Source organism: Paracoccus tegillarcae, assembly GCF_002847305.1.
GTDB lineage: Bacteria > Pseudomonadota > Alphaproteobacteria > Rhodobacterales > Rhodobacteraceae > Paracoccus > Paracoccus tegillarcae.
Window position 1 is genome coordinate 1040616 of sequence record NZ_CP025408.1, and the last position, 230209, is coordinate 1270824.

209 protein-coding genes, 1 tRNA gene, 1 pseudogene and 1 riboswitch (1 of these 212 running past the window's edge) are annotated in these 230209 nt (G+C 62.5%); of the genes and pseudogenes, 101 read left to right on the top strand and 110 right to left on the bottom strand.

The genetic code is table 11. The features are described from left to right. The 4 genes from CUV01_RS05235 to CUV01_RS05250 all read left to right on the top strand — a co-directional run. Nucleotides 1-108, top strand: partial view of an ArsR/SmtB family transcription factor gene (locus CUV01_RS05235; RefSeq protein WP_101459543.1) — the 3' portion only. The gene continues 255 nt to the left of window position 1, outside the view; 108 of the gene's 363 nt are visible here — the last part of the coding sequence; the start codon falls outside the window, past its left edge; its stop codon occupies nt 106-108. Continuing rightward, nucleotides 101-982 carry a PfkB family carbohydrate kinase gene (locus CUV01_RS05240; protein ID WP_101459544.1) on the top strand — a complete coding sequence of 294 codons (882 nt, stop codon included), beginning with the start codon at nt 101-103 and terminating at the stop codon, nt 980-982. The genes CUV01_RS05235 and CUV01_RS05240 overlap by 8 nt, the downstream gene beginning before the upstream one ends. A gap of 144 nt (nt 983-1126) precedes the next feature. Beyond that, nucleotides 1127-1825 (top strand): 7-cyano-7-deazaguanine synthase QueC, encoded by a 699-nt coding sequence (gene queC / locus CUV01_RS05245; RefSeq protein ID WP_101459545.1) that lies wholly within the window; start codon nt 1127-1129, stop codon nt 1823-1825. 96 nt (nt 1826-1921) lie between these two features. Then, a complete protein-coding gene (locus CUV01_RS05250) occupies nt 1922-2839 on the top strand; it encodes a pseudouridine-5'-phosphate glycosidase (protein ID WP_101459546.1) in 918 nt (305 codons plus the stop codon). Between the two features lie 55 nt (nt 2840-2894). Here the strand turns inward: CUV01_RS05250 and CUV01_RS05255 are convergent, their stop codons facing one another. The 3 genes from CUV01_RS05255 to prfB all read right to left on the bottom strand — a co-directional run bounded on the left by CUV01_RS05255 (nt 2895) and on the right by prfB (nt 6343). Beyond that, nucleotides 2895-3968 (bottom strand): patatin-like phospholipase family protein, encoded by a 1074-nt coding sequence (locus tag CUV01_RS05255; protein ID WP_101459547.1) that lies wholly within the window; start codon nt 3966-3968, stop codon nt 2895-2897. A gap of 111 nt (nt 3969-4079) precedes the next feature. Next, nucleotides 4080-5063 (bottom strand): aldo/keto reductase, encoded by a 984-nt coding sequence (locus CUV01_RS05260; protein WP_101459548.1) that lies wholly within the window; start codon nt 5061-5063, stop codon nt 4080-4082. A 152-nt stretch (nt 5064-5215) separates the two neighbouring features. Continuing rightward, entirely contained in the window at nt 5216-6343 is a 1128-nt protein-coding gene (gene prfB / locus CUV01_RS05265; protein ID WP_101459549.1) for a peptide chain release factor 2, read from the bottom strand. 178 nt (nt 6344-6521) lie between these two features. Between prfB and CUV01_RS05270 the strand changes: the two genes are divergently transcribed. Next, complete coding sequence (locus CUV01_RS05270; RefSeq protein ID WP_101459550.1) at nt 6522-6983, top strand: hypothetical protein; 462 nt, start codon at nt 6522-6524, stop codon at nt 6981-6983. A gap of 25 nt (nt 6984-7008) precedes the next feature. Here CUV01_RS05270 and CUV01_RS05275 read toward each other — a convergent pair whose 3' ends face one another. From CUV01_RS05275 to CUV01_RS05290, 4 genes are all read right to left on the bottom strand, one after another. Beyond that, on the bottom strand, nt 7009-9558 hold the full coding sequence (locus CUV01_RS05275; protein WP_101459551.1) for a penicillin-binding protein 1A: 2550 nt from the start codon (nt 9556-9558) through the stop codon (nt 7009-7011). Nucleotides 9559-9642: 84 nt separating this feature from the next. After that, a complete protein-coding gene (locus CUV01_RS05280; RefSeq protein ID WP_101459552.1) occupies nt 9643-10029 on the bottom strand; it encodes a cupin domain-containing protein in 387 nt (128 codons plus the stop codon). Between the two features lie 42 nt (nt 10030-10071). Continuing rightward, entirely contained in the window at nt 10072-11310 is a 1239-nt protein-coding gene (locus CUV01_RS05285; protein ID WP_101459553.1) for an N-acetylmuramoyl-L-alanine amidase, read from the bottom strand. Beyond that, nucleotides 11307-12443 (bottom strand): pyridoxal phosphate-dependent aminotransferase, encoded by a 1137-nt coding sequence (locus tag CUV01_RS05290; protein ID WP_101459554.1) that lies wholly within the window; start codon nt 12441-12443, stop codon nt 11307-11309. The genes CUV01_RS05285 and CUV01_RS05290 overlap by 4 nt, the downstream gene beginning before the upstream one ends. 217 nt (nt 12444-12660) lie before the next feature. Between CUV01_RS05290 and CUV01_RS05295 the strand changes: the two genes are divergently transcribed. Then, a complete protein-coding gene (locus CUV01_RS05295; protein ID WP_101459555.1) occupies nt 12661-13404 on the top strand; it encodes a DsbA family protein in 744 nt (247 codons plus the stop codon). Between the two features lie 113 nt (nt 13405-13517). Next, entirely contained in the window at nt 13518-14606 is a 1089-nt protein-coding gene (gene dinB / locus CUV01_RS05300) for a DNA polymerase IV (protein ID WP_101459556.1), read from the top strand. A gap of 42 nt (nt 14607-14648) precedes the next feature. Here the strand turns inward: dinB and hrpB are convergent, their stop codons facing one another. Then, complete coding sequence (hrpB, locus tag CUV01_RS05305) at nt 14649-17123, bottom strand: ATP-dependent helicase HrpB (protein WP_101459557.1); 2475 nt, start codon at nt 17121-17123, stop codon at nt 14649-14651. Nucleotides 17124-17247: 124 nt separating this feature from the next. Here hrpB and CUV01_RS05310 point away from each other — a divergent pair, with 124 nt between their 5' ends. From CUV01_RS05310 to CUV01_RS05325, 4 genes are read left to right on the top strand one after another with little or no spacing between them, the layout of a single operon-like run. After that, nucleotides 17248-18618, top strand: a complete 1371-nt coding sequence (locus tag CUV01_RS05310) for a YcjX family GTP-binding protein (RefSeq protein ID WP_101459558.1) — start codon at nt 17248-17250, stop codon at nt 18616-18618. After that, nucleotides 18615-19757 (top strand): YcjF family protein, encoded by a 1143-nt coding sequence (locus CUV01_RS05315; protein WP_101459559.1) that lies wholly within the window; start codon nt 18615-18617, stop codon nt 19755-19757. The genes CUV01_RS05310 and CUV01_RS05315 overlap by 4 nt, the downstream gene beginning before the upstream one ends. 27 nt (nt 19758-19784) lie before the next feature. Next, nucleotides 19785-20141: a GNAT family N-acetyltransferase gene (locus tag CUV01_RS05320; RefSeq protein ID WP_101459560.1), complete on the top strand. Its 357-nt coding sequence runs from the start codon at nt 19785-19787 to the stop codon at nt 20139-20141. 20 nt (nt 20142-20161) lie between these two features. After that, nucleotides 20162-20554 (top strand): PaaI family thioesterase, encoded by a 393-nt coding sequence (locus CUV01_RS05325; RefSeq protein ID WP_101459561.1) that lies wholly within the window; start codon nt 20162-20164, stop codon nt 20552-20554. Between the two features lie 8 nt (nt 20555-20562). Here CUV01_RS05325 and CUV01_RS05330 read toward each other — a convergent pair whose 3' ends face one another. Together CUV01_RS05330 and CUV01_RS05335 are read right to left on the bottom strand one after the other, a co-directional pair. Then, nucleotides 20563-21708: an HWE histidine kinase domain-containing protein gene (locus CUV01_RS05330; RefSeq protein WP_101459562.1), complete on the bottom strand. Its 1146-nt coding sequence runs from the start codon at nt 21706-21708 to the stop codon at nt 20563-20565. A gap of 122 nt (nt 21709-21830) precedes the next feature. Then, a complete protein-coding gene (locus tag CUV01_RS05335) occupies nt 21831-23399 on the bottom strand; it encodes an MORN repeat-containing protein (RefSeq protein WP_101459563.1) in 1569 nt (522 codons plus the stop codon). 140 nt (nt 23400-23539) lie between these two features. On the opposite strand from CUV01_RS05335, the gene CUV01_RS05340 reads away from it, so the two are divergent. From CUV01_RS05340 to CUV01_RS05360, 5 genes are all read left to right on the top strand, one after another. Further along, nucleotides 23540-25201, top strand: a complete 1662-nt coding sequence (locus CUV01_RS05340) for an NAD+ synthase (RefSeq protein WP_101459564.1) — start codon at nt 23540-23542, stop codon at nt 25199-25201. Between the two features lie 272 nt (nt 25202-25473). Further along, on the top strand, nt 25474-26085 hold the full coding sequence (locus CUV01_RS05345; protein WP_101459565.1) for a LysE family translocator: 612 nt from the start codon (nt 25474-25476) through the stop codon (nt 26083-26085). A 43-nt stretch (nt 26086-26128) separates the two neighbouring features. Continuing rightward, the gene (locus CUV01_RS05350; protein WP_101459566.1) at nt 26129-27070 is read left to right on the top strand and encodes an ABC transporter permease; all 942 of its coding nucleotides are present in this window, start codon (nt 26129-26131) and stop codon (nt 27068-27070) included. Beyond that, the gene (locus tag CUV01_RS05355) at nt 27067-27882 is read left to right on the top strand and encodes an ABC transporter permease (protein WP_101459567.1); all 816 of its coding nucleotides are present in this window, start codon (nt 27067-27069) and stop codon (nt 27880-27882) included. Before CUV01_RS05350 ends, CUV01_RS05355 begins: the two co-directional genes overlap by 4 nt. Next, complete coding sequence (locus CUV01_RS05360) at nt 27879-29483, top strand: ABC transporter ATP-binding protein (protein ID WP_101459568.1); 1605 nt, start codon at nt 27879-27881, stop codon at nt 29481-29483. The genes CUV01_RS05355 and CUV01_RS05360 overlap by 4 nt, the downstream gene beginning before the upstream one ends. 51 nt (nt 29484-29534) lie before the next feature. Here CUV01_RS05360 and fmt read toward each other — a convergent pair whose 3' ends face one another. From fmt to def (CUV01_RS05380), 4 genes are read right to left on the bottom strand one after another with little or no spacing between them, the layout of a single operon-like run. Then, nucleotides 29535-30428: a methionyl-tRNA formyltransferase gene (fmt, locus tag CUV01_RS05365; RefSeq protein ID WP_101459569.1), complete on the bottom strand. Its 894-nt coding sequence runs from the start codon at nt 30426-30428 to the stop codon at nt 29535-29537. A 59-nt stretch (nt 30429-30487) separates the two neighbouring features. Continuing rightward, on the bottom strand, nt 30488-30991 hold the full coding sequence (def, locus tag CUV01_RS05370) for a peptide deformylase (RefSeq protein WP_101459570.1): 504 nt from the start codon (nt 30989-30991) through the stop codon (nt 30488-30490). Continuing rightward, the gene (gene def / locus CUV01_RS05375; protein WP_232962531.1) at nt 30988-31491 is read right to left on the bottom strand and encodes a peptide deformylase; all 504 of its coding nucleotides are present in this window, start codon (nt 31489-31491) and stop codon (nt 30988-30990) included. The genes def (CUV01_RS05370) and def (CUV01_RS05375) overlap by 4 nt, the downstream gene beginning before the upstream one ends. Then, on the bottom strand, nt 31484-32005 hold the full coding sequence (gene def / locus CUV01_RS05380) for a peptide deformylase (protein ID WP_101459571.1): 522 nt from the start codon (nt 32003-32005) through the stop codon (nt 31484-31486). Before def (CUV01_RS05380) ends, def (CUV01_RS05375) begins: the two co-directional genes overlap by 8 nt. A gap of 78 nt (nt 32006-32083) precedes the next feature. On the opposite strand from def (CUV01_RS05380), the gene CUV01_RS05385 reads away from it, so the two are divergent. From CUV01_RS05385 to CUV01_RS19585, 4 genes are all read left to right on the top strand, one after another. Further along, nucleotides 32084-33271 carry a MalY/PatB family protein gene (locus CUV01_RS05385; RefSeq protein WP_101459572.1) on the top strand — a complete coding sequence of 396 codons (1188 nt, stop codon included), beginning with the start codon at nt 32084-32086 and terminating at the stop codon, nt 33269-33271. Continuing rightward, nucleotides 33268-33882, top strand: a complete 615-nt coding sequence (locus CUV01_RS05390; protein ID WP_101459573.1) for a L,D-transpeptidase family protein — start codon at nt 33268-33270, stop codon at nt 33880-33882. Before CUV01_RS05385 ends, CUV01_RS05390 begins: the two co-directional genes overlap by 4 nt. Nucleotides 33883-33957: 75 nt before the next feature. Then, a complete protein-coding gene (locus tag CUV01_RS05395; RefSeq protein ID WP_101459574.1) occupies nt 33958-34920 on the top strand; it encodes an acetyl-CoA carboxylase carboxyltransferase subunit alpha in 963 nt (320 codons plus the stop codon). Between the two features lie 342 nt (nt 34921-35262). Next, on the top strand, nt 35263-35505 hold the full coding sequence (locus CUV01_RS19585; protein WP_157994778.1) for a hypothetical protein: 243 nt from the start codon (nt 35263-35265) through the stop codon (nt 35503-35505). Nucleotides 35506-35751: 246 nt separating this feature from the next. Here CUV01_RS19585 and CUV01_RS05405 read toward each other — a convergent pair. Next, nucleotides 35752-35828: transfer RNA gene (locus CUV01_RS05405), tRNA-Arg, on the bottom strand. Nucleotides 35829-35995: 167 nt separating this feature from the next. Between CUV01_RS05405 and CUV01_RS05410 the strand changes: the two genes are divergently transcribed. The 11 genes from CUV01_RS05410 to CUV01_RS05460 all read left to right on the top strand — a co-directional run bounded on the left by CUV01_RS05410 (nt 35996) and on the right by CUV01_RS05460 (nt 45673). Next, nucleotides 35996-36949, top strand: coding sequence for a LacI family DNA-binding transcriptional regulator (locus tag CUV01_RS05410; protein ID WP_198731915.1), 954 nt, complete (start codon nt 35996-35998; stop codon nt 36947-36949). A gap of 48 nt (nt 36950-36997) precedes the next feature. Further along, on the top strand, nt 36998-37798 hold the full coding sequence (locus tag CUV01_RS05415; protein ID WP_198731880.1) for a S49 family peptidase: 801 nt from the start codon (nt 36998-37000) through the stop codon (nt 37796-37798). A gap of 117 nt (nt 37799-37915) precedes the next feature. Then, the gene (locus CUV01_RS05420; RefSeq protein ID WP_101461882.1) at nt 37916-38833 is read left to right on the top strand and encodes a calcium/sodium antiporter; all 918 of its coding nucleotides are present in this window, start codon (nt 37916-37918) and stop codon (nt 38831-38833) included. Next, nucleotides 38830-39603, top strand: coding sequence for an SDR family oxidoreductase (locus CUV01_RS05425; RefSeq protein WP_101459578.1), 774 nt, complete (start codon nt 38830-38832; stop codon nt 39601-39603). The genes CUV01_RS05420 and CUV01_RS05425 overlap by 4 nt, the downstream gene beginning before the upstream one ends. A gap of 300 nt (nt 39604-39903) precedes the next feature. Further along, nucleotides 39904-41757: an excinuclease ABC subunit UvrC gene (gene uvrC / locus CUV01_RS05430; RefSeq protein ID WP_101459579.1), complete on the top strand. Its 1854-nt coding sequence runs from the start codon at nt 39904-39906 to the stop codon at nt 41755-41757. A 137-nt stretch (nt 41758-41894) separates the two neighbouring features. After that, entirely contained in the window at nt 41895-42278 is a 384-nt protein-coding gene (locus tag CUV01_RS19590) for a hypothetical protein (protein WP_157994779.1), read from the top strand. A gap of 103 nt (nt 42279-42381) precedes the next feature. After that, complete coding sequence (gene pgsA, locus CUV01_RS05440; protein WP_101459581.1) at nt 42382-43014, top strand: CDP-diacylglycerol--glycerol-3-phosphate 3-phosphatidyltransferase; 633 nt, start codon at nt 42382-42384, stop codon at nt 43012-43014. Then, on the top strand, nt 43010-43255 hold the full coding sequence (gene moaD / locus CUV01_RS05445) for a molybdopterin converting factor subunit 1 (RefSeq protein ID WP_198731916.1): 246 nt from the start codon (nt 43010-43012) through the stop codon (nt 43253-43255). Before pgsA ends, moaD begins: the two co-directional genes overlap by 5 nt. Before the next feature lie 4 nt (nt 43256-43259). Further along, nucleotides 43260-43694 (top strand): molybdenum cofactor biosynthesis protein MoaE, encoded by a 435-nt coding sequence (locus CUV01_RS05450; RefSeq protein ID WP_101459583.1) that lies wholly within the window; start codon nt 43260-43262, stop codon nt 43692-43694. 40 nt (nt 43695-43734) lie between these two features. Beyond that, on the top strand, nt 43735-44232 hold the full coding sequence (locus CUV01_RS05455) for a hypothetical protein (protein ID WP_101459584.1): 498 nt from the start codon (nt 43735-43737) through the stop codon (nt 44230-44232). 70 nt (nt 44233-44302) lie between these two features. Next, the gene (locus tag CUV01_RS05460) at nt 44303-45673 is read left to right on the top strand and encodes a glutamate--cysteine ligase (protein ID WP_101459585.1); all 1371 of its coding nucleotides are present in this window, start codon (nt 44303-44305) and stop codon (nt 45671-45673) included. 26 nt (nt 45674-45699) lie between these two features. On the opposite strand, the gene CUV01_RS05465 is transcribed toward CUV01_RS05460, so the two are convergent. The 6 genes from CUV01_RS05465 to cls form a co-directional block, all read right to left on the bottom strand. Beyond that, nucleotides 45700-47043: an AI-2E family transporter gene (locus tag CUV01_RS05465; protein WP_101459586.1), complete on the bottom strand. Its 1344-nt coding sequence runs from the start codon at nt 47041-47043 to the stop codon at nt 45700-45702. A gap of 119 nt (nt 47044-47162) precedes the next feature. Continuing rightward, the gene (locus tag CUV01_RS05470; RefSeq protein ID WP_101459587.1) at nt 47163-48395 is read right to left on the bottom strand and encodes a saccharopine dehydrogenase family protein; all 1233 of its coding nucleotides are present in this window, start codon (nt 48393-48395) and stop codon (nt 47163-47165) included. A gap of 38 nt (nt 48396-48433) precedes the next feature. Further along, nucleotides 48434-49540 (bottom strand): carboxynorspermidine decarboxylase, encoded by a 1107-nt coding sequence (gene nspC / locus CUV01_RS05475; protein ID WP_101459588.1) that lies wholly within the window; start codon nt 49538-49540, stop codon nt 48434-48436. A gap of 106 nt (nt 49541-49646) precedes the next feature. Next, the gene (locus CUV01_RS05480) at nt 49647-50264 is read right to left on the bottom strand and encodes a DUF6478 family protein (protein ID WP_157994780.1); all 618 of its coding nucleotides are present in this window, start codon (nt 50262-50264) and stop codon (nt 49647-49649) included. A gap of 63 nt (nt 50265-50327) precedes the next feature. Then, the gene (gene ilvD, locus CUV01_RS05485) at nt 50328-52064 is read right to left on the bottom strand and encodes a dihydroxy-acid dehydratase (protein WP_101459590.1); all 1737 of its coding nucleotides are present in this window, start codon (nt 52062-52064) and stop codon (nt 50328-50330) included. A gap of 111 nt (nt 52065-52175) precedes the next feature. After that, nucleotides 52176-53603 carry a cardiolipin synthase gene (cls, locus tag CUV01_RS05490; RefSeq protein WP_101459591.1) on the bottom strand — a complete coding sequence of 476 codons (1428 nt, stop codon included), beginning with the start codon at nt 53601-53603 and terminating at the stop codon, nt 52176-52178. 85 nt (nt 53604-53688) lie between these two features. Between cls and accD the strand changes: the two genes are divergently transcribed. Further along, nucleotides 53689-54618: an acetyl-CoA carboxylase, carboxyltransferase subunit beta gene (accD, locus tag CUV01_RS05495; protein WP_101459592.1), complete on the top strand. Its 930-nt coding sequence runs from the start codon at nt 53689-53691 to the stop codon at nt 54616-54618. A 57-nt stretch (nt 54619-54675) separates the two neighbouring features. Continuing rightward, a complete protein-coding gene (locus tag CUV01_RS05500) occupies nt 54676-55947 on the top strand; it encodes a bifunctional folylpolyglutamate synthase/dihydrofolate synthase (protein WP_101459593.1) in 1272 nt (423 codons plus the stop codon). 24 nt (nt 55948-55971) lie between these two features. Here the strand turns inward: CUV01_RS05500 and zapE are convergent, their stop codons facing one another. Next, nucleotides 55972-57090: a cell division protein ZapE gene (zapE, locus tag CUV01_RS05505; RefSeq protein WP_101459594.1), complete on the bottom strand. Its 1119-nt coding sequence runs from the start codon at nt 57088-57090 to the stop codon at nt 55972-55974. Nucleotides 57091-57256: 166 nt separating this feature from the next. Here zapE and CUV01_RS05510 point away from each other — a divergent pair, with 166 nt between their 5' ends. Beyond that, complete coding sequence (locus tag CUV01_RS05510; protein ID WP_101459595.1) at nt 57257-57823, top strand: dual specificity protein phosphatase family protein; 567 nt, start codon at nt 57257-57259, stop codon at nt 57821-57823. Here the strand turns inward: CUV01_RS05510 and gltX are convergent, their stop codons facing one another. After that, entirely contained in the window at nt 57824-59149 is a 1326-nt protein-coding gene (gltX, locus tag CUV01_RS05515; protein WP_101459596.1) for a glutamate--tRNA ligase, read from the bottom strand. A 76-nt stretch (nt 59150-59225) separates the two neighbouring features. Here gltX and CUV01_RS05520 point away from each other — a divergent pair, with 76 nt between their 5' ends. Both CUV01_RS05520 and CUV01_RS05525 read left to right on the top strand, forming a co-directional pair. Further along, the gene (locus tag CUV01_RS05520; protein WP_101459597.1) at nt 59226-59633 is read left to right on the top strand and encodes a metallopeptidase family protein; all 408 of its coding nucleotides are present in this window, start codon (nt 59226-59228) and stop codon (nt 59631-59633) included. Further along, entirely contained in the window at nt 59630-60580 is a 951-nt protein-coding gene (locus tag CUV01_RS05525; RefSeq protein ID WP_101459598.1) for a 1-phosphofructokinase family hexose kinase, read from the top strand. The genes CUV01_RS05520 and CUV01_RS05525 overlap by 4 nt, the downstream gene beginning before the upstream one ends. A gap of 35 nt (nt 60581-60615) precedes the next feature. Here the strand turns inward: CUV01_RS05525 and CUV01_RS05530 are convergent, their stop codons facing one another. The 3 genes from CUV01_RS05530 to CUV01_RS05540 form a co-directional block, all read right to left on the bottom strand. Next, entirely contained in the window at nt 60616-61782 is a 1167-nt protein-coding gene (locus CUV01_RS05530; RefSeq protein WP_101459599.1) for a M20 aminoacylase family protein, read from the bottom strand. 174 nt (nt 61783-61956) lie between these two features. Beyond that, nucleotides 61957-63321, bottom strand: a complete 1365-nt coding sequence (locus CUV01_RS05535) for a PRC-barrel domain-containing protein (protein ID WP_101459600.1) — start codon at nt 63319-63321, stop codon at nt 61957-61959. Nucleotides 63322-63499: 178 nt separating this feature from the next. Beyond that, on the bottom strand, nt 63500-65332 hold the full coding sequence (locus CUV01_RS05540; protein ID WP_101461883.1) for an ABC transporter ATP-binding protein: 1833 nt from the start codon (nt 65330-65332) through the stop codon (nt 63500-63502). A gap of 270 nt (nt 65333-65602) precedes the next feature. Between CUV01_RS05540 and CUV01_RS05545 the strand changes: the two genes are divergently transcribed. The 6 genes from CUV01_RS05545 to CUV01_RS05570 all read left to right on the top strand — a co-directional run bounded on the left by CUV01_RS05545 (nt 65603) and on the right by CUV01_RS05570 (nt 74112). Beyond that, nucleotides 65603-67306 carry a peptide ABC transporter substrate-binding protein gene (locus CUV01_RS05545; RefSeq protein WP_101459601.1) on the top strand — a complete coding sequence of 568 codons (1704 nt, stop codon included), beginning with the start codon at nt 65603-65605 and terminating at the stop codon, nt 67304-67306. A gap of 71 nt (nt 67307-67377) precedes the next feature. Continuing rightward, nucleotides 67378-69084, top strand: a complete 1707-nt coding sequence (locus tag CUV01_RS05550) for a peptide ABC transporter substrate-binding protein (RefSeq protein WP_101459602.1) — start codon at nt 67378-67380, stop codon at nt 69082-69084. An 89-nt stretch (nt 69085-69173) separates the two neighbouring features. Continuing rightward, the gene (locus CUV01_RS05555; protein ID WP_101459603.1) at nt 69174-70862 is read left to right on the top strand and encodes a peptide ABC transporter substrate-binding protein; all 1689 of its coding nucleotides are present in this window, start codon (nt 69174-69176) and stop codon (nt 70860-70862) included. A 22-nt stretch (nt 70863-70884) separates the two neighbouring features. Next, nucleotides 70885-71892: an ABC transporter permease gene (locus CUV01_RS05560; protein ID WP_101459604.1), complete on the top strand. Its 1008-nt coding sequence runs from the start codon at nt 70885-70887 to the stop codon at nt 71890-71892. Beyond that, on the top strand, nt 71885-72880 hold the full coding sequence (locus CUV01_RS05565) for an ABC transporter permease (protein ID WP_101459605.1): 996 nt from the start codon (nt 71885-71887) through the stop codon (nt 72878-72880). Before CUV01_RS05560 ends, CUV01_RS05565 begins: the two co-directional genes overlap by 8 nt. Beyond that, nucleotides 72877-74112 (top strand): MFS transporter, encoded by a 1236-nt coding sequence (locus CUV01_RS05570; RefSeq protein ID WP_232962533.1) that lies wholly within the window; start codon nt 72877-72879, stop codon nt 74110-74112. The genes CUV01_RS05565 and CUV01_RS05570 overlap by 4 nt, the downstream gene beginning before the upstream one ends. An 84-nt stretch (nt 74113-74196) precedes the next feature. On the opposite strand, the gene CUV01_RS05575 is transcribed toward CUV01_RS05570, so the two are convergent. Further along, the gene (locus CUV01_RS05575) at nt 74197-74517 is read right to left on the bottom strand and encodes a DUF6280 family protein (RefSeq protein WP_090735129.1); all 321 of its coding nucleotides are present in this window, start codon (nt 74515-74517) and stop codon (nt 74197-74199) included. A 336-nt stretch (nt 74518-74853) separates the two neighbouring features. On the opposite strand from CUV01_RS05575, the gene efp reads away from it, so the two are divergent. Next, nucleotides 74854-75417 (top strand): elongation factor P, encoded by a 564-nt coding sequence (efp, locus tag CUV01_RS05580; RefSeq protein WP_101459606.1) that lies wholly within the window; start codon nt 74854-74856, stop codon nt 75415-75417. Between the two features lie 46 nt (nt 75418-75463). Here efp and bluB read toward each other — a convergent pair whose 3' ends face one another. From bluB to CUV01_RS05610, 6 genes are all read right to left on the bottom strand, one after another. Then, complete coding sequence (gene bluB / locus CUV01_RS05585; RefSeq protein WP_101459607.1) at nt 75464-76162, bottom strand: 5,6-dimethylbenzimidazole synthase; 699 nt, start codon at nt 76160-76162, stop codon at nt 75464-75466. Next, nucleotides 76155-76571 (bottom strand): acyl-CoA thioesterase, encoded by a 417-nt coding sequence (locus tag CUV01_RS05590; protein WP_101459608.1) that lies wholly within the window; start codon nt 76569-76571, stop codon nt 76155-76157. Before CUV01_RS05590 ends, bluB begins: the two co-directional genes overlap by 8 nt. Further along, nucleotides 76568-77491, bottom strand: coding sequence for an ornithine cyclodeaminase family protein (locus CUV01_RS05595; protein WP_101459609.1), 924 nt, complete (start codon nt 77489-77491; stop codon nt 76568-76570). Before CUV01_RS05595 ends, CUV01_RS05590 begins: the two co-directional genes overlap by 4 nt. A 74-nt stretch (nt 77492-77565) precedes the next feature. After that, on the bottom strand, nt 77566-79833 hold the full coding sequence (locus tag CUV01_RS05600; RefSeq protein WP_101459610.1) for a M23 family metallopeptidase: 2268 nt from the start codon (nt 79831-79833) through the stop codon (nt 77566-77568). A gap of 11 nt (nt 79834-79844) precedes the next feature. Next, entirely contained in the window at nt 79845-81242 is a 1398-nt protein-coding gene (locus CUV01_RS05605) for a hypothetical protein (RefSeq protein WP_101459611.1), read from the bottom strand. Between the two features lie 97 nt (nt 81243-81339). Further along, nucleotides 81340-81795 carry a DUF1036 domain-containing protein gene (locus CUV01_RS05610; protein WP_232962535.1) on the bottom strand — a complete coding sequence of 152 codons (456 nt, stop codon included), beginning with the start codon at nt 81793-81795 and terminating at the stop codon, nt 81340-81342. A gap of 126 nt (nt 81796-81921) precedes the next feature. On the opposite strand from CUV01_RS05610, the gene CUV01_RS05615 reads away from it, so the two are divergent. The 5 genes from CUV01_RS05615 to CUV01_RS05635 all read left to right on the top strand — a co-directional run bounded on the left by CUV01_RS05615 (nt 81922) and on the right by CUV01_RS05635 (nt 85058). Beyond that, nucleotides 81922-82410: a hypothetical protein gene (locus CUV01_RS05615; RefSeq protein ID WP_101459612.1), complete on the top strand. Its 489-nt coding sequence runs from the start codon at nt 81922-81924 to the stop codon at nt 82408-82410. A gap of 4 nt (nt 82411-82414) precedes the next feature. Next, on the top strand, nt 82415-83059 hold the full coding sequence (locus CUV01_RS05620) for a MotA/TolQ/ExbB proton channel family protein (RefSeq protein WP_101459613.1): 645 nt from the start codon (nt 82415-82417) through the stop codon (nt 83057-83059). A 90-nt stretch (nt 83060-83149) separates the two neighbouring features. Then, a complete protein-coding gene (locus CUV01_RS05625; RefSeq protein ID WP_157994781.1) occupies nt 83150-83536 on the top strand; it encodes an ExbD/TolR family protein in 387 nt (128 codons plus the stop codon). Further along, nucleotides 83533-83940 carry an ExbD/TolR family protein gene (locus CUV01_RS05630; RefSeq protein WP_101459615.1) on the top strand — a complete coding sequence of 136 codons (408 nt, stop codon included), beginning with the start codon at nt 83533-83535 and terminating at the stop codon, nt 83938-83940. The genes CUV01_RS05625 and CUV01_RS05630 overlap by 4 nt, the downstream gene beginning before the upstream one ends. Further along, nucleotides 83937-85058, top strand: a complete 1122-nt coding sequence (locus tag CUV01_RS05635) for a hypothetical protein (RefSeq protein WP_157994782.1) — start codon at nt 83937-83939, stop codon at nt 85056-85058. Before CUV01_RS05630 ends, CUV01_RS05635 begins: the two co-directional genes overlap by 4 nt. Nucleotides 85059-85109: 51 nt before the next feature. Here the strand turns inward: CUV01_RS05635 and tssH are convergent, their stop codons facing one another. From tssH to CUV01_RS05685, 10 genes are all read right to left on the bottom strand, one after another. Continuing rightward, nucleotides 85110-87749: a type VI secretion system ATPase TssH gene (gene tssH, locus CUV01_RS05640; protein WP_101459617.1), complete on the bottom strand. Its 2640-nt coding sequence runs from the start codon at nt 87747-87749 to the stop codon at nt 85110-85112. A gap of 9 nt (nt 87750-87758) precedes the next feature. Further along, complete coding sequence (gene tssG, locus CUV01_RS05645) at nt 87759-88721, bottom strand: type VI secretion system baseplate subunit TssG (protein ID WP_101459618.1); 963 nt, start codon at nt 88719-88721, stop codon at nt 87759-87761. Continuing rightward, complete coding sequence (gene tssF / locus CUV01_RS05650; RefSeq protein WP_101459619.1) at nt 88718-90634, bottom strand: type VI secretion system baseplate subunit TssF; 1917 nt, start codon at nt 90632-90634, stop codon at nt 88718-88720. The genes tssG and tssF overlap by 4 nt, the downstream gene beginning before the upstream one ends. A 9-nt stretch (nt 90635-90643) precedes the next feature. Then, nucleotides 90644-91210 (bottom strand): type VI secretion system baseplate subunit TssE, encoded by a 567-nt coding sequence (gene tssE, locus CUV01_RS05655; RefSeq protein WP_101459620.1) that lies wholly within the window; start codon nt 91208-91210, stop codon nt 90644-90646. A 92-nt stretch (nt 91211-91302) separates the two neighbouring features. Further along, nucleotides 91303-91800 (bottom strand): Hcp family type VI secretion system effector, encoded by a 498-nt coding sequence (locus CUV01_RS05660; protein WP_101459621.1) that lies wholly within the window; start codon nt 91798-91800, stop codon nt 91303-91305. Between the two features lie 40 nt (nt 91801-91840). Next, nucleotides 91841-93331 carry a type VI secretion system contractile sheath large subunit gene (gene tssC / locus CUV01_RS05665; protein ID WP_101459622.1) on the bottom strand — a complete coding sequence of 497 codons (1491 nt, stop codon included), beginning with the start codon at nt 93329-93331 and terminating at the stop codon, nt 91841-91843. 3 nt (nt 93332-93334) lie between these two features. Next, entirely contained in the window at nt 93335-93859 is a 525-nt protein-coding gene (tssB, locus tag CUV01_RS05670; RefSeq protein ID WP_101459623.1) for a type VI secretion system contractile sheath small subunit, read from the bottom strand. Between the two features lie 93 nt (nt 93860-93952). Next, nucleotides 93953-95335, bottom strand: coding sequence for a type VI secretion system protein TssA (locus CUV01_RS05675; RefSeq protein WP_101459624.1), 1383 nt, complete (start codon nt 95333-95335; stop codon nt 93953-93955). Beyond that, nucleotides 95328-96551, bottom strand: coding sequence for a type VI secretion system-associated FHA domain protein TagH (gene tagH, locus CUV01_RS05680; protein ID WP_101459625.1), 1224 nt, complete (start codon nt 96549-96551; stop codon nt 95328-95330). The genes CUV01_RS05675 and tagH overlap by 8 nt, the downstream gene beginning before the upstream one ends. Before the next feature lie 8 nt (nt 96552-96559). Then, a complete protein-coding gene (locus CUV01_RS05685; RefSeq protein ID WP_198731881.1) occupies nt 96560-97162 on the bottom strand; it encodes a DUF6931 family protein in 603 nt (200 codons plus the stop codon). Nucleotides 97163-97315: 153 nt separating this feature from the next. Here CUV01_RS05685 and CUV01_RS05690 point away from each other — a divergent pair, with 153 nt between their 5' ends. Continuing rightward, a complete protein-coding gene (locus CUV01_RS05690) occupies nt 97316-98944 on the top strand; it encodes a BCCT family transporter (protein ID WP_101459626.1) in 1629 nt (542 codons plus the stop codon). A 45-nt stretch (nt 98945-98989) separates the two neighbouring features. Here CUV01_RS05690 and CUV01_RS05695 read toward each other — a convergent pair whose 3' ends face one another. Beyond that, nucleotides 98990-99625, bottom strand: a complete 636-nt coding sequence (locus CUV01_RS05695) for an NrsF family protein (RefSeq protein ID WP_101459627.1) — start codon at nt 99623-99625, stop codon at nt 98990-98992. Next, nucleotides 99622-100167 (bottom strand): sigma-70 family RNA polymerase sigma factor, encoded by a 546-nt coding sequence (locus CUV01_RS05700; RefSeq protein ID WP_101459628.1) that lies wholly within the window; start codon nt 100165-100167, stop codon nt 99622-99624. The genes CUV01_RS05695 and CUV01_RS05700 overlap by 4 nt, the downstream gene beginning before the upstream one ends. A 179-nt stretch (nt 100168-100346) precedes the next feature. Between CUV01_RS05700 and CUV01_RS05705 the strand changes: the two genes are divergently transcribed. From CUV01_RS05705 to CUV01_RS05720, 4 genes are all read left to right on the top strand, one after another. After that, nucleotides 100347-100622: a BufA1 family periplasmic bufferin-type metallophore gene (locus CUV01_RS05705; protein WP_101459629.1), complete on the top strand. Its 276-nt coding sequence runs from the start codon at nt 100347-100349 to the stop codon at nt 100620-100622. Nucleotides 100623-100684: 62 nt separating this feature from the next. Continuing rightward, nucleotides 100685-101527 (top strand): MNIO family bufferin maturase, encoded by an 843-nt coding sequence (bufB, locus tag CUV01_RS05710; RefSeq protein ID WP_101459630.1) that lies wholly within the window; start codon nt 100685-100687, stop codon nt 101525-101527. Then, nucleotides 101511-102296 (top strand): HvfC/BufC N-terminal domain-containing protein, encoded by a 786-nt coding sequence (locus tag CUV01_RS05715; protein ID WP_101459631.1) that lies wholly within the window; start codon nt 101511-101513, stop codon nt 102294-102296. Before bufB ends, CUV01_RS05715 begins: the two co-directional genes overlap by 17 nt. Continuing rightward, nucleotides 102293-102736 (top strand): DoxX family protein, encoded by a 444-nt coding sequence (locus CUV01_RS05720; RefSeq protein ID WP_101459632.1) that lies wholly within the window; start codon nt 102293-102295, stop codon nt 102734-102736. The genes CUV01_RS05715 and CUV01_RS05720 overlap by 4 nt, the downstream gene beginning before the upstream one ends. A 3-nt stretch (nt 102737-102739) precedes the next feature. Here the strand turns inward: CUV01_RS05720 and CUV01_RS05725 are convergent, their stop codons facing one another. The 5 genes from CUV01_RS05725 to CUV01_RS05745 all read right to left on the bottom strand — a co-directional run bounded on the left by CUV01_RS05725 (nt 102740) and on the right by CUV01_RS05745 (nt 107552). Then, nucleotides 102740-102949, bottom strand: a complete 210-nt coding sequence (locus CUV01_RS05725) for a hypothetical protein (protein WP_101459633.1) — start codon at nt 102947-102949, stop codon at nt 102740-102742. Next, nucleotides 102946-104307: an amidase gene (locus tag CUV01_RS05730; RefSeq protein ID WP_101459634.1), complete on the bottom strand. Its 1362-nt coding sequence runs from the start codon at nt 104305-104307 to the stop codon at nt 102946-102948. The genes CUV01_RS05725 and CUV01_RS05730 overlap by 4 nt, the downstream gene beginning before the upstream one ends. Then, complete coding sequence (locus CUV01_RS05735; RefSeq protein WP_101459635.1) at nt 104297-105715, bottom strand: TRAP transporter large permease; 1419 nt, start codon at nt 105713-105715, stop codon at nt 104297-104299. The genes CUV01_RS05730 and CUV01_RS05735 overlap by 11 nt, the downstream gene beginning before the upstream one ends. Before the next feature lie 39 nt (nt 105716-105754). Beyond that, nucleotides 105755-106339 (bottom strand): TRAP transporter small permease subunit, encoded by a 585-nt coding sequence (locus CUV01_RS05740; RefSeq protein WP_101459636.1) that lies wholly within the window; start codon nt 106337-106339, stop codon nt 105755-105757. 70 nt (nt 106340-106409) lie between these two features. After that, nucleotides 106410-107552, bottom strand: coding sequence for a TRAP transporter substrate-binding protein (locus CUV01_RS05745; protein WP_101459637.1), 1143 nt, complete (start codon nt 107550-107552; stop codon nt 106410-106412). Nucleotides 107553-107784: 232 nt separating this feature from the next. On the opposite strand from CUV01_RS05745, the gene CUV01_RS05750 reads away from it, so the two are divergent. From CUV01_RS05750 to CUV01_RS05770, 5 genes are all read left to right on the top strand, one after another. Further along, nucleotides 107785-108774, top strand: coding sequence for a DctP family TRAP transporter solute-binding subunit (locus CUV01_RS05750; RefSeq protein WP_101459638.1), 990 nt, complete (start codon nt 107785-107787; stop codon nt 108772-108774). Nucleotides 108775-108780: 6 nt separating this feature from the next. Continuing rightward, on the top strand, nt 108781-109236 hold the full coding sequence (locus CUV01_RS05755; RefSeq protein WP_422385865.1) for a TRAP transporter small permease: 456 nt from the start codon (nt 108781-108783) through the stop codon (nt 109234-109236). Beyond that, nucleotides 109229-110533, top strand: coding sequence for a TRAP transporter large permease (locus tag CUV01_RS05760; protein ID WP_101459639.1), 1305 nt, complete (start codon nt 109229-109231; stop codon nt 110531-110533). Before CUV01_RS05755 ends, CUV01_RS05760 begins: the two co-directional genes overlap by 8 nt. Nucleotides 110534-110744: 211 nt before the next feature. Beyond that, a complete protein-coding gene (locus tag CUV01_RS05765; protein ID WP_101459640.1) occupies nt 110745-111083 on the top strand; it encodes an ArsR/SmtB family transcription factor in 339 nt (112 codons plus the stop codon). Continuing rightward, nucleotides 111076-111423, top strand: a complete 348-nt coding sequence (locus CUV01_RS05770) for an SRPBCC domain-containing protein (protein ID WP_101459641.1) — start codon at nt 111076-111078, stop codon at nt 111421-111423. Before CUV01_RS05765 ends, CUV01_RS05770 begins: the two co-directional genes overlap by 8 nt. A 62-nt stretch (nt 111424-111485) precedes the next feature. Here CUV01_RS05770 and phoB read toward each other — a convergent pair whose 3' ends face one another. The 6 genes from phoB to CUV01_RS05800 form a co-directional block, all read right to left on the bottom strand. Next, a complete protein-coding gene (phoB, locus tag CUV01_RS05775) occupies nt 111486-112178 on the bottom strand; it encodes a phosphate regulon transcriptional regulator PhoB (RefSeq protein ID WP_101459642.1) in 693 nt (230 codons plus the stop codon). Between the two features lie 13 nt (nt 112179-112191). Beyond that, nucleotides 112192-112911, bottom strand: a complete 720-nt coding sequence (gene phoU, locus CUV01_RS05780) for a phosphate signaling complex protein PhoU (protein WP_101461888.1) — start codon at nt 112909-112911, stop codon at nt 112192-112194. A 20-nt stretch (nt 112912-112931) separates the two neighbouring features. Continuing rightward, nucleotides 112932-113729 carry a phosphate ABC transporter ATP-binding protein PstB gene (gene pstB / locus CUV01_RS05785; RefSeq protein WP_101461889.1) on the bottom strand — a complete coding sequence of 266 codons (798 nt, stop codon included), beginning with the start codon at nt 113727-113729 and terminating at the stop codon, nt 112932-112934. Between the two features lie 22 nt (nt 113730-113751). Continuing rightward, nucleotides 113752-115035, bottom strand: a complete 1284-nt coding sequence (pstA, locus tag CUV01_RS05790) for a phosphate ABC transporter permease PstA (protein ID WP_101459643.1) — start codon at nt 115033-115035, stop codon at nt 113752-113754. An 8-nt stretch (nt 115036-115043) separates the two neighbouring features. After that, nucleotides 115044-116420 (bottom strand): phosphate ABC transporter permease subunit PstC, encoded by a 1377-nt coding sequence (gene pstC, locus CUV01_RS05795; RefSeq protein ID WP_101459644.1) that lies wholly within the window; start codon nt 116418-116420, stop codon nt 115044-115046. Nucleotides 116421-116498: 78 nt separating this feature from the next. Beyond that, entirely contained in the window at nt 116499-117548 is a 1050-nt protein-coding gene (locus tag CUV01_RS05800) for a substrate-binding domain-containing protein (RefSeq protein WP_101459645.1), read from the bottom strand. Nucleotides 117549-117759: 211 nt separating this feature from the next. On the opposite strand from CUV01_RS05800, the gene CUV01_RS05805 reads away from it, so the two are divergent. Next, nucleotides 117760-118524, top strand: coding sequence for a DUF2268 domain-containing putative Zn-dependent protease (locus CUV01_RS05805; protein WP_157994783.1), 765 nt, complete (start codon nt 117760-117762; stop codon nt 118522-118524). Here the strand turns inward: CUV01_RS05805 and CUV01_RS05810 are convergent. Genes CUV01_RS05810 through CUV01_RS05825 form a run of 4 tightly spaced genes read right to left on the bottom strand, consistent with a single transcriptional unit; the run spans nt 118514 to nt 122847 of the window. After that, nucleotides 118514-119401: a carbohydrate ABC transporter permease gene (locus CUV01_RS05810; protein WP_101459647.1), complete on the bottom strand. Its 888-nt coding sequence runs from the start codon at nt 119399-119401 to the stop codon at nt 118514-118516. The genes CUV01_RS05805 and CUV01_RS05810 overlap by 11 nt on opposite strands. Before the next feature lie 3 nt (nt 119402-119404). Next, nucleotides 119405-120358 (bottom strand): carbohydrate ABC transporter permease, encoded by a 954-nt coding sequence (locus tag CUV01_RS05815; protein WP_101459648.1) that lies wholly within the window; start codon nt 120356-120358, stop codon nt 119405-119407. Between the two features lie 54 nt (nt 120359-120412). Further along, nucleotides 120413-121729 (bottom strand): ABC transporter substrate-binding protein, encoded by a 1317-nt coding sequence (locus CUV01_RS05820; protein WP_101459649.1) that lies wholly within the window; start codon nt 121727-121729, stop codon nt 120413-120415. A 47-nt stretch (nt 121730-121776) separates the two neighbouring features. After that, entirely contained in the window at nt 121777-122847 is a 1071-nt protein-coding gene (locus CUV01_RS05825) for an ABC transporter ATP-binding protein (RefSeq protein ID WP_101459650.1), read from the bottom strand. Between the two features lie 216 nt (nt 122848-123063). On the opposite strand from CUV01_RS05825, the gene CUV01_RS05830 reads away from it, so the two are divergent. From CUV01_RS05830 to CUV01_RS05840, 3 genes are all read left to right on the top strand, one after another. Next, complete coding sequence (locus tag CUV01_RS05830) at nt 123064-124047, top strand: Bug family tripartite tricarboxylate transporter substrate binding protein (RefSeq protein ID WP_232962539.1); 984 nt, start codon at nt 123064-123066, stop codon at nt 124045-124047. A gap of 65 nt (nt 124048-124112) precedes the next feature. After that, on the top strand, nt 124113-124574 hold the full coding sequence (locus CUV01_RS05835; protein WP_101459651.1) for a tripartite tricarboxylate transporter TctB family protein: 462 nt from the start codon (nt 124113-124115) through the stop codon (nt 124572-124574). Nucleotides 124575-124584: 10 nt separating this feature from the next. Beyond that, nucleotides 124585-126075, top strand: coding sequence for a tripartite tricarboxylate transporter permease (locus tag CUV01_RS05840; protein WP_101459652.1), 1491 nt, complete (start codon nt 124585-124587; stop codon nt 126073-126075). On the opposite strand, the gene CUV01_RS05845 is transcribed toward CUV01_RS05840, so the two are convergent. The 13 genes from CUV01_RS05845 to katG all read right to left on the bottom strand — a co-directional run bounded on the left by CUV01_RS05845 (nt 126072) and on the right by katG (nt 140437). Further along, nucleotides 126072-126830, bottom strand: coding sequence for a hydroxypyruvate isomerase family protein (locus tag CUV01_RS05845; protein WP_101459653.1), 759 nt, complete (start codon nt 126828-126830; stop codon nt 126072-126074). The two genes, CUV01_RS05840 and CUV01_RS05845, sit on opposite strands and share 4 nt — an antisense overlap. Nucleotides 126831-126839: 9 nt before the next feature. Further along, a complete protein-coding gene (locus CUV01_RS05850; protein ID WP_101459654.1) occupies nt 126840-127694 on the bottom strand; it encodes an ureidoglycolate lyase in 855 nt (284 codons plus the stop codon). 20 nt (nt 127695-127714) lie between these two features. Then, the gene (locus CUV01_RS05855) at nt 127715-128458 is read right to left on the bottom strand and encodes an SDR family oxidoreductase (RefSeq protein WP_101459655.1); all 744 of its coding nucleotides are present in this window, start codon (nt 128456-128458) and stop codon (nt 127715-127717) included. Nucleotides 128459-128525: 67 nt separating this feature from the next. Further along, nucleotides 128526-129992 (bottom strand): FGGY-family carbohydrate kinase, encoded by a 1467-nt coding sequence (locus CUV01_RS05860; protein WP_101459656.1) that lies wholly within the window; start codon nt 129990-129992, stop codon nt 128526-128528. An 11-nt stretch (nt 129993-130003) separates the two neighbouring features. Then, complete coding sequence (locus CUV01_RS05865; RefSeq protein WP_101461891.1) at nt 130004-130663, bottom strand: HAD-IA family hydrolase; 660 nt, start codon at nt 130661-130663, stop codon at nt 130004-130006. Nucleotides 130664-130670: 7 nt separating this feature from the next. Further along, a complete protein-coding gene (locus CUV01_RS05870) occupies nt 130671-132137 on the bottom strand; it encodes a mannitol dehydrogenase family protein (RefSeq protein WP_101459657.1) in 1467 nt (488 codons plus the stop codon). 62 nt (nt 132138-132199) lie between these two features. After that, nucleotides 132200-132970, bottom strand: coding sequence for an L-iditol 2-dehydrogenase (locus CUV01_RS05875; protein ID WP_101459658.1), 771 nt, complete (start codon nt 132968-132970; stop codon nt 132200-132202). Next, nucleotides 132967-133968, bottom strand: coding sequence for an ABC transporter ATP-binding protein (locus CUV01_RS05880; protein WP_101459659.1), 1002 nt, complete (start codon nt 133966-133968; stop codon nt 132967-132969). The genes CUV01_RS05875 and CUV01_RS05880 overlap by 4 nt, the downstream gene beginning before the upstream one ends. A gap of 13 nt (nt 133969-133981) precedes the next feature. Next, on the bottom strand, nt 133982-134806 hold the full coding sequence (locus CUV01_RS05885) for a carbohydrate ABC transporter permease (RefSeq protein WP_101459660.1): 825 nt from the start codon (nt 134804-134806) through the stop codon (nt 133982-133984). A gap of 12 nt (nt 134807-134818) precedes the next feature. Then, nucleotides 134819-135688, bottom strand: coding sequence for a carbohydrate ABC transporter permease (locus tag CUV01_RS05890; RefSeq protein ID WP_101459661.1), 870 nt, complete (start codon nt 135686-135688; stop codon nt 134819-134821). A 98-nt stretch (nt 135689-135786) separates the two neighbouring features. Continuing rightward, complete coding sequence (locus tag CUV01_RS05895) at nt 135787-137103, bottom strand: ABC transporter substrate-binding protein (protein ID WP_101459662.1); 1317 nt, start codon at nt 137101-137103, stop codon at nt 135787-135789. A gap of 96 nt (nt 137104-137199) precedes the next feature. After that, nucleotides 137200-138129 (bottom strand): sugar-binding transcriptional regulator, encoded by a 930-nt coding sequence (locus tag CUV01_RS05900; protein ID WP_101459663.1) that lies wholly within the window; start codon nt 138127-138129, stop codon nt 137200-137202. Between the two features lie 130 nt (nt 138130-138259). Beyond that, complete coding sequence (katG, locus tag CUV01_RS05905) at nt 138260-140437, bottom strand: catalase/peroxidase HPI (RefSeq protein WP_101459664.1); 2178 nt, start codon at nt 140435-140437, stop codon at nt 138260-138262. A 177-nt stretch (nt 140438-140614) separates the two neighbouring features. Here katG and CUV01_RS05910 point away from each other — a divergent pair, with 177 nt between their 5' ends. The 8 genes from CUV01_RS05910 to CUV01_RS05945 all read left to right on the top strand — a co-directional run bounded on the left by CUV01_RS05910 (nt 140615) and on the right by CUV01_RS05945 (nt 149737). Further along, nucleotides 140615-141517 carry a hydrogen peroxide-inducible genes activator gene (locus tag CUV01_RS05910; protein ID WP_101459665.1) on the top strand — a complete coding sequence of 301 codons (903 nt, stop codon included), beginning with the start codon at nt 140615-140617 and terminating at the stop codon, nt 141515-141517. Between the two features lie 136 nt (nt 141518-141653). After that, nucleotides 141654-142730 (top strand): LacI family DNA-binding transcriptional regulator, encoded by a 1077-nt coding sequence (locus tag CUV01_RS05915; protein WP_198731882.1) that lies wholly within the window; start codon nt 141654-141656, stop codon nt 142728-142730. Further along, nucleotides 142727-144022 (top strand): xylose isomerase, encoded by a 1296-nt coding sequence (gene xylA / locus CUV01_RS05920; protein WP_101459666.1) that lies wholly within the window; start codon nt 142727-142729, stop codon nt 144020-144022. The genes CUV01_RS05915 and xylA overlap by 4 nt, the downstream gene beginning before the upstream one ends. A gap of 19 nt (nt 144023-144041) precedes the next feature. Further along, nucleotides 144042-145097: a sugar phosphate isomerase/epimerase family protein gene (locus CUV01_RS05925; protein WP_101459667.1), complete on the top strand. Its 1056-nt coding sequence runs from the start codon at nt 144042-144044 to the stop codon at nt 145095-145097. A 1-nt stretch (nt 145098) separates the two neighbouring features. Continuing rightward, complete coding sequence (locus CUV01_RS05930; RefSeq protein WP_101459668.1) at nt 145099-146241, top strand: Gfo/Idh/MocA family protein; 1143 nt, start codon at nt 145099-145101, stop codon at nt 146239-146241. Next, nucleotides 146238-147755, top strand: a complete 1518-nt coding sequence (locus CUV01_RS05935; RefSeq protein WP_101459669.1) for a sugar ABC transporter ATP-binding protein — start codon at nt 146238-146240, stop codon at nt 147753-147755. The genes CUV01_RS05930 and CUV01_RS05935 overlap by 4 nt, the downstream gene beginning before the upstream one ends. Next, on the top strand, nt 147755-148753 hold the full coding sequence (locus tag CUV01_RS05940; RefSeq protein ID WP_198731883.1) for an ABC transporter permease: 999 nt from the start codon (nt 147755-147757) through the stop codon (nt 148751-148753). Before CUV01_RS05935 ends, CUV01_RS05940 begins: the two co-directional genes overlap by 1 nt. Nucleotides 148754-148786: 33 nt before the next feature. Next, nucleotides 148787-149737, top strand: coding sequence for an ABC transporter substrate-binding protein (locus CUV01_RS05945; RefSeq protein WP_198731884.1), 951 nt, complete (start codon nt 148787-148789; stop codon nt 149735-149737). Nucleotides 149738-149930: 193 nt separating this feature from the next. On the opposite strand, the gene CUV01_RS05950 is transcribed toward CUV01_RS05945, so the two are convergent. Both CUV01_RS05950 and CUV01_RS05955 read right to left on the bottom strand, forming a co-directional pair. Then, nucleotides 149931-151853, bottom strand: coding sequence for a monovalent cation:proton antiporter-2 (CPA2) family protein (locus CUV01_RS05950; protein WP_101459670.1), 1923 nt, complete (start codon nt 151851-151853; stop codon nt 149931-149933). A 103-nt stretch (nt 151854-151956) separates the two neighbouring features. Further along, nucleotides 151957-153075 carry an NAD(P)-binding domain-containing protein gene (locus tag CUV01_RS05955; protein WP_101459671.1) on the bottom strand — a complete coding sequence of 373 codons (1119 nt, stop codon included), beginning with the start codon at nt 153073-153075 and terminating at the stop codon, nt 151957-151959. A 50-nt stretch (nt 153076-153125) separates the two neighbouring features. On the opposite strand from CUV01_RS05955, the gene CUV01_RS19595 reads away from it, so the two are divergent. The 7 genes from CUV01_RS19595 to CUV01_RS05985 all read left to right on the top strand — a co-directional run bounded on the left by CUV01_RS19595 (nt 153126) and on the right by CUV01_RS05985 (nt 159743). Continuing rightward, nucleotides 153126-153272 carry a hypothetical protein gene (locus CUV01_RS19595; protein WP_157994784.1) on the top strand — a complete coding sequence of 49 codons (147 nt, stop codon included), beginning with the start codon at nt 153126-153128 and terminating at the stop codon, nt 153270-153272. Between the two features lie 145 nt (nt 153273-153417). Beyond that, on the top strand, nt 153418-153792 hold the full coding sequence (locus CUV01_RS05960) for a phasin family protein (protein WP_157994785.1): 375 nt from the start codon (nt 153418-153420) through the stop codon (nt 153790-153792). A gap of 105 nt (nt 153793-153897) precedes the next feature. After that, nucleotides 153898-155529, top strand: coding sequence for an AMP-binding protein (locus CUV01_RS05965; RefSeq protein ID WP_101459673.1), 1632 nt, complete (start codon nt 153898-153900; stop codon nt 155527-155529). A 12-nt stretch (nt 155530-155541) separates the two neighbouring features. Next, nucleotides 155542-156009, top strand: a complete 468-nt coding sequence (locus tag CUV01_RS05970) for a MaoC family dehydratase (protein WP_101461895.1) — start codon at nt 155542-155544, stop codon at nt 156007-156009. Nucleotides 156010-156038: 29 nt separating this feature from the next. Further along, a complete protein-coding gene (locus CUV01_RS05975; protein ID WP_101459674.1) occupies nt 156039-157673 on the top strand; it encodes an alpha/beta fold hydrolase in 1635 nt (544 codons plus the stop codon). A 19-nt stretch (nt 157674-157692) separates the two neighbouring features. Next, nucleotides 157693-158508, top strand: a complete 816-nt coding sequence (gene phaZ, locus CUV01_RS05980) for a poly(3-hydroxyalkanoate) depolymerase (protein WP_101461896.1) — start codon at nt 157693-157695, stop codon at nt 158506-158508. Next, entirely contained in the window at nt 158505-159743 is a 1239-nt protein-coding gene (locus tag CUV01_RS05985) for a DUF445 domain-containing protein (protein ID WP_101459675.1), read from the top strand. The genes phaZ and CUV01_RS05985 overlap by 4 nt, the downstream gene beginning before the upstream one ends. 61 nt (nt 159744-159804) lie before the next feature. Here CUV01_RS05985 and CUV01_RS05990 read toward each other — a convergent pair whose 3' ends face one another. Further along, nucleotides 159805-160737: an AraC family transcriptional regulator gene (locus tag CUV01_RS05990; RefSeq protein WP_157994786.1), complete on the bottom strand. Its 933-nt coding sequence runs from the start codon at nt 160735-160737 to the stop codon at nt 159805-159807. A 381-nt stretch (nt 160738-161118) separates the two neighbouring features. Between CUV01_RS05990 and CUV01_RS05995 the strand changes: the two genes are divergently transcribed. Next, a complete protein-coding gene (locus CUV01_RS05995; RefSeq protein ID WP_101461897.1) occupies nt 161119-161607 on the top strand; it encodes a 2,4'-dihydroxyacetophenone dioxygenase family protein in 489 nt (162 codons plus the stop codon). Nucleotides 161608-161651: 44 nt separating this feature from the next. Continuing rightward, the gene (locus CUV01_RS06000; protein WP_101459677.1) at nt 161652-161996 is read left to right on the top strand and encodes a hypothetical protein; all 345 of its coding nucleotides are present in this window, start codon (nt 161652-161654) and stop codon (nt 161994-161996) included. On the opposite strand, the gene CUV01_RS06005 is transcribed toward CUV01_RS06000, so the two are convergent. Both CUV01_RS06005 and CUV01_RS06010 read right to left on the bottom strand, forming a co-directional pair. Then, on the bottom strand, nt 161927-162625 hold the full coding sequence (locus CUV01_RS06005) for an anti-sigma factor (RefSeq protein WP_101459678.1): 699 nt from the start codon (nt 162623-162625) through the stop codon (nt 161927-161929). The two genes, CUV01_RS06000 and CUV01_RS06005, sit on opposite strands and share 70 nt — an antisense overlap. Further along, nucleotides 162622-163167 (bottom strand): sigma-70 family RNA polymerase sigma factor, encoded by a 546-nt coding sequence (locus tag CUV01_RS06010; protein WP_101459679.1) that lies wholly within the window; start codon nt 163165-163167, stop codon nt 162622-162624. The genes CUV01_RS06005 and CUV01_RS06010 overlap by 4 nt, the downstream gene beginning before the upstream one ends. Nucleotides 163168-163386: 219 nt before the next feature. On the opposite strand from CUV01_RS06010, the gene CUV01_RS06015 reads away from it, so the two are divergent. The 5 genes from CUV01_RS06015 to CUV01_RS06035 are packed head-to-tail and all read left to right on the top strand — an operon-like array spanning nt 163387 to nt 168585. Next, the gene (locus CUV01_RS06015; protein ID WP_232962543.1) at nt 163387-164673 is read left to right on the top strand and encodes an NAD(P)/FAD-dependent oxidoreductase; all 1287 of its coding nucleotides are present in this window, start codon (nt 163387-163389) and stop codon (nt 164671-164673) included. Then, the gene (locus CUV01_RS06020; RefSeq protein ID WP_101459681.1) at nt 164670-165461 is read left to right on the top strand and encodes a DUF1365 domain-containing protein; all 792 of its coding nucleotides are present in this window, start codon (nt 164670-164672) and stop codon (nt 165459-165461) included. The genes CUV01_RS06015 and CUV01_RS06020 overlap by 4 nt, the downstream gene beginning before the upstream one ends. Further along, nucleotides 165454-166611, top strand: a complete 1158-nt coding sequence (locus CUV01_RS06025; RefSeq protein WP_101459682.1) for an SAM-dependent methyltransferase — start codon at nt 165454-165456, stop codon at nt 166609-166611. The genes CUV01_RS06020 and CUV01_RS06025 overlap by 8 nt, the downstream gene beginning before the upstream one ends. Further along, nucleotides 166604-167860: an MFS transporter gene (locus CUV01_RS06030; RefSeq protein WP_157994787.1), complete on the top strand. Its 1257-nt coding sequence runs from the start codon at nt 166604-166606 to the stop codon at nt 167858-167860. Before CUV01_RS06025 ends, CUV01_RS06030 begins: the two co-directional genes overlap by 8 nt. Then, nucleotides 167857-168585: an SDR family NAD(P)-dependent oxidoreductase gene (locus CUV01_RS06035; protein WP_101459684.1), complete on the top strand. Its 729-nt coding sequence runs from the start codon at nt 167857-167859 to the stop codon at nt 168583-168585. The genes CUV01_RS06030 and CUV01_RS06035 overlap by 4 nt, the downstream gene beginning before the upstream one ends. Nucleotides 168586-168637: 52 nt before the next feature. Here CUV01_RS06035 and CUV01_RS06040 read toward each other — a convergent pair whose 3' ends face one another. Next, nucleotides 168638-169300 (bottom strand): SDR family NAD(P)-dependent oxidoreductase, encoded by a 663-nt coding sequence (locus CUV01_RS06040; protein WP_101459685.1) that lies wholly within the window; start codon nt 169298-169300, stop codon nt 168638-168640. Further along, nucleotides 169297-169695, bottom strand: a complete 399-nt coding sequence (locus CUV01_RS06045; protein WP_101459686.1) for a DUF2177 family protein — start codon at nt 169693-169695, stop codon at nt 169297-169299. Before CUV01_RS06045 ends, CUV01_RS06040 begins: the two co-directional genes overlap by 4 nt. Before the next feature lie 209 nt (nt 169696-169904). Then, a riboswitch (FMN riboswitch) is annotated at nt 169905-170034 on the top strand. A 66-nt stretch (nt 170035-170100) separates the two neighbouring features. Between CUV01_RS06045 and CUV01_RS06050 the strand changes: the two genes are divergently transcribed. Further along, nucleotides 170101-170568, top strand: coding sequence for a 6,7-dimethyl-8-ribityllumazine synthase (locus CUV01_RS06050; protein ID WP_101459687.1), 468 nt, complete (start codon nt 170101-170103; stop codon nt 170566-170568). A gap of 32 nt (nt 170569-170600) precedes the next feature. Here the strand turns inward: CUV01_RS06050 and CUV01_RS06055 are convergent, their stop codons facing one another. The 4 genes from CUV01_RS06055 to CUV01_RS06070 are packed head-to-tail and all read right to left on the bottom strand — an operon-like array spanning nt 170601 to nt 174865. Beyond that, a complete protein-coding gene (locus tag CUV01_RS06055; protein ID WP_101459688.1) occupies nt 170601-171590 on the bottom strand; it encodes a sugar-binding transcriptional regulator in 990 nt (329 codons plus the stop codon). A gap of 33 nt (nt 171591-171623) precedes the next feature. Next, nucleotides 171624-173084, bottom strand: a complete 1461-nt coding sequence (locus CUV01_RS06060) for an FGGY family carbohydrate kinase (protein WP_101459689.1) — start codon at nt 173082-173084, stop codon at nt 171624-171626. Between the two features lie 3 nt (nt 173085-173087). After that, nucleotides 173088-174047, bottom strand: a complete 960-nt coding sequence (locus tag CUV01_RS06065; protein ID WP_101459690.1) for a transketolase family protein — start codon at nt 174045-174047, stop codon at nt 173088-173090. Beyond that, a complete protein-coding gene (locus CUV01_RS06070) occupies nt 174044-174865 on the bottom strand; it encodes a transketolase (protein ID WP_101459691.1) in 822 nt (273 codons plus the stop codon). The genes CUV01_RS06065 and CUV01_RS06070 overlap by 4 nt, the downstream gene beginning before the upstream one ends. Nucleotides 174866-175088: 223 nt before the next feature. On the opposite strand from CUV01_RS06070, the gene CUV01_RS06075 reads away from it, so the two are divergent. The 6 genes and pseudogenes from CUV01_RS06075 (at nt 175089) to CUV01_RS06095 (ending at nt 180233) form a co-directional block, all read left to right on the top strand. Beyond that, nucleotides 175089-176069 carry an ABC transporter permease gene (locus CUV01_RS06075; protein WP_101459692.1) on the top strand — a complete coding sequence of 327 codons (981 nt, stop codon included), beginning with the start codon at nt 175089-175091 and terminating at the stop codon, nt 176067-176069. Between the two features lie 103 nt (nt 176070-176172). Continuing rightward, entirely contained in the window at nt 176173-177108 is a 936-nt protein-coding gene (locus tag CUV01_RS06080) for a substrate-binding domain-containing protein (protein WP_101459693.1), read from the top strand. 114 nt (nt 177109-177222) lie between these two features. Beyond that, nucleotides 177223-178356 (top strand): annotated as a pseudogene (locus CUV01_RS06085) (sugar ABC transporter ATP-binding protein); the annotation flags it as partial. A gap of 286 nt (nt 178357-178642) precedes the next feature. Further along, the gene (locus CUV01_RS20210; protein ID WP_277869388.1) at nt 178643-179137 is read left to right on the top strand and encodes an SDR family NAD(P)-dependent oxidoreductase; all 495 of its coding nucleotides are present in this window, start codon (nt 178643-178645) and stop codon (nt 179135-179137) included. Then, nucleotides 179128-179424: an SDR family oxidoreductase gene (locus CUV01_RS20215; protein WP_277869389.1), complete on the top strand. Its 297-nt coding sequence runs from the start codon at nt 179128-179130 to the stop codon at nt 179422-179424. Before CUV01_RS20210 ends, CUV01_RS20215 begins: the two co-directional genes overlap by 10 nt. Nucleotides 179425-179438: 14 nt before the next feature. Next, on the top strand, nt 179439-180233 hold the full coding sequence (locus CUV01_RS06095) for an SDR family oxidoreductase (protein WP_101459694.1): 795 nt from the start codon (nt 179439-179441) through the stop codon (nt 180231-180233). A 39-nt stretch (nt 180234-180272) separates the two neighbouring features. Here CUV01_RS06095 and CUV01_RS06100 read toward each other — a convergent pair whose 3' ends face one another. From CUV01_RS06100 to CUV01_RS06115, 4 genes are read right to left on the bottom strand one after another with little or no spacing between them, the layout of a single operon-like run. Next, complete coding sequence (locus CUV01_RS06100) at nt 180273-181472, bottom strand: ROK family protein (RefSeq protein WP_101459695.1); 1200 nt, start codon at nt 181470-181472, stop codon at nt 180273-180275. Between the two features lie 9 nt (nt 181473-181481). Further along, nucleotides 181482-182774: a TRAP transporter large permease gene (locus CUV01_RS06105; protein ID WP_101459696.1), complete on the bottom strand. Its 1293-nt coding sequence runs from the start codon at nt 182772-182774 to the stop codon at nt 181482-181484. Beyond that, nucleotides 182764-183297, bottom strand: coding sequence for a TRAP transporter small permease (locus CUV01_RS06110; RefSeq protein WP_101459697.1), 534 nt, complete (start codon nt 183295-183297; stop codon nt 182764-182766). Before CUV01_RS06110 ends, CUV01_RS06105 begins: the two co-directional genes overlap by 11 nt. 12 nt (nt 183298-183309) lie before the next feature. Continuing rightward, complete coding sequence (locus tag CUV01_RS06115; RefSeq protein ID WP_101461898.1) at nt 183310-184278, bottom strand: TRAP transporter substrate-binding protein; 969 nt, start codon at nt 184276-184278, stop codon at nt 183310-183312. Between the two features lie 179 nt (nt 184279-184457). On the opposite strand from CUV01_RS06115, the gene CUV01_RS06120 reads away from it, so the two are divergent. Together CUV01_RS06120 and CUV01_RS06125 are read left to right on the top strand one after the other, a co-directional pair. Then, nucleotides 184458-185204: a glucosamine-6-phosphate deaminase gene (locus tag CUV01_RS06120; protein WP_101459698.1), complete on the top strand. Its 747-nt coding sequence runs from the start codon at nt 184458-184460 to the stop codon at nt 185202-185204. 11 nt (nt 185205-185215) lie between these two features. Continuing rightward, nucleotides 185216-186244, top strand: coding sequence for an N-acetylglucosamine-6-phosphate deacetylase (locus CUV01_RS06125; protein WP_101461899.1), 1029 nt, complete (start codon nt 185216-185218; stop codon nt 186242-186244). 439 nt (nt 186245-186683) lie between these two features. Here CUV01_RS06125 and CUV01_RS06130 read toward each other — a convergent pair whose 3' ends face one another. The 18 genes from CUV01_RS06130 to CUV01_RS06215 all read right to left on the bottom strand — a co-directional run bounded on the left by CUV01_RS06130 (nt 186684) and on the right by CUV01_RS06215 (nt 215285). Continuing rightward, complete coding sequence (locus CUV01_RS06130; protein ID WP_157994788.1) at nt 186684-190205, bottom strand: porin family protein; 3522 nt, start codon at nt 190203-190205, stop codon at nt 186684-186686. A gap of 19 nt (nt 190206-190224) precedes the next feature. Further along, nucleotides 190225-195705 (bottom strand): DUF7507 domain-containing protein, encoded by a 5481-nt coding sequence (locus tag CUV01_RS06135; RefSeq protein WP_101459700.1) that lies wholly within the window; start codon nt 195703-195705, stop codon nt 190225-190227. Nucleotides 195706-195717: 12 nt separating this feature from the next. Next, nucleotides 195718-196476: a hypothetical protein gene (locus CUV01_RS06140; protein WP_157994789.1), complete on the bottom strand. Its 759-nt coding sequence runs from the start codon at nt 196474-196476 to the stop codon at nt 195718-195720. A gap of 624 nt (nt 196477-197100) precedes the next feature. Continuing rightward, nucleotides 197101-199554 carry an FG-GAP repeat domain-containing protein gene (locus CUV01_RS06145; protein WP_101459702.1) on the bottom strand — a complete coding sequence of 818 codons (2454 nt, stop codon included), beginning with the start codon at nt 199552-199554 and terminating at the stop codon, nt 197101-197103. Nucleotides 199555-200294: 740 nt separating this feature from the next. Continuing rightward, a complete protein-coding gene (gene iolB / locus CUV01_RS06150; RefSeq protein ID WP_101461900.1) occupies nt 200295-201104 on the bottom strand; it encodes a 5-deoxy-glucuronate isomerase in 810 nt (269 codons plus the stop codon). Nucleotides 201105-201299: 195 nt separating this feature from the next. Next, nucleotides 201300-201521 (bottom strand): hypothetical protein, encoded by a 222-nt coding sequence (locus CUV01_RS06155; RefSeq protein WP_101459703.1) that lies wholly within the window; start codon nt 201519-201521, stop codon nt 201300-201302. Beyond that, nucleotides 201518-202432 carry a myo-inosose-2 dehydratase gene (gene iolE, locus CUV01_RS06160; RefSeq protein ID WP_101459704.1) on the bottom strand — a complete coding sequence of 305 codons (915 nt, stop codon included), beginning with the start codon at nt 202430-202432 and terminating at the stop codon, nt 201518-201520. The genes CUV01_RS06155 and iolE (CUV01_RS06160) overlap by 4 nt, the downstream gene beginning before the upstream one ends. A gap of 7 nt (nt 202433-202439) precedes the next feature. Continuing rightward, nucleotides 202440-204275 (bottom strand): 3D-(3,5/4)-trihydroxycyclohexane-1,2-dione acylhydrolase (decyclizing), encoded by a 1836-nt coding sequence (iolD, locus tag CUV01_RS06165; protein WP_101461901.1) that lies wholly within the window; start codon nt 204273-204275, stop codon nt 202440-202442. Next, nucleotides 204272-206194, bottom strand: coding sequence for a bifunctional 5-dehydro-2-deoxygluconokinase/5-dehydro-2-deoxyphosphogluconate aldolase (locus tag CUV01_RS06170; RefSeq protein WP_101459705.1), 1923 nt, complete (start codon nt 206192-206194; stop codon nt 204272-204274). The genes iolD and CUV01_RS06170 overlap by 4 nt, the downstream gene beginning before the upstream one ends. Further along, complete coding sequence (locus CUV01_RS06175; protein ID WP_101459706.1) at nt 206191-206979, bottom strand: TIM barrel protein; 789 nt, start codon at nt 206977-206979, stop codon at nt 206191-206193. The genes CUV01_RS06170 and CUV01_RS06175 overlap by 4 nt, the downstream gene beginning before the upstream one ends. 10 nt (nt 206980-206989) lie before the next feature. Continuing rightward, the gene (locus CUV01_RS06180; RefSeq protein ID WP_101459707.1) at nt 206990-208000 is read right to left on the bottom strand and encodes a Gfo/Idh/MocA family protein; all 1011 of its coding nucleotides are present in this window, start codon (nt 207998-208000) and stop codon (nt 206990-206992) included. Between the two features lie 10 nt (nt 208001-208010). After that, complete coding sequence (locus tag CUV01_RS06185) at nt 208011-208910, bottom strand: sugar phosphate isomerase/epimerase family protein (protein ID WP_101459708.1); 900 nt, start codon at nt 208908-208910, stop codon at nt 208011-208013. A gap of 98 nt (nt 208911-209008) precedes the next feature. Then, the gene (locus CUV01_RS06190; RefSeq protein WP_101459709.1) at nt 209009-209938 is read right to left on the bottom strand and encodes a sugar ABC transporter substrate-binding protein; all 930 of its coding nucleotides are present in this window, start codon (nt 209936-209938) and stop codon (nt 209009-209011) included. A gap of 14 nt (nt 209939-209952) precedes the next feature. Further along, the gene (locus CUV01_RS06195) at nt 209953-210783 is read right to left on the bottom strand and encodes an ATP-binding cassette domain-containing protein (RefSeq protein WP_198731885.1); all 831 of its coding nucleotides are present in this window, start codon (nt 210781-210783) and stop codon (nt 209953-209955) included. A gap of 13 nt (nt 210784-210796) precedes the next feature. Beyond that, nucleotides 210797-211873, bottom strand: coding sequence for an ABC transporter permease (locus CUV01_RS06200; protein ID WP_101459710.1), 1077 nt, complete (start codon nt 211871-211873; stop codon nt 210797-210799). Between the two features lie 87 nt (nt 211874-211960). Then, the gene (locus tag CUV01_RS06205; RefSeq protein ID WP_101461903.1) at nt 211961-212905 is read right to left on the bottom strand and encodes a sugar ABC transporter substrate-binding protein; all 945 of its coding nucleotides are present in this window, start codon (nt 212903-212905) and stop codon (nt 211961-211963) included. A gap of 233 nt (nt 212906-213138) precedes the next feature. Further along, entirely contained in the window at nt 213139-214176 is a 1038-nt protein-coding gene (locus tag CUV01_RS06210; protein WP_101459711.1) for a LacI family DNA-binding transcriptional regulator, read from the bottom strand. Between the two features lie 95 nt (nt 214177-214271). Next, nucleotides 214272-215285 carry a LacI family DNA-binding transcriptional regulator gene (locus CUV01_RS06215; RefSeq protein WP_101459712.1) on the bottom strand — a complete coding sequence of 338 codons (1014 nt, stop codon included), beginning with the start codon at nt 215283-215285 and terminating at the stop codon, nt 214272-214274. A gap of 235 nt (nt 215286-215520) precedes the next feature. Between CUV01_RS06215 and iolE (CUV01_RS06220) the strand changes: the two genes are divergently transcribed. Genes iolE (CUV01_RS06220) through CUV01_RS06230 form a run of 3 tightly spaced genes read left to right on the top strand, consistent with a single transcriptional unit; the run spans nt 215521 to nt 218635 of the window. Continuing rightward, nucleotides 215521-216438 carry a myo-inosose-2 dehydratase gene (iolE, locus tag CUV01_RS06220; protein WP_101459713.1) on the top strand — a complete coding sequence of 306 codons (918 nt, stop codon included), beginning with the start codon at nt 215521-215523 and terminating at the stop codon, nt 216436-216438. Then, nucleotides 216435-217598, top strand: coding sequence for a Gfo/Idh/MocA family protein (locus CUV01_RS06225; protein WP_101459714.1), 1164 nt, complete (start codon nt 216435-216437; stop codon nt 217596-217598). The genes iolE (CUV01_RS06220) and CUV01_RS06225 overlap by 4 nt, the downstream gene beginning before the upstream one ends. Further along, nucleotides 217598-218635, top strand: coding sequence for a Gfo/Idh/MocA family protein (locus tag CUV01_RS06230; RefSeq protein ID WP_198731886.1), 1038 nt, complete (start codon nt 217598-217600; stop codon nt 218633-218635). The genes CUV01_RS06225 and CUV01_RS06230 overlap by 1 nt, the downstream gene beginning before the upstream one ends. A 61-nt stretch (nt 218636-218696) precedes the next feature. On the opposite strand, the gene CUV01_RS06235 is transcribed toward CUV01_RS06230, so the two are convergent. Then, entirely contained in the window at nt 218697-219695 is a 999-nt protein-coding gene (locus CUV01_RS06235) for a LacI family DNA-binding transcriptional regulator (protein ID WP_198731887.1), read from the bottom strand. Between the two features lie 202 nt (nt 219696-219897). Between CUV01_RS06235 and CUV01_RS06240 the strand changes: the two genes are divergently transcribed. The 4 genes from CUV01_RS06240 to CUV01_RS06255 all read left to right on the top strand — a co-directional run bounded on the left by CUV01_RS06240 (nt 219898) and on the right by CUV01_RS06255 (nt 225078). Continuing rightward, nucleotides 219898-220926 carry an ABC transporter substrate-binding protein gene (locus tag CUV01_RS06240; RefSeq protein WP_101459716.1) on the top strand — a complete coding sequence of 343 codons (1029 nt, stop codon included), beginning with the start codon at nt 219898-219900 and terminating at the stop codon, nt 220924-220926. Between the two features lie 68 nt (nt 220927-220994). Beyond that, entirely contained in the window at nt 220995-223190 is a 2196-nt protein-coding gene (locus CUV01_RS06245; RefSeq protein ID WP_101459717.1) for an ABC transporter permease, read from the top strand. Beyond that, nucleotides 223187-224242, top strand: a complete 1056-nt coding sequence (locus CUV01_RS06250) for an ABC transporter ATP-binding protein (protein WP_101459718.1) — start codon at nt 223187-223189, stop codon at nt 224240-224242. The genes CUV01_RS06245 and CUV01_RS06250 overlap by 4 nt, the downstream gene beginning before the upstream one ends. Before the next feature lie 8 nt (nt 224243-224250). After that, nucleotides 224251-225078 (top strand): inositol monophosphatase family protein, encoded by an 828-nt coding sequence (locus CUV01_RS06255; RefSeq protein WP_101459719.1) that lies wholly within the window; start codon nt 224251-224253, stop codon nt 225076-225078. A 147-nt stretch (nt 225079-225225) separates the two neighbouring features. Here the strand turns inward: CUV01_RS06255 and CUV01_RS06260 are convergent, their stop codons facing one another. Beyond that, a complete protein-coding gene (locus CUV01_RS06260) occupies nt 225226-226662 on the bottom strand; it encodes a carnitine 3-dehydrogenase (RefSeq protein ID WP_101459720.1) in 1437 nt (478 codons plus the stop codon). A gap of 54 nt (nt 226663-226716) precedes the next feature. Beyond that, entirely contained in the window at nt 226717-227634 is a 918-nt protein-coding gene (gene bcoG / locus CUV01_RS06265; RefSeq protein ID WP_101459721.1) for a 3-dehydrocarnitine:acetyl-CoA trimethylamine transferase BcoG, read from the bottom strand. A gap of 176 nt (nt 227635-227810) precedes the next feature. Between bcoG and CUV01_RS06270 the strand changes: the two genes are divergently transcribed. Beyond that, nucleotides 227811-228761 carry a GlxA family transcriptional regulator gene (locus CUV01_RS06270; protein ID WP_101459722.1) on the top strand — a complete coding sequence of 317 codons (951 nt, stop codon included), beginning with the start codon at nt 227811-227813 and terminating at the stop codon, nt 228759-228761. 34 nt (nt 228762-228795) lie between these two features. Here CUV01_RS06270 and CUV01_RS06275 read toward each other — a convergent pair whose 3' ends face one another. Beyond that, entirely contained in the window at nt 228796-230169 is a 1374-nt protein-coding gene (locus tag CUV01_RS06275; RefSeq protein ID WP_101459723.1) for a BCCT family transporter, read from the bottom strand. Between the last annotated feature and the right edge of the window lie 40 nt (nt 230170-230209).

Genomic DNA, 230209 nt, shown 5'->3' on the forward strand with positions numbered 1-230209 from the left:
TGGATGCAGGGCTTTGGGCAATTTGATCCGGTCGATCTGGACGACTTTGAACGCTTTCTCGAGGCCGAGATGACGGAATGGGACCGCGAAAGAGGCGAAGATGACTGAGCAGCCTGATATCATCTGCATCGGTGCAATGCTGTGGGACGTGATCGGGCGTGCGCCGCGCGCGATGAAGGCCGGGCATGACGTGCCGGGCCGCATCGCCCATATCCCCGGCGGCGTGGCGCTGAACGTGGCCATCGCGCTGGCGCGGCGCGGAATGCGACCTGCGGTCCTGTCAGCGGTCGGACTGGAACCCGAGGGCGACGCGCTGGTCGCGGAAAGCGCGCGGCTTGGGGTGATGACCGCGCATCTGATCCGCGACCCCGACCTGCCCACCGATTGCTACATGGCGGTCGAGGACAATTCCGGCCTCGTCGCAGCCATCGCCGATGCGCATTCGCTGGAAGCCGCGGGCGAGCGTATCCTTGCGCCGCTGGATAACGCGCTTGCCGGTTGGCAGGGCGTGGCGGTGGTCGATGGCAATCTGACCGAACGCCTGCTGGCCCGGATCGCTGGCGACCCGCGCCTTGCCCATGCTGATCTGCGCATTGTGCCTGCCAGTCCCGGTAAGGCCAAGCGCCTCGATCCACTGATCGCGGCCGGACGCGGTTGCTTTTACCTGAACAGGCTGGAGGCCGAGATCATCGCGGGCCGTGCCTGCGCCGATGCCGTCACCGCAGCCGAGGCAGTGACCGCCAAGGGCGCGCGCCGTGTCATCGTCACGGATGGCGGAGAGCGGGTGGCAGACGCCATGTCCGGCCAACCCACGCTGACCGCCACGCCGCCCGCCGTTCGCATTGCACGCATCACCGGCGCAGGCGATTGCTTTCTGGCCGCCCATCTGGTCGCGGAACAGCAAGGCGCAGATCGCGACGGCGCGCTGCAGGCCGCAACGCAAGCCGCCGCCGCGCATGTGGCGGGCAAGGACCTGCCGTGACCGTGCCACAGATGCGGTGATTGGTTTCCTGCGCTGGCAACGCGAGCTAGCCCCCCTGCCTGACGGTTGCGCCTCGACGGGCGCTTGGGTATCAGCCCGGCACCGGTCGCAGCCTACCCGGTCAACAAAACAAGGACTGACATCATGAAAGCCATCGTGGTCTGCTCGGGCGGACTTGATTCCGTTTCACTGGCCCATGTGCTGGCCAATCAGGGCGCGCTGTCGCGGCTGGTCTCGTTTGACTACGGCCAGCGACACCTCAAGGAACTGGATTTCGCGGCCCGCTGCGCGCAGCGCCTGTCCGTGCCCCATCACATCATCGACATGCGCAGCATTGGCGCGGCGCTGTCAGGTTCGGCGTTGACCGATGATATTGACGTGCCTGACGGCCACTATGCCGAAGAGACAATGAAGATCACCGTCGTTCCCAACCGCAACGCCATCATGCTGACCATCGCCTACGGCATTGCCGCCGCGCAGGGCGATACGGCGGTGGCCACGGCGGTACATGGTGGCGATCATTTCATCTATCCCGATTGCCGGCCCGCTTTCACGCGCGCCTTTGAGGCCATGCAACACGCGGCGCTGGACGGATATGCGAATGTCACGCTGCTGACGCCCTTCGTCGATCAGTCCAAGGCCGATATCGTGACCGCGGGCGCGCAGGCGGGCACGCCATTCGCGCAAACATGGTCCTGCTACAAGGGCGGCGCGCTGCAATGCGGGCGCTGCGGCACTTGCATTGAACGGCGCGAGGCGTTTCATCTGGCCGGCATCCCTGATCCGACCGTCTATGCCGACCCGGATTTCTGGATCGCGGCAACACAAGGGACACAGGCCTGACATACGGGTTTGGCAAGGCACGCGGATATGCTGTCTTCCAGCGCCCCTTGCCTGTAACGCCCCGTCATGCGACCAGCCCGGATAAAGGAGCCCGCCATGACCCAAGCCCCCCTGTCCTTTTCCCCCGAAGTCCGCGCCGCGCTGGATGCAGGCCAGCCCGTCGTCGCGCTGGAATCGACCATCATCACCCATGGCATGCCCTGGCCCGACAATCTGGACATGGCCCGCAAGGTCGAGGCGACCATCCGTGAAAACGGCGCCGTCCCCGCGACCATCGCGGTGATGGGCGGGCGCATCCATATCGGGATGCAGGATGCGGCGCTGGAGGCGCTGGCCCAAACGCCGCCCGATCAGGTGATGAAGCTGTCGCGCGCCGATCTGGCGGTTTGCGTTGCCAATGGCCGCACCGGCGCCACAACGGTTGCGGCCACGATGATCTGCGCCGCGCTGGCCGGCATCCGCGTCTTTGCCACCGGCGGTATCGGCGGGGTGCATCGCGGCGCCGAGGACAGCTTTGACATCAGCGCCGATCTGCAGGAACTGGCCCATAGCCCGGTCACCGTCGTTGCGGCGGGTGCCAAGGCCATTCTGGACCTGCCCAAGACGCTGGAAGTGCTGGAAACAATGGGCGTGCCGGTCATTGCCTACGGGCAAGACGATTTTCCGGCCTTCTGGTCGCGCCAATCGGGCCTTGCCGCACCGCTGCGCATGGACAGCCCCGACCAGATCGCTCAGGCCGCCGCGATGCGCGCCGTGATGGGCCTGCCCGGCGGGCAATTGGTGGCCAATCCGATCCCCGAGGCCGATGAAATCCCGCGCGAGATCATTGATCCGGTGATCGAACAGGCGCTGTCCGAGGCTCAGGCGCAAGGCATCGCCGCCAAGTCGGTTACGCCCTTTCTGCTGGGACGCATCTTCGAGTTGACCGATGGCCGCTCGCTGCAATCCAATATCGCGCTGGTCCTGAACAACGCAAAGCTGGCCGCGCAGATCGCAGCATCCGCCACCGCATGACCATCGACGACCGGTTCGCGCAGGCCATCGTTTCGTCGGACTCGGCGCGGCGGATCTAACCCGAAACGCGCGCCGGCATCACGCCCGCAAACAGTTCAGCCAGATCCACCGTGTCGCGATTGTTCAGCGCGTCTGCGTGGTCCTCGATGAAACGATGTGCCGAGGCCTGCCCCGCCGCTTTCATCCGGTCCAGCAAACCGGGCGAGGGAATCATCTTGGACCGCGCGTTCAGATCGTTCATCAACATGTCGTCCAGAACCATATGCACCAGCACGTTCTTCATCGGCCGGTTGGTCAGACGCTCTTCCGCAGCAAGCCGCTTGACGAAGTTGATCGCCCGCAGTTCCCCCAGCAGGGATGCGTTAAAGCTGACTTCGTTGATCCGATCCTGAATATAGGCCGGCGTCTTGGGTAGTGCGTCTCGGGTCATCGGATTGATGTTCACGATCACGATGTCGCGCGGCAGCGCCGGATCATAAAGCGGGAAAAGGGCCGGGTTGCCGGTATAGCCGCCATCCCAATAGGCCTCCAACTCGCCCGTCGTCTGGTCTTTGATCTCGACCGCGCGGAACAGGGTTGGCAGGCAAGCCGAAGCTGTTACCGCCGCCACCGACAGGTTTGCCCCGCCAAACACCTTGATCCGCCCGGTCCGGACGTTCGTCGCCGAGACGAACAGGCGCGGTCCACCCTCTTTCCAGAAAACCGGGTACGGCATCTCGTGCAGGATCGCGGCCAGCGGATTGCTGTAAAACGGACCGGAATCGTAGGGACTGAACACGCGGCTCAGGCTTTCCAGCCAGGCGACGGGCGTGAACATCTCGGTCCAGCGCTGCATTCCGCGCGGCACCGGCATCATCGAGTGCAGCCAGCGGATCATGCGATTGTCGCTGACCTGTGCGACCTCGGTCCAAAGATAGGTCATGTTCTCGCGCGCCGCACGCCGCCCGTTGCGCCCGCCAAGCGCCAGGCCCGCCGTGATCGCCGCCCCGTTCAACGCCCCGGCAGAGGTGCCGCTGATGCCCGATATGGTCAACCAGTCTTCCTCTAGAAGACGATCCAGGACGCCCCAGGCAAAGGCGCCATGCGCGCCGCCGCCCTGCAACGCCAGATTAATGCTTTTCTCTTTCAAAACAGACCTCTGCCTATATTCGCGATTGCAGCATATCAGAGCCGCGCGGCAGCCGCACCCATGGTCGCGACAAGGTGTTCCCGAACAGGTTCCACCAGGGGGCCAGCTGCGTCAGCAATAGCTTTCCGGCCCCAGCGATTGCTGCGCGTTATAGCGTGCACCATGGGCAAAGCCTGCGGGCAGCAATCGTTCGATCTCGGACAATTGCGCGGGCGTCAGGGTCAGATCGGCGCCCTTGGCGTTTTCCTGCATATGCGCCGTGCTGCGCGATCCGGGCAGCGCGATGACATGGGGTGCGCGCGACAAGGCCCAGGCGATTGCCACTGCCTCGGGGCTGTGGCCCAGATCGCGGGCGTAATCGGCGAAGATGCTGATCCTGGCCATGTTCAGCGGATAGTTCTCGGGGCCGAAGCGCGGCATGGCGCGGCGCAGGTCGCCCTCGTCAAAAGTCGCGGGCTTGGGCGGTGCGCCCGTCAGCACGCCACGACCCAGCACCGAAAACGCCATCAGCGCCGCCCCGTGCCGGGCGCAGGCCTGCACAATTCCCAACTCTGGCAGGCGCGACCATAGCGAATATTCCGACTGCACCGCCGCGATGGGCGCCACGGACGCCGCGCGTTCCAAGGTCGCGGGCGAGACCTCGGACAGGCCGATGGCGCCGATTTTGCCCTCATCCTTCAGCCGCGCCATTTCACCGACGACATCCTCGACCGGCACTGATGGATCGCGGCGGTGGATGTAGTAAAGGTCGATATGCTCCACCCCCAGCCGTTTCAACGAGCCCTCGATGCTGTCACGCAGATGCGGGATTTCGTTGTTGAAGGGTCGCTCGGGCTTGCGGGTGATGCCGAATTTGCTGGCGAGCACCACGTCGCGGCGACGATCCTTGAGGAATCGCGCCAGTAATTCCTCGGACTGGCCCATGCCATAGACATTAGAGGTGTCGAAATGGTTGATCCCCAGATCAAGGCAGCGCGACATGCAGCGCATCGCCTCGTCCGGATCGCCGGGCGCGTAGGCACCCAAGAAATTCATCGTACCAAGAGCGACTGCGCCCACCATCGGGCCGTTCGCGCCCAGTTGCCGTTGCTGCATGATCCGAACCCTCGTGTTTTCCAGACGCGATCCTGACGGCAGAATTGCGGAAAGAAAAGCTGGTCTCCGCGCGATCACGCCCTCAGCCGCGCCGAGCCGATCTATTCACATGAACAAAACCGCGGGCCACGCTGTGTCCGCATGACGCCCGCTCAATCCTCGGCGTTCGCCTCTGCCCGGCTCTTGCCCGATACGTCGAGTGCCAGCGTAGCCGCCATGAAGGCGTCCAGATCCCCGTCCAGCACACCTTGGGTGTCGCTGGTTTCGTGCGACGTGCGCAGATCCTTGACCATCTGATAAGGCTGCAAGACATAGGACCGGATCTGGTTGCCCCAGCCCGCATCACCCTTGGCATCGTGCTGGGCGTTGATTTCGGCATTCCGGCGATCAAGCTCGGCCTGATAAAGGCGCGATTTCAGCGCGGCCATGGCATTGGCCCGGTTCTGGTGCTGCGATTTCTCTGAACTGGTCACCACGATCCCGGTCGGCAAGTGGGTGATGCGCACAGCCGAGTCGGTGGTGTTCACGTGCTGCCCGCCTGCGCCGGACGAGCGATAGGTATCGATGCGGATTTCATTATCGGGCACGGTGATCTCGATGTTCTCGTCCACGACCGGATAGACCCAGATCGAACTGAACGAGGTGTGCCGGCGCGCTGCGCTGTCATAGGGGCTGATGCGGACCAACCGGTGCACGCCGCTTTCCGATTTCAGCCAGCCATAGGCATTGTGACCGCTGATCTTGTAGGCCGCCGACCGGATGCCGGCTTCTTCGCCCGGGCTTTCGGACATCAGTTCGACTTCATAGCCCTTTTTCTCGGCCCAACGCACATACATGCGCGCCAGCATCGACGCCCAGTCGCAGCTTTCCGTGCCGCCAGCGCCCGCGTTGATTTCCAGGAAGGTGTCGTTGCCGTCGGCCTCGCCGTTCAACAGCGCCTCAAGTTCCTTCTTGGCCGCATCCTCGGCCAGCGCCTTGAGATTTGCCTCGGCCTCGGCCACCAGATCGGCATCGCCCTCGTCGCCCGCCAGTTCGACCATCTCGGCATTCGCGTCCAGATCGTCGCTGATCCGCTGATAGGTCTCGATCGCCTCGGACAGGGCCTGACGGTCACGCATCAGCTTTTGCGCGCGGGCCGGATCCGACCACAGGTCGCCATCCTCGATCAGGGCGTTCATCTCTTCCAGCCGGTGAGGCGCGGTTTCCCGATCCATCCGCTGCCCCAGCAGGGTCAGCGATTTGCGAATCGCATCTATCGTTGCCTGAGTCTCTGCGCGCATGAAGCGAATTCCTTGGGGTCTGGTCGAACCGGGTAGATAGCGCGCAGCCGAAGCGTGAACAAGGGCCGCGCCCCTCTTGCCTGCGCCAGAACCACGGGCTGATTGGAAAAATCACGCCCAAAGGCTATGGTCGAGGCTCGTGCCCGAAGAACCCACTCATTCAGGAAAGGCCCGTTTCATGAAATATCTCAGCAGTTCGCTGGCCGTTTTGTGCATTGCCGCTTGTGCGCCCACCACGCTGGAGCCCGCCGGCGGTGGCTGGGGCGATGCGCCACCTGTCACCGCCGCAGACTATGCGCTGCGCGACGCGGCGACGTTCAGCCTGACAGGTCAGGAATCTCTGGCCGAGGCCGGCGCTATCATCCAGTCTGCCCTTGCCAATCCACCCGGCGAAACCGTCGAAGGCAACTACACTGAAGATCTCGACATCTATTCCGGCGCGATCATCGGCCTGCCGCGCGGCGCGGTGGTGATGACACGCGAAAATCTGTCCGATGATTCCGTCCGCAGCGAACAGCATGTGATCGAATTCGACGTGTCGGACGAAACCGGCGCGGCATCTGCCACCGTCTATGGCATTCGCTTCAAGTGCCGGGAAGGTCGCGGGCCTACCGATTGGACCGCCCAGCTTTGCAGCTAAGGCCGTGCAATCGGTCGCCCGGCTGTCAGTAAAGGCCGCCTGAACTCAGCGTACCGAAATCGGCCTTTTTCGGGATGACCTTCTGCTGCCCCGTCGAAGTGGTGATCGCGGTCGCGGCGTTGGATGAGGCCGAGGCCTCCCATGGCAGGGTGGTGGTGTCATCCCCAAAGCCACCAACGATCAACGGCGACAGCCAGTCGGGGTCGGTGCCATCGCGGAAATATTCCGAGATCACGTCCGGGCCGCTTGCATCATCAGGCAGGCGCTGGCCGGTGACCCGGTTGATCTTGACCCAGTGGCCACCGGGCGGTACGCGGAAATCGGTGCCGCCGTATTTCTGCACCGCCTCGCGCATGAAAGCGTTGAACACCGGCACGCATAGCGTCCCGCCATAGGCATCGCTGCCCAGGGTGCGCGGCTGGTCATAGCCAAGATAGCAACCCGCCACGATATTGCTGGAAAAGCCCACGAACCACACATCCTTGGCGTCATTGGTGGTGCCGGTCTTGCCCGCAATCGGCACCGGCAGGTTCACGCCCTTGCCCGAGCCGCGCTGAACCACGCCCTGCATCATCGAGGTCAACTGAAAGGCCGTGACCGCGTCCATTACCCGTTCGCGGTTATTGTCGATGATCGGCCCCTGCCCTGCCGGCAACGCCTGCTGGCCGCAGGTTTCGCAGACCCGCTTGTCATGGCGATAGATGGTGCGTCCACGGCGGTCCTGCACCCGGTCGACCAGTGTGGGTTCGACGCGCTCGCCGCCATTGGCGAACATGGCATAGGCCGCAACCATCTTGAACAACGTCGTTTCCTGCGCGCCAAGGCTGTTGGCAAGGAACGGGTCGAGATGGTCATAGACGCCGAAACGCTCGGCATAGTCGGCGACCCGGTCCATCCCGATATCCTGCGCGACGCGGATGGTCATCAGGTTGCGCGATTGTTCGATCCCGGTGCGCAGCGGCGTCGGGCCATAAAAGCTGCCGCCCGCATTCTTGGGCGTCCACAGACCCTGCGGCGTGTTCACCCGGATCGCTTCGTCCACGACGATGGTGGCGGGGGTATAATTGTTGTCCAGCGCGGCGGCGTAAACGAACGGCTTGAAGCTGGACCCCGGCTGCCGCATCGCCTGCGTTGCACGGTTAAAGACCGATGACTGGTAGGAAAAACCGCCCTGCATCGCGATCACGCGCCCGGTATTCACGTCCATCGCCATAAAGCCGCCCTGCACCTCGGGCACCTGGCGCAGGGTCCAGCGGATAAAGCTGCCATCGCTGTCGCTGGTCATCGCGCGGACCATCACCACATCGCCCACTGACAGCAGATCGCTGGCGACATTGGCGCGCGGTCCCAGACTGCCATCCTCGCGGCGCGGACGCGCCCATTGCACGTCATTGGCGGGGATCCAGTGGCCGTCATCGTCCTCTTCGATGCCCTCGATACCGATTCGGGCATCGTTATTGCCCAGTTCCAGAACCACCGCCGGCATCCAGCCCGGAATATCGCGCGGCATCTGCGTTTCAAACAGCGCCCCACGCCAGGCGACCTCATCGACCATCTGCTCAGGCGTCAGGCTGACCTCGGTGCCGTGCCAGACACCACGGCTGCGGTCATAGCGTTCCAGCGCCTCGCGCAGCGCGTTCGAGGCCGCACCCTGCATCTCGGGTTCGACGGTGGCACGAATGGCCAGACCGCCACCGAAAAATTCGTCCTGCCCGAATTCACGGCTCAGCTGACGGCGGATTTCATCGGTAAAGTAATCACGCGGGGGCAACTGTTCCTGAAAGGCCACGAAATCGCCGTTCTGAACGCTGCGCAGCGGCAGCTTTGCCTCGGCTTCATAGGTGGCCTGGTCGATATAGCCGTTCTGCCACATCTCGCGCAGGACATAGTTGCGCCGCTCGGTCACGCGTTCCTTGGCGCGGACCGGGTGATAACGGCCCGGCGCCTGCGGCATGGCGGCCAGCGTCGCGGCCTCATGCGGGGTCAATTCGCTGAGCGTCTTGTTGAAATAGGTCTGGGCGGCGGCGGTCACGCCAAAGCTGTTCTGACCCAGAAAAATCTCGTTGAGGTACAGTTCAAGGATCTGGTCCTTGGTCAGCGTCTGTTCCAGCCGCGTGGCAAGGATCAGTTCCTTGACCTTGCGCTCGACGCTGCGGTCGCTGGACAGCAGAAAGTTCTTCATCACCTGCTGGGTGATGGTCGAGGCGCCGCGCACGTTTTCGCCGCGCGACTGCACCGCCTGCACCAACGCACTGATCATCCCGCGTGCGTCATAGCCGGGGTGATTGTAGAAGTTCTTGTCCTCGGCGCTGACAAAGGCCTGCTTGACCAGATCGGGCACGTCCTCGATCGGCACGAACAGCCGGCGCTCCTCGGCGAATTCGTCGATCAGCCGGCCTTCACCCGAATAGATGCGGCTGATGGTCTTGGGCGTATATTGCGCCAGGGCTTCGTGGCTGGGCAGATCGCGGGAATAGATCCAGAAGATCCCGCCAATGGTCAGCGCGGCAAAGACCGCCGCCGTTACCACCCATGAAAAGATGCCACCAAAGAATGAAAGAATACCGCGCAGCAAGGATCAGGCCTTTCGTGAATCGCTTGCCTCTATAGTCTGCGGCTGATGGCGCGTCAAAACAACCTTGGGTTATCGGAGAAACAGCTATTCCACGATCTCGGATGAATAGCGCAGCATGACCTGGGCGTGGTCCTTGAACTCAGACGCATGCAGAGCCTCGATCAATGCACGCAGACGCGGCGTCAGAATCATCAGATAGCGGCTTGGGCCCTCGATCTCGTCATAATCATGCGCGACGCCTGCGGGCATGTGCACTGTCGTGCCGGGACCCGCCTCGAAGGTCTCGCCCGTGCCGATGCGAAACAAAAGGCGGCCGCTGATCACATGCCAGGCCTCATCATCGCGGTGGTGGACGTGCAGATAGCCGGGGCCACCGCCGCTCCATTCGTGCAGTTCGAACTGCGGTCCGGCAGCCAGCGCCAGCCGCGCGGACAAGGTTGGGTCGCTGTGATGGACGATCGCCTCTGCCATGACCACAATTTGGCAGATCCCCGGGCTCGCGCAAATCGCGGGCTACTGCCGCAGCAGCGCCGCCCTTGCGCCTTCATCGCGTGACCAACCACCGATGGCTGCGACCAGTGCGCCCACCATTTGCGAGCGCCAGGCCGGATCGGTCAGATGCGCGCGATCGACCGGGTCCGTGAGAAACCCCAACTCCAGCAGGACAGAGGGGATATCGGGCGATTTCAGCACCGAGAAACGTGCCCCCTGCACCGGCCGGCTGTGCATGTCGATGCCAGCCAGTGCCATGCGCGAGGCAAGAAACTTGGCAAAGTTCTCGGACCGGGGCTGCGTCTCGGTGCGGGCGATGTCCATCAGCACGCCCGCCAACGCGTCATCCGTGCCGGTCAGATCGAGCCCCGCCAGCAGATCATCGCGATCATGTCGCTGCGCCAGCAACCGGCTGGCCGCATTATTGGCAGTGGGGTCCCACAGATAGATCGTTGCGCCCGCAGCCTGACCGGCGGGCAGCGCATCGGCATGCAAAGAAATGAAGAGATCGGCACCAGCGGCCCGGGCAGCGGTCATCCGTGCCTCCAGCCCCATAAAGCGATCCTCTTCGCGGGTCACAAAGACCCCGATCCCTGCGCGTTCCAGCGCCTCTCGCGCGGCATGCGCGAAGTCCAGAACAATGCGCGCCTCGGATTCGCCGCCAGCCAGCGCGCCGGGGTCGATGCCGCCATGACCCGGATCCAGCGCCACGATCAACCGGTCGGCCTGAGCGTCCTTGGGCATGGCAGGATCGTCAGGCGTGGCCGTTACCGTCGCCGGCTCGGGCAAAGTGCGCGACGCGGTCGAGGCGCTGGCGCGCGGGCGAAAGTCCTCGGGCTGCACCGGCTTTAGCGCGACGGTCAGAACGGGCTGCATGGCGCGCGTCGACAGCCCGCTTTGCGTCACCGCGTAAGGGCCCGGCAATTCGGTCACGATTCGCGACCAGCCGCGTTGGAACCGCCCCCACCGGATCGCCGGCACAAGATCAGCGCCAAACAGTTGCTCGGGCCGGGTCTGGTCGAAATCGACGTCCTTGAGGTCAATTACCAGACGTGGTGGGCCGTCCAGCAGGAACACCCGGTAGGGGACCGCCCGATCCAGCGTCAGCCGCAATTGCATCGGTCGAGGGTGTCCCCGATCAGGGCCCTGCGCGGTCAGGGACGAGGCCCCCAGATCAAGCCGCGCGGCGTCCTGCGCCGCCGCAGGCAGCGCTGCAAAAAGAGCCATGGTCAGCACAAGGATCAGTCGCAGTGCGGTCATCGCGCCGTCATGAAGGCTTGCAACCGCGCCAGCCCCTCGGCGATTTCGGCGGTCGAGCGGGCATAGGAAAAACGCAGCATCCGGTGCCCGCGATCGGCGTCGAAATCAACGCCGGGGGTCACGGCGACGCCGGCCTTGTCCAGAATCTCGGCGGCGAATGCCACGCTGTCATCGGTCAGCGCCGAAACATCGGCATAGATATAAAAGGCTCCGTCCGGCGGCGCGATGCGGTCAAAACCGGCCTTGGGCAACCCGTCCAGCATCAAGCGGCGGTTTTCGGCATAGGTGGCCAGGTTCGCCTGCGCCTCATCCTCGCAATCCAGCGCGGCGAGGGCCGCGACCTGACTGACATGGGGCGGGCAGATGAACAGGTTCTGGGCCAGCCGTTCAATCGTGCGCAGATGCGTTTCGGGCACCACCATCCAGCCGATCCGCCAGCCGGTCATGCTGAAATACTTGCTGAAGGAATTGACCACGAAAACGTCGTCGCTGATTTCAAGCGCGCTGTGGCAGGGCCTGTCGTAGGACAGGCCGTGATAGATCTCGTCCGATATGACGGCGGTGCCTTGCGCCTGCGCCCGGTCGATCAGCCCACCCAGCGCATCCAGCGTCAGCATCGTCCCCGACGGGTTGCCGGGCGAGGCCAGCATCAGCCCCTGAACGTCACCCGGCAGATCATCGGGCAGCGGCTGAAAGCGATTTTCCAGCGTGGTCGGTATGCTCACGGGTTCCAGCGACATCGCCCGCATGATCTGGCGATAGCTGGGATAGCCCGGCGCACCCAGCGCCACCCTGTCGCCCGCGTCAAACAGCGCCGAAAAGGCCAGGATGAACGCACCTGATGATCCCGGTGTCACCACGACACGGGCCGGGTCCAGATCGACGCCATACCAGCGGCGATAAAGATCCGCGATGCCTTGGCGCAATTCAGGCAGGCCCAGCGCCACCGTATAGCCCAGCGGCTGTTCCAGCGCCGTTGCCAGCGCAGCGCGTGCGCCCGCCGGCGCACCGGTGCCGGGTTGCCCGACCTCCATATGGATGATGTGCCGGCCTGCCGCCTCGGCGGCGCGAGCGGCCTCCATCACGTCCATGACGATGAACGGGTCCACCTGCCCGCGTCGGGATTGTCGCATCTGCTCTGCCTGCGGCTTTGTTTTGCCGCCGTTCTAACGAGTGTGGCGGTCTGGCTCCACCCTTTTCAGCTGTCCTTTTCGCCGCATACCAAGCCCCACTGGGGATCGTTGCAGGCCACGGCTGCCGGCCAAGGCGGCGCGGGATGCTCACGCAGGCGTGTCCTTGTCATCAGCGGCGGCGCGGCTAAGGTGGCGCGCGAAACCGAAAGGATGCCTGATGAAACGCCTGATCGCCGCCCTGCTGCTGACCGCCACGCCTGTGATGGCCTTCGATATCGATGCCATGACAGATGACGAGCAAGCGGCCTTTGGCGAGGCTGTGCGCGAGTATCTGATGGCAAATCCCGAGGTGCTGATCGAATCGATCAATGTGCTAGAGGAACGGCGCGCCGCGGATGCGGCCCAGAATGACGAGGTTCTGGTCCAGCAATTCGAGGATGAGATCTTTGCTGACGGCCATAGCTGGGTCGGGGGCAACCCCGATGGTGATCTGACCATGGTCGAATTCATCGACTATCGCTGCGGTGTCTGCCGACAGTTCAATGACGAAGTGCAGGATCTGGTCGAAGCAGACGGCAATATTCGCCTGATTCTGAAAGAGTTCCCGATTCTGGGCCAAGACAGCGAGGCCTCGGCCCGCTTTGCGGTTGCCGTCAAGCAGATCGGCGGCGACGACGCCTATATGAAGGCTCATGACGCCCTGATCACCCTGCGCAGCAGCGCCACGCTGGAGGCATTGAAGCAGATTGCCGGCGAGATCGGCGTCGATCCGGATGCCGTGGTCGAGGCGATGAACAGCGACGCGGTGAATGATGTGCTGCGCAGCAACCATCAGTTGGCTCAGAAGATGTCCATCCAGGGCACGCCGACCTTTGTCATCGGCACCGAACTGCTGCGCGGCGTGCCGCAAGCCGGGCTGACCGCCACGGTCGAGGCCATCCGCGAGGCGCAGGACGGCTAACGGACGGCTACGCTGCGCGATTTGGGTTTGGCACGCCACTCGCACCCAAGACGTCCCTGTCGCGATGGGCTAGACTGACCGCATGGGACAAAGACAATCCTCAGAGGCACCGCATGCCGGGTGACGCCCCGCGACCGCGCAAGATCATCCATATCGACATGGATGCCTTTTATGCCTCGGTCGAGCAGCGCGATCACCCCGAGTTGCGCGGCAAGCCCGTGGCCGTAGGCGGATCGTCGCTGCGCGGTGTCGTTGCTGCCGCCAGCTACGAGGCGCGCAAGTTCGGCGTCCGCTCTGCCATGCCATCGGTTACCGCCAAGCGGCAGTGCCCGGATCTGATCTTCGTGCGCCACCGATTTGACGTCTATCGCGCGGTCAGCGCGCAGATCCGGGATATCTTTACCGACTACACCCCGCTGGTCGAGCCGCTATCGCTGGACGAGGCCTATCTGGACGTGACCGACCACCTCTGGCCCGGTCAGACCGCCACACAGGTCGCCCGCGAAATCCGCGCCCGCGTTCTCGAAACAACGCAGCTGACCGCCAGCGCCGGCGTCAGTTACAACAAGTTCCTGGCCAAGCTCGCATCCGACCAGAACAAGCCCGACGGGCTCTGCGTCATCCCGCCCGAAAAAGGCGCCGATTTCGTGCAGTCTCTGCCAGTCGGAAAATTCCACGGCGTCGGTCCGGCGACCGCGCGCAAGATGCAGGCAATGGGCATTCAGACCGGTGCCGATCTGAGGGTGCAGCCGTTGGAATTCCTGCAAAAGCGCTTTGGCAAATCAGGGCACTATTACTGGAATATTTCGCGCGGGATCGACCACAGGCAGGTGCGCCCCGACCGCATCCGCAAATCCGTGGGCGCCGAGAACACCTATTTCACCGATCTGATGACCCTTGATGTGGCGACAGAAGCCCTGGCCCCCTTGGCCGATAAGGTCTGGCGCCATCTGGCCAAGCACGAGATCCGCGGACGCACGGTGACGCTAAAGATCAAGTTCTCGGACTTTCAGCAGATCACACGCGCACGCAGCCTGCCGCAGCCGGTCAGCAGCCAGGACGAGATGCTGGGCATTGCCTGTAATCTCGCAGCCGCCGTCCTGCCCGACCCGCGCGGCGTTCGCCTGCTGGGCATCACCCTGTCGGGTTTCGACCAAGAGACGGCAGAGGCCGATGACGGCCAACTCAGTCTTTTCGACTGACCGGGCCCGTCCGCGCGGATGGCATGGCCAGCCGCCCGCGGATCAACGGCCCGGGCCGCCACGCGGCTTGGCCCGCAATGTCGGATCTGCCTGCGTCGGGTCTTCGGGCCAAGGATGGCGCGGATAGCGACCGCGCATATCCTTGCGCACATCGGCATAGGAATTGGCCCAGAACCCCGGCAAGTCAATCGTTACCTGAACCGGCTTTTGCCCCGGCGACAGCAGCGTGATCCGCAACGGCCGCCCGCCAACAGCCGGATGCTGCGTGACGCCGAACAGCTCTTGCAACCGCAGTTCGATCGAGGGCGTCTCATGATCATAGTCAATCGGCACCTTGCGTCCCAACGGCGTCAGAAAATGCGCAGGCGCCTCGCGGCCCAGACGTTGCTGGCCCTCCCATCCGATCAGGGATTGCAACGGCTCGACCAGATCCAGCGACCGGATATCGGCCAGCGTCCGCAGCTTGCCCAGCCAGGGCAACAGCCAGCCTCCATCGGCCAGCAGGCTTTCGTCATCCACCGCCGGCATATCCCGGAGCAGGGATATCCGCGCCCGCAATCGGGCCGCGGCCTTGCTCCACGGCAGACCATCCAAACGCAGCCCGTCCAGCACCGCCTGCGCAACCCTGTCCTCGGGCACATCAGACCAGATCCGATCCGACAGAACCAGGGCACCAAACCGCTCTTGCAGGCGGGCCATGACGCGACCATCACGCCGCGACCACTCGCAGATTGCATGTTCCTCGACCCCCTCGGGATACAGTCCACGCAGTTCCGCCTCGCTCAACGCCGCCGCCATCCGGATCTTCGCCTCGCGCGCATCACCTTCCAGATCGACCGCCACGATCAGCCTCTGCCCGGCCAGCGGATCGCTCGCCGCCAACACCGCTCCCTTACCCCCCGACAGCACAAAGCGGGGATCATCACCCTTGCGCCGCAACCCCACGCGATCAGGATAGGCCAGTGCCGATATCGCGCCCAGCGCAAGTCCCGACCTTTCTTCTTCAGTCAAATATCCTCGGGGGGTGCGGGGGGCAGACAGCCCCCCGCCGTCGCGGGACGCAACCAGACGGCGCAGGCGTCTGGCCTCTTCGCGGATCCGGTGCAGCGCGGGCATATTGATGTCATGGGGATGGCGCGCGCGCGGATCGCGGATTGCCTTGAGCCGCAAGTCCAGATCGACTGGCGCACCGCGCAAAGGGTCGCGATCGGCCAACAGGGCCGCCAGATCTGCGGCCTCGGGACCCGCGACGACCAGCATATGCGCCAGACGGGGATGCAGGGGCAGCCGTGTCAGCAGCCGGCCATGATCGGTGATCCGACCCGCCGCATCCAGCGCGCCCAGATCACGCAGCAAGGCGCGCGCCTCTGCCAGCGCCCCATCGGGCGGCGGGGTCAGGAATGCCAGATCGCCCGGCTCTGCCCCCCAGCTTGCCAGTTCCAGCGCCAGCCCCGTCAGATCGGCCACCGCAATCTCGGGCGGCGCAAAGGCGGGCAAGGCCCCCTCTTCCGCCCGCGCCCACATCCGGTAACAGATGCCGGGCGCCACCCTGCCCGCACGCCCGCGCCGCTGATCAGCCTCGGCGCGGCTGACGCGTTCGGTCACCAGCCGCGACATGCCGCTGCCGGGATCGAATCGTGCGCGTCTTGCCCGACCGGCATCGACCACCACCCGCACCTCGGGAATCGTCAGCGAGGTTTCCGCAATCGCCGTGGCCAGCACGACCCGCCGCTGCGCGCCCGGTGCAGACAGCGCGGCCCGCTGCGCCTTGGCATCCAACGCCCCATAAAGAGGCAGCACCTCGCAGCTGTCGCCCAGCAATCCCATCACCCGCCGGATCTCACCCTCACCGGGCAGAAACGCCAGCAAGGTGCCGCCGGTCTCGCGGGTTTCGGCCTCGGCCAGCAGGATCAATCGCGCCGCCTCATCGACCAGCCGCGCACCGGCGGGCAGTGGTCGATCCAGCCAGCGCGTCTCGACCGGAAAGGCGCGGCCCTCGGATCTGACGACCGGCGCGCCCTGCATCAGCGCTGCGACCGGCTCGGCCTCCAGCGTCGCCGACATGACCAGCAAGGCCAGATCCTCGCGCAGCGCGCCGCGCGCCTCCCAGACCAGCGCCAGACCCAGATCGGCATTCAGGCTGCGTTCGTGAAATTCGTCAAAGATGACGCATCCAATCCCTGCCAGAGCCGGGTCAGACTGGATCATCCGGGTCAGAATGCCTTCCGTGACCACCTCGATCCGCGTGCCAGCCACCGCCTCCCCCCGGATCCGATAGCCGACCCGCGCGCCAACGGCCTCATGCAGCCCCTCTGCCAGCCGCTCGGCTGCCGCCCGCGCGGCCAGGCGGCGCGGCTCCAGCATCAATATCTTGCCCCTGACCTGATCCAACAGCGCCAGCGGCACCCGCGTCGTCTTGCCCGCACCCGGCGGTGCGACCAGCACCGCGCAGCCTTCTGCAGCAAGCGCCTCGGACAGGGCAGGCAAAACATCATCAATTGGCAACCGATCCTGCATCTCGCGGGTTATGGCAGAGGGCAAAGGGCCGCGAAAGCCCGCCCCTATGAAATCACCGCCCGCACGCCTATCTTCCAGCGGATTGGCGAACACACGGGCCGGACATAAAAAAGCAGAGGCAGGCATGGGGATAGGCAGCAATCTGATGCAAGGGCTTGGCCTTGCGGACCCGTCCATACGGATCGGGGTGACCGGGTTGTCGCGCGCGGGCAAGACGGTTTTCATCACCTCGCTGGTCGCGAATTTGATGGATCGAGGTCGGATGCACGCCTTGCGCGCCGCCGCCGACGGCAGCATCAAGACCGCATGGTTGCAACCCCAGCCCGATGATACGGTGCCGCGATTTGACTATGAGCGCCATCTGGCTGCACTGACCGGACCCGAGCCGCACTGGCCAGACGGAACCCGCCATGTCAGCCAGTTGCGCCTGTCGCTGAGGGTCCAGCCACAGGGCATGTTCGCGGGCTTGCGCGGTCCGCAGACCATCCATATCGACATTGTGGATTACCCCGGCGAATGGCTGCTGGACCTGCGCCTGATGGAACGCAGCTTTGCGGAATGGTCCGCTGAAACGCTTGAACGGATGGCAGACCGCCCGGGCGCGGGCGAATATAAGACCGCGCTGGACGGCATCGATCCGTCCGCGCGCTTTGATGAACCCACCGCCCAGCATCTGGCCGAGGCCTATACCAGCCATCTGCGTCAGGCCCGCGAGGCCGGTTGGTCTGACTGCACACCGGGGCGGTTCCTGCTGCCCGGAGAAATGGCCGGGTCCCCCGCGCTGACATTTGCGCCTCTGCCCGCGACGATGAAAGACGGCCCCCTTTATCGCGAGTTTCGCCGCCGTTTCGATGCCTACAAGTCACGGGTGGTCAAACCCTTCTTTCGCGATCACTTCGCCCGGATCGACCGGCAGGTCGTGTTGGTCGATGTGCTGGGCGCCATCCATGCCGGGCCGCCGGCTGTCGAGGATATGCGCCGTGCCATGGCCGATATCCTGACCGCCTTTCGTCCAGGCCGCGCCGGCTGGTTGGCGCAGCTATTGGGCGCAAGACGGGTGGAGCGCATCCTCTTTGCCGCGACCAAGGCCGATCACCTGAACCACGTCCAGCATCCGCGGCTGACCAATATCCTGACGGCCACCCTGCGCGAGGCCCGCGACCGTGCCGATTTCTCCGGCGCCCGGACCGAGGCCATGTCGATTGCCGCGCTGCGCACGACCACCGAAGATGTCATCCGACAGGGCGACGAGGATCTGCCCGCTGTCCGTGGCACGCTGATGGACGGGCGGCAGGCGGCGTTCTTTCCGGGCGAGTTGCCAAATGACCCGGCGGTCTTGCTGCATCCCGCCCGCGATGGCGCGACCGAATGGTTGAACGCGGATTATGCCATCATGAACTTCGCCCCCGCCGCCGGCACCGCGCGGCAAGGCGACGGCCCGCCCCATATCCGGCTGGACCGGGCGGCGGAATTCCTGATCGGGGACCGGCTATGAGCAATGACGAGACACCCAGGAAACGCGGCCCCGTGCTGATCGAACTGGGCGAACCCACGCGTGATGCCCGCCCCGACCCGCGCCCCTTTGCCGGCGAAGAGCCGCAGGCGCAGACGCGGGCCGGCCAACACAGCAGCGCGCGCAGCGAAACTCGCGATGACAGCGGTCCCAACCCGGCCGATGCACCGCCCATCGACGACGGTCTGGGCGCCCGGCCCCGCCCCCGCACGATGGAAATGGTGACGCGGCTGGTCGGGCGTGGACCCTCGCCGCTGACCCGGTTCTTCATCAATACCGGGGTGGCGCTGTTTACGTTCCTGCTGGCGATCTCGGCGCTGAATTTCATCAACCGCCTGATGAACGCCTATCCGATCCTTGGCTGGGTCGGCATCGCGCTCTTTGCCGCCTTTACCCTTGCAGCCCTGCTGATGGCGTTTCGTGAATACCGGGCATGGGCACGGTTCGCGCGGATCGACAGCATCAACCGCGAGGCCGGCACGGCACTGGCAAATGGTGATCTGGCAGCGGCGCGCAAGGTCGCGGGCCAGTTGCAATCGCTGTATGCCAAGCGACCAGAACTGGACTGGGCCCGTCAAAACCTGAAAGACCGCCAGGCAGACGCGATGGACGCCGAAACCTTGCTGGTGCTGACCGAGACGAACCTGATGGCGCCGCTGGATCAGCAGGCACGGCGCGAGATCGAGGCCGCATCGCGCACGGTCGCCGCAGCCACTGCGCTGATCCCTCTGGCGCTGGCCGACGTAATGGCGGCGCTGGCGGCCAACCTGCGGATGATCCGCCGAATGGCCGAGATTTACGGCGGTCGCGCGGGCGCCGTGGGCGGCTGGCGGCTGGCGCGCACGGTGATGACCCATCTCATCGCCACGGGCGCGGTGGCTGCGGGCGATGACCTGATCCACACCATGGCCGGTGGCGGCGTGCTGGCCAAGGTCAGCCGCCGCTTTGGCGAAGGCGTCGTCAATGGCGCCCTGACCGCCCGCGTCGGGATCGCCGCGATGGAGGTTTGCCGCCCCATGCCCTTTATCCACCAACCCCGCCCCAAGGTCGGCAATCTGGTCACACGCGGTCTGCGCGGGCTGTTCGGAGGCGACGACGCACCGCCAGACACCAAGCAATGAAACCGCCGATCGGTCTGGCATCGCAGGTTGCAAGACCAGACCAAGGGTAATCGCACATTGCTGGCGGTTTACGGTGCGGATCTGGCGGGCCTGATCTGTTTCGGCCCCGCTGGACATGCGGCGCTGCAGCCCGGCGGAGAAATTCATCACCTTCATGTCGCGCCCACCAAGGGGCGCAGCGGCATTGGTCGCGCTGTACTGACGCAGGCGCTGGACGAGTTGCTTGAGGCCGGGTATGATCAGGCATCGCTGGCGGTGGTGGCAGAAAACGGTACCGCGCGGCGATTTCATCAGGCGCCAGGTGGCGCCGAGGCTGGTCGCTTTACTGACCCCGGCCCGTTGTCGCGCTCGGACAATGTCATTATCCGCTGGCCGTTGCGGTAAGCAGGAAAGAGGCCCCCATCATGGATTTCAGCAACATCCAGCGGGGCACGCTGCCCGATCATCTGGGGCTGGTCTGGGACAGCGCCGAAAAGGGCCATGTCACCGGCCATATGCAGGTTCAGCCGCATCATCTTGCGCCCAATGGCTATCTGCACGCGGCATCGGTGATTGCGCTGGCCGATACCGCCTGCGGCTATGGCTGCATCGCAAGCCTGCCCGACGGCGCAAAAAGCTTTGCCACGATCGAACTCAAGTCGAATTTCCTCGGCACCGCGCGCGACGGTGTGGTTCAGACCGTGGCCACCATCGCCCATGCCGGGCGCACGACACAGCTATGGGACGCCGAGGTCACACATCGCGACACTGGCAAGCGGATTGCACTGTTCCGGTGCACCCAAATGATCCTCTACTAACGCAGATCTCAGCGCAGCAGCGCGTCCAGCGGAATGACCAGACGGCGCAGCAGGCCGGTGGGCGTGGTGCTGGTCTGGATCTGCCCTTGCAGTTGTCCTTCGACCGTCATTTCCAGCAATTGCGATCCGAAACCCGTGGTTTCGCCCAATGTCGAGGGCTGGCCGGTCCGCTCGTCCCAGTCCAGATGCAGGCTGCCATCCTTTTGCCGCCAATCCAGATGCAGAACCGCATCGACTTGCCCCAGCGCGCCATATTTTGCCGAGTTCGTCGCCAGTTCATGAAAGATCAGCGCAAGGCTGGTGGTTGCCTGGGCGCCGACACGCATTGCGGGCCCGTTCATCTGGCATCGATCCTGCGACCCCTCGCCCAGATAGGGCGCCAGGATAGCGGTGATCAACGGCGCAAGCCCGGCCCCGCCAGCGGTTGGTCCGGTCGCGCCGTCAGGGATGATCAATTGATGCGCATTGGCCAGCGCACCGATCCGCGCCTCGATATCGCTGGCCATATCCGCGGCATTGTCATGGGCGCGGCGGCTTAGCCTGACCATGCCGCTGACGATGGTGAACAGGTTCTTGATGCGGTGGTTCAGTTCAGAGCCGATCAAGGCGCGCTCGGCCATGTTACGCCGCAAACGAAGTTCGGTTTCGATAATCGCGGCCAGATCGTGCAATGCGGCAAGATGCGCCTCGGTCCAATCCCGCGCGACATGATCAATGGCACAAAGCGAGCCGATCACATGTCCCGTCGGCGCGTGGATCGGCACACCAAGATAGGCAATCACCCCCAATCCATCGACCGCGGCATTGCCTGACAACAGCGGATGCGATCGTGCATCGGCGATGGCCAAGGGCGTGTCCGCCGTGACCACATATTGGCAGAACGAACTGTTCAACAGCGTCTCCTGCAGATCGGCATTCGCACCGTTCAGCCCTGTCCGCGCCTTGAAGAACTGCCGCTGGTCAGTGACCAGCGAGAACAAGCCAACCGGCACGCCGGTCAGTTGTGTCGCCAATCGTGTCACCCGGTCGTAGGCCTCTTCGGGCAGGCTGCCGAGCAGATCGGTCACGGCCAGCGCGGCCAACCTGTCGGGGTCTTCCAGATAGGCCGTATGGCCAGACGGTTCGTCGGGGGGGAAAGGAGCAGCAGCGCTCACGAAGACGCCTCATCTATTTTGGCAACAGGAGGCGAAGATAGCGAAAAAATACTGTCAGTCCAGTGGGGGTGCAACGTGCAGTAGCGTCAAACCTCAGGAGGATATGCCCCGATAGAGCCGCGCTAGTTGCCTGTGGTACCTCCGACGGCCGGCACAGCCGCCTCCTGGTCTGCGGGCACATCCTGCGGCATCGTCGGCGCGGTTGCGGCATCAGGTGCCGCCTGATCGCCCGCCGCCTCGCCCGCGCCCTGGCTGTCGGGTGTGACCTCATCCACGCCCTCGCCCTCGCCGTCGCCCTCACGGGTCAGGCGGTCATCCTGCCATTCACCCGCTGCAACCTCGCCGGTGGCATAGCGCAAGACGCCCTGACCCTGCCGCCGTCCGGCGACGAAATGGCCGGTATAGCTGTCGCCATTGGCATAGGTGGCGACGCCTTCGCCGTCGATCTGCCCCTCTTTCCAGCCGCCCTCATAGGTAAAGCTGTCGGGTGAGGTCAGTCTGCCCTGACCGTCGCGCAGGCCGGTGACGAATTCGCCGTTATAGACGGTGCCATCGGGATAGGTCGCCTGACCTTCGCCCTCGCGTCCGCCCTCGACCCAGGAACCGGAATAGACATAGCCGTTGGGATAGGTGATCCGGCCCTGCCCCTGATAGCGCGCATCGACGAAACCGCCCTCATAGACCATGCCATTGGCATAGCTGGCCTTGCCCTCGCCGGTGATCAGGCCACCGGACCATTGCCCTTCATAGGTCGAGCCATCGGCATAGGTGATCCTGCCCGTCCCCTCTGGCAGGTCATCGGCCATCTGCCCGACATAGACCGAACCATCGGCATAGGTCAGCGTGCCCTGCCCCTGCATGTGGCCCTCGACCCAGTCGCCTGTATAGACATAGCCGCCCTTGCCGGTGAAGGTGCCGGTGCCGTGGCGTTGATCGTCGCGGAACTGGCCGTCATAGACATCGCCATTGGCATAGGTTTCGATCCCCTGACCGTCGCGCTTGCCCTCTGACATCTGGCCTTCGTAAACATAGCCGGTGCCGTCCTGCGTCAGCCGGCCGGTGCCTGACATCTGCCCTGCCGACCAGATGCCGTCATAGACGGTGCCGTCCTGCATGGTCAGCTTGCCCCGGCCAGCGCGCTGCCCGGCCAGCATACCGCCATCATAGACCGAGCCGTCGGGATAGGTGATCCGGCCCTGCCCTTCCTTTACGCCGCTGACCCAGTCACCGTCGTATTTAAAGCCGTTGGGCTGGGTCATGACGCCCTTGCCCTGATGCAGCCCCTTGACGAATTGCCCGACATAGCGGCTGCCATTGGCGTATTCGGCCACGCCTTCGCCGGTCATGTCGCCGTCCAGCCAGTCGCCCTCATAGGTCGACCCATCGGCATAGGTGATCTTGCCCTTGCCATTCGGCAGGCCTTTGGCAAAACGTCCTTCATAGACAGAACCGTTGGGGTATTTCGCCAGGCCCTGCCCCATGATCTCGCCATCGACCCAGTCGCCGTTATAGCTGTAGCCGTTGGGCAATGAATAGCTGCCGCGCCCGTGCTGGCGGCCATTGCGGAACGTACCTTCATAGACGGCGCCGTCCTCGTATTGCCGCGTCACGACATCCTGCGCCAGCGCCGTTCCGCCGCTCATGCCTGCCGCAGCGATCAACAGCGCCAACACGCCAATGCCTGCCTTCATTCCGCCCACCTTCCGTTTCCCGGCCAAGGTTCTTTATTGTCGGCTCTTGGTGTAGCGCAGCCGGCCCGACTGCGCAAAGCCCGACTTTCCCTTTCCGCACCCTTCGCCTATCACGGAGGCGAGAGGCAAACGAGGCGACCATGAGCGATAAATTCCGCCTGACCCTGGGCCAGTTGAACGCAACCGTCGGTGACTTGTCCGGCAATGCCGCCAAGGCACGCGAGGCCTGGCAACAGGCGAAAGATGCCGGCGCGGATATGCTGGCGCTGCCGGAAATGTTCATCACCGGCTATCAAACGCAGGATCTGGTGCTGAAGCCCGCCTTTGCCGAAGACGCGATGGCCGCGATACGCGAGTTGGGTGAAAGCCTGACCGATGGCCCTGCGATTGGCATCGGTGGACCGTGGCGCGACGGCGATCAGCTGTATAACGCCTATTTCGTCTATCAAGACGGCAAGCTGGTGGCGCGCGTCCTGAAACACCATCTGCCCCATAAGCAACTGTTCGACGAATTGCGCCTGTTCGACAGCGGCCCCGTCAGCGGCCCCTACCGCATCGGCCCGATCCGCGTCGGATCGCCCATCTGCGAAGACAGCTGGTATCCCGATGTCGCCGAAACGCTGGCCGAAACGGGCGCCGAGATCCTGCTGGTCCCGAATGGCAGTCCCTATCACCGCAACAAGCTGGACCTGCGCATGGGCCATATGGTTGGCCGCTGCATAGAAACCGGTCTGCCGCTGGTCTATCTGAACCTGGTCGGGGGGCAGGACGATCAACTATATGACGGCGCCAGTTTCGTGCTGAACCCCGGCGCAAAAAAGGTCGTGCAGCTTGCGCCCTTTGAAGAACGCGTCGTCCATGTCGATTTCGCCCGTGGCGAGGATGGCGGCTGGCAGGCCGAACCCGGCAAGATGGAGCCGCAGCCCGACGAATGGGAACAGGATTACCACGCGATGATGCTGGGCCTGCGCGAATATCTGCGCAAATCCGGCTTTGAAAAGGTGCTTCTGGGCATGTCCGGCGGCATTGACAGCGCGCTGGTCGCCACGATTGCGGCTGACGCGGTCGGCCCCGAAAATGTGCGCTGCGTGATGCTGCCATCGGAATACACTTCGCAAGGGTCACTGGATGATGCTGCGGACGCCGCGACGCGCCTTGGCACGCGGCTGGATACGGTAAAAATCGACGGCGCACGCGATGCGGTCGAGGACGCGCTGGCACATCTGATGGAAGGCACCAAGCCCGACACGACCGAAGAAAACATCCAGTCCCGCCTGCGCGGCCTGATGCTGATGGCTCTGTCGAACAAGTTCGGGGAAATGCTGCTGACCACGGGCAACAAATCCGAGGTCGCAGTGGGCTATGCCACGATCTATGGCGACATGGCCGGCGGTTATAACCCGATCAAGGACCTGTATAAGACCCGCGTGTTCGAGACCTGCCGCTGGCGCAACGCCAATCACCGCGACTGGATGATGGGTAAGCCGGGCGAGGTGATACCGCCGCAGATCATCAGCAAACCGCCATCCGCCGAACTGCGCCCCGATCAAAAAGACAGCGATTCCCTGCCGCCATACGAGGTGCTGGACGCCATTTTGGAAGGGTTGGTGGAAAAAGATCTGGCGCTGAAGGATCTGGTGGCACAGGGCTTTGACGCCGACACGGTGCGCAGGGTCGAAAAGCTGCTCTATATCAGCGAATGGAAACGCTATCAGGCCGCCCCCGGCCCGCGCATTTCGACCAAGGCCTTCTGGCTGGACCGGCGTTATCCGCTGGTCAACCGTTGGCGCGACGAGTTGTGACATCGGCGGGGGCGCTGCCCCCGCACCCCCGGGATATTTTAACGCCAAAGACGCGCGCATTCAGGGTTTCTTAGCGGTTCGCTGCTAGCACGGCGGGGCGGTACAGGCGGGGACGCCGATGACCGCCGCCGAAGACGCCGCACCCCACCCGGACGAGCGCCGGGGCGGGGTGTGTGCGGCCCGCCATGTCTTTGGCGTTTAAATATTCATTCTGCACTGGCCGTTATCGACTGGCCGGACAATGATGGGAAGGGACGGCCAAGAGAGGGCAGATGGATATTCACCTATGGTTGGCATTTGTGCTGTCATTCGCGATCCTGTCGCTTATCCCCGGACCAAGCGTGATCATGGTCATGTCACAGGCATTGATACGCGGCAAACGGGCGGCGCTGGTTTGCGTGGCTGGTGATCTGGCTGGCGTGCTGGTGATGATGAGCCTTGCCTTTGGCGGGATTGGGGCGGTTCTGGCGGCGTCCTCGCTGGCCTTTCAGGCGATGAGATGGGCCGGCGTTGTCTATCTGGCCTGGCTGGGGCTTGGTCAGATCAGGGCGGCGCGGCGCTTAACAGATCAGGTCCCAGCCGAGCCGCAAGTCATGGCCGCTGGTCGTGCCGGGTTTCTGACGGGCGTGCTGAACCCCAAGGCAATCGGTTTCTATCTGGCCTTTCTGCCGCAGTTCATTTCGCCAGATCGAGCACATCTGCCGCAACTGATCATCCTCGCTGTGACCGCAAGCGCAGTCGCCGGGATCGTCTTGGCAGGTTATGCCCTGCTGGCGGCGCGATTGCGGCGCGGCTTTCGATCCGCCCCGGCCCGGCGTCTGTTTGGCTATACTGGCGGTGGTCTGATGTTGGGCGGCAGTGCCGTGATGATTGCTGCGCGCTGAAGGCCGCTTGCGCCCGGTCGTTTCGGCGGTCTAGCGTCATGACATGTTGCGATATGTAAGCCGCCGGATAATTTCACTTGGGATAAGCCTGCTTGTCGCCTCGGCGTTGATCTTTTCGGTTGTTGAGCTGGTTCCGGGCGACCCCGCCAGCTTTATGCTGGGCACGGGCGCACAGCCGGAAACCGTTGCCGCGCTGCGCGATCAGATGGGATTGGATCAACCTCTGCCCATTCGCTACGCACATTGGGTCGGCGCGATCCTGCAAGGCGATTTCGGCAACAGTTTCACCTACAAGACCCCGATTGCAGAAATGATTGTCCACCGGATGCAAGTGTCGCTGCCTTTGGCGCTGATGGCGCTGATCCTGTCGACAGCCATTGCCTTTCCGGTCGGGATCTACGCCGCAGCTCGGCGGGGACAAGCCGGCGATGCGGCGGTGATGGGCGCGACGCAGTTGGGCATCGCTCTGCCGAATTTCTGGTTCGCGATGCTGCTGGTGCTGCTGTTCGCGGTCAAGCTGCGCTGGCTGCCGGCCGGTGGGTTTGCCGGCTGGTCCGATCCCATCGGCGCGCTGAAATCGCTGCTGCTGCCCGCTATCGCGTTGGCGCTGCCGCAGGCTGCCATTCTGGCGCGTGTGCTGCGGTCGGCGCTGATCGAGACCCGGGGTCAGGACTATATCCGCACTGCCCGCGCCAAGGGACTGACCAGCGGCCAGACCCTGCGCCGCCATGCCCTGCGCAACGCCCTGATCCCGGTGCTGACCATCATGGGGATGCAGTTTTCCTTTCTGCTGGCCGGGGCGATCATTATCGAGAACGTCTTTTACCTGCCCGGCCTCGGGCGGATGATCTTTCAGGCCATCAACCAGCGCGACCTGATCGTGGTTCAATCTGCGGTTCTGGTTCTGGTCTTTGCCGTGATCCTTGTCACCTTTCTGGTGGATCTGACCTATGCCGCCGTTGATCCGAGGCTGCGCAAGAGATGACCAGATGGGGGCTGATCCTTGGCGCATTTCTGGCGGGAACCGCGGTACTGGCGGCGCTGATCTCGTTCGTCTGGACGCCCTATGACGTGACGCAGATGGCCATTGCCGACAAATTACAGCCCCCATCGGCGGCGCATTGGCTGGGCACGGATCATTTCGGCCGCGACATCCTGTCGATGATCATGGTTGGCGCGCGAACCTCGATCGCCGTGGCCCTGGTTGCGGTGGGAATCGGGATTGGCGCGGGTGTGCCACTGGGACTGCTGGCTGCAGCCAACAGGGGCGGTTGGCTGGACGAGTTGGTCATGCGCGGCAACGACCTGATTTTTGCCTTCCCCAGCCTTGTGATTGCGATCCTGATCACCGCAGCCTTCGGGCCCTCGGCCGTGAACGCGATCATCGCCATCGGGATCTTCAATATCCCCGTCTTCGCCCGCGTGACGCGCGGCGGCGCGATGCCGCTATGGGTGCTGGACTACATTCGGGCCGCCGAAGTCGCGGGCAAGGGGCGCGCCCGGATCAGTGTCGAGCATATCCTGCCGAACATCACCAATTTGCTGATCGTGCAGGGCACCATTCAATTCAGCCTCGGGATTCTGGCCGAGGCCGGATTGTCCTATGTAGGCCTTGGTGCGCAGCCACCCACGCCCAGCTGGGGCCGGATGCTGGCCGAGGCGCAGACCATGATCACCATTGCGCCGCATGTGGCTGTCATCCCGGGGCTTTGTATCGTGCTGACGGTGCTGGGGCTGAATTTGCTGGGCGACGGGCTGCGCGATGCGCTGGACCCACGGCTGAAGGTGATGCGATGATCGAAACGCGCGATCTGTCCCTGACCATTGGCACGTCAGCGATCCTGCGCGATGTGGATCTGCGGCTGGAACCCGGCGAGATCACCGGGCTGGTCGGTGAATCCGGCAGTGGCAAGTCGATGACCGCGCTGGCCATCTTGGGGCTGCTGCCCCATCGCGCAAAGACCGGGGGTCAGGTGCTGCTGGATGGGCAGAATCTACTGCAGGCCGACGAGGCGGCGCTGTGCCGTATTCGCGGGAAACGTATTGGAATGATTTTCCAAGAGCCGATGACCGCCCTGAACCCGCTGATGAATATCGGCGACCAAGTCGCTGAAACCCTGCGCATTCATCAAGACATGCCCCAGGATCAGGCGCTGGCCCGCGCGAGGGAGCGCCTGGATCGCGTCGGCCTGCCGGAGCCACGTTTCCCCCTTGGCCTGTACCCGCACGAACTGTCGGGCGGTCAGAGGCAGCGCGTCGCCATCGCGCTGGCCATCGCCCTGCGCCCTGATCTGCTGATCGCGGACGAGCCGACGACGGCGCTGGACGTCACGACGCAGGCGCAGATCCTTGATCTGCTGCGCGACCTTGTGCGCGATGAGGGGATGGCGCTGCTGCTGATCACCCATGATCTGGCCGTCGTCGCCAATATTGCCGACCGGGTGGCGGTGATGAAATCGGGCGAGATCGTCGAGGCAGGCCCGACCGAGGCGCTGTTTCGCGCGCAGTCCCATCCCTATACCCGCCAGCTTTTCGCAGCCTCGCGCCATGCGCCTGATCGGGTGCCGGTGATGGCGGATGACACACCGATCCTGCGCGTCGAGGGCGCCGTCAGGGAATACCCGCTGCCCCGCCCGTCTGCCTTTGCCCCCCAACCTGTCCTGCGCGCGGTCGATGGGGTCAGTCTGGATATCGCGGATGGCGAAAGCGTTGGATTGGTGGGCGAGTCCGGCTGCGGCAAGTCGACACTGACACGCGCGATCCTTGGGCTTGATCCTTTGCAGGGCGGGCGCATCCTGCTGGACGGCGATCAGGTCTCTGCCGGCCACGCGATGCCGCCCGGACTGCGCGCCAAGATGCAGGTGGTCTTTCAGGATCCATTCGGCAGCTTTGATCCGCGCTGGCGGGTGGATCGGCTGGTGGCCGAACCGTTTCATCTGACAGGCCGGCCCGCCGACTGGCGCAACCGTGTCAGCCAAGCACTGCAAGAGGTCGGGCTGGACCCCGGCGACGCGCGCAAATACATCCACGAATTCAGCGGCGGCCAGCGCCAGCGCATCGCCATCGCCCGCGCCCTGATCATCCGCCCGCGCCTGATCGTGCTGGACGAGGCCGTCAGCGCATTGGATGTCCGCGTCCGTGCGCAGGTGCTGGATCTGCTGACCGATCTGCGGCGCAGCCACGGGATGGCCTATCTTTTTATCAGCCACGACCTGTCGGTCGTTCGCGGCGTGACCGACCGCGTGCTGGTGATGGAAAAGGGAAAGATCGTCGAGCAGGGACCGACCGCAGAGGTCATGGACAGCCCCAGCCACCCTTATACGCAGCGCCTGATGGCCGCAGCCCCCGAGATTCCGCCAAGTTGGACCCCGCAGGAGCAAAGCCTTCCTGCCATTTGACGATGACGACGCGCGCAAACGCCGCTGCACTCAGGGGCAAGCTGCCGGATGCTAGTCCAATCTTTCGGGCAGGCTCCAACCCTTGATCAGTTCGGCGACGGGCATCGGCTTCTTGCCGGCCCGTTGCGCTTTGGTGATTTCGACCGCGCCTTGCCCGCAGGCGACGCGAAATCCGCCCAGGACCTGCCCCGGCTCACCCTCGCCTTCGATCAGACGACAGCGCAACAGCCTGACACGTTCGCCCGCGACCTCGCACCAGGCGCCGGGAAAGGGCGACAAACCCCGGATCAGCCGATCCACTTCGGTGGCCGGTCGTGACCAATCCACACGGGCCTCGGCCTTGTCGATCTTGGCGGCATAGGTGACGCCCGTTTCAGGTTGGCTATCCGCTGTCATCGGCAGTTGGCCCAGCACATCCACCACCAGATCCGCGCCCATCGTCGACAACCGGTCGTGCAGATCGCCTGTCGTTTCCTCGGCCCCGATTGCTGTGCGTGCCTCTGTCAGAACCGGCCCGGTATCCAGCCCTGCCTCCATCTGCATGATCGCAACACCGGTCTCGGCATCGCCAGCCATCAGCGCACGATGGATCGGCGCGGCACCACGCCAGCGCGGCAACAGGCTGGCGTGAATGTTCAGGCAGCCAAGGCGCGGCGCATCCAGCACCGCCTGCGGCAGGATCAGCCCGTAGGCGACGACAACGGCGACATCCGCCGCCAGCGCAGCGAACTCTGCCTGCGCCTCGGCGCCCTTGAGACTGACCGGCACGCGAACCGGAATCCCCAGATCCTCTGCCGCACGCTGCACCGGCGACGGGCGTGGTTTTTGCCCTCGCCCGGCGGCGCGTGGCGGTTGTGAGTAGACGGCCACAACCTCATGCCCCGCCGCCAGAGCCTTGAGTGCCGGGACCGAGAAATCCGGCGTTCCCATGAAAATCACGCGCATCCCTGCCTCCGCTTGCCCTGTTCAATATGTCCTTGTGCGGGCTTTAGCCCCGGCACACCCTATCCGCGTCGCGCCAGCTTGGCCGATTTCTGCACCAGCATCTTGCGTCGCAGCGGGGTCAGATGATCCACGTAAACCACGCCATTCAGATGATCTATCTGGTGCTGCACGCTGGTGGCCCAAAGCCCGACGAAATCGCGCTCTTCCAGTTTGCCCTCGACATTGAGGAACTGCACGGTCACCGCACGCGGCCGCTCGATCCGGGCAAAGACACCGGGCAGGTTCGGGCTGGCCTCGTCATGGCTGCGCAGTTTGACGCTGGAATGCAGCACCTCGGGATTGGCCATCCGCACGGCCTGACCACGCTTGTCCGAGGCATCGACCACGGCCAGCCGCTGCATGATGCCGATCTGCGGTGCCGCCAGCCCGACGCCCGGCATCGCCTCCATCGTGTCGATCATATCGTCCCAGATCATCTGGACGGTCTCGGTGATCGCGGCGACAGGTTCGACGCGCAGATGCAAACGCCGGTCGGTATAGGGAATAAAGGGGCGAACGGTCATTCGCGCCCCGCGGTTGCGGCCAGTTGCGGGTCATCGACAATCAGCTTGCCATCCAGATGATCAGCCTCGTGCTGGGCGATCCGGGCGAGATCGCCCGCCATCTTGCGAAATTGCGCATGTCCTGTCAGGTCGAACCACTGCATCTCGATCTGGCTGGCACGCGCGACAGAAACCGGCTGATCCGGGATCGAAAGGCAGCGTTCCTCGACCGTTTCGATCGGGCCGTTACGGGCGATGATCTCGGGGTCGACCAGCACCAGTGGCTCGGGCGTGCCGGTTTTCCAGCTTGCGTCCATGACAAAGATCCGTCGCAAGATACCGATCTGCGGCGCAGCAAGCCCGCGCCCCTCGGCAGCATACATGGTCGCCAGCAGATCGGCGGCCAGTTGATACAGCTCTGGTCCGTTCAGATAGCCAGCGGGCGCGCATCGCGACGTCAGCACCGGATCGGGGTGCAGAATGATCGGTTGCACCCGACCCTGAGGCAGCCGGTCACGCACGTGCCTTCTCGCGCTTGAGCTTGACCATCTTGCGGGTGATCATCTGCCGCTTGATCGCTGACAGGTGGTCGATGAACAGAATGCCATTCAGGTGATCCAACTCGTGCTGGGCGCAGGTTGCCCAGAGCCCGTCGAATTCCTGGCTGTGCGTCTTGCCGTCCAGCCCCAGCCAGCGCATCCGCACCTCTGCCGGTCGGGTCACATCGGCATACTGATCGGGGATCGACAGGCAGCCCTCATCATAGCTGTTCACCTCTTCCGAGGTCCATTCGATCTCGGGGTTGATCAGCACCATGGGCGTGGGCTCTGCCTCGGGCTCGCGGGTGGCGTCCATCACAAAGATACGTTGCAGCACACCGACCTGCGGCGCGGCAAGGCCGATGCCGGGGGCCTCGTACATGGTGGCCAGCATATCAGCGGCCAGCGCCTCGATCTCGGGCGTGACGCGGGCAACCGGCGCGGTAACCTTTTTGAGACGAGGGTCGGGATGGATCAGGATCGTGCGCATAGTCATAGGCGTGATCTAGGGCAAGGCTTGGCTGTGCGCAACAAGCCGCGTAAGCAAGAGGAAACCAGAGCGCAGGGGCGTGACATGACCAAACCCGATTTCGACCAGATCATCGACCGTGTGGGAACAGGCTGCGCGAAATGGGACGACATGAAGACATATTACGGCGTCGACCCGCAGGACGGCATCTCGATGTGGGTCGCGGATATGGATTTCCGGCCGCCCGCCATCGTCCAGCAGGCGGTCGACGCGCAGGCTGCGCATGGCATTTATGGCTATCCGGGCAGCAATAAGCCCTATCTGGAGGCCATCCGCTGGTGGATGCAGACCCGCCACGGCTGGCAGGTGCAACCAGATTGGGTGCTGACCGCCGCCGGTCTGGTCAATGGCACGGCGCTGGCGGTCGATGCCTTTACCCAGCCCGGCGACCGGGTGATCCTGATGACGCCGGTCTATCACGCCTTTGCCCGCGTGATCAGCGCCAACGATCGAGAGGTGGCGGAATTCCCGCTGCGGCTGGACGAGAACCGCGTGTATCAGATGGATTGGGACGCATGGGCCGGGCAAATGACCGGGCGCGAGAAGATGCTGATCCTGTGTTCGCCCCACAATCCCGGCGGGCGCGTCTGGTCGCCCGAGGAATTGCGCGAGGTCGCCCATTTCTGCAAGCAGCATGACCTGATCCTTGTCTCGGACGAAATTCACCACGATCTGATCATGCCCGACGCGCCGCGCCACAGCGTCACCGCCCTGGCGGCCCCCGATATAACCGATCGGCTGATCACGCTGACGGCCGCGACCAAGACCTTCAACATCGCCGGGGCGCATATCGGCAATGCCATCATTCCGGATCCGGCGTTGCGCGCGGCCTATCAGGGCCGGCAAATGGCGCTTGGCCTGTCGCCCGGCCTTTTCGGGCAGGACATGGTGACCGCCGCCTATTCCCCCGAAGGTGCGGCCTGGGTCGATGAGTTGGTCGCCTATATCGACGGCAACCGCCGCCTGTTCGATGAGGGGATCAACAGCATTCCCGGCCTGCATTCGATGCCCTTGCAGGCGACCTATCTGGCCTGGGTCGATTTCAGCGGCACCGGCATGTCGCGCGAGGATTTCACCGCCCGCGTTCAGGATCAGGCCCGCATCGCCGCCAATCACGGCCCCACATTCGGCCAGGGCGGCGAGGATTTCCTGCGCTTCAACCTTGCCACCCCCCGCGCCCGGGTCCGCGAGGCCGTGCAGCGCATGAAACAGGCATTCAGCGACCTGCAATGAGCAAGCGCCGCCGGTCAGGGTCACGCAAGCGGCTGTTGCGGCTGATCGCCGTCACGCTGGTGCTGGGTGCGGTTTGGCTGGCGTTATCGCCTGATTTCGCGCCGCGTGCGCCCGTCGGTCCCGATGCCCCGCAGGTAACGATCCCGCAGCGTCCCCCGACCCGCCCGCCGGTTGCGCAAACCGGGTTGCAGGGCCCGGTCGATCATATCCTGATCGAGAAATCACAGCGCCGCATGTCGGTCTGGCGCGATGGGCGTCAGCTAAAGACCTATCGCATCGGGCTGGGCTTTGCGCCCGCCGGCGACAAGGCGCGCCAAGGCGATGGCCGCACGCCCGAGGGCCTGTTCAAGATCGACCGGCGCAATGGCGGCTCTGCCTATCACCTGTCGCTTGGACTCGACTATCCCCGCCCACGCGACCGTGCACGGGCGCAGGCCGCGGGCGTCAATCCCGGCGGCGACATCTTTATCCACGGGCAACCCAACCAGCGCCCCGATGGCGAGATATTGGCAGGCGACTGGACCGCCGGCTGCATCGCCATCAGCGACACCGAGATCCAAGAGGTCTTTGCGGCGACCGCCATTGGCACCAGTGTGGAAATCCGACCTTGACCCCCCGCCCGCGTTGCATTCGTGCGCGCGGCAGATCATATAGGCGCTGACCTACGAGCCCGGAGTCTGACCCGCATGACCTATCTCGATTTCGAAAAGCCGCTGGCTGATATGGATGGCAAGGCCGAAGAATTGCGCGCCATGGCCCGCAAGTCCGAGGATTCGGTCGACGTCGAGAAAGAGGCCGCGGCACTGGACAAGAAAGCCGCCACCATGCTGAAGGATCTCTACAAGGATCTGACGCCCTGGCGCAAAACGCAGGTCGCACGGCATGCCGACCGGCCCCATTGCAGCGACTATATCAAGGGGCTGTTCACCGAATACATGCCGCTGGCCGGCGATCGGGCCTTTGGCGACGACCATGCGGTGATGGGTGGTCTGGCGCGGTTCAACGACGCGCCCTGCGTTGTGATCGGGCACGAAAAAGGCACCGACACCAAATCCCGCATCCACCACAATTTCGGCATGGCCCGGCCCGAAGGCTATCGCAAGGCGATCCGGCTGATGGATATGGCGCACCGCTTTGGTCTGCCGGTCATCACGCTGGTCGATACGCCCGGCGCCTATCCCGGCAAGGGCGCCGAGGAACGCGGCCAGTCCGAGGCGATTGCGCGTTGCACCCAGAAATGTCTGGAAATCGGCGTGCCGCTGGTCAGCGTCATCATCGGCGAAGGCGGCTCGGGCGGCGCGGTGGCCTTTGCGACGGCCAACAAGATCGCCATGCTGGAACATTCGATCTATTCGGTGATCTCGCCCGAAGGCTGCGCCTCGATCCTGTGGAAGGATGCCGAGCGGATGCGCGAAGCCGCCGAGGCGCTGCGCCTGACGGCCCAAGACCTCAAGCAGCTGGGCGTGATCGACCGCATCATCGCCGAACAGCTTGGCGGTGCGCAACGACACCCCGAGGAAACGATCAAGGCGGTCGGCAAGGACATCGCCGAGATGCTGAAAGAGTTGTCGGACCAGAAACCCGCAGCACTGATCAAGGCGCGGCGCGAGAAATTCCTGTCCATGGGCAGCAAGGGTCTGGCGGCCTGACCTTACCAACCTGTTTGTGGCCCTGAGGTCACAGCAAAGCAGGTTCCTGCGGTCAGGCAGACAATGCGCTTGCCTGGCAACCGGCTTGCCCTCACGTTTATGTCAGTTTCCACTGGCCTGATTCCAAGGAGGGCGATGATGTATAAATTCCGAACAGTATTCGCCGCCTGCAAAGGCAATGTGTGGAAGCCTGCCGATTGGCTATCGCGCTGCTGATCGGCCCTCCGGCCACCTCCACAACATCATCCGGGTTCTGACGCAGCTTTAGTCGGCTGTGCATGTCCCTGTTTCCATAATTCATTCGACATAGCCCGCGTTCATGCGGGTCCTCAGGTGACGAAAATGATTGCCAGACTTCCCTTGCGGGGCAGTACGCCCCACCTGACGCTGCAACAACTGATCGACCGGCATGGTACGCGGGTCGTTGTCATCGCGCTGATCGGGACGATGATCCGAGGCGCGCGCAAACCCAAGCGGCGCAGAAGAAATGCTGCGGCGGAACGCCTCAGTCCACATTTGCGGCGCGATATCGGCCTGCCGCCTTATCGCGACGACAGCCCCCGCCATTGGGATATCCGGCTTTAGGGCCGGGTATTCTACGGCTGGCAGGTTGGCAGGGCGGCCTCAGCCGGCCTTGGTTCGCCGCAATATTTGTACAGTAAAGACCCTCGGAAATTGCCCGTGCGCGCATAAAGCACACAGATTTTTATCTATCCAGATCATTGCACTGGACTGTTCCTCCCTGAACTCCAGGCAGCACATCTTGACGGGGGTGTGCACGAAACACCCTGAAACGTGCACTCCTGGACCTGACTGGTATCAAGAAAATGGTGGCGACCCCGGCAGGATTCGAACCTGCAACCTGCCCCTTAGGAGGGGGCTGCTCTATCCAGTTGAGCCACGGGGCCACGTCATGCCTTTTGCAGCCATCGCGGCGCATTGGCAAGCTTGCCGGATCGCAGGTCATGCGCTAACAATCAATGCGACGTTTCTTGACCGGATCGACATGACACCGAAAAAACCGCACCGGCCCCTTACGCTTCGGGACGTCTCCGAAGCGTCCGGCGTCAGTGAAATGACCGTTAGTCGTGTGCTGCGCAATCGCGGTGATGTTTCTGCTGCGACCCGTGAAAAGGTGCTGACGGCCGCCAAGACGCTTGGCTATGTGCCAAACAAGATCGCAGGTGGGCTGGCAAGCCAGCGGGTCAATCTGGTCGCGGTCGTCATTCCATCGCTGTCGAACCTGGTCTTTCCCGATGTCTTGGGTGGCATTTCGGCCGAGTTGGACGATACAGGCCTGCAGCCCGTGATCGGGGTCAGCAACTACTCGCCCGCGCGCGAAGAGATGGTGTTGTATGACATGCTGTCCTGGCGGCCCTCGGGGGTGATCCTCGCAGGGCTCGAGCACAGCAAGGCCGCGATCGCGATGCTGACGAATTCCGGGATCCCCATCGTCGAGATCATGGATGTCGATGGCACTGGCATCGACACGCTGGTGGGGATCTCGCACCACCGCGCGGGCCGTGAAATGGCTGATCGCATACTGGCAGCAGATTATCGCCGGATCGGTTTCGTCGGCACTCACATGCCCGAGGATCACCGTGCGCGAAAACGGCTGATAGGCTTTGAAGAAGGCTTGGCCGAAAAAGGCGTCCAACTGGAAGCCCGAGAATATTATCAGGGCGGCTCGTCCCTGCTGAAGGGACGCGAACTGACGCAGCGCATTCTTGCCCGCGCCCCTGATCTGGATTTTATCTATTTTTCCAATGACATGATCGGTGCGGGCGGTTTGTTGCATTGCCTGGATGAGGGCTATGACATTCCAAACAAGGTCGGGCTGGCCGGCTTTAACGGCGTCGATCTGCTGGATGGGTTGCCGGTGCGACTGACGACGACCGACGCCCGCCGCCATGACATCGGACGCCGCGCGGCGCGGCTCATCGCGGGCAAGGATCCCGCCCCCGCAGACCGCACGATCGCGCTGACGCCAACCTTTCTGGCCGGCGACACGATCCGCACACCGCGCTAGCACGCCAGCCCGCTTGCCCGCGGCGCGCATGCCGCGTATCTGTTGCCTATGAAATTGCCGTTCATCAATCGCAAGCCAACCGTGGCTGTCATCCGCCTGCAAGGCCTGATCGGCACAGCCGCCCGGCCCGGCGCCGCGGCCCTGTCTGATGCTGGTTTGCAGCCGCTGCTGGAACGCGCCTTCACCCGCAAGAAACCGGTGGCACTGGCGCTGGCCGTCAACTCGCCCGGCGGCTCACCCGTGCAATCCTCGCTGATCGGGGCGCGCATCCGGCGGCTGTCGGAAAAGCATGATGTGCCGGTTCATGCCTTCGTCGAAGATGTGGCGGCTTCGGGCGGCTACTGGCTGGCCTGTGCGGCAGACCGGATCTGGGCTGATGAAAGTTCAATCCTGGGTTCGATCGGTGTGATCTCGGCCGGGTTCGGCTTTACCGAACTGATAGAACGGTGGGGGATCGAGCGACGTGTTCACACCTCTGGCCGGTCAAAATCACAGCTTGATCCCTTCCGGCCCGAGAAACCCGAAGATGTCGAGCGGCTGGACGCAATCCTGAACACCATACACGACTCGTTTCGCGATCATGTCCGCGCCCGGCGCGGTGACAAGCTGGCCGATGCCGAGGATCTGTTCACCGGCGCGTTCTGGACCGGACGCCGCGCAATCGAACTGGGGCTGGCGGATGGGATTGGCCATCTGGAGCCGACCATGCGTGACCTCTTTGGCGACGTTCGCTTTGAACGCTATGGCATCCGCCAGCCGTGGTTTCGTCGCCTTGGCCTGTCGGGCGAGGCGCTGCTGGGGGCTGCCGATGAACGGGCCGCCTTTGCACGTTTTGGGGTTGGACGCTGATGCTTAAGATCGTGCTGACATTTTTGCTTGTGATGGTCGTGCTGGCGTTTATCGCCGGGCCGGGCTTTCGCAGTTTTCTGTTCAAACTGCTGGGGATATCGCGCCGTGATCGTTGATGTGCTTCTTATTATTGCCGGGCTCGGCTTGCTGGTTGTGGGCGGCGACAATCTGGTCAAGGGCGCCGTAAACCTGTCGCTGAGCCTCGGCATCACGCCGACGGTGGTCGGGTTGACCGTCGTTGCCTTTGGCACCTCGGCGCCCGAATTGCTGGTCTCGGTTTCGGCCGCGTTGAAGGGCTCGACCGATATCGCGATGGGCAATGTTGTCGGCTCGAACATCGCGAATGTCCTGATCATTCTGGGCGTCTGCGCGGCGCTGACCGGCATACCGACCAAGGGGCTGGAACTGCGCGAAAGCTGGTTCATGATGATGGGCGCATCGCTTCTGCTGGTGGTGCTGGCGCTTTTGGGGCCAATCGGTCGCGGTGATGGCATGTTGCTGCTGTTGGTTCTGGGTCTGATCATCTGGCGTCAGCTATCGACGGCCAAATCGTCCTCGCCCGATGAACTGGAGGGCGCCGATACCTCTGCGACGGCCGGCAAGATTGCTTTGTGGCTGGGCATCGGCATGGTTGCGCTGCCGCTTGGGGCGCAATTGCTGGTGTCGGGTGCGACCGATATTGCGCGGGCCTTTGGCATCAGCGAAGTGGTGATCGGCCTGACCCTTGTCGCCATTGGCACGTCCCTGCCGGAATTGGCCGCCTCGATCGCCTCGGCGCGCGCAGGGCGGGCAGACATGGCGCTTGGCAACGTGGTCGGGTCGAACCTGTTCAACATCCTGTCGATTCTGGGCATCACGGCCCTGATCAAGCCCCTGCCGGTCCCGGCCTCGCTCCTGCAGCTGGACATCTGGGTCATGCTGGCCAGTTCGGCCCTGCTATATCCGTTCCTCTTCAGGGGCATCCCCATGGGCAAACGTGTAGGCCTGGCATTGCTGGCCTTTTACGTCGCCTATGTGTTGTTCATCCTGCTATGACCACGGCGTTGGTCACCGGCTCTGCCCGCAGACTTGGCCGCGCCATGGCGCTGTATCTGGCGGGACGCGGCCATGACGTTGCGATCCATTACGACCGCTCTGCCAAAGAGGCCGAGGCGACCGCGGCCGAGGCCCGCGACATGGGCGTCCGCGCACAGGCCTTTCAGGCCGACCTGCTGGATGACGATGCGACGCAGGCGCTGATCCCCGGTGTGACAGCGGCGCTTGGCCCGCTGTCGGTGCTGGTCAACAACGCCTCGATTTTTGAATACGACACCCTGTCCAGCGCAACACGCGACGGTTGGGAACGGCACATGGGCTCTAACCTGCGCGCGCCGTTTCAGTTGACGCAGGCCTTCGCCGCACAGATCGGCCCAGTTGAGCGCCAGGACGGCGAGCCGCTCGCGTCGGGGCTGGTCGTCAACATGGTCGACCAGCGGGTGCTGAAACCGACCCCGGAATTCATGACCTATTCGCTGGCCAAGGCCGGGCTTTGGGCACTGACGCGCACGGCGGCACAGGCGCTGGCCCCGGTCATTCGCGTCAATGCCATCGGTCCGGGCCCGACCATGCGCGGGGCGCGCCAGACGCAGGATCACTTTGCCCGCCAGCGTGCGGCCACGATCCTTGAACGCGGCGCGGACGGCGATGATGTCACTGCCGCGCTAGGCTATCTGCTGGATGCAAAAGCGGTGACGGGTCAGCTGATCTGCGTCGATGGTGGACAGCATCTGGGCTGGAAAACACCTGACATACTAGGCATCGAGTAGGCTGACAGCGCAGGAAACCCGCCCAAGTTGTCCACTCCGCGCGAAACGGTCACAGAAGCGTCACGATTCTTTGAGAAATTTCAGCCCCTTGCCTCGATCACATGAAATATCATTGAAAATCAATGCGCTAATAGTTTGCCTAAAATATAGGCAAGTCCACTGCCTGCCCATGAACGTTGGCGATTTTCATGCTGCCCAGCTTTTGCCCACATACTTATCCACAGAAACCGTGGACATCTTTACCCTTGTACCCACCGTCCGAAACTTGCAGCGAGGACCAAGAATCACCTTCTTGATGTCATGACCGACAAACCAGCCAAAACCGGCCACGCCGTTATCCAAGACTATCTGCGCAACCTGGAATCCAGCCCGGGCGTTTATCGCATGCTCGATGCCCAGGGCGCCGTTTTGTACGTCGGCAAGGCGCGCGATCTGAAGGCGCGGGTGTCGAACTATGCGCGCCCTTCGGGACATTCGGGGCGCATCACGCGGATGATCCGCGAAACCCATTCCATGATGTTCCTGACCACGCGCACCGAGACCGAGGCGCTGCTACTGGAACAGAACCTGATCAAGCAGTTGAAGCCGCGCTATAACGTGCTGCTGCGCGACGACAAAAGCTTTCCCAATATCCTTGTGGCCAAATCGCACGCCTTTCCGCAGATCAAGAAACATCGCGGGGCGAAGTCGGAAAAGGGCGACTATTACGGCCCCTTCGCCAGTGCCGGCGCGGTAAATCGCACGCTGAACCAATTGCAGCGTGTGTTTCTGCTGCGGAACTGTTCAGACAGCACCTTTGAAAGCCGCACCCGCCCCTGCCTGCTGTTCCAGATCAAACGGTGCAGCGCGCCCTGTGTGGGCCGGATCAGCGAACAGGATTATGCCGGGCTGGTCGGCGATGCCGAGCGATTCCTGCAAGGCAAGACGACCACCATTCAGGCGAATCTGGGTCAGGAAATGGCCGCCGCCGCCGAGGCGATGGAATATGAACGCGCCGCCGCCCTGCGCGACCGGATCAAGGCACTGACGGCGGTCCAGTCGGTGCAGGCCATCAACCCCAAGGGCGTGGCCGAGGCCGATATTGTCGCCCTGCATATGGAAAGCGGTCAGGCCTGCGTTCAGGTATTCTTCATCCGTGGCAATCAAAGCTGGGGCAATCGGGACTTTTACCCTCGGCTCGGCGGTGCGGAATCGCCCGATGAGGTGATGCAGGCCTTTCTGCTGCAATTCTACGACGGCAAACCGCCGCCCCGGCTGATCCTGCTCTCGCATGGCCCGGAAGATCCCGAACTGACCGCCGAGGTGATGTCGGAACGCGCCGGGCGAAAGGTCGAGCTATCGGTCCCCCAACGCGGCGAAAAGCTGGATCTGGTCGCCAACGCCCTGCGCAATGCCCGTGAATCGCTGGCGCGGCGCATGTCGGAAAGCGCCGCTCAGGCGCGGTTGCTGGAAGGTCTGGCCGATGCCTTTGAATTGCCCGCCCCGCCGCGACGGGTCGAGGTCTATGACAACAGCCACATTCAGGGTGCCGCCGCTGTCGGTGGCATGATCGTTGCCGGGCCCGAAGGTTTCATCAAAAGCCAGTATCGCAAGTTCAACATCAAGGGGACCGAAATCACGCCCGGCGATGATTTCGGGATGATGAAAGAGGTGCTGACCCGCCGCTTTCAACGCCTGCTGAAAGAGGATCCCGATCGCCAGACCGAGGCCTGGCCCGACCTGCTGCTGATCGACGGCGGTGCGGGGCAGGTCAGCGTCGTGCACGGGATCATGGCCGATCTTGGGGTCGAGGATATTCCGGTCATCGGGGTCGCCAAAGGCGTTGATCGCGACCATGGCAAGGAAGAATTCCACCGCCCCGGCGCGCGTCCCATGGCGCTGCGGATGAACGATCCGGTGCTGTATTTTATCCAACGCCTGCGCGACGAGGCGCACCGTTGGGCCATCGGCACGCACCGCGCACGGCGCACGAAACAGGCGTTGGCCAATCCACTGGACGAAGTATCGGGCGTGGGCGCATCCCGCAAACGCGCCCTGCTGGCGCATTTCGGCAGCGCCAAAGCGGTTTCCCGCGCCGGTATCGCCGATCTGCAAGCGGTCGATGGAATCAGCGAGACACTGGCACAAACCATCTATGACCACTTCCACGGCTAGCGCGACACTGGGTAATTTCGTGGCTTTTGAACGGAATGCCGCTGATTGACAGACTCGGTAAAACCCTACCTGCCAAGACCCGCCCTAACACGCTATGATTGCGTTGCTGCCCATTTGATTCACCCAAAGGAAGCGATATGCCTCTTTACCCGATTTCCGGTCGCGCAGGCGGCACGGTACGTCTTTTGGCCCCCGCTCAGTCAGAGCGGGGCAGCGCATGGCCGGGTTACGACGATGATGTGACCAGCCTTGATGCAACGATCACCGACCTGGGGCTCTCTAGTAGCCATCCTTCCCTGCAGGTCCGCGCCCGCGACGGTATGAACTGGACCGTCGAATTGGGCGACAGAAACCAGACCCAACGCGCCGGACTGAATGACAAGGTCGTCGCGCCGGGCGATCAGATCCAGATTCAGGGGCAACGCGCCTCTGGCTTTGGCGACCGGCGCATCAGGGCCTCGCGGCTGACGGTGGCCGGACGTCCCTTCGACATGTGCCCCGAACGCTGCGTCGAGGCCTGACGAGGTGCCGGGCCGGCTCTGATCGGCCCGACACAAGCTGCTGTGACAACGCGGCCTCTCAACACCCCTTCCAAACTGCCCCCTCAGCGATTAGCTTGCGCGCATGCGCTGGACCTTGCCCAATATCCTGACGATCCTCAGGCTTTTCGCCGCCCCTGGGGTGCCGTTGATGTTTCTGTACTTTCATCGGCCCTGGGCGGATCTGGCGGCTTTGGTCCTGTTTCTGGTTGCGGCCATCACCGACTGGTTCGACGGATATCTGGCGCGGGCATGGGGACAGGAAAGCCGCTTCGGCGCCGCCATGGACCCGATTGCCGACAAGGCCATGGTGGTGATCGCCATCGTGGTCATCACCGGCTATTCGGGAATGAACCCCTGGCTGATCCTGCCAGCGACCATCATCCTGTTCCGAGAGGTCTTTGTCTCGGGACTGCGCGAATTCCTGGGCCCGAATGCAAAGTTGCTCAAGGTCACGCAGATGGCCAAGTGGAAGACCACCTTCCAGATGGTCGCAATCGCGGTTCTGTTTCTGGGCACCGGCCTGGCCTATGTCGAACATGGCCGCCCGCCCCTGCTGGGCGAGGCTCGGCTGCCCTTTTTCGCCAGTTGGGCGGATCTGGCCACCTGGCTTGGGCTGCTGCTGATCTGGGTCGCGGCGCTGCTGACGGCCTGGACAGGCTGGGATTACTTCGCCAAGGCGCGCCCCTATCTCAAGGACCCCGGCCATGACGATTGAGGTCCTGTATTTCGCCTGGCTGCGCGAACGTATCGGCCAGCCACGTGAACAGATAGAGACCAGCGCCGCGACGGTGCGCGAACTGGTCACGGAACTGGCCGCCCGCGACGAATGGCACGCAGCCGCCTTCGCGGACATGGCCGCCGTGCGATGCGCGCTGGATCAGCAACTGGTCGATCTGGACAGCCCCCTTGGCAACGCGCGCGAGGTTGCGTTCTTCCCGCCCATGACCGGCGGCTGATCCGATGTCAGCGCGCGTCCAGACCCAGGCTTTTGACAGCGGCGCCGAATTGCTGGGCTTTGGCGATGGCGCAGGCGCCGTGGTCACCTTTACCGGCTTTGTTCGCGACGACACCGGGCAGATGCGCGGGCTGGAAATCGAACACTATCCCGGCATGACGGAACGCGCGCTCAACGACTATGGCGCCGAGGCAGCCCGCCGTTTCGATCTGACCGATTGGCGGATCATCCATCGTCATGGCCGCCTAGACGTCGGCGAACCGATCATGATGGTTGCCACCGCCGCCCGGCATCGCCGTGCCGCCTTTGAGGCCGCCGATTACCTGATGGACTGGCTCAAATCCCGCGCACCCTTCTGGAAGCGAGAAATCGGACCTGATGGCAGCAGCGAATGGGTCGATGCCAAGGATAGCGACGAAGCCGCGCTGAACCGATGGTAAGTGCCGTGATCGTTTCGACGCTCAGCGACGGTGGCCGCCCATGATCCGGCCTCGGATCGCACAAATCGCCAGACGCTGGTCCGAGCCGCTGGTCGCGCTGCTGGCGACGCTGACCGGCCTATGGCTGGCAAGCTGGGGCGGCTGGTTCTTTGCAGCACTTGGCCTGGCGCTTGCGCTTGCCGCGCTGGCATGGCTGTTGGCTGCATTGCGGCGGCTGCCTTTTCGCCGCAACTCGGATGGCCCGGGCATCGTCGAAATTGACGAGGGTGTGATCCGTTATTTCGGAGCACGTTTGCTGGGCGGAGAGATCGCCTTGCGCGAGCTGACCGAGCTGCGGCTGTTGCCCTTGTCAGGGCAGCAGCACTGGCGGCTGAAATCCCGCGATGGGCAGGCGCTGCTGATCCCGCTGAACGCCAGCGGCGCCGACAGTCTGGCCGATGCCCTTGCCGCGCTGCCCGGCATCCGCATGGGCGAGATCGCCTCGGCGCTGCATCAACCCGACAGCGCCGCCCGCACCCTTTGGCTGAGACCTGCCTGATCGCGGGTTGACTTGCCCCGGCCCTGTTGCCACCTGTGGTTTCGGCAAGATAGCGAAAGGCCACGATCCCATGTCCATTCCACAGCAGGGCGGCGGCCCGATCGAACACCGAGACCAACTGGCCGCCTATCTCGCCTCGGGCGAAAAGCCCCGCGAAGATTGGCGCATCGGGACCGAGCACGAGAAATTCGGCTATTGCAAGGGCGCCAAGCTGCCACTGCCCTATGACGGCGCCTGCTCGATCAAGGCAATGCTGGAGGGGCTGGCGCAGCGCCACGGCTGGACGCCCGTCGAAGAGCAGGGCAAGATCATCGGCCTGGTGCGCGGCATGGCCAATATCAGCCTGGAGCCGGGCGGACAGCTGGAACTGTCGGGCGCCCCGCTGGAAACGATCCACCAGACCTGCGACGAGGTGAACCAGCATCTTGCAGAGGTACAATCCATCGCCGAGGGCATCGACGCGGGGTTCATGGGTCTGGGCGCCGCGCCGATCTGGTCCGAAGACCAGATGCCGATGATGCCCAAGGGGCGCTATGCGCTGATGACGCCCTATATGCGGACGGTGGGCACGCTTGGCACGCAGATGATGTATCGCACCTGTACGGTGCAGGTGAACCTGGATTTCGGGTCCGAACCCGACATGGTGCAAAAGATGCGCGTGGCGCTGGCCTTGCAGCCCGTCGCCACGGCGCTCTTTGCCAATAGCCCCTTCCTTGACGGCAAGCCCAACGGCTTCAAAAGCTGGCGCAGCCATATCTGGCAGAACCTTGATGCAGCTCGTACCGGGATGCTGCCTTTTGTCTTCGAGGACGGTTTTGGATACGAGCGTTGGGTCGATTACGTCCTCGATGTGCCTATGTATTTCGTCTATCGCGACGGTCAGTATATCGACGCGCTTGGCCAGAGCTTCCGCGACTTCATGCAGGGGAAACTGCCCGCATTGCCGGGCGAATTGGCAACGCTGTCCGATTGGGCCGATCACCTGACCACCGTCTTTCCCGAGGCGCGACTAAAGAAATTCATCGAGATGCGCGGCGCCGATGGCGGCCCGTGGCGGCGGCTTTGCGCCCTGCCCGCGCTATGGGTCGGGCTGACCTATGATCAGGGTGCGCTGGACGCGGCATGGGATCTGGTCAAGGGCTGGGACGACGAGACCCGCGAGGGCCTGCGTGTCGCCGCCGCCCGTGATGCGCTGCAAGCCGAGGTCAACGGCATCAAGATGCACGATCTGGCGCGCGAAGTTGTCGCCATCGCCGAATCCGGGCTGAAATCGCGCGCGATGCCGGGTGCTGGCGGGCTGGTGCCCGACGAAACCCATTTCCTGAACGCCCTGAAGGAAAGCGTCGACAGCGGCAGAGTCCCCGCCGATGAGCTGCTAGAGAAATATCACGGCGAATGGCAGGGCGACCTGAGCCGGATCTACGACGAATACTCTTATTGATCGCGCCGGCGCGTGGTTGGGGGGCGTCAGTCCCCCACCGCGCGTTGCGTCGCCCGCTTGATTTCGTCGTCGCTCATCCGGCCACGACGCGCCTGACGGCGCGCAGCAGCGGCCTCGGACTCGTCGGTTGGCTCGGCCGGAATATCGCCTGCCAGAAAGTTGCCGAACTTCTCCATCCCCGGCACATGTGCTGACAGCACGCGCAGCACGACGAGCATCGGCACGGCGACGATCATGCCGATCACCGACCACAGCCAAGCCCACATCGCGACCGTCAGGAACACCACCACCGTGTTCAGCTGCAGCCGGCGAGAGACGAAATAGGGCGTGATCAATTGGCCCTCGATCGAGGTCAGGCCCAGATAGGTGCCCGCCACCAGGAGCGGCGTGAAGAGATCATCATACACAAACAGCGCCACGACCGCAGACAGCACGACGCCCGCAATCGCGCCCAGATAAGGGATGAAGTTCAGCACGAATGCCGCAAGGCCAAACAGCATCGGGCTGGGCATATCCCAGATCCACATGGCGATCCCGATCGCGATGCCAAGCGCGGCGTTGATGATCGTGATCGCGCCCAGATAGGTGGACAGTGATCCTTCTATCTCGCGCAATGCGACATAGGCGCGGCGCTTGTCAGCCAAACTGTCAAAGGCCTGCACGATCTTCAGATAAAGCAGATCGCCCGACGAAATCATGAAAAACAACAGCACCAGCGTAAAGATCAGCTGCCCGAATGCCGCTGGCCCCAAAGCCAGCGCCTGCCCCATGGTCGAAGGCCCATCAGATGAATTCACCTGAACATTCACCTGCTGCGTGGAAGGCTGTGCCCCAGTCGGATCACTGGTATTGGTCGTTTCAACCGTGGCCTGACCGCTGGCATCGCTGGAGACCTGAGTATCCGATACGGTGCCATCGGCAGCACTATCATCGCTGCTGCCACCGCCCGATGCGACCTCATCCAGCTTTTCGGCGGCTTCTTCCAGTTGACGGAAGTTTCCGCGAATTTCGGTCAGCCGCTGCTCCAGCCGCTGCGATATCTGCGGCGCGTCGTCCATCATTTGAGAGATCGGGCCAGAGGCCATCAATCCAATGCCGCCAGCCGTGAACAGAATGCCGAGGGTAATAAACGTGGCAGAGACCGCCGCCCCAACGCCGAACCGTTCAAGGAAACGACGGATCGGAATGAAGACAAAAAACAACAGCAGCGCCAGTGAGACCGGCATCATGAAAGCGCGCGCATAAGAGACGAACCAGAACAGCACGATCAGAAAGATACCGATGATCGCCCAGTTCGAGACATTCTTTACGATCGCAGGTTCGGGAGAGTCGGGCAGTTCAGGCTGATCCTGCGGCGTATGGTCGGTCATCTTGGGGCAGCACTTTCCTTGACTGATTGGTCAGACAGGAAAACGCGGCCGGAACTGTCGCAGTTCCGGCCGTTCGCCCAGATGATCACATGATATTTGTCAGCCCGATCACTGCGGTCTTAGATCGGGTGATCCCCGGTGGCGTCGATGACGCGCGTGGGCAGTCCCATTTCGCCCAGCAGTTCCAGGAACGGCCGCGCGGGCAGATCCTCGACATTGGCCATGCGTTTGACGTCCCAGTCGCCCCGCGCAATCAGCACTGCGGCAGCCAGCGGCGGCACCCCGGCGGTATAGCTGATGCCCTGCGATCCGACCTCGTTATAGGCATCCTTGTGGTCGGCGACGTTATAGATGAACACCTCGCCGTCCTTGCCGTCCGGCCCCTTGCCCTTGACCAGATCGCCGATGCAGGTCTTGCCGGTGTAATTCGGCGCCAGGCTGGCAGGATCGGGCAGCACCGACTTGACCAGTTTCAGCGGCACGACCTCTTGCCCCTCGGCGGTTTTCACCGGCTGCTCAGACAGCAGGCCAAGCGATTGCAGCACGGTGAAGACGTTGATGTAATGCGGCCCAAACCCCATCCAGAAACGCACATCGGCATCCTTGTATCGCGCCGAAAGGCTGTGCACTTCGTCATGGCCGGACAAATAGGCGGTCTGCTTGCCAACCACGGGCAAATCCCATTCGCGTCCGACCTCGAACATCTTGTTCTCGGTCCATTTGCCGCCCTGCCAGGCATAAACCGTGCCGGTGAATTCGCGGAAATTGATCTCGGGATCGAAATTCGTGGCGAAATATTTGCCGTGGCTGCCGGCATTGATATCGACGATATCGATGCTGTCGACCTTGTCGAAATATTCATCCTCGGCGAAACGGGCATAGGCATTCACCACGCCCGGATCAAAGCCCGCACCCAGAACCGCCGTGATGCCAGCCTTTTCCACAGCCTCGCGACGCTTCCATTCGTAGTTCGCATACCAAGGCGGCGTTTCGCAGATCTTGTCGGGCTCTTCATGGATCGCGGTGTCGATATAGGCGGCACCGGCGTCGATGCAGCCCTGCAGCACGGTCATGTTGATAAAGGCCGAACCTACATTGATGACCACGCCGGCATCCAGTTTGCGGATCAGACCGGCGACGGCCTTGCTGTCCATCGCGTCCAGCGCATAGGTCTGGAAGGGCATCTTGTGGCCCTTGTCGCGCAGGCTTGTGACGATATCGTCCGCCTTGGATTTCGTGCGGCTGGCGATATGCAGCGTGCCGAATTCCTTGGCCCATTGCGCGGCCTTGTGCGCGGTGACTTGCGCGACGCCGCCAGCGCCTATGATCAGCAGGTTTTTCTTATCGGCCAAGTCTGTCTCCTTCCCGGTGGCAGAGGTGGGGGCGGGCCTCAGGACAGGCTGCCCTTGTAGTCGTCATAGGAAAACCGGCGAACCTCTCGGATCGTTCCGTCCTCCTCGCGGATCGCAATGGCGGGCATCGCGACACCATTGAACCAGTTCTTCTTGACCATCGTGTAACCGGCCGCATCTGCAATGCTGATACGGTCGCCCACGGCCAACGCCTCTGGGAACCGGGCGTCGCCAAAGATATCGCCGGCAAGGCAGGTCTTGCCCGCGATCTGGTAGTCATGATCGCCCGATTGCGGCAGTTTGGCCGTTTCGCGATAGATCAGCAGATCCAGCATATGCGCCTCGATGCTGCTATCGACGATGGCCACATCCTTGCCGTTGTTGATGACATCCAGCACGCTGACTTCAAGGCTGGCGCTGCCAGAGATGCTGGCCTCGCCGGGTTCCAGATAGACCTGAACGCCGTGCTTGTCGGCAAACTCGCGCAGCCGCGTGGCCAGCCGGTCCAACGGATAGCCTTCGCCCGTGAAGTGGATGCCGCCGCCAAGGCTGACCCAGTCCAACCGGTCCAGAAAGCCGCCGAATTCTGCCTCGATCCGCGACAGTTGCTGGTCGAACAGATCGAAATCGCCGTTCTCGCAATTATAATGGATCATGACGCCACTGATCCGGTCGAGCGCCTCTTCCAGCCGCGGCATGTCCCATTCGCCCAGACGGCTGAACGGGCGCGCGGGATCGGCCAGATCGAAACCGCTGGTCGAAAAGCGCGGGTTCAGGCGCAGACCGGCCTGAATGCCCTTGGCGCGCGCCTTGTCGCCAAAACGGTCCAACTGGCCAAGACTGTTGAAGATGATCTTGTCGGCATGGCCAATGGCCTCGTCGATCTCATGATCGGCCCAGGCCACGGAATAGGCATGCGTTTCGCCGCCGAATTCCTCGGCCCCCAGGCGCAGTTCGTAAAGGCTGGACGAGGTCGTGCCGTCCATGAACTCGCGCATGAAGTCAAAGGCCGACCAGGTGGCAAAGCACTTCAGCGCCAGCAGCGCCCTGGCCCCCGAATGCTCACGCAACCAGGCAATCTTTTCCATATTGGCGCGCAGCCGGGCCTTGTCGATCAGGTAGTAGGGGGTCTGCAACTCGGCCATGGTGAAACCTTTGGGTTCGAACGCGAAACAGCGATATAGGCGGGACGGCTTTGATTCTCAAGGAACCTCTGACCAGTCAGGCCAAGGTCACGCGTGCCGCGCAGGTTTAGAAATTCGCGCGCAAATGCCGCGACATGACCAGTTCAGCCAGCGTCACCGACTCGAGCCGGGGCTGTTCAACGATCAGGTCCAGCCAGATCTTTTCAAGCCTGTTCTGGTTCAGATCCGTGCCCGCCAGATCGAACTCGACCAAATATCGACCACTTGGGTCAGACCGTGTCAGGTCGACATGACGCAGGATGTTTTCGGTATTGGGACCATGGGTCACGTTCAGTCTGGCGTAGATGCTGGCCCCTTCTTGCGAGCGCAGCACCGTGGCCAATCGCAGGATATGGGCGCTGGTCAGCCCATTCATCGCGCTCGCAGGCAAGTCGAAGGATACCGACAGATAGCTGCCGCCGAACCGCGGTACCTCCAGCAGCAGATCGAAAGGGGCGCCGTCGGTTTGTGGCCTTTGCCGCAGGGTCAGCGCCTTGTCAGGGCAGTCGTGCCACAAGGCCATCTCGTCGCTCAACCGTCGCCCGGAAGCCGGCGCAACATGCTCGGGGTCAGGCAGCGCCTGTGACAGGACCGCAGGGCGCCATGACCAATCGGTGCCGGGCGGCAGCGCGCACGTCTCGGGTGACAGCTCTGCCATATCGGCAGAGCTCACTCGATCACGCATACCGCGCCGCGGCTGGAACCTGGAAAACCATGACGGCATTGCGGTCCCTCTCAAGACGACGCGCTACTGGTCCATATACACATGGGTTTCCTTTTCAGCGCCCGGATGGGTGACGGCACCGTAACGCGCACCGCCCACAAGCTGGGAATATTTCCACAGCGCGCCGCTGGCATAGTCGGTCTTGCGCCCGCCCTTCCAATCGGCCTTGCGCGCGGCCAGTTCATCATCGGACAGATCGACGCTTATCTCGCCCTTCACCGCATCCAGCGTGATCATGTCGCCGTCCTTCAACAGCGCAATGGGGCCGCCATGCGCCGCCTCGGGGCCGACATGGCCGACGCAGAAACCACGCGTCGCGCCGCTGAAGCGGCCGTCGGTGATCAGCGCGACCTTCTTGCCCATGCCCTGTCCGGACAGGGCCGCCGTGGTCGACAGCATCTCGCGCATGCCGGGGCCGCCTGCGGGGCCTTCGTTGCGGATGACGATCACATCGCCTTCCTTGTAGGTGCGCTTTTGCACGGCGTCAAAGGCCAGTTCTTCGCTTTCGAAGACGCGGGCCGGACCGGTAAAGACCTGCTCTTCCGCACTCATGCCGGCGACTTTCACAATGGCCCCATCGGGGGCCAGATTGCCGCGCAAACCGACAACGCCGCCGGTCTTGCTGATTGGGGTCTCGATCGCGTGGATGACCTTGCCGTCAATGGCACGGTCGACCAGATCAAGTTCTTCGCCGATGGTCTTGCCGCTGGCGGTCATGCAGTCTTCGTGGATCAGCCCGACCTTGCGCAGTTCGCGCATGACGACCGGCAAGCCGCCTGCCTCGAACAGGTCCTTGGCGACATATTCGCCGCCCGGACGCAGGTTCACGAAATAGGGCGTGTCGCGGAAGATGTCACAGACATCGAACAGGTCGAAATCAATCCCGGCCTCATGCGCGATGGCCGGCAGATGCAGCCCGCCATTGGTCGAACCACCGGTGCAGGCCACCACGCGCGCCGCGTTTTCCAACGCCTTGCGGGTCACGACATCACGGGCGCGGATGTTCTTTTCGATCAACTCCATCACCGCCTCGCCCGAGGCCAGACCATACTGATCGCGGCTTTCATAAGGCGCAGGCGCGCCCGAGCTGTTCATCAGCGCCAGACCGATTGCCTCGGACACGCAGGCCATGGTGTTGGCGGTGTACTGACCGCCACAGGCGCCGGCAGACGGGCAAGCCACGCGTTCCAGAATTTCCAGTTCGGCATCCGTCATATTGCCGGCGGCGTGCTGGCCCACGGCCTCGAACACGTCCTGCACGACCACATCCTTGCCGTTCAGCTTGCCCGGCAGGATCGAGCCGCCATAGATGAACACCGATGGCACGTTCAGCCGCACCATCGCCATCATCATACCCGGCAGCGACTTGTCACATCCGGCAAGACCCACCAGCGCGTCATAGCAATGGCCGCGCATGGTCAGTTCCACCGTATCGGCAATCGCATCGCGCGAAGCCAGCGACGAGCGCATGCCCTCGTGGCCCATGGCGATGCCGTCGGTCACGGTGATGGTGGTGAATTCACGCGGGCAACCGCCGCCCTTCTTCACGCCTTGCTTGACCGACTGCGCCTGACGGTTCAGCGCGATATTGCACGGTGCGGCTTCGTTCCAGCAGGTGGCAACGCCGACCCAGGGGCTGTGAATTTCTTCGTCACTGATCCCCATCGCGTAGAAATAGCTGCGATGAGGCGCGCGCTCTGGCCCTTCGGTGACATGACGGCTGGGAAGCTTCGATTTGTCAAAGCGGCGATTGGACGACATGGCGAACCTCAAGCTGACAGATTATGGCTTTTCTCGGCTTAATTGCAGGCGAGGGGCGGGGCAAGTGCGGGGTTGGCGGAAAATCCATGCAGATCCGCCCAAGGACCGCGATCACAGCAGCGGCGATGCCAGCGCCAGAAGATTGTTGCGGATGCGCCGGAAAATGCCCCAGTCGCGTACCTCATCCAGCGTCAGCTCGACCGAGCGTTCAACATAGGTGGCCTGCCGCTGATTGAGTTCTTCGGTCATGTCACGGTCATAGACGGCCATATTGACCTCGTAATTCAGCTCGAAGCTGCGGCGATCCAGATTGGCGCTGCCGATCATGGCGTAACGACCGTCAACGGTGGTGATCTTGGAATGCAGCAGGCCGGGCTTGAACAGATACAACCGTACGCCCGCACGCAGCAGACCGTGATAGAACCCCTCGCTGGCCGCCGCGACGATCAGCGAATCGTTGCGTTCAGGCAGGATCATCGTCACTTCGACCCCGCGCCGCGCGGCCGAACGGATCGCCGCGTCCAGCGCCACGTCGGGGACATAGTAGGGCGTGGTCAGCACGATTTCTTCGCGCGCATTGTGGATCATCGTCGACAGGCAATCAGAGATCGATCCGGCCCGCCGGTCGGGGCCTGTCGCCACCACCTGCGCCACCAGACCGGGATCGGCCACAGCCGGCACCATGGTCAGCATCTCGCCCAGATCAACGCCGGAATAGCTCATCCAGTCGCTGAGGAAGACGGCCTGCAACTGCCGCACGACCGGACCTTCGACGGAAACAAGGATATCGACCCAAGGCGCGTATTTCGGCTTGGTGAAAAAGGCCATGTCGGCGCAGTTGCGGCTGCCGGTAAAGGCGATGCGGTTGTCCACGACCATGATCTTGCGGTGATTGCGCAGATCCAGCCGCTGGAACAGCAGGCTGATGAACGGCAGGCCCCAGGGGAACGCCGTGACACATTCGGCGCCGGCATCCTGCATCCGCTGCCACAGAGGCGAGCGCGAAAACAGCCGCGATCCGTATTGGTCGATGATGATCCGACAGGCCACACCCCGCTGCGCGGCACGTTCAATCGCCTCGGCAACACGGGCGCCGCTTTCGTCTGGCAGCCAGATATAGAAAACGATGTGAATATGGTCCTGCGCGCTGTCGATGGCGTCAACCATCGGGTCGATGGCGTCATCATGCTCTGACAGCAGCGTCAGCGCGTTTCCGGTGACGGCAGGCATGCCGCCAACCGATTGATTGACGGCAAAGACCGGTTCCAGCCGGCGCGGCGGCTGATCGACGACCTGAGGTGAGGGCTTGCGCAGGCCGGTCAGCCTGTCGCGCACGTCGGACATCTTCTGGACTTCGGCCTGACGCATCCGCACCTCGCCGAACAACAGATAGGCGACAATCCCCACGATCGGGATCGCCTCGACGATCATGATCCATGCCAGACGCACCGACGGATCCATCCGCGACCGAATCAAGACGCGTGCCACGACGATCAGCGCGGCAACATTATGCAGAAACAGGAAGGCGGTCGGCCACATTCGCACATCATCCACGGGCGGGCGGGCAATTGCAATTCCCTTCCTTGGGGCCTATTTGGTGCTTGAAACTGCAAGGGCCCGTGCGATGAACTGGATCACGAACTACGTCCGTCCCCGGATCAACTCGTTGTTTTCGCGCCGCGAAGTGCCCGAAAATCTGTGGACGAAATGCCCCGAATGCGGAACCATGCTGTTCCACCGTGAACTGGCCGACAACCTGAATGTCTGTTCGAACTGCGATCATCACCTTCCGATCACACCGCGCGAACGGTTCAACGGCCTGTTCGACGGCGGTGTATTCGTCGAGGTCAAGGTTCCCGATCCGGTCGCCGACCCGCTGAATTTCCGCGATCAGAAGAAATATCCCGAGCGGATGAAAGCGGCGCAAAAGACCACCGGCGAAAAAGAGGCGATGCTGGTTGCCGAGGGCGAGATCGGGCGCACCCCGATTATCGCAGCCGCGCAGGATTTCAGCTTTATGGCCGGCTCCATGGGCATGTATGTAGGCAATGCCATCATCGCGGCCGCCGAACGCGCTGTAAAACTGAAACGCCCGCTGGTGCTGTTCTCGGCTGCCGGCGGCGCGCGCATGCAAGAGGGTATCCTGTCGCTGATGCAAATGCCGCGCACCACGGTCGCGGTCGAAATGCTGAAAGAGGCCGGGCTGCCCTATATCGTCGTGCTGACCCACCCGACCACCGGCGGCGTGACGGCCTCTTATGCGATGCTGGGTGATGTCCAGATCGCAGAGCCGAATGCCCTGATCTGCTTTGCCGGCCCCCGCGTCATCGAACAGACCATCCGCGAAAAACTGCCCGAGGGCTTCCAGCGCGCCGAATATCTGCTGGAACACGGGATGCTGGACCGCGTGACCAATCGCCTGAAACTGCGCGAGGAACTGGTTTCGATCCTGCGCATGATGACTGGACTGCCCGCGCCTGTGATGGGTGAATTGCCGCCGCCGGGCGACACCGAGCCCGCCAAGGCACAGCCGTCGCAGGAAAAAAGCGCCTGATCATCATTCGTGTCCAGATTTACCGAGGGTCCGGGGGCAACACCTTCGGCTTGATCCATGTCCCAGTCTGACGCCATCCTAGACCGCCTGATGTCGCTGCACCCGAAGGTGATTGACCTGTCACTGGATAGGATGCACCGCCTGCTGACCGCGCTCGGCAATCCCGAGCGGCAGATCCCGCCCGTGATCCACATCGCCGGCACCAATGGCAAGGGATCCACCCAGGCGATGATCCGCGCCGGTCTGGAGGCAGGTGGCGCCCGCGTACATGCCTATACATCGCCGCACCTTGCGCGATTTCACGAACGCATCCGCCTGGCCGGCACTCTGATCGACGAGGACGTGCTGGCAGCCACGCTGGAGGAATGCGAGGCCGCAAACGGCGGCGAACCCGTTACCTTCTTCGAGATCACCACGGCGGCTGCGTTCCTGGCGTTTTCCCGTGTGTCCGCCGATTATACACTGCTTGAGGTTGGGCTGGGCGGTCGGTTGGATTGCACCAATGTCATCGACACCCCGCGCCTGACAATCATCACCCCGGTCAGCATCGATCATACCCAGTTCCTGGGCGATACCCTGCCGCAAATCGCTGGCGAAAAAGCGGGCATCCTTAAACGCGGCGTGCGCTGCATCGTCGCGCCGCAGGCGGATGAGGCCCTTGCCGTGATCGAGGACCGCGCCGCCCGGCTGCCAGCGCCGCTTTCCATCGCAGGTCAGCACTGGACCGTGTCGCGCGAACGCGATGCGCTGGTCTATCAGGATGAGAACGGGTTGCTGGATCTGCCGCTGCCCAACCTGCCCGGCCCGCATCAGATCCAGAATGCCGGCACCGCGCTGGCCGCGCTGCGTGATCTTGGCGCACGCCCGGATCAGGCGGTGGCGGCCGTGACCCGCGCAGAATGGCCCGCCCGTATGCAGCGGCTGAAAAGCGGCCCGCTGGTCGATGCCGCCGGCCCGCAGGCCGAGCTGTGGCTGGATGGCGGCCATAACCCCGCAGGCGGTCAGGCCGTCGCCGATACGCTGGCCACGATGCCCAAGCGACCCACTCACCTGGTCTGCGGAATGTTGAACACCAAGGATGTCACCGGCTACATGCGCCCCCTCGCAAGGCAGGCGGACAGCCTGACTGCCGTCGCGATTCCGGGCGAGGCGAACACCCTGCCCGCCGACGTGACCGCAGATGCTGCGCGCTCAGTGGGCCTTGCGGCAACAACGGCGGCGGATTGCGAAAGCGCCATACGTCTGATCGCAAGCAACCAGCCGCAATGCAGAATCCTCATCTGCGGATCATTGTATCTCGCCGGCCGTGTGCTACGCGACAATAGCTGACGGAAACCGCCACAGATAGGCCGTTCAACCAGCGGCGCGCGCACCCCAGGCCGCGTCCTGCATTTCGCGCAGCCGGCTTGTCGTGCGCTCGAATTCAAAGCTGCCTTCGCCCTCGTTATACAGCTGCTCTGGCTCATCCGCGGCACTGGCGATCAGTTTGAGCTTGGCCTCGTAGAGCGTGTCGATCAGCGTCACAAAGCGCTTGGCCTCGTTGTAATTCGACATGCTCAGGCGGGGGATCGCGTCGATCATCAGCACATCGACCTCGCGCGTGATCGCCAGATAGTCAGCCGGGCCTAGCGGCTGTCCGCAAAGATCCCAGAAACTGGCGCGGCCGACACGATCGGCGCATTTGGGCAGGATGACCTTGCGCCCCTTGACCTCTATCTCGCGCGGTGCGGGGGTCGCGCCGCCCGTCAAATCGGCCCAGGTGGCATCCATGGCTGCCCGCGCCTCGGCATTGGCGGGGGAGAACCAGACCTGACCGCCGGCGGCCCTGCCCTGCCGGTAATCGGTCGGGCTGGCCAGTTCCACCACCTGCATCCTTTCCTTCAACAGCTTGATGAAGGGCAGGAAAAGCTGGCGGTTCAACCCGTGTTTGTACAAATCATCCGGCGTGCGGTTCGATGTGGTTACGATCACCACGCCCTCTTCGAACAGGACCTGGAAAAGCCGCCCGACAATCATGGCATCGGCAATGTCGGTGATCTGCATCTCGTCAAAGCATAGCAACCGGACCGAGGCGGCAACCTCTTGCGCGACCGGACGGACCGTATCCTGATCACCACGTTTGCGCGCGGCCTCTAGCCCGGTCTGAATTTCCTGCATGAATTCGTGAAAATGCACGCGCCGCTTCGCCTCGATCGGGGCCGCATCGACGATCAGATCCATCAACATGGACTTGCCCCGCCCGACACCGCCCCACAGATAAAGACCCTGCGACCCGTCTGCCGGTGCCGCATCCGCCTGGCCGCCGCCAAACCAACTGCGCCAGCCGCCGTTTGTGCTGGCGGCGGGCTGGTCCTGCAGCGAGTCCACGACCGCATCCATCAGAGGCAGGACCTGCGCCTGCGCCTCATCCTCGCGCAGCAGCCCTGCCTTGACGCGCTCGCGATACAGATCAGATACGCTTGTCACACCCATCCCCCGGTGATTTCTGGTATTCCAGCCACTGAACTATCACAGAGGATTTCCACTGCACAGAGCACCGCAGCCAGAGCGAAATCTATCAGGGCAATCAAGCGCTTGTGATAGCCGCCCGTTCGCGTTGGGCCTATAAGACCGGAAAATCACACGAGAAGGCAGGCACATGCGGCGACTTATCATCCGAACCGCCAAGATATCAGGCGTGGCGCTGGTCTGCATGATCGCCTTTCTCGCCTATCTGAAGGTCAGCGGAAATTTTCATGCCATCACCCCAGGCCAAGCCTACCGTGCCGCGCAGATGGGGCCGGAAAAGCTGGTCGAGTGGACCGCCGAACACGGCATCGCTTCGGTCCTGAACCTGCGGGGTGAAAACGAAGGCACGGATTGGTATGACGCCGAGGTTGCCACGGCAGACAAGCTGGGCATCACGCATATCAACTTTCGTATGTCGGCCAGCCAGGAGCTGACCGGCCCCGAAGCGCAGCAACTGATACAGATCATGCGCGACGCCCCCAAACCGATGCTGATCCATTGTCAGGCCGGCGCAGACCGTACGGGGCTGGCGGCGGCGCTCTACGTCGCCGGGATAGAGGGCGGCAGCGAGTTGTCCGCGGAATGGCAGCTGTCGCCGCGTTATGGCCATATCGGCATTCCGTGGATCAGCGCGGCCTGGCCGATGGACGAAACATGGGAACGGATCGAGCCGTGGCTGGGGTACCCCCGCAGCTGATCAGCCGCGTGCGCGCACGACCTGCAACAGCGGCATCACATCGGACATCTCGGGCCCATGCGCCTGCCCGGTCAGCGCCTTGCGCAGCGGCATGAACAGCCCTTTGCCCTTGCGGCCCGTTGCCTCTTTCACCTGCGTGGTGAATTCGCTCCAGGTGGCGTCGGTATAGGGCGGCGGCGGCAGCAGGGTCATGGCCTCGGCAATGAACTTCGCGTCCTCGGGGTCGATCTGCGGCTCGGCACCCTTGCTGAAGATCGTCCACCAGCCGGCCAGATCGTCCAGCTTGGTGATATTCTGGCTGGCCACGCGCCAGAACCGCTCGGCCAGGTCATCCGGCACGCCAAGCGCCGCGATCCGATCCTTGACCGCATCAAAGGACAGCGCCTGATTGCGTTCGCGCGTCAGCGGCCACAGATCCTCGGGATCGAACTTGGTGGGCGAGGCGCCGAATTGCGACGGCTCGAAACCTTCGGCGATCTCTTCCAGCGACATGCGCAATTCGACCGGCTGGCTGGAACCAAGCCGCGCCATCAGCGACAACAGCGCCTCTGGTGCGACGCCCGCCTCGCGCAGATCGCGCAGCGACAGGGTGCCAAGCCGTTTCGACAGCTCTTCGCCTTGCGCGCCGGTCAGCAGGCTGTGATGGGCAAAATTCGGCGGCGTGCCACCCAGTGCCTCGATGATCTGGATCTGGGTCGCCGTGTTGGTCACGTGATCCGCGCCGCGCACGATGTCGGTGACACCCATATCGGTATCGTCAACCGAAGAGGCAAAGGTATACAGAACCTGCCCATCCGCGCGGATCAGCACCGGATCGCTGACCGAGGCAGCATCAATCGAGATATCGCCAAGGATGCCATCGTTCCATTCGATCCGCTCATGATCCAGACGAAAGCGCCAGTAACCCTCGCGCCCCTCGGACCGCAGGCGGTCCTTGTCGGCATCCGACAGGTTCAGACCAGCGCGGTCATAGACCGGCGGCTTGCCCATGTTCAGCAGCTTCTTGCGCTTGAGGTCCAGTTCGGTCGGGGTTTCGAACACCTCGTACAGCCGGCCACTGTCGCGCAGTTGCTGGGCAGTCTCGCGATAGCGGTCAAGGCGCAGCGACTGCCGCTCGACCCGATCCCATGTCAGGCCCAGCCATTCCAGATCGCGCTTGATGCCATCGACATATTCTTCCTTGCTGCGTTCCTGATCGGTATCGTCGAGGCGCAGGATGAAACTGCCCCCGGCCTTCTTGGCGATCAGATAGTTGAACAGCGCGGTGCGCAGATTGCCCACATGGATGTTGCCGGTCGGCGAAGGGGCGAAACGAGTGGTGGTCATGGCTGTCTCCTGTTGCGCCCGCTCTTTCACAAAGGCTGGATTTTGTCCATATGAGGGCAAGGAAGCGAGGTATCCAATGGCCGATTTGACTGATCTGACCGCCCCCGACGTGGCAGAAATCGAGGCGATGGCCCGCGCGGCGATGGCCATGCTGCCCGAGGCCTTTGCCGGACCCGCGAAAGATGTCGCCGTGCAGGTGGCCGATTTTGCGCCCGATGACATTCTGGACGAATTGCAGATCGACGACCCGCTGGAACTGACGGGGCTTTACGAGGGCATTCCGATGACCGAAAAATCGGTCGCGGATCAGCCGGGCGGGCCGGATATCATCTGGCTGTTCCGCCGCGCGATCCTGGACGAATGGGCAAGCCGGGGCAATGTGACGCTTGGCGATCTGGTCGGTCATATCGTGGTCCATGAATTGGCGCATCACTTCGGCTGGTCGGACGACGATATCGCCCGGATCGACAGGTGGTGGGAATGACCCAGGACCCGATCCTGACCATCACCCTGAACCCGGCGCTGGATCTGTCCACCGCCGCCGATGAGGTGCGCCCGGAACTCAAACTGCGCTGCGACAAGCCGTTGGTCGATCCCGGGGGCGGTGGCATCAATGTCAGCCGCGCCATCCGCATCCTGGGCGGCACCTCGGCGGCACTGGTGGCTTTGGGTGGTGCGACCGGCACGCGGATCGCAGAGCTGCTTAAGGCTGATGGCCTCAAGGTGATGCGCCTTACCGCGCCGGGTGAAACGCGGCAGTCGCTGGCCGTCACCGATCGCGCCAGCGGCAAGCAGTTCCGCTTTGTGCTGCCGGGGCCGGAGTGGCACCGCGCCAATGTGGCCGATGCCATGTCCGCCATCGCCGAGGCCGCCCGCGCCGGTGGCTGGGTGGTGCTGTCAGGATCGAACCCGCCGGGCGTCCCCGCCGGTTTCGCACAAATGCTGGCGGTGCGGCTGAAAGACAGCGCCGCGCGACTGCTGGTCGACACCTCAGGCGAGGCTTTGCGGGCCATTGCGGCCTCATCCACGCCGGTCGATGTGTTGCGGATGGACAGCCACGAGGCGCAGGACCTTGCAGGGCGCGATCTGCCGCTGCGCAGCGACAGCGCCGCATTCGCCGCCGGGCTGGTAAGGGATGGCGTGGCCCACGCGGTGATCGTGGCGCGCGGCGCCGATGGCTCGGTGATCGCCGGACAGGACGGCTGCTGGCATGCCGAGGCGGCGAAAGTGCCGGTCGTCAGTGCCGTGGGCGCGGGCGACAGCTTTGTCGCCGGGTTCCTGCGCGCGACCGCGCAAAACCAGCCGGTCGATCAGGCGCTGGCGCTTGGTGCCGCTGCCGCATCCGCCGCCTGCATGACACCCGCGACCGAGCTTTGCCACGCCAAGGATGTCTGGCAGCTTTACGAAGAACGTGTGGTGACGCGGCTTTAGGCCGTTGGCTTGAGGGGCGTTATGCGGTTCTTCGATTAGGCGGCCGGCATCCGCGCCTCGATCATGCCGGCATACCAACTGCTGCCTGCGGGGATCGCGTCGTCGTTGAAATTATAGGCAGGGTGATGAACCATCGCGGTGTCGCCATTGCCGACCCAGATATAGGCGCCGGGGCGTTCGTTCAGCATGAAACTGAAATCCTCGCCGCCCATCATCGGCTGCATCTCCATATCGACATCGCCAGAGATGCCGCGTGCCACGTCAGCGGCCCAGTCCGTCGCCTCTTCGTTGTTCATGGTGACCGGATAACCGCGCTGATAATCGACATCGGCATGTGCCCCCATGGCCGCCGCTACATTGGTCGCGACGCGGGTGATGCCCTCTTCCAACTGATCGCGCACCCCGGCCTCGAGGCTGCGTGCTGTGCCTTTCAGCTTGACCACTTGCGGGATGACGTTATGCGCGCTCGAATCCGTCTCGACCACGCAGGTCGACACCACCGCATTCTTCAGTGGGTCGATATTCCGCGACACAATGGATTGCAGCGCCACAATGATCTGCGCGGCGGTCAAGGTCGTGTCGATGCACTCATGCGGCTTGGCAGCATGGCCGCCCTTGCCGGTCAGCGTGATGTCGAACTGATCCGCCGCCGCCATCATCGCGCCGGGCCGGATCGAGAACTGCCCCACCGCCATGCCCGGCATGTTGTGCATCCCGTAAAATTCCTGAATGCCCCAGCGATCGACCAGCCCGTCCTCCAGCATCGCGCGGCCGCCCGCGCCGCCTTCTTCGGCGGGCTGGAAAATCACGATGGCGGTTCCGTCAAAATTACGCGTCTCGGCCAGATATTTCGCCGCGCCCAGCAGCATCGCCGTGTGCCCGTCATGGCCGCATGCATGCATCTTGCCCGGTGTCTTGGAAGCATAGTCAACGCCGGTCTGTTCGATGATCGGCAGCGCATCCATATCGGCGCGCAACCCGATCACGCGGCCTTGCGTATCGGTCTTGCCCTTGATGACGCCAACCACGCCGGTCTGCCCAATGCCTTCGGTCACCTCATCCACGCCGAAGTCGCGCAGCAGATCTGCGACGCGGCCGGCGGTGCGATGCACCTCATACAACAGTTCAGGATGCTCGTGAAAATCGCGCCGCCACGCAGTGATTTCGGGCAGCAACTCGGCAAATCGGTTCTTCGGCGGCATGACTGATCTCCTTCCGCAACAGAGTAAACTTTTCTGCCGCCCCTGCAAAGGGTCTGTGCGCGGCGCTGCACGATCAGGCTTGCAACCGGGAATGCGGCACGTGTATTGCCGAGCGCAGCGAAAAGGCCCCGCCATTGCGGCGGGGCCTGATAACACGCTGTGTCCGACAACTCGTCAGGGCGTCAGCATCACCGGTTGATCGTCAGCCAGTGCTGCATTTTCATCATATTCGTAATCGCGCGCGCGCTCGACATCGGCCTCGGTCATCTCGGCCAGCGTCAGATTGCCGTCGGCAACACTGACATTGCCCATCGGGACCGGCACAATCTTGTCGCCGATGTCCAGAAACCCGCCCGAGCTGAGCAGCAGGTATTGCTGGCCATCAACGTCGATGACAGCTTCCGGATTGCCCAGATTCTCGCCACCGGCCGTCATGACGTCCATGCCCATCAGATCGCCAACAGTCATGGTCGTGCCATCGCCCGCAGCGGCCTGTTCCGGAGCCTCTTCCGACTGGCCTTCATCCTGGGCCTGTCCGTCCTCGGCCTGTTGCCCGGCCTGACGCTGCTCTCGTTCTTCGGTGGTCTCGATGACGATTTCGGGATCGCCGTCGACCTGCACCTCGACCGAGGGCTGTTCGGCCATGCTGATCGTTACATTCGGCTCGGCGCCTGCGAACGAGATTTCGGGATCGGCGCGGGTGAATTCGATCTGCGGCGGTTCTTGCGAGGTCACGAAATTCACGACCGGGCGCTGTTCGGCGATCTCGACATCCCCCGAAACGTCCTCGACCCCGCCGGCATCGGCCTGCTCCTGCGTCTCGTCGGGCGCCGTTTCACCATCGCCCACGCCCAGATCGATTTCCAGCTCGGGTTCGGCCTGTGTCACAGTCACTTCCGGTTCTCCCTGGACGACCTCGACCTGCGGATCGGCTTCGGTGACCGAGACTTCGGGATCGCTCTCGAGCACATAGATGCGCGGTGCGGGCATGGTGACGCGCACGTTGATCGTCGGGATCTCGACCGAGATCTCGGGCTGTCCCTGCTCGACGTCGATCTGCGAGGCGCCTTCCTGGACGCTGACCTGCGGCTGCGAGCGGGTGACCGTCACCTCGGGCTGCGGCACGCGGACATCGACGTTGGGTTCGGGAATCCGTACCTGCGCCTCGCCCGTGATCGTGGCTTCCTGCGTGGTGTCGACAGTCGCTGTCGTCGCGTCTGTTTCGGTTTCGGTTTCGGATTCCGTTTCAGTTGCCTGGTCGCTGTCGGTGGCCTGCGCATCGCCACTCAGTACGGCCTGGATGTCGGCACATTCCTGCGCGATGTCGTCGTTCACCGCGGTGGCGACACGTTGCGGATCGGCCCCCTCGATCGAACCGTCCTGCTCTAGGATAAATTGTCCGAGCGCCTGACATTCAGCGCTTTTCCCCTCCAGTTCGGCGGTGTCCACATTCAATGTCTGCGCCGCCGCCATGCCGGCGATGGTCATTGTCAGGGCGGTTCCCGCCATAAGCGACTTCAGTTTTAGATGCGAATTCATCTTGGCCTCTCTCCCTTATTCGATTTGTCTGCCAACGCGCTAAGGCACCGGCATCGCATCAAGAAAAGTCGAGATAAGCAGACTTGTTCCGTTGATAATTGTTAGGGTTAAGACGGGATTTGCATGCCGGATTGAGTCGCGGCGACAGTCAGTCGTCGACCCCTGGGGTCAGATGTCGTCACTCATGCGTGACCGGATCAATCAGAACACGGTGACCCGGTGTGATCTCTTTATAGACCGAGGGCGGCGCCTCGTAGTCAATCGGGTGGATGGGCGAGGGAATCGGCTTGAAGCTCAGATCCTCGCTGATCTTCTTTTCGCGCGGATCAGCCACCGGCACTGCCAGCATCAACTGCTTGGTATAACTGTGCTGGGGGTTTTCGAAGACCTGCTGTCGCGTGCCCATCTCAACGATGCGGCCAAGATACATGACGCCGACATAATGGCTGACGCGTTCGACCACGGCCATGTCATGGCTGATGAACAACATCGAGATGCCCAGATCCTGCTGCAGCTCCATCAGCAGGTTCAGCACCTGCGCCTGCACCGACACGTCCAGCGCCGACACCGCCTCATCCGCGACGATCAGCTTGGGGTTCAACGCCAGCGCACGGGCAATGGCGATCCGCTGACGCTGACCGCCTGACATTTCATGCGGATAGCGGCGCATGAAATGGCGCGGCAACTCGACCCGGTCGAACAACGCGGCAATGCGATCCTGCCGTTCGCTGCGGCTGCCGATGCCATAGTTCTGCATCGGCTCGGCCACCTGATCGTACAGTTTCATCTGCGGATCAAGGCTGGCAAACGGGTCCTGAAAGATCATCTGCATATCGCGCCGCGCCTTGCGCAGGTCGGATGGTCGCAGGGCCAGAATGTCGGTGCCGTCCAGCGTCACGCTGCCCGAGTCGGGATCGACGAGACGCAGGATCGATCGCGCGACGGTAGATTTCCCCGAACCCGATTCGCCCACCAGTGACATCGTTTCGCCACTGTTGATCTTGAAGGACACGTCCTCGACCGCATGAACCTGCGCCACCGTGCGCTTGAGAATGCCGCCCTTGACCGCAAACCGCGTGGTCAGGTGCTGCACTTCCAGCAGCGTTCGCGGGTCTTTCGATATCACCGGATCGGCCGCCTCGCGCGAGCCGTCCTTCATCAGCCGCATCGGTTCTGGCGCAGATTTGCCAGTCATTTCACCAAGGCGCGGCACGGCGGCCAGCAGCATCTTGGTGTAGTCCTCGCGCGGGTTCTCGAAGATCTGTTCGACCGGGCCTTCCTCGACCTTGTTGCCGCGATACATGACGACCACGCGGTCGGCCATTTGCGCAACCACCGCCATGTCATGGGTGATGAACATCACGGCAATCTGCTTTTCACGCTTCAGGCGGTCGATCAGCGCCAGGATCTCGGCCTGAATGGTCACGTCCAGCGCCGTGGTCGGTTCGTCGCAGATCAGCAGGCGCGGTTCGCAGGCCATGGCGATGGCGATCACGATGCGCTGGCGCATACCGCCGGACAACTCGTGCGGGTATTGGTCCAGACGACGCTCTGGTTCGGGAATGCGGACCTGGCGCAGGATCTCCAACGCCTTTGCGCGGGCATCCTTCTTGGCCAGACCGCGATGGACGATCAGACCTTCGGTCAGTTGATCGCCAATGGTGAAAACCGGGTTCAGCGCGGTCATCGGCTCTTGGAAGATCATGCCGATCTGATTGCCGCGAATGTCGCGCATGATCGGCGTTTTCTGCTGGGCAAGATCCACCACCTCGCCGTCGCCGCGATCAAACATCAGCTTGCCATTGGTGATCTCGCCGCCGCCGAATTCGACCAGCCGCATCAGCGAAAGCGAACTGACCGACTTGCCCGAACCGGACTCGCCCACGACGCAAACGCACTCGCCGGGCTTGATATCGAAGCTGACATCATTGACGCCAACGACGATGCCGTCATTCGTCTCGAATTCGACGCGCAGGTTCTCAATCGAAACAAGTGGTTTTTCGTCCAGCATCCGTCGTTCCATTCATGATGACCGGCCAAAGGCTAGCCCGCCCGGCGAAAAAGTCAAAGCAGAAAGCTCCGGAAATCCGAGTCGCGATTAGGCTTGCTTTCGAAGCGGGTCTCGGCTGAAAGTATGGCATTCCGCCCGCCCAACGAGGCAGAAGCCAGACCACCAGGGAGTGACGGCCATCAATGCCGCCGAAACAGAACAATACCAATCTCAATCGCGCCCTGCGTGTATCTGCCCGCTGACCGGGTTTACCAACAGGGAGCTATCTAAATGAAACTGAGAACCATTTTGCTGGGCGCTGCGGCGACGGCAGTCATGGCCCCAGCCGCATTTGCAGAACGTGGCGCAGATGGGCAGGTGAACATCATCTATTGGCAAGCGCCATCGACGATGAACCCCTATCTGTCCTCGGGCACCAAGGATGTCGAGGCTGCCAGCCTGGTCCTGGAAGGGCTGGCCGGCTTTAACGAAAAAGGCGAGGTCATCCCAAAGCTGGCGGCCGAGATCCCCAGCCTTGAAAACGGCGGCATCAGCGAAGACCTGAAAACCGTCACCTGGAAGATCCAGGAAGGCCTGACCTGGTCGGATGGCACCCCTGTGACCTCGGCCGATGCGAAATTCACCGCTGATTACTGCCTGCATCCCGAAGGTGGCTGCGCGCAGGCGGCGCGTTACGAAGGCATCGCCTCGATCGACACGCCCGATGATCTGACGGTCGTGATCAACTTTACCGAGGCCCGCCCCAACCCGTTCACGGCATTCACAGGTGCGCAATCGCCGATCCTGCAGGCCGCGCAATTCGCGGATTGCCTTGGCGCCGCTGCCTCGACCTGTACCGATCAGAACTTCAACCCGATCGGCACCGGCCCGTTCCGCGTGACCGAATTCCGCACCAATGACGTCGTCTCGCTGGAAGCCAACCCCGAATACCGCGACCCGGCCAAGCCGGCCTTCGCGACCGTCAACCTCAAGGGTGGCGGCGACGCGGCTGCGGCGGGTCGTTCGGTTCTGGAAACCGGCGAATATGACTATGCCTGGAACCTGCAGCTGGCGCCCGACGTGCTGGCCGGGATGGAGGCCGCAGGCCAGGGTCAGCTGGTCACCGGCTTTGGCACGCTGGTCGAGCGGATCGAAATGAACATGACCAACCCGTCGGCCGATCTGGGTGCCGATGTGCGCTCGACCGTGGCCGAGCCGCATCCGATCCTGTCGGATGAACGTGTTCGCCGCGCGCTGTCCATGGCCATCGACCGCACCCTGCTGACCGAAATCGGCTATGGCACTGCGGGCCGTCCGACCTGCAACCTGGTACCCGCGCCGGAAATGTTCGCGTCAGACAATACCGACTGCATCGAACAGGATGTCGAAGGCGCCAAGGCGTTGCTGGGCGAAGCCGGCTGGACCGTCGGCGGCGATGGCATCCGCGAAAAAGACGGCATGAAGCTGTCGCTGCTTTACCAGACCAGCGTCAACGCCGTGCGTCAGGATTTCCAGGCGCTGATCAAGCAGTGGTGGTCAGAAATCGGCGTTGAGACGGAACTGAAAACCATCGATGGTTCGGTCTTCTTTGGCGGTGACGCGGGTTCGCCCGACACCTTCCAGAAGTTCTATGCCGATGTCGAAATGTACGCCAACAACTTCGATGGCACCGACCCGGAGCCCTATCTGGCACAGTATACCTGCGAAAAGATCCCCGGCCCGGACAACCAGTGGCAGGGCGAAAACGTCAACCGCTTCTGCGACGAGGCATATGACGCCAAGGTCGTCGAACTGGGCAAGACAGGCGAGATCGAGGCACGCGCCACGCTGGCCAAGGAACTGAACGACATGCTGACCAAGGAAAGCATGGTCGTCGTACCGCTGGTCGATCGCGGTCGTGTCTCGGCGCATTCCAACACGCTTGGCGGTGTCGTCCTGAACACCTGGGACAGTGAAATCTGGAACGCAGCCGACTGGTATCGTATCAAAGAGTAAGCCATCCTTGCATAGGTCGTGGCCCCGCCAGTCGGGGCCACGCGGCAATTCAAACGACAGGGAGAAGTAGAATGTCCAAGATCAGAACCGGGCTATTTGCGGCGACCGCGCTCGCAGGCCTTTCGTCAGCGGCCATGGCCGAGCGCGGCAGCGACGGGCAGTTGAACCTGCTGCTGTGGCAGGCACCGTCGACAATGAACACCTATCTGTCCACCGGCACCAAGGACATGCTGGCGTCTTCTCTCGTCCTTGAGCCGCTGGCGACCTTCGGTCCCGACGGCACATTCATTCCGCGCCTCGCAGCCGAGGTCCCGACGCTGGAAAATGGCGGCATTTCCGAAGACCTGACGACGGTCACCTGGAAGCTGAAAGAAGGGCTGAAATGGTCCGACGGCAGCGACGTGACCTCTGAGGACGTCAAGTTCACCGCCGACTATTGCATGAACGAAGAGGGCGGCTGTTCGCAGGGTGCAAAGTTTTACGGCATCAGCAGCATCGAGGCGGTCGATCCGCTGACGATCAAGATCACCTATGATGGCCCCCGCCCCAACCCCTATGACGCCTTTGTCGGCGCACAGGCCCCTGTCCTGCAAAAGGCACAGTTCGAAAGCTGCATGGGCGCGGCGGCTGCCAGCTGTACCGAGCAGAATTTCGGCCCAATCGGAACGGGCCCGTTCCGGGTTGTCGAATTCCGCACCAATGACGTCGCCACGCTGGAGGCCAATCCCGAATACCGCGAGGCCGACAAACCCGCCTTTGCCACGCTGAACATGAAGGGCGGCGGCGATTCCAACGCAGCGGCCCGTGCGGTTCTGGAAACCGGCGAATACGACTATGCTTGGAACATCCAGATCGCGCCTGACGTGCTGGACGGCATGTTGGCGGCGGGCAATGGCCGGCTTGAGGTCGACTTTGGCTCGACCACCGAGCACCTCAAGATGAACATGACCGACCCGTCCTCCAGCCTGCCCGAGGGCGAGCGTTCGACACTGGCACACCCGCACCCGATCCTGTCGGATGTGAATGTGCGCCGTGCGCTATCCATGGCCATTGACCGCAACCTCCTGAACGAGATCGGCTATGGCGACACCGGCAAGGCGACCTGCAACATGGTCGGCGGCCCCGAAGAGTTCGTCGCGGACAATACCGAATGCCTGACCCAGGATATCGAAGGCGCCAAGGCACTGCTGGAAGAGGCAGGCTGGACCGTCGGCGGCGATGGTGTGCGCGAGAAAGACGGAATGAAGCTGTCCCTGCTGTTCCAGACCAGCGTCAACGCCGTGCGGCAGGACTTTCAGGCGCTGATCAAGCAGTGGTGGTCCGAGATCGGCGTGGAAACCGAGCTGAAGACCGTTGATGCCAGCGTCTTCTTTGGCAGCGATCCCGGCTCGCCCGATACGCTGGTCAAGTTCTATGCCGATGTCGAGATGTATACGGACGTCTATGACGGCACCGATCCCGGCACTTTCCTGGCCGAGCACAGCTGCGACTCGATCCCGAGCCCCGAGAACCAGTGGCAGGGCGAGAACGCCGCGCGCTTTTGCAACGAAGAGTTCGATGCAATGGCCAAGGAAATGGAACAGACCGCTGGCATCGAGGCACGTGCGGAACTGGCCAAGAGGATGAACCTGATCCTGACCAAGGAAGAAATGGTGCTGCAGCCGCTGATCTCGCGTGGTCGCGTCTCGGTCACCTCCAACGCCCTGGCAGGGTTCGAGATGAACCCCTGGGACAGCGAGTTCTGGAACATCGCCGACTGGACCCGCGCCGCCGAGTGACGGGATAAACCTTGCCGCCCCGGCCGCCTGTGCGCGGTCGGGGCGCGCGCAACCGCAAACCACCCGACTGACGAAAGAAGGCCGCGCCCATGAAGCTGTCCAGATTGCTGCCCCTGACCCTGCTGGCTGCCAGCCCCGCGCTGGCCGAACGCGGCGAGAATGGCGATCTGCGGATCATCTATTGGCAGGCCGCGTCGGTTCTGAACCCTTATATCTCGACCTCGGGCAAGGATGTTGACCCTGCCTCTTTGGTGCTCGAGCCGCTGGCCGGCTATGACGGCGATGGGAAACTGTTCCCGCGCCTCGCCACCGAAATCCCGACTGTCGAGAATGGCGGCATCGCTGCCGATTTCAGCTCGATCACCTGGAAGCTGCGCGATGGGCTGACCTGGTCCGATGGCAGCCCGGTCACCGCTGACGATATCAAATTCACCGCCGAGTATTGCATGGCGCCCGATTTCGGCTGCGCCGTCTCGGCCCGTTTTCAGGGCATCACCTCGGTCGACGTGGTCGATCCGCTGACCGTCACCGTCAATTTCGATACACCGAAATACGCGCCCTATCAGGCCTTTGTCGGCTCACGCACGCCGATCCTGCAAACGGCGCAGTTCCAGAACTGCCTTGGCGCCGCCGGCGCCAGCTGCACCGACCAGAATTTCGCGCCCATCGGCACTGGCCCCTATACGGTGACCGAATTCCGGCCCAATGACGTGGCTCTGTTCGAAATCAATCCCAATTACCGCGATGCTGACAAGCCGGCATTTGCCAATGTCACGATCAAGGGCGGCGGCGATGCGGCGGCGGCCGGGCGCGCTGTGCTGGAAACGGGCGAGTTCGACTTTGCCTGGAATCTGATGCTGGATCCCGAAACGCTGGCCCAGATGGAATCCGCCGGCAACGGGCAGACCTTTGCCAGCTTTGGCACCATGGTAGAGCGGATCGAACTGAACCAGACCGATCCTTCCACCGATCTTGGCGCGGAACGTTCAACCCTGGCGCATCCACATCCGTTTCTGACCGATCCGGCGGTGCGGCAGGCCCTGTCCATGGCCATCGACCGCAATCTGCTGGCCGAGATCGGCTATGGACCGGCAGGCAAGCCCACCTGCAACATCGTGCCAGCGCCGCTGGATTACGTGCCCCAGAACGAGGATTGCCTGACCCAGGATATCGACGGCGCCAAGGTGCTGCTGGATCAGGCGGGCTGGGTGCCCGGCGCTGACGGCATTCGCGAAAAGGACGGGCAGCGCCTGTCTGTCGTGTATCAGTCCAGCGTCAATGCGGTGCGGCAGGACGTTCAGGCACTGGTCAAGCAATGGTGGTCGGAAATCGGCGTCGATGCGCAGTTGAAAACCGTGGATGGCAGCGTCTTTTTTGGCGGCGATGCGGGCTCGCCCGACACCATCCAAAAGCTGTTCGCCGATGTGCAGATGTACACCAACAGCTTTGACAACCCAGACCCCGAGGCTTTCATGGGCAACCTGACCTGCGCCCGTATCCCCTCGCCCGAGAACCAGTGGCAAGGCAACAATTTCGCCCGTTTCTGCGACCCCAGCTATGACGAAAAGGTCGCGCAGTTGCGCGAGACTGCCGATCCCGAGCAGCGTCAGGAACTGGTGCGGGAACTGGCGCTGATGCCCACCGCCGAAACGAATATTCTTATCCCGCTGATCCATCGTGGTATGGTATCGGCTCATGCCAACTCGCTTGTCGGCATCGTGCCCAATGCCTGGGAAAGCGATCTGTGGAACATCCAGGACTGGATGCGCGGCCAATAACCCGAAAGGAGCACCTGCCCCTATGCTGAATTTCACCATCCGCCGGCTGTTATTGGCGATACCGACGCTGCTGTTCATCTCGCTGGTGATTTTTCTGCTGCTGGAGGCATCGCCGGGTGACCCCTTGGGCGATGTGCCGCTGACCGTGCCGCCAGAGGTCAAGGAACGCATGCGCGAGGCGCTTGGACTGGGGCAGGCCTGGTATATCCGCTACGTCCTGTGGCTAAAGCAGTTCTTCTGGGTCGAGCCGCTTTACTGGTTCGATCATTTCTTTGGCACAGGCTATGCCGATGGCATGCAGCGGATCATCAGCTTTCAGTCGCGCAGCCCGGTCTTTGACGTGATCGCGCAGCGCCTGCCGCAAACGCTGACCGTGGTGGGCATGTCCTATGTCGTGGCGATCCTGATCGCGATCCCGATCGGGATCATCTCGGCCTACAAGCAGTATAGCTGGTTCGATCAGCTGGGTACCTTTATCTCGATGGTCGGCTTTTCGATGCCGACCTTCTTTACCGGTGTCGTGCTGATCATCATTTTCGGGGTCAAACTGCAATGGTTCCCCTCGATCTATGACACCACCCATGTCGTGAATGACTGGGACAGCTTTCTTGTGCAGGTCAAACAGATGGTGATGCCGGTCACGGTGCTGGCCCTTTATAACGCCGCGCAGATCAGCCGCTTCATGCGGGCCTCCATGCTGGACAATCTGGGGCAGGACTACGTCCGCACCGCCCGCGCCAAGGGCCTGTCGGAAAAGACCGTCGTGCTGAAACATGTGCTGCGCAACAGCCTGATCCCCGTGGTCACGGTCATTGCACTTGGCCTGCCTGTGGTCTTCGGCGGCGCGATCATCACCGAGCAGGTGTTCAAGGTGAATGGCCTCGGGCAGTTGCTGATCAGCGCAATTCACGCCAACGACTTGCCCATGGTGCTGACGCTGACCTTTATCTTCGCCATCCTGATCGTCAGCTTCACGCTGGTCGCGGATGTGCTTTATGGCTTTCTAGACCCGCGGATCCGCTATGACTGATACTGATCGCCAGCACCAGCTGGACACCGCCGAACTGATCGACGAGACCGCCGCAAATGCCGCCGTCACGGCCGAGTTGCCGCCTGACGACCCGGTCACCGCCGGGGGTGAGACCCGCAGCCAATGGCGCGACGTCTGGCGCCAGTTCCGCAACCACAAGGGCGCGATGATTTCGCTGGTGCTGTTCATCGGCATCCTTCTGTTCGTTTCGATCGGGCCGTTGATCTGGAGGCTGGACCCGACCTTTGTGGATATCCGCGCCCGCAATTCCAGTTTCAGCCTCGCGCATCCTCTGGGCACCGACCAGCTGGGCCGCGATCTGCTGGCACGGTTGATGTCGGGTGGGCAGGTTTCACTGGCGGTCGGGTTGACGGCGATGATCCTGGCGATCTCGCTTGGCAGTTTTGTCGGCGTCATGTCGGGCTATTTCAAACGGCTGGACGCGCCGCTGATGCGCCTGACCGAGCTGTTTCTGGCGCTGCCCCTGCTGCCGTTGCTGCTGCTGATGGTGACACTGTTCCGCGAACCGCTGTCGCAATCCTTTGGCCCGGCCATGGGGATCTTCATCCTCATCGTCACCGCCATCGGCGCGACCAGTTGGATGCAGGCTGCGCGGATCGTGCGCGGCGATGTGCTGGGCCTGAAGGAACGGGAATTCATTTTGGCTGCACGCTCGATCGGTACGCCGCCACGCCGGATGATCACCAAGCATGTGCTACCCAATGTGCTGTCGCCGATCATGGTGGCCGCGACGCTTGGCATCGCCAGCGCCATCATCACCGAAAGCGCTCTGTCCTTTCTGGGGCTTGGCTTTCCGCCGGATTTCCCGACATGGGGGCGGCTGCTATTCGACGCGGTTGACCAGATGGTGCTGTATCCTTGGCGGGTGATCTTCCCCGGCCTGCTGATCTCGTTGACGGTGCTGTGCGTGAACTACATCGGTGACGGCCTGCGCGACGCGATGGACCCGCGTATTCGCGGCAGGTGAGCGACCTCGGCATCCAGACAGTCTCTGCCCCCGGCAGGTGGCGGGCGCTTGCTCTGGTCTGCAGCGCGGTCGTGCTGTCGATGACGCCGTGGTTTTCGGCCACAGCGATCCTGCCCGAACTGTCGGCACGCTGGCAGATGGACGAGGGCACCGCATCCTGGCTGACAATCGCGGTGCAGATCGGCTTTGTTATCGGTGCGCTTGGGCTGACCGTGACCGGGCTGGCAGACCGACTGCCCATGCGCCAGCTGATCGGTTGGTCGGCCTGCGTTGCGGGCCTGTCGAACCTGATGCTGCTGGTCGCGCCTGATCCGGGCTGGGCGGTCGCCAGCCGCATGTTGACCGGTATAGCGCTGGCCGGTGTATACCCCCCATCGATGAAGCTGGTCACGACATGGTTCGTGCAGGCGCGCGGGCTGGCATTGGGAATGGTGATCGGTGCCCTGACCCTTGGCTCGGCCTTTCCGCATCTGGTCCGGGCCGCCAGTGCCGGGCTGGACTGGCGCATCGTGGTGCTGGCAACCTCAGGCTTTGCGCTGATCTCGGCCGTCATGCTGGCGCTGGTGGTGCGCGAGGGGCCGCATGGCTATGCCCCTGCCCCGTTTCGGCTGGCCGAGTTGCGCAACATCGTCCTGTACAAGCCGCTGATGTTGGCCAATATCGGCTATTTCGGCCATATGTGGGAACTCTATGCGATGTGGGGCTGGTTTCTGGCATTTGCCTCGGGCGCGCTGGTGCAGTCAGGCCTGCAGGGGCCTGCCTTTGCCTCATCGCTGACCTTTGTGGTCATCGCCACCGGCGCCGTGGGCTGCGTCATTGGCGGTTGGGTGGCCGACCGGATCGGGCGCACCGCGACAACCGCGATCATGATGGCCGCATCAGGGGGCTGCGCCGCGCTGATTGGGTTTGCATGGGGTGGCCCGGAATGGGTCCTGATCCTGATCGCATTGATCTGGGGGCTGACCATCCCCGCCGATTCCGCGCAATTCTCGGCCATGGTCACCGAACTGTCCGAACGCAGGCTGGTCGGCACCGCCTTGGCCTTTCAGATGGGCGTCGGCTTTGCCCTGACGGTGATCAGCCTGCGCCTGATGCCGGTCTTCGCCGAATGGATCGGCGGCTGGCAATGGGCCTTTCTGGTGCTGGTGCCCGGCCCCGCGATTGGCACCATTGCCATGCTGTGGCTGCGCAGACTGCCCGAGGCCGCGCGCATCAGCGGTGGTTTGCGCTAGCCGGTCAGGGTGGTCCGACATCAGTGCTGCACAACGAAAAAGGCCGCCCGCAGGCGACCTTACTCAAATCTGGTGGCAGCCGGTTCAGGCGGCCTCTGCCTCTTCGGCAGCCATGCGGCGTTCGCTTTCCTCGCGCGACAGCGCAACCGAGGTGCGCACGCCCTTGGACACGAATTCCATCAAGCCTTTGACGACACGTTCGTTCGGGTCGATCCCGGCGCAAGACAGCACTTCACGACCATCGCGAGAGCGCGCCCAACGGGCAATCTGCTCGGGGCCGTTACCATATTTCTTGTCATCTGCGATCGCATCGTCCAAAGCCGCAAGAACCACGGCCGCAAACAGCTTGCGAGCGCGCTGGCCTTGTTCGAAATTGAAAGCTGAGCCGTCAACGAAATCACGCATATCGCTCGTCCTGTTCTTCTTATTATGCAGTTGGCCCGTACGGCCCGTCGGAGAGTTGCACATCCAACATTCTGCGCTGCCGCATTGAATAGCCTATCAACCACCCGATTCGGTATGCCTCTGGGCGCAGGACTGCCATGCACTCATCGCATACCTACACCTCGCAGGTGTTAACTCAATCGCCTTTTGGTTGTCTGCTACAGTCGACTGGTCAACGAAAACACGCCGGCACCGCAAACGGTTGCCAGCTTGACACTCCACCGATATAGGTTCGCCAAAATGCCGGTCAACCGGCACCAAGCAATAAAATCAGCCAATCCTTTCAAGGTTTCCCCAATGCCCAAGATCAACGGCAACGAAATTCGTCCCGGCAATGTGCTGGAACATGATGGCGGTCTGTGGGCCGCCGTGAAGGTCAACCACGTCAAGCCCGGCAAAGGCGGGGCCTTTGCTCAGGTCGAGATGAAGAACCTGCGCGACGGCCGCAAGCTGAACGAACGCTTTCGCAGCGAAGACAAGGTCGAACGTGTGCGGTTGGACCAGAAGGATCAGCAGTTCCTGTATGAGACCGACGGCAAGCTGGTCTTTATGGACAGCGAGACCTTTGAGCAGACAGAACTGGATTCAGAACTGCTGGGCGACCGCCGCCCGTTCCTGCAAGACGGCATGATGGCCACCATCGAATATTATGGCGAAGAGGCCCTGTCGGTCTCGATCCCGCAAAAGGTCACTTGCAAGGTCGTCGAGACGGAGCCGGTGGTCAAAGGCCAGACGGCTGCCAACAGCTACAAGCCCGCGATTCTGGACAATGGCGTTCGCGTCATGATCCCGCCCTTCGTCGGCGAGGGCGAGGACATCATCGTCAATACCGAACTGTTCGAATATAGCGAACGCGCCTGACGCGGCACAGTCGCGGCAGGTCGGCGGGTCAGTCGTGCCCGCCGCCCTAATCTGTCGCGGCAGCTGGATCAGTCCAGCATTCCTGCATCACCACGGTCTCGAATTCGTCCTGCGTGGCCCAGCCACGTGCCGCCAGTTCGGGTCCGTCGAACAGCTCTTCGACATGGCCAAGGCACAAATAGGCCACGATCGCTATATGGTCAGGCAGGCCCAGGATCGGGCGCAGATCCGCATCGTTGAAGATGCTGACCCAGCCCATTCCGATGCCTTCGGCCCGTGCCGCCAGCCACATGTTCTGAACTGCGCAAACCGTCGAATACAGGTCCATATCGGGGTTGTGGGTACGGCCCAGAACCACCTTGCCACCCCGCTCGCGGTCGCAGGTGACGCAGATATTCAGCGGCGCCTTGTCGATCCCTTCCAGCTTTAGCGCCGCGTAGTCTGATCGCCGTTCGGCGGGGAACATGCTTGCGGCTTCGGCGTTCGCACGGGCGAATGCCTGCCGGACAGAGGCGCGGCGCTGCGGGTCGCGGATCAGGATGAAATTCCACGGCTGCGACAGACCGACGGACGGCGCGGCATGGGCCGCCTGCAAGATACGCCGCAGGACCTGCGGGTCGATGGGGTCGGGCAGGAATTCGTTCCGCACATCGCGGCGATGCGCAATCACATCATACAGCGCCTGCCGCTCCGCCCGCGAAAAGACCCGCGCCTTGACGGGTGCGCATTCGGCGGGATCAGTCATGCTCTGCCCCCTCGGGTGCTGCAACATGCGGCTCAATTGGTCGGGCGCGACCATCGTCGTCCAGCGCGACAAAGGTAAACTCGGCCTCGGTCACCTTTTCGCCGGTTTCCCGGTCGCGCTCTCGCCGCCAGGCCTCGACATGGATCTGCATCGAGCTGCGGCCCGTGCGGACCAGATCGGCATAAAGCGAGATCTCGTCCCCGACCTTGACCGGGCGCAGAAACTTCATGCCCTCGACGGCAATGGTGGCGCTGCGGCCATGCGAGGTCAACGAGGCGACCGAGCCGGCGGCAAGGTCCATCTGGCTCATCAGCCAGCCGCCGAAGATATCGCCCGCCGGATTGGTATCGGCTGGCATGGCGATGGTGCGGATCCTCGGCGACCGATTAGGAATGATGTCGTCGGTCATGCCCCTGCCCCACCGTTGGTTGCGTCCATGATGTAGCGCGCCGTCATCAGATCCAGATGCGCGCCGCCGCCGTTCTTGGCGATGGTGATCTCGTCCTCTGATTGCCGCGCGTAGCTGCCTGAGGGCAGATCATAAAAATCTGCCAGAATGTCGTTGGGCGTGATCACGCCCTGATCCAGCGGAATCTGGATCTCTCCGATATGGCCAATGGTCGTCTTGCGGCTGTCCACGAACAGGCGCGCGCGGGTCAGCGCCGTATCATCGACCTCGCGCATGTCGGGACGGTAGGCGCCGATCAGGTCCAGATGCGTGCCGGGCGCGATCCAGTCGCCCTGCACCACCGGTTCGCGCGCCATGGTCGTCGTCGCGACAATCTCGGCCTGGCGAACGGCCTGTTCCAGATCATCCGCCGCGACCGCGCTCATCCGTTCCGCCAGATCCCGCGCCGCGCCCGCGGATCGGTTCCAGATCGTCACCTCTGCATCCGGGATCAGCGCGCGGTAAGCCTCGATCATCGCGGCTGCGACCTTGCCAGCGCCGACGATCAACACCCGGCGGGCATCCTTGCGGGCCAGATGGCGCGCGGAAAGCAGGCTATCGCCGGCGGTCTTCCATTTTGTCACCAGATGAAAATCGACAATGGCAGCCAGCCGCCCGGTTGCGTCGTCAAACAGGTTGACCGCGCCGTTGACCATCGGCAGATCCTGCGCCGGATTGGCGGGGAAAATACTGGCAGGCTTGACTGCAATCCCCAGCCCGTCGATCCAGGCCGATCGTGTCAGCAGGGTGTCCTGGCCGCGATAAAGGAAACTGTCGGCGATCTCGGCGGGCGGCAAACGATGGCCTGCGACCATGGCATCCGTCAGCGCGATCCAATCCAGCCGCGCTTCGGCATCTGGTCCGATAATCTTGGGCGTCATGGCGGCTCCTCAAGCGGGTTTGGGGCAGCCTAGCCGTGCGGTCCGGCGTGAACAAGCGCAGGACCGGTGCGGCGCTAACCCTGATCCGGCTTGCTTTCCGACAGCATGGCATCCATGGCGGCAACAAAGGCCAGAACCGCAGGCGATGGCGGTGCCTCGCGTTCGGGCTCGGGCGTTGCAGCCGCGACCGGGGCCGAGGTCATCTTGCGATCAGCCCAGCCCTTCAGCTGAGCGATGGAATAGCCGCGCAGAAACGGGTTCGCATTCACCACTGCCCCGCCCATGACCTGCAGGACGCTGGCATTGTCCGCCGATGACAAGGCCCGGTGCGCGCCCTCGGGCCCCAGAAAATGCGCCAGATACAGTCGCCCGGCGTTGATCTGATGGCCGCGCGCGCGCAGATAGGCCTCGTTCTCTTGCGCCAGATGCTTGACCATCTCGCGCGACAGATCGGCATTAAAGCGCAAGGCCAGCTGATCGCCACGCGACATGGTGGCCGCCAGATCGGGTCGATAGCTGCGCATCATCCTGAGCCAGGTCGATTCGATGAACTGCCCCAGCCCCGAGGCCGTCGACAGCGGGTTCTTGGCGTTCGGATTGCCGGCGCTTTCGACCCGGATGATGCGACCGATCAGCGTTTCGACCGCGTCCGAGGCCAGCACTGTCTGCCCGCCCGTAAAGAACGGCATCGGGTTGATCGCCTCGCCGCCCCGGAAGGCCTGAAAGAACAAGCCGTCCTCGCCCCCACTTGGCTGACCGACACGCCCAAGCGCGCCTCCTGCGGCAACAGCGGCCCCTTGCGTCACGCCCTCGGCCACAGCCGACAGCCCGGAATAGCGGGTCCGCAGCCCGCCGCCGTGATCCAGCGTCAAGATGAAACCAGCGGCCGCATCGCCATCGACAGCCAGCAAACTACCCGCAGCGGCGGCAATGACAGGCGCACCGCGTGCGGCGGAAAATTCGAGACCGGGCAAGGTTTCCTGACCGGCCTGATCCGTGATCTCCGCCCCGAACTTGCGGCGGATCGTGCCGGTCACCGGCATGGTCATCACCAGCCCGCCGGTTCCGGCCTCGACGATCCGTGCGCCCGGCGCATGGCAACGAAATCCCTGCCCATCCTCGCGCGGGACGACGTAGCAGGGCTTTTCACCCGATGGCCCGTCAACGCCGGCATACAAAACCTGCCCCGCCAGCCCGCCGCCCGCGCCGTGATCGCGCGCATAGATCATGGTCAGCCTGTCACCCGGATCGGCATAGCCTCCCAGATCATGCACCTGCGCCATCATCGCGATGATTTCGCCCACGATCTCGGTCGGGACCTCTGCGCGGATGGCGGCGGAATAGATCACATCCAGCAGGCGGTATTGCAGCCCCTCCCCGGATTGTTCGGCGTCGCCGCGTGCCAGCACCATGATATCATCGTCGATCCACGGATCAGCCGCTGCCACAAGTTCATCGCGTCCGTTGCGCGCAACCGAGCCCTGCCACCCCTGCTCACCATACAGCGACAGCTGCATCAGCCGGGGATCATCGGCAATGGGGGCATAGCGGATGGCGATGACCGCACCCTGCGGCAGCGGCTTGTCCAGCGGCAGCCCGTCCGGCGCGCGCGCGACGATGGCCTCGATCTCGGACGGCTGAAAACCATTGTCGCGCAACAGATCCGCCAGCGGCGTTTCCAGCGCAAGATCCAGGATCAGCTCTTGCGACAGGGGCAGGCGTTCAGCCTCGGGACGCAGAAAGAGGGTGTTGGCAGAGGCGCGCGCGGGGTTTTTCTCTTCCTCTGTCATTGTCAGCGGGTCGATGGGTGCCGGTGCCTGCTGTTGCTGCTGTAGCATTTCGATCGAGCGGGTCCGCTGTTGCTGGAACAGCGCGAAATCCTCGGGCGAACTGGGCAGCGCAGTCATCAGCCGTCGTTCGCGCGTGTGCAGTGTCTCATCGACCAGCGTCAGCCGGTCGGGTGCAGGCAGGCCCACGCGACCCACGTCCAGCGTCGGCGGGCCGGTCAGCGGCTGATTGCCGCTGGATTGGCCGTCCTCGGCCAGGCGCAGGATCAGCGGATCGCCGGGCAGGTCGGTAAAGGTATCAGCGCGCACCACAGGGGCCACGTCGAATTCCTCGGCGACCTGCACCATCTGCGCATCGTCGCCCTGCGCCTCCGACGCAATCTGCGGATCGCCTGCGGGCATCCCATCGGTCGGCGCATCGGGCCACAGCATCCAGGCCACGCCGCCCACAATCAGCACCGAAGCAGCCGCCACCCCGCCGCGGATCGCACGGCTGCGGTTCCGGCGACGCCGCGCACTGCGGCGGTGGTTCTGAAAGGCGGGATCAACCTGCATGTCGTGACAACCTAGCGGAACATCCCGGTGCCTATGGCATTGGGGTTAAGGGCAGGTTGTTGCGCCGCAGCCGCAGGCGGTGCCGGACGCGGCTGCTGGGCAACTGCCGCAGGTTGCCTGGCGGGCTGTCTGGCCGGTTGCCGTGTCGCCGTGGGCGCCGGGGTGCGTGCTGCAGCCGGTGCCGAGACGATGGCCGGGCAGCGCACGTCGTCACGCCGCGCGATCTGGCGAAACAGCGCCACGTCAGCATTCCTTGTGACAGGCGTCGTGCCGACCTGTTGAAAATAACGATCAACTGCACCGCGCGAGCCATTGCCCCACAAGCCGTCGATGCCCCCCGAATAGCAGTTCATGCGCTGCAACTCTGTCTGGATCGCCCCGGCCATCTGATCGGTGGGCGGATCAAAGGCACCGCTTTCCAGCAGGCTTGCAAACAGATCGGCATCCTCTTCGCGAATGCGCCGGCGCTCTTCGTAATCCGTGCCCAGGGCGCTGCCCAGCAGGCCATCATCGGCGGACTGTTCGGCACCGTCGCGCGGGCGGGTACCGACGATGATGGACGGCTCGGGCAGGCCGGACTGCGCGGGTCGCGCCTGACGGTCACCGCCCAGAGGCATGGCCGGCGCGGCTGCGGGTAGAATCTGCACGCCACCCATTGGACCGCGCCCCGGCGACGAGATCGACCCCGCCTGCGCGCTGCCAAGGGTGATGGTTGGGTCGACCGGACGCAGGGGCTGGTCCAGCACCAAAGGCCCCGCATCAATCACGGTCGCGGGCCGGGCGGACAGCGCCTGAAAACCGGGCCAGCGCGGACCCGTCGCCATGGTCAAGCCTACATCTGACAGGCTGGCCGATATCTCGGCCCCCGGCTCTTCCAGCGTTGAAAGCAGAACCTGGGTCAGCCTCGGCGTCTCTGGACAGGCGGCGTCCGGGCCGGGCGACTGCACGATCATGCCGTTCTCCGGCGCGGCAACCAGATCAGCGGAGTCACTGTCAGCAGCCTCCGTCGCCGGGGCGACCGGACAGGATTCAGCCAGCACGATCCGCGCCTGCCGCGCTGGATAGCGCGCCGCCAAATCGTCCAGCGACACTGCGCCAGAGGACAGCATGGCCATCGCCTTGCCATCCTGTTCTGACAGATCGGCAGAGAGATAGATCAACATCACATCGGGCGCCTCTGCGGGCGCATCAGGCAATGCTGACGGGCTTTCCAGCCGCCGCACGTCAAAACCCGCTGCCAGCAATGCGCGCGAAACAGCAAGTGCATCACGGACGGGTTGCCCGATCTCTTGCCCTTGCGCGCGCTCAGCGATGACCAGTGCTTGCCGCGTCTCGGCAAACAGGGGCGAGGCCAGCAGCACAATTGCCGCGCTGGCCTGTATCATCATCCGCCGAGTGGTTTTGAGCATCGCGTCCTTTCCCGTAATCGTATCAATATGTACCGTAATCAGCGCCGTCAGGCGAGTCCGCAGCGTCCCCAACAGGTCATTGTGAACACCCTTTGCCCTATGGTCGCGGCGCAAGAAAAACCGTCCAATCATCAGCGCGTCCGGTGTCGATCTCGATGAACCGCGCCTCGATATGGCCGCGCAGTAGGCAGTCCTGTTCACCGGTGATACGAAAACGCCGCGGCGCGACGCACATCGGCACAGAGCCCTGCAAGACAGACTTTCCGAACACGTCCGAGGCAAACAGATAAACAAAGCGCGCAGACAGCGTGCCGCGGATCAATGTCGCACATTGGTTCGGCGCGACACGCCACCAACCCTCGGTGCTGAAGCCGCGCTCATCGGGTTGACCAAATGCCAGGTTCAACACGTCAAAGCTTTGGTTGCAGACCTTGAGTTCTGCTCTGGCAGCACCTGCCAAAGCGAACACCAGAACCAGAACAGAACCCATACAGCGCAACATCATGCGTTTTTGAATTGCTTCCACCGGGAATAGCAAGCCGGCATTGTGCATGAAACGACGCAATGATTGACGTCGAGTTAACCCGAAAGCAGCAGTCTTGAATCACGACTGTTACCATCATCATTGCTAAATTCGTGTTATCCATCACCGAATCGAACCAGAACAAGAGGTTTACCTGTGCCTGCCCCCCGACACGGCAAAACGCCCGCTCTTTCGGCGCTGATCGCAACCGCCCTGCTGGGCTTTACTGCCATCGCACATGGACAAGACGTCGCACCCGACGCCCAGCCCGATGCCGACGAAGGCCGCATCATGCTGGAATTGAACAACGCAACCGACACTGATGGCGGCGCCTGCCGGATGACCTTTGTCGCCACAAATAACAGCCCAGAAAGCTTTGAGCGCACCGGTTGGCAGGTCGGGATCTTTGACGCGCAAGGCATTGTGCGGTCCATTTTGGCGCTGGAATTCGGTGCCCTGTCAGCCAGCAAGACCAAGATCGTGCTCTTCGATCTGCCCGGCCGCGGCTGCGACGATATCTCGCGCGTGGTTGTAAATGACGTAACGCTGTGTCAACCCGAGGGCAGCGCAGAGGGCGAAGTGGCTTCGGCCTGCCTGGATGCGTTGACCACCCGGTCGCGTGAAAATATCGAGTTCGGCATCTGATTCCATGAATTCATCTACCCTATCCCTTGGTCTTCCCGCTGCGACCATGGCGGTGTTCATCGCACTTGCCATCCTTTCGGTGCTGGCGCTGACGGTCACAATTTTCAAGATCATGCAATTCCGGCGGATCGGTGTGGGCAAAAGCACCCTGGCCGATCAGATTCTGGATGATTGGCTGAATGGCCGGCCTGACGAGGCGATGCGCAAGGCGAGCAAGGGCGATGGCGTGCTGCAACGGGTCTTGCATGCCGTCATGTCCGGTCTGCGCGCGCGACCCAATGATCCAAGCTACGCCGAGGAACTGGGCCGGCAATCCGCGCTGGTCGAGTTGTCGACCATGGCGGCGCGGATGCGGCTGCTGGAGGCCGTGGTCCAGGCAGCACCAATGCTGGGCCTGCTGGGCACGGTGATCGGCATGATCGACGCCTTCTCGGCGCTGTCGCAAGCGACCGGCGCGGTCGATCCCTCGCAATTGGCTGGCGGCATCTGGACCGCGCTGACCACAACCGCCATCGGCCTTGCCATCGCGCTTGTGGCCTATTTCGTGGCCAATTGGCTGGAATCTCAAATTGATACGGAACGGCAAGAGATCGAGATGGCGATCTCGGCCGCCATACATGGCCGCGTCGCGGGCGGCGGACGGCGGTAGCGCATGCAGGCGGTGCAGACCCGCAACCGAATAAAATTGCCGCAACGGCCGCGGCAGTATCGGTTCGCACTGACACCGCTGGCTGATGCAATGTTTCAATTGCTGGTCTTTTTCATGCTGTCGGCGAACCTGACCCCCTACTCGCTGCTCAGCCTGCGTGCCGGCGCGGTCGCGGGCGGCGCGACCGACCAGACAGGCACAGCAGAAGACGAGGCCGATCCCCGTGCTTTGTCGCCCGGCGAGACCGCAATCTGGTCGATCAGCCGCGAATCAATCGTCGCCAGCGGCCAGCGTTTCGGCTTTGACGCCCTGCCGCGTTTGACCCAGGCGATTGAACGGGCCGGCACCGCGCGCGTGTTGCTGGTCACCCGACCCGATGCACAGGTGCAGGGCATCGTCTCGGTACTAGAGGCGTTGGCCGCCAATGGCATCACCGATGTGCAACTGGCCAGCAGCGGTGGGGGAAGCAACGAATGAGCGTGTCACTGCCCCCGCGCCCGCATGGCGCCCAGATCGATGTGTCACTGGCCATCGTCAATATCGTGCTGCTGCTGATCTTCTTTTTCCTCGTCACCGGGCAGATCACCACCGAGGAAGTCGGCGATGAGGTCGAATTGCCGATCAGCCGCGAATTGCCTCTGGACCAGTTGCCCCGCCCGCTGCTGCTGGTGACCGCGCAAGGCGACTGGATGCTTGACGGAACCGAGGTCGCACCCGATCTATTAGAGGTGGCATTGGACGGGCTGGCACAGCCGGTTACCCTGCACATCCTGCTGGATCGTGGCGCGCCGGCTGATCAGTTGATCGCCGTGCTGCAAAACCCGGCGATGGCCGAACGTTCAGTGCGGCTGGTGACGCTGAAGGAAAGGTCGGAGGAATGATCGGTCGGATCGCCGACAAGAGAGGTCACTGGATACAGGCGATAGTCACTTCCGTCGCGCTGCACGGCGTTGCCGCGGCTGCCATGATGGACGTCTTGCCCGGTTTTCCCGACCAGCCCCGCGATCGCGCCCTGCCAGAGATCGACATTCTCAGCCTGCCGGTCGAACAAGGGACACCTGCCCCAGTTGCGCTGGATCCTGTCCAGCAGATCGATACCGCCGCCGCCGCAACGCAGGTTGCGCCGCAAACGGTCACCGCCGCCCCATCCGAAGATGGCCCATCCCAGGTCGTGTCCCCGGTCCTGACCCCGGCTGATGATATGCTGGGGGCGACCGCCAACACCTCGGTCACGACACCCGACGACAGCCAGATCGTTGCGCCCATACCACAGACAGGTCAGGGCGTTGCGGTGGCCGGATTGCCGCCCGCCATGATGCCTGGCGGCTCGGCCAGCGCAGCAGGCGGCGACGCCCCGCAAGGCTCTGCGGCACAGAATGCGGCGATTTCAGATCTGGTGCTGCGGCTGCGCGCGCAGTTGGACCAGCCCTGTCTGGCGGCCCTGCCCCAAACGATTGGCGGCGAAGAGGTGATGCTGACCGTGCTGGGCGCGGAAGATCGCGATATTGCCGATCTGTTCCGCGACATGGCGGGCTCGGTCGAGGTCCCGATGACCGAACGCTCTATCCTGCTGGACGCGCGGCAATGCCCGGCGGTCGATTTCGCGCGATCGTCGGCCACATATCCGGCCTTGCCGCTGATCGTGCGGCTAGAGGCGTCCGAGGTTGCCTCGGATGACAGGCTGGTGGGGCAGATCGAGGGGGCGGCGGGCTTGCAGACTGCCCTTCTGCTGATCGACGATAACGGCGTTGTGCAGGACTTGCGCCGATTTACCCTGCAATCTGGTGATGCGATCCGCTTTGACGTGCCGGTCTATCGCACCGGCGGCGATCGCGACACCAGTCAACTGCTGATGGCCATCGCGCTGCCAGAACGGCCGGCAAGCATCTCTGAACTGGCCGGGCGACTGGCCAGCGATTTCTTTCCACCGTTGGCAGACGCGGCAGAAGGCGAGGCGCTGATCGGCGTGGCCCCCATCTATGTGCGCGCCGCGCCCTGATGGCCGCAGCGCAATTGCTGCAAGGCCATCAAAGCCATTCGGCGCCATGGATCAGGCGAAAATGTAATCGAACTTGCCGTCTTTCATGGTGATCGTCACGTCGGACATGCCATTGCCCTCGACCATGCGCGCCAGGACCTGACGCGACAGATCGGGCAGGATCGAGTTGGTGATGATATTGTCGATCATCCGCCCACCGCTGTCCGGATCGCGGCATTCCTCGACGATATGGTCGATCACCGCGTCGTCCCAGCCTAGCCGCGCGCCATGGGCCGTGCGCATCCGCCCGACAATCGCGCCCAGTTTCAGCTTGGCGATGCCTGCCAGCACCTCGCGACCCAGTGGGAAATAGGGGATGGTCACAATGCGGCCCAACAGCGCAGGCGGAAAGACCTTTAGCAGTTCCGGCTTCATCCGCGCATCCAGCGTTTCCAGATCGGGCGTCGTCTCGCCGCCTTCGGCCATATCCATGATGACGTTCGTGCCAACATTCGAGGTCAGCAAAATCAACGTGTTCTTGAAGTTGATGGCGCGGCCATTGCCGTCCTCCATCATGCCCTTGTCGAACACCTGAAAGAACAGCTCGTGCACGTCCGGATGGGCCTTTTCGATCTCGTCCAGCAGCACCACCGAATAGGGTTTGCGTCGCACGGCTTCGGTCAGACGGCCACCCTCGCCGTAACCCACATAACCCGGAGGCGCGCCTTTCAGCAGCGACACGGAATGTGCCTCCTGAAACTCGGACATATTGATGGTGATGACGTTCGTCTCGCCGCCATATAGCTGTTCTGCCAGGGCCAGCGCGGTTTCCGTCTTGCCGACGCCCGAGGGACCGCACAGCATGAAAACACCGATGGGCTTGTTGGGGTTCGACAGGCCTGCGCGGCTGGTTTCGACCCGTTTGGCAATCATCTGCAGACCGTGATCCTGCCCGATGACACGTTCGCGCAGGTGATCGGCAAGCCCCAGAATTGCCTGCAACTCATCAGCCACCATCCGGCCAGCGGGAATGCCCGTCCAGTCGCTGATGACCGATGCCACGGCCTGTTCGTCGACATGCGGCCAGATCATCCGGTCATCGGGATTGCGGTCGTCCAGCTTGGCCATCTCGGCGGCCATCTCGGCCCGCACGGCGTCTGGATCAAACGCCTCACCCTCTGCCGCAGCCAGCCGTTCGCGCAAGGCAAGGATCTGATCGACGACCGCCTTTTCCTCGCCGTAACCGACCTCGGCCTCGGCCAGCTTTTCGCGCAGCCTGTCGGCCTCTTCCCGTGCCTCGGCCAGCCGTTCTTCGTTGGTCTCGCCCAGATCGCGCTCGGCCTCTTTGGCGGCGATCTCGGTTTCCAGCGCAGCAATGCCCTCGCGCAGATCGGCGATGCGCGCGGGGGTGGCATTCTGGCTGATCGCCACGCGGGCGCAGGCCGTGTCCAGCAGGCTGACGGCCTTGTCGGGCAGTTGTCGCGCCGGGATATAGCGTGCCGACAGCGCAACGGCAGCCGTGATCGCCTCGTCCGAGATGCGAACCTTGTGATGCGCCTCCATCGGGTCAAGGATACCGCGCAGCATGTAGCAGCACTGTTCGATCCCCGGTTCATCCACGGTGATCGGCTGGAAACGGCGGGTCAGCGCCGGGTCTTTTTCGATATGATTGCGATACTCGGCCCAGGTGGTCGCGGCGATGGTCCGCAAGGTGCCGCGCGCCAGTGCCGGTTTCAGCAGGTTGGCGGCATCGCCGGTGCCCTGCGCGCCGCCTGCGCCGATCAGGGTATGGGCCTCGTCGATGAACAGGATGATCGGCGTCGGGCTGGCCTGCACTTCCTCGATCACGGAACGCAGGCGTTGTTCGAATTCGCCCTTCATGCTGGCACCTGCCTGCATGGCACCGATATCCAGCATGTAAAGCCGCATCCCCTTTAACGCCGGCGGCACATCGCCCGATGCCAGACGCTGCGCGAAGCCTTCGACCACGGCGGTTTTGCCCACCCCGGCCTCGCCCGTCAGGATCGGGTTGTTCTGGCGCCGCCGTAGCAGGATATCGACGATCTGGCGGATCTCATCATCGCGCCCGACGATCCGGTCCATCGTGCCCGACTCCGCCTGCGCCGTCAGATCGACCGAGAACCGGCCAAGCGCGGTCTTGGCGCCATCACCCTGGGACGCACCCGGCGTGCCCGCACCGACCAGACCCGAGCCGTCCATCGGGCGCATCTCTTCCTCTTCCGAGGTGGCCCAGAGGGTGCGGCTTTCGCCGCTGAGCCGATCGACCGAGACATCGGCAAAGACCGGCGAGACGGTCAGCAATTCGCGCCGCAGATGGCTGTCATTCAACATCGCAACCAGCGCGTGGCCAGAACGGATCTGGGTTTCGCCAAAGAACAGCGTGGCATAGGTCCAGGCGTGGTTCAGCGTGTCGCCCAGGCTTTCGGAAATGCCCGGCGTTTCGGTCACACCCTTTTTCAGCGCGCCCATCGCCTTGTCTGCATCCTGCAGCGCCTTGCCGCGATCCAGCCCCATTTCACGCAGGCTGACCGAGATATCGCAGTCCTGATTGGACAGCACATGAAACAGCCAATGGGCCAGTTCCACGTTGCGATTCCCTTCGCCTCGTGCATGGCGCATGGCCTGAATAAAGGCGTCATAGCCTGCACGGTTCATCTTGCCGGCAAATTTCTCGATACTGATTTCGGTCATTAAAAGTCCTCAGGCGGCGGGTCGGTCGGCATCCAGCGAAAAACTGGCGGCGGTTACAAAAGCATTGGGATCGTCATTGGCAGGGGCAAGCGCTGCCATCCAGCCCAGACTGGCGGATTTGCCAAGCATCGCCGGTTCTACCTCGGATGCAGGCAGGGCCAGCGACACATCAACCACATAGGTCTTGCCCAGATACCAGAAGACGATATCGGCAAGGCGCTGATAGCCGGGCTGGCCGGGCAGAAAGCGTCGGTACTCGGCCAGACTGCCGGTGCGCAGATCCAGCCGGATCTTTTCGCCCACCGATTGCACACGCGCGCCAAGGTACATGTCGCGCCCCAGACTGCTGCCGCGCTGACCAAGGGCCGAGGTATCGGCGGCGTCGAATTCCATCCAATAGGGAACGTGTTCCTCGACATGCGTGGGCACAGCCAGATGCGTTTCGATCATCTGGCGCAGGCGGACCGGGCTGCGGACGCGGCCACCGAACAGCGACACCATCGGCAGGCGCGCAAGGTCGTTCAGCCCGTCGTGATTGCGAAAGGCGGGCGTGGATGTCCCCGCGACCGCAGCGACATAGCCGTCAAAGCGGTCGCTGCCCGGATGGTCGAACTGGCTGATCGCGTGCGAATCGGACCAGGCGCGAAAGAACAACTGCAAAAATCGCGTCGCCAGAATATCGGTAAAGGCGATAAAGCTGTCATCGCCCCCCTCCAGCCAACGCGCGACCTCTTCGGTCGTGTTCAGCGGCAACGCGCCCTGCGGCCCGAAAAACCCCATGACCTGCGCCCGCAGAGAGCCGCTGCGTTCGGGTGCGAAATCCCCTGCAGGAAAGGCCAGCGAGGGGTCCTGCCCGATGCGCAGGATCTCATCGCGCAGCCGGGTGGCGCGGCCAATGGGCGGCTTGCCCGGGGCCTCGCGTTCCATCTGGCGCAACAGTGCGAGAAAGCCCTGATCGCCGCCGCTGCTCATAGCAGGGCCCCGCTGCCGGTTCGCGGTGGCCAGCGCATGATCTCGCCGCGCTGCTGGCTGACCGTGATCGATTGGGTGAAGCTGTTGATATTGGTGTATTCCGCGAAGAACCTGTCCAGCACCGCCGCCAAGGCGATAAAGCCGGTGCCCTCAAAGGCCGCATCGTCATAGGTCACCCGGATTTCCAGCCCGCGCGCAGGGAAATAGCCATCCGCACGCCGGATAGAGCGGACGATGGGGCGCGTCTCCAATGACCGGATCCCCTGGATCTGCGATTCTGTGATGCTGTCGGACATGTCAGCGAACAGGCTCAGCAATTCGCGCAAACTCTCGGCGCCATCGCGGCCGGGGCGGTCGTCCAGCCCGAAATGGTTCAGCGACAAATAGGACAGGAGACGCCAGTAGACATCGCCCTGCGTCGCCCGATGCGGCGCACCCTTGTCGATTTCCAGCATCGATTCGCGTGGACGGGTCGGACCGATCAGGCAGGCCAGCGCAACACTGGTGTCAGACAGGAAATGAAAGTCGTCCTTGCCGCCCGCGATCGGCAGATATTCCGCCAAGTGCCGGTTTGAACAAAGCGCCCGGATTTGCAGCCGCTGCGCCCGTTGCGACACCTCGCCCTCTGGCGGCTCGTAAAGCGAAATAAAGGTTTCGGTGCCGCGATAGCGGTGGCGCATGCCGAAACGGTTCTCATGCGAGGTCAGGCGGCGCTGCTTGCGACGCGAAGTGTAATACAGTGCCTGGCGCGGCGGGGTGCCACCGTCGGGCAGCGAGTATAGCGGGCGAACCTCGACCTTGTCGGCGCTGCTGCCGTAATGGGCAAAGACATGGGTGATCCGCTGGATCTCGTAATGCGTCACCGGGCTGGAATCCGGCGTCACGACGAACTCATGCCGTTTCTGGTCCAGCCGAACCTGACTGCTGGTCTCCTCGAACAGGTTGATCGCCGGCGCACAGTTCAAAGCGACATGACTGTTGGTCAGCCGCGCGGCCAACACGTCATCGCTGCGCCGGAACTCCATCACGATTTCGACCCGATCCGCAGGGATGCGCGACAGGATCGGCTTTAGCCCTGTCAGGCGAAAACCCAGATACTTGCGCGGAAAGATAAACGCCTCGCGCAGATGCGCGAACCCATCGAACAGACGCGTATCGCGCCGGAACAGCCGCTCTTCTTGCGAAAAACCGATCTGTTCCACCTGGTCGGGATTGAGCCGCAAGAACGCCGGATCGCCCTGTTTGTCGATCCAACGCAAGGACAGTCGCAGCCGGTCGCAATGCACCTGCTCATAAAGCGCGGCGGCCTGCCCGAAATCCGGGGCGGTGAGGTGCAGGGCCAGACTGTCCATTGGCAGGCTGTTCATGCCGCCGGGCGTGGTGCGCCGGATGCCGATCTGCAATCCCGCCTTGGTTCTCAGGTCGGGGTCCTGCCCCAGGGAGCCAACCGGGCCGGCAGCGTCCAGATAGCTCACATCATCGACGGCCAGGGGCCAGAGTGTCACCGGCGCCGTCAACTGAAAGCGGCAAGAGACACGCTGATCAGCATCAACAAACCGCGCGTCAAGGTATTCGCCGGGCGCAAAGCGCCGGCCCTCTTCCAGCTTTTTCTCATCGGCCGAGGATTGCGCCTGTACCAGCATGACCGAGGGCACGGGCGCCAGCGCATCGGGGAAAATCTGCTCCAGCATTTCGACGGTGAAACCGCGGAATTCCTCGTCCAGCTTCAGTTGAACACGCGCCGCCAGAAACGCCGTGCCCTCCAGCAAGCCGGCCACGGCCGGATCGGTATTGTCGCGCAGCAAACCGCCAAGCCGGTCGGCGATGCCCGGATATTCCGCCGCGAATTCTGCCGAACGCTCGTAAAGCATCGCCAGCTCACGGTTATAAATATCACGGAATGCCTTTTTCATCGCCCGTGTCTACCTTTCAACCCGCCGCCCGGTCATGCGCAGCTTGCCCGCGCCCAGATCGACCTCGGCCACGAAATCCATTGGCAGGTCAGCCGGTGATGCGCGCATTTCGGCGGTAATATCAAAAAAGATGCGTTGATCCGTCATCTCATCTCGTTCCGAGACGCGCACTTCCAGCGTTTCCGCGATCAGTCGCGGTTCGTGCCGGATCAGCGATTCGCGGATCGACGCGGCGATCCGGCTGTTGGTTTCCTGGCTCTGCGTCAGGCTGGACATGTCGCGAAATCCGAAATTGACGATTGAGCGTTCGACCAGTGGCGCATCGGTCAGTGGAACCATTGCATCCAGTCGAACCGTGTTCATCAGGCTGCCCAGATCAGCGGCCAGATCGGCCTGCAATGACGCGGGATCCGTGCCGTCGCGGCTTTGGCGTCGGCGCACCGAGATCATGCGATCCTCGTCCACACGCCGCTCGGCCGGGGCCGCGTCGCGCGCATCGCCCGCACGGGCACTGGCGCGGAAAATCTGCATGATCGACATCTGCCGATCGGGTTTGGTGCGGGGGCTGCGGGACATGATACCTCAGCCTGCCATAGAAAAACCCCGGCGCAAGGTCTGCGCTGCGCCGGGGTTCATTCCTGTCAGGAAATGGGGCCGATCCAAATGGATCAGGCGTTCCATTCCTTGTTTTCTGCGATATCCCAGCCGGCCATCGTCTCGGCACCAGCTGCGCCCGACTCTTCCTGCAGGGTATACAGAACTTCGAATTTGCGGAAGTTCAGGGTCAGGGTTTCCTGGATACGGTCCAGGCCATCCTTGGAACCACCAGTGTTGTAGCTGGTGATCATGATGTTTTCCATTTTCAGGCGGAAATACTCAACCGGAGCGGTGCCGCCCGATTTACGGACGATCAGTTCGCCGTTCTCGATGTGCTCACCCGAGGTACAACGCTTGATCAGGTCGTTGGAAGCCAGGTCGACGTATTTGGTCAGAGTGATGTCCTGGACATTCACCTTGCCACCGCCGCCGCCCGAACCAACATGGGTCGTACCGGACTGGGTCAGACCCCAACCCCAAGCCAAGACGTCGATGTTATCGCGATGAGTATCATCTTGCGACTCACCCTTGATGTTGTTCGACAGCTTCAGAAAGATATCAACGGCCATATTTACTCGCTCCTTTATTTACGACAGCCAGATAAAAAAACTATTTGCCTTTCGGCAGCTTGGACACAAGGCTCATCCCGATATCCATGCCTTCCAGTTGGAAATGCGGCTTCAAGAAGAACTTGCCGACGTAATAGCCCGGGTTCTCCTCGTCCTCCACGACTTCCACTTTGGCTCCCGCCAAAGGTTTTTTGGCCTTTTCCCGCTCGCTCGCGCTTTCAGGATTGCCTGACACGTATTTGTTGACCCAACTCTGCAATTGGGTCTGCAGTTGCAAGCGATCCGGATTTTGACCGATCTTGTCGCGCACCATTACCTTCAGATAATGACTGAAGCGTGACACGGCGAAAATATAAGGCAGCCGCGAAGACATATTGTCCGAGGCAGTGGCCAGATCGTCGACATATTTCTTTGGACGGTACAAGGTCTGAGCGCCGATGAAGGCAGCCTTGTCGGTGTGCTTGCGGTGGATCAGACCGATCAGGCCAGCCTTGGACAGCTCACCCTCGCGGCGATCGGTGATCGACACTTCGGTCGGGCATTTCAGGTCCTTGGAACCATCGCCGGTATCAAAAGTATGGCTGGGCAGGTTCAGAACCTCGCCGCCCGATTGAACGCCGCGGATCTGCACCGTCCAGCCGTATTCCTTATGCGCGCGGTTGATGTTCACGGCCATCGCATGGGCCGCGTTCATCCACGCGTATTGCGTGCCGTCATGGCCGTCGGTTTCCTCTTCGAAATCGAATTCCTCGACCACCGAATTGGTGTTCTGACCATAGGGCTCGCGCGACAGGACCCGCGGCAGGGTCAGCGCGATATAGCGGCTGTCCTCGCTGTCGCGCAGGCTGTTCCAGGCGGCGTAATCGGGCGTATCGAAAATCTCGGACAGGTCGGGCGGGGTGCCGATCTCGTTCCAGCTGTCCATCCCCAGCAACTCGGGCGCGGCCGAGCTGAGGAACGGCGCATGAGCCGCCGCAGCGACTTTGCCGATCGAGCGCAGCAGACCCACATCAGCCGTGGACTGGTCGAAATAATAATCGCCCACCAGCGCGCCAAACGGCTTGCCACCCAGGGTGCCGAACTCCTGCTCATAGATCTTCATGTGCAGGGGCGACTTGTCCCATTTCGCACCGGGATAGCGCCGCATCATCGCAGCCAGTTCGGGCTTCGAGGCATTCAACACCTTGACCCGCAGCGAGGCGTCGGTTTCGGAATTATTGACCGTATAGGCAAGACCGCGCCACGATGCTTCCAGCTTTTGGAACTCATCGTGATGCATGATCTGGTTCAACTGGTCGGACAGCTTCTTGTCCATCTTGGCCAGCATCGCCGTGATCGTGTCGATCACGTCCTCACCGATCAGCGTCTGATCTTCCAGCGCCTCTTGCACCAGCGCGACAACGGCGTTGTCGACCTCTTTCGCGGCGACATCCGTGCGCGGCTTGATCGTCTGCCGCAGAATGTCGGAAAACTCGTTCAGCTCGTTTAGGCCAGCATCCTGCTGGTCGATCTGCTGCGGGGCTTGGGCCATGAATTAATCCTCCGTCCCTTCGTCGGATGCGTCCTTGGCGCTTTCACGCGCTGCCAGTGCCGCCATCAGCTCGGGGTCGTTCAAGAGTTGCTTGATCTGGTCCTGCGCCTTGGGTTTCGAGTTCATGTAGCGCTGAAGATTGGCCAGATGCTCGCGCGCCTCCAGCAGCTTTTTCAGCGCCGGAACCTGGCGCGCCACGGCTGCCGGCTCGAAATCATTCATCGACTGGAATTCCAGGCTGACGCCCAGACGATCTTCGCCACCCAGTTCGTTGCCGACGTTATAGGACAGGCCCGGCGTCACGCTTTCCATGAATTCATCCAGCGAGGCGGCGGTGACGTCGACAAAGTCACGCTCTTCCATTGCCTCTTTATCGACAGGCGACGCATTGCCCGACAGATCGGACATCACACCCATCACAAAGGGCAGCTCGACCATCTTTTCGCTGTCATAGGGATCTTCGTAGGAAATGTTCACCCGAGGCGGGCGATTGCGTTTGATAAAATCGGTCGACTTGTCAGCGGCCATTACTCGAACTCCTAACAGTTGCGCGGCACGAAACCCTCAAATCACTAAAGTGTCAATGCCACATGCCTAATGCCCTGTCCATTTGGTCAGAGATTATCCTTTTGCTTCTGGTTTCGGCAACAGTTCGGCGACAATTGCCTGGAACCCCTTGTCCATGAGCCCCCTTGCACGCGCAAGGAGAATGGGAATCGGGCTTGCCGGCTCTTTCGCGGCATAAAATTCCTCGACCGCGCGCAACTGTGCAGCGACTTCGCTACGCGACGTCAAAACCAGAGGCTGTGCCGGAGGGGCGTCATCCGGCTGTGCCGAATCTTCGAAACCGCCAAGCGCACTGTCCGACAGTTTTTTCATTCGTTCCATCGCCACCGCAAAGCCTGATTCTGGCGTGAACCCGATGACCGCCCGACCCGCATCCGCTGGCAGCAGCGTTTCCAATGCCTCGATCAACGGGCGTCCGATCAGCAGGCGCGCCTGCGTCACCAAAAGCAGCGCGGGCGATGAAGGCTCGTTGCGCGCCAGAAACCGCTCGGCCCCCTCCAGCGCCTGACGAACGCCAGCGCGGTCCGAAATGGCCCCTGCGGCCTGGACCGGGACAACCGGCGCCGACGCCGCCTGCATTGACGGCCCGGCATCAGCGGAGGGCGCTTCCGCGCCATCCCCATCCATCTCTATCGGCGGCGACACCTGATCCGACCACAGGCTCAGATTCGGTCGCGCCTCTTGCAGCAGTTGCTGCATTCCGGTCAGCGTCTGCAGCGTCTCATCGACCGTCGGGTGAAAGCGTGTGGTGCCGCCCGATGCGCAGACCTGGACAATGGCATTCAGCGCAGTGGCCGCCCGCCCCAGATCGCCATGCAGCCGCTCGACCTGCTTTTCGTTCGAGGGCTGAGCCAAAGCCGAGACAATCGCGCCGCGCTCAACGCCCTCTTCATCAGGCCGCGCCGGCACCTGGCCCGTCGCGACCAGATAACGGCGATAGGTGGCATCCGTCTGGCCAGCCAGCGGCAGATATTGCAGCGGCATCCCGACCGTCTTGATCGACCCCAGTTCATCCAGCGCCGCACGCCGTTCAGAGACCGAACCCGCCGTTGTCGGATGCACGCCATCGGGCCATTTTTCCAACAACGCTGCCATCGCCTGCAGGCTGTCAGCGAATTCGGCAGGGCGGGCCGCCAGAACCTGAAACCGCGCCAGCAGCGACAGCAACCGCAGGTCACGGGTTTCGCGCAGCAATGCGGTGATCGCCTGTGTTTCGGTCCGCAAATTGATTGATTTGGGATCGAACAGCCGGTCGATACTGCCCGCGACCCCGGCCATGCCGGGGGTAAAGTAACGCTCGGGCATGCGCGCTTCGGCCTCGTAATAATAGTCGATAAACCTGTCAGCGCCTTCGATTTCCAGATCGGGTCCGCAGGGCGTGTCCTCGGTCACCGGCTCTAGCAGCCAGTCCAGCCCCTTTGCCTGAGTATCAGCCATCAGAGCCCCCTTTGTTGCCCGCGCCGTCCTGACGGGCCGCCATCTCGCGGTAGGCCGTCGAGAAATGGTTCAGAAATTCATCCAGCATGCCGTTTTCATGCGGCGCGGTCTTTTTGTCCCAACGCTCGACAAAAATCTCCCAGGCCTTTGCGCGCTTGTTGCCACCCAACCGCCCCGTTTCGGCCTCGGGCTCGATGGTTTCCGGCGCCAGATCCGTCATCAACCTCGCCAAAGCCGGCTGCAACGCCGCGAACAGGGCCGCCTGATGCAGGCGCAGATCGGTCAGCGCATCCTCGAACCCATCCGGGCCATTCTGGAAACCCGCCCGCGGCTTCAGATACATGGCCTCGATGGCCTGGTCGACATCGGGCAGAAACTTGAGCGGATTGTTGTCCGTGGCACCACGCATCGTTCGTTCGCCGGTGCGGGCAAACTGCTTGGCGGCGGCGCGATCCTGCAGAGACATCATCACCTGCTGCGACACACGGCGCACGGTCTCGCCCAAAGCCTGCGCCAACTCGGCGGGCGGTATGTCGGCATAAAGGTCAGGCGCCAGACCCGCACCCTTGCAAAAGGCGCGCACGAAATCCTGCTCGGCAACGGGCGGCGCCGGTGCCTTGATCCCCGTGGTTTCGCGCACATCGGATCGCGCGGGCTGGGGCGCATTTGGCAGTGGGGCGGGCGGCGGCATGGCCGGCACCGGCATTGGCGCGACGCCACCCTGCCCCGTCGAGATAAAGTCGTCGGCAAAATCATACCGCCGCCCGGTGGGGCTGGGCGGCAGAGGATCGACGGGTTCGACATGACCGCCGCTGCCCAAGGCCCAGGGATCCTCGGCATAGCCCGGTGCCTGCGAACGATCAGGCAGTGATGCGGGCGTCAGCGCCGCCGCGCCAGCCGGCTGATCCACCAGAACGACGATGATGTACTGGCCGACCTGAAAGCGGTCGCCGTGGTTCAGCTTGTGAGGGCCGTCCAGACGGTAACGCTGGCCCTGCAGAAAGGTGCCATTGGTCGAGACATCGCGCAGCCACCAGCCCTTGTCGTCGCGAAAGATATCGAAATGATGCCCTGAAATATGCCGGCTCGCATCGGGCAGCACCCAGCCCATTCCGCTGGATCTGCCGGCAGACAGGCCCGTATCCACGATCTGCACGCTGGCCGGCCCGCCATCATCGAGGATCTGATAGTTTTCTATCTGAAGGGTCAGGGTCATGCGATTTGTCAGTATACGCGAAACAGCGTTTCGGCCATGTCGATGAACCGCGCCAGGTAGATCGGGCGGCGCTGCAACTCGGCGCGGGCAAGACAGGACAGAACGGCGCTGTTGACAGCACGCGGCGAACGATAAAGCGGCACCGGCATCGGATCGTTGGGCGCGACCGCACCGCCCGACCATGCCACCGCCAGTCCCAGAAACACCGAAGGCGACCGCGAGGGCGCCCACAAGGCCTCGCGCGCGATCCTCTGGCGCATGGCTGTCGATGGATGGTTCAGCCATGCGGCGACCATCTCCATCATCGGGCGTTCCATCGGGTCAAGATAGTCAGCCATCAGCCGCAAACACTCGTATCCCCAACGCACGGTCATCTGGGGCAAAGCGGCAAAGGCTGTGTAGGTCACTGCCTCCTCAGGCGTGGTCGACGACCGCAGCCGACCCAGAAAGGCCAGCGGGTCCTCGCCCGGGCGGGGGCGTTGCTGGGTCAGTTCGGCAATTTCGGGCAAGCGCAGGTACAGGTCCTGCGGCGTATCAAAGCGCAGCGCACCGACAGGCGGGCGGGTCTTGTCCGCATCTGACCGCGTCGGCGGTGGGATCGAGTCATTCATCACAATACGCCGCTACCGTTAACTCGCTGCAGAATTCGGTTTTTTAGCCTCCAAGGTCAACCCCGGGGACATCTGACCTAGCTGATCGGTTTTGCATATTTTTTGGGACTGCCCTAGGGTCAAGAGGATTGGGCTCAAGGAAAAGAGATAACAATGGCAGACGCGAATGGGCAATTACCGCCGGAAAACGACGATGCGTTCGATACCGACTACGACATTGGCCAGGACAATATCGAGGGCAGTTTCGGCCCCTTCGGCTTTGACATTCACAACCCGGTTTTTGTCGTTTCATCGCTGACGGCAGTGGTTTTCATCCTGCTGACGCTGATCTTTGCAGACACCGCCGGAATGGTCTTTCAGGCCGTGGTCACATTCGCGACCACGCAGCTGGACTGGTATTTCATGATCGTGGTGAATTTCTTTGTGATCTTCTGTCTGGTGCTGGTCGTTTCGCCCTATGGCAAGATCAAGCTGGGCGGCACGGAAGCGACGCCAGAATACAGTTACCTGTCCTGGTTCGCGATGCTGTTCGCGGCTGGCATCGGCATCGGCCTTTTGTTCTTTGGTGTGCTTGAGCCGGTCTATCACATGAACGTCTCGCAGCCGCTCGGCACGCCGTCGCCCATCGGGCCGGATGGTCAGATCATCCCCGAAAACATCGCCGAGGCCCGTGCAATAGGCTTGGCGGGCACGTTTTTTCACTGGGGCCTGCATGGCTGGGCCGTCTATGTCGTGATGGCGTTGGCGCTTGGGCTGTTCACCTATAATAAGGGGCTGCCCTTTTCGATCCGTTCGGCGTTCTATCCGATCCTGGGCGAACGTATCTGGGGCTGGCCCGGCCATCTGATCGACATTCTGGCCGTGTTTTCGACGCTGTTCGGGCTGGCGACCAGTCTGGGGCTTGGGGCGCAGCAGGCAAATGCCGGGCTGAACTTTGTCTTTGGGCTGCCGGTGAACACCTCGACGCAGGTGATCGTCATCATCGCGGTGACGGCCGTGGCGCTGGTCTCGGTCTGGCGAGGATTGGACGGCGGGGTCAAGATCCTGTCGGAAATCAATATGATCGTCGCCGTTCTGTTCTTCCTGTTCGTCCTGCTCGCCGGGCCGACGATTGCAGGCCTGCTGGGCTTTTGGGACGGGCTCGTGACCTATGTCCAGAAGATCATTCCGCTGTCACAACCCTTTGGCCGCAGCGATGACGCCTACCGCGATGGCTGGACGGCCTTCTATTGGGCATGGTGGATCAGTTGGGCGCCGTTCGTGGGCATGTTCATTGCCCGTGTTTCGCGTGGCCGGTCGATCCGTGAATTCGTGATCTGCGTCTTGCTGATCCCCAGCCTGATGATCTTTGTCTGGATGGGCGTCTTTGGCGGCATCGCCATCGAAGGCATGCTGGCCGATCCCGACAACAGTCTGGTCAAGGAATACGTGATCGACAATTACAGCCCCGAACTGTCGCTGTTCGGCATGTTGAACGAGTTGCCGCTGACGGGGATCACCTCGACCATCGCGATCGTTCTGGCGCTGGTCTTTTTCGTCACCTCGTCGGATTCCGGCTCGCTGGTCGTCGATACGATCACCGCAGGCGGCAAGATCGACGCGCCCAAACCCCAGCGTATCTTCTGGGCAACCATCGAGGGCCTGATCGCCATCGTGCTGCTGATCGGCGGCGGGTTGTCGGCGCTGCAGGCGGGGGTGACGGCGACGGGCATCCCGTTCTCGGTCGTCATGGTGGTGATGTGCTACACCATCTGGAAGGCGTTGCAGACCGAACCCAGGTAATAACCAACGCCCCGCCCGGTCAGCAGATCGGGCGGGGCGGATCTTTTACCAGCGCAACCAGCGCCGGCCGGCCCACGCACCCGCCACCGACACCGCCAGAATCCCCAGCGAATACCAGCACAGGAAGAACAGCGGGCTGTCCTCGGTACAGTGGAAGGCATAGATCGCCGCCGCGCCCGCACCGGCTGCCAACCCGGCCAGCGCACCACTGCGCATCGGCGCGGTCGAGGCACCCGAGCGCAAGGCCGCGATCAGCACAGCCAAAGGCAACAGCGCGATCACCGGAATGGCAATCAGGCAAAAAAACAGCGTCTGACCCTTGGCTGTCGGCCACCAGCGATCCGCCGGCATCCCGGCCAGTGTCGTGGTGAACCACAGCGCGGCCAGCCCGGCCACGATCACAAGCGGCCAGACCAACCAACCCGCGCTTCGCGCCGGATCGGCCCGGCGCAACACGGCAAAACCAGCGGCCAGCGCAACGATCAGCGGTAGGAACGACTTCATCGCGGTGACCGGCGCGGCCATGGCCGCAGCCAGATCGGTGCGCACACCCAGCACCAACAGCGCCACAAGCCCCGACAACGCCAGAACCGGCAAGAACCAACGCGCCACCAGCGCGCCCACTTGCGGACGCGGCATGGCATCGGCGGCCATGGCAGTGATCAGGTCTTGGGTCTTCATCTATTCTCTCCGTCTCGCAGGGCGGCCAGCCGGCGCAGCGCCCGGTGCAAGGCCACACGCACGGCGCCCTCGCTCATGTTCAGGCGCTGGCCTGTTTCGGCCGCGCTTTCGCCCTTTATGGCCGCGCCTTGCAGGATATCTGCCGAACGCGGATCAAGCTGTGCGATGGTCTTGCGCGCATCGTCCTGCTCGAATGGATCAGGCTGATCCGGCTCTGGCAGGACATCCTGAAAGTCCTCGATCGGCAGGTTGATCCGCCGACCGCGCGCCCGAAAGGCGTCGACCACCTTGTAGCGCGCAATGGCGTAAAGCCAGGGCCGTAGCGGCTGATCCTGCCGCCAGGTGCCGCGCTTGAGGTGAATGGCCAGCAATATGTTCTGCACGATATCCTCGCGGTCGGACGGGTCGATCCCTGCACCTTTGGCGCGCACGATTCCGCGCACAACCGGCGTGACCTGGGTCAGAAACCGGGTGTAAGCGGCCTCGTCTCCCGCCATCGCGGCGCGCAGCAGATCGGCCCAAGGATCGTCCTGTTTCTGCATTCTGTGCCCTGCAATTCGCGGCAATCGCCAGCCGCGTTACAGCCATCCCGAAAAAATTCGCCCTCGGCAACCCGCATCACGACAGCGTGAGCGGCGTAACGCCACGGCTCTGGCCAGCGAATGGCACCACCATGGGACGGCGATGAACGCTGTCCTTTCCAGACAGGAGGATATCTCTGATGAAAACCACGCATATCGCCACCGCCTTCGCCGCAGCCATCACCATGGCGGGCATGGCCCATGCCGACGAGATGAAAAAAGCGGAGATGGAAAAATGCTACGGCGTCGCCCTGGCAGGCGAAAACGATTGCGCCGCTGGCCCCGGCACGACCTGCGCCGGCACTTCAACCTCGGACTATCAGGGCAATGCCTGGAAACTGGTCCCGGCCGGCACCTGTGTCGACATGGAAACCCCGGCTGGCCACAATGGCAGCCTAGAAGTGATCGAAATGTAAGACCCCCGGGGCGCGGTTTTCCCTGACCGCGCCCTACCTTTCCAGCTGAATCCGAGGTTCACATGTCACTGCCAGCAGCGCCCGGCCTGGGCTTCAAGTCAGAACATTTCCCCGCCATCCGCGAAAGCCGCCCCGATCTGGGCTTTTTCGAGGTCCATGCCGAGAATTTCATGGGCGACGGCGGTGCACCTCATGCCATGCTTACAGCCTTGCGCGCTGATTATGCGATTTCCCTGCACGGCGTGGGCCTGTCCATCGGCGGCCCCGGCCCCCTGGACGGCGACCATCTGAACCGGCTGAAATCGCTGTGCGACCGTTACCAGCCAGACAGTTTTTCCGAACATCTGGCCTGGTCCAGCCATGGCAGCGAATATCTGAACGATCTTCTGCCCCTGCCCTATACCGACGAAACGCTTCAACGCATTTGCCAGCATATCGACCATCTTCAGCATTTTCTGGGTCGCCAGATGCTGCTTGAAAACCCGTCGACCTATGTGCTGTTCGAACAGTCCACCATCTCCGAGACCGACTTTCTGGCCCAGATCGTGCGCCGTACCGGATGCGGCCTGCTGCTGGACGTGAACAATGTCTTTGTCAGCTGCTCCAACCATCGGACCGATCCGCGCGCTTATCTGGACGCCTTTCCGATGCATGCGGTGGGCGAGATCCATCTGGGTGGCCACGATCAAGAGGACCTGCCCGATGGCCCGCTGCTGATCGACGCGCATGGCAGCGAAATTGCCGATCCGGTCTGGACGCTCTATGCCGATGTGCTTGCCCGCAGCGGCCCGCTGCCCTCGCTGATCGAATGGGACAATGATGTTCCCGAATTCCCGGTGCTGATGGCCGAGGTCGAGCGCGCCAGAGCCGTCATTCAGGGGTCGCGCAATGCCCTTGCCAGTTGAGGATACGCATCACGGCTTTGCCGATGATTTCCGCCGCGCGCTGACGGCGGACCATCTGCCACGTGGTGTGACCGCGGCGACCGACGGCGGGCTGGCCCCGAACCGAGCGGCGCTTGCGGCGCGGTTTGCGGTCTATCGCAACAATGTCATGCACAGCCTGTCGCGCGCCTTGGCCCGCCGATTTCCGGTGATCGAACGGCTTGTCGGTGCAGAGTTCTTTGCTGCGATGGCGGTCGAGTTCATCCATGCGCATCCCCCGCGCTCTCCGGTTCTCATCGCATGGGGCGGCGAATTTCCGGGCTTTCTGCAGGGCTTTCCGCCGGTCGCGTCATTGCCCTATCTGCCCGACGTCGCGCGGCTGGAATATGCGCGCGGGCAGGCTTACCACGCCGCTGACATCAAGCCGATGGACAGCGCCGCCCTGGCGGCTTGCGGGCAGCCCGACCGGCTGAGCCTGACACTGGCGCCCGGCACCAGATTGCTCTGCTTTGATCATCCGGCGGTCACGATCTGGCAGGCAAACCAACCCGGCGGCAATCCCTCAACCCGCGCCGAAGGCCCGGAAAAGGCACTGATCTACCGCAGGCCGGATTTTCAGGTGCCTGTGCGCAGTGTGTCCGACGATACCGCCGCCTTTCTGGCGGCTGTGATCGGGGGGGACTCATTGGCTGATGCGGCAACCCATGTCGTCGATCCGACACCCATGCTGACCCTGCTGATCAGCGAAGGGCTGATCGCGGCGGCCGATATCAAGGAACAACAAAAATGATTACCGCATCCATTCAACGTTTCAACAGCGCCGCCGGCACCATTCCCTATTCGCTGGTCGCACTGGCCGCGCGCGTGTTTCCCGCCGCCGTATTCTGGCAATCGGGCCGCACCAAGGTGGACGGGCTGTTCACCATCAGCGATTCCACGTTCTTTCTGTTCCGCGAAGAATATGCCCTGCCTCTGATCCCCTCGGATCTGGCGGCGAGGCTCGGCACCCTCGCGGAACATCTGTTCCCGATCCTGTTGGTGCTGGGCCTGATGACACGACTGTCGGCGCTGGCGCTGCTGGTCATGACGGCGGTGATCCAGATCTTCGTCTATCCAGCCGCTTGGCCTACGCACGGGATCTGGGCGGCGTGTTTTCTGCTGCTGCTGGCCTATGGGCCGGGCAACTGGTCAATGGATCGGTGGCTGGGGCTGGAACAGCCCCGCCCCTGATCGTCAGGCGTCGTCGCGCGGGTCGTGCTCGGTCACCGTTTCGTGGCTCGGATCGCGGTGCCTGCGCATGACCTGCAGCGTGTCATAACCCGCCAGCAGCAGCGTCAGCAGGATCACCCCGCCCAGATCCCAACGCGGGACATAGATCACCAGAGTGACCAGAAAACCGACCAGAATCGCATAGGCCAGACCTGCCATGATCCTGTCCATCATGCTGTCGTCTCCTCTTCGATTTCGCTGGCGGCTGTCACATGTTGCATCAGCCAGTTCGCGCTGCGCAACAGCCGCGCATCATCGCCAACCCGCCCGATCAGTTGCAGGCCCATCGGCAGACCGTTTTCATCGCTGAACAGGGGCAGGGTCACAGCGGGTGTGCCGCACAACGTCCAGATCCCGTTGAATGTCGGGTCGCCGGTGCTGTCCAACCCTGCGGGCGCAGGGCCGACGCTGGCCGCACACAGGATTGCATCGCAGCGATCAAACAGCCGGTCCAGCCCTGCGTTCAGAACCTCGCGCCAATCCAGTGCGGACAGATAGTCACGCGCGGGGATGGCCTTGCCCTCATCCATCGCCTCGGTCAGGATCGGCGACATCAGCTCGCGCCCGCGCTTTTCGTAACCGTAAAAGAATTTCGCCATCTCGGCCTTGTTGATCCGGGTGCGGATCGCGACGGCCTCGCCAAACATGCCGGGCAGCGCAAAGCGTTCGCAGCGATCACCCAGCAACGCCGCCACCTCATCCAGCGCGGCCCTCATCTGCTGCGGCACCTCGGGCGGGGCGGGCAGATCGGCCATGGCGAATTGCGGTTTTACGGGCGGGCGGGCGATGGCTATCTGCAGCAGCCGGGGCGCGGGCATTGGGTCGGTTGCCGCATCATCGGGGTCGTGGCCCGCAAGCACCTCGGCCAACAGGGCGGCATCCTCAACCGTGCGGGCAAAGACCCCGACCGTATCGAGAAACGGCGATTGCGGCAGGATACCCGTGCGCCCGATCTGCCCAAAGCTGGGTTTGAAGCCAACAATGCCGCAGAACGAGGCAGGCCGGATCACCGATCCGCCGGTTTGCGTGCCCACGGCCAGCGGCACCATGCCCGCGGCAACCGCCACGGCAGAGCCCGCCGAAGAGCCACCCGGCGTTCGCGACGGATCATGCGGATTGCGCGATTTGGACGGGTTCATATAGGCCATCTCGGTGGTCACGGTCTTACCCATGATCACCGCACCGGCGGCGCGCAGCCGTGTCACCAATGCGGCATCCTTGTCGGGCACACGGCCCTTGTCGATGGCGGTGCCGTTCTCGCCCGGCACACCGGCCACGTCGATCACATCCTTGATGCCCACCGGCAGGCCGTGCAGCGGCCCGATGGCCGCCCCCGACTTGCGCCGTGCGTCCAGCGCGCGGGCCTGCGCCAGCACATATTCGCCGTCGACCCAGGCCCAGGCCTGCAAGGTGGGCTCTGTCTCGGCGATGCGCTTGAGATGTGCCGTCACCACATCGACCACCGAGACAGCGCCTGCCGCCATGCGGTCGCGCAGCTCGATGGCCGACAGCCCTGTCAGATCAACCGCCATAGAACACCTCGGGCAGGTAGAACACGGTTCCGGGGAAGATATAGACCACCGCCATGGCGACAAAGACCATGAACAGGAACGGCATCACACCGGCAAAGATCTGCGTCAGCTTGACCTCGGGCGGGGCGATCCCTTTCAGGTAATAGGCCGACATGGCCATGGGTGGCGTCAGGAAAGAGGTTTGCAGGTTCAGCGCCACGAGAATGCCGAAGAACAGCGGATCGACCCCGAACATGGTCAAGAGCGGCAAGAAGATCGGCACGAAGATGATGATGATTTCCGACCATTCCAGCGGCCAGCCCAGCAAGAATATGATCAGCTGCGCGAGTAGCAGGAATTGCAGCGGTGTCAGGTCCATGCCGCTCACGAATTCCGATATCAGATGCTCGCCTCCGAGATAGCTGAACACCGACGAGAACGTGTAAGAGCCGACGAACAGCCAGCAAACCATCGCCGTGGTGCGCACCGTCAGATAGACCGATTCCCGCAATCTCTGGAAACTCAGCGCCCGATAGGCAGCAGCCAGCACCAGACCGCCCATGGCGCCGATGGCCGCGGCCTCGGTCGGTGTGGCCAGCCCGAACAGGATCGAGCCAAGGACCGAAATGATCAGCACCGCCAGCGGAAAGAACGAGGTGAAAAGCATCACCATCAGCTTGCCGAAGGGGACCGCCGGCACATCTTCCTCGGACAGGCGCGGCGCGGCTGAGGGCTGCAGGATCGAACGGCCGATGATATAGGTCAGGTACAGGCCCACCAGCACCAGCCCCGGCACCATGGCGCCTGCATAAAGCCGCACGATCGACACGCCCGACGCCGCCGCATAGACGATCAGCATGATCGAGGGCGGGATCAGAATGCCCAACGTACCGCCTGCGCAGATGATCCCGCTGGCAAAGCTGGTATTATAGCGCGCCTTCAGCATCGCCGGCAGGGCCAGCAGCCCCATCAGCGTGACCACAGCACCCACGATCCCGGTTGCGGTAGCGAACAAGGCGCAAGTGATCAGCGCGGCCACACCCATACTGCCGGGCATCCGACGTGCCGCCACGGCAAGCGTGGAAAACAGCCGGTCGACGATATTGGCGCGTTCGACGATATAGCCCATGAACAGGAACAGCGGCACAGCCGTCAGCACCTCGTTCGACATGACCGTATAGGTCTGGTTTATGAACAAATCGAAGATGCGGTTGTTGAACAGCCCCTCTATCCAGGCCGTGAACGAAGTCCAGCCATCGGCCTCTTCGCCCAGCCGGTTAAAGGTCCGCCACATCCGGTCGGCATCGAAATAGGCGTAATAGCCGAACATGATCCCCAGAGCCATCAGCGTGAAGGCGATGGGAAAGCCCAGGAACACCAGAATAATGAATACGCCCAGCATCGACAGGGCGACCTGCGGGTCGGTCACGATTGTTTCTCCGTCCGGGGAATGGTGGGCAGCGCCAGATCAGGCTTCATGCGCGTGCGCCTTTTCGGCCTGCTCGCGGATCAGCAGTTGCTCGGTCTCTTCGACGTCCTCTTCGGCGGCGTACCAGACGCCATCGCGGATCGCCATGATACAGCGCATCACCTGCGCGATGCCCTGTATGAACAGCAGGATACCGGCGGCGACGATCACCGTCTTGAACTGAAAGATCGGAATGCCGGCGGGGCTGTTCACGCTGACCTCGCCGTATTGCCAACTGCGCGATGCGTATTTCCAGCCCGCAAAAATCAGCGCCGAGACGCCGGGAAAGAAGAAGATCAGGTACAGCACCAGATCGACCGCGCCCTGCACGCGCACCGGCCACAGCCGGTACAGGAAGTCACCCCGCACATGGCCGCCCCGCGACAGCGTATAGGCGCCCCCCATCATGAATAGCGTGCCATACATGATGAACGACACGTCCAACGACCAAGATGTCGGTGCGTTGAAGATATAGCGCACGACGACCTCGTAGCTGACGCCAATGGTCATCAGCATGATCAGCCAGCCAAAGGTCTTGCCAAACCAGGCCGACAGGCTGTCGGCAAACCGCACAAAGCGAAGCATCCTATCCCCCGCAAATTGAATCCGCCCCCGACACCGCAACAGGTGCCGGGGGCAGCGTATCGTTCATGGATCAGATCTTCAGTTCGCCGGGGAAGAAATGCTCATAGGCCAATGCATAATCAGGCTTGTCCATGAGTTCGTAGAAGACCGTCCGCTTCACCCAGTCACGCTGGCTGCCCATGATCTTCTTGATCGTTTCATCGGCCTCCAGCGTGGTGATCATCTCGGACCAGGCATCCAGCTGCGCCTGCAGGATATCCTGCGGGGTCTTGTGGATGCTCACACCGCTTTCATCGCGCAGCTTCAGCAGGTCGGCCGAATAGTTGTCCAGCGCATAAGCCGTATTGGCGGTCGAGGCAGCCTCGACGCCGTGCTCAAGGATGGCGCGCAGATCAGGTTCCAGATCTTCCATGACGTCGCGGTTGAACAGGAATTCAAACGCTTCCGACGCCTGGTGATAAGAGCCCATGTAATAGTTCTTGGCCACATCCTGCGCACCAAAGCGCATGTCCGAGGACGGGTTGTTGAACTCGAACGCGTCGATCACGCCACGTTCCATCGCGGGAACGATCTCGCCGCCGGGCAACTGGGCCACGGACATGCCCATGGATTGCAGCAGGTCAGCGGCCAGGCCGACGGTGCGGTATTTCATGCCCTGGATATCGTCGATCCCCGTGATCGGGTTCTTGAACCAGCCGAACGGCTGCGCCGGCATCGGGAAGGCCATCAGACCCACGACGTTCAGACCCATGATATCCTGGGTCAGCTCTGCATAAAGCTCGCGCCCGCCGCCCTGATAGAACCAGCTGAGCATATTGGTGGGGTCGCCACCAAAGACGGGGCCGGTGCCGAACAGCGAGGCGGCCTTGTTCTTGCCATACCAATAGGCGCTGACGGAATGCGCGATGTCGATGACGCCATCGCTGACGCCGTCCATCACCTGAAATGCGCCGACGACCGCACCTGCGGGCAGAAGGTCGATCTGAATGCGTCCCCCCGACATGGCCTGCACGCGGTCGACATATTGCTGGGCCATGGTCTGCCAGATGTCGGATGCCGGCCAGCTGGTCTGCATCTTCAGCACCAGTGGTGACTGTGCCAGAACGGCAGGCGCTGCGATCAATGTACTGGCAGCCGCGCCGCCGGCAATGGCGCCGCCACGGCGAATAAACGAGCGGCGCGAAACCGCCGGCTTCGGTGTATCTTTGGTCATTTATTTCCTCCCTGGGGCATCTGTATACTTTGACACCCACAACACTGTTTCGCCTGAACGCGTTCAAATCAAGACTTTATTCTCTTGCATTCGGCACGTGTCATACATGACCCGCAAGGCAGGACCACACCGATATAAGGCACTAAAACAGCAGTATTGACTGCCCCACGGCGTATTGCGCGGGGCGGTTCAATCTGCAATCAACCATGGGAAATCAGGGAGGATCACTTTAATGTATACGAAATTTTCAGTCGGTCTGGCCACTGCGCTGGCCTTCGCATTGCCGGTATCAGCCGAAACGCTGCGGCTGTCGCACAATGTCGGTGACACCACGACCTGGCAGCAGGGCGCCGAGAAATTTGGTGAATTGCTGGCCGCCGAAACGGACGGCGCCTATGACGTCCGCGTCTTCCCCAATGCTCAGTTGGCCGGTGGCGACCAGATGAAGCAGGCCGAGATGACCGGGCGCGGCGCCATTGACGTCGTGCTGACCTCGGCCATCAACGTCACCCCGTTGGCGCCGGAAATGGCTGCCTTTTCGCTGCCCTACCTGTACGCTGATTACGCCGCCGTGGATCGCACCACCGCAGGCAAGGCCGGCGACAAGATGGAAGAGATCATGGCAGGCCACGGCATCCATATTCTTGCATGGGGCGAGAACGGCTTTCGCGAGGTCACCAATTCCAAGCGCCCGATCAAAACGCCCGCCGATATGGAAGGGCTGAAAATGCGCGTGGCCGGGCCGATGTATATCGACGTGATGAATGATCTGGGCGCGAACCCGCAGCAGATGCAGTGGTCCGAGACCTTCCCGGCACTGCAACAAGGCGTGGTCGACGGGCAGGAAAATCCGATCGGCGCGGTGATCATCCCGCAGCGCGTCTATGAGGTACAGACCTACATCACGCCCTGGCATTACAGCTATGACCCGCTGTTCCTTGGCATCAGCAAAGAACGTTGGGACGCCATGGACGACGCCACCAAGGCGCAGTTCCAGACAGCCGCGGACGAGGCGATGGCCTATCAGATCGACATCAGCCGCAAGGCGACCGATGAGGGGCTGGCCTTCCTGAAGGAACAGGGGATGGAGGTCACCGAACTGACGCCTGAGGAACTGCAGGCCTTCAAGGATGCGACCAAGCCCAGCTTTGACACCTGGTCCGAAAAGGTTGGCGCAGATATTGTGCAACTGTTCACCGACGAAGCCAACGCGGCGCAATAAGTGCGCTTGCTGGACAATTTCGAAAAGATTGTCTGCGCGGTCTTGCTGCTTGGCATGACCGCGCTTGGCTTTGCCAATATCGTGGTGCGTTACGGCACCAGCCATTCCTTTGCCGCGACCGAGGAATTGCTGACCGGCGGTTTCGTCCTGCTGACCGTCTTTGGCGCGGCCATTGCGGCGCGGCGCGGCGAACATCTGGCGGTCGAACTGATTTCCGATCTGCTGCCACCCGCCGCGCGTCGCGTTGTGATCGTGTTGGCTGCGGGATTGTCGATCCTGCTGCTGGCGGCCTCGGTCTGGTTCACCATCGGACTGGTGCAGAACCAGCTGTCCACCGGCATGAAAAGCTATGCGCTGAACCTGCCTTTGTGGTGGTATTCGGCGGCCGTGCCGGTCGGGTTCGCCATGGTCCTGATCCGCTATGTTCAGGCGCTTATGCGGGGGCCAGAACGCGATGAGTGAGATCGGCGCGGGCAGCCTGATGGTGGGCCTGTTCTTCCTGTTTCTGATCCTGCGCGTGCCGGTGGCCTTTGCGCTTGGCCTGTCCGCCATGGTGGCGATGTGGCAATTGGGCTTTGGGCTGGATCTGATCGGCGATCTGCTGACCGCCGGCATCGCCAAATTCTCGTTGCTGGCCATTCCATTCTTCATCCTCGCCGGCAACCTGATGGGTCGGCTTGGCATTGCCGAGCGTATGATCCGGTTTTTCCGCGTGCTGGTTGGCGGATTGCCGGGCGGGATGGGGCTGGTTGGCACCGTCGTATGTCTGTTCTGGGGGGCGGTCAGCGGGTCTGGTCCGGCCTCGGTCGCGGCGATCGGGCCGATGATCATCCGCTCGATGGAAGAGGATGGCTATTCCCGCGCTTTTGCCGCCGGTCTGGTTTGCACCGGGGCGGCCATGTCCATCGTGATCCCGCCTTCGATCGGGCTGGTGATTTATGGGGTTCTGGCCGAGACATCCATCGCCGACCTGTTCATCGCGGCCATCATTCCGGGCCTGCTCTGCGGCGCGCTGATGCTGTGCGCCCTGCCCTTTGGGCGCGCCTCGGGCGACGCCGCCGCCACCCGCGCACTGGTGCCCCCGCCCTATCCGGGCATGGCTTATGGCGCGCGGTTATGGCGTTGTTTTCTGGACAGTTTCTGGGGCTTGATGACGCCCGTGGTTATCCTTGGGGGCATCTATTCGGGCATCTTCACCCCGACCGAGGCTGCCATTGTCGCATCGGTTTATGCGCTGGCGGTGGGCGGGCTGATCTATCGCACGCTGAACATCGACAGCCTTTACCGCGCGCTGGTCGATTCCGCCTCATCTTCGGCCGTGGTCATGCTGGTCGTGGCCTATGCAGGGCTGTTTGGCTGGGTGGTCACGGTCGATGATCTGGTCGGCAGCTATTCAGAGGCGCTGCTGGGGCTGTCGTCGAACACGTTCGTCATCCTCGCGGTGATCATGCTGGTGCTGCTAATCTGCGGCATGTTCATGGACGCGATCACTATCATGTTGATCTGCCTGCCGATTTTTCTGCCGGTGGCGCGCGAGCTGGGCTGGGACCCGGTCTGGTTCGGGGTGCTGGTCATGGTCAATCTGGCCATCGGGCTGTTCACGCCGCCGGTGGGGATCAACCTGTATGTCGCTGCCAATATCACCCGGTTGCCGCTGGAAAAGGTGGCGCGGGGGGCGCTGCCGTTTCTGATCAGCAGCCTGATCGGGCTGGCCCTGATCGCCGGCATCCCGGCGTTGAGCCTGGTGTTCATGGACTGACGCGCAACAGCCGCGGGCGTTGCGTGATGCCACCTGCGCGGGCTGCCATGGACAGGGCCAGCAATTGCTGGTTTTCCGGCGTCACCGGGCGTGCACCGGACGGGCACAGGGTGTGCACAGCCTGTACACAGGCAGCGCGCGGTGGTGTTGCCGTTGTACGATCCAGAGATGCGCACTTGCCAGAAGGCCCCGGACCGCTAAACTGAAGTATATGCTTCAGTATGATTCGAGCCTCAATTCTGCTTTCGCAGCGCTTGCCGACCCGACGCGGCGCGCTGTTGTCGCGCGACTTTGCGAGGGTGAGATGAGCGTTGGCGAACTGTCGGAACCGTTCGATATGTCGCTTTCCGCCGTGGGTCAGCACCTGCGCATTCTTGAAAAGTCGGGGCTGATCGTTACCGAAAAGCGGGGGCGAACCCGCTATTGCAGCGTCGATCACAGAAAGCTTGCCGCCGTCGAAAACTGGCTGAGCGAACGCCGGCGCCACACCATGCGGCGACTGGACCAACTTGAGGAATTTCTTGCAAGGAAAGGGACGCCCGATGTCTGATGCGATCACCCCTGACACCATCAAGAGCACCCGCCTTCTCGCCGCGCGCCCAGAGCGCGTCTTTCGTGCATGGTCCGATCGGGAAGAGCGACTGGAATGGGACGTCCCCGGCAATGATTGGGTGATCGACGACTTTCAGCATGATTTTCGCGAGGACGGGATCGAAACCTCGCGGTTCGGGCCAGAGGGCCGGCCGATTGCCGAAAGCTTTGGACGCTATCTGATCATCGACCCGCCCCACCGCATCGTCAGCGCCGGGGTGATGCGGTCGGTCCGGTCCGGCGAGGTCAGTTCGGCGACGATGATGACGCTTTTGCGACCGTGTCGCAACCCGCGTTGACTGAGGGCAGGCAGAAGGTCAGACCCCAACGACGCTATTCCAACGCCGCTATCCCAACGCCCCTACCCCAACGCATAGCCGGTACCGCGCACGGTGCGGACGGGATTGGCACCGCCATTCTGCATCAGCGCCTTGCGCAAGCGCCCGACATGGACGTCGATGGTGCGGGTGTCGACATAGATGTCGCGGCCCCAGACCCGGTCCAGCAACTGTTCGCGGGTCCAGACCCGGCCCGGCTTTTCCATCAGCGTGGACAGCAGGCGAAATTCGGTCGGGCCAAGATGCAGCGGCTGGCCGGCGCGGAAAACGCGATGTTCGCCCGCATCAAGAATAATGTCCTCATAGGACAGCAGCTCGCCCATGGTGGCGGGACGTGTGCGGCGCAGATGGGTGCGCAAACGGGCCATCAGCTCGACCACGGAATAGGGTTTCACCACATAATCATCGGCCCCCGTTTCCAGGCCGCGCACGCGGTCAACCTCTTCGCTGCGGGCCGACAGCATGATGATCGGGATAGGCCGGGTTGCCGGATCGGATTTGAGCCGTCGGCAGATCTCGATGCCGCTGACATTGGGCAGCATCCAGTCCAGCACGATCAGATCGGGCTGTTCCTCGGCCACAAGCAGCAACGCCTCATCGCCGTTTTCGGCCATGATTGCGCCAAAGCCCTCGGCCTCGAGGTTATAGCGCAGCACTTCGCGTTGCGCGCCCTCGTCCTCGACGACCAGCACCAGCGGGGTTTGTTGTGACGCCATCCTGGCCGCTCCGTTATCTAGCATCGTTTGCCGACATTGCAGGCACGCGGTTATCCTTGGGCCGGCTTTCATCGGGCAATTCGCCGGTGACCAGATAGATCACCTGCTCGGCGATGCCGGTCGCATGATCGCCCATCCGCTCGATGTTCTTGGCGATGAAGTGCAGGTGCATGCAGGCGGTGATGTTGCGCGGGTCCTCCATCATGTGGGTCAGGAATTCGCGGAACATCGCATTATACATCTGATCGACCTCAAGGTCGCGCATGCGCACATCCTCTGCCAGATCGGCATCGCGCTGGATATAGCTGTCCAGCGCATCCGAGACCATCTTGCCCACCGTCGTCGACATCCGGCGCAAGGCGATGCCCGAGCCGTTGATTGCGGGCATCTGGGCCAGCACATGCGTGCGCTTGGCCATGTTCTTGGCGTAATCGCCGACCCGTTCCAGACTGGCCGCGATCTTGATCACCGCCAGCACCATGCGCAGATCGGTGGCGGTGGGCGCGCGCAGGGCGATCAGGCGGGCCGCGTCTTCGTTGATCTGCGCCTCGAGGGCATCGATGGCCTTGTCGCCGCGGCGCACCTCGTCGGCCAGTTCCTCGTCCAGATTGGCCAGCGCGGTGGCGGCGTCGATAATCGCGGTTTCGACCATGCCGCCCATTTTCACAACCTGCGCCTGGATGGTTTCCAGATCGCGGTCAAAGGCCGAAGAGATATGCTTGTCGCGGTTCATGTTCATGTCCTTTGCGCGGCTTAGCCGATGCGGCCCGAAATATAGGATTCCGTGCGCGGGTCCTGCGGCTTGGTAAAGATATCGTCGGTCTCACCATATTCGACCAGATTGCCCAGGTGGAAAAAGGCGGTTTTCTGGCTGACCCGCGCGGCCTGCTGCATCGAGTGGGTCACAATGACGACCGAGAACTGTTCGCGCAACTGGTCGATCAGTTCCTCGACCTGGCTGGTCGCGATCGGGTCCAGCGCCGAGCAGGGTTCGTCCATCAGCAGCACTTCGGGCTGGGTGGCCACGGCGCGGGCGATGCACAGGCGCTGTTGCTGGCCGCCCGACAACCCGGTGCCCGGTTCCTGCAGGCGGTCCTTGACCTCGTTCCACAGCGCCGCCCCGCGCAGCGACTGTTCGACGATGTCATCAACCTCGGCGCGGTTGCGGGTCAGGCCGTGGATGCGCGGGCCATAGGCCACGTTGTCGTAGATCGACTTGGGGAACGGGTTCGGCTTTTGGAACACCATGCCGACCTTGGCGCGCAGTTGCACCGGATCGACGCGGCGATCATAGATATCGCGGCCATCCAGCGAGATGTTTCCCTGAACCCGGCAGATGTCGATGGTGTCGTTCATCCGGTTGATGCAGCGCAGAAAGGTCGACTTGCCGCAGCCCGAGGGGCCGATAAAGGCCGTCACGGTCTTGTCGAGGATATCGACATTGACGTCCTTGATGGCCTGCTTGTCGCCATAAAAGACCTGCACATCACGCGCCGAGATCTTGATGGCTTGCTGGTCCACCGCGTTTTCCAGTCGGGTCATATCGTTCATATTATCCATCCCAGCCGCAATCCTACCAGCGGCGTTCGAACTTGTTGCGAAGGAAGATCGCGACAGCGTTCATCATGACAAGAAAGCCGAGCAGCACGAGGATCGCGGCCGAGGTCCGGCTGACAAAACCGCGTTCCGGGCTATCGGCCCAGATATAGATCTGCGTCGGCAGAGAGGTCGCGGCATCCAGCGGCGTGGCCGGTGCGGCGGTGATAAAGGCGTTCATCCCGATCAGCAGCAGCGGTGCTGTTTCACCCAGTGCTTGCGCCAGGCCGATGATCGTGCCGGTCAGGATGCCGGGCATGGCCAGCGGCAGCACATGGCCAAAGACCACCTGCTGACGCGACGCGCCGACGCCCAGTGCGGCCTCGCGGATCGATGGCGGCACCGCCTTCAGCGCGTTTCTGGTCGCGATGATGATCGTTGGCAGCGTCATCAGCGACAGCGTCATACCGCCGACCAGCGGGGCCGAGCGCGGCATGCCGAACCAGCCCAGAAACACCGCCAGCGCCAGCAGCCCGAACACCACCGAAGGCACGGCTGCCAGATTGTTGATGTTGATCTCGATCAGGTCGCTGAACCGGTTTTTGGGGGCGAATTCTTCCAGATAGATCGCCGCACCGATGCCGACCGGAAATGAGATCAGGAAACAGACCAGCAGCGTGTAGAACGATCCGATCAGCGCGCCCTTGAGGCCCGCGGCCTCGGGAAAGCGGGAATCGGCATTGAGAAACAGCGCGGTGTTGAAGGGCAGGGAAATCAGCCCGGCATCCTCGATCTTTTCGAACACGGCTACATCCTCGGGCGAAAAGCGGCTGCTGCGGCCCTCGACGACGGCGCGGCTGAGGACGCCCTTGTTCAACTGGTCATAAGGGTCCGACGCCGCGACCTCGATCTGGGTGCTTTGCCCGATCAGCGAGGGATCGTTGACCACCGCATCGCGGATCTGGAAGCGCGCCTGACTGGTCAGGATGTCTTCGGCGATCTCGAGTTCATCCTCGGACAGGAACGGAAAGCTTTCCTGCACGGCCCCGGAAAACACGGCGCGATAATTGCCGTCAGCCGGCGCATCGGCGGAAACATTTTCCGCCGAGATTGGCACGGTCAGCGTCACATGGGTCTGGCGAAAGGCCTTGGCCCCCTCGCCCACCAGCGTCCACAGCAGGATGACCAGCATCGTCACCGCGATAGCCAGAGCGGCGATGCCAAGGGATTTGAGGATGGTTTCGCCGCGATGCCGCTTGCGCAAATTGTCACTTGCGCGCTGCGAACTCCACTGGCCTTCGATATCGGGTTGCGTCGCCATGTTGGGCCTCAATCGTAAAGTTCGCGGTACTTGCGGACGATCCGCAGCGCCAGAATGTTGATGAGCAGCGTAAAGATGAACAGCATCAGACCAAGGGCAAAGGCCGCCAGCGTCTTGGGGCTGTCAAACGAGGTGTCACCGATCAGCAGCGTCATGATCTGCACGGTGATCGTCGTCACGCTGTCCAGCGGGTTCAGCGTCAGATTGGCCATGATGCCCGCTGCCATCACCACGATCATGGTTTCACCGATGGCGCGGCTGACGGCCAGAAGGATCCCACCGACAATGCCGGGAATGGCCGCCGGGAACAGCACCTTGAGCATCGTCTCGGACCGGGTAGAGCCAAGCGCCAGACTGCCGTCGCGCAGGCTGCGCGGCACGGCTGACAGCGCGTCATCGGTGAAGGACGAGATGAACGGGATCAGCATGATCGCCATCACCCCGCCTGCCGCCAGCGCCGTGTTGGGCGAAACGGAAATCCCCATCGCGGCACCTGTATCGCGCAGGAACGGCGCCACCGTCAGGGTGGCGAAGAAGCCGTAAACCACGGTCGGAATACCGGCCAGAATTTCAAGGATCGGCTTGATGGTCTTTCGCACACGCCTTGAGGCGAACTCGTTCAGGTAGATCGCCGAAAACAGGCCGATTGGCACGGCGAAGAACAGGGCAACCGTCGTGATGACCAGCGTGCCGGTCAGTACCGGCAACCAGCCAAATGCGCCCTCGGCCGCGATCTGATCGGCGCGGATGGGCATTTGCGGTTCCCAACTGGTGCCGAACAGGAACTCGGTAATCGGGACCATGCGGAAAAAGCGGATGGATTCGAACACCAGCGACAGAATGATGCCCACGGTCACAAGGATGGCAAAGACCGAGCAGGCGACCATGACACCGTGGATAATGGCCTCTGCGCCCTGTCTGGCGCGAAATTCGGCGTCAACCCGGCGGCGGGCAAAGGCAAGCAGGCCAAAGCCCAGCCCGGCAACGACGATCACCAGAAGCCAGTTCGATATGTCCTGCAGGCGAACCATGTAGGCGGCGGCGTCCAGTTTCCACTGGTCCGGCTGACCAAATATCTGCCCATTCGCGATCGAGGTGATCTCGGCGCTTACCAGTTGCGGCGCGCCTGCGCCCGTTCCGGTCAGAACGTCAGGCGGCAGCGCGTTCATCACCAGCATGTTGATGACCGGCCCACGAAACGCCAGCCAGACCAGGATCAGCACCAGCAACGGCACCAGAACCAGAAGCGCGGCGTAAAGGCCGTGAAAATAGGGCAGCGAGTGCAGACGCGTCCCGTCCGAACGGATGGCAACAGCCGCCCTTCGGTTGAAGACATACCCGATGACAGCGGCCGTCAGCAGCAGTGCAAATGCGAAAAGAACCATCGAATGCGTCCGCTTTTAAAGGGGTGGCCACGCCCCATGACGAGGCGCGGCCGTTCAGTTGATCGAAGAACGGCTGCCTTAGTCGGTGGGCGCTTCCATCGCCGCACCCGAGGTCACTGCCTCTTGCAGGGTCGCACGCTCTTCATCACCCAGGGCGACCAGGCCGCGCTCGGACAGATAGCCGTCAGCGGCCAGTGCATTGTCGGACATATAGGCGCCGATGAACTCGTCCAGGTTCGGGATCACACCGCGATGTGCGTTCTTGACGTAGAAATACAGCGGGCGCGACAGCGGGTAGGAGCCGTCGCCGATGGTGTCCATATTGGCCGCGACGTCGTTCAGGCTGACATCGCGCAGCTTGTCCTGGTTTTCGAACAGGAACGAATAGCCAAAGATGCCCAGTGCGTTCGGGTCGGCGGCCAGACGCTGCACGATCAGGTTGTCGTTCTCGCCGGCTTCGATGAAGGGGCCGTCGGTGCGCATGCGCGAGCAGTTGTTGTCGATGAAGTCCTCATCACCCGACGCATCGGCCAGCGCGACGAATTCTTCGATCTCTTCGCAACCGGCATGCATGCCCAGTTCGACAAAGGCGTCGCGCGTGCCCGAGGTGGGCGGGGGGCCGAAGACGACGATTTCGGTATCAGGCAGCGATGCGTCGATATCCGACCATTTGGTGTTGGGGTTGGCTATCAGTTCACCGTCGACCGGCACTTCGGCGGCAAGCGCCAGGAACACCTGTGCCAGCGTCAGATTGGTCAGGCCTTCGTTCTCGACCGAGGTTGCGATCGACAGGCCGTCATAGCCGATCATCGCCTCGGAGACGCTATCGACGCCGTTCTGGGCGCAGAGATCGAATTCCGATTTCTTCATGGCGCGCGAGGCACCGGTGATGTCAGGGGTGTTTTCGCCAACGCCTTCGCAGAAAATCTGCATGCCGCCGCCGGTACCGGTCGATTCCACGATCGGCGCCGATGCACCGGTTTCAGCCGCGAATTCCTCGGCAACGGCCTGCGTATAGGGAAAGACGGTCGATGAGCCGACGATGCGGATCTGGTCACGGGCAGCAGCGACGCCAGCGGTGGCCGCGAGCAGCGCGGCCGATGAGATGGCGAGTTTGACGGATTTCATGGATCTCTCCTGATGTAATCTGATGTATTCCGATGGCCAGAATCGGCCTGCCCCGTGATCTAGTTTGTGGCCGTGACGCTTATGCGAATGTTGCGTGACGGTTTTATGACAATCACGGCGCCTGCCGGCCCGGCGCGAACTGCCGCCGATCCGGCCCGCAGGCGGGCTATTGCGCTGGCACCACCCAAGCGAACCTGCGATGATGCGCGCCATGACGATCTGGCACCTTCATCTCTTGAATTCGCGGCACCAGCTGACTGCCATTCTGCCCGATATCCGCGCCGCCGCGCGGCAGGCCGTGGCGCTGGCAGGCGCGCAGGCCGACGTGCCGGATTTCGATCTGGTGTTGCGTGGCCAGCCCGGCGGCGGGATAGCCGATTGGGGCGTCGGCGGTCATGCGCAGGCGCCCGCGCTGATAGAGATCACCCTGAACCCCGCGCGATTCGACCCCGATCTGCTGATCCGGACGCTGGTCCACGAGATGCACCACCTGATCAGGTGGGATGGTCCGGGCTATGGCAAGTCCCTGGGCGAGGCGCTGGTCAGCGAGGGGCTGGCGGGGCATTTCGTGCTGCAGGTTCTGGGCGGCAAGCCCGATCCCCGGGACGCGACCACGCCCTCGGCGGGGACCGCGCGGCGGGCAATGTCCGAATGGTCGCGGCTCAGCTATGACCATGCCGAATGGTTCTTTGGCCGGGGAAAGATCCGCAAATGGTCGGGTTACGGGTTGGGCCACCGGCTGATTGCCGAACATCTGGAGCAACATCCCGGCGGTGACGCCGTGTCGCTGGCCATGACGCGCGCCGATGCCTTTCGCGAGGCGATGCGGCGATTGGCCAAGGTGGATGGTGGCGACAGCGCCGAGGTTGAGACGACGGATGAGGAGGCAACGCCTGACCTCGCATCGGACGCGCCGGACGACAGCCCGGCCCCGCAGAGCAGCACGGCCAAACAGGACGGGCGGGCTATTCCTTGACGGCGCCGGTCATGGACGAAACATAGTAATCCACGAAGAACGAATACAGGATCACCACCGGCAGCGACCCCAGCAGCGCGCCGGACATCAGCGCACCCCATTCATAGATGTCGCCGCGCACCAGTTCAGTCAGCACACCGACCGGAATGGTCTTGTTTTCCGAGCTGGAAATAAAGGTCAGCGCATAGATGAATTCGTTCCATGACAGCGTAAAGGCAAAGATCCCGGCAGAGATCAGGCCGGGCACGGCCAGCGGCAGCACGACCTTGGTCAGGATCTGCCAGCGCGTCGCGCCATCGACCAGCGCGGATTCTTCCAGTTCGAACGGAATGCTGCGGAAATAGCCCATCAGCAGCCAGGTACAGAACGGGATCAGGAAGGTCGGATAGGTCAGGATCAGCGCCAGTTTGCTGTCGAAGATGCCCACCTGAAACACGATGAAGGCCAGCGGGATGAACAGGATCGAAGGCGGCACCAGATAGGCCAGAAAGATCAGAAGCCCGGTGATCCGCGCGCCGGTAAAGCGCAGCCGCTCGATCGCGTAGGCGGCAAAGACCGAGGCCGCCAGCGAAATGAAGGTCGAGGCCGTGGCCACGATCATCGTGTTCCACAGCCAGCCCGGATAGCTGGTTTCAAACAGCAGATACTTGATGTGCTCCAATGTCGCGCCGACCACCCAGAAGGGGCTGTAATTGTCATAGTCGGTCAACTGGTAGTTCGGCTTTACCGCCGTGATCGCCATCCAGTAAAACGGGAACAGCAGCACAAAGATGAAGCAGGCCAAAGGCAGGTAGACCACGAAGATCCGGCGTGCCCGGGTCTCGAACTGATCGACGCCTTCGACATTGTCCTCGACCGGTTTGGGTGTCGCATTCATGGCCTAGTCCCCCCCGCCCTGCTGCCATTTACGGCGCTGCAGACCGAAAAAGCTGAACAGGATCGCCGCCAGCAGGAACGGGATCATGGCAACCGCGATGGCAGCACCCTCGCCCAGTTGACCGCCCGGAATGGCGCGCTGGAACGACAGCGTTGCCATCAGGTGCGTGGCGTTCACGGGGCCGCCGCGCGTCAGCACATAGATCAGCTGGAAGTCGGTGAAGGTGAACAGCACCGAGAAGGTCATCACCACCGCGATGATCGGCGTCAGCAGCGGCAGCGTGACCTTGGTGAAGCGCTGCCAGGGCGTCGCGCCGTCGATGGCGGCGGCCTCGTTCAGCGATTGCGGGATGGTTTGCAGGCCCGCCAGCAGCGAGATGGCGACAAAGGGGATGCCGCGCCAGACATTGGCGGCAATCACCGACCAGCGGGCATTCCACGGATCGCCCAGAAAGTTGATCGGCTGGCTGATCAGCCCCCATTCCATCAGCACCCAGGAGATGATCGAAAACTGCGCGTCAAAGATCCACCAGAAGGCCAGCGCCGACAGAACGGTGGGCACGACCCAGGGCAGCAGGATGATGGCGCGAAAGAAGTTCTTGGCCGGCAGGTGCCGGTTCAACAGCAGCGCCAGCCACAGCCCCAGCCCGAATTTCAGCACCGAGGCCACGAAAGTGTAGACCATGGTGTTAAAGACCGACAGCCAGAAGACCGGGTCCTCGAACAGCCATTGGTAGTTTTCCAGACCGATGAACACGCCGGCCCGTCCGATCCGGGTATCGGTAAAGCCCAGCCAGACGCCAAGGCCCAGAGGGTAGGTCAGAAAACACAGCAGAAACACCGCCGCCGGCAGCATGAACAGAAGGCCCAGCCCGTTCCGGCTGCCGACAAAGCGTGACCAGACCGAGCCGCGAGGCTCATCCACCGGATCGTCCTGTATTCGGTCGGTTGTCGACATGGCGGTGTCCTTTGGTCAGAGCCGGGCCCGCACGAGGGCAGGCCCGGTCAGTGATCAGCGATAGTACCGCGCGATGCGGCGTTCGGCATTGGCGATGGCTTCTTCCGGCGTGCGCTGGCCGCTGACGGCCTCGGCGAACATATCGACCAGAACATAATCGGCCATGGTCCCCGCCGACGCCGCACCCAGAGGCCCGGCATAGCCATTCTCGCGCAGCGATTCCGATGCCTTGGCATAGGGCGCGTGGATCGGGTTCGAGGTCCAGACCGGGTTGTCGGCAAAGCCCTTGAGCGCCTGGCAGCAATAGGCGCTGGCGCCTTCCAGCCAGGCATTCATCTGGTCGGCCTGATACATGAACTCGATATAGGCCTTGGCCGCGTTGGGGAACTGGCAGTGGTTGAAGATCGAGATGGTCGAGGTCTGGTGCAGTTCCACCGATTCGCCGACCGGACCGATCGGCATGGTGGTTGTGCGGATATCCTCGGCGATCTCGGCCAAGGCCGGGTCGTTGATGGCAGCGTAATACAGCGACACGCCGTTTGCCGTCAGCGAGACCTCTCCGGCCAGGAAGGCGCGGTTGTTGTTGATGTCCAGCCAGCTTTCGGTGCCCGGAATAAAGGTCTTGTACAGCTCGATCGCATAGTTGATCGCGGCCAGCGTCTCGGGGCTGTTGATGGCGACCTCGCCTGCCTCGTTCACCGTCATGCCGCCATGCGACCAGAGCAGCCAATGGGCATAGTTGTTGCCGTCACCCACTGCCTTGCCGTGCGGGAAGCCTGCGGGCGTGCCTGCCGCCTGCATCGCCTTGCAGAGTTCAAGAAAGCCCGCCGTGTCGGTCGGAAATTCCTCGAAACCGGCGGCCTTCATGTGGCTGTCGCGATAGCAGATGGCGTTGCCGATGGCGCAAAGCGGCACGGCGATGAACTTGCCGTCCTGCTCGGCATAGGCGCGCAGCCCGTCATACCAGCCGCCATGCTGATCGCCCAATGTGGTGCACAGATCGGTCACATCGACCAACTTGTCGGGATACTGGAACGGGTCGTCGAACCAGCTCATCACCATGTCGGGGCCAGAGCCCACATTGGCGGCAACGGCGGCCTTGGGACGGACGTCCTCCCAGCTTTCCTGGTCGATCTGCACCTGCACACCGGTCGCCTCGGTGAAGGCAGCGGTATTGGTGTTCCACGCCTCTTCCTCGCCCGCGACAAAGGGCACCCAACGCAACAGCCTGAGGCTTGCGCCCTCTTCCGGCTGGAACGTGGCGGCGGCGGCCTGCGCCAGTGCCTTGCGTGCGCCAAAGGGTCCGATCAGGGCCGAACCAGCGGCCAGCGCGGCGGTGCCCTGCAGCAGTTTTCTGCGATCTATGGTCATGTCTTTTCTCCTCCCTGAGATAAGTCGGCGGCCTTGCGGCTGCGCGGTCAGACGGCCGGCCTGGTCAGCCGGTCGCCCGATTCGGCGTCAAACAAATGCACGGCAGCAGGATCGACGCTGATCTGGATTGTATCGCCCGGCCGCGCGGCAACGCGTTCGCGGAACACGCAGGTCACGGGCGCGCCGCCCATCTGCCCGGCGACGTAGGTCTCTGAGCCCGTCGGCTCTGTCACTTCGACTTGCAGCGGAACCTCGCCGCCAAGGGCGATGCCTTCGGGCCGGATGCCGTAAATCAGCGTGCGTCCGTTCCCCACATCGGCAGGCAGCCGCGATGGCGTCGGCAGTGCCTGTCCGTTGCCGGCCGCAAAATGACCGTTGCTCAGCGTTCCCTGAACCATGTTCATCGCCGGGCTGCCGATAAAGCCGGCCACAAACAGATTGGCCGGATTGTCATAGAGTTCCAGCGGCGCGCCGATCTGTTCGACGCGACCGTCATTCATCACCACGATCTTGTCGGCCATGGTCATCGCCTCGATCTGGTCATGGGTCACATAGACGGTGGTCGTCGTCAGGCGGTTGTGCAGGTTCTTGATCTCGGTCCGCATGCTGACCCGCAGCTTGGCATCGAGGTTCGACAGCGGCTCGTCGAACAGGAACACCTGCGGATCGCGTACGATGGCGCGGCCCATGGCGACGCGCTGGCGCTGGCCGCCGGACAATTGCCGGGGATAGCGTTCCAAGAGATGCGCGAGGCCCAGAATTTCAGCGGCAGGCTTGACCCGTTCGGCGATGTCGGCCTTGCTGACACCATTCAACTTGAGCGAGAAACCCATATTCTCGGCGACGGTGAGGTGCGGATACAGAGCGTAGTTCTGGAACACCATCGCAATGTCGCGTTCCTTGGGCGGCAGTTTGTTCACCACCTTGTCGCCGATCAGAATGCGCCCCGAGGTGATGTTTTCCAACCCCGCCAGCATCCGCAGCAGCGTGGATTTCCCGCAGCCCGAAGGGCCGACCAGAACGACGAACTCGCCCTCTTCGATATCAACCGAGACGCCATGCAGCACCTCGGTCTGACCAAAAGATTTACGGACGTCGTCAATGGTGACCGATGCCATTCGGACCCTCCCCCCAGGTATCCATTGCTGGCAAAGCTGACAAAGCAATCAGCAGTTGGCAACCAAATTCTGTTGAATTGCGCGAAATCTCACTGCGCCACAGGCAGAGCGGATTGATTTGACAATGTATACACGGATGACAATGCTGTCTTCAGTGCCGTCGTGGTGCCGATGACGCCCACGCAGACGGCCACCAAAGAGGGGGGAGAATCACACATGAACCGCAACAGGTTTCTAAGACTGATGACGGGCACCGCTATGGCGTTGACCCTTGGGCTGCCAGCGATGGCGCAAACCGAATATCCCGACCGTCCGATAGAAATGATCGTGCCCTGGGGCGCAGGCGGTGGCACCGATGCGGTGGGTCGTATCTTTGCGCAACTGCTGCAAGAGGAACTGGGCACGCCGGTCAATGTCGTGAACCGCACCGGTGGTTCTGGCGTGGTCGGGCATTCGGCCATCGCAGGCGCCGAACCCGATGGCTATACCATCGGCATCATGACGATCGAGATCGACATGATGCATTGGCAGGGCCTGACAGATCTGACCTATGAGGATTTCGATATCCTCGCCATGGTTAACGCCGATCCGGGCGGGCTGATGGTATCCGCTGACAGCGAATATCAGGACGCAGCCGCATTGCGTGACGCGATCCGCGATGGCGGTGCGGGCGCGGTCAAGGGTTCGGGCACGGGACAGGGCGGCATCTGGCATCTCAGTCTGCTGGGCTGGATGATGTCCGAGGATATCCCGGTCGAGAACCTGACCTGGGTTCCCAGTGAGGGCGCGGCGCCCGGCCTGACCGATATGGTCGCAGGCGGCGTCGATCTGGTGCCCTCATCGCTGGCCGAGGGGCGGGCGCTGATCGAGGCCGGACGGGTCAATGCGCTGGCCACCATGTCAGATGAACGCCAGGCCCTGTTCCCGGATGCGCCGACCATCAACGAGGCCACGGGGTCGGATTGGACGCTTTCCGTCTGGCGCACCATCGCCGCACCCACGGGCATGCCCGAAGAGGCGCGCGCAAAACTGGTTGCCGCAATCGAGACCGCCTATAACAGCGAAACCTATCAAAGCTTCATGAACGAGCGTGGCTTTGGCCTGCTCTGGGCCGGCCCGGAAGAGGCGACCCGGATCGTGGCCGAGGATGACACCAATCTGGGCGAAGTCATGAAGGCGACGGGCCTCGCCAAAGAGTGACGCATTCAGCAGGGGGCGGCAATGTGCTGCCCGCCCCCTTTGCTGCTTTTGCAGGAGGGATCGTGATGAGGCTTGGCGACAGCGCGCTTGGCATGCTGGTTCTGCTGGGGGGCGCGGCGCTGTTTTGGGCCGCACTGGGGTTTTCACCCATTCCCGGACAGGAATACGGCGCCCAGACCATGCCCAAGACCATCGCCGTTCTGGCAATGGCTGTCGGCGCGGTGATGATGGTCAGCGGGCGCGGCCAGCCCGCGCTGGTGCTGGATGGCTGGACCCGTGACCCGATGGCCTGGGCACGGCTGGCAGCGTCGATCCTGCTGATCCTGGGATATGTGCTTTTCGCGTCGAAACTGGGATTTGCGCTGACCGCGTTTCTGCTGCTGGTCGCCATGATGCTGTTGACCGGAACGCATCCGCTGACCGCGCTGCTGGTCGCCGTGGGTGCGGTCGTCATCGTGCAATATTCGTTCGGACAATTGTTGCGCGTGCCGCTGCCGCGCGGCGATCTGTTGGCTTTGCCGTTCTGAGGGGACAGGCATGAACACCTTTACTCAGGCCATTGGTCTTGTCGCCGATCCGCAGGTGCTGCTGGTCATGCTGGCCTCGGGGTTGTTCGGGCTGTTCGTCGGCTCGATTCCGGGACTGACCGCGACCATGGCCACCGCGCTGCTGGTGCCGGTGACGTTTTTCATGGACCCGGTGCCGGCCATCGCGGCCATCGTCACCGCCGCCGCCATGTCGATCTTTGCCGGCGACATACCGGGCGCGCTGCTGCGCATCCCCGGCACGCCAGCCAGCGCGGCCTATGTCGAGGATGCGTATCGGATGACCCGCGACGGGCGGTCGCGCGACGCATTGGGGGCGGTGCTGGTCTTTTCCGCAATCGGGGGCATCTTTGGCACCATCATCCTGATCTTTGCCTCGCCGATGCTGGCCGAGATCGCGCTGAAGTTCAGTTCATTCGAGTATTTCTGGCTGGTCGTTCTGGGCCTGTCCTGCGCCATTTTCGTTTCGCCCGGCGCACCCACGCGGGCGATTGTCTCGCTGCTGATCGGGCTGTTCGCCGCCACCATCGGCATGGACAACCCGGCGGCCGAGGCGCGCTTTACCTTTGGCAATATCGATCTGCTGGCAGGCGTCTCGTTCATCCCTGCCATGATCGGCCTCTTTGCCGTGGCCGAGGTGTTCCGCGCGATGGTCCATGGTCGCAGCGGCGCCACGGCACCCATCCAGCCCGACACCAACGGTCTGTTCCGCGCGCAGCTGGGCAATCTGGCACGTTACCCGGTGCAGGCCCTGCGCGGCAGCACCCTGGGCACGTTCATCGGCGCGCTGCCGGGGGCAGGTGCGGATATCGCGGCCTGGATTTCCTATGCGATCTCCAAGCGTTTCTCGCGCACGCCCGAGAAATTCGGCACCGGCCATGTCGAGGGTCTGGTCGAAGCCGGGTCCTCGAACAATGCCGCTGTCAGCGGGGCGTGGATACCGGCGCTGGTCTTCGGGATTCCGGGCGATTCCATCACCGCCATCGTGATTGGGGTGCTTTATGTCAAAGGCATGAACCCCGGCCCGACGATCTTTCTGCATGAACCGCAGCTGATCTACGCGCTGTTCATCGTGTTTCTGTTGGCGAACCTGCTGATGCTGCCACTGGGCTGGCTGGCGATCCGGCTGTCGTCGCGGGTGCTGCAGGTGCCGCAGCGGGTGCTGATGCCGCTGATCCTGCTGTTCTGTATCGTGGGATCCTTCTCGATCACCAATTCGGCTTACGGCGTGGTTCTGATGCTGATCTTCGGCATCCTCGGCTTTGTGATGGAGGAAAACGACATCCCCATCGCCCCGGCCATCCTCGGGTTGGTTCTGGGGCCGATGCTGGAAAAGAACTTCATCACCTCGATGATCAAGGCAGATGGCAATTGGCTGGCGTTTTTCGAGCGCCCGATTGCCGCGGGCATTGGGGTCGTGGCGATTCTGGTCTGGCTGCTGCCGCTGGTGCGACTGCTGATGCGCAGGCGCGCGCAGGTCTAGCGCAGGGTTTTCATCCAGCCCAAGGTCGGCTCTGTCGCGCCGCCGGGTTTGTATTCGGCGCCAAGCGGGCGGTCCCAGCCCATGGCGTCGATGGCGGCGAAAATATGGCGGTAATCCAACTCGCCATGATCCGGCGCGCCGCGGTCCGGCACGGCGGCGAACTGGATATGCCCGATGATCGGCAGCAGGTCCCGCAGCCGCCGGGTCAGATCGCCCTGCATGATCTGCAGGTGATAGCAGTCGAACATCAGGCGCAGATTGGGCCGGTCCAGCGCCGCAATGATGCCTGCCGCCTGCGTCGCATCGCGCAGGAAATAGCCCGGCGCATCGTGATGGTTCAGCGGCTCTATCAGGATCACGATACGCCGATCTGCGGCCCGTTCGCAGGCGTAGCGCAGGTTGTCGTTGAACGTCGAGGCGGCGTCCGCGCCCTGGGCAAAGCCCGCCATGACGTGAACCGCGCCGCAGCCTGTCGCGGCGGCGTAATCCAGCGCCCGGTCGATTTCCGCCCGCGCCTCGGCCTCGCGCCCCGGCAGGGCGGACAATCCGTTCTCGCCCGGCTTTCCTCGCAGGGTGTTCAGCCCCAGCATCGGCAGCCCCGCCTCGGTCAGCGCCGCGCGCACCGCGCCGGGATCGTGGTCAAAGGGCCAGTGGCACTCGACCGCATCGAAGCCGGCCTTTGCCGCAGCCCGGATGGCCTGCGGCAAGGGCAGTTCGGCCCAAAGAAAACCCAGATTGGCCGAGAACCGCGGCATGGCGGCGACCTAGCCGCCCGTGGTGCGCTGCGTCTGCTCGCCCAGACCGTCGATGCCAAGGCGCACCGTCTGGCCGGGACGCAGGAAGACCTGCGGCTTTTGTCCCAGACCCACGCCCGGCGGGGTTCCGGTGGTGATCACATCGCCCGGCATCAGGCGCATGAAGCGCGAGCAATAGGCGACCAGTTCGGCCACGCCAAAGACCATCGTTTCGGTGGTGCCGTCCTGATAACGGTGGCCGTCCACCTCTAGCCACAGACCCAGCTTTTGCGGATCGGGGATCTCATCGCGGGTGACCATCCAGGGGCCGATGGGGCCGAATGTGTCGAAACCCTTGCCCTTGTCCCAGGTGGCGCCTTTTTCGATCTGCCATTCGCGCTCGCTGACATCATTGACGGTGCAGTAGCCGGCAACATGATCCAGCGCGCTGTCCTGAGGGATATCATTGCCGCCCTTGCCGATCACGACGCCCAGTTCGACCTCCCAGTCGGTCTTTTTCGAGCCCTTGGGGATGACGATATCATCGTCCGGACCGCAGATGCAGGTGACCCATTTGTTGAACACGACAGGCTCGTCAGGCACCGGCAGGCCGCTTTCGGCGGCATGGTCCGCATAGTTCAGACCGATGGCGACAAACTTGCCCACGCGACCGACACAGGCACCAAGCCGCAGGCCGTCCTGCGGCGCGCCCTCGACCACGGGCAGCGCGCTCACGTCGATTGCGGCCAGCTTGGCCAGACCCTCGGGCGTCAGCACATCGCCTGCAATGTCATCGACATGGCCCGACAGGTCGCGGACCTGACCCTGATCGTCCAGCAGACCCGGCTTTTCCGACCCGGCGGGGCCGTAACGCAACAGTTTCATCGCATTTCCTCCTTAAGCGTTCAGATCGTCATGCCGCCATCGACGCTGACCGCCTGGCCTGAAACAAAGCGGCTTTCATCCGACAGCAGATAGATCACAACAGGCGTCATATCGTCGACGGTTGCAATGCGGCCCATAGGCTGCCGGGCTATAAAGTCTTTCTCTGCCTGGACAGGGTCAGCGGCACTGGCGATGCGGCCCCGCAGGCTGGGCGTGTCGACCGTGCCGGGGCACAAACAGTTCGCCCGCAGCCCGGACCCGACGTAGTCGGCGGCGATGGATTTGGTCAGACCGATCACCGCCGCCTTGCTGGCGCCATAGGCGCAGCGATTGGGCAGGCCGCGAACCGAACCGGCGACCGAGGCCATGTTCAGGATAGCGGCGGTGCCGGTTTCGCCGGCGCGTTCCAGCAGGCCCGGCATGACGGCGCGGGTCATATGGAACATGGCGTTGATATTGACCGCGAAACTCAGGTCCCAATCCTCGACCGTGCAGGTTTCCAGCGAGCCGTTGACGACAATGCCGGCACAGTTGAACAAGCCGTCCAGCGGCGGCAGTTCAGATGCCAGCGCGGCAATCGCGTCGTGGTCGGTCACGTCCAGTGCCTGTGTGCGGATGCCATGGTCCGCCAGCCCGTCCAGCAGCGCGCCGTCGCGGTCGGTGGCCCAGACATTGGCCCCCTCTGCCGCGCAGGCCAGCGCCGAGGCGCGTCCCATCCCCTGCCCTGCTGCCGTGATCAGGATAGCCTTGTCCTTCAACCGCATCTGCTGCCCTCCACTGCCAGCTCATGTTGAAATTCTGGTATACCAAATACGGTCGCTGTGCCAGAGGCTATTCGCCCCCGTCCCGTGACAGCGCATCTATTTCGGCGCGATTTTGCTGCATCCGCTGAAAGATGCGCCAATCGCGCGCCAGCCGATCCCGCGTGGCGGGGTTGGGCGGCACGATCTGCGCGGGCAGCGCAAAACGCCGCCGCGCCGCCTCGACCCCGTCCAGAAACGGCGCCGCCGCCACGATGGCCGAGCCGCGCAGAACCGCGTCTTCGGGCTGCCAGTGGATCTCTGCCCCGGTCACATCGGCGTAAAGCTGACGCAGCAGCGGCGCGCGCGCCTGCCCCCCCGCCATGGCCAGACGCCTGGTATCGCCCAGCCCCATATGTTCGATCACCTGCCGCGTGCCCATGGCAATGCCTATCGCCGCGCGCCAATAAAGCGCATCCAGCGCCGCAGGGCTGCGATCCAGCGAGGCGCCGTGGATCACACCGCGCATCAACGGGTCGGCAAAGGGCGTCCGGTTGCCCTTGATATCCGGCAGAACGTGAATGCCGGCGCCGATTTCGTGCTGATCCGGGCGCAGGCGTGACAGAATATCGCCATGGCTTTGCGGCTGCGGGTATTGCTGCCGGATGCGGTCCAGCAAGGCGCCGGTGGCCGATTGTCCGGCCTCGCTGACCACCTGCCCCGGCACGATCGCACCCAGATACGGCCCCCAGACGGCGGGCCGTGGCGGCACATCCCGGGCCATCACGCAGTTCGAGGTTCCGGCGATCAAGACCGGCATGTCATCGGTCGCACCAAGCGCGCCCGCAAAGGCGTCGATCAGCCCGGCTGCCACGCGGCAATCTGGTGACAGCCCCAACTGATCCGCCGCCTGCGCGGTCAGCGGCCCGATCACGGTGCCCGGCGCCAGAACCGCCCCTTCGCGCGGCATCGCCCCGATGCCAAGCTGACGCAGCAAATCGGTCTGCCAGCCGCCCGCCTCGGCGATATAGGGCCATTTCGCAGCCATCGCGCAAAGCGAGCGCGCAGGCTTGCCGGTCGCCACGAAGGCAAGCTGATCACTGAGATCGCGCGCCGCGCGCAGACCCGCCCAGGCATCTGGCCGGTGCCGCGCCAGCCACATCAGTTTCGGCGTCTGCATTTCGGGCGAAACCTGCCCGCCGGCCAATCGGGCAAGCGGGTGATCGATGGCGCTGAGTTCCGCGGCCTCGGCCGTTGCCCGGTGATCGTGCCAGGCAATCACATCAGGGGCGAAACCCGGCGCATCGACATAAAGCGAACAGGTGGCATCAAAGCTGAGGCCCACCAGATCATCGCGCGCAGCCCCCGCCATGCCACGCGCCTCGGTCATCGCCGAGGCGACGGCGTCCCAGATTTCGGCAAAGGCATAGCTGGCCTGTCCATCAGGGCCGTGAATGGTTGAAAACCCGTGGCTGGATCGCGCCAAAAGTCTGCCGTCGGACCCAAAGATCGCCGCCCGCGCACGGGCGCTGCCCACATCAACGGCACCGAACAGCAAGATTTGCCCCCTCACCCCAACCGGGTCAGAGTGTCGACCAAATTTTCTGCATGTTCAACCAATGCATCGGGTTGCAGTGCCGCAAGCTTGTCAGCCAGCCGCGCGGGCCCGGCATGACTGCCACCCAGAAAGCCCACGACGCGCATCCCGGCGGCGCGTGCGGCGCGAATACCGGCGGGGCTGTCCTCGATCACGATGCAATCACCGGGCGCTACACCCAGCTGCCGCGCGGCCAGCAAGAACAGATCCGGCGCCGGCTTGCCATTGGCCACCATGGTCGCGGAATAGACATGCGGCGCAAAGCTGTCCCACAGCCCGGTCAGACCCAAGGACAGGCGCAGTCGTTCCGGATTGCTGGACGAGGCAACAGCGCGCGGGCCGGGCAGGTTGGCCAACGCCTTGGCAATGCCGTTGATCGGCTGCAGATCTGTGCTGAACCGCCGGGCCAGGCGCTGTTGGTAAATCGGCAGATCCGCCGTGATATCAACGCCGAACCTGTCGCGCAGGCAGGCGATCTCATGGGTGGCCGAGGTGCCGAGGAACAGGTCATAGGCCTGCGTCTCGTTTATCGGCACCTTGCGGTCCTGGATCACGCGCAACAGTTCGGACATCGACAGAACCTCGCTGTCGATCAGAACACCGTCGCAATCAAAGATCAGCGCACGGCCCACAAGCGTCTCACCCCCCAAGATAGCGGCGCAAGGTGGCCGCCGTTCCATTGCGCCACAAGGCTGCCAGCCAATCTGCAAAAGCGCTGGCAAAACGCGGGTCGCGCCCGGTCGCGCCATAGATATCGGCCATGTTCAGCCATGCGGACGGATCGTCCTTCGCCCGTTTCGCGGTTTCGGTCAACCGGTCCCAATTCGGATCGTTCGGTTCGATCACCGCGCCCGAGTCGCTTTGCCCGGCGCAATAACGGCACCACAGCGCCGATTCCAGCGCCAGACCTTCGACCGGCAGATCACGCGCCAGCCGGTCCGCGATGGTCGGCACGATGAATTTCGGCTGACGGTTCGACCCGTCAAGGCACAGCCGCCGTACGGTATCGGCGATCTTGGGATTGGCGCAGCGTTCCTTGACCTTGGCAAAGTAGGTGTTCAGGTCGGTGCCCGGCACAGGTGCGACAGCGGGGATGATTTCTTCGGTCTCGACCTTTTCCAGAAAGGCGGCGACCAGATCGTTCTGCATCGCCTCATGCACGAAATGGATGTCCATCAGTCCGGCGGGATAGGCGATGACCGCGTGGCCGCCGTTGAGGATGCGGATCTTCATCATCTCCCACGGGGTCACATCCGCGACGAACTCGACACCGACATCCTCGAGCGCAGGGCGACCGGCGGGAAAGTTATCCTCGAGCACCCACTGGATGAAATCCTCGCAAAAGACCGGCGCGTCATCGGCGATGCCGAAATCATCCAGCACCATGGCCCTTTCACGGTCGCTGGTGGCGGGGGTGATGCGGTCAACCATGCCATTTGGAAAGGCCACATTTTCCGCGATCCATTCGGCCAGTTCCGGGTCGGACAGGCGCGCGGTTTCCACCACCGCCTCGCGGGTGATCACACCGTTATGGGGGATATTGTCGCAGCACATGACGGTAAAAGGCTGCGTGCCCGCGGCGCGGCGCGCGCGCAGACCGGCGACCAGCAGGCCAAACACGGTGCCCGCCGCGTCGGGGTTCTGACCGTCTGCGGCGATTGCCGGATGGGCCGGATCAAAATGGCCGGTATTCGCGTCGATGAAATAGCCGCCCTCGGTAATGGTCAGGCTGGCGATCCGGATCGACGGCTCGGACAATTGCGCGATCACCTGCGCGCTGTTGCCCGGTGCGATGTAATCGATCATCGGGCCGATTACCCGCGCCTGCGATGCATCCGCCGACTGCTCGACCACCGTATACAGGTTGTCCTGCCCGGCCAGCGTGTCGCGCATCCGCTGGTCGCCCGGCATGACACCTGCGCCGACGATGGCGAAATCGCGACCGCCGCCTGCATTCATCAGCCGGTCCAGATAGACGGCCTGATGGGCGCGGTGAAAATTGCCGACCCCGAAATGCAGGATACCCGGCGTCAGCGACGTCCGATCATAGGTCGGCACGGGATGGCCGATCTGGCTCAGCGTCGCGTCAGAGAGTTTCTGTGCCATCAGTTTTCACCACTCTTATGGCCGATCTTGTTCCAGGGCTGTCGCGCGGGCCGGTTCTGGCCCTAGCTCATCCACTGGCCGCCATCGACGTTATAGCATTGCGAGACGATGTAATTGGCCTGATCCGAGGCCAGAAACACCGCCATTCCTGTCAGGTCATCCGGCGTTGCAAAGCGTCCGGCAGGGACGCCTGCCTCGACCTCGGCCTTTTTCTGGCCGGGGGCCTTGCCTTCCAGCCTGGCGAACATTTCATCGACATGCTGCCAATGTTCACCATCCACCACACCGGGCGCGATGGCGTTGACGTTGATGCCGTGCTGGATCAGGCTCAGCCCCGCCGATTGGGTCATGCTGATCACCGCCGCCTTGGTCGAGCAATAGACCAGAACCAGAGGCTCGCCCCGTCGCCCGGCCTGCGAGGCCATGTTGATGATCTTGCCGCCACGGCCCTGCGCGATCATCTGCCGCGCCGCCGCCTGCATGGTGAACAAGGTGCCGGCGACATTCACGGCATATAGCCGGTCATAATCCGCACGGGTGATGTCCACGGTTTCAGCCGCGTCAAACAGCGCCGCATTATTGACCAGAATGTCGAGCTTGCCGGCGCGATGGAGCACCGCCGCCATGGCGGCATCGATGCTGTCCTGTTTGGTGACATCCAACTGCACCGCATAGGCGGCCTTGCCGATCTGGGCTGCCGCAGCTTTGGCCGCGTCAATATTGATATCCCCGATGGCGACCGTCGCGCCCTCACGGGCAAATGCCGCAGCAAAGGCCTGCCCGATGCCGCGTGCGGCACCGGTGATCAGCGCGGATTTGCCCTCAAGGATCATGCTTGCGCCAACCCGTCTGCGGCGAATTTGTAGATGCGGCCTTCCTGCGGGGTCAGCCAGATCTTGTCGCCGTGACGAGCGGCGAATTCACCCTCGGCGCGGGCAATGACATGTTCGCCGCTGTCCAGGTCGATATGCAGGAACGTGTCAGAACCCAGATGCTCGGCCACGCCGACGACGCCGGAATAGGCGCCCTCGGTCTTGGACAGGTACCAATGCTCGGGGCGCACGCCGATCGAGTGGGCGCCATGCGCGGCCGCGGCCTCGCCTTCCAGAAAGTTCATGTTCGGGCTGCCGATAAAGCCGCCGACAAAGCGGTTGGCGGGCCGTGAATACAGTTCCATCGGCGATCCGACCTGTTCCACCAGACCGGCGCGCAGCACGACAATCTTGTCGGCCATGGTCATGGCTTCGACCTGATCGTGCGTCACATAGATCATGGTTGTCTTCAGGCTGTTATGCAGTTCGGAAATCTCGACCCGCATGTTCACCCGCAGCGCCGCGTCGAGGTTCGACAGCGGTTCGTCGAACAGAAAGGCCTCGGGTTCGCGCACGATGGCGCGGCCAATGGCGACCCGCTGACGCTGACCGCCCGACAACTGCCCCGGCTTGCGTTCCAGATAGTCGGTGAGGTTCAGAATGCTGGCGGCGTGATCGACGCGCTTTTTCTGTTCCGCCTCGGGCATCTTGGCCATCTTCAGCGGAAAGGCGATGTTCTTGCCGACGGTCATATGCGGGTAAAGCGCGTAGGACTGGAACACCATGGCCAGACCACGCTTGGCGGGGCCGGCATCGGTGACATCCTTGCCGTCGATCATGATCTGACCGCCGGATACATCCTCCAGCCCGGCAATCAGCCGCAGCAGAGTGGATTTACCGCAGCCCGAGGGGCCGACAAAGACAACGAATTCGCCTTCGTGGATTTCCAGGTCGACACCGGGGATCACCTCGACATCGCCAAAGGCCTTGCGAACGTTTTTCAGCGTAATGCTACCCATGACAGGTTCCCCCTTATTTAACCGCGCCGAAGGTCAGGCCGCGGACAAGTTGTTTCTGGCTGAACCAGCCCATGATCAGGATTGGCGCGATGGCCATGACCGATGCCGCCGACAGCTTTGCCCAGAACAGACCCTGCGGGCTGCTGAACGACGCGATAAAGGCCGATAGCGGCGCGGCATTGGTGGTTGTCAGCTGGATGGTCCAGAAGCTTTCGTTCCAGGCCAGAATGACGTTCAGCAGCAGCGTCGAGGCAATACCCGGGATCGCCATCGGCGTCAGCACATGCACGATTTCCTGGCCCAGGGTGGCGCCATCCATCCGCGCGGCTTCCAGGATCTCGCCCGGAATTTCGCGGAAATAGGTGTACAGCATCCAGACCACGATCGGCAGGTTCATCAGCATCAGAACGATGACCAGACCGGTGCGCGTGTCCATCAAACCGGTGCGCAGAAAGATCAGGTAGATCGGCACCAGAACCGCGACGGCGGGCATCATCTTGGTGGACAGCATCCACATCAGGATGTCCTTGGTGTGCTTGGTGGGCGAGAACGCCATGGCCCAGGCCGCGGGAATGGCGACGATCAGCGCAAGGATGGTGGACCCCACCGCGATGATCACCGAGTTCATGAACGGCCGGAAGTAGTTGAACTGCGATTGCACCTCGCGATAGCTCTCCAGCGTAAAGCTGGGGATCAGGTCGAAGCCCGCAATTGCCTCTTGCTCTGTCTTGAAGCTGGTGATGATCGCATAGAGGATCGGGAAGAAGATCAGCAGGGCGACGAACCATGCAGCGATGGTCCAGCCGATCCTGGTATTGCGGGAAACTGCGCGTGCCATATCGTCCTCCTCTCAGTCCAGGTTTTTGCCGACGGCGCGCATCAGGAAGATGGCGACGATATTGGCCAGAACGACCGCGATGATCCCGCCTGCCGCTGCCCCGCCGATGTCAAAGTTCAGACGTGCGGCGCGATAGATCAGGTAGGTCAGGTTGGTCGAGGCATTGCCCGGCCCGCCATTCGTGGTCACAAGAATTTCCGCATAGATGCCCAGCAGGAAGATCGTCTGGATCAGGATGACCACAGTGATCGCGCGCGACATATGCGGCAGCGTCAGGTAGATGAACCGTTGCAACGCGGGCGCGCCATCCATTTCGGCGGCCTCCATCTGCTCTCCATCCAGCGATTGCAGGGCGGTCAGCAGGATCAGCGTTGCAAATGGCAGCCATTGCCAGGCAACGATCAGGATAATCGAGAACAGCGGATATTGCGCGAACCAGTCCACCGGCTGCATGCCGAAGAACTTGGCGATATCTGCGAACACCCCGTAGCTGGGATGCATGATCATGTTCTTCCAGACCAGCGCCGCAACGGGCGGCATGACGAAGAACGGGCTGATCACCAGAATGCGCACGATCCCCTGCCCGAAAATGGGCTTGTCGATCAGCATGGCGATCAGAATACCGCCGACGACGGTGATCAAGAGCACGCCGAGGACCAGAACCAGCGTGTTCCAGATCGATTCCCAAAAGGCCGGATCGGTGTAGAAATACTGATAGTTGAACCAACCGGCCCAATTGGTGTTGGCGGGGTTCAACAGGTTGTAGTTCAGGAATGAATAATAAAGCGTCATACCCAGCGGCACGACCATCCAGATGAGAAGCAGGATGATTGCGGGCGCGCGCATCAGGCGGGCAAGGCTTTGTGTCTGACGGGTAGCCATGGCGTGTCTCCTCCGGCTGCGCGGGGCAGCGCCTCATGCGTCTCAGCGTGCACCGCCCGCGCTGCCCCGGACGATGCGTCATCAACCAGGAATAACCGCTACTTGATGTAGCCCGAGCGGGTCATCTCGCGGGTCACGTTCGCCTGCGCACCGGCAAGCGCGTCGTCAGCCGACATTTGCCCGGCAAGAGCTGCCGAGAATTGCTGACCAACGGCGGTGCCGATGCCCTGGAATTCTGGGATCGCGACGAATTGCCCGCCGGTATAGGGAATATCCTGAACAGACGATTTCTGCGTATCCGCGCCGTCGATGGCGGTCAGGGTCATTGCCGCAAAGGGCGCCGCTTCCTGATATTCCGGATTCTCATAGAGCGAGGTCCGCGTGCCCGGAGGAACCGAACGCCAGCCTTTGGCCTCGGCCACCTCGTTGGTGTAGGCCTTGCTGGTTGCCCAGGCGACGAACTTTTTCGCAGCATCCGGCGCATCCGAAGATGTCGGGATGGCCAGCGACCAGGCCCACAGCCAGTTGCCGTGGTTGTCGACGCCGTCCTTGTTGGGGAACTGCGCAAAGCCAACGCTGTCAGCAACGGTCGAATCGTCGGGGTTGGTCACAAAGCTGGCGGCAACGGTTGCGTCGATCCACATGCCGCATTTGCCCTGCTGGAACAGCGACAGGTTTTCGTTGAACCCGTTCGACGACGCACCCGGAGGTCCGTAATTCGTCATCAGGTCAAGATAATCGGTCAGCGCGGCTTTCCACTCTTCGCTGTCGAACTGCGGGTTCCAGTCCATATCGAACCAGCGGCCGCCATAGCTGTTGGACATCGCCGTCAGGAAGGCCATGTTCTCGCCCCAGCCCGGCTTGCCGCGCAGGCAGATGCCATAGACTTCCGCGTCCTTGTCGGTCATCGCCTCGGCTGCGGTCTTGATATCGGTCCAGGTCGGGCTGTCCGGAATGGTCACGCCGGCGGCCTCGGCCAGGTCGGTGCGATACATTACCATCGCCGATTCAGCATAGAACGGCACGGCATAGAGCGTGTCGTCAACCGACAGTGCGCCGCGCACGGCGGGCAGCAGATCGTCGGTGTCATAATCGTCCGGCAGGTCACTCAGCGGCACCAGCCAGTCCTGAGCGGCCCAGATCGGCACTTCGTAGGTCCCGATGGTGAGCACGTCGTACTGACCGCCCTGCGTGGCGATGTCGGTGGTCACGCGCTCGCGCAGGATGTTCTCTTCCAGCTGGACCCATTCCAGTTCGATGTCCGGGTTCGCATCGGTGAATGACTGGGTCATGCTCTGCATGACGATCATGTCACCATTGTTGACGGTTGCGATGGTTAGCGTCTCGGCCTGGGCCGCGAAGCCGATGGCCGTAAGGGCGCTCGCCCCCATCAGGGCGCGCTTGGCAAAGCTCATATTATCCTCCCATTAGCAAATGCTATTGCTATGGGCAAATGCTCACGCAACGTCACCACAAAGTCAATCGAAAATCTTAACGATCATCTAACTGACCTATTTTAAAAGGAATTCTGCCGTCTCTGTATCGGTGATAAGGCCATTGACTAGCCCTCCGGCCAATGCGCCCTGGATTGCAGCGCGCTTGGACTTACCCGTTGCGGCTGCAATTACCAGCGCCGATTCGCGCGCAGGGATGGGCGCCGATGCCACGCGCGCCAGCAGCGGATCGTCCAGCAACCGACCCTCGGCATCATAGGCCCAGCCGGTGATTTCGCCCACAGCGCCCGCCTCGCGCAGCGCGGCAATCTCGGGCGCCGTTGCAAAGCCGTCCAGCACCAGCGCGGCATCGTCGTTGACGGTGCCGATACCGAGAAAGGCCACGGCAGCCTGTTCTGCCATCTCGATCACCCGCGCAATGCCCGCCTGCCCCGCCAGCGCCTGACGTTCCTCGGCGCTGCTGGCCACAACCGGCATCAACAGCGGATAGCTGCGCGCCGTCACCCGTTCCGACAGCGAAAAGAGCACGTTGTAATAGGCGGTCGAGCCATCGGTCGCGATATTTCCGGTCAGAGACACCAGCCGGTGCTGGTCACACTCCAGCCGCGACATCCGTTCGACACCCGCGCGCAGGGTGCGCCCGGTACCGAATGCCGCGATCAGGGGTTCTTCTCGCTTCAGCCAGCCTTCGATGCAATCGGCCAGCGCGATGGCCATGCCAGCACCTGCAGGATCGGACGGCACGACCTCGCAAAAGGCCAGCCCGGCCTGCTTTTTCAGCCTGACGGAAAGATCGAGGCAATCGGCGAAGGGATGATCGATGCGGACCTTGACCAGACCCATGGCCTGCGCCTGTGCGACCATACGCTGCACGCTTTGGCGCGAAACACCCATCTGCGCGGCGATCTCGTCCTGAGTCTGGCCAGCGACAAAGGACAGCCAAGCCGCCCGCGCGATCTGATCCAATTTCCGGCCTTCGACGCTCATGCGGTGGTGCACCCTGTTCCGACGGGATCGGACTTATCAGAGAATAGCCCCCGCGCCTATGCGATTTGTCTGCGCCACATGCAAACGCGGCCCCCGAGAGGGCCGCGCCTGGTTGTCAGTCGATCCGCGTTCAGGTGTTCAGGTCGAACCGGTCGGCATTCATCACCTTGGTCCAGGCCGCGACGAAGTCGTTCACGAATTTCGCGTGATTGTCATCCTGAGCATAAACCTCGGCATAGGAGCGCAGGATCGAGTTCGAGCCGAACACCAGATCCAGCTTGGTTGCCGTCCATTTCGTTGCATCCGTCCTGCGGTCACGGATCTCATAGACGCCCTCGCCGACAGGCACCCATTTATTGGCCATATCGGTCAGGTTGACGAAGAAATCGGTCGTCAGCGCGCCGACCCGGTCGGTAAAGACGCCATGCATGCTGCCACCGTAATTGGCGCCGATTGCACGCATCCCGCCGACCAGCACGGTCATTTCCGGCGCGGTCAGGCCCAACAGCTGCGTGCGGTCCAGCATCAGCTCTTCGGGGCTGACGACATAGTCCTTTTTCAGCCAGTTGCGATAACCATCGGCCAGAGGCTCCATCACGTCGAAGGATTCGGCGTCGGTTTCTTCTGCCGTGGCATCCCCGCGACCCGGTGCAAAGGGCACCGCAACGTCATAGCCTGCGGCCTTGGCTGCCTGTTCGACACCGAGGCCGCCCGCCAGCACGATCACATCGGCAAGCGAGGCACCGCTGGTCGCCGCGATCGGCTCAAGCACCGACAGCACCCTGGACAGACGGAGAGGTTCGTTGCCCTCCCAGTCCTTTTGCGGGGCCAGCCGGATACGTGCGCCATTGGCACCGCCGCGCATGTCGGACCCGCGATAGGTCCGCGCGCTGTCCCACGCAGTCGCCACCATATCCGCGACTGACAGTCCCGATGCCGCGATCTTGGCCTTGACGGCCTCGACGTCGTAACCAGTCGCGCCAGCCGGAACCGGGTCCTGCCAGATCAGGTCCTCGGACGGGACATCGGGGCCGATATAGCGGACCTTGGGGCCCATGTCGCGGTGGGTCAGCTTGAACCAGCCGCGGGCGAAGGTATCTGCGAAATACTGCGGATCGGCCATGAAACGCTGACAGATCTCATTGTAGATCGGGTCGAACTTCAGCGCCATATCGGCATCGGTCATCATCGGATTGCGACGAATGGAGGGATCGCTGGCATCGACCGGCATATCCTCTTCGCGGATATTCACCGGCTCCCACTGGAATGCACCGGCAGGTGATTTCCGCAGTTCCCATTCATGGCCGAAGAGCATCTCGAAAAAGCCCATGTCGAACCTGGTCGGGTGCGTGGTCCACGCGCCCTCCAGACCCGAGGTCACGGCATTGCTGGCTTTACCCTGCATGTTCGGGTTGACCCAGCCAAAGCCCTGCTCGCTGACATCGGCCGCCTCGGGTTCGGCACCAAGGGCGTCGGCGTTGCCGTTGCCGTGGGTCTTGCCCACAGTGTGGCCGCCTGCCGTCAATGCCGCCGTTTCCTCGTCGTTCATTGCCATGCGCGAAAAGGTCTCGCGCATATGCTCGGCGGTTTTCAGCGGATCGGGTTTCCCGTTCACGCCCTCGGGGTTCACGTAGATCAGACCCATCTGAACGGCGGCCAGCGGGTTTTCCATCGTGTCGGGCTTTTCGACACTGCCGTAGCGCTGATCAGACGGCGCGAGCCATTCCTTTTCCGCGCCCCAATAGGTGTCCTTTTCCGGCGCCCAGATATCGGCGCGGCCAAAGCCGAAGCCAAAGATCTTCAGGCCCATGTTCTCATAGGCGATGGTGCCCGCCAGAACGATCAGATCGGCCCAGCTGACCTTGTTGCCGTATTTCTTCTTCAGCGGCCACAACAGGCGACGTGCCTTGTCGAGGCTGGCATTGTCGGGCCAGCTGTTCAAAGGTGCGAAACGCTGACTGCCCGTGCCACCACCACCGCGACCATCGGCCAGACGATACGACCCTGCCGAGTGCCAGGACAGGCGGATCATCAGGCCGCCATAGTGACCCCAGTCAGCCGGCCACCAATCCTGGCTTTCGGTCAGCAGCGCGTGCATATCTCTTTTGAGGGCCTCGAAATCCAGCGACTTGACCTGCTCCCGATAGTCGAAATCCGGGCCCATCGGATCGGTCTTGCTGTCATGCTGGCTCAGGATGTCGAGGTTCAGCGATTTCGGCCACCAGTCCATGACCGATTCGCCGGTTTCGGTGATCGACCCGTGCATGATCGGGCATTTGCCGCTGGTGTTAACGTCGTTTCCGTCCATTTTTCTCTCCGAATCCTAGCCTGTTGCTTGGTGCTGCGGCCGCGCCGTCTTGTCGCGCGCAGTTCTATCATTTCTGCGCCCTGGCCGACAGGCAGCGCCTTGCGATCGACGACATAGTGCACGATCAGGTCGATTATTAGAATTTGTATTTTTTAATCTCGATGATAACTAAAAGCTATGAAACGCCTGACCCTTCGCCATCTGCGTTATTTCGAGGCCCTAGCCCGGTGGGGTCATTTCGGGCGCGCGGCCGAGATGCTGGCGATCTCGCAGCCGGCATTGTCGGTGCAGATGAAAGAACTAGAGGATATCCTGGGCGCGCAACTGATCGAACGCGGGCCAAAACAGATCAGCCTGACCGGGCTGGGCGAGGTGTTCGCCGACCGCGCCCGTGCGATTTTGCAATCCGTCGATGACCTGACCGAGGTGGCCCGCATCGGTGACGGCCCGTTGCAGGGACGCTTGCGCCTTGGCGTGATCCCGACGGTCGCGCCCTATATGCTGCCCTCACTGATCCGTCTGCTGGGCAAAAGCCATCCCCACCTTGATCTGTATCCACGCGAGGCGGTTACGCAAAAGCTGATCGACGACCTGACCGAAGGGCGTCTGGACACCGCCATTGTCGCGCTGCCTGTATCCGAAGCGGCGCTGCATGAAGAACCGCTGTTCACCGAAGAATTCGCGCTGGTCCGACCCATCGCCGACAAGGACAAACCTGTCCCGCGCCCAGAGATACTGTCGCAGATGCGCCTGCTGTTGCTGGAAGAGGGCCATTGTTTCCGCGATCAGGCATTGGCTTTTTGCGGCGGGACCTCGGCCATGCCCCGCGACCTGATGGAGGGCAGTTCGCTGTCGACCCTGGTACAGATGGTCGGCGCGGGCATCGGCGTGACGCTGATCCCGGAAATGGCCCTGCCACTTGAAACGGGTGCAGCCCCGGTCTGTTCTGCGCGCCTGTCCCATCCGCAGCCCACGCGCACCATCGGAATGATCTGGCGCAACACCTCGCCTCTGTCGGGGCAATTGCAGCAAATTGCCAAGCTGGTTCAGCAGGCACTTGGCCACGGCCCGAAGCCGTGACGGGTTGAATACCTGGGATTGCGTTGCCCGGCTGGCGGCGACGACCAGACGGTGCATCATGGACCCGCCTTCGCGGGCCCTCCATCAAAATGATTGACGTATATCATTCAGGATGTAACCCTAGCTGTGGGAGGACATGATGGGAGGACGGGCACCGACACTGTCGGACGTCGCGCGCAGCGCAGGCGTCAGCTATGCCACTGCGGATCGTGTCGTGAATGATCGCGGCGGGGTGGCGGATAAATCCGTGCGCCGCGTGCGTTCGGCCATCGAACAGCTTGGTTACGTGCGCAACGTGGCCGCGGCAAACCTGTCGCAGGGCCGAACCTACCGTTTCGCATTCATCATTCCCGAAGGCTCGAACAGCTTTTTCGCGCGGGTCCGAACGGTTCTGGGCGAAAGCCGTGTCCGGCTGATCCCCGAACAGATTGAGGTGCAGATCGAGGGCGTCGCGGCCTTCGACGCAGAGGCACTGGCCGCGCGGCTGCGGCGGCTGGCGGCGGAAAGCCTGGATGGTGTGGCACTGGTTGGGATCGACGATTCCCATGTGAACGCCGAGATCGAGGCGCTGCAGCAACAAGGCATCGCGGTTCTGACGCTGATCTCGGATGTCATTGGCGAACAGCGCAACGGTTATGTCGGCGTCGACAATATCGTCGTGGGACGAACCGCAGGCCGTCTGCTGGCGCTGGCGCATCGTGGCAGGCCGGGCAGGATCCTGCCCGTGATCGGCTCGCTTTCTGCACGCGACCATGCCGAACGCCTGCAGGGGATGACCCAGACGATCGCGGCGGCAAGCCCCGATCTGTCGCTGGCACCCCTGATCGAGGGGCGCGACCGTCATGCTCTGGTCGACGAAAAGCTGCGTGCCGCGCTAGCCGCAGACCCCGCGATCACCGCGATCTACAGCGCCGGCGCGGGCAATGCCGGTCTGATCCGCGTGCTGGAGGATTTGCCACCCGATATGCCACGCCCGACCGTCATTCTGCACGAACTGGTCGCGCATTCACGCCATGCGCTAGAGGCCGACCTGATCGATATCGTCATCGACCAGCGCCCCGAAGATGAGATCGAGCTGGCGCTTGGTTATCTGCGCCAGCTTGCAGATCGCAGGCCTGTTCCTGCGCCGGAACGGATCGTTCCCGTCATCTACGTCAAGGACAACCTGCCCCCGGCAAACGGGGTCCTGTCAGAAAAAGGCGAAATGCCATGACCGACTTTTTCAACGGAATAGAGCCCGTCCGCTTTGCGCCGGACGCGACGGGCCTTGCCTATCGGCACTATGACCCCGACGAAACGGTCGCGGGCAAGCGGCTAGAGGATCAGTTGCGCTTTGCCGTGGCCTATTGGCATTCTTTTGCATGGCCGGGGGGTGATCCGTTCGGCGGTCAGACCTTTCAGCGGCCATGGTTCGCCGACGACATGGATGCGGCGCGGCGAAAGGCTGATGTGGCGTTCGAGATGTTCGGTATTCTGGGCGTGCCCTATTTCTGCTTCCACGATGCCGATATCCGCCCCGAGGGAAGCAGTTTCGCCGAAAGCAAACGCAACTTCGAAGAGATCATCGCCGTCTTTGAGGCAAAGATGGAAACCGCCCGCACCCGGCTGCTTTGGGGAACGGCCAACCTGTTTTCGCATCGCCGGTTCATGTCTGGCGCGGCGACAAATCCCGACCCGGAGATATTCGCCTGGTCCGCCGCGACGATCAAGAATTGCATGGACGCGACGCATCGGTTGAACGGCGAAAACTATGTGCTTTGGGGCGGGCGCGAAGGCTATGAAACGCTGCTGAACACCGATCTGGCGCGCGAGATGGACCAGATGGGCCGGATGCTGTCGATGGTCGTCGATTACAAGCACAAGATCGGCTTCAAAGGCCAGATTCTGGTCGAACCAAAGCCGCAAGAGCCCAGCAAGCATCAATATGATTACGACGTGGCCACGGTTTACGGATTTCTGCAGCGCTATGGTCTGGAAAATGAAGTAAAACTGAACCTCGAACAGGGTCATGCCATTCTGGCGGGCCATACATTTGAACATGAGATCGCGCTGGCCAGCGCGCTTGGGCTGCTTGGGTCCATCGACATGAACCGCAACGATTATCAGTCTGGCTGGGACACCGACCAGTTTCCCACCAATGTGCCCGAGGTCACGTTGGCCTATTATGAAATCCTCAAGGCGGGCGGGTTTACCACCGGCGGCACCAATTTCGATGCCAAGCTGCGCCGTCAGTCGCTGTCGCCCGAAGACCTGATCGCAGCCCATGTCGGCGCAATAGATGTGTGCGCGCGCGGATTGAAAGCGGCGGCAAAGATGCTTGATGACGACCTGCTAGAGGCCGCGCGGCGCGACCGCTATGCCGGATGGGACAGTGCCGATGCGCAAGCGATGCTGAACAGCGATCTTGCCAGCATCGCAGCCCAGGTCGAGGCCAGCGGGCGCGACCCACAACCGCAATCGGGACGGCAGGAAATTCTTGAAAACATCGTCAATCGCTACGTTTGAGACGAGGAAGGACAGACAGATGAAAACCATCAAGGGCCCCGGCCTGTTTCTGGCACAATTCGTCGGTGATGCGGCGCCATTCAATTCGTGGGATGCAATCACCAAATGGGCGGCTGATATCGGCTATCTGGGGGTGCAGGTTCCGGTCTGGGATGCCCGCCTTGTCGATCTGGAAAAGCTCGCCGCGTCCAGGGACTATGCTCAGGAATGGGCCGGCAAGGCGCGCGAGAACGGCGTCGAGGTGACCGATCTGTCGAGCCATATCATCGGCCAGCTGGTCGCCGTGCATCCGGCCTATGACGAGTGGGTAGATGGCTTTGCGGCCGCAAAGGTTCAGGGCAAGCCCAGGGAACGCACCGAATGGGCAATCGATCAGGTCAAGAAAGCCATCACCGCGACGAACCATCTGGGTATCGGTCAGCATGTGACCTTTTCAGGCGGGCTGTGCTGGCCCTTCATCTATCCCTTCCCGCAGCGACCGCAGGGGCTGGTCGAAACCGCCTTTGACGAGCTGGCCCGGCGCTGGCGGCCGATTCTGGATCACGCGGACGAAATGGGCGTGGACGTCTGCTACGAAATCCATCCGATGGAGGATCTGCATGACGGCGACACGTTCGAGATGTTCCTTGACCGGCTGGACGGCCACCCGCGCTGCAACATGCTGTACGACCCGTCGCATTACGTCCTGCAATGCCTGGATTATCTGGACAATATCGACATCTATGCCGACCGCATCAAGATGTTCCACGTCAAGGATGCCGAGTTCAATCCGACCGGGCGCAAGGGCGTCTATGGGGGCTTTCAGCCTTGGGTGAACCGCGCGGGCAGGTTCCGCAGCACCGGCGACGGGCAGGTGGATTTCGGGGCGATCTTTTCCAAGTTGGCGGCGAATGATTTCGATGGCTGGGCCGTGGTCGAATGGGAATGCGCCCTGAAGCACCCCGAGGACGGCGCACGCGAAGGCGCGCAATTCGTCAAGGACCATATCATCCGCGTCACACCGCATGCCTTTGATGACTTCGTCGGCGGCAGTGCGGATGAAAAAACCAACCGCAAATTTCTGGGGATCGACTGATATGGCACGGATCAGACTGGGCATGGTTGGCGGCGGCAATGACGCCTTTATCGGCGGGGTTCACCGGATTGCCAGCCGCATCGACGATCGGTTCGAACTGGTCGCGGGGGCGCTGTCCTCGACGCCGGAAAAGGCAAAGGCCAGCGGCGAGGCCCTGGGTCTGGCGCCCGAACGGTCCTACGGCTCATTCGAAGAGATGGCCGAGGCCGAGGCCGCCCGCGAAGATGGCATCGAGGCGGTCAGCATCGTGACCCCGAACCATGTTCACTACTCTGCCGCCAAGGCGTTTCTGGATCGCGGCATCCATGTCATCTGCGACAAGCCGCTGACCTCGACCGCAGAGGATGCCGAGGCAATGGCAAACGCGGTTGCTGGCAGCAAGGCGCTGTTCATCCTGACCCATAACTATACCGGCTATCCGATGATCCGGCAGGCGCGCGAAATGATCGCCGCCGGTGATATCGGGACATTGCGGGTGGTGCAGGTTGAATATGCGCAGGACTGGCTGACCGATCCTGTGGAAAGCGAGGGCTCGAAACAGGCCCAGTGGCGGACCGATCCCGCCCGCTCTGGCGCCGGTGGCGCGACCGGCGACATCGGCACCCATGCCTATAACCTTGCCTGTTTCGTGACCGGCTTGCGGGGCGAGGAACTGGCGGCCGATCTGCAAAGCTTTGGCGTGGGTCGGTCGCTGGACGACAACGCCCATGTCATGCTGCGCTTTGCGGGCGGCGGTCGCGGGATGCTGTGGTGCAGCCAGGTCGCGCCGGGCAATGAAAACAACCTGCGTCTGCGTGTCTATGGCGACAAGGGCGGGCTGGAATGGAAGCAAGAGGACCCGAATTACCTGTGGTTCACGCCGCATGGCGAACCGCCCCGCCTGATCCGGCGCATGGGCGCGGGCGCCAGCGAGGCGGCGAATGCAGTCAGCCGCATTCCGGGCGGCCACCCCGAGGGGTATCTTGAGGGCTTCGCCACGATCTATGCCGGCGCCGCAGATGCGATCCGCGCGGTGCAGGGCGGCAGCGCGCGCGACGACGCCATGGGTCTGCTGCCGGACATACAGGCGGGGCTGGACGGCATGGCCTTTGTGCGGGCCTGCGTCACCTCTGCCGGCGACAATTCAGCCTGGGTCAAGCTATGACCGGTCAACCCGTCCTGTCGATGCGCGACGTTCACAAGAATTTCGGCCCGATCGAGGTCTTGCACGGCGTCGATCTGGACCTGCACGCAGGCGAGGTCCTGGCGCTGATCGGCGAAAACGGGGCGGGCAAATCGACCACGATGAAATGTCTTGCCGGATATCAGCCGCCCAGTTCGGGGCGCATCCTGCTGGACGGCGCAGAGGTCACCTTTGGCTCGCTGCATGACGGCGAAGAGGCTGGCATCGTCCTGATCCATCAGGAATTCAATCTGGCCGAGCAGTTGACCGTCGAGCAGAACATCTTTCTTGGCCGCGAGGTGCTGAAACGCGGTTTGCTGGACAAGGCGGAAATGCGGCGGCGGTCGCGCGACTATCTGGCCCGCGTCAAGTGCACCGTCGATCCGGATACCCCGGTGTCGCGGCTGTCGAATTCCGACAAGCAGATGGTCGAAATCGCCAAGGCGCTTAGCCGTGATGCGCGGGTGCTGATCATGGACGAACCGACCGCCGTTCTGACAAACGCCGAGGCCAGCATCCTCTTTGATCAGGTGCGCGCCCTCAGGGATGCGGGCACCGCGATCCTGTTCACCTCGCACAAGCTGGGCGAGGTCAAGGATATCGCGGATCGCGTGACCATCATGCGCGACGGGGCGGTGGTCCATTCCGGGCCGACCAGCGAGATGACCGAGGATGACATGGCGACCGCGATGGTGGGCCGCGATGTCTCGGATCTTTATCCCGCCAAGCCCGGCGTTCCACCCGACGCGCCCGTCCTGCTGAAGGTCGAAGGGCTGGACGTGCCGGGCTTTGCGAGTGATCTGTCATTCGAGCTACGTCAGGGCGAGATCCTGGGCTTTGCCGGTCTGATCGGATCGGGCCGGACCGAGGCGATGGAGGGGCTGTGCGGTTTGCGCCCCGCCCAGGCCGACCGCATCGAGATCGACGGGCAGGCGATCGCTATCCGGAGCCCCTCGGACGCGCTGGATCGGGGGCTGTGCTATCTGACCGAGGACCGCAAGATCCGGGGCCTGCTGCTGGACAAGGGGATGCGGGTCAATCTGACGCTGCAGGCGCTGGAAAAATTCGGCGGGATGCTGATCGACAGGCAGGCCGAAGAGGCCGCCCTGACGCGCGCCATTGACGAGTTCGATATCCGCGCCGGTCGCCGCGATGTGCGCGTCGGCAACCTGTCCGGCGGCAATCAGCAGAAGCTGTTGCTGGCCAAGGTCATGCAGTCGGAACCCCGGATCCTGATCGCGGACGAACCGACGCGCGGCATTGATATCGGCACCAAGCAACAGATCTATGCCTATCTGCGCAAGCTGACCCACGAGGGGCTCGCGATCATCGTCGTCTCGTCTGAAATGCAAGAGATCATCGGCCTTGCGGACCGCGTCGCCGTCATGCGGCGGGGACGCATCGCCGGAATGCTGGATGCAGGCCAAATCACCGAAGATACGATCGTGCGCCACGCCATGGGCGTCGGTGCCGACACCAGTGGGAGGGCCGCGTGATGGCAAACCAAACCGTGACCACCGCACCGCGTCGCAGCCTGCCCTCGATGAGCGTGCTTGGCCCGATTATCGCGCTGGTCTTGCTGGTCATCATGGGCGCGCTGATGAACCCGAATTTCCTTGGCGCGGCCAATATCACCAACGTGCTTGCGCGGTCCGCCTTTATCGGGATCATCGCGGTGGGCATGACTTTTGTGATCACCGCCGGCGGGCTGGACCTGTCGGTCGGTTCGATGGCCGCCTTTGTCGCGGCACTGATGATTCTGGTGATGAACGCGGCGCTGCCATCCCTGGGCGTCGGGGTGCCCGTCGTCCTGCTGGGGATGCTGACGGCGCTGGTTGCGGGGCTGTTGGCGGGGTTGCTGAACGGGTTTCTGATCACCACGGTCAGGATCGAGGCGTTCATCGTCACACTGGGCACGATGGGCATCTATCGCAGCCTTGTCACATGGCTGGCAGATGGCGGCACGCTGTCGCTGAATTTCGATCTGCGCACCTTTTATCGCCCGGTCTATTTCGACGGCATCTTCGGCATTGCATGGCCGATCATCGTCTTTGCGCTGGTTGTCATCATCGGCGAGATCCTGATGAGCAAGGCCCGCTTTGGCCGGCGCTGTGCCGCCACCGGATCGAACGAGCAGGTCGCGCATTATTCCAATGTGGATGTGAACCGCACGCGCCTGCTGACCTATGCAATGCTGGGTATGCTGGTTGGTGTGGCGACGATCATGTATGTGCCGCGGCTTGGCTCTGCCTCGGCCTCGACCGGGGTCTTGTGGGAGCTGGAGGCCATCGCCGCCGTGATCATCGGGGGCACCGTTCTGAAGGGCGGTTTTGGTCGGGTCTGGGGCACGGTTATCGGTGTGCTGATCCTGAGCCTGATCGACAATATCCTGAACCTGACCGACCTTGTGTCGCCATATCTCAACGGCGCCATTCAAGGCATCATCATCATTCTGGCTGTGATCCTGCAGCGGGAAGCAAAGGCAAAGGGCTGAAAGCCCTGCCATCCAAACGGGAGGAAACGAACCATGACCTATATGCGCACAATATTGACGGGCGCCGCGCTGGCCGCGCTAGGCACCGCCGCAATGGCGCAGGACGAGACGAAGGTAATCGGCGTCTCGATTCCTGCGGCGACACATGGCTGGGCCGGCGGCATGAATTTTCATGCTCAGGCAGCGGTCGAGCGTCTGGAAGAGGTCTATCCGCAACTGGATTTCGTCCTGTCCACCGCCTCCGACCCTGCCCAGCAGGTCAATGATATCGAGGATATGCTGGCCACGCGCGATATCAGCGCGCTGGTCGTGCTGCCCTTCGAATCCGAACCGCTGACCGCGCCGGTTCAGGCCGTTTCCGAGGCAGGCGCCTGGGTCACCGTGGTCGACCGGGGGCTGGCGGTCGAAGGGATCGACGATCTGTATGTCGCGGGCGACAATCCGGGTTTTGGCCGCGTTGCGGGCGAATATATGGCCGAAAAGATGCCAGATGGCGGCAATATCGTGGTTTTGCGCGGCATTCCGACCACCATCGACAATGAACGTGTCGAGGGCTTTCAGGCGGCCATCGAGGGGTCCGGGATCGAGATCATCGGCATGGAGCACGGCAACTGGAACCGCGATGAAAGCTTTAACGTGATGCAGGATTTCCTGTCGCGGCATGAGCAGATCGACGCGGTCTGGGCCTCGGATGATGACATGGCGGTGGGCGTTCTGGCAGCGATCGACGCAGCAGGGCGCGACGACGTGCAGTTCGTGCTTGGCGGCGCGGGGATGAAGGAAATGGTCAAGCGCGTCATGGACGGCGATGCCATGATCCCGGCCGACGTCACCTATCCGCCTTCGATGATCGCGACGGCCATTGAAATGACCGCCGTGGGCATGACCTCGACCACGCCGGTATCGGGGACGTTCACCATCGGATCGGTGCTGATCACGCCCGAGAACGCAGAGCAGTTCTATTATCCCGACAGCCCGTTCTGAGGGGCAAACCGGCCAGCCGTTTTCCTTCGGCTGGCCGGCAACGTTCGGTGTGTGGCGGTGTCAGCGGGGACCGAATCCGTAACCTGCGGTTTCATTTGATTTTTCGCCGCACCGGGCGTGCACAGGCGAGGCACAGCGCGTACACCGGGCGTACACAGCTATCGTACGGTGGCGTTGCGCGCCTGCCGCAACCTTACCCCTGATCATAGAGGCTGGTCTTGCGGTCGGCTGGCTGGCCCTCGTCATGGTCGTCCAGATCATCGCGGCGGATGATGTCGGCCATCTGCTGTTGCAGCAACGGGTCCCACCTGTCGCGCAACTCGCGCACCCGCGCGATGAAGGCCTCGTTCTCGAAGGCCGGCACGTCGATATCGTAGAAATCGGCGACCTCGCGCAGGGCCTTGCGGTCCATGTCCTCGAAGGCATCGGCCATCTGGGCTGCGCGTTCATGCGAGATGCCCAGCGCCTCATAGGCCGAGCGGCCCATCCGCAGCGAACTGTCATAGGTTTCGCGGATGATATCGCGACAACCCAGCGACCAGAGTTCCAGCACATGGGTCCGGTCAAAGGCGCGCGCGGTCACATGCACATGCGGATAATTCTGCAGCACATAAGAGACCAGCATATTGGTCTGCTGCTGGTCGTCGATGGCCACGATCAGCAGTTTCGCGGTGTCGATCCCGGCCGAGGCCAGCAGGTCCGGGCGCGTCGCGTCGCCGTAATAGGTCCGGATGCCGAATTTCCTGAGCAGGTCGATCTGGCGGGAACTGTAGTCGATCACCGTGGCGCGGTAGCCCGCCGTTTCCAGCATCCGGTCGACAAGTCCCCCGACCCGCCCGCGTCCGGCGATGATGATCTCGTCCTGATCCTCGATATCGTCAAAGGCGCGTTGATCGTCACGGGCATAGCGCGGCAGGATCACCCGGTCATAAAGAATGAACAGCAACGGCGTGATCAGCATCGACATGGCGACCACCAGCAGAAGTTGATCGGCCTGCGGTCCGGGGATCGCGCTTGCGCCTTCGGCATATGACAGCAGGACAAAGCCGAACTCGCCGGCCTGCGCCAGCGCCAGCGCAAACAGCCAGCGGTCCTGCCCGCGAATGCCGAAGAGACCGCCCAGCACGAAGAGCACGCCCATTTTCGTCACCACCAGAACCGCCGTCCAGAACAGCACCTGACCGAGGCTGTCGGCCAACAGGCCGAAATCAATGCCCGCGCCGACGGTCATGAAGAACAGCCCCAAGAGCAGCCCCTTGAACGGATCGATGTCGGATTCCAGTTCGTGCCGGTATTCGCTGTTGGCCAGAACCACGCCGGCCAGAAAGGTGCCCAATGCGGGCGACAGGCCCACCAGCGTCATCAAGAGCGCGATACCCACCACAAAGAGCAGCGCGGTCGCGGTAAAGAGTTCGCGCAAGCCCGCCATGGCGATGAAGCGAAAGACCGGGCGGGTCAGGTAATTGCCGGCAAAGATGACGGCGGCGATGGCCGCGACCGTGACCAGCATGGCCTGCCATGCGGGCAGGCCGGCGATCAGGTTCAGGCCGCTGCCATGTTCGGCGTCATCGGCTGCGTGGCTGGCGGCCTCGGCGGCCAGTTCCGGCACCGCAAGCAGCGGGATGATGGCCAGCATCGGGATCACGGCGATGTCCTGAAACAGCAGAACCGAAAAGGCCGACTGACCGCCCTCGGTCCGCATCAGGCCCTTTTCGTTCAGCGTTTGCAGGATGATCGCGGTCGAGGACACGGCCATGATCATGCCGATGGCCAGCCCGGTCTGCCACGCATCACCATTGAGCAGCGACACCGCCGCAAAGGCCAGCACCGTCACCATGACCTGCCCGCCGCCAAGGCCCAGCAGCCTGCCGCGCATATCCCACAGCTTTTTCGGTTCCAGTTCCAGCCCGACGAGGAACAGCATCATCACCACGCCGAATTCGGCGAAATGCTGCAGCGAGACCACATCGACATTGAGCAGTCCCAAAAGCGGGCCGATCACCATCCCGGCCAGCAGATAGCCCAGGACAGAGCCCAGACCAAAGCGCGTGGCAATCGGCACGGCGATCACGCCGGCGATCAGAAAGATGAAGGCGAGAAGAAGAAAGCTTTCCATGCCAATAGCGGTATTTGCAAGCCGGGCGCGCCGCAATCACATTCATCGCGGATGAACGGGACGGTTCAGGCAGGAACCGGCGGGCTGGGTGGCGATTGCCTTGTCAGTCGGGGCCGCCCGCCTGTTGGCCGGTTTTCGCGGGCGCGAGGCCCAGATAATCCACCAGTTCGCGGGCCGCCGCCCGTCCGGCCCGATTGGCGCCCACGGTCGAGGCCGAGGGGCCGTAGCCCACCAGATGCACGCGCGGATCGCGCTGAGCCTGCGTCGCCAGCCGGCCTGTCATGACGATGCCGCCGTTATCCTCGCGCAGTTGCAAGGGCGCGAGATGGTCCAGCGCGCTGCGAAACCCCGTGGCCCACAGGATCACATCCACCTGTTCCTCGCGCCCGTCCGGCCAGCGGATGCCGTGGGGGGTGATTTCCGAAAACATCGGCTGGCGGTCGAGGACGCCGCGCGCCTGCATCGCCCTGATCGCGGGGCTGCGGGGCAGCCCGGTGACCGACACGACCGAGCCGGGGACCAGCCCGCGGCGCACGCGTTTCTCGACCCGGGCGACGGCGGCGCGGCCGTCCTCGGCGGTGAATTTGGCATCCGAGAACACGGGCGGGCGGCGCGTGACCCAGATCGTGTCGGCCACCCGCGACACCTCATCCAGAAATTGCAGCGCCGAGATGCCGGCGCCCACGATCACCACGCGCTGGCCGGCGAATTCGTCGGGCGTCTGGTAGTCATGGGTGTGCAACTGGCGGCCCTGAAACAGCTCGCGCCCCGGATAATAGGGGATTTGCGGCGCGTCCCATGTGCCGGTGCAGTTGATGATGCCGCGCACGGAAAACGTCTCGTGATCGGTCTCGACCCGCATCCGTTCGCCGCGATCACAGACCAGCCGCGTCGTGACGGGGCGGTAGACCGGCAGGTGAAAGCGGTCCTCGTAGGCCTGAAAATAGCAGGGCACGGCCTCGGCGGCGCGCACCTCGGACTGGCCGGCGTCCAGCACTTCGGCAAAACCCATCCCGGGCAGGTCGTGCATGCCGTTGATGGTTTTCATGGTCAGCGACGGCCAGCGGAACTGCCATGCGCCGCCGGGTCGGGGCGACTTGTCCAGCAGCAGAAAGCCCCTGCCGCCGGTCAGCCCCAGATTTTGCAGATGATAGCCGGTCGACAGCCCGGCCTGCCCGCCGCCAATCACCAGGATGTCGATCTTGTAGGCGAGCGCGTTCATTGGTTCTGGGGCACCGTGCTGTGGCATGCTCAGCCCAGAGTGACCCTGCTTTGCCAGCGTGGCAAGAGGCGGCCCGCCGCGTGTCGGGCGGTCAGCAGACGGTGTTGAAACGGTGGGCGACGGTATCGATCACCTCGCCCGGCGGGCGCCGCCACCAGTTGCGGGTGCGCCACGAGGCTGCCCAAGCCGCGACGTGAGAAGTCAAATCTTGATCGCCCAGAAACAATTTCGAAACGGCGCGGAATGCGAATGTTGGTGAGCAACAGAGGGCACGGGACGGCGGTGCAGCCGAAACCGGACACCGACACCCGGCGCCATGCGAACAAACAAAGGAGAGAGACCATGACGACCACCACCACAAAGACCGAACAGACCAGCGTCCGCGCCAAGGTGAACGACGCACGCGAAATCGCAGGCGATATCGGCGGCGCCGTGAGTGCTGGCAGCCGCGCCTATGTCAACGGCCTGATGGAACTGGGCCGGACCTTTGGCGGCTTTGGCCGCGAAGTTCTGAGCGAAGCCGGCGACCATGTCCGCGCCACGTTCAACGCCAAGTGCATGCGTGAAGTCGCCGAATTGCAGGCTTCGTATGTTCAGCATCGTGTGGAAATGTCGGCGACCCATTCCAAGGAAATCGTCGATCTGGCCCGCGTCAAGACCGAGGCCGTGATCGCGCCGTTCGCCGATCTGGTGAAAAAAGACCAGAAAGCTGCCTGATCTGGCTGCCTTCCCGGTCCGCCTGCGGGTGGGCCGGGACAAAGCGCGCGGCGGTGCCGTGCGGAACTCATGTCATGCCCCGGCACTGGGGCGGGAGGAATACCGATGAACAAGCCATGGATTGCAACTTACGGCGAATCGATCCCGTCTGAGATCGACCCGGATATCTACCCATCCGTCCCGGCGATCTTTCAAACAGCGGTCGAGGCCTATGGCAACAAGCCGGCATTCGAGTGCTTTGGCCAGGTGATGACCTATTCGGAAATAGACGAGGCCGCATCGTCCTTTGCCGCCTGGTTGCAGAACAAGCATGGCGTCAAGCGCGGCGACCGCGTTGCGCTGATGTGCCCCAATATCTTTGCCTTCCCGATCGCCATGCACGGCATCATCCGTGCCGGCGCCGCGCAGGTGAACGTCAATCCGCTTTATACGCCGCGCGAACTGGCCCATCAGTTGAACGATGCGGGCGTCGAGACGATTGTCATCTTCAGCGGCTCGACCCCGGTTCTGGCCGAGATCATCGCCGACACCAACGTGAAGACCGTCGTCACCGTCGATCTGGGCGATGGTGCCGGGCTGGATATCCCCTCGCCCGCCGTTGATGAGCGGCTGACCGGCACCTTCCGCTTTGCCGATGTGCTGCGCGAAGGCGGCGGCCTGCCCTTCGAGCCTGTCGAGCTGACGGGCGAAGATATCCTGTTCTTCCAGTATACGGGCGGCACCACCGGCCTGAGCAAGGGCGCTGTCCTGACCCACCGGAACCTTGTCGCCAATACCGAGCAGATCAAGGCGATGCTGCCCGAGGCGCAGGTGCCCGAAAAAGAGGTCGTGGTGATGGCGCTGCCGCTTTACCACATCTTTGGGCTGATGCTGATGGTGGCCTATTCGGCGATTGGCGCAAAGTCGATCCTGATCCCGAACCCGCGTGACATGGACGGCTTTGTCGATGCCATCAAGGGTTCGAAATTCTCTGTCATCCCCGGCGTGAACACGCTGTTTCAGGGTCTGGCCATGCATCCGCGCTTTGGCGAGATCGACCTGTCGAACTACAAGCTGGCAATCGGCGGCGGTGCAGCCGTGATCCAGGCGACCTCGGAAAAGTGGCATGCGCTGACCGGGCATCACATCAAGGAAGGTTACGGCCTGTCCGAGACCTCGCCGCTGCTGAGCATCAACACGATGAACGTGACCGGATTTACCGGCACCTGCGGGCTGCCCGTGCCATCGACCGAGGTCCGGCTGCTGGACGACGAGGGCAATGACGTGCCCGAAGGCGAGGCCGGCGAGATTTCGGCGCGCGGGCCACAGATCATGCGCGGCTATTGGAACAATGACGCGGCCAACAAGGCATCGTTCACCGAGGACGGGTTCTTCCGCACCGGCGATGTGGCCATCTTCGTCGAAGGCGGTTTCGTCAAGATCGTCGACCGCAAGAAGGACATGGTCATCGTTTCGGGCTTTAACGTCTTTCCCAACGAGATCGAGGCCACGGTGACCGCCTGCGAAGGTGTCGCGGAATGTGCCTGCGTTGGTGTGCCGCACGAAAAGACCGGCGAGGCGCTGCGCGTCTTTGTGGTCAAGATCGACGGCGCGGATGTGACCGAAGACCAGATCATCGCGCACTGCCGCAAGTATCTTACCTCTTACAAGGTGCCCAAGCAGATCGTCTTTCTCGACGCGCTGCCCAAGTCGAATGTCGGCAAGATCCTGCGCCGCGAACTGCGCGACAACGCATAAGGAATGAGACCGATGAAGACACCCAAAGGTTACAGCACCGCCACGCTTGGCGATCATGTCGGCCATGATTTCGGGACCACGGACCCGATCACGGTTGGCCAGGACATGATCGACGGCTTCGCCGATATCACCGGCGACCACCAGTGGATCCACATCGATGTCGAACGGGCGAAAAAGGAAAGCCCGTTCGGCGGCCCCATCGCCCACGGCTTTCTGACGCTGTCGCTGCTGGCCGCCGCTGTTGGCGATGCGGGGATCGTACCGACCGATGCCAAGGGCGTGGTGAATTACGGGATCGACAAGGTCCGGTTCCTGAACCCCGTCCCCGCCGGTGCGGCTGTGGTCAGCAACTTCAGGCTGACCAGCGTCGAAGACAAGGGCAAGGGCCGGCAATTGCTGCGGCTGGCCGCCGAAACGCGGCTGGACGACACCGGTGAGCCCGCAATCGTTGGCGAGGTCCTGGCCCTCGTCATCGGATAAATCGCAACCCGAAAAGGGAGGACAAGGATATGCCATCCAAGCGCATCGAGAACGCCACCGATCTGGCGATGTCTATGACCAAGCTATACACCTCGGCGCTGACGCAGCCGATGAAGGCATGGTCGCATTCAATGACGGCCAGCCAGCAGATGCTGAGCAGCCTGACCGGCAATACCGCAATTGAACCTGAAAAGGGTGACAAGCGGTTCAGGGACCCGGTCTGGACGACGAACCCCGCCTATCATGCATTGATGCAGTCCTACCTTGCCTGGTCGAACGCGATCACGGGCTGGGTCGACAGCCTTGACGCCGCGCCCCGCGACAAGCTGCGTGCGAAGCTGGCCACCAGCCTGATCACCGATGGGCTGGCGCCGACAAACGCGATCCTGACCAACCCCGCCGCGATGCAAAAGACGCTGGAACAGGGCGGCAAGAACATTGTCAGCGGCTTGCAGCATTTCATCAGCGACATGATCCAGAATGGCGGCCTGCCATCGGTGGTCGACAAGTCCAAGTTCGAAGTGGGCGGCAATCTGGGCACGACGCCGGGCAAGGTCGTCTATTCCGAGGATCACCTTGAACTGATCCAATACACGCCAAAGACCGCGCAGGTCTGGTCGCGGCCGGTCTTTGTCGTGCCGCCGCAGATCAACAAATTCTATATCTGGGATCTGGCACCCGACCGGTCGATTGTCGGCAATCTGCTCGATCAGGGCCATCAGGTCTTTATCGTCAGTTGGCGCAACCCGACCGAGGCCGAGGCTGACTGGGATCTCGACAGCTATGTCGCGGCGCTTGACCGCGCCACCGAGGTGGCCTGCGAGATCAGCGGATCGCCCGACCTCAACGTGGTCGGTGCCTGTTCGGGCGGGATCACCTCTGCCCTGCTGGTCGCGCTGTGGGCCAGCCGGGGTTCCGATCGGGCCGCGTCGCTGACGCTGTTCGTGGCCATTCTGGATGTCGCCGGCGCCAAGGATACCTCGATGGGGCTGTTTGCGAATTTCGAGACGCTGGAACTGGCGCGGATGTTTTCGCAATCGAAGGGCGTGCTTGAGGGCAAGGATCTGGAGCGCGCCTTTGCCTGGCTGCGGCCCAACGACCTGATCTGGTCCTATTGGGTCAACAATTACCTGATGGGCAAAGAGCCCTCGGCCTTTGACATCCTTTACTGGAACGCCGACACCACGAACCTGCCAGCCGCGCTGCATGGCGATCTGTTGGGAATGCTGGAAAGCGGCGGTTTCACCGGCGAGACCGGGCCGACCATCGACGGGCAGGCCCTGACGCTGAAACAGATCACCTGCGATGCCTATATCATGGGCGGTGAGACCGATCACATCACACCATGGGACGGCACCTATCTGACGCGCAACGGGCTGGGCGGAGATTCGACCTTTGTGCTTAGCCAGTCGGGTCATATCCAGTCGCTGATCAACCCGCCGGGCAATCCCAAGGCGCGTTACCAGACCAATGATGGCGATCACGACAGCCCGGAATCCTTTCTGGCTGGTGCCGAGACGCATGAGGGCACATGGTGGCCGCATGGGGTGGCATGGCTGGACGAACGCGGCGGACGCAAGGTCACGGCGAAGAAAACCTTGGGCTCGCGCAAGCACAAAGCCATATCTGATGCGCCGGGCACTTATGTCCGGGCGGCAAGCTGACCAGAAGGAGCCCCGCCAGATGACCGATATCCGGACCCTCGTTCTTGATGGCCAAAAGGTGCGTGTTGCCCTGTTTGGACCTGCCGATGCCTCGCGTAACCTGCTGGTTTTCAACGGCATCGGCGCCAGTCTGGAAACGGTGGGACCCTTTGCCGAACGCTTTGCCGACACGCGGATCGTCACCTTTGACGTGCCGGGCGTGGGCGGCTCGCCCGTGCCGGCGCTGCCCTATCGGTTCACCTGGCTGGCGCGGCTGACCGCGCGCATCCTGGACAAGCTGGGGATCGATCAGGTCGATGTGTTCGGCGTCTCATGGGGCGGGGCGGCGGCGCAGCAATTCGCGCGGGACTATCCCCATCGCGCGCTTAGCCTGACGCTGGCCGCGACCTCGGCGGGGTTCGTGATGGTGCCCGGCAATCTGCGCGTGATGCTGAAGATGGCGACGCCGAAACGTTACAGCGATCCCCAGCATATGCTGAAGATCGGGCCGGATATCTATGGCGGGCAGATGCGTGCCAACCCGCAGCTTTTGCGCGAACATGCGGCAACGCTGAAATCGGGATCGGGTCGCGGCTATCTGTATCAGCTGCTGGCCGGTGCCGGCTGGACCAGTTGGCTGTGGCTGCCACAGCTCAGGCTGCCGGTGCTGGTGATGATGGGCGAGGATGATCCGATCGTGCCGCTTGCCAATGGCCGGATCCTTGTCAATCGGCTGCCCAATGCGCGGCTGGAGGTCATGGATTGCGGGCATCTGTTCATCCTGACGGACCCGGCGGAAACGGCGGCCAAGGTCGAAGCGTTCATCCAATCCACGCCCGTCGCAGAGATCGCATGAGCCAACCCGCCGAAACGCCCAAATCCGCGCTTGCCAGAAATCGCCGCATGGCCACGGCGGTGCTGGTCGTCATGGTGGTGATCTATCTCGCGACCCATCTGGTCAGCGATCCCGCAGGTCCCGTCCTGCTGATCCGCCGCATGGCCGAGGCGGGGATGATCGGCGGGCTGGCCGACTGGTTTGCCGTCGTCGCGCTGTTTCGTCACCCGCTTGGATTGCCGATCCCGCATACGGCATTGCTGCCAAAGAACCAGGCACGGGCCGCGCGCAATGTGGGCCGGTTCTTTGAGACGCATTTCCTTGAACCAGCCCAGCTGGAGGCGCGCATCCGGGCCATCGAGCCGTCCCGCCATCTGGTGACATGGATCGGCCAGCCGGGCAATGCAGAGGCGCTGGCGCGCGAATTGACCGGCCTTGTCGCCATGCTGCTGCGGCAGGAACCCTCGCCCCGCATGCTGGCAGGCGGGCGTCGGTTGCTGAAAAGCGAGGTCGCGCAGGCCGGGTCCGATCAGGCCATCGCCGGCGTCGTCGCGGATCTGGTCAAAACCGGCGTCAGGGGCGATGTCACCGACGAAATCATCGCGATCATCCGCCGCGCCATCGACGAAAATCGCGGCATGGCGGTCGAGCTGGTGCAAGACAACAGCCGCTGGTGGATCGCCACACCGGTCGACCGGCGCGTGGCCGATCTGGTGGTCAGCGCGGTGCTGTCGATGCTGGATGATCTGCGCCGCGACAGCGCCTTGCGGAAGGAATTCGAAACGGCGCTGGACGGCATGATCGAGACGCTTGAACAGGAGGGCGTGCTGACCCGCGCCGTCGCCGATGCCAGAGGCGAATTCCTTCGCTCTGGTGCGTTTGGCGCGGCCATTGCCGGCATCGCCCGCGAATTGCGCGACCGTCTGGGCAAACGGATCGCCAACGCGCCCGAGGCGCTTAGCGGACCACTGGCCCATCTGATCCGCGACACGGCGACGCGCGCACTCGCCACGCCCGAGGCCCGCGAAACGCTGGACCGTCGCCTTGCCGAACTGGCTGGCCGGGTGATCGGTGAAAGCCGCCCGCAGATCGCCGCCTATGTCACGGACGTCATCGCCGGATGGGAGCCAGAGGAACTGAACACCCGCTTTGAGGAAGAGATCGGCCCGGATCTGCAATTCATCCGCATAAACGGTGCCCTGCTGGGCGCGTTGATCGGCGGCGGCTTGTTCGCATTCGAGACGATGATCGGGTGATCGCATCCCCGGATGGCAGCGCGGTGGGGATCATCGACCGGCCTGCCCGCCAACTGGCACCTTAACCGGCAAACCCGAGGCTGTTCTGACGAAGGCTCAGGTCCTTTTTGCGGCAGGCCAGTGGCGATTCGTCATACCAGCGCTGAAAGGCGCGGCTGAACACGCTTTGATCGGCATAGCCCAGCGCCAGCGAGACCTCTGACAAGGGCAGCCGGGTCCGGGTGACCAGCGACAGGGCCCGCTCTCGCCGCCAGTCATCGACCAGATCGCGAAAGGTAAGCCCCTCTTCCTGCAGGCGACGCTGCAGGCTGCGCGGCTCTAGCCGCAGGCTATGCGCGACGGTTTCCAGCGAACAATCCCCGAATTCCATCTGCCGCGCGATCTCGCCGCGCGCCTCGTCGCTGATGCGGCCTGCGAATTCGTCCCGCGATGAGGTCAGGTAGCGGTCGATGATCGCGTGATAGGCCGCATCGGTCTGTTCGATCTTGCGATCCAGTGCGCTCTGATCGAAATAGAGCGCGTTCTGTTCGGCACCAAAGCGAACCGGACAGCCAAAGCTTGCCTCTGCCGCGCGCCTGACACAGGCGTCCTGATCGCGAAAGGTGACCTCGATCAGATCAACCGGGGCCTTGCCGGCCTGCTCCAGCACGTTGCGCGCGACGGCGAGGGACAACAGCATATACTGGCGGGTACTGGTCCCGGTCAGCTGCACATTGAGAGACAGGGCCGCGATGCCGTCGGTTTCGTGCACGCCCGCGACAAGGCCATTGGTGTGGATGACCAGATTGCGGGCCATGGCCCTGATCGCGCCGCGCAGGTCGGGCTCCTCCTTGGTGACCAGCGCGACGGGCCCCAGAATTTCGAGGTGCTGATACACGGCCAGCCGCAGGCCCAGATCCGGCACGCCCCATTCTTCGGCGCAATGTTCGTAAAGCGCGCAAATCGCGTCAAATGGCACGCGTTCGTCCGGCTTGCGCAACAGCTCGGATCGCAATCCGACCCTGCGCAATGCCGTTCCGACATCCGCCCCGACACTCTCGGCGACTTCTCTGATCCCTGACAAAGAACTCGCGCGGCTGAAATATTGCCCCACCGCAGCCTCCTGTTTGGGGTGTTGCGCGCATATGGGCAAACGCCCCGTCAAGAGAGAGGCGAACCCCTGATGCGATTGTTGCCACCAGATTAGCACAGAAATTCAGTGCTGTGCGGATAATGCGGAGCGGGCGTCATGATCAGGCAGAGAACAGCGACCCGGTCGCGCTGTCATCGAAAGTCAAAATCCTGTCAGTCAGAGCTAATCGGGGAACGGCGCGGCCGCGTATTCATGGTTCACCCGATGATCGAACGAGATCTCAACCCTGAGGAGGAAACAGCCATGACTTTTGACACCACAACGCTCACCCAGGAACGCCTGCTGACCATCAACCACAAAACCGATGGCGAAGTGAAAGACGCCCTGCCCGGCGTCCATGTCACGCCGCTTTATCTGGACCGCGAAAAGGGTATCTGGGTTATCTACGCCCGGTTCGAGCCGGGCACCCGCTTGCCGCGCCATTACCATTCGGGCGTCGTTCATTTCTACACCACCAAGGGCTCGTGGAACTATCTCGAGCATGCCGAGGACGTGCAGACCGCTGGCAGCTATCTGTTCGAACCCGCAGGCTCGCACCACACCTTTGTGTCCGAGGAAGGTTCCGAAGGGTTCATGGTCATCGAAGGTGCCAATGTGAACCTCAATGACGACGGCTCGATGATGTTCATCATGGATGCCGGCTGGATCGAGGACACCATCAACCGGATCGCCGGCGAGACCGGCCAGAAGGTTCCCCCCTATGTCCGCCCGGGCGTTGTCGCGCAGGGCTGACAGGCGCGGCCGCGGCGCATGGCCGGGGCCAAGGACGACCTGAGATGTCCGAAGGGTGGCGCAATGTCCGCCCTTCGGATTTCGCGTTTCTGACATCCCGTTTTTCCTGTATCCGCACCGTCGCTTGCGGTTTGTGGCATGATGCCACGGGCGAAGAGCACAATGTGCTTGGCGTCTGGGGTCAGCCGACGCATCTGTCCCTGCACGACAAGCTGGATGAGGCCGGCATCGACAGCGTCGGGCGCGATGCGCTGAAACAGGCAGAGGACGCAGGCCACAGGGGCAGCCGTATCAGATCCGGCGCATCAGATCTGGCGCATCAGATCTGGCGCATCTGGGCCTGTGCGACGATTGCGCCTGTGGCGACGCCGCCGGGGGCGCCGCCCTGAGGTTCGTCGGTGATAGCCAGGGTTGCGTTTGCGATCAGTAGCCGGAACTCGTCCGGGATGATCATGGCCGCATGGCCCGCATCCGGCATCACCCCCAGAGACACCGGCGCGCGGTCGCCCTGTATCAGCCACAATTCGAAATCGCGCCCTTCGGCAGGCGGCTGGCCGGCAACCGCGACACGCATTTCGCCGTCCACGTCATCGTAAAGCGCTGTCAGACGAACGGAGCTGTCTGCCGACACCATGTCCGACACCCAGAGCTGGCGACTGTCGGTTTGACCCAGGGGCCACTGCGCCAGCAGCACAAGCAGCGCGGCTGCGGCGCAGGTCGCGCCGATCGCGAGCCAGCGCCAGAATGCGTTTCGACGACCCGTTTGCGCATCCGGGGCCGGCGCGAACAGCCGGGCCTCGACCGCGGCCCAGACCCTATCCGGCGGACCGACGGGTCTGACCTCATCGGCCATCGGATCGAAATGGGTCTGCCAGCGGCTCACCTCGTCCAGCAATTGCGGCTCGTGCAGCAGACGCTGGCGAAACACCTCGCGCTCGGCCAGGGGCAACGTGCCGATGACATATTCACCTGCCGTCGCGACGTCGTCGGGATCAAGATCGGGGGCATCATCCGTCATCGGGTCAGACACTCCCTCAGCCGGATCAGACTGCGCCGCAACCAGCTGCGCATCGTGTTCATCGGAACCGCAAAGCGTTCGGCCAGTTCGACATAGCTTTCGCCTTCGACATAGGCGCGGCGTACGGCATCGGCGTGTTCTGCTGGCAGTTCCGTCAGGCAGGCGGTGATCCGGCGTCCTTCGGACCTGATCATGGCCAGCCCTTCGGGGGACGGCCCGTCATCGGGAATACGTTCAGCCGCGTCCAGATCGCCGCCACCGGGCTTGCGCGCGCGCAGCACGTCGATGGCATGATTGCGCGCGACCGCGTTCAACCAGGCCTGCGGGCTGGCGATATCGGAAAAATACCGGTCGGCATTGTGCCAGATCTTGACGAAAATTTCCTGCAACGCGTCCTCTGCCTCTTGCTGATCCTTCAAGATACGAAGGCAGACGCCAAAAAGTTTCGGCGCGGCAAGACGATAGAGTTGACCAAAGGCAGCGCGGTCCTGCAGGGCAACCTGTCCCAGCAGATCGGTCAGCTCTGCATTGGGTGTGGTCATATAACGGTCTCCGGCTCACTTTGACCGAAGATGCAACAAGCGTCAGAGGGCCGCAAGCAAGCCACTGCCGCGCGGCCCGCTTCACGAACGCGTGAACGGTGCAACAAAGCGCGGCGTCGCGCCGTCTTTGTAGTAATCCGTTTGCGCAAGGCAGCCGCGGATCTGCCCGGCTTTCTTTCAGGGCAGCACCGAAAAGAACATGGGGCCAGAGGTTACCTATTGAGCGAGAGTGCAAGACGACGGATTGCCATCATCGGCAGTGGCATTTCAGGGCTGGGCGCGGCGTGGCTGCTGGATGACCGGCACGATGTCACCTTGTTCGAGGCAGCCCCGCGCGCCGGTGGCCATGCCCGCACGGTTCATGCCGAAGGGGTGGATGTAGATACCGGGTTCATCGTCTGCAATCGGCGCACCTATCCGCTGTTCATTCCGATGCTGGAAAAGCTTGGCGTGGCGTTGGAGCCAAGCGATATGTCCTTCGGGGCCAGCTTTGGTCAGGGGCGATATGAGTATGGGACATCCTCGACCCGCGCCATGTTCGCGCAGCCGATGTGCCTGATGGATGCCGGTCACTGGCGTTTGATCCGCGACATCATGCGCTTTTTCCGGCAAGCGCCGTCGCATCACGCAAGTGACGGCAGCATCGGCGATCTGATCGGGGCGTTGCGCTTGGGCGATGAGTTTCGCGACCGGTTCCTGCTGCCGATTTCAGGGGCCATCTGGTCCACGCCGACGGCGGAAATGATGAAGTTTCCGGCGGGTGCGTTCGTTCGCTTTTTCGACAATCACGGGCTGTTATCGGTGAACGGCCAGCCGCAATGGCTGACCGTCAGCGGCGGGTCGCAACGCTATGTGCAGGCGATCCTCGACCGACTGAAGGGCGATCTGCGTCTGTCTTGCCCGGTGCATTCGGTGCGCCGCGATCCGGGTGGGATCACAATCGCCAGCGCGCGCGGCGAAGAGCGGTTTGATCGCGTGGTCTTTGCCACCCATGCCCCGCAGGCGCTGGCGGCACTGCAACGGCCCGATACCGATGAGGCCGCCATTCTGGGCGCGATGCGCACCCAGCCCAACCGGATGGTTCTGCATTCCGACCCGACCCTCATGCCCCGGCGGCGCGCGGCATGGGCATCGTGGAACTATGTCACGCGGGGCGATATGCCTGCGACGGATCGGCCCATCAGCCTGTCCTACTGGATGAACCGGTTGCAAAATCTGCAAACGGCACGCCCACTGATCGTGACCCTGAACCCCGAGACCGAACCCCGTCGCATCCATGACGAGGCCAGTTTCGCCCATCCGCAATTCGACGCCGCCGCAATTGCCGCGCAGGGGCGGTTGCATGAAATTCAGGGACGCGGTGGGGTGTATTATGCCGGTGCCTGGACGCGATACGGTTTTCACGAGGACGGGCTGCTGTCTGCGCTGCGCGTCGCCCAGGCCATGGGCATCGAATGGCCGCTTGGCCCTGATCCCTGGACAGCACCCAAACGGTTGGCCGCATGAGCGTTGATCTGTGGAGCGGCGCACTGGTTGACGCGGCCATCTGGCACGGACGGTCCGGTGATGTGTCGCGGCAATTCCGCTATCGCGCGCTTTACGCCGCCTTGCCGCTGGAAGAATTGGAGCAAGGGCTGCTGCCCCTGCACCCCGACCGGCGGGGATTGTGGCAGCTGCGGCGGCGCGATTACGGTCAGCGGGATGGCGGCTCGCTGCTGGCATTCATTCGGCAGCAACTGGCGCCTGTCGGCCTGGAACATTGCCAGACAGCGCTTGTGACCCTGCCGCGCAGCCCGTTGCACGGGTTCAACCCGGTCAGCTTTTGGCTGGCACGCGATGAAGGCGGTTTGCGCGCGGTGCTGTCCGAGGTGTCGAACACCTTTGGCGAGACGCATCTTTATCTGTGCCATCATCCCGACAATCGGGTCATCACGCGCTCTGACCGGCTGACCGGGGACAAGCTGTTCCACGTTTCGCCCTTTCTTCCGCGCGAAGGGCGCTATGTCTTTCGCTTCGATGCGGGGCCCGGTCGGTTCGGGGCGTGGATCGACTGGATCGGGGCGGATGGGGATGTGCGGTTGCAGACCTCGATGGTCGGACCGGCGCGCGTTCTGGACCGATCAAGCCTGCGCCGCGCCGCGTTGCGCCACGCATTCCAGCCCCAAAAGGTCACAGGCCTGATACACTGGCAGGCGGCAAAGCTGTTTTCGCGCGGCATCCGTTACAAGACCAAACCGCCACAACTGGATCAGTCCCAGTCCGACGTCACGAAACCAGAGACCAAGAATGTTTGAGCAAAGCATCAGATCCGAATTTCTGCGCACGCTGGAGAAAATCAGCTGCGGCAGCCTGCTGCTGACAACGCCGGATGGGACCACGCAGGTCTTTCAGGGCGATCAGGCGGGCCCCGAGGCCGTGTTGCAGATCCGTGACTGGCGCATGGTGCCGGCGCTGGCGGCAAAGGGCGATATTGGCCTGACCGAAGCCTATCGCGACGGCTGGTGCGACACGCCCGATCTGGTTGCGCTGCTGACGCTTGGGTTGATGAACGAAGAGGCGCTGGACCGCTATATCTATGGCAGGCCGTTGCAGGCGCTGGCGATGCGTTTGCTGTATCTGCTGAACCGGAACACGCGCGCGGGATCGCGGCGCAATATCTCGGCGCATTACGATCTGGGGAATGATTTCTATCGGCTGTGGCTGGACGATACGATGACCTATTCCTCGGCGCTGTTTGCCGAGGGTGACGATCTGGCGGCCGCACAGCGGCGCAAATACGACCGCATCATCGGCGGCTTGGCGGGCGGATCGGGGCGGTTGCTGGAAATCGGCTGCGGTTGGGGAGGCTTTGCCCAACGCGCGCTGGAACGCGGCGATTTCGCGCCGAAAGGGCTGACCCTGTCCAGCGAGCAGGCCGCCTATGCCCGCAACCGGCTGGGGCCTGACGCTGAAATCGTGTTGCAGGATTATCGCGACGAAACAGGCCGTTTCGACCACATTGTTTCCATCGAGATGTTCGAGGCCGTGGGCGAAAAATTCTGGCCGGTCTATTTCGGCAAACTGGCCGAGGCGCTGACGACCGAAGGCCGCGCCATGATCCAGACCATCACCGTTGCCGACCGCTATTTCGACCGCTACCGCAAGGGCGGCGACATGATCCGCAGCTTTATCTTTCCAGGCGGCATGTTGCCCTCGCCCGCGCGCTTTCAGGCCGAGGCCGAACGCGCCGGCCTGCGCATCGAGGATGCATTCGGCTTTGGTCGCGACTATGCCCGCACATTGACCAACTGGCTGGACAATTTTGACGCGCGACGCACCGAGGTGCAGCAGCTGGGCTTTGATGAGGCATTCATCCGCGTCTGGCGTTTCTATCTTGCAGCCTGCGCGGCGTCTTTTTCGGTCCAACGGACGGATGTGGTGCAGTATCGTCTGGCCCATGCCTGAGCCAGCGCCGCGGGCTGGCCCCAGCCGGCGCGATCTGGTTGCCTATTCGATCATGGCCATGCCGCTGGCCTTTGGCGGTTTGCCGCTTTACATCCACGCGCCGGATTTCTTTGCCGCAGAACGCGGGATTTCGCTGGCTGCCCTTGGGTTGGCGCTGTTCTGGCTGCGAATGCTGGATGCGGGGCTGGACCCGGTCGTGGGCTGGGCCGGTGACCGCTGGCCGGGCGCGCGCGCTGGCATGGCTGCGGCGGGGGCACTGCTGCTGGGCGCTGGCGTCGCCACATTGTTTGCGCCGCCTGCCTTGCCGGTGCTGATCTGGTTTACCTTGGCGATGGCTGTCGCGAGCCTTGGGCACAGCCTGATTTCAGTCAACCTGATGACGCTTGGCGGGCTATGGCGGCGCGATCCTGCGCAGAAATCGCGGATCAGCGCCGCGCGTGAGGGCTTTGGGCTGGCGGGCCTGATGGTTGCGGTCGTCCTGCCAGCGGCCCTGACGCCATTGATGGGGCGACAAGGGGCGCTGCTGGCGCTGGCCGGTGTGCTGATCCTGACCTTGCTGCTGACGCTGCCGGTGTTTCTGCGCTGGCTTTCCCGAGCGCGGCTGCACGTGACCGCACAGCCCGATGCGCGCCCAAACTGGGGCGCATTGCTGCCGTTTTATCTGGTGGCCGGGATTGTGCTGCTGTCTGCGGCTTTCCCGGCGGCGCTGGTCCTGATGCTGGTTCGCGATCTGCTGGGGGCAGAGCCGCTGACGGGCCTGTTCCTGCTGACCTATTTCGCAGCCGCCCTGCCCGGGGCCTTTGCATCGGGCCGTCTGGCCGGGCGCTTTGGCGCGGTGCCGGTCTGGACCGCCGCGCTGACGCTGTCGATCGCGGCTTTCGCGTTTGCGCTGACGCTTGGGCCCGGCGACACTGCCGCCTTCTTCGCCATTTGCCTTGCCACCGGTTTCTGCTTTGGTGCCGATCTGGTTCTGCCGCCAGCCATCCTGTCCGACAGGATCGAGGCCACCGCAACAGAAGCGGCCGCCACCCGCGCCTATGCCGCGCTTGGTTTTCTGACCAAGGCCGCGCTTGCACTGGCGGGTGCGATTGCGTTGCCCTTGCTGCAACTGGCGGGGTTTCGTCCTGCATTGCCAAACGATTCAGGCGCGTTGCAGGCATTGCTGATGCTGTATGCCGGCGTGCCGCTGGTGTTGCGGGCGATGGCCGTCACGATACTGATATATCTTCACAAAAGGGGCGCGATATGAGCGAACGCATCTGGATCATGGGCGCATCCGATGGGATCGGTGCGGCGCTTGCACGCGAATGGGCCAGGCGCGGGGCGCGGCTGGTCCTGTCCGCACGGTCCCACGACAAGCTGACGGCACTGGCCGCAGAGATTGGCGGCGCCGAGGTGCTGGCCTGCGATGTGGCCGATCGCGGCAGTCTGGAGGACGCTGCCCGACAAATCAAAGCCGGCGGGCAACTGGACCGGGCGATCACCTTGGCGGCGCTGTATGATCCGGGCAAGGTGATGCAGATCGACCCCGATCGCGCCGCCCAGATCGTGACGGTCAACCTGACCGGCTGCTTCAATTTCGCCCGCGCCGCCGAACCGCTGTTGAAACAGGGTGGACAGTTGGCGCTGACCGGATCGGTCGCGGGCTATATCGGTCTGCCGCAGGGCCAGATTTATTCCGCGACCAAGGCCGGCGTGATCAATCTGGCCGAATCCCTGCGGGTCGAGCTGGCACCGGCGGTCGATGTGCGGCTGATCTGCCCCGGCTTTGTCGTCACGCAGCTTACGCAACAGAATGATTTTGACATGCCCGCCCTGATGCAGCCCGACGACGCGGCCAGCGCGATCCTGAAGGGGCTGGATGGGCGCGGTTTCGAGGTGCATTTCCCGCGCCGGCTGACCCTGCCTCTGAAGCTGCTGCGCGCGCTGCCCTATCCGCTGGCGTTGCTTTTGACCAAAAGGCTGGTGACCTGAGTGGTGCATGGGCCGCTGTGCCCGCGTGGCTGATCCGGGCCAGGGCATCCATTCACCAGGCTACCTGATTGCCCTTCCAGTCCCAGAACGTCCCGCTATCGGCTGGCGTCAGACGCGAAATCACATCGAGCAAGGCCTGAGCGGATTTCTCTGGCGTGATGGTCGGATGACGGGCCGCGTATTCCTGCGTCAGCGCCGTTTCAACGGTGCCCGGATGCAGCGCGACGACGATGCGATTTTGGTGTTTACGAGCGATCTCTATCGCGGCGGTACGGATGATCTGGTTCTGTGCCGCCTTGGCCGCGCGATAGCTGATCCAGCCGCCGAGGCCGTTGTCGCCAATGGACCCCACCCGGGCCGAAAGCGAGGCAAACACTGCCCTGCCCTCCTCTCGCATCAGGGGGCTGAAATCGCGCAGCAGCAGCGCCACGCCAATCGCGTTGAGCTGAAACTGCGCGGCCATGGCATCGGCATCAATCGCGCGGATCGTCTTTTCCGGCGTTTGCCCGTCTACGACAAGCGCGCCGGTTGCATTGAAGATCAGATCAAAGCGCTGGTCGCTGATCCGTTCTGCCGCCGCCGCGACGCTGGCCTGATCTCTCAGATCCAACCCGTCCCGGCGCGACAGGCCCGTTACCTCGCCGCCACCATCGCGCAACCGTTTGGCAATCGCCCCACCGATGCCGCCCGTGTCGCCGATCACCAGCGCCTTCATGACAGCCAGCGCGCCACGCTGACACCCGCCCAGGCCGAGAAACCTGTGAGAAAACCGCCCCAAAGCGTGTCGATCACGACCTGCTGCATCGACCAGTCGCGCAGCGTTGCATAGTTGGTGAATTCATAGGTGCCATAGCACATCAGACCGATCAGCGCCCCGCCGACCAGCGCCTTGATCGGCCTGCCCTCTGCCAGCGCCGGCACCGAGACAAAATACAACACCCCGACGATATAGGCCGAGTAAAACAGCGCCGCCGGCAGCATCCGGAACGGATCGGCCAGCAACGCGCCGACATGGCGCTCAAACACCGGCCGGATGATCTGGGTGATGCCGATGATGTCGATCAGCAGAAAGATGACAAGCGTGGCAGCGTAGAGGATGATGATTTGCATGGCTGGGTCCTGAATGGTCTGTGTTCATATGACGAATGACTCCGGCAGAAAGTTGCGTCGCAAGGGGGATTTATGGGCTGTTGCCCCGTTCCGGTATTCGCCCGATCGGTCATCGACGGACGCTGCAAGGCACGGCGGGCTTGCGACCCGATGCCAATATCCATCGGCATCCGCGCGGTTGACAAGAAACGGGGCGGACCATAATCCGGGTTCATTCTCAGGGCGGGGTGCAATTCCCCACCGGCGGTTACAGCCCGCGAGCGCCGTCAGTTGGGCGGGTCAGCAGATCCGGTGAAATTCCGGGGCCGACGGTCATAGTCCGGATGAAAGAGAATGGGGCAATCGGTGTCGAACCGCGCGTCTCTGACGCTCTGGGGTCTTGTCATGTTGAAAGGATCCAGAGCTATGACAAAAACCCCAAAATTCGCCTTCATCAAGGCGCGCTGGCATGCCGAGATCGTTGACCAGGCTTATGCGGGTTTTCAGGCGCGACTGAAAGAACTGGGTGTCGCGGCGCAGGTTGATACGTTCGACGTGCCCGGCGCGTTTGAAATGCCGCTAATGGCGCAAAAGCTGGCCGAGACCGGCGAATATGCGGCCGTCGCGGCGGCGGCGCTGGTCGTTGATGGTGGCATTTACCGGCACGATTTTGTGGCGCAGGCCGTGGTGTCGGGGCTGATGGACGCAGGTTTGACGACCGGCGTGCCGGTGCTGTCGGTGTCGCTGACCCCACATCACTTTCAACCGACGACCGACCATATCGGCTTTTTCGCCGAGCATTTCGTGACGAAGGGCCGCGAGGCAGCGGATGCCATCATGGCCGTTACCCGCCTGCACGACGGGCTTGTGCCAGCGGAAAAATCCGCCGCCTGATCTGCAATGGCTGGCGGCGTCAGTCGGCGGCGTCAGTTGGCAGCCACGCCCCCGGTCATGTTCGGATCTTCGGTCCCGAGCAGCCGGCGCGCGGTGAACTTGTCGGTGATCAGCACGTCGATCACGCCTGTTCGCAAGGCGCCCCGGATCGCTGCGGCTTTCGCCTGCCCGCCGGCAAGCGCCATGACGCGGTCGACGGGGCCCAGTTCTTCCAGCGTCATGCCGATCACACGCTCGTCCAGCGGCGTCTTGACCAGCCCGCCCTCGGCATCGAAAAAGCGCAGGCTGATATCGCCGACGCCGCCAGCCTCGCGGATTTCACTGAGTTCGCGTGAGGAAAACACGTTGCCGCTGCGCGACAGCATTCCCGATGGCTCGATCGCGCCGATCCCGACAATGCCCAGGGTGATGCGCCGGTAGAGATCCATCGTCTCGCGGATATAGGGGTCGCCCAGCAGGACCAGCTTGGCCTCGCGCGATTGGGTCACACCGGGCGCGCTGAGCATCTGCGGCTCGGCCCCGGTCAGCCGCGCCAGACGGGTGATCAACTGGTTGGCATGGGTCTGTACCGCCGGGTTGCCCATGCCGCCAAGGGTCTGGACGACGAATTTTGCCTTGCCGGATTTCATCGGATGGATGTTGTCGACCATGCGCAGGATGGTTTCCGACCAGCTTGACACGCCGATGATTTCGCCCGCCTGCAGTGTCGCCTCAAGGAAATGCGCGGCGGCCTCGCCGATCCGGGCCATGATGGCGCCGTCGCGATCCTCGCTGCACTCGACGACGATGACCTCGGACAGGCCAAACAGATCGCGCAGATCGCGTTCCAATTCGACATAAGTACCCGAGGGCGCGACCACCGTGGTGCGCACGATTTCCTCTTCGACGGCCTTCTTTAGCAGGCGCGAAACACTCGCCTGCGAAATGCGCAGATGCTGGGCGATATCCGCCTGACGCTGACCTTCGCTATGATACATCTGCGCCACGCGCGAAATCATGCGAAGTTCGTTCAGGCGGGACATGTCAGGCCTTTCGCGAGAGTGAATAATTATTCACTATACCTGCGCCGTTGTGCGGGCAATAGCCATTCGCCAACTTTCCAATGCCGCAATCCGGGTTTCCGGCTGCATTTGCGGGGTGATGTGCGCGTCGCGGCTGATCAGCGCGGTCAGCGCATCCAGATCGGCCCAGAAGCCGGTTTTCAGCCCGGCCAGATAGGCCGCGCCCAGCGCCGACGCCTCGGCATTGCGGCAGGGTGTGACCGGGTGGTTCAGATAATCGGCGACAAGCTGCATCAAAAAGCGATTGCGGCTTGGGCCACCATCCACGGAAAGCCGGCCGATCCCGCCTGCGGCCTCTGCCATGATCGCGAATACGGCCTGAACCTGCAGCGCCATGCTGTCAGCCGAGGCGCGCGCGATCTGGGCCGGACCACTGCCAAAGGACAGCCCGCAGACCAGTCCGCGCGCGTCCGCGTCCCAATAGGGCGCACCCAGACCGACATGGGCCGGCACCAGTGACACCCCACCGCTGTCGGGGACTGTCTGGGCAAGGTCCAGCAAGGCCTCCACCCCATCCAGACCAAGCAGCGCGGCGGTCCAGGGCAGGATCGCGGCGCTGACGAGGATATTGCCCTCGAACGCAAAGGTGGACGTGCCGTTCAGCGACCAGGCGATGGTGGTCGTGATGCCCTGGGGGGGGATGATGAAGTCGGGAATCGTCGTCATGACGGATGATCCGGTGCCGAAAGTCACCTTGCCATCGCCGCTACCAAAGGCGCCGTGGCTGAACAATGCCGCATGTGAATCGCCAATGGCCGACGCGATGGGGATGCCGCCCGGCAATGGGCCGTCGGCCTGCGTGACACCGAAATCATGGGCGGAATCGCAAACCACGGGCAGTGCTGACTGGTCGATCCCGAACAATGCGCAGAGCCATTCGTCCCATTGTCCCTCGGCCAGATTGAACAATTGCGTCCGCGCCGCGTTCGAGCGATCGGTCGCATGGACCCGCCCCCCGGTCAGCTTCCAGATCAGCCAGCTGTCCACGGTGCCGATGCAGATATTCGTGCCACCGCCATGATGCTTTTGCAGCCACGCCGCCTTGGTCGCCGGAAACATCGGGTCCAGCGGCAGGCCGGTCCGCGCGATCACCTCGGCTTCATGGCCCGCGTCGCGCAGTGCCTCGCACCCGGCGGCGGTTCGGCGGCATTGCCAACTGATGACCGGGCCAAGGGGTTGCCCGGTCGCCCGGTCCCAGATCAATATCGATTCGCGTTGGTTCGAAATGCCAAGAGCCACGATCTCGACGTCCGGCGCGGCCTGCAAACAGGCACCGATTGCAGTCAGCGTGGCCTGCCAGATCGCCTCGGCATCCTGCTGGACCCAGCCTGAACGTGGATGGTCAATTGGCACGGGCGCCGAACCGCTGGCGATGATCCGGCCCGCCTCATCGACCATCACCGCCTTGGAATTGGTCGTGCCCTCGTCGATGGCCAGGACGACGCGCCGGGACATGACTTATGCCTTCCGCTTCAGCAAGGCTGCGGCGCTGTCGGCAATGGCTGCGGGCGACATGCCGAAATCATCCAGCAATTGATTGGCGGATGCGGTGTGGGCGAAGACGCCCGGCACGCCCAGTCGGGTCATCGGCACCGGCATGTTATCCACGACCACCTCGGCCACGGCGCTGCCAAGACCGCCGAAGGTGGTGTGTTCCTCGACCGTCAGAATTGCGCCGGTATCGGTCGCGGCAGCGATGATCGCCTCTGCGTCGATGGGCCGGACGGTGGCCATATTCAGGACACGCGCGGCGATGCCCCTGCCCTCAAGCAGGTCGGCTGCGATCAATGCGCGGTGGGTCAACACGCCGTTGGCGATGATGGTCAGATCATTGCCTTCGCGCAGCGTATTCGCACGGCCAAGTTCAAAGACATGTCCGTCGGGCAGAACGTCGGGCACGCCCACGCGGCTGAGCCGCAGAAAGCAGCCGCCGTCATGCTTGGCGGCCCAGCGGATGGCGGCTGCGGTCTCGTTGCGGTCGGCGGGACAGATGACGGGTACATTGGGCAATGCGCGGATCCAGGCGAAATCCTCGATCGAATGGTGGGTCGGGCCAAGTTCGCCATACGCCATGCCCGAACTGATGCCGACCAGTTTCACATTGGTCTGCGAATAGGCGATATCGGCCTTGATCTGTTCCAGCGCGCGACCGGTCAGAAAGGGGGCAGCCGCGCAGACAAAGGGGATCTTGCCGCCATTGGCCAGCCCGGCGCCGACACCCACCATGTTCTGTTCGGCAATGCCGACATTGATCAGACGGTCGGGGAATTTGTCGCGGAACCCACCCAGTTTGGATGAGCCGACCGAGTCATTGACGACCGCAACGATATCGTCATTCGCAGCGCCCAGTTCCTCCAGCGTCGCGGTGAAGGCGTCGCGGCAATCATGGAGCTTTGCGGCTTCAAAGGGGGCGTTCATTCTGCGGGCTCCTTCAATTCGGCGATTGCCTGCTCGTACTGTTCTTTGCTGGGCACTTTGTGATGCCAGGCGACGTTATCGGTCATGAAGGAAATGCCCTGGCCCTTGTTGGTATGTGCGACGATGCAAGTCGGTTTGCCCGGCGTCACATTCTGCGCCGCCAGCGCCTGTGTGATCTGATCCATATCATGGCCGTCAATTTCCTGCACCGCCCAGCCGAAGGCCTCTAGCTTGGGGGCAAGCGGCGCGACATCGTTCGTATCCGCCAGCCGCGCGCCCTGCTGCAGGCGGTTATGGTCGATGATCAGCGTCAGGTTATCCAGCTTGAACTGCGCGGCGGACATGATCGCCTCCCAGTTGGACCCCTCTTGCATCTCACCGTCGCCGGTGATGACGAATGTCCGCCAGTTGGCCTTGTCCAGCTTTGCAGCCGTGGCCATGCCGACGGCAACCGGCAGGCCGTGCCCCAGCGGGCCGGTATTGGTTTCCACCCCCGGAACCTTCACCTTGTTGGGGTGACCGTTCAAGCGCGAGTTATGCTGCAGGAAGGTCGCGATCTCTTCCTTCGGGATGAAACCTTTTTCCGACAGCGTGATATACAATGCCAGCGCCGTGTGCCCCTTGGACAGGACCAGGCGATCCCTGTTCGGATCGAGCGGGTTATCGGGATCGACATTCATCGCATCAAAGTACAGTGCGGTCAGCAGGTCGATGACCGACATCTCTCCGCCGACATGGCCCGCGCCCGCCTCGAACACGGCGCGGACATCACGCTGACGGATACGATTCGCTATTTTGCGAAGCTCCTGGGGTTCCATGCACACCTCGTATGAATATATATTCTCTAACTACTAAAAATGCACACGCCCGTCAAGTCAGGCAATGGCCCCTGTCCCGCGAAAAATAGATCGGCCAGCAATGATTGCGCAAACGGCGCTGCATCGACTCATCCGCAGACTTGACAGCCCGGACACAAACCGCTAGGCATTTTTGATCACTAGTGAATATTTATACTGAACTGGTGTGCTTCGGGAGGATGCCATGACGAACGCCACGACCGAAACGGCCGGGAAACCCCGCCTGTCAGAGTTCTTGTCGCCCACCGGCGTCACCGGGCCACTGATCGGGTTGATCCTGCTATGCGTCGTCCTGTCGCTGGCCACCGACTCTTTCCTGTCGGTCCGCAACTTTCTGAACATTCTCGATCAGATCACCGTCCTGGGCATCATGGCGGTCGGCATGACCTTCGTGATCCTCATCGGCGGGATCGATCTGTCTGTCGGGTCGGTCCTTGCTTTGGCGATGATGGTCCTTGGCTATCTTGCGGTCACGATGGGTCTGCCCATGCCTGTGGCAATCGCCGGGGCGCTTGTCGCGGCGGCCCTGTGTGGGCTGGGATCGGGGTTGCTGATCACCATGTTCAACGTGCCGGCCTTCATCGCCACGCTGGCGATGATGTCGATCGCACGCGGGCTGGCCAACATGATCACCAATGGCTCGCAGATCATCGGCTTTCCGGCGTGGTTCAACATGTCAGCGATCATTCGTTATGGCGGTTTTCTGACCATGACCGTGGCCGTGATGCTGGTCGTGTTCCTGCTGGCCTTTCTGTTTCAGCGTTACCGCCAGGGTGGCCGTTCGCTCTATGCAATCGGCGGCAGCCCCGAGGTGGCCCGTCTGGCCGGGATCAATGTCAATCGCGCGACGGTGCTGGTCTACGTCGCATCTGCCACGCTGTCGGGTCTGGCGGGCGTGCTGATGGCCGCAAGGCTGGATGCGGTGCAGCCCAGTTCCGGCGTGTCCTACGAACTTGACGCCATCGCGGCTGTGGTTATCGGCGGAACCAGCCTGTCGGGCGGCACCGGCGGGATCGGCGGCACGCTGATCGGCGTGCTGATCATCGGCGTGCTGCGCAACGGGCTGAACCTGATGCAGGTCTCGCCCTTCGTGCAGGCCGTCATCATCGGTCTGGTCATCGTGCTGGCTGTCGCCGCCGAAACCTTCAAGCGCCGTGGCCGCTGAGAATTTTTCGGTGAAGGAAATGCCCTTCTCCGATCCATTGACCCGCAATGCCGGGTCGCAACGGACCGAAGTTTCAACGGTTCACCCAACGAGGAGGAATAATATGAAATTCACAGCGAAAGCCATGATCGCGGCGACTGCCCTGGCGGGTTTGGCCACGGCAGCCTCGGCTGAAGAGATCAAGACAATCGGTGTCGCGGTGCCAAACCTGCAGGCGGACTTTTTCAACCAGATCAAGCTTGGCGTTGAAAACTATGCCAAGGAAAAAGGCATGGAGACGATCATCGTAGACGCCAAGAACGACACCGCGACCCAGGTCAGCCAGGTGCAGGATCTGCTGACGCAGGGCATCGACGCGTTCATTTATATCCCTGCCGGCGCCGCCGCAGCCGCCGTACCGACGCGCCTTGCGCGCAACGAGGGCATCCCGGTCATCAACGTGGACCGCACCCCCGAAGGCGAACCGGGCGATACATTCATCGCCGGTGAAAGCGTCGAATCCGCCTATGAGGTCTGCAAGACGATCATTGAAATGGCTGGCGGCGAAGGCAAGATGGCCATCATCCACGGCCAGAAGGGCACGACGCCCGAGGTCGACCGCTTTGCCGGCTGCAACCGCGCCATCGAGGAAAACCCCGGCGTCGAACTGGTCAGCCAGCAATGGAGCCAGATGTGGTCGCCCGATGAGGGCTTTTCCATCGCGCAGAACATGCTGCAGGCGAACCCCGACCTGAAGATCATCTTTGGTCAGGCTGACGCGCTGGCGATGGGTGCGGCAAAGGCTGCCGACGTGGCTGGTGTGTCCGATGACATCATCATCGGCGGCTATGACGGCGATGTCGCGGCACTGGAATACCTGGCGAAATGCGAAGGTCCGTTCAAGGTGACCGCCACGCAGAGCACCCAGTTGATGGGCCGTCTGGCCGTTGATTCCGCCATTGCCGTCGCGGCAGGCGAAACGGTCGAGGAACGTCAGACCCCGAATGCGGTCCTGACCACCTGTGAAAACGCACCAGAGTTCGTCGCTCAGCACCCCTGATCCGACACGACGAAGAAAGGCGCCGCCATGGCTTCCGAAGGCAAGACACCCATCCTGACCCTGAGGAACATCCATAAATCCTATGGACCCATCGAGGTTCTGCACGGGATCGACATGGAGATCTGCCCCGGCGAAGTGGTGGCGCTTTTGGGTGAAAACGGGGCGGGGAAATCGACCGTCTCGAACATCATCTCGGGGACGGTGCAGCCGTCCTCGGGGACCATGACCTGGCAGGGCGCGGCCTACGCGCCCGCCAGCCCGCGTGAGGCGATGGATGCGGGCGTCGGTATGATCCATCAGGAACTGATGCTGCTGCCGCATCTGTCTATTGCCGAAAACGTCTTTGTCGGGCGCTATCCGATGAAGGGCGGCCGCGTTGACCGCGCAGAAATGGAAAGCCGCGCCAGGCAGGGGCTGGAACGGCTGGGGCTGAACATCTCGCCGCGCCGCAAGGTCGAAGGGTTGTCGACCGCAAGCCAGCAGCTGATCGAAATCGCCAAGGCGCTGACGCTGAACGCGCGGCTGTTGATCCTTGACGAACCCACCGCCGCGCTAGGCGGCGAGGAAACCCGGTTGCTGTTTGATCAGATCCAGCGGCTGCGCGCCGATGGCGTCGGCATCATCTATATCTCTCACCGGTTGGAAGAAATCCGCCAGATCGCCGACCGCATCGTGGTCATGCGCGACGGAGCGAAGGTTCAGGAATTCGACACTGCCGACCTGCCCGTGCGCACGATCGTCGAGGCGATGGTGGGCCGCAGCATGGACCAGATGTTCCCGCCATTGGCCACGCCGTCGGACAAGACCGTCCTCGAGGTCGCGGGCCTGACATCCCCGACGGGCGAGTTTTCCGATGTCAGCTTCAACGTCAAGCGTGGCGAGATCTTCGGCATCGCTGGCCTTGTCGGCGCCGGGCGAACCGAGCTTGTGCGCGCCATTGCAGGTGCCGATCCGATTGCCTCTGGCAGCGTCCGCCTGCTGGGCGAAGATATCACACCGCAATCGCCCAGTGACGCGATCCGCAAGGGCGTTGTGCTGGTGCCCGAAGATCGCAAGCAGCAGGGCGTCGTGCTGGATCATTCGATTGCCGAGAATATCGCCTATTGCAACTTTGAAACTGTCGCCAAAAGCGGTTGGGTCAGCCGGTCGCGGGTCCGCGACTTTGCACAACAGAATATCCAGAAGTTCGGCGTCAAAGGACGCTGGAACCAGAACGCCGGTGAAATGTCCGGCGGCAACCAGCAAAAGGCGGTCATTGCCAAATGGCTGGCGCGCAACCCTCGCGTCGTGCTGCTGGATGAACCGACGCGCGGCATCGACGTGGGTGCGCGTTCTTCGATCTATGAAATCATTCACGAACTTGCCGCAGCCGGCGTTGCCGTTATCGTCGTCAGTTCCGACCTTGAAGAGGTGTTGGGCGTGTCGAACCGAATCCTCGTCATGGCCGCCGGCCGCCAAAGCGGCATTCTCGATCACACCGAGGCGAATGACGTCTCGGTCATGGAACTAGCAACCGCCTGCAGAAGGGAACCCCATGAACCGTTTTGCGGGCAAGACAGTCGTCGTCACCGGCGGCAACAAGGGCATCGGGCTGGCCATCGCCCGCCGCTTTGCCGACGAAGGCGCGAACCTTGTCATCGCCTCTTTCGAGCCACAGGTGGAAGAGGCCGCCGCCGGACTGCGCGGGGACGGGCTGAAGGCCATCGGCGTCATCTGCGACGTCACCGATGCCGCCGCCGTAAAGGCGCTTTACGACGCGGCAGAACAGGAATTCGGTGGCGTTGATATCTCTGTCCAGAATGCCGGCATCATCACCATCGCCAAGGTCGAGGACCTGACCGAAACGCAATGGGACGACACCATGGAGGTGAACACCAAGGGGGTCTTCCTGTGCTGCCAAGAGGCGATCCGGCGCATGCGCGCATCAGGGCGCGGCGGTCGGGTGATCAACATGGCCTCGGGTCAGGCCGGGATGGGTTCATCTATACGCCGCATTACGCCGCATCGAAATTCGGCGTCATGGGCATGACGCAAAGCCTTGCCAAGGAGGTTGCGCTGGACGCGATCACCGTCAACGCCATTTGCCCGGGCATCATCCAGACCGACATGTGGGATTACAACGACCGCGTCTGGGGCCAGATGCTGGGCGATTTTGCGCCGGGCGAGCTGATGGCAAGCTGGGTCCAGAACATCCCCATGAAGCGCGCCGGCGAAGGCAAGGATGTGGCCGCACTTGCTGCCTTTCTCGCCAGCGAAGACGCGACATATATCACCGGCCAGACCATCAATGTTGATGGCGGCCTGATCATGTCCTGAGATCGGAGCGCCAGATGACCGACCCAACCACGCCGAACGCACCCAGATTGTTTGACCTGTCGGGCCGCGTGGCCCTTGTGACGGGCGCCGGCAGCGGCATTGGCCAGACGATTGCCATCGGCCTTGCGCAACACGGCGCCGATGTGGCGCTGGTGGATCGTCGCCGCAATGACGGGCTGGCGCAGACAGCAGCGTCCATCGCGGCTGTGGGGCGCAAATCGGTGCAGATCGCGGGTGACGTCACATCGGCCAGGGATCTGGGCGAGGCGGTGGCACAGACGGAAAAGGATCTGGGTCCGCTGCGCCTTGCGCTGAACGCCGCCGGAATTGCCAACGCCGATGCGGCAGAGGATATGACCGAGGATCAGTATCAGACCCTGATGGATGTCAACATGAAGGGCGTCTTTCTGTCCTGTCAGGCAGAGGCGCGGGCGATGCTGGCCCATGGTCAGGGCGGTTCGATTGTGAACATCGCCTCGATGTCCGGGGTCATCGTCAATCGCGGCCTGATGCAGGCGCATTACAACGCTTCGAAGGCCGGGGTTATCCATATGTCCAAGTCGATGGCGATGGAATGGGTGGACCGGGGTATCCGCGTCAACTCTATCTCGCCCGGCTACACCGCCACGCCGATGAACATCCGGCCCGAGATGGTCCACCAGACGCGCGATTTTGAAAGCCAGACGCCGATGGCACGCATGGCCAGCCCTGCCGAGATGGTCGGCCCCGCCGTGTTTCTGCTGTCGGATGCCGCGTCCTATTGCACAGGTGTCGATCTGCTCGTCGATGGCGGCTTTTGCTGCTGGTAGAGATCGCGAGGATAACCTGATGGCGAGATCCACATTCGGCTATTCGCCTTTGGCCTGAGCCCTTGCGCGACCCGCAGGGCGCGGCTGGTCGCGGCTGAGCACATCGCGCAGCGCCGTCGCAAAGGGTTGCCCCATCGCCCCGGCCAATTCACGGCCATTTCCATCTTCGTTGATGGAGACGCGGATGCGATCAAGCGAGCGCAGCATGGGCGCTGCCCCCAGGGCTTGCACGAACCGGCTAAAGACCTCGGGGTTCTGGACGAAAGGTCCGGTCAGGATCACGCGCTCAGGAAAGAGCAGACGGCACAGGTTTGCCGTCAACCGCAGCATTTCCGACAGCGCGGCCTGAAAAACCGGCGACACGCCCAGATCCAGTCGCGCCATATGCTTGGCCAAATCGCTTTCGCTGAATGGCAGGCCGGGGAACTCTTGCGACAAGGCGGGGCGGATCGACCAGAGGCCGGCCACGGTTTCCAGACAGTCGGTATTGCCGCAATTGCATTGCTGGCCGCGCCCGTTGCCCAAGCCCCAATGCCCGATCTCACAGAACCGGCCGCGGTTCTGGTTGACGACGACATCACCCGCCGCATAGGCCGCGCCGATCCCGTGGCCCCAGTGCAGCAGCAGCGCGGTTTCCTCGGCACCGTGGTTCTCGTGCAACCTGATCCCCGCCAGTTCGGCATCCAGATTGCGGACCAGCCAGACCGAGCGGTCGAATTCCGCAAGTGCCGCGCCCAGATCCAGATTGCGCATCGCAGGCCAGCGCGACGAGGTGCACCAGGTCTTGCGCCCGATATCCAACAGCCCGGACAGCGAACAGACGATGGCGCAGATTTCGATCTGGGGCGCGAAAATCGCGGCTGTATCGCGCACAAGTTGGCACAGGCAGCGTGTCATTTCGGCGTTATCGGCCCCCTGTGGCGGTGCCGCCGTGATCTGGCCCAGCACCCGCAGATCCAGATCCACGGCGCTGGCGATAAGGGTCTGATCCGTGACGGTTATGAAAACGGCCCCAAGGCGCTGCTGGTTGAACGACAGCACAGCCGCTGGCCGTCCCTTGCCGCGCCCGCGCGACGCGTTTTCATACAGCACATCTTCGGCAACCAGCTGTGCCACAAGGTCAGACACCGTGGTCGAGCGCAGGCCAAGCTGGCGCGAAATCTCGCCGCGATTGGTGGCCTGACCGCCGCGCACAAGCGAGGTGACTGCGATCAGATCATCTGTGCGATTTGAATCCATAGCGGCAAGTCACTGCATCATCGCGGGCAAGGTCATCGTGAGCGCGGGTATATACGTCACCATCAGCAGCACAACGAGCATCGCAAGATAAAATGGCCACATCTGTTTGACGGCCCGCCCCATCCTGATCCGGGCGATGCCGCAGCCAATGATCAGCGACGTTCCAACCGGCGGCGTGCACAGCCCGATGCCGAGGTTCAGGATCATCATCACGCCGAAATGGATCGGATCGACACCAACCTTGGTCACGATGGGCAACAGGATCGGGGTCAGCAGCAGGATCAGAACGCCCATATCCATCAGCATACCAAGGATGAGCAAAAGCACATTGATCGCCAGCAGAACAAAGATCTTGTTGTCCGAGATAAAGAATATGCCCTCGGCCAGCAGCGTGGGTATCCGCAGATAGGAGAGCAGGAACCCGAAGACAGAGGACGTCATGATGATCGCGGTGACCATGGCAAGTGTCGTCAGGGTGGTGGCAAAGATGCGCGACATGGCACGGTAGTCGATCGTGCGATACCAGAACACGGTCACCAGCAGCGCGTAGACAACGGCGATGGCGGCGGATTCAGTGGCGGTAAAAATACCCGTCAGGATGCCACCGATGATGATGACGATGGTAAACAACCCGATTGCCGCATCGAAAAGCGCCATCAGGGCCTCGTGCCGATTGTAGCGCCGTCCCTTTGGATGATTGCACCGTCTGGCCATGACGGCGCAGATCAGCATCAGTGATCCCCCCAGCAGGAAGCCGGGGATATACCCGGCCATGAACAGAGTAGAGATCGGCAGCCCGCCCGCGGCCAGCGCATAGAAGATCATGTTCTGACTGGGTGGGATCAACACCCCCTGCACGGATGAGGTGATGGTGACAGAGACCGAATAGCCGGGGGGATAGCCCTCCTTGGTCATCGCCGGGATAAGGAAGGACCCGATGGACGCGACATCAGCCACGGATGATCCCGAGATACCGCCAAACATCGAGCTGGCGACGATATTGCCCTGAGCCAACCCGCCGCGAAGCCTGCCGACCAGCACATCGGCCAGTCTGACCAATCTGTCAGAGATGCCGCCCTCGGTCATGATGTTGCCAACAAGAATAAAGAAGGGCACCGCCAGGAAGGTGAACGAGTTCAAGCCATTGATCATACGCTGCGCCACCAGCAACAGCGGCAGGCCCAGATGCATTGCGGTGGCAAGCGATGCCAGGCCAAGCGCGAAGGCGATGGGCACCCGGATCAGCATCAGCCCCAGAAAACCGCCAAGCAGCAGCAGGATGCCAAACCAGTCAACCGACATGATGGGCCTCGGGGTGGTCGAGATCATCCTGTTCGGGCATCGCCACATCGCGCAGGATCATGTTGCCAAGCGCGTTCACCACCCCCAACAGGCCGCCAACCAGCGCCGGAAAATACAAAAGCGATTTGGGCCATCCCGATGCCGGCAGCACCTGTATCCCGGTCAGATCGATCAGATCCTGCCCGTAATACATGACCGAAAACATGAAGACGGCCATCGCCAACTGCGCGAGATAGTCCAGAAATACCGCAATCGGGCGAGGCAGCAGATCGCGCAGAAACGCGATCGCCACATGCTCATGCCGTCGGATCCCGACGGCGACCGCCAACAGGCCGAACCAGATCAGGAACAGCAGCGCGATTTCCTCTGACCAACTCGTCGGGTTATTGAAAAGAAAGCGCAGCGCGACCTGCAACACCGTCACAACCGTGATCGCCACAAGCAGAATGTGGCAGGCAAGGGCAGCCAGCCAGTTCAGCCAATCGAGTGCAAGGGCCAGTCGGCCGCGCCATGCCGGTTTCATCGACGGCGCCGCCTATTTCTCGGCCGCAATGCGGTCAAGCAGAGGCGTCAGATCCGGGAACTCTTCATAGATCGGCTGAACCGCGGCCTGAAACGGCGCATTGTCGATCTCGTTCACGACGGCGCCGCCATCCACGACAGTCGTGCGCGCGGCTTCATTGGCCTCTCGCATGATCTCGCGCTCAAACATCGCGGATTCGACGGCGGCTTTGGTGATCGCCTCTTGCTGCTCGGGCGGCAGGCCATCGAAGCGCGCCTTGTTCATCAGCAGCAGCGCCGGCGGGCTGAGATGCGCGTCAATGACATAGTTCGGCGCCACTTCGTAATGAGCCGAGGTTTCATAGCTGACAAAGTCGTTCTCGGCACCGTCGATGACCCCGGTCTGCAAGGCCGAATAGACCTCGCCATAGTTCATCGGGGTTGGTACCGCGCCCAGCAATTCCATCATGCGGATAGAGATCGGGGCAGGCTGAACCCGGATCTTCATGCCTTTCAGATCGTCGATGCTGGCAATCGGCTTGCCCTCGACCGTGTAGAACGACCGCGAACCCGCATCCATATAGGCAAAGCCCTTCAAGCCGACATCGGCCAGATCCTCCAGAACCTCGGCGCCGATATCGCCGTCGAGAACGCGATACTTGTGATCCCAATCGGCAAAGACATAAGGCAGCGTGAAGGCACCCATTGTCGGCACGACATTGGCCAGACCCACCGAATTGACACGCGTGAAATCGACGATGCCGGCTTGAGCCTGCTCGATCGTCTCAGGCTCCTGACCAAGTTGCGCGCCGGCAAAGACCTGAACCTCGACCTCGCCAGCGGTGTATTCTTTCACCAGTTCCGCAAACCGATACATGGCGACAGTCACCGGGTTGCTGTCGGGCTGATTTTCGGCCAGCCGCAACACCGTCTGCGCAGAGACGGCAGACGGCAGGATCGCCGCAGTGGCAAGCAGCCCCAGCATTGTGTGACGCAATTTCATGATCAAACCTCCATCCATTGTCTTTATGATTCCGTCCACCAAAGCGCGCATTCATGATTCCGTCAACATATTTGAACAATTTTGTTCGTAAACAAGATTGCCTGTTGCCACATGCTTGACAGGCTGCCGGTTTGGGTCTTTCGTATATAAAAACATAATTGTTCTAAAAGGGCGGATTGATGGATACGGAAATACATGACGACAAGCAGACAATGGGGCGGGCCGCCGCCAAGGATGGCGCCAACGCAATCCGCACGGCCATCGAGCGCGACGGACGCGCCAGCGTGATTGTGGCCACAGGGGCCAGTCAGTTCGAGATGCTCGACCATCTGGTGCGCGAAGACATCGACTGGAGCAAGGTCACCGCCTTTCATCTGGATGAATATGTCGGACTGCCCGAAAGCCATCCGGCCAGTTTTCGCGGCTATCTGAAGTCGCGATTTATCGATCAGGTGCAGGATCTGGGCGCGTTCGTGGCGGTCAACGGTGATGCCGACGATTTGCAGCAGGAAATCACACGTTTGAACAACCGGATCGCGGAAGAGACTATCGCGGTGTGTTTTGCCGGCGTGGGTGAAAACTGTCACCTGGCCTTCAATGACCCGCCCGCCGATTTTGATACCGAGACCCCATATCTGGTCGTCGACCTCGATGACGCCTGCCGCCAGCAGCAATACGGCGAGGGCTGGTTTCCGACCCTGGATGACGTGCCGATGCGGGCAATTTCCATGTCGGTTCGCCAGATCCTCAAATCGCGCGAGATCATCCTGACCATCGCTGACGCGCGAAAGGCCGATGCGGTCAAGGCCGCGCTGGAAGGGCCGGTGACCAATCTTGCACCGGCCTCGATCCTTCAGACACATGGTGCGGTCAAGGTTCATCTGGACCAACCTGCGGCGCAGCTTTTGACCTCGCCTGGCGATTGAGGGGCGGCGCGGTGCAAAGTGAGGGGCTCTTCGACCTTCAGGTCAACGGCTATGCCGGCGTCGATTTCAACGATGTCGGGCTGACGGCGCAGGCGATGGACACCGCGCTAGAGGCGATGTTGCACGATGGGGTAACCGGGTGCCTGCCGACGCTGATCACAGCCACCCCGGCAAAGTTGCTTGAACGGTTCGCAGCGCTTGATGCGGCGGTGCGCGACAGCCGACTGGGGCCAGTGATGGTGCCCGGCTATCACCTAGAGGGGCCGTTTTTGAACGCGTCGGATGGCTATCACGGCTGCCACCCCAGGGCCGCGATGACCGACCCGGTCGCAACGCTGCCCGGCGAACTCGAAGCCCGGCTGTCGCGGCCGATCCTGCTGCTGACCATCGCCCCCGAGCGGACCGGCGCGATCCCTGCCATCCGGCATTGGTCTGGGCTGGGCAAGACGGTTGCGGTGGCCCATTCTGCCGCTGGCTTCGAGGTGATCCGGGCTGCCGCCGATGCGGGACTTACCCTTTCCACCCATCTTGGCAACGGCTTGCCGCAGATGCTTCCCAAGCTGGACAACACCCTGCTGGCGCAGCTGGCCGAACCACGCCTGACTGCCTGCCTGATCGCCGACGGCATTCACATCCCAAAAGAGGCCCTGCGGGCACTGATTGCGCTGAAGGGACCGAAAAACTGCATTCTGGTCAGTGACGCAGTGGTTGCGGCGGCGATGCCTGCCGGCGCGTACAGTTTCGCCGGGATGGAGGTTCACTTGCAGGATGACGGGCGCGTCCTGCAGCCATCAGGTTCCGGTCTGGCGGGATCGGCCCTGCGACTGGATCAGGCCGTGCGCAATCTGGCGGACTGGTCGATTTCAACGCCGCAAGAGGCCGCAGCCATGGCTGGCTCAGCGGCGCGCGCCGCCCTGTGCCGCTCTCTCACTTATCACGGTATCAGTCTGGATCCAGGTCTGCTCAACTGGTCAGAGGCGCTAGAGCCAAATGTAGCGAAGATGCCCACAATTGATACGAAACCGGGCTTTGGAACCTGAACTGGCAGCAGATCAAGGGCACCTGGAATTTTCTGGCTGACGCCTTTTTGAGGGGCGCGGGTTATCTGGCGTCAATGATCGCCTCGGGCCAGCCGCCTTGGCTGGCTAACGCAGCGTTCGCTGTTATGGGTCGGTGCACGACATATCCCAGCCAATGAACCACCGTCGAAAACGACGATTACGGGCATTTCCAACCCCATGCGTCCATGCCTCGCAGGCAAAGCACGCGGCATTTGATCCACGAAGAAAGTCACCGACTTCTCAGGATGCTCCGCTTTTCATTGCAGATGCAGTTCGTGCGTCAACGGCCCAATGGTGATGGCATTGCTGGGCGATCTCGGCCTCGCGCCTCGGCAGAGATTTGCGCCCGTCCAGCTTGTGCTTTGGCGGTCTGTTGCGCTGGTCGCGGCGCAAGCTTCAGCCAGCCTGCGCCGCCCCTTCAGAACTTGGCTATCGCGTTGATGAACAAGCCTTTGTCGTCATCGGTCATGTCGCTCAGATCATCGGAGAATGAACCGAAGTTATAACCGACACCAACCTTCATGTTATTGCCAAAGTGGCGGTAGCCAGCGGCGAGGAGGCCCATGTCAGTTGTGTCGGCCTGATCCAGTTTCAGCGCGCGCGCCTCGACCAGCAGGTCCCAGTTATGGACGACATGATAGCGGGCATTGGCCACGACCAGCCAGGCGTCGTTCTGGCGGAAGCCGCCGGTCGGGCCGGATGCGGTTTCAGACAGGCGCCCGCCGATCTTGCCACCGATGGACCATTGCTGGTTCAGGTCGTATTCCGCATCGACCGTGAAGATATGGCTTTTCTGCAGCGGGCCGCGCTGGTCGGTGCCATCGACGGTCTGGCCGTACCGATCATAGTAATAGCGGTACTTGAACAGCATGTTGAAGCGATCATTATCGATCGGTCTGACGGCATAGCCCAGCACAAAATCGGTCAGCCGGCCGTCGCGGATCGAGGTTTCGTCCGTGTCGGTATCGGCGTAGTCCAGATAGGCCAGCAGCGTGCGGCTTTCATCCAGCTTATAGGTCGCATTTGCGGTCAGCAGGATGGTGTCGGCATCGCGGTCGCGCGCGGTCAGATCGTCATCCCCGCGCTCGCGGCGATACTCGACCCGGCCCGATGCGGTCAGCTGCTCGTCTTCGTAATTGGCCCCTAGGCTCAGCGCATGACGCTTGAAGTCGCCGCTGACATCATCGCGGATCTGGCCCACATCCAGCCCGACGCTATAGGTCAGGAACTGGGTCGGCTTGTAGTCGATGCCATAGGTGCTGGTCAGCGAATCGCGGTTGCCGAAGATGTCATAGGTGTTTTCGCCATAGAACGAGGTGTTGTCATTGACCTGCCGCCGGCCGCCAAAGACAAAGCGCCCGCGATTGTCGCTGAGTGCCGTGCCGGAGCGGCGGATGTCATAGGCGTCGGGATCGACCTCATAGCCGAAATACAGGCTGCTATTATCGGCGCGCTCATACGACGCAAGAATATCGGCGCCAAAGCCAAGCGTGCCATCGGATGCCTCGGCATTGACCGTCCAGCCATTGCCAAAGTCCTTCTCGACGCCAAGTCCGAAGCGGTTGTTGCGCGACAGCCCTTCGTTCGACAGCGTGGCCTGCGCCAGCACCGATACGCTGAGGCTGTCATTCACCTGCCGGTTATAGCGCAGCGCCGCATCGGTGCGATTGCCGGTTTCGGTGGCAGAATCGCGGCGCACATGTTCCAGACCAAAGGCCCATTCATTGACCGCGTCCTGTTTATAGATCGCCTGGACCCCGCCCTCGCTGTTGCGCTGGTCACGGTCATTGCGGAAATCGTCGTAATAGGCCCCCCAGGTCAGCCGATCCGAGGCCTCGACCTCGACATCAAAGCCCCACAGCCGTTCCGCCGATGAGGTGATGTAATCCAGCGAACTGAAGCCCTCGGTCCGGCGCTGGTAATAGGCGCTGACAGTGCCATTGCGCCCGGCCCCAAGCTCGGCCAGATCCAGTTCGGTCTCGATCCGCGTCGCGTGGCCATTGCCCGTCAGCGGCGCGGTGCTGTCATAGATCAGCCCGCCATCGGTCGAACTGCGATACCCAAACCCCGGACCCTCGCTTTTGGCGTATTCCGCCTCGACATAGCTGTTCTCGCCAAGGCGATAGCGGATATCGGCGCCGTAAGCCGACTGATCGGCAATGCCGGTTTCCTCGCGCTGGCCTGAGACGCCGACACGCAGGCTGTCGGTGACCCAGCTTTCAAACCGCCCGCCAACCGATGCACCGCTGACCGTGCCGCCAACCGGGGTGTATTCGTATTGCGCCACCAGATTGAGTTCGGTCGAGCCGCCGGGAGAGGTCACCACCACGCCTTCGCCGGACGATGATGACAGCGGCACCGCCAGCCGGATGCTGCCTTGCAGATAGTTCACCTCGTAATCGGTGCCCGGCACCAGCCGACGCCGGTCGATCACCCGCCCGGTCACCGGATCGCGCAATTCGACGGTGATCACCTCGGAACCGCGGGTGATATCCTGACGGCTGAGGAAGTAGACCGACCCACCCGTGCCGCGCAGCACATCGCGCTGCGGCAGGTTGTCGGGCTGCGCCGCATACAGCGTGGCCTGAGCGCGCGGTTCGCCAAAGGAGGTCTGCTGCTGCGATTCCCAATGCACATTGGCACCGTAGAGCACGCGTTCATTGCGCAGGAATTCGGTGTTCTTCAGTTCGGCCTGAGAATTGCCCCAGACGGCGTAATTGCGGTCCTTTTCGATGCGGGCATAGAACTTGCCCTGCGTCGGCGCGTCCTCGACCATGGTCGATCCGTCGCCATAGACCGGGTAATATTCATTCGGGTCGATCCGGCGCAGCAGGCTGGATGGGTCCTTGTCGTCAAAGCTTTCGAACAGGTCCTGAATGTCGGCGTCGCTTGTATCGGCGGCAAAGGTATATTCGATGCCACGATCATCATAGCCATTGGCATAAAAGGCCAGACGGCCACGGGTATAGGTGTCGCTGTCGCCATCCTGCTTGTTGACCCCAAGGGTCGCATCGACCAATGCGGTATAGAACAGATCGCGGCGCGGGATCTCGATATCGCGGGAATAGCCAAGCTGCTGGGCCGGTCCGTTGATCTGCACGTCAACCGCATGTTCGCCGGTCGACAAGATCCGCTGCAGAACAAAGCCGCCATCGGGCGACGGCTGAACCGTCTCGCCCAGAGTGGTGACAACACTACCCGGCGCCACGCTTTCGCCCGACACCGTGACCGCACCGCCGCGGATCGGAATGCCCCGGCGCGACGCCGCATCGGTGCCCTCTTCGACATCGCCCGACAGGCCCCGGTCATCTATCATCGTCAGCGGGATATCGACGGTCTCGTCGAACCGGCCCTGACTGTCATAGACGCGGTGAACCGCGACCAGCCGGTCGCCTTCGGGCAGCGCGATATTGGTCTGACCATTGGGATCAATCGGCACGACCGCCAGCAAACGGCCACCCAAACCACCGCTGGCGCGGTCGATGATACGGACCTCGCCACGGGTGACATAGGCGGGATAGTTCAACTGACTGGTGAAGGTCACCGGCGCGCCCGGATCCAGCCCCAGACTTGCATCGCTGCGCTGCAGATCAAGCCGAGGTCTGGCGCCAAGCCCGTCGAAACGGACCTGCACCTTGGCCTCTTCCAGCGCGACATCGGTCTTGCGGATGACATCCTCGACACGCGCATCGCCGATCACCGGCTCGCCATCGATGACGATCTGAAAGCCACCGGGGGCCGCGACGACACCCTCATCCCATTCGGTATTCTCACCCGTCGGCATATTGACCGCGGTCGTCCCATTGGGTCGCTGGCAATCCGCCGGCAACGCCCCGTCGACCAGATCGCATGCCGGCTCGGAAACCGGTTGCGCCAAGGCGCCTGCCGCCACCAGCGTCAGAAATGCGGTGCCACAGAGAAGGCGCGAACCTGTTTTCATTTTCAACATCTGCATCGCCTCACTGAATCCGCTTTACGGTACGTTCGATAATCAACTTGTATCGACCGCGTTTCTGCCACAGCTCGTTGATCCGGCTTTCGACCGCATCAATCCGGGCGTCGACCAACCCACGCTCCTCGCCTTTGGTGTAATAGGACAGGCGGACGATGCCCGGCTTTTCGCGGATCTGTTCGACCAGCTGCGACAATCCATCATAAAGCGGACGGGTCATCGCCGCGCTGCCGGAACCGAAGGCCGCAGCCATCAGGTCGATATCGACCACCCGACCAACCGAGACGCCGAAGTTCACCCGAACCATCTTGCCAGCCGTGGCCCGCACGACGCGCGGGTTTTCGGTGGTGACCCGGTAACCCGTCGGCAGGCTGCGTGTATCCAGCTTCAGCGACAGGTTTTCCCCGATGCCCGGCGGCATGGCCGCGCAAGGCACGCTGAAGCGGCCATGTTCGTCGGTGGTGATCAACTCGCCGTTCAGGGTGGCGATGCGCACCGCGGCCATGCCCAGTTCGCCCTCGTCCTGATAGCCGTCCATGTCCTTGTCATCAAAGACCTTGCCGATCACATCGGTGCAGTCAAAGACATGTTCAGCGCGGCGGGTGATTTCAGCCTCGGCGATATTGGATATCCGCGTGCCGGCATCGGTTTCCACCCAGGCCTGGTTGACCGCCGTCTCGCCGGCATCCAGCGCCGTCACCCGCGCGTCGAACGCAACCGTGACCGTTTGGCCCGCATCAAGATCATAGGGCTGCCAGACCAGCTGCCGGCCCGCGGCCGACGGCTCGGCCGCCACACCATCGACTGTTGCCGTGCCGGGCACATATTGCACCCGCGCCGGCAGCAGGTCGATGAGGCTCAGGTCAGGGACCGCCGCCAGACCGGTGTTTTCAAAGGTCAGCGTATAGATGATCGTCTCGCCCATGATCGGATTGCGATTGCTGACGGTCTTGGTCGCCTCGATCGTCGGTGCAGGCAGCGCCAGCACGATCACCGTCGGCGTATCGTCCGCACCATCCGCGTCGCCCTCTTCCGCATCATCCGAGACGTCCTGAACCCGTCCGCCCTGCGGAGAGCTGCCCACAGCGGTTGCGGTGTTCAGATATTCCCCGGCATCCAGATCGGCCTGCGTCAAGGCGTGCATGGCGGTAAAGGTCACCTCGTCGCTGTCGCCCGGCGCAAGCTCCGGGATCGGACCGCCCGAGACAATCGCGCCCGGATCGTTCAGTTCCACATCGGTCAGCGTGACATTGCCGGTATTGGTCACCACGAAGTTGTAATTGATGACATCGCCGACATTGGTCGAGCCGTTCGCGCCCAGATCCAGCGCACCCGATTTCAGCACCTCGATCTGCGGGGCCTCGGGCAGCAGAACGATGGTCGCATCATCGGGATTGCCGTCGCCATTCGGGTCGCTGTCGGTCGCGTCGGACGGATCGTCGGAGGTGTCCTCGATCGTGTTGCCGTACTGATCTGTCCCCGAGGCCAGCGCCTGGTTCAGCACCTGACCCGCATCCAGATCGTCCTGCGTCAGGGTATAGCTGGCCGTGAAGCTCGTGGCATCCGATGCGCCCGCGGCAAGGCTGGCAATCGGGCCACCCACAACCTCGACCAAGGGGTCGGTGACGGTCACATCGGTCAGCGGCACGGTGCCGGTATTCGTCACCACGAAGCTGTAATTGATGACATCGCCGGCATTGGCAACGCCGTCGCCGCCGTCATCCAGCGCACCGGTCTTTTCAAGCGTGATGCCAGAGTCGGTGACCACGACCGTCGCAATCGCCGTGTCGCAATTTTCCGGGTTCAATATCTCGCAGATCGTATAGCTGTATTCATAGCTTCCCGGCGTCGTGCCTTCGGCAATAGTGATGGTCCCGTCCGGGTTCATGGTGATCGACCCATCCACCGGCGTCACATCCAGCGCGCCCGGGGTCAGCGTGACATCGGCCGGATCAACTGCCACGCCGTTCAGCGTGTCATTATCCAGAACCGACTCGGTCGTGCCGCCACTCGCGCCATCGACCGGGGCGGTACTTTCATCAACCGCCTCAATCGGCGCGGCTTCGACCACAACCGTCGCAATCGCGGTATCGCAGTTGTCGGGGTTCAGGATCTCACAGATCGTATACTCGTAGGTATAGGTCCCTGCGGTCGTGCCTGCGGCGACCGTGATCGTCCCGTCCGGGTTCATCGTGATCGAGCCCGAGGCAGGCGCAGGCGCGGTGCCCGGCGTCAGCGTGACATCGGCAGGATCAACCGGCTCGCCATTCAGCGTGTCGTTGTCCAGAACCGAGGGTGTATTGCCACCATCAAAGCCGTTGAGCGGCGGATAGCTGTCATCGACCGCCTCAATCGGCGCGGATTCGACCACAACCGTCGCAATCGCGGTATCGCAGTTGTCGGGGTTCAGGATCTCACAGATCGTATATTCATAAGTATAAGTCCCTGCCGTCGTGTTAGCCGCGACTGTGATCGTCCCGTCCGGGTTCATCGTGATCGAGCCCGAGGCAGGCGCAGGCGCGGTGCCCGGCGTCAGCGTGACATCGCCAGGATCAACCGGCTCGCCATTCAGCGTGTCGTTGTCCAGAACCGAGGGCGTATCGCCACCATCAAAGCCGTTGAGCGGCGGATAGCTGTCATCGACCGCACCAATCGGCGCGGCTTCGACCACAACTGTCGCAATCGCGGTATCGCAGTTCGCCGGGTTCAGGATCTCACAGATCGTATATTCATAAGTATAAGTCCCTGCCGTCGTGTTGGCCGCGACTGTGATCGTCCCGTCCGGGTTCATCGTGATCGAGCCCGAGGCAGACGTAGGCGCGGCACCCGGCGTCAGCGTGACATCGGCAGGATCAACCGGCTCGCCGTTCAGCGAGTCATTATCCAGCACCGAGTCGGTCGTGCCGCCTTCAATACCGCCGACCGGGGCCGGGGCGTCATCAACCGCGTCAATCACCGCCTGGTCAACGATCACGGTTGCCGTCGCCGTGGAGCAATTCGTCGGATTGACGAGGTCACAGATCTCATAGGGATAGGAATAGGTTCCCGCAGTTGTGCCCGGGGCAACCGTGATCGTCCCGTCCGGGTTCATGGTGATCGAACCCGATGCAGGCACAGGTGCCGCGCCCGGCGTCAGCGTGATATCGGCAGGATCAACCGGCGCGCCGTTCAGCGTGTCATTTGCCAAAACCGTAGGCAGCGTCGCCCCCGCAATACCACTGACCGCAGTAGGCGTGTCGTCCAAAGCCTCAATCACCGGCTGCTCTACAACAACCGTCGCAACTGCTGTCGCGCAGTTCGTCGGGTTCAGGGCCTCGCAGATCTCATAGGGATAGGTATAGGTTCCAGCAGTTGTCCCCGGGGCAACCGTGATTACGCCCGTCGCAGGATCCATCGTGATCGAACCCGATGCAGGCGCAGGCGCCGCGCCCGGCGTCAGCGTGATATCGGCAGGGTCAACCGGCGCGCCATTGAGCGTGTCGTTGCCCAGAACAGAGGGCGTATCGCCCCCCTCAAAGCCGTTGAGCGCAGCAGGGGTATCGTCCAGAGCCTCGATCACCGGCTGCTCTACAACAACCGTCGCAACTGCTGTCGCGCAGTTCGTCGGATTCAGGATCTCACAGATCTCATAGGGATAGGAATAGGTCCCCGCCGTCGTGCCCGGGGCAATCGTGATCGTCCCGTCCGGGTTCATGGCGATCGAACCCGATGCAGGCGCAGGCGCGGTACCAGGCGTCAGTGTGACATCGGCAGGAACAACCGGATCGCCATTGAGCGTGTCGTTGCCCAGAACAGAGGGCGTATCGCCCCCCTCAAAGCCGTTGAGCGCGGCAGGGGTATCGTCAACCGCCTCGATCACCGGCGGATCCACAACAACCGTCGCAACTGCTGTCGCGCAGTTCGTCGCGTTCAGGACCTCGCAGATCTCATAGGGATAGGAATAGGTCCCCGCCGTCGTGCCCGGGGCAACCGTGATTACGCCCGTCGCAGGATCCATCGTGATCGAACCCGCGGCAGGCGCAGGCGCGGTACCAGGCGTCAGCGTGACATCGGCAGGAACAACCGGATCGCCATTGAGCGTGTCGTTGCCCAGAACAGAGGGCGTATCGCCCCCCTCAAAGCCGTTGAGCGCAGCAGGGGTATCGTCAACCGCCTCGATCACCGGCGGATCCACAACAACCGTCGCAACTGCTGTCGCGCAGTTCGTCGGGTTCAGGACCTCGCAGATCTCATAGGGATAGGTATAGGTTCCAGCAGTTGTCCCCGGGGCAACCGTGATCGTCCCGTCCGGGTTCATCGTGATCGAACCCGATGCAGGCGCAGGCGCGGTACCAGGCGTCAGCGTGACATCGGCAGGAACAACTGGATCGCCATTCAGCGTGTCGTTGCCTAGAACAGAGGGCGTATCGCCCCCCTCAAAGCCGTTGAGCGCAGCAGGGGTATCGTCAACCGCCTCGATCACCGGCGGATCCACAACAACCGTCGCAACTGCTGTCGCGCAGTTCGTCGGGTTCAGGATCTCACAGATCTCATAGGGATAGGAATAGGTCCCCGCCGTCGTTCCGGCCGCGACCGTGATCGTCCCGTCCGGGTTCATCGTGATCGAACCCGCAGCAGGTGCAGGCGCCGCGCCCGGCGTCAGCGTGATATCGGCAGGATCAACCGGCGCGCCGTTCAACGTGTCGTTGGCCAGAACCGAGGGCGTCGTGCTTTCCACCGCGCCATTCACCGCAGCAGGCGCGTCGTCAACCGCGTCGATGACCGGTGCATCCACAACAATGGTCGCACGCGCCGAGTTGCAACTCGTCGGGTTAGCGATGTCGCAGATCGTATACAGATAGGAATAGGTTCCAGCAGTTGTCCCCGGTGCAACCGTGATCGTCCCGTCCGGGTTCATCGTGATCGAACCCGCAGCAGGCGCGGGCGCGGTGCCCGGCGTCAGCGTGATATTGGAGAGATCAGCCTGCGCGCCATTCAGCGTGTCATTCACCAGCACCGTTGCCGTCGTGCCGCCATCGGCACCGCTGATCGCCGGAGGCGTGTCATTTACCGCGATTGGGGCTGAAAAATTAGTGACTGTTGCATCATCCGGAGCCGATGTGGATGGGTCGTCAGAATTTGTATCAGTTGCGGTTTGTCCGTGAAAATTCTGGCCCGAAGCTTGAGCACTGTTGGTGACCTGCCCTGCTGAAAGATCGGCCGGGGTCAGGGCGTAAGTAGCTTCATAAACCACAAATTCGCCGGGTCGGATGTCATTCGCGTCTGCACCCGCGTCATAGTTCCCGCCGGTGCCCAGGGCAGGCACCAAGGTAAACGTGGTCGGAACCGGGCCCGTACCGGTGAAGGAACCCGCGTTTTCAGTAACAGCCGGGTTGAAGATCGTCGATGAACCAGTGTTGGTAATCGTATATTCGTATGTGATGAGATCGCCGGCAGAGACGGTTCCGTCGCCGCCCACATCAATCGTGCTGGACTTGGTGAGCGCCAATTCCGGAGGGTCTTAATAGAGCGAAAACTCGCGAATTGGTACAGGATCAGTAAACGTGGGTACGCCACCATAATTGTTGATGACGATCCCCGTGATACTTGGCAGACCTGCTGGCAGACCTAAGCTTGAGAAAGGGATATATACCGGAACCCTGGTGTTTGTGGTGTCTGGAACGGCGGCTGTCGTCACAGTGGTGGTTTGCGGCCCGGTCGCCGGGTCGATATAGCTGATGACGACGTTGAAAGATCTCAGTTCGTTATCGCTAGCGGCATTGCCGGCGTTGGTGTAAATTCCAATCCCGTTGTAAAACTCATCCGAACCGATGCCAACAAACTCGAAATCCGCCCCCCTGTCGGACGGAATTGGGACTGTGTGACAATAGCCCTCAAGAACATTATAGTCCCCGTCGATCAATTCCTGAACTGTGTATGGGACGCTACCATTTCCGCATCCAATACTAGCTACGCCACCAGTCGTGCCGTTTAACTCAGTCACCGCATCCGGCACCCTGAAGTTCGACGGAACGGATTGAGCCACTGCCTGAGAAGCAAATGTCGAGAGAAGCACCGCCAGTGTGGCAACATTGGCTTTGAAAATGCGGCCGTTGATGTTCTGTTGCCTGTTCGCTGGTTCACTAACCCGTCGAGTCAGGCCGCGACCACGCTCTTTCCGACGAAAGGCCGTTAGCAGGTGCCGCAACATCAGCGCTAGCTGAACGAAAAACACCTGAACCAGCAGTTTGATCGAGTTTGCAACCGGTATTTTCAGCATCGGTTGGATCCGTGTTCTATCGTTTTTCATATTGCCGCTGCCACTCGTTGAAAAATTCAGGATTTGTCGCGCTTTGGTTGTGCGCCTGCCAATTAGGCCAATTGTCGCAGGCGCTGATCACGGAAGCCATGCCCTGAAGTCAGAGCTTCTAAACGCTTAAAAGAGGGTTAACATGAAATCAATACTGCCTCGTTCACTATGTGTCTTGCAGCGCAAGCGAACTGTCGGGCAAGCCACTCTATAACGACGAAGAATCAGCAGTCGGATCGCGAAGAACCAGGCCGGATACCCAGTAAATCAAGGTTAATTCTTGGGTAGATCCGACCCAATTGCCGAGAAAGACCAGGCCAGTGAATAAGAAGAACTGTAGCCGTTTTGCTACGGCCATTCATCCATCTATATATACCTAAAGTTGAGTTTGGCGACTTTTTTCCAGCCCGCGATGAGTGCCGCCACGAAGGGCTTTTGAATTTATTCGGATGTCGGTATGCCGACCCTTGAGCTTTTCGCGATAGCGCCAAGCGGCCGCGCCAAATCTGGCAGTCGATCACTTTCTAATTTCAAAGTGACCCACTACCCACACTTGCCGAGAGCTAGACGAAACGTCAGCAAGCCGTGCTTGAGTTAAAGGATATAGATGAAGTCGTCCGACAGGTCGGGCTCTACGCTGATCAGGGAATGATCTTCTTCCACTGGCGCGTAGTGAGCGCTCATCGAAGTTGCGGCCATTTCGTCCTGGCCGACATCCAGCAGGCCGATATTGTCGATTAAAGGCCCACTGCCGTCATTCTCGTCAGCAACTTCCCGGAACTCAATTCTGTCAAGTCCGCCCGACCCGGTGACCGTAAAGGCGAATGTTGACCAATCATCGCCACTGTCAGGCTGGACAACAGCGATCAATTCTCCGCGCCAATAGACCTCGATGTGATCGGTGTCGTCGCCGCGCTGCATCGACGAGAAGCTAAGTTCGAGATCTTGGCCTGCTTCGGTCTGAACGTCCTGATACAGGTTGTCCACGTTTCCGCCGCCATTGCGATCAAGCTCGACAATTGTGCCATTATCCGGAGTCTGGATCCCCAGGAACCCCTGCCCCCAGGATTCGATTCCACCATTGTCGTTGGTCCAGCCGTCGACATCGCCGTTGGCGGTCCATGTTCCGGCCCGAACCGACGAGGTCAGATCGCCGTTGACCAACAATTCCGTTGAACCAACGGGTCCTCCGTCTTCGACGACTTCCAATTTGGCAAACGGAGCGTCTCCGTCATAGGGATCAAGGAAGCGGCTCCCATCGGACAGTGAAACCCTCGTGCCGTCGTTTCCGAAAACGACGATATCGGCCATGCCGTCGCCGTTCACATCGGCAACTGTGCGTGTATCCTGGTCCTGGCTCCAGGCATCGTTGTTGCCAAAGTCATCGCTCCAGACTTGCGAGGCTCCAAAGCCACGACCGTTGGAGAGTGAAACCTGGACACCATCCGCCCCAAAGGCGACGATATCGGCCATGCCGTCGCCGTTCACGTCGGCGAGCACGCGCTCCGAGGTGTCTTCTCGCCAGCCAGAGTTGGAGGCGAACTCGGTAGACCAGAACTGGATGGGATTGAAACCGCTTCCATTGGAGAGGGCAACAATGACCCTGGACGAGCCAAAACCTACGATATCGTCCATGCCGTCGCCGTTGACATCCGCCAAAACCCGCTCGTGCACACCAATGCGCCAGCCATGCCTGTAGTCAAAGTCATTGATCCAGACCGCGCCGGCGGCAAATCCCGATCCGGTGGACAAAGCGACCTCGGTGCCACTGTCTCCGAATGCGACGATGTCAGCTCTGCCGTCACCATCAACATCGCCCATCAGGCGCTCGTGTCGTGAGGCAACCCAGCCATCGTTTCGTGCATAATCGGTGGACCAGATTGCCAGTCGCGAAAATGTTCCATCCCCTCGGGAGAGGGCAACGAAGGTATGCGCATCCCCGAACCCGATCAGATCGTCAAATCCGTCACCGTTCACATCGGCGACCTGGCGTTCATGCACAGTTTTGTTCCAGCCGCCCACCGCGTAGCCGAGATCTCGAAGCCCCAAGGATGCTGATCCGAATGCCTCTCCGTCAGAGCGCGCCGTGGTTACACCGCCTTGTCCAAATCCGACCACGTCAGCCATACCGTCGCCGTCAATATCGCCTAGCGTCCGAATGTGCCGGTCGTTGTTCCAGACATCGTTCGCGTTGCCAAAACCTGACGTCCACAGCTTGCTTCCTTCAAGCTGGTCGACATCTTCGTTGTGATAATGCCGATCCGGCCAACGATTATAGTCGCCGGGCAAAATCGGGTCGCCGTGGGCATCAAAGTTGCGACTGATGTCGCCGCTGCCATGAACGTAGGCGTAAAACGCATCGCGCGTTGCCTCGTTATCCTCTGCAGAAAGGTTCGTCGGCATTCTGGCGGTGGCATATTCGATGTAGGAGTAGAGATCGTGTTCGGTGCCGTAATACTGCTGAGACTCGAACGCGAACTGCGATGCGTAGAAATGATCCGAGTGATCGGATCCGACATGTTCGGAGTTCAAATCCTGAAGCAGGATAGAATCCGGCTGATGGGTTTCCATGAGAGCCAGCAACACGCCCGAGATGTCATCGGCTGTAAATGTATTTGCCCCGTCCTTGGTGGTGATTGTGTCGATCGTTCCATCCCAGAGCTTTTCGACACTTTCATAGTCGTTCACTGAATAACCGCTTCCGCGTGAATTGCCGTCTGGCAGGCGGAGGAAATACAGACGAATTTCTGGCTGGCTCTCGAGGTAAGAGGTTCTGATGACGAATTCAGTGGTTCCGTTGGTCAGCGTGATCGTTTCATCGATCCAGTCGCTGTGGCCCGTCATTTCGCCGTAGGCTGCCTTGGCGCCCGCTTCGCGGTCCTCCATGAAGCTGGTATTACGCCCCGCATCGCCGGCAGTCATGAAGACGGTCGTGTGACCGCCGCCTGCCTTGATGGCATTTACGATATCGGGATTCTGGAACAAGAGATCATCGTCGATATGCGCAACGATCGACATCGTTGAACCTGCCAAATTCGTGATACTCATGGTCGCTCCCAATGAAAAACCGGCGTCAAGTGAGGGACCATATGAACAACACGTTCCCGAGATAGCCTACCTATTGCCGTAAGGCAGCTGCATTTTTTTTGCAAGAAAATGTTATTGTTCAGTTATTTGCAGAAATATCACGCAGATACGCCTTTTCTCTGCCACGAGATTCCTCCTCCAGTTGAAGGCAGTGTCGGCGAGGCCGGGTGTTCGAAATTTTGGTCCTGGCGGCGCCGTTCACCACGTCGGCACATTGCGCGCTGGACAAGCGAGGCGTTGGCCTGGCTTGCACAACCTTTCTGGGACAGCTTCGGGCGCAACCCAGAGTATTGGCGAATGTCAGCCCGCGTACTCGCCTTGCCGGAAGCGAAATCATCGATCTGCTTTGGTAGGGGGGTGCTAAATTTTTTGCCGGCGATATGGTCGCGGTCCAACTGAGCCGGATTCGCAGCAAAGTGATTCTTGCTGCAGGTCTGGATGGGATTGCGTCAGAGCGGCCAGTCGCCAGACTCGCCGGCCCGTCAATCAATATGGGCCAAGGGAAGGTTCTTGCTGGCTGGTGGGGCAGTGGATCAGTGCCTGACGAGCGGTGAGCTTGACCATAGCTGGGGCGGTCGGTTGGCAGCTTTGCGCACAACCAACTTCATCATGAAACGACGCTGTTTCATATCGTGGGACAGCGCAATCCATCCGCCCGCCGCAGTGGCCTCGCGTCTCTGCGGGTCGCGCATGTCAAGACGTCAGTTCGCGTCCCTTTTCATGATCTCGGCAACCTCTGGCGCGGGGACGAAACGCCAGTTTCTGCGCGGTCCTGCCATGACGTTTAAGTAATAGAGTTCAAAGCCATAGGGGGCGCCGCAGGGGTGGTGCCCCTTGGGGACAAGGGCGACGTCGCCGTCCTTGACGGCAATGGTTTCGTCGAGGCTGCCATCATCGGTATAGACGCGCTGGATGGCCCAGCCATCCGACGGGTTCAGGCGGTGGTAATAGGTTTCTTCCAGATAGGTGATCCGGGGAAAGTCGTCTTCGTCGTGGCGGTGCGATGGGTAGGATGACCAGTGGCCGGCGGGGGTGAAGACCTCGGTCACCAGCAGACTGTCGGCGTAGTCCTGATCTTCCATGGCGATGTTGTTGATGTGGCGGGTATTGGTGCCCTTGCCGCGCGCGGTCAGGGTGATGCCATCGGGGCCGATGCGGCGGGCGGTGTGGCCGCCTTTGCCGGGTGCCGAGCAGACGGCGATCACGCAATCGGTGGTGGCTTTGGCCTGCCATTGCTGGCCATTTGGCACATAGAGGCAATGCGGCGGGGTCTTTTCGAAGACGTCCATCCGGTCGCCCAATTCGCCCCAGTCCTGACCGGCTGCGGTAAAGCTGGCCTTGCCTTCGACCATGACCAGAATGACCTCGGTCTCGCCAGTTGGTTCAGCCGCACTTTCGCCCGCGCGCAGGCGATAAAGCGAGAATCCGACATAGCGCCAGCCGGCATCGGCGGGGGTGATCTGGTGGACCTTGCCGTGGGTGCCGAAGGGTTTTCTCAGAAGATCGGGCATGGGGATCCTTTCAGACGCAGAGCCGCGGGCGGCGGGGTGTTGCGTGTCGGTGGCTGCGGCGGCGGCCTGTCGCGATGGGACCAGCATTTGCTGGGTTTGGGGTCGCACCGGGCGTGCACAGGCGCGGCACCGCATGTGCACAGGGCGTACACAGGTGGCGCGCGGTGGTGTTGCGCGCGCCGGGGAAAGCGGTGCTCATGGCCGGTCCTCATCGGCCGGAGGGTCTGGCTCTTTGGGGTCGAAGGCGATGAAGAACTGATGCGCGGCATAAAGGCCCACGGCGCCGAACAGGATCGTCCAGAAGGGCGCGCCCTGCGCGAGTTCCATCAGCGCCCAGCCCAGACAGAAGCCGACGATCAGCACCCTGATCCAGAGCGGGCGGTAGAACGGCTTTTGCAGGTCAAAGAAGTCCTTCATGCGGTGACACCCTGATCCAGCCCGGCTGTGCGCGCCATCTGACGCAGCGCCTTATGGCCCATGGTCTGATAGTGCAGCGGGTCGCGGGTGGCACTGTCCTGTTCGGCCTCGATCACCAGCCAGCCGGCATATCCATGTTCGGCGGCGATCCGCAGCACCGGTTCAAAATCGACGCAGCCCTCGGGATCGCCCGGCACGGTAAAGGCCCCGCGGCGCACGCCTTCGATGAAGGACAGGCCCTCGGCGCGGACCTGTTCCATGATCGCGGGGCGGATGTTCTTGCAATGGATATGGCCGACGCGGTCCATGTATTTCTGCGCCACCTGTGCCGGATCGGCGCCGCCAAAGGTGCAATGACCGGTATCGAGCAGCAGATGCACATTCGGCCCCGCCGCCGCCATGAAGCGGTCGATGTCGTCCGCGCTTTCGACCACGGTGCCCATATGGTGATGATAGCAGAACCGCATCCCCTGCGAGGCCGCGTGATCGGCGAGATCGTTGATACCCGCCATGAAGCGGTCCCATTCCTCGTCCGACAACACCGGCCGGTCATTGACCGCCGCCTGATCATTGCCGTGGACGGTATTGGAACATTCGCAGATCACGATCACATCGCTGCCCGCGGCTTGCGACATGGCGATATGGGCGTCCATCGCCGCCTGTTCGCTGTCGCGCGTCGAGCCTGTGGCAAGGATATTGGTCGAATGCCAGCCGCCGATAAAGCGCAGCCCGTATTCGCCCAGCCTGGCCTTTAACCGGGTGCCGTCACTGGGCATCTTGTGGCCCTTTTCGATGCCGTCAAAGCCGATCTCGCGGCAGTCGGACAGGCAGTCATCAAGGCTCAGATGCGCGCCGATGCTTTGGTCGTCATCATTTGACCATGCGATGGGGTTGGTGCCGTAAAGGATCATGATTGCCTCAGTTCACAAGGTTTTGCCGCGCGGTGTGGCGCAGATAATCGGCATAGGCCTGTTGCAGTTCTTCGGTCTCGCCCACCTCGGGCACGGCCACGTCCCACCAATGGCCGGCGTCATCCAGACCGTCGCCCGGACCCGGCGCGGCGGTGGTGTCGATGACGATGACGGTGGGGATGTCGCGGCCCCGCGCCTGCGCGATCTGCGTTTCCAGATCGGCGATGGTTTCGGCCTTGACCGCATGGGCGCCCATCGAGGCCGCATGGGCCACAAAGTCGATCTGCGGCTGCGTCTCGATGCGGCTGTCGACATACATATTGTTGAACGGCGCCCCGCCGGTGCCCTGCTGCAGCCGGTTGATGCAGCCATAGCCGCGATTGTCGGTCAGGATCACGGTAAAGGGCACGCGGCGCATCACCGCCGTCGCCAGTTCGGAATTGGCCATCATATAGCTGCCATCGCCGACAAAGCAGATCACCTCGCGGTCGGGCCGGGCCAGCGCCAGACCCATCGCGCCCGCGACCTCGTAGCCCATGCAGCTATAGCCGTATTCCATGTGATAGCCGCCCTGACCGGGCTGCCACAACAGCTTGAGCGCGCCGGGCATGGTGCCGGCGGCGCACATGGCGATGGCATCCCTGCCGGTGGCGCGCTGCACCGCGCCGATCACCTGCGCATCGTTAGGCAGTTCGTTGGTGTCCGAGGGCGCCGCGCAATGGGCATCGACCGCCGCCAGCCAAGCCGTCCGCGCGGATGGATCGGCGGCATTGGCGCGGTGATCGCCCAGCAGCGCCGTCAGCCGTTCCAGCGCCACTTTTGCATCGGCCACCAGCGCGGTCGCGCCATGTTTGGCCGCGTCATAGGGCTGGACGTTGATCGCCACCAGTCTGGCATCCCCGAACAGCGTGCGCGAGCCGGTGGTGAAATCCTGCAGCCTTGTGCCCATGCCGATCACCAGATCAGCGCCCGCAGCCGCGCCGTTGGCCGCAGCAGAACCATCGACGCCCGAAGCGCCGAAGTTCATCGCGTGATCCTGTGCCAGCGCCGATTTGCCGGCCTGCGTTTCGATCACCGGGATATTGTGGCGGCTGGCAAACTCGGCCAGCGCCGTTTCCGCGCCGGCGTAGATCACGCCGCCGCCGGCCACGATCACCGGCGATGTGGCGGCGCGGATCAGTTGCGCGACCTCGGCCAGTTCGGTCATGTCGGGTTCGGGCCGCCGGATGCGCCAGATACGCGGTTCAAAGAAGGCCTCGGGCCAGTCATGGGCCTCGGCCTGCACGTCCTGGCAAAAGGCCAGCGTCGCCGGGCCGCAATTGGCCGGATCGGTCATCACTCGCATGGCGCGCGGCAGTGCCGTCAGCAATTGTTCGGGCCGGGTGATGCGGTCGAAATACCGGCTGACCGGGCGGAAGCAGTCATTGGCGCTGACCGTGCCATCGTCAAAATCCTCGACCTGTTGCAGCACCGGATCGGGGCGGCGATTGGCGAAGACATCACCGGGGATCAGCAGCAGGGGCAGCCGGTTCACATGCGCCAGCGCCGCCGCCGTGACCATATTCGTGGCGCCCGGCCCGATAGAGCTGCACACCGCCTGCGCCCGCCTGCGCGATTTGCCCTTGGCATAGGCGATGGCGGCATGGGCCATCGACTGTTCGTTCTGCCCGCGCCATGTCGGCAGCGCGTCACCGATGCCGTGCAGGGCCTCGCCCAGACCGGCGACATTGCCGTGGCCGAAGATCGCCCAGACGCCTTCGATGAAACGTTCGCCTTCGTCGGTCATCTGCACCGAAAGCCAGCGCACCATCGCCTGAGCGGCGGTTAAGCGGATGGTGGTCATGCGGCCTCCCTGGCGCGGTCGCGCGCCTCGTCCCAGATTGCGCAAAGCCGCGCATAGCGATCCGCCATCTGCGTCACGGCCTGATCGTCGGTGATATTGCCCGCCAGCCAGTCGCGCGCCACCGCGCCAAAGATCGTGCGGCCCACGGCAAAGCCGCGCACCAGCGGGAAGGCCGCGGCAACCGCAAAGCTGGCGGCCAGATCGTCCTCGGGCGCGTCCAGCCCCAGAACGACGATGCCGCGCGTGTGGCGGTCGTGATCCTCGATCGCGGCGATGGCGTTTTGCCATGCGGCTTGTGTCACCATCGGTTCCAGTTTCCACCAGTCGGGATAGACGCCGATGGCGTAGAATTGCCGGATCAGCGTCGCCGTGGTCATATCATCGACCGGGCCGACCCTGGAAGGGATGACCTCCAGCAGGAATTCCAGCCCGTTGCGCCGCGCCGCCGTGAACAGGCGTTTGACCGTGGCCTCTTGCGCGGCGCGGGTCGCCGCATCGTCATCCGGGTGGCAAAAGCACAGCACCTTGACCACCTCTTCGCGCGCCCAGGCCTGCAAGCCGCCGCAATCGGGGCCGAGGTCCGGTTCCAGTTCCAGCGGGCGCGAGCCGGGCCATTCCGTCGGTCGCCCGATCCACAGCCCCGAGCCCGAGGCCGCATGCAGCGCCGCCCGCCCGATGCGGTTGTCGCAAAGGATGCCATAGCCGTTCTGCCCGTCCGCGACCTGCAAGGCCGCCTGCAGGCACAGTTCCTTGAACGCGCCGCCCTTGGCGGGCGTATAGCCGTCCATGTCCTCAAGCTGCATCCGGTGGTCAAAGGCAAAGACCCGCATCGCCGACCAATCGCCGCCCATCCGGCCCTGACGGTTGGTGGCCCAGTGGATCTGTTCGAGTTCCGCGTCATTGCGCAGATCGGGCTGCACCACGCCGCGTCCCAGAAAGAAATCCAGTTCCGTCAGGCTGGGATAGGCTGGCGTGCAGCCGTGGCGCGATACCGCGAAAGCCCCGCAGGCATTGGCGTATTTCAGCGCGGTGGGCCAATCGGCATCCTCTAGCCAGCCCTTCATCAGACCGGAAAAGAACCCGTCGCCCGCGCCCAGCACATTGAACACCTCGATCGGGAAGCCGGGGCCGGTCTGGCCATCGTCAAGGCTGTCGGGGACCCTTCCCTCGAAGGCCGTGGCCCCCTTGGCGCCGCGCTTGCAGACCAGCGTGGCGTCGCTGACCGCCCGCACCGCCCGCAAAGCCACCAGCGTATCGGTCGAGCCGCCCGCGATGTGGAATTCTTCCTCGGTACCGACGATCAGATCGAACAGATGCAGCGTCGCTTGCAATTTCTCGGTCACGGCGGCGCTTTCCACGAACCGGCTTTCGCCCTCGCCATGGCCCGCCACGCCCCAGAGGTTCGGGCGGTAGTCGATATCCAGCGCCGTGCGCAGCCCGTGCTTGCGTGCCAGATCCAGCGCCTTGAGCACCGCCGCCGCCGTTTGCGGGTTCGACAGATGCGTGCCGGTGACCAGCAAGGACCGCGCCTGCGCGATGAAACCCTCGTCAATGTCGTCTTCGCTGAGCGCCATATCGGCGCAGTTCTCGCGGTAGAAGATCAGCGGAAAGCTGTCCTCATCCCGAATGCCCAAGATCACCAGCGCCGTCAGCCGTTCCGGGTCGGTCGCCACGCCGCGTACATCGACGCCCTCGCGCAGCAATTGTTCGCGGATGAAGCGGCCCATATGCTCGTCGCCCACCCGCGTGATCACCGCAGACCGCAACCCCAGACGCGCCGTCCCGCAGGCGATGTTCGTCGGGCTGCCGCCGATATATTTGCTGAAAGACCCCATATCCTCGAGCCGGCCACCGATCTGGTCGCCGTATAAATCAACAGAGCTGCGGCCAATCGTGATCAAGTCGAGTGATTTGGTCATGTCACGGCCCTCAGAATGTAGTCCATGCTGTTTTTCAACGCGGTTTCGGGATTATCCAGAGCGTGCACTTCTTCGGCAAAGGGCTCAAACGAAAACGGGCCTTCATAGCCTGAGGCCCGCAGCGCCTTGATCTGGGCGATGTTTTCCAGCCGATCATCCCCGTCCACCAGCAGCCGGTGCGCATCCAGCATGTCATCCACGGCGATATCCGGATCGCTGACGCCCGAGATATGCACGAGGCCGGTGCGGTTGGGGTAGAACTGTGCCTCGCCCGCCAGATGGTGGTGGAAGGTGTCATGCATCAGACTGTAGGTGCCATCGTCGCCGGCCTCGGTGATGGCGGCAAGCGCCTCGGCCTTGGTTCTGAGCGAACTGATCGGGAAGCCAAGCGGTTCGACCAGCCCGGTCAGCCCACGGTCGCGCAAAACGGGTTTCATCGCATCCAGCGCCGTGACGACATCGGAATGCGGCACCTTCGCCCCGTCATTCAGCGGGCACATCACCAGCGCCTGTGCACCGCATTCGGCGGCGTAATCCGCCATGCGCTGCGCGCGATCCGGCAGGTCGCCGGACCAGAGATTGAATGGGTAAAGCGCGTTGATCGACAGAATGGTCATGCCCTGCGCGGCGGCCTCGGCCTTGACGGCGGCGGGGGTCATGCTGCCCAGAACATCGGGAATGTCGTTGCGGATCTCGACCTCGGACACGCCCAGACGGCGGCACATGGCAAAGAAATCGGCCAGCGACAGGCCTGGTGCAGAGATATGATTGATCGCAAAGCGCATGGCGGGCCCCTTAGTCATAGAGCGCCGGGCGCGCCGGCAGGCTGATGGGAATGATCTGACCGGATTTTTCCTGCGCCTCGACGCAGGCATCCGACGAAATCGCGGCGACATAGCCGTCCCAACTGCTGGGCCCAGAGGCTGTGCCCCGCGCGGCGGCCTGCACGAAATCGGCCAGTTCGACATCATAGCTTTCGACAAAGCGATCCTTCCAATCGGTCAGGATCGTATTTTGCATCATCGCCTGTTTGCGCATCGTGATCGCCATGGGTTCGGGCAGGTTGGCCAGCCCCTCTTCGCCCACGACCTGACACTGGATGTCATAGCCATAGCGGCAGTTCACGAAAATCTCGACATCGATGCGGATGCCCTTGGCGGTTTCCAAAAGCACGATCTGCGGGTCGGCGACCCTGGCGTGGGCGTGGCTGGATTTGCGCGGGAACACCACCTGCGCCGAGACGTAATCATCGTCCAGCAACCAGCGGAACACGTCGATCTCGTGGATCAGCGTGTCGTGGATCGCCATCGGCGTGACATATTGTTCCGGCACGGTCGGGTTGCGGTGGGCGGCGTGGACCATCAGCGGCGCGCCGATCTGGGTGTCGACCACGTCCTTGAGCATCCGGTAGCCCGCATCATAGCGGCGCATGAAGCCCACCTGCACCAGCCGCGATCCGTGCGCGACCTCGGCATCGACGATGCGTTTGGCGCCGTCGGCGGTCGTGGCCAGCGGCTTTTCGCAAAAGCAGGGCTTGCCCGCCGCGATGGCCGCCAGAACATAGGCCTCATGCGTCGATCCGGTCGAACAGACCAGAACCGCGTCCACGTTATCGGCGGCGATCAGATCCTCGCCCTTGTCGTGGACGGTCGCGTCGGGGGCCAGATCCGCCTGAACCGCGCGCGCCGCATCGGGGTTATAGTCGCTGAGCGCGGTGATTTCCGCGCCGGCCAGCACCTGCTGGATGCGTCGCGTATGATCGCGGCCGATCATGCCTGTTCCGATGACACCTATTCTGACGGTCATATCCCTGCCCTCACTTGTAATGCTTGTCGATCAGGCGCTGCATCTCGCTGCGCATGAATGTGCCGGATTCGTCGGCCTTTTCTTCCCAGGCAAAGACGCAGGCGGTCATGATGCCGTCAAACCCGATCTCTGCCAGTGTCTTGTAGAAATCATCCCACGGCACCTCGCCCTGACCGATGTTCAGGTGCTGATGCACGCGGGCCTGCGAGCCGGGCGGGTTGATGATATAGCGCAGACCGCTGCTGGCCTTGTGGTTGAACGTGTCCGCGATATGGACATGGGCCAGCACATCGGCGCTTTCGCGCAGCATCGCCACGGTGTCATCGCCGAAATAGAAGGTATGCGGCGTGCAATAGAGGAATTTGACGCGGGGGCTGTTCACGGTGCGGATCAGGTCCAGCGAGGGCTGCAAAGTTTCGGTCCAATCCTCGGGATGGGGCTCGATATGCAGGTTGATGCCTTCGCGCTCAAGGACCGGGACCAGGTCCTCCATGCTGCGCCACCAGGCGTCTTCGCAGGCCTCGATCATGCTGCCGGTGTGGCAGCAATAGCAGCTGCCCTTGTCGGGATGCGGGCCGCGGCCGAATTCGCTGTTCATGGTGTCGACGCCCAGTTCAACCGCGATCTCGATGGCGCGTTTCCAGTGGCGGACGGCGGCCTGGCGTTCGTCTTCGTCATTGGACGCCCAGCGATACATCGGCAGCAGCGAGGCGATGCCGACATTGGCGTCGCCGAGCGCCTTCTTGAAGGATTTCACCCGGTCGGGGAACACGCGCGGTGCCTTGAACCATTCCAGGAAATCGGCGCGGGGGCTGAGTTCGATCCACTCATAGCCCAGCTCGGCCACTTTCGAGGGCAGTTTTTCCAGCGTCAGGTGACGGTGCATAAACGGGTCGAGGGCGATTTTCATCAGACAGTCCTTTCATCCGGCAATAACAAGCCAGAGCGGTGACGCAGCACCACGTATATCGGTCAAAATTCATGCCGCCACGCTGGCAGTGGCGGGTGCTATTGGTAATCGGCCATGTTTTCGCGGGTGACCGGCTCGAACGGAATCCAGATGTTGCGCTCGGCGGGTTGGCCACCGGCCATGGCGACCGCGGTTTGCAAGGCCACCTCGCCCTGTCTGGCCGCGTTTTGGTAGACGGTCACATCCAGATCGCCGGAAGCCAGCGCCGCAAGCCCGTCGGGCGTTGCGTCGATGCCGGCGACGACGACATTGTCCATGTCGGTTCCCGCCGCCTTCATCGCCAGGATCGCGCCAATCGCCATCTCGTCGTTATTGGCGATGACCGCATCGAAGACGACGCCAGAGGTCAGCCAGTTGGTCATCAGATCCTGCGCCTCGCCGCGCTTCCAGTTGGCGGTCTGTTCCTCGACCACGGTCATGCCGGAACAGTCGGGCGTGGCGATCACGTCATGGATGTCCCTGGTGCGGGTGATGGCCGAATGGTTTTCCAGCGGCCCCATCATCACCAGCACATCGCCGGTGCCGCCCAGCAATTCACAGACCTGTTCGGTCTGCATGGTGCCGCTGTCGATCTCGTTCGAGCCGACGAAGCTGACACCTTCGGGCAGGCTGTCGATATCGCCCGGCGGGTGGTTCACATAGACCAGAGGCACGCCCGCCGCGACCGCCGCCTGCGTGATCGCGGTCGTGGAATCCCCATCGACCGGGTTCACCACGATGGCGTCATAGCCATCGGCGATGAAGTTCTGCACCTGATCCAACTGGCGCGCCACGTCCAGTTGGGCATCCTCGAAGGCCAGATCGACATCGGCGGTCTTTGCGGCCTCGGCGGCGATCGCCTCGCGGATGATGGTCAGAAAGGGGTTGTCGAAGGCGGTCATCGACACCGCCACGCGGGTTTCGGCCAAGGCACCGCCCGCCAGAGAGGCGAAGAGAAGCGTGGCGGAAATGGCTGTGATTTTCTGCATGGATTCCCCCTTTGCTACGCGGCGGTGTCATATTCCGGCTGGGTCTTGGCGCCGGTGATATAGGCGACGACATCCTCGCCATCGGTTTCCTCTTTGCGCAGGTTGGCGCAGATACGACCGCGCCGCCAGACGACGATCCGGTCGCACAGATCCATCACCTGTCGCATGTTGTGACTGATCAGGATCAGCGGTTCGCCCTGCTGCTTGAGGGTGCGGATGATGTTTTCGACCTGTGCCGTTTCCTGCACCCCAAGCGCCGCCGTGGGCTCGTCCATGATGGTCAGCTTGGAATGGAAGGTGGCCGTCCGGGCGATGGCGACGCATTGGCGCTGGCCGCCCGACATGTTCTGGATCGTGTTGCGGATATTGGGGATTTTCACCCCGGTCTTTTCCAGCCCGCGCCGCGTTGCCTCGTGCATGGCCTTGTAATCGAGGATCGAGAACGGCCCGAGGTTGAACTTGCGCAATTCGCGGCCCAGAAACAGGTTGTCCGGCACGTCCAGATGATCGGCCAGAGCCAGGGTCTGAAAGACCGTTTCGATCCCTGCCTCGCGCGCCGCCAGCGGGCCGTCGAATTCGACATATTCGCCGTTGAACCAGACCTTTCCGGCGGTCTTTTGCTCGACCGCCGTGATCTGGCGCACAAAGGTCGATTTTCCGGCCCCGTTATCGCCCATGATCGCCACATGCTCGCCCTTGCGGATCTCGAAGTTGCAATCGACCAGCGCATGCACGCCACCGTAATGCTTGGTCAGACCTTCGGTGCGCAGGATAACCTCGCCCAGTTCGCCTTGCGGATGCGGCGCCTCAGCGCCCGAGATATTGGTTTGCAGATCGCTTGCCATGATATCCTCCTTATCAGGATCTTGAGGCCGAGCGGCGCTGGCGCCACTGGTCCAGCACGACGGCACCCACGATGATCGCGCCCTTGACCATTTCCTGGTAATAGGCGTCGAGGCGCAGGAAGGTGAAACCCGAGATGATGACGCCAAAGATCAGCGCACCCAGCACGGTGCCAAGGATCGTGCCTCGCCCCCCGGCCAGAGAGATGCCGCCAATGACCGCCATCGCGATGGCGTCCAGTTCGTACATCACACCCATGCCAGCCTGAGCCGTCAGGTTCTTGGCGCTGAGCACGATGGCGGCGATGCCTGCCAGCGCCCCGGCGATGGCATAGACCAGCACCTTGTGGCGGGCGACGTTGATGCCCGACATCCGTGCCGCCGCCTCGTTCGAGCCGATGGCGTAGGTGTGCTTGCCATAGACCGTGTATTTCAGGATCAGGTGGAACAGGATCGCCAGAAAGATGAACAGGAATACCGGCATCATGCCCCCGCCAATGGCGGCATAGCTTTCGGTCGGGAAAGATACGGGCTGGCCCTCGGTCCACCATTTGGCGACGCCGCGCGCCGATACCATCATGCCAAGGGTCGCGATGAAGGGTGGAATGCCCGTATAGGCGATCAGAAATCCGTTTATCAGTCCCGCCAGAGTGCCGCATATCAGCCCGACAATGATGGGCAGGATAACCGGCAGATCGACCCAGCCCCGGTCAAAAAAGACCGCGCGGGTGTTTTCCATGCCGTTGACCTCGCCGACCTGAGCAAAGCTCATGGCGATCATGGCGGTCATGCCGACGATCGAGCCCGAGGACAGATCGATGCCGCCGGTGATGATGACCTGCGTCACACCAAGCGCGATGATCCCGATGATCGAGACCTGCAGGATGATGATTTGCAACCGGGCTATGTTGAAGATTCCGTCGACGTTTTCGCGGGTGTTGAACAGAAAGCTGTCATTCATCAGAATTCTGCCCAGCAGCTCGAACGCGACGACGATCAGCACCAGTGCAATCGCGACCCCGACCTCTCCCGGAAGGGCGCGCTTCGATTTGTCGAAATCCAGTCCGCCGACACCTTGCGAAGTATCTGACATGTTTGAAATCCTTTTGCGGGATCCGGGCGCTTTGCCGGTATCCGGGCGGCGCCGAATGCGCCGCCCGTCGTCTGGGCCTGGGGGGCCTTAGTTGCTTTGGGTGAACTCGGACATGTTGTCGGGCGTCACCAGTTTGAACGGAACATAGACCTTTTGTTCGACCGCGCCGCCGCGTGCCAGTTCCAGCGCCGCATTCAAGGCACCCGAGCCCTGGGATGCGGCGTCCTGGAACACCGTCACATCAAGATCACCGCCGGCCATCGCCAGTAGCGCATCCTGGGTGGCATCGATGCCCGCGACGACCACATCCTCCATGGCGATGCCCGAGGCTTTCATGGCCTGAATGGCACCGATCGCCATTTCATCGTTGTTCGAGATGAGGCCATCGAACGGCTCGCCGGTGGACAACCAGTTGGTCATGAGATCCTGCGCCTCGTCGCGCGACCAGTTGGCGGTCTGTTCGTCGATGATGGTCAGGGTGACGGCGCATTGCCCGCCATCGATCACGTCATGAATGTCGGCGGTGCGCTGAACGGCCGCCTGGTTCGACAGTTCGCCCATCATCACATAGACGCTGGCCTCGGTCTTGCCCTGCTCGGCAAAGATATCGCAGACCTCGATGGTTTCCAGCGTGCCGGACTCTCGCTCGTCGGACGCCACGAAAGCCTGATTGTCGGGCAGCGTATCGACGTTCACCGGCTGCCGGTTCACAAAGACCAGCGGGATGCCAGCCGAAGAGGCCGCATCGGTCATCGCCTGCGTGGCCGAGGTATCGACCGGGTTCACGATGATCGCATCGACGCCCGAGGCCACGAAGTTGTTGATCTGGTCCAACTGCCGGGCAACGTCGTTCTGGGCATCCTCGACCTGCACATCCACATCGTCCATGCCGTCGGCAAGATCCTGAATGCCGTTGCGCAGCACGGTCAGGAAGTTGTCGTCGAACAGCGCCATGGACACGCCGATATTCTCGGCGGCGGCACCGCTGGCAACGCCTGCAACCATCACGGTCGAGAGCAATAATCTTCGCATGTTCTTCTCCTCCACGGGCGGCGACGGATGCGCCACAAATTGTTCGGCACAGCCCGGCGGACAGACCTGTTCTGTCCGCGCCAGGCGGTTATTGGTGCCGATTTTGACTTGTTGGTTCCCGCTCTCTCCCTGAGCGGACGAGGTGATGATTCCTCATTTGACCGTGGCAATCAACGAATATGAGGCCACAAAACCATCATTGATGATGTAATCAGACGAGAATGATGATGTAATTACATCATCAATTCGCTTTCCGGGGTCCAGATCTGCGCGGGAAAGAAGCGTTGGCCGGGCAATTCGGCCAGTCCCTTCTCGGAGGTGTCGATCATTTGGGTGATCAGATCGGCGGCGATCTGCCTGACGGGCGTACCCAGGACCAGGCTCAGCGTGCCGTTGCGCAACCCGGCCTGCGATTCGGGGGTCAGTTCGTTCACGATCAGCACGATCTCGTCGGGGCGCCGCAATTCGTGGACGGCCTGAATAGCCCCCTCCATCCCGCCGCCAGCGCAATAAAGGCCCACCAGATCCTCTTGCCGCGACAGCAGATTGACGGTGGCTTCATAGGTCAGTTGACGGGTTTCCAGATTGATCTGGGTTTCGAGCATCTGAAATTCCGGGGCCGAATCGCGGAAAAAGCTGCGAAAGCCGGTTTCGCGCAGTTCATGGCCGTGAAAGCGGGTGCCGCCGATGAACAATCCGACCTTGCCGGGCCGCCGGGCCAGACGCGAGATGAACCAGCCGGCGATCCGCCCGATTTTCAGGTTATTGGTGCCAAAATAGCTTTCGCGTATGCCCTGTGCAAAATCCGACAACAGCGAATAGACCGGAACGCCCGCCGCGCGAAGGTCCAGCACAGCCTGGGTCACAAGCGGGTGGTCCAGCCCGGTTGCCGCCACCGCATCCACCCTGCCCTTCATCGAGGCAAGCAGCCGCGCAAGTTCTTCGGGCTGCGAGGTCTCGGCGAATTGCGGCACCAGATGAACGCGGCGCAATGTGCAGGCGCGGGCCTGTGCCTCGAAAATGCCCAGAACCTCTTGATAGAAGAAATGGCGGGGCTTTTGCAGGATCAGACCAAGGCGAAACTCTTCCTTGTCGGCCAGCATCCGGTGCCTGATGATATTTGCCCCGTGATAGCCGATCTTTTCGGCGGCCTCGTGGACACGCCGGACGGTTTCCTCGCGGACGTTCTGCCGGCCATTCAGCACCCGGTCCACCGTCGCGGTCCCGACACCGGCGGCGTTTGCAAGATCAGCGATGGTTGGTCTGCTCATGGTCAATTCACATCAGGGATTTGATGCAAACTATCATTTACGATCAGACGGGATGCAAGAACGATAGAGAGATCAGCCCGGAACGCACGTCTTTGTCAGCAGTTCTCGCGCAGAAAGACGTTGACCGGCGTCACCGTAGAGCCGGTATCGGCGGCAGTGCGGCGATAGAAGGCCGCGATTGCCCTGATCGCCGTGTCAATCTCTGCGCTGGGGTTCTGGTCGATGATCGCGTCGATGGCGCCCGCTTGCAAAAGCTGCCGCCTTTTCCGGGTCAATTCATGGGTGATAAAGGTGACCTTGCCCTGATGACCAAGCCGCTGAAGGGCATCGGCCACAGCTCCGGCCCCGGCGGATTCGTTGTAGATGCCCCGGATCAACGGGTTTCGCCGCAGCGCGCGATAGACAAGATCACCTGCCCGCGCACTGTCTTCGTGGCTTTCGAACACCTCGGCCACGCGACATTGCGGAAATCGTTCGCCCAGCACTGCCTGAAACCCATCGCGGCGCTCTTGCTGCCCGATCATGCTGAGCAGACCTGCAATGAGGATGATCTCGCCGCCCTGGGCACCAAGAAAGCGGCCCATCAATTCGCCTGCCAGCCGCCCCGAGCGCAGGTTATCCGGCCCGACATAGATCGCGCCGCGGCAGCGTATGTCGGTTGCCAGAGTGATGACCGGCTTGCCCATATCCGTCACCACCTCAAGCGCGCGGGCCAGCGCGTCATCATGGGCGACGCAGATGATGACGGCGTCGTGCTGCGCGCCCGCCGCCTGCACCCGTTGGGCTGTCTGTTGCGGGCGAGAGGGTTCGACATGAAAGATGCGGGTCTGGATATTGAACGGGTCGGGGCCGCGATTGGCCGCCTGGACCGCGGTGGTCAGGGCTGCGTGAAAAGGGTTGGCCGGGGGCTGCAGAAAGGCGGCGACCCGCAGCGTTCTGGCGTCGCGGGGATCAAGGGCGCGGTCCAGTTTCAGCCGCCTTGCCGCCGCAAAGACCTGACGCTCTTTGATTTCGCTGACGCCGCCGCGATTGTTCAGCACGCGATCCACGGTCGAGGCCGAAACCCCCGCCGCGCGCGCCACGTCATCTGCTGTGGCCTTTCGTGCCATGATGCCCCGCTTGAAGAAATCTCTTCAAGAATGACGTTTGGGAAATCGCGTCGCAATCCTAATTTCGCCGTCAGGGCCATCCGGTCGAGGGGGAAGTCTGATGACTGAGTTAACCTGTTTCAGTGCCGGCCCTATCGCGACGCCGCTGCGGCCGGTCGTGGCTGGCGCAGTATCGGCATGCAGCGGAGATTTGGCTGAGGTCGGCCCGGACCGGCTGCCGGAGGGGGATCGAGCGATGGATTTTCTTCCCTCTGGGGTTCGGCTGGCGGTCAGCCCGCTATCCTGGACCAATGATGTTCTGGCCGATCTTGGCGGCGACACGCCGGTCGACACCTGCCTGACCGAGGCCGCAGGCGCGGGCTATCAGGGCGTGGAACTGGGCCGGTTGTTTCCGCGCAAAGCGGCGCAGTTGCGTGGCCTGTTGCAGCCGCATGGGCTGTCGCTGGCCTCTGGCTGGTATTCCGGCGAACTGGCTGTTCGCGACGCCCCTCACGAGGCCCTTGCTGCGCGCGACCATGCAGCACTGCTGGCGGCGATGGGCTGCGAGGTCATGGTTTACGGCGAGGTCGCGATGATGGCAGGTGAGGCGCCGCTGGACGCGCCCATATCGCAGCGCCTGACGATGACTCAGCAGGATCTTGCGGATTACGCGGCACGGCTGACCGAATTCGCCACCTGGCTGCAGGGCGAATATGGTTTGCGGCTGGCCTATCATCATCATCTGATGATGGTGGCCGAAAAGATGGATGAGATCGCCGCCATCCTCGACCGCAGCGGCCCGGAACTGGGCTTGTTGCTGGATACGGGCCACGCCGCCGCTGCCGGTTTCGACTATGCCCACCTGATCGAGCGGTTCGGCGACCGGATCGCGCATATCCATCTGAAGGACATGCGCGCGGAGGTGATGGCGCGGGTCCGGGCCGAGGATGCCAGCTTTAACGCAGGCGTGCGCGCAGGCATGTTCACCGTTCCCGGCGATGGCATTGTCGATTTCGCGCCAGTCGTCCGCTTGGTGCGGGGCAGCGGCTATCGGGGCTGGCTGGTGGTCGAGGCCGAGCAGGACCCCGCGCTGGCCCCGCCGCTGCCCGCTGTCACCCGCGCAATGACCCATATCGAAACGCTGTTTCGTCAGGCAGACAAGGGAACGCCATGAGCAAGAAACTGAATATCGGCCTGATCGGATCGGGCTTCATGGGTCAGGCCCATGCCGATGCGTTTCGCCGCGCCGGGATGCTGTATCGCGACCTGCCGGCGGTGCCGCATCTTTACATGATCGCCGATGCAACGTCCGGGTTGGCCGCAGACGCCGCCCGGCGCTTTGGGTTCGAGAAATCGACCGGCGACTGGCGCGCGTTGGTCAATGATCCGGCGGTCGATGTGGTCGACATCACCTCGCCCAATGCCATGCATCACGAGATGGCGCTGACCGCGATTGCGGCGGGCAAGCATGTCTATTGCGAAAAGCCGTTATCGGTCACGGTCGCCGAGGCCGAGGAAATGGCCGCCGCCGCCCGTGCCAGGGGTGTCAGGACGATGGTCGCCTTCAACAACATCAAGACGCCGGCGGCCATGCTGGCAAAACAGATCATCGAGGCGGGTGAGATCGGCACGCCCATGCGGTTTCGCGCCTGGTTCGATCAGGGGTTTTTCAACGATCCCGACCTGCCGTTTTCGTGGCGCTGCACGCGGGCCGAGGCGGGGTCGGGCGCGCTGGGCGATCTGGGCAGCCATGTGATCTCGGTCGCGCAATATCTGATGGGCGATATCGCCAGCACCATCGCGCAGACGCAGACCTATTTTCCGACCCGCCCCCTGCCGCAGGGTGCTGCCGGATACAGCGCCAGGGCCGCAGCAGATGCGCCCCGGCGCGAGGTCGAGAACGAAGATCAGGTGCAGGCCATGATCCGCTTTGCCAGCGGCGCGGGCGGCACCATCGAGGCGTCGCGCGTATCCGCCGGCAAGGTATTCGGCGTCTATTGGGAAGTGTCCGGCACCGAGGGCACGATCATCATGGATGGCGAGCGGTTCAACGAGTTGAAGGTGGCGCGCTTTGGCGACGCCAAGCGGGACCGGGGTTTCAAGACGCTGCTGGCCGGTTCGCAGATCCCGCAATTCGCGGCGTTCTTTCCGTTCGATTTCGCGGGCGGCGGGCTTGGCTATTTTGACGTGAAGGTCATCGAGGTGCGGGATCTGATCACGGGCATCTGCGAGGCCGAGGCCTGCGATCCCGATTTCGACTTTGGCCTGAAGAACATGCGGATCATCGACGCGATGGAGCGGTCCTTGCAATCCAGCACATGGGAGGACGCGTGATGGCATTTCCGACCGAATTGCCCGTCTCGCGCGTGCCGGACCCTATGCAGGCGCCCGCGCTGCGCTGGGGGATTCTGGGCGGCGGCTGGATCGCCGAGCAGTTCATCCAGTCCGTGCGCGCCCATACGCGGCAAGAGATCGCGGCGGTCGGGTCGCGCAGTCAGGACAAGGCTGATGCCTTTGCCCGGAAATGGCAGATCGGCACCGCCCATGGCAGCTACGCATCGCTGGTGGCGGATGACACGCTGGACGTCATCTACGTGGCCACGCCGCATAACATGCACCACCGGCACGCGATGATGGCGCTGGATGCGGGGCGCAATGTGCTGGTCGAAAAGCCGATGGCGCTGGATCACGCGCAGGCCGCCGAAATGGTGGCCCTGGCGCAGCGGAGGGGGCTGTTTCTGTGCGAGGCGCTGTGGACCTATTTCCTGCCGAAATTCGACGTGCTTCAGCAGATTTTCGATGCCCGCGTGCTGGGCGAGATCAAATCGGTCCATACCGAATATGGCGAGTACTTCACCCGCGATCACCGGATCTTTGATCCGGCGCTGGCCGGCGGGCCGCTGCTGGATCTTGGCACCTATCCCGTGTCGCTGTTGTCGAAACTGCTGGGGCCAGCCAGGCAAGTGGTGGGATTGAAACAGGATGACCCCAGCGGCGTGCATGGCCAGTTGTCGATCATCATGGCCAATGCCGCCGGAAATCAGGGCAGCATGTCCACCACGCTTTACGGCCTGACGCCGACCAATGCGGCCATCGTCGGCACCGCAGGCACGGTTCGCTTTGGGTCGGAATTCAACCTGCCCGGCCCGTTCGAGGTGATATCGGCAGATGGCGCGACGCGCTTGCATTATGACGAACCGCCCGGACGGCATTTCGAAGGACTTTTCCACGAGGCCGCCGAGGTCGCGCGCTGTATCACCGATGGCCGGTCAGAGGCGCCGCAACGTCCGCTGGCCGCCAGCCTGGAGATGATGCAGATGATCGACGATATCCGCCGCGTGGTGGAGATTTCATGGCCGGCGCAGGACTGACATGGGGGCTTTCGCTGTCTTGGCCAATATCAAACCGGTGCGAACAATGCCTGCGCACCTTTCAGGGCAACGCTCGCACATCCGGATCGAAGCCGCGCCGCAGTGATTTACGTGGTTTGAGAATCGGAACGAAACTTACCTCTTCCGCGGTTTCAGAGGCTCCACCTGTCAGCAGCCATTCGACGCTTTTTTCAGCGATCTCATCGACGGGCTGCTGGAATGTCGTCAACTCGTATCCTTCCCAGCCGGATTGCGGGATGTCGTCAAATCCGATCAGCGACAGGTCGTCGGGAACACGGATACCAAATCGCCAGCGGGCGCAATCGATGATGCCGCAGGCCATCAGGTCGGTCGTGCAGAAGATGCCGTCGGGCCGGTCCTGTCTGGTCAGCAGCGACATGCCCAGTTCAAGCCCCGTCTCATAGGACGTGGTGCCGTGGCGCAATTCGATCCAGTCCAATCCGGCCTTGGTTGCTGCGGCGCGAAAGCCGCGCTCTCGTCCGACGAGGCTGGGTGTGTCCGCGCAAGAGCTGGCCAGCGCCAGCTTGCGGCACCCGGCTGCTTGCAGCAGGCCGACGGCCCGTCTGCCGGCCTCGGCATCTGCCAGCCGAACCAGCAGCGAGCCGGGATACCCTTCGTCGCGGTTGATCAGAACCAGCCGCATTCCGTTGCGCCGGCAGGTTTCGGCCAGCGATTTCGCGGGCATGCCGGACAGGAAGACGGCGGCGTCGGTACGATAGCTGATCGCTTGGCGCAGCGCCTGTTCGACGCTGCCATCAGAGCGGTCGGTATTGATGACCAGCGCCACCTTGCCCGCCCGCTGCAGCGCCGCCGTCAGCGCCGCCAGCAGTTGCGACCGGTAGGGTGTGGAAAGCTCGGCGCAGATCAGTGCGATGATGCCGGATTCGTTGCGGATCAGGCCGCTTGCCAGCCGGTTGACCTGATAGCCCAGCTTGTCCGCCGCCTTCAGGATTTTGGCGCGTGTTTCGGGCGAGACGCTGGCACCGGGGGTAAAGCAGCGCGACACCGCAGCGCGCGATACGCCTGCGAGCTCGGCCACATCTTTTGCACTGACAGGAGAGTTTGGCACGGCGTTCCTTGAGCGGGTTGATGATGAACAGCTTTGCACAGGCAGAGCCAATTACGCGACACGAAAGACTTATGACCCGGAAAGAATCAATTGACACATTGCAGGTTCACATTGGAACCTGATGCACAGCTTTGCACCACTTGTTGCAAACTATGGGAAAGGGAGGGCAAAAATGAAAATCAAAACTGCCACAATCATGGCTGGCGCCGCAATCGGCATGCCGATCTATGCTGCACAGGCCGCCGAGTTGAATCTGATCTGTTCGGCCGATGTGGTGATCTGCGAAAAGCTGGTCACCGAGTTCGAGGCCGGGCATTCCGACATCAATGTGAACATGGTTCGCCTGTCATCGGGCGAGGCCTATGCCAAGATCCGCGCCGAGGGCCGCAATCCGCAGACCGATCTGTGGTGGGGCGGCACCGGCGATCCGCATTTGCAGGCCGCGTCCGACGGGCTGACGGCTGAATATCAATCCGAGATGCTGTCCGAAATGCAGGACTGGGCGGTCGCACAGGCCGAAACATCGGGTTATCGGACGGTCGGCGTCTATAGCGGCGCTTTGGGCTGGGGCTATAACACCGAGATTCTGGAAGCGAAGGGGATCGAGGGGCCGACCTGCTGGGCCGACCTGCTGGACCCGGCGCTGAAGGGCGAGATCCAGATCGCGGACCCGAACTCGTCGGGCACTGCCTATACGACGCTTGCGACGCTGGTGCAGCTGATGGGCGAGGATGAGGCCTTTGAATATCTCAAGGGTCTGAACGCGAATGTCGCGCAATATACCAAATCCGGCTCGGCCCCTGTAAAGGCGGCGGCACGCGGCGAAACCGGCCTGGGCATCGTCTTCATGCATGACGCCGTATCGCAATCGGTCGAAGGCTTTCCGATCGAGGTCGTCGCGCCCTGCGAGGGCACCGGCTACGAGGTCGGCTCGATGTCGATTGTCGAGGGCGCGCAGAATCCGGATGAGGCCAAGGTCTTTTATGACTGGGTGCTCAGCGCCGATGCGCAGAACCTGATGCCAGAGGCCGGGTCGTACCAGATCCCGTCGAACAAATCCGCGACCGTGTCCGACAAGGTGCCCGATATCAGCCAGATCAAGCTGATCGACTATGACTTTGCCGAATACGGTTCTGCTGACCGCCGCAAGGAATTGCTGGCAAAGTGGGACGCGGAAATCGGTGGTCGCGCCTCTGAATGACGACCAGACGGCTGCCGGGGCAACGATCTGCCCCGGCACATCTTCGACCGACAGATGGACGGGCGTGAATGGGGGCTGACAACCGGCGGCTGAATTGGGTTCTGGGCGGTGCCGCGCTGTCGCTGCTGCTGTTGCCCTGGTACAAGATCCGCGGCGGTTTCTTCGGGTTTGACTGGCTTGGTGATCTGGCCTCCAAACCCGATCTGTGGCCCGGATTGCTGCAGGCCTTTCTGGGTCGCTGGCAGCTTTGGCCCATTCTGCTGCTGATGGGTGGCGCCGCCTGGCTGCGGTTTGGCATGGCATCTGGCAACCGGCGCGGGCGCTGGCTGATCCGGATCGGTATCCTCGGGCTGATCTGGATGATCGTCGAAGGGCTGTCTGTCGGCATGCGCGGTTGGAACTGGGGGCTGCTGGACGCGACGTTCGGCGAGGTTTCGGGTCAGCCGGCCTTTGGCGCGGGCGCGTTGATCCTTGCCGTCGTGTTCACCTGCCTGATCTCTTTCGGGGCGGCCGAACGTGGCGCGCTAAAGGGCGACGCCTTTATCCTGACCTCGATTGCAATGCTGATCCTGCTGGTCAGCACCTTTGTTCTTTATCCGATCCTGTCGATCTTTACCGGCGCCTTTCAGGATTTCGACGGATCGTTCACCAGCGAGGGCGTTCGCCGCAATATCGTCGATCCAAAGATCTGGAGCCTGTCCTGCCTGACGGGTGGCTATTGCGGTGTCGCGTGGCGGACCTTTTTTCTGGCGATCTGCACGGCGACGACGACCACCCTGCTGGGGCTGGCCTTCGCGCTTGTGGCGACGCGCACACGGTTTCCCTTCAAGAAAAGCCTGCGCCTGCTGACGGTGCTGCCGATCATCACGCCGCCTTTCGTGGTCGGGCTTGCGCTGATCATGCTGCTGGGGCGGTCGGGCACGCTGACCCAACTGATCGAAACCGCAACCGGGTGGGAGTTGGGCCGCTGGATCTATGGCCTGACCGGCATCTGGCTGGCACAGGTGCTCAGCTTTACGCCAATCGCGTTTCTGGTGCTGATCGGCGTGGTCGAGGGCGTCAGCCCGTCGATGGAAGAGGCCAGCCAGACCCTGCGCGCCGGTCGCTGGCGGACCTTTCGCAAAGTGTCGCTGCCGCTGATGGCGCCGGGCCTCGCCAATGCGTTCCTGATCGGGTTCATCGAAAGCATGGCCGATTTCGGCAATCCGCTGGTGCTGGGCGGGTCGGGCGGCGTGCTGTCGACCGAGATCTTCTTTTCCGTGGTCGGTGCGCAAAACGACCCCTCGCGTGCCGCCGTGCTGGCCGGTGTGCTGCTGTTCTTTACCCTGTCGGCATTTCTGGCCCAGCGGCTGTGGCTGTCGGGCCGCAGCTTTGCCACGGTGGGCGGCAAGGGCGATGGCGGCAACCATGCGCTGCTGCCCGCGCGTGTGGCCTGGCCCGTCATCAGCGTCGTCACGCTGTGGAGCCTGTTCACCATCGTCGTCTATACGATGATCCTGTTCGGCGGCTTCGTGAAGCTGTGGGGGCTGGATCACAGCCTGACATTCGAACATTACATCCGCGCCTTTGGCGTCAGTTTCGATGGCGGTTTGCGCTGGACCGGTGTTGCATGGGACAGTTTCTGGACCACCATGACCATCGCCCTGATCGCCGCGCCGCTGACGGCGGCGGTTGGCCTGCTGACCGGCTGGCTGATCGCGCGGCAGAAATTCCCCGGCAAGGCCGTGTTCGAGTTCGCCCTGATGATGAGCTTTGCCATCCCCGGCACCGTCATCGGCATCAGCTATATCATGGCCTTCAACCTGCCGCCGATCCAGATGACCGGCACGGCGCTGATCCTTGTCGTCTGTTTCGTGTTCCGCAACATGCCTGTGGGCGTGCGCGGCAGCGTGGCCGCCATGGCGCAGCTGGACGGCAGCCTTGACGAGGCGTCCCTGACGCTTGGCGCAAATTCCGGCCGCACTCTGCGCCGGGTGATCCTGCCATTGCTGCGGCCCGCGATCATGGCAGCGCTGGTTTACAGTTTCGTACGGGCCATCACCTCGATCTCGGCTGTCATCTTTCTTGTCTCTGCCAAATACAACATGGCCACGGCCTATATCGTCGGGCTGGTCGAGAACGGTCAGTATGGCGTCGCCATCGCCTATTCCTCGGTGCTGATCGTTGTGATGATCACCGTGATCGCCGGCTTCCAACTGCTGGTCGGCGAACGCCGCCTGCGCCGCCGCCCCACCCCACCCGTCGCGAAGGAGGCAACAGTTTGACCAATCCGCAAAGAGGCTCCGTCGAATTTCGCGCAGTGCGCAAGAATTACGGTGCATTCACCGCGATCCCTCAGCTTGATCTCAGCATCCAGCCGGGGCAGTTGGTCACGCTGCTTGGCCCCTCGGGCTGCGGCAAGACCACGACGCTGCGCATGCTGGCGGGGCTGGAAACGCCGACCGAGGGCCAGATCCTGATCGGCGGACAGGATGTCACGCGCCTGCCCGCGAACCGCCGCGATGTGACGATGGTTTTTCAAAGCTACGCGCTGTTTCCGCATATGACGGTTTTCGATAACATCGCCTATGGGCTGGAATCCGGCGGATTGAAAAAGGCCGAGGCCCGTCATCTGGCCGATAAGGGGCTGGATCTGGTGGGCCTTGGCGGGTTGGGCGACCGTCTGCCATCCGAATTGTCCGGCGGCCAGCAACAGCGCGTGGCCGTTGCCCGCGCCCTGGTGCTTGAGCCGCAGGTTCTGTTGCTGGACGAGCCGCTATCGAACCTTGATGCCCGCCTGCGCCGCCGCGTCCGCACCGAAATCCGCGAATTGCAGCAAAGGCTGGGTTTCACGGCGGTCTATGTCACGCATGATCAGGATGAGGCGCTGGCGGTGTCGGACCGTATCGTGGTGATGAAGGACGGCATGATCGCGCAGGACGGTACGCCACGCGAGCTATACGAGACACCTGCATCGGAATTCATCGCGGATTTCATCGGCGAGGCGAATGTCATTGATTGCGAGGTGCTGGGCGTCACCGACGGTCAGGCGATGATCCGCGCCGGTGGGTCGGAATTTCAGTTGCCCGCGCGCGACGCCCCGGCTGGTCCGGCCAAGCTTGCCGTTCGGCCCGGTGCCTTTCGCGTGGCGCGCGACGGCGATGGGCTGGAAGGAACGGTCGCGACGGCAGCCTATCTGGGCGATCACATCGAATACGAAATCGACAGCAGCGCCGGACGGCTGTTCGTGATGGATGACACCAGTTCTGTCGCAATCGACCCCGGCACGCCGATCCGCCTGCAATTTCGCGGCGTCGGCGTCGCGCTGATCGCATAGGTCCGGAGATGCCTTTGTCCACACATGAACAGAGCGACCGTTTGACCGTGATGGGAGAGGTGGCGCGCGAGGCCGGTGCGCTGGCTCTGGATTACTTTCACAGTCGAGACAGCCTGCAGATCGAGACCAAGCGTGCGCTGACCGACATGGTTTCCATCGCTGACCGCGAGGTGGAAGAACTGATCCGCGCACGCCTGCTGGCCCGGTTTCCCGATGATGCCTTTCTGGGCGAGGAATACGGCCTGAGGGATGGCCGCAGCGGCCTGACATGGGTGGTGGACCCGATCGACGGGACCGCGCCGTTTCTCAACGGTCTGCCGGGCTGGTGTGTTTCAATCGGCTTGATGGACGCGCAGGGGCCGCTGCTGGGTGCCATCCATGCGCCGGTTCTGGATGAGATGTTTTTGGGCGGGCGCGGACAGGGCATGGCGGTGAATGGCAAGCCTGCCCAGATCACCCGGCGTTTCGATCTGTCGACCGGGCTGTTGGGCATTGGCTCGAATGACCAGGCTGCGCCGGACAGGCTGGCGCGGTTGCATCGCGATCTGTCGGCAGAGGGCATTGCCCAGGTCCGCTATGGCTCTGGCGCGCTGATGCTGGCCTTTGTCGCCGCTGGCCGATTGGTCGGATATTGCGAGCCGCGCATGTCGCTGTGGGATTGCTGTGCCGCCTATGCGTTGATCGAGGGCGCGGGCGGGCGCGTCGCGGCGATTGGCGCGGACGCGTTTCAGGGCTGGAAATTCGGCGTGCTTGGCAGCACACGGGACGATTACGACCGGCTTGCCGCGCTGACGCGTTTCGAGGCGCCGGACTGGGACCCCGCGCCCGATACCTAGCGCCGACCTGACAGGTCGTCCCGTCGTTGTTTCAGGCCACGGTCGCGCGGTTGTCGGGTCGCGCGTGCTGCTGAACGCATGATCGCCAAGCGTCGCCAGCATAACCCCCGGATTATCGCAGTTTCCTATCCGAAGGATGCCGGCCTGCTATTGCCCGACATGGCGCCCCGCGCCCTCGGGCAATGACAGCGCGGCATGCGCATCGGCATAGGCAGTCAGCATTGCCGACACCTCCTCGGAGGGCAGCGAGGTTGCCCGCGCGTTGGTATCCATATGCAAAAGCAGCGTTTCTACCGTTGCCGCCAGCTTTCCATCGGGGCCGGTCAGGCGGTGGAAGAGATGCATCTTCTTGCCCTCGGCCTTCAGCACCTGCGTGGTGATGGTCAGTTCGTCGCCTTCATGCAGTTCATTGAGAAAGCGAATGTGGTTTTCGACCGTGAAATAGCTGCGGCCCGACGCGATATAAGCGGCGTCGCAGCCGATCATCTCCATGAACCGGTCGGTGGCTTGGGACGACGCCTCGGTGTAATTCGCCTCGTTCATGTGACCGTTATAGTCGGTCCAGCTTTGCGGAATGCGGCGACTGACGGTCACGGGCAGGTCCACGGGTTCGGGGTCCGGCAGCATGGCCTCGTGCGCGGTGATCAAACCGCCAGCGCCGCTGCCTGATTTTTTCAGCGCGCGCATCATGCCGACCAGATTGTCGTCGCGCAGCCGTTCCAGTTCGCGGATCGACAGATGGCCGGATTGCGCGTCGGACTGGCTGGCGATCAGATCCACCAGTTCTTCGGTGAATTCGGGCACATCCATCAGCTTGGTCCATGGCCATTTCAGCGCCGGGCCGAACTGCGCCATGAAGTGCTTCATGCCGGCCTCGCCACCGGCGATGCGATAGGTCTCGAACAGGCCCATCTGCGCCCAACGCAAGCCAAATCCGTAGCGGATTGAATCGTCCAGTTCCTCGGTCGTGCAGATGCCGTCCTTGATCAGCCACAGCCCCTCGCGCCAGACCGCCTCCAGCAGACGGTCGGCAATATGGGCGTCGATCTCTTTGCGGATCACCAGCGGCTTCATCCCGATCGAGGTCAGCAAGCTGGTGGCGCGCTCGGTCACGGAGGCAGGGGTTTGCGGCGAGGGCACCAACTCCACCAGCGGCAGCAGATAGACCGGGTTGAACGGATGCGCGACGATGATCTGGCCCGGGTTCAGCGCGCCGTCCTGCAGTTGCGACGCCCTGAAACCGGATGTTGACGACCCAAGGATCGCGTCTTTGGGGGCGTGTTTCTGGATCTGCGCATAAATCTTGTGCTTGAGGTCCAACTGCTCTGGCACGCTTTCCTGAATCCAGCTGGTCCCCGCCACGGCGTCGGCCATGTCGTCGTGAAAACTCAGCACGCCTTCCGCCGGCAGCATCTTGTCATAAAGCGATGGCAAAGAGCGGCGGGCATTGGCCAGCACTTCGCTGATCTTGCGTTCGGCCTGCGGGTCCGGGTCGAACACGCGAACATCCCACCCGTTCAGCAGAAACCGCGCCGCCCAGCCGCCGCCGATCACGCCGCCACCGATGATTGCTGCTGTTTTCATGACTGCGTATCCTTTTGGAAATAAGTGCGGGCGGGCGCCCGGACGGCGACCGGCTTATCTGGCGACGGGGGCCTGTTTGGTCAGGCCCAGCTTTTCGCGCACGGCGTCAGGGCCGATGATCCTGGCCCCCATGCCTTCGATGATGCCAACAGCCTTTTCGACCAGTTGCGCATTCGTGGCGAGCACACCCTTTTTCAGAACGAGGTTGTCTTCCAGACCCACCCGGACGTTGCCGCCCGCCAACACAGCCGCAGCCGCATAGGGCATCTGGTCGCGGCCCAGCGAAAACGCGGACCAGTTCCAATCGGCGGGGATATTGTTGACCATCGCCATGAACGTGTTCAGATCGTTCGGCGCGCCCCAAGGCACGCCCATGCACAGCTGCACCATGGCAGGCGACGTCAGAATGCCCTCTTTCACCAATTGCGTGGCGAACCACAGATGGCCGGTGTCAAAGGCCTCGATTTCGGGTTTTACGCCCAGATCGGTCATCATCTGCCCCATCGCGCGCAGCATGCCGGGCGTGTTGGTCATCACATAATCCGCTTCGGCGAAGTTCATCGTGCCGCAGTCCAGCGTGCAGATCTCGGGCAGGCATTCGGCGATATGCGCCACCCGCTCGGTCGCGCCAATCATGTCGGTCGCGGCCTCGTTGACCGGGAATGGCGCCTCGGTCGAGCCGAAGACGATGTCGCCGCCCATGCCTGCGGTCAGGTTCAGAATGACGTCAACATCCGCCGCGCGAATGCGTTCGGTCACCTCGCGATAGAGGTCAAGCCTGCGCGAGGGCGCGCCGGTGTCGGGGTCGCGCACATGGCAATGTACGATGGCGGCCCCGGCCCTGGCGGCGTCGATGGCGCTGTCTGCGATCTGCTGCGGCGAGCGCGGCACATGCGGCGACTTGTCCTGCGTCGCGCCCGATCCGGTGATGGCTGCGGTGATGAAGACGTCGCGGTTCATGGTCAGAGGCATGTCCTGGCTCCTGTCGGGGGCGTGGGTTTATGATGGCAGTGATCGCTTTGCAGCCGTCATGCGCCTTTCAAGCCGAAGTGCATGGTGAAATGGCAGCCAGTGCGCGCACCGCGTTGCCACCTGTATAAACAGAACAGATGATCGACATTTAACATTTATCGCCATATACCGATCATATGCCGCCAGATTCTCTGCCAGAATTCCAGTTTCTCGTGTTCGACGGTTTCTCGAACATGGTGCTGGCGAACGCGATGGAGCCGCTGCGCGACGTCAAGATGCGGGCGATCAGCACCGGCTTTGGTTGGACCGTGACGACCCTGGACGGTGGGCAGGTTACCAGTTCCAGCGGGTTGCAGATTTCGCCTGATCGCGCTTTCGATCCGGAAAATCCCGGCAAACGGCTGATGCTGGTTGCTGGCTATCACGTCCGCGATCTGGCGACGCCTGCACTGGCGGCCGCGTTGCGCAAGGCAGCCCGCAATGCCGAGCAGATCATCGCCGTCGACAGCGCCACCTGGCTGCTTGCCTCGGCCGGGTTGCTTGACGGGCAAAAGGCGACCATCCACTGGCAGGAACTGGACGAATTCGCCGAGACCTTTCCCGAGATCGAGGTTTCAACCAGCCGGTTTGTCCATTCTGGCCCGTTCGCCACGTGCGGCGGGGCCAGCACCACGCTGGACCTGATGCTGGATCTGATCAAGGATCTGTTTGGTGCCGCCGCCGCATTCAACGCATCGACCATGTTTCTCTATGATGCCGAGCGTCAGAACGCCATTCGGCGTGGTGCAGGACAACTGGCGGGGAATGCACCGCGCGCCTTGCTGGCCGCGCTGGATGTCATGTCGGCCAATATCGAAAGCCCGCTGTCAACGGGCGAGGTCGCGTCACGAAGCCTGATTTCCGAACGGACCTTGCACCGGGTGTTCCATCAGGAACTGAAGATGAGTCCAGGGAAGTATTACCAGATGCTGCGCTTGCAGCGCGCCCAGCATCTGGCGCTTGAAACGCGCTTGCCGCTGGAACAGATCGCGCTGCGCTGCGGCTTTTCGTCGGCGCCGTCTTTGTCGCGTGCCATCCGCAACGAATATGGCAGTCCCATCCGGCAGTATTCCCGAAGGACAGAATAGAAAGCTGCCGGCGCAAGCCGGCAGCTGTTGGGTGTTAGGACTGCGGCGCGGTCTTGGGCCGGCGCAGCCTCATCAAAAATGCCGCTCCGAGGGCAAAGATCCCGAGCGCCACAGGGATGGCGGCAACAGCGATCAGCGCCAGAATGACCTTGTAGATATCGCCATCAAGTTTGTTGACCACGATCGCAAGGACAGCCATGGAGATGATCCAGAAAGCCCGTGAACGACGGACCGTCAGCATCTCGCAGACCAATCCGGCCGAGTCCGCACTGGTGACGAAGAACAGCAGGATGTTGATGGCCAGAATGATCGACAGGATGCCGGTCTGGTCAAGGGTGGCCATCAGCGTGAACACATCCTCGGATCCGGTATCAATCCCGGCAATACCAAAGACGCAGAACCACAGGCACGAGAACATGGTCGGCACCAGCATCACGCCTATGACAAGTTCACGCAAGGTGCGCCCTTTCGAGATACGCGCAATGAACAAGCCGGTAAAGATGTACCAGCCGTACCATGATGCCTGAAACGCGTAGAGCCAATCTGCAAGCCAGGCCTTGCGCTCGGGGTCGCCGACGCCGACTTCCGTGGCCATGGCGGGAAAGCGGATCACGTATTCGGGCAGCAGCCTGCCATAGGTGGTAAGAATATCGGTCGTATTGGCCAGCACCATGACGCTGACCATCAAGATGACAGCAAGCAAAGTGTTGTAATTGCTAAGCCATTTGATACCACGATTCAGGCCGGACATGCTGGATGCAAGCGCGAAGCAGGACAGGACAATGATGATCAGCGTCGTGCTGACATCCAAGCCCAAGTACCGGGACACGCTGGTCTGCAAGGGCAAGGCCGCATAGGAAAAGGTCAGTGACAGACCGATGACGGTCGACACCACAATGCTGACCAGATTGATCTTGCTGATCAGCCCTCCGCCCAGAAGCTCTTCCACCGGCTTGGTTATGTTCATGTTGTAGAGCGCATGGGAAAAAATGACGCCGACTGCGAGATAGCCCGACCAGGCCAGCAGCCCCCAGTGGTTGAAAGCATACAGCAGGGCCTGATCGCGGCTGACGCCCGCTTCGACATGATAGCGCGGCTCCAGCACGCCCCAGGTGAGCAGGCCGATCCCCATGCCCGTCGCAAACAGCATTCCGATCCAGCTGAGGGTCGCAAACTCTGGTGGGCCTTCGCCGAAACGCAGGCGTCCGAGCGGCGTGAACATCAGAATGACGAAGGCGATTGTCGCAATGAAGGCCGGATAGGTAAAGATGAAGCCGAAATTGCCGATGACCGTCAACTTGATGGCGTCGAGCAGCGATTGAAAGGTCAGCGGCGCCAGTGCCGCAAAACCGATCAGTGCCACGACGGCGACGATCGTCGCGATACTTGTGGTGAGATTCTGTCTCAAGATGGGTTCCTCCTGCTGTTGCGGTGGTTCTGTTCAAGCG

Excerpts from the sequence above, each read along its gene's own strand:
- CUV01_RS05240 (WP_101459544.1), top strand. The coding sequence starts at position 101 with ATGACTGAGCAGCCTGATATCATCTGCATCGGTGCAATGCTGTGGGAC.
- queC (WP_101459545.1), top strand. The coding sequence starts at position 1,127 with ATGAAAGCCATCGTGGTCTGCTCGGGCGGACTTGATTCCGTTTCACTG.
- CUV01_RS05250 (WP_101459546.1), top strand. The coding sequence starts at position 1,922 with ATGACCCAAGCCCCCCTGTCCTTTTCCCCCGAAGTCCGCGCCGCGCTG.
- CUV01_RS05260 (WP_101459548.1), bottom strand. The coding sequence starts at position 5,063 with ATGCAGCAACGGCAACTGGGCGCGAACGGCCCGATGGTGGGCGCAGTC.
- prfB (WP_101459549.1), bottom strand. The coding sequence starts at position 6,343 with ATGCGCGCAGAGACTCAGGCAACGATAGATGCGATTCGCAAATCGCTG.
- CUV01_RS05270 (WP_101459550.1), top strand. The coding sequence starts at position 6,522 with ATGAAATATCTCAGCAGTTCGCTGGCCGTTTTGTGCATTGCCGCTTGT.
- CUV01_RS05280 (WP_101459552.1), bottom strand. The coding sequence starts at position 10,029 with ATGGCAGAGGCGATCGTCCATCACAGCGACCCAACCTTGTCCGCGCGG.
- CUV01_RS05285 (WP_101459553.1), bottom strand. The coding sequence starts at position 11,310 with ATGACCGCACTGCGACTGATCCTTGTGCTGACCATGGCTCTTTTTGCA.
- CUV01_RS05290 (WP_101459554.1), bottom strand. The coding sequence starts at position 12,443 with ATGCGACAATCCCGACGCGGGCAGGTGGACCCGTTCATCGTCATGGAC.
- CUV01_RS05295 (WP_101459555.1), top strand. The coding sequence starts at position 12,661 with ATGAAACGCCTGATCGCCGCCCTGCTGCTGACCGCCACGCCTGTGATG.
- dinB (WP_101459556.1), top strand. The coding sequence starts at position 13,518 with ATGCCGGGTGACGCCCCGCGACCGCGCAAGATCATCCATATCGACATG.
- hrpB (WP_101459557.1), bottom strand. The coding sequence starts at position 17,123 with ATGCAGGATCGGTTGCCAATTGATGATGTTTTGCCTGCCCTGTCCGAG.
- CUV01_RS05310 (WP_101459558.1), top strand. The coding sequence starts at position 17,248 with ATGGGGATAGGCAGCAATCTGATGCAAGGGCTTGGCCTTGCGGACCCG.
- CUV01_RS05315 (WP_101459559.1), top strand. The coding sequence starts at position 18,615 with ATGAGCAATGACGAGACACCCAGGAAACGCGGCCCCGTGCTGATCGAA.
- CUV01_RS05325 (WP_101459561.1), top strand. The coding sequence starts at position 20,162 with ATGGATTTCAGCAACATCCAGCGGGGCACGCTGCCCGATCATCTGGGG.
- CUV01_RS05335 (WP_101459563.1), bottom strand. The coding sequence starts at position 23,399 with ATGAAGGCAGGCATTGGCGTGTTGGCGCTGTTGATCGCTGCGGCAGGC.
- CUV01_RS05340 (WP_101459564.1), top strand. The coding sequence starts at position 23,540 with ATGAGCGATAAATTCCGCCTGACCCTGGGCCAGTTGAACGCAACCGTC.
- CUV01_RS05345 (WP_101459565.1), top strand. The coding sequence starts at position 25,474 with ATGGATATTCACCTATGGTTGGCATTTGTGCTGTCATTCGCGATCCTG.
- CUV01_RS05350 (WP_101459566.1), top strand. The coding sequence starts at position 26,129 with ATGTTGCGATATGTAAGCCGCCGGATAATTTCACTTGGGATAAGCCTG.
- CUV01_RS05355 (WP_101459567.1), top strand. The coding sequence starts at position 27,067 with ATGACCAGATGGGGGCTGATCCTTGGCGCATTTCTGGCGGGAACCGCG.
- CUV01_RS05360 (WP_101459568.1), top strand. The coding sequence starts at position 27,879 with ATGATCGAAACGCGCGATCTGTCCCTGACCATTGGCACGTCAGCGATC.
- fmt (WP_101459569.1), bottom strand. The coding sequence starts at position 30,428 with ATGCGCGTGATTTTCATGGGAACGCCGGATTTCTCGGTCCCGGCACTC.
- def (WP_101459570.1), bottom strand. The coding sequence starts at position 30,991 with ATGACCGTTCGCCCCTTTATTCCCTATACCGACCGGCGTTTGCATCTG.
- def (WP_101459571.1), bottom strand. The coding sequence starts at position 32,005 with ATGACTATGCGCACGATCCTGATCCATCCCGACCCTCGTCTCAAAAAG.
- CUV01_RS05385 (WP_101459572.1), top strand. The coding sequence starts at position 32,084 with ATGACCAAACCCGATTTCGACCAGATCATCGACCGTGTGGGAACAGGC.
- CUV01_RS05390 (WP_101459573.1), top strand. The coding sequence starts at position 33,268 with ATGAGCAAGCGCCGCCGGTCAGGGTCACGCAAGCGGCTGTTGCGGCTG.
- CUV01_RS05395 (WP_101459574.1), top strand. The coding sequence starts at position 33,958 with ATGACCTATCTCGATTTCGAAAAGCCGCTGGCTGATATGGATGGCAAG.
- CUV01_RS19585 (WP_157994778.1), top strand. The coding sequence starts at position 35,263 with ATGATTGCCAGACTTCCCTTGCGGGGCAGTACGCCCCACCTGACGCTG.
- CUV01_RS05410 (WP_198731915.1), top strand. The coding sequence starts at position 35,996 with ATGACCGTTAGTCGTGTGCTGCGCAATCGCGGTGATGTTTCTGCTGCG.
- CUV01_RS05415 (WP_198731880.1), top strand. The coding sequence starts at position 36,998 with ATGAAATTGCCGTTCATCAATCGCAAGCCAACCGTGGCTGTCATCCGC.
- CUV01_RS05425 (WP_101459578.1), top strand. The coding sequence starts at position 38,830 with ATGACCACGGCGTTGGTCACCGGCTCTGCCCGCAGACTTGGCCGCGCC.
- uvrC (WP_101459579.1), top strand. The coding sequence starts at position 39,904 with ATGACCGACAAACCAGCCAAAACCGGCCACGCCGTTATCCAAGACTAT.
- CUV01_RS19590 (WP_157994779.1), top strand. The coding sequence starts at position 41,895 with ATGCCTCTTTACCCGATTTCCGGTCGCGCAGGCGGCACGGTACGTCTT.
- pgsA (WP_101459581.1), top strand. The coding sequence starts at position 42,382 with ATGCGCTGGACCTTGCCCAATATCCTGACGATCCTCAGGCTTTTCGCC.
- CUV01_RS05450 (WP_101459583.1), top strand. The coding sequence starts at position 43,260 with ATGTCAGCGCGCGTCCAGACCCAGGCTTTTGACAGCGGCGCCGAATTG.
- CUV01_RS05455 (WP_101459584.1), top strand. The coding sequence starts at position 43,735 with ATGATCCGGCCTCGGATCGCACAAATCGCCAGACGCTGGTCCGAGCCG.
- CUV01_RS05460 (WP_101459585.1), top strand. The coding sequence starts at position 44,303 with ATGTCCATTCCACAGCAGGGCGGCGGCCCGATCGAACACCGAGACCAA.
- CUV01_RS05465 (WP_101459586.1), bottom strand. The coding sequence starts at position 47,043 with ATGACCGACCATACGCCGCAGGATCAGCCTGAACTGCCCGACTCTCCC.
- nspC (WP_101459588.1), bottom strand. The coding sequence starts at position 49,540 with ATGGCCGAGTTGCAGACCCCCTACTACCTGATCGACAAGGCCCGGCTG.
- CUV01_RS05480 (WP_157994780.1), bottom strand. The coding sequence starts at position 50,264 with ATGCGTGATCGAGTGAGCTCTGCCGATATGGCAGAGCTGTCACCCGAG.
- ilvD (WP_101459590.1), bottom strand. The coding sequence starts at position 52,064 with ATGTCGTCCAATCGCCGCTTTGACAAATCGAAGCTTCCCAGCCGTCAT.
- cls (WP_101459591.1), bottom strand. The coding sequence starts at position 53,603 with ATGTGGCCGACCGCCTTCCTGTTTCTGCATAATGTTGCCGCGCTGATC.
- accD (WP_101459592.1), top strand. The coding sequence starts at position 53,689 with ATGAACTGGATCACGAACTACGTCCGTCCCCGGATCAACTCGTTGTTT.
- CUV01_RS05500 (WP_101459593.1), top strand. The coding sequence starts at position 54,676 with ATGTCCCAGTCTGACGCCATCCTAGACCGCCTGATGTCGCTGCACCCG.
- zapE (WP_101459594.1), bottom strand. The coding sequence starts at position 57,090 with ATGGGTGTGACAAGCGTATCTGATCTGTATCGCGAGCGCGTCAAGGCA.
- CUV01_RS05510 (WP_101459595.1), top strand. The coding sequence starts at position 57,257 with ATGCGGCGACTTATCATCCGAACCGCCAAGATATCAGGCGTGGCGCTG.
- gltX (WP_101459596.1), bottom strand. The coding sequence starts at position 59,149 with ATGACCACCACTCGTTTCGCCCCTTCGCCGACCGGCAACATCCATGTG.
- CUV01_RS05520 (WP_101459597.1), top strand. The coding sequence starts at position 59,226 with ATGGCCGATTTGACTGATCTGACCGCCCCCGACGTGGCAGAAATCGAG.
- CUV01_RS05525 (WP_101459598.1), top strand. The coding sequence starts at position 59,630 with ATGACCCAGGACCCGATCCTGACCATCACCCTGAACCCGGCGCTGGAT.
- CUV01_RS05530 (WP_101459599.1), bottom strand. The coding sequence starts at position 61,782 with ATGCCGCCGAAGAACCGATTTGCCGAGTTGCTGCCCGAAATCACTGCG.
- CUV01_RS05535 (WP_101459600.1), bottom strand. The coding sequence starts at position 63,321 with ATGAATTCGCATCTAAAACTGAAGTCGCTTATGGCGGGAACCGCCCTG.
- CUV01_RS05540 (WP_101461883.1), bottom strand. The coding sequence starts at position 65,332 with ATGCTGGACGAAAAACCACTTGTTTCGATTGAGAACCTGCGCGTCGAA.
- CUV01_RS05545 (WP_101459601.1), top strand. The coding sequence starts at position 65,603 with ATGAAACTGAGAACCATTTTGCTGGGCGCTGCGGCGACGGCAGTCATG.
- CUV01_RS05550 (WP_101459602.1), top strand. The coding sequence starts at position 67,378 with ATGTCCAAGATCAGAACCGGGCTATTTGCGGCGACCGCGCTCGCAGGC.
- CUV01_RS05555 (WP_101459603.1), top strand. The coding sequence starts at position 69,174 with ATGAAGCTGTCCAGATTGCTGCCCCTGACCCTGCTGGCTGCCAGCCCC.
- CUV01_RS05560 (WP_101459604.1), top strand. The coding sequence starts at position 70,885 with ATGCTGAATTTCACCATCCGCCGGCTGTTATTGGCGATACCGACGCTG.
- CUV01_RS05565 (WP_101459605.1), top strand. The coding sequence starts at position 71,885 with ATGACTGATACTGATCGCCAGCACCAGCTGGACACCGCCGAACTGATC.
- CUV01_RS05575 (WP_090735129.1), bottom strand. The coding sequence starts at position 74,517 with ATGCGTGATTTCGTTGACGGCTCAGCTTTCAATTTCGAACAAGGCCAG.
- efp (WP_101459606.1), top strand. The coding sequence starts at position 74,854 with ATGCCCAAGATCAACGGCAACGAAATTCGTCCCGGCAATGTGCTGGAA.
- bluB (WP_101459607.1), bottom strand. The coding sequence starts at position 76,162 with ATGACTGATCCCGCCGAATGCGCACCCGTCAAGGCGCGGGTCTTTTCG.
- CUV01_RS05590 (WP_101459608.1), bottom strand. The coding sequence starts at position 76,571 with ATGACCGACGACATCATTCCTAATCGGTCGCCGAGGATCCGCACCATC.
- CUV01_RS05595 (WP_101459609.1), bottom strand. The coding sequence starts at position 77,491 with ATGACGCCCAAGATTATCGGACCAGATGCCGAAGCGCGGCTGGATTGG.
- CUV01_RS05600 (WP_101459610.1), bottom strand. The coding sequence starts at position 79,833 with ATGCAGGTTGATCCCGCCTTTCAGAACCACCGCCGCAGTGCGCGGCGT.
- CUV01_RS05605 (WP_101459611.1), bottom strand. The coding sequence starts at position 81,242 with ATGCTCAAAACCACTCGGCGGATGATGATACAGGCCAGCGCGGCAATT.
- CUV01_RS05610 (WP_232962535.1), bottom strand. The coding sequence starts at position 81,795 with ATGCACAATGCCGGCTTGCTATTCCCGGTGGAAGCAATTCAAAAACGC.
- CUV01_RS05620 (WP_101459613.1), top strand. The coding sequence starts at position 82,415 with ATGAATTCATCTACCCTATCCCTTGGTCTTCCCGCTGCGACCATGGCG.
- CUV01_RS05625 (WP_157994781.1), top strand. The coding sequence starts at position 83,150 with ATGTTTCAATTGCTGGTCTTTTTCATGCTGTCGGCGAACCTGACCCCC.
- CUV01_RS05630 (WP_101459615.1), top strand. The coding sequence starts at position 83,533 with ATGAGCGTGTCACTGCCCCCGCGCCCGCATGGCGCCCAGATCGATGTG.
- CUV01_RS05635 (WP_157994782.1), top strand. The coding sequence starts at position 83,937 with ATGATCGGTCGGATCGCCGACAAGAGAGGTCACTGGATACAGGCGATA.
- tssH (WP_101459617.1), bottom strand. The coding sequence starts at position 87,749 with ATGACCGAAATCAGTATCGAGAAATTTGCCGGCAAGATGAACCGTGCA.
- tssG (WP_101459618.1), bottom strand. The coding sequence starts at position 88,721 with ATGAGCAGCGGCGGCGATCAGGGCTTTCTCGCACTGTTGCGCCAGATG.
- tssF (WP_101459619.1), bottom strand. The coding sequence starts at position 90,634 with ATGAAAAAGGCATTCCGTGATATTTATAACCGTGAGCTGGCGATGCTT.
- tssE (WP_101459620.1), bottom strand. The coding sequence starts at position 91,210 with ATGTCCCGCAGCCCCCGCACCAAACCCGATCGGCAGATGTCGATCATG.
- CUV01_RS05660 (WP_101459621.1), bottom strand. The coding sequence starts at position 91,800 with ATGGCCGTTGATATCTTTCTGAAGCTGTCGAACAACATCAAGGGTGAG.
- tssC (WP_101459622.1), bottom strand. The coding sequence starts at position 93,331 with ATGGCCCAAGCCCCGCAGCAGATCGACCAGCAGGATGCTGGCCTAAAC.
- tssB (WP_101459623.1), bottom strand. The coding sequence starts at position 93,859 with ATGGCCGCTGACAAGTCGACCGATTTTATCAAACGCAATCGCCCGCCT.
- CUV01_RS05675 (WP_101459624.1), bottom strand. The coding sequence starts at position 95,335 with ATGGCTGATACTCAGGCAAAGGGGCTGGACTGGCTGCTAGAGCCGGTG.
- tagH (WP_101459625.1), bottom strand. The coding sequence starts at position 96,551 with ATGACCCTGACCCTTCAGATAGAAAACTATCAGATCCTCGATGATGGC.
- CUV01_RS05685 (WP_198731881.1), bottom strand. The coding sequence starts at position 97,162 with ATGAATGACTCGATCCCACCGCCGACGCGGTCAGATGCGGACAAGACC.
- CUV01_RS05690 (WP_101459626.1), top strand. The coding sequence starts at position 97,316 with ATGGCAGACGCGAATGGGCAATTACCGCCGGAAAACGACGATGCGTTC.
- CUV01_RS05695 (WP_101459627.1), bottom strand. The coding sequence starts at position 99,625 with ATGAAGACCCAAGACCTGATCACTGCCATGGCCGCCGATGCCATGCCG.
- CUV01_RS05700 (WP_101459628.1), bottom strand. The coding sequence starts at position 100,167 with ATGCAGAAACAGGACGATCCTTGGGCCGATCTGCTGCGCGCCGCGATG.
- CUV01_RS05705 (WP_101459629.1), top strand. The coding sequence starts at position 100,347 with ATGAAAACCACGCATATCGCCACCGCCTTCGCCGCAGCCATCACCATG.
- bufB (WP_101459630.1), top strand. The coding sequence starts at position 100,685 with ATGTCACTGCCAGCAGCGCCCGGCCTGGGCTTCAAGTCAGAACATTTC.
- CUV01_RS05715 (WP_101459631.1), top strand. The coding sequence starts at position 101,511 with ATGCCCTTGCCAGTTGAGGATACGCATCACGGCTTTGCCGATGATTTC.
- CUV01_RS05720 (WP_101459632.1), top strand. The coding sequence starts at position 102,293 with ATGATTACCGCATCCATTCAACGTTTCAACAGCGCCGCCGGCACCATT.
- CUV01_RS05725 (WP_101459633.1), bottom strand. The coding sequence starts at position 102,949 with ATGATGGACAGGATCATGGCAGGTCTGGCCTATGCGATTCTGGTCGGT.
- CUV01_RS05730 (WP_101459634.1), bottom strand. The coding sequence starts at position 104,307 with ATGGCGGTTGATCTGACAGGGCTGTCGGCCATCGAGCTGCGCGACCGC.
- CUV01_RS05740 (WP_101459636.1), bottom strand. The coding sequence starts at position 106,339 with ATGCTTCGCTTTGTGCGGTTTGCCGACAGCCTGTCGGCCTGGTTTGGC.
- CUV01_RS05745 (WP_101459637.1), bottom strand. The coding sequence starts at position 107,552 with ATGACCAAAGATACACCGAAGCCGGCGGTTTCGCGCCGCTCGTTTATT.
- CUV01_RS05750 (WP_101459638.1), top strand. The coding sequence starts at position 107,785 with ATGTATACGAAATTTTCAGTCGGTCTGGCCACTGCGCTGGCCTTCGCA.
- CUV01_RS05760 (WP_101459639.1), top strand. The coding sequence starts at position 109,229 with ATGAGTGAGATCGGCGCGGGCAGCCTGATGGTGGGCCTGTTCTTCCTG.
- CUV01_RS05765 (WP_101459640.1), top strand. The coding sequence starts at position 110,745 with ATGCTTCAGTATGATTCGAGCCTCAATTCTGCTTTCGCAGCGCTTGCC.
- CUV01_RS05770 (WP_101459641.1), top strand. The coding sequence starts at position 111,076 with ATGTCTGATGCGATCACCCCTGACACCATCAAGAGCACCCGCCTTCTC.
- phoB (WP_101459642.1), bottom strand. The coding sequence starts at position 112,178 with ATGGCGTCACAACAAACCCCGCTGGTGCTGGTCGTCGAGGACGAGGGC.
- phoU (WP_101461888.1), bottom strand. The coding sequence starts at position 112,911 with ATGAACCGCGACAAGCATATCTCTTCGGCCTTTGACCGCGATCTGGAA.
- pstB (WP_101461889.1), bottom strand. The coding sequence starts at position 113,729 with ATGAACGATATGACCCGACTGGAAAACGCGGTGGACCAGCAAGCCATC.
- pstA (WP_101459643.1), bottom strand. The coding sequence starts at position 115,035 with ATGGCGACGCAACCCGATATCGAAGGCCAGTGGAGTTCGCAGCGCGCA.
- pstC (WP_101459644.1), bottom strand. The coding sequence starts at position 116,420 with ATGGTTCTTTTCGCATTTGCACTGCTGCTGACGGCCGCTGTCATCGGG.
- CUV01_RS05800 (WP_101459645.1), bottom strand. The coding sequence starts at position 117,548 with ATGAAATCCGTCAAACTCGCCATCTCATCGGCCGCGCTGCTCGCGGCC.
- CUV01_RS05805 (WP_157994783.1), top strand. The coding sequence starts at position 117,760 with ATGACGATCTGGCACCTTCATCTCTTGAATTCGCGGCACCAGCTGACT.
- CUV01_RS05810 (WP_101459647.1), bottom strand. The coding sequence starts at position 119,401 with ATGAATGCGACACCCAAACCGGTCGAGGACAATGTCGAAGGCGTCGAT.
- CUV01_RS05815 (WP_101459648.1), bottom strand. The coding sequence starts at position 120,358 with ATGTCGACAACCGACCGAATACAGGACGATCCGGTGGATGAGCCTCGC.
- CUV01_RS05820 (WP_101459649.1), bottom strand. The coding sequence starts at position 121,729 with ATGACCATAGATCGCAGAAAACTGCTGCAGGGCACCGCCGCGCTGGCC.
- CUV01_RS05825 (WP_101459650.1), bottom strand. The coding sequence starts at position 122,847 with ATGGCATCGGTCACCATTGACGACGTCCGTAAATCTTTTGGTCAGACC.
- CUV01_RS05830 (WP_232962539.1), top strand. The coding sequence starts at position 123,064 with ATGAACCGCAACAGGTTTCTAAGACTGATGACGGGCACCGCTATGGCG.
- CUV01_RS05835 (WP_101459651.1), top strand. The coding sequence starts at position 124,113 with ATGAGGCTTGGCGACAGCGCGCTTGGCATGCTGGTTCTGCTGGGGGGC.
- CUV01_RS05840 (WP_101459652.1), top strand. The coding sequence starts at position 124,585 with ATGAACACCTTTACTCAGGCCATTGGTCTTGTCGCCGATCCGCAGGTG.
- CUV01_RS05845 (WP_101459653.1), bottom strand. The coding sequence starts at position 126,830 with ATGCCGCGGTTCTCGGCCAATCTGGGTTTTCTTTGGGCCGAACTGCCC.
- CUV01_RS05850 (WP_101459654.1), bottom strand. The coding sequence starts at position 127,694 with ATGAAACTGTTGCGTTACGGCCCCGCCGGGTCGGAAAAGCCGGGTCTG.
- CUV01_RS05855 (WP_101459655.1), bottom strand. The coding sequence starts at position 128,458 with ATGCGGTTGAAGGACAAGGCTATCCTGATCACGGCAGCAGGGCAGGGG.
- CUV01_RS05870 (WP_101459657.1), bottom strand. The coding sequence starts at position 132,137 with ATGGCACAGAAACTCTCTGACGCGACGCTGAGCCAGATCGGCCATCCC.
- CUV01_RS05875 (WP_101459658.1), bottom strand. The coding sequence starts at position 132,970 with ATGATCCTTGAGGGCAAATCCGCGCTGATCACCGGTGCCGCACGCGGC.
- CUV01_RS05880 (WP_101459659.1), bottom strand. The coding sequence starts at position 133,968 with ATGGGTAGCATTACGCTGAAAAACGTTCGCAAGGCCTTTGGCGATGTC.
- CUV01_RS05885 (WP_101459660.1), bottom strand. The coding sequence starts at position 134,806 with ATGGCACGCGCAGTTTCCCGCAATACCAGGATCGGCTGGACCATCGCT.
- CUV01_RS05890 (WP_101459661.1), bottom strand. The coding sequence starts at position 135,688 with ATGGCTACCCGTCAGACACAAAGCCTTGCCCGCCTGATGCGCGCGCCC.
- CUV01_RS05895 (WP_101459662.1), bottom strand. The coding sequence starts at position 137,103 with ATGAGCTTTGCCAAGCGCGCCCTGATGGGGGCGAGCGCCCTTACGGCC.
- CUV01_RS05900 (WP_101459663.1), bottom strand. The coding sequence starts at position 138,129 with ATGAGCGTCGAAGGCCGGAAATTGGATCAGATCGCGCGGGCGGCTTGG.
- katG (WP_101459664.1), bottom strand. The coding sequence starts at position 140,437 with ATGGACGGAAACGACGTTAACACCAGCGGCAAATGCCCGATCATGCAC.
- CUV01_RS05910 (WP_101459665.1), top strand. The coding sequence starts at position 140,615 with ATGAAACGCCTGACCCTTCGCCATCTGCGTTATTTCGAGGCCCTAGCC.
- CUV01_RS05915 (WP_198731882.1), top strand. The coding sequence starts at position 141,654 with ATGATGGGAGGACGGGCACCGACACTGTCGGACGTCGCGCGCAGCGCA.
- xylA (WP_101459666.1), top strand. The coding sequence starts at position 142,727 with ATGACCGACTTTTTCAACGGAATAGAGCCCGTCCGCTTTGCGCCGGAC.
- CUV01_RS05925 (WP_101459667.1), top strand. The coding sequence starts at position 144,042 with ATGAAAACCATCAAGGGCCCCGGCCTGTTTCTGGCACAATTCGTCGGT.
- CUV01_RS05930 (WP_101459668.1), top strand. The coding sequence starts at position 145,099 with ATGGCACGGATCAGACTGGGCATGGTTGGCGGCGGCAATGACGCCTTT.
- CUV01_RS05935 (WP_101459669.1), top strand. The coding sequence starts at position 146,238 with ATGACCGGTCAACCCGTCCTGTCGATGCGCGACGTTCACAAGAATTTC.
- CUV01_RS05940 (WP_198731883.1), top strand. The coding sequence starts at position 147,755 with ATGGCAAACCAAACCGTGACCACCGCACCGCGTCGCAGCCTGCCCTCG.
- CUV01_RS05945 (WP_198731884.1), top strand. The coding sequence starts at position 148,787 with ATGACCTATATGCGCACAATATTGACGGGCGCCGCGCTGGCCGCGCTA.
- CUV01_RS05950 (WP_101459670.1), bottom strand. The coding sequence starts at position 151,853 with ATGGAAAGCTTTCTTCTTCTCGCCTTCATCTTTCTGATCGCCGGCGTG.
- CUV01_RS05955 (WP_101459671.1), bottom strand. The coding sequence starts at position 153,075 with ATGAACGCGCTCGCCTACAAGATCGACATCCTGGTGATTGGCGGCGGG.
- CUV01_RS05960 (WP_157994785.1), top strand. The coding sequence starts at position 153,418 with ATGACGACCACCACCACAAAGACCGAACAGACCAGCGTCCGCGCCAAG.
- CUV01_RS05965 (WP_101459673.1), top strand. The coding sequence starts at position 153,898 with ATGAACAAGCCATGGATTGCAACTTACGGCGAATCGATCCCGTCTGAG.
- CUV01_RS05970 (WP_101461895.1), top strand. The coding sequence starts at position 155,542 with ATGAAGACACCCAAAGGTTACAGCACCGCCACGCTTGGCGATCATGTC.
- CUV01_RS05975 (WP_101459674.1), top strand. The coding sequence starts at position 156,039 with ATGCCATCCAAGCGCATCGAGAACGCCACCGATCTGGCGATGTCTATG.
- phaZ (WP_101461896.1), top strand. The coding sequence starts at position 157,693 with ATGACCGATATCCGGACCCTCGTTCTTGATGGCCAAAAGGTGCGTGTT.
- CUV01_RS05985 (WP_101459675.1), top strand. The coding sequence starts at position 158,505 with ATGAGCCAACCCGCCGAAACGCCCAAATCCGCGCTTGCCAGAAATCGC.
- CUV01_RS05995 (WP_101461897.1), top strand. The coding sequence starts at position 161,119 with ATGACTTTTGACACCACAACGCTCACCCAGGAACGCCTGCTGACCATC.
- CUV01_RS06000 (WP_101459677.1), top strand. The coding sequence starts at position 161,652 with ATGTCCGAAGGGTGGCGCAATGTCCGCCCTTCGGATTTCGCGTTTCTG.
- CUV01_RS06005 (WP_101459678.1), bottom strand. The coding sequence starts at position 162,625 with ATGACGGATGATGCCCCCGATCTTGATCCCGACGACGTCGCGACGGCA.
- CUV01_RS06010 (WP_101459679.1), bottom strand. The coding sequence starts at position 163,167 with ATGACCACACCCAATGCAGAGCTGACCGATCTGCTGGGACAGGTTGCC.
- CUV01_RS06020 (WP_101459681.1), top strand. The coding sequence starts at position 164,670 with ATGAGCGTTGATCTGTGGAGCGGCGCACTGGTTGACGCGGCCATCTGG.
- CUV01_RS06025 (WP_101459682.1), top strand. The coding sequence starts at position 165,454 with ATGTTTGAGCAAAGCATCAGATCCGAATTTCTGCGCACGCTGGAGAAA.
- CUV01_RS06030 (WP_157994787.1), top strand. The coding sequence starts at position 166,604 with ATGCCTGAGCCAGCGCCGCGGGCTGGCCCCAGCCGGCGCGATCTGGTT.
- CUV01_RS06035 (WP_101459684.1), top strand. The coding sequence starts at position 167,857 with ATGAGCGAACGCATCTGGATCATGGGCGCATCCGATGGGATCGGTGCG.
- CUV01_RS06040 (WP_101459685.1), bottom strand. The coding sequence starts at position 169,300 with ATGAAGGCGCTGGTGATCGGCGACACGGGCGGCATCGGTGGGGCGATT.
- CUV01_RS06045 (WP_101459686.1), bottom strand. The coding sequence starts at position 169,695 with ATGCAAATCATCATCCTCTACGCTGCCACGCTTGTCATCTTTCTGCTG.
- CUV01_RS06050 (WP_101459687.1), top strand. The coding sequence starts at position 170,101 with ATGACAAAAACCCCAAAATTCGCCTTCATCAAGGCGCGCTGGCATGCC.
- CUV01_RS06055 (WP_101459688.1), bottom strand. The coding sequence starts at position 171,590 with ATGTCCCGCCTGAACGAACTTCGCATGATTTCGCGCGTGGCGCAGATG.
- CUV01_RS06060 (WP_101459689.1), bottom strand. The coding sequence starts at position 173,084 with ATGTCCCGGCGCGTCGTCCTGGCCATCGACGAGGGCACGACCAATTCC.
- CUV01_RS06065 (WP_101459690.1), bottom strand. The coding sequence starts at position 174,047 with ATGAACGCCCCCTTTGAAGCCGCAAAGCTCCATGATTGCCGCGACGCC.
- CUV01_RS06070 (WP_101459691.1), bottom strand. The coding sequence starts at position 174,865 with ATGGAACCCCAGGAGCTTCGCAAAATAGCGAATCGTATCCGTCAGCGT.
- CUV01_RS06075 (WP_101459692.1), top strand. The coding sequence starts at position 175,089 with ATGACGAACGCCACGACCGAAACGGCCGGGAAACCCCGCCTGTCAGAG.
- CUV01_RS06080 (WP_101459693.1), top strand. The coding sequence starts at position 176,173 with ATGAAATTCACAGCGAAAGCCATGATCGCGGCGACTGCCCTGGCGGGT.
- CUV01_RS20210 (WP_277869388.1), top strand. The coding sequence starts at position 178,643 with ATGAACCGTTTTGCGGGCAAGACAGTCGTCGTCACCGGCGGCAACAAG.
- CUV01_RS20215 (WP_277869389.1), top strand. The coding sequence starts at position 179,128 with ATGGGCATGACGCAAAGCCTTGCCAAGGAGGTTGCGCTGGACGCGATC.
- CUV01_RS06095 (WP_101459694.1), top strand. The coding sequence starts at position 179,439 with ATGACCGACCCAACCACGCCGAACGCACCCAGATTGTTTGACCTGTCG.
- CUV01_RS06100 (WP_101459695.1), bottom strand. The coding sequence starts at position 181,472 with ATGGATTCAAATCGCACAGATGATCTGATCGCAGTCACCTCGCTTGTG.
- CUV01_RS06105 (WP_101459696.1), bottom strand. The coding sequence starts at position 182,774 with ATGTCGGTTGACTGGTTTGGCATCCTGCTGCTGCTTGGCGGTTTTCTG.
- CUV01_RS06110 (WP_101459697.1), bottom strand. The coding sequence starts at position 183,297 with ATGAAACCGGCATGGCGCGGCCGACTGGCCCTTGCACTCGATTGGCTG.
- CUV01_RS06115 (WP_101461898.1), bottom strand. The coding sequence starts at position 184,278 with ATGAAATTGCGTCACACAATGCTGGGGCTGCTTGCCACTGCGGCGATC.
- CUV01_RS06120 (WP_101459698.1), top strand. The coding sequence starts at position 184,458 with ATGGATACGGAAATACATGACGACAAGCAGACAATGGGGCGGGCCGCC.
- CUV01_RS06130 (WP_157994788.1), bottom strand. The coding sequence starts at position 190,205 with ATGAAAACAGGTTCGCGCCTTCTCTGTGGCACCGCATTTCTGACGCTG.
- CUV01_RS06140 (WP_157994789.1), bottom strand. The coding sequence starts at position 196,476 with ATGCTGAAAATACCGGTTGCAAACTCGATCAAACTGCTGGTTCAGGTG.
- CUV01_RS06145 (WP_101459702.1), bottom strand. The coding sequence starts at position 199,554 with ATGAGTATCACGAATTTGGCAGGTTCAACGATGTCGATCGTTGCGCAT.
- iolB (WP_101461900.1), bottom strand. The coding sequence starts at position 201,104 with ATGCCCGATCTTCTGAGAAAACCCTTCGGCACCCACGGCAAGGTCCAC.
- CUV01_RS06155 (WP_101459703.1), bottom strand. The coding sequence starts at position 201,521 with ATGAAGGACTTCTTTGACCTGCAAAAGCCGTTCTACCGCCCGCTCTGG.
- iolE (WP_101459704.1), bottom strand. The coding sequence starts at position 202,432 with ATGATCCTTTACGGCACCAACCCCATCGCATGGTCAAATGATGACGAC.
- iolD (WP_101461901.1), bottom strand. The coding sequence starts at position 204,275 with ATGACCACCATCCGCTTAACCGCCGCTCAGGCGATGGTGCGCTGGCTT.
- CUV01_RS06170 (WP_101459705.1), bottom strand. The coding sequence starts at position 206,194 with ATGACCAAATCACTCGACTTGATCACGATTGGCCGCAGCTCTGTTGAT.
- CUV01_RS06175 (WP_101459706.1), bottom strand. The coding sequence starts at position 206,979 with ATGCGCTTTGCGATCAATCATATCTCTGCACCAGGCCTGTCGCTGGCC.
- CUV01_RS06180 (WP_101459707.1), bottom strand. The coding sequence starts at position 208,000 with ATGACCGTCAGAATAGGTGTCATCGGAACAGGCATGATCGGCCGCGAT.
- CUV01_RS06185 (WP_101459708.1), bottom strand. The coding sequence starts at position 208,910 with ATGAAAATCGCCCTCGACCCGTTTATGCACCGTCACCTGACGCTGGAA.
- CUV01_RS06190 (WP_101459709.1), bottom strand. The coding sequence starts at position 209,938 with ATGCAGAAAATCACAGCCATTTCCGCCACGCTTCTCTTCGCCTCTCTG.
- CUV01_RS06195 (WP_198731885.1), bottom strand. The coding sequence starts at position 210,783 with ATGGCAAGCGATCTGCAAACCAATATCTCGGGCGCTGAGGCGCCGCAT.
- CUV01_RS06200 (WP_101459710.1), bottom strand. The coding sequence starts at position 211,873 with ATGTCAGATACTTCGCAAGGTGTCGGCGGACTGGATTTCGACAAATCG.
- CUV01_RS06205 (WP_101461903.1), bottom strand. The coding sequence starts at position 212,905 with ATGCGAAGATTATTGCTCTCGACCGTGATGGTTGCAGGCGTTGCCAGC.
- CUV01_RS06210 (WP_101459711.1), bottom strand. The coding sequence starts at position 214,176 with ATGAGCAGACCAACCATCGCTGATCTTGCAAACGCCGCCGGTGTCGGG.
- CUV01_RS06215 (WP_101459712.1), bottom strand. The coding sequence starts at position 215,285 with ATGGCACGAAAGGCCACAGCAGATGACGTGGCGCGCGCGGCGGGGGTT.
- iolE (WP_101459713.1), top strand. The coding sequence starts at position 215,521 with ATGGATTTTCTTCCCTCTGGGGTTCGGCTGGCGGTCAGCCCGCTATCC.
- CUV01_RS06225 (WP_101459714.1), top strand. The coding sequence starts at position 216,435 with ATGAGCAAGAAACTGAATATCGGCCTGATCGGATCGGGCTTCATGGGT.
- CUV01_RS06230 (WP_198731886.1), top strand. The coding sequence starts at position 217,598 with ATGGCATTTCCGACCGAATTGCCCGTCTCGCGCGTGCCGGACCCTATG.
- CUV01_RS06240 (WP_101459716.1), top strand. The coding sequence starts at position 219,898 with ATGAAAATCAAAACTGCCACAATCATGGCTGGCGCCGCAATCGGCATG.
- CUV01_RS06245 (WP_101459717.1), top strand. The coding sequence starts at position 220,995 with ATGGGGGCTGACAACCGGCGGCTGAATTGGGTTCTGGGCGGTGCCGCG.
- CUV01_RS06255 (WP_101459719.1), top strand. The coding sequence starts at position 224,251 with ATGCCTTTGTCCACACATGAACAGAGCGACCGTTTGACCGTGATGGGA.
- CUV01_RS06260 (WP_101459720.1), bottom strand. The coding sequence starts at position 226,662 with ATGAAAACAGCAGCAATCATCGGTGGCGGCGTGATCGGCGGCGGCTGG.
- bcoG (WP_101459721.1), bottom strand. The coding sequence starts at position 227,634 with ATGCCTCTGACCATGAACCGCGACGTCTTCATCACCGCAGCCATCACC.
- CUV01_RS06270 (WP_101459722.1), top strand. The coding sequence starts at position 227,811 with ATGCCGCCAGATTCTCTGCCAGAATTCCAGTTTCTCGTGTTCGACGGT.